Source organism: Rhizobium sp. M1 (assembly GCF_002531805.1).
Lineage (GTDB): Bacteria > Pseudomonadota > Alphaproteobacteria > Rhizobiales > Rhizobiaceae > Rhizobium > Rhizobium etli_C.
In genome coordinates this window covers 113705-343658 of the sequence record NZ_NWSW01000002.1, presented here as the reverse complement: position 1 = coordinate 343658, position 229954 = coordinate 113705, and the positions used below count along the sequence as shown (strand labels likewise).

206 protein-coding genes, 2 tRNA genes and 4 pseudogenes (2 of these 212 cut by a window edge) are annotated in these 229954 nt (G+C 62.6%); 108 read left to right on the top strand and 104 right to left on the bottom strand.

Annotated elements, in window-relative coordinates:
- Positions 1-147: the 5' portion of a helix-turn-helix domain-containing protein gene (locus CO655_RS03770; RefSeq protein ID WP_010033453.1), read on the bottom strand. The gene continues 261 nt to the left of window position 1, outside the view; 147 of the gene's 408 nt are visible here — the first part of the coding sequence; the start codon lies at positions 145-147; the stop codon falls past the left edge of the window.
- Between the two features lie 101 nt (positions 148-248).
- Here CO655_RS03770 and CO655_RS03765 point away from each other — a divergent pair, with 101 nt between their 5' ends.
- Positions 249-1370: an NADH:flavin oxidoreductase gene (locus tag CO655_RS03765; protein ID WP_097608290.1), complete on the top strand. Its 1122-nt coding sequence runs from the start codon at positions 249-251 to the stop codon at positions 1368-1370.
- 116 nt (positions 1371-1486) lie between these two features.
- Here the strand turns inward: CO655_RS03765 and CO655_RS03760 are convergent, their stop codons facing one another.
- From CO655_RS03760 to CO655_RS03750, 3 genes are all read right to left on the bottom strand, one after another.
- Positions 1487-3259, bottom strand: coding sequence for an adenylate/guanylate cyclase domain-containing protein (locus CO655_RS03760; protein WP_097663827.1), 1773 nt, complete (start codon positions 3257-3259; stop codon positions 1487-1489).
- A 202-nt stretch (positions 3260-3461) separates the two neighbouring features.
- Positions 3462-5237 carry an adenylate/guanylate cyclase domain-containing protein gene (locus CO655_RS03755; RefSeq protein ID WP_097663826.1) on the bottom strand — a complete coding sequence of 592 codons (1776 nt, stop codon included), beginning with the start codon at positions 5235-5237 and terminating at the stop codon, positions 3462-3464.
- Positions 5238-5565: 328 nt separating this feature from the next.
- A complete protein-coding gene (locus CO655_RS03750; protein WP_097608293.1) occupies positions 5566-6213 on the bottom strand; it encodes a TetR/AcrR family transcriptional regulator in 648 nt (215 codons plus the stop codon).
- Between the two features lie 138 nt (positions 6214-6351).
- Between CO655_RS03750 and CO655_RS03745 the strand changes: the two genes are divergently transcribed.
- The 4 genes from CO655_RS03745 (at position 6352) to CO655_RS03730 (ending at position 10180) form a co-directional block, all read left to right on the top strand.
- Entirely contained in the window at positions 6352-7245 is an 894-nt protein-coding gene (locus tag CO655_RS03745) for an NAD(P)/FAD-dependent oxidoreductase (RefSeq protein ID WP_097663825.1), read from the top strand.
- Between the two features lie 21 nt (positions 7246-7266).
- The gene (locus CO655_RS03740; protein WP_097663824.1) at positions 7267-7740 is read left to right on the top strand and encodes an isoprenylcysteine carboxylmethyltransferase family protein; all 474 of its coding nucleotides are present in this window, start codon (positions 7267-7269) and stop codon (positions 7738-7740) included.
- A gap of 191 nt (positions 7741-7931) precedes the next feature.
- Positions 7932-8912, top strand: coding sequence for an AraC family transcriptional regulator (locus CO655_RS03735; protein ID WP_097663823.1), 981 nt, complete (start codon positions 7932-7934; stop codon positions 8910-8912).
- A gap of 59 nt (positions 8913-8971) precedes the next feature.
- Positions 8972-10180 carry an MFS transporter gene (locus CO655_RS03730; protein ID WP_097663822.1) on the top strand — a complete coding sequence of 403 codons (1209 nt, stop codon included), beginning with the start codon at positions 8972-8974 and terminating at the stop codon, positions 10178-10180.
- A 107-nt stretch (positions 10181-10287) separates the two neighbouring features.
- Here the strand turns inward: CO655_RS03730 and CO655_RS03725 are convergent.
- Together CO655_RS03725 and CO655_RS03720 are read right to left on the bottom strand one after the other, a co-directional pair.
- A pseudogene (locus CO655_RS03725) lies at positions 10288-10469 on the bottom strand (GNAT family N-acetyltransferase); the annotation flags it as partial.
- A gap of 31 nt (positions 10470-10500) precedes the next feature.
- Positions 10501-11400 (bottom strand): LysR family transcriptional regulator, encoded by a 900-nt coding sequence (locus CO655_RS03720; protein WP_010034075.1) that lies wholly within the window; start codon positions 11398-11400, stop codon positions 10501-10503.
- Positions 11401-11497: 97 nt separating this feature from the next.
- On the opposite strand from CO655_RS03720, the gene CO655_RS03715 reads away from it, so the two are divergent.
- Genes CO655_RS03715 through CO655_RS03700 form a run of 4 tightly spaced genes read left to right on the top strand, consistent with a single transcriptional unit; the run spans position 11498 to position 15064 of the window.
- Complete coding sequence (locus CO655_RS03715) at positions 11498-12685, top strand: MFS transporter (protein WP_097663821.1); 1188 nt, start codon at positions 11498-11500, stop codon at positions 12683-12685.
- 31 nt (positions 12686-12716) lie between these two features.
- Entirely contained in the window at positions 12717-13463 is a 747-nt protein-coding gene (locus tag CO655_RS03710) for an SDR family oxidoreductase (protein ID WP_097663820.1), read from the top strand.
- Between the two features lie 13 nt (positions 13464-13476).
- Positions 13477-13950 carry a cyclophilin-like fold protein gene (locus tag CO655_RS03705; RefSeq protein WP_097608300.1) on the top strand — a complete coding sequence of 158 codons (474 nt, stop codon included), beginning with the start codon at positions 13477-13479 and terminating at the stop codon, positions 13948-13950.
- Between the two features lie 31 nt (positions 13951-13981).
- Positions 13982-15064, top strand: coding sequence for an alpha/beta hydrolase (locus tag CO655_RS03700; protein ID WP_097663819.1), 1083 nt, complete (start codon positions 13982-13984; stop codon positions 15062-15064).
- 275 nt (positions 15065-15339) lie between these two features.
- On the opposite strand, the gene CO655_RS03695 is transcribed toward CO655_RS03700, so the two are convergent.
- Complete coding sequence (locus CO655_RS03695; protein ID WP_097663817.1) at positions 15340-17046, bottom strand: adenylate/guanylate cyclase domain-containing protein; 1707 nt, start codon at positions 17044-17046, stop codon at positions 15340-15342.
- 85 nt (positions 17047-17131) lie between these two features.
- Here CO655_RS03695 and CO655_RS03690 point away from each other — a divergent pair.
- Positions 17132-17290 (top strand): annotated as a pseudogene (locus tag CO655_RS03690) (CopG family transcriptional regulator); the annotation flags it as partial.
- Complete coding sequence (locus CO655_RS03685) at positions 17291-17575, top strand: hypothetical protein (RefSeq protein WP_097663816.1); 285 nt, start codon at positions 17291-17293, stop codon at positions 17573-17575.
- A gap of 33 nt (positions 17576-17608) precedes the next feature.
- On the opposite strand, the pseudogene CO655_RS03680 reads toward CO655_RS03685, so the two are convergent.
- Positions 17609-17966: pseudogene (locus CO655_RS03680) on the bottom strand (ATP-dependent DNA ligase); the annotation flags it as partial.
- 154 nt (positions 17967-18120) lie between these two features.
- Here CO655_RS03680 and CO655_RS34215 point away from each other — a divergent pair.
- A pseudogene (locus CO655_RS34215) lies at positions 18121-18243 on the top strand (thermonuclease family protein); the annotation flags it as partial.
- A gap of 29 nt (positions 18244-18272) precedes the next feature.
- Here the strand turns inward: CO655_RS34215 and CO655_RS03670 are convergent.
- Together CO655_RS03670 and CO655_RS34750 are read right to left on the bottom strand one after the other, a co-directional pair.
- Entirely contained in the window at positions 18273-18623 is a 351-nt protein-coding gene (locus CO655_RS03670; RefSeq protein WP_097663815.1) for a DUF2200 domain-containing protein, read from the bottom strand.
- Positions 18624-18898: 275 nt separating this feature from the next.
- Positions 18899-19162 (bottom strand): DUF6678 family protein, encoded by a 264-nt coding sequence (locus CO655_RS34750; RefSeq protein ID WP_348628138.1) that lies wholly within the window; start codon positions 19160-19162, stop codon positions 18899-18901.
- A 282-nt stretch (positions 19163-19444) separates the two neighbouring features.
- Between CO655_RS34750 and CO655_RS03660 the strand changes: the two genes are divergently transcribed.
- The 3 genes from CO655_RS03660 to CO655_RS03650 all read left to right on the top strand — a co-directional run bounded on the left by CO655_RS03660 (position 19445) and on the right by CO655_RS03650 (position 22641).
- Positions 19445-20071, top strand: a complete 627-nt coding sequence (locus CO655_RS03660; protein ID WP_097663814.1) for a class I SAM-dependent methyltransferase — start codon at positions 19445-19447, stop codon at positions 20069-20071.
- Between the two features lie 331 nt (positions 20072-20402).
- A complete protein-coding gene (locus CO655_RS03655) occupies positions 20403-21107 on the top strand; it encodes a carbonic anhydrase (RefSeq protein ID WP_097663813.1) in 705 nt (234 codons plus the stop codon).
- 4 nt (positions 21108-21111) lie between these two features.
- Positions 21112-22641, top strand: a complete 1530-nt coding sequence (locus CO655_RS03650) for a SulP family inorganic anion transporter (RefSeq protein WP_097582611.1) — start codon at positions 21112-21114, stop codon at positions 22639-22641.
- An 83-nt stretch (positions 22642-22724) separates the two neighbouring features.
- Here the strand turns inward: CO655_RS03650 and CO655_RS03645 are convergent, their stop codons facing one another.
- Complete coding sequence (locus CO655_RS03645; RefSeq protein WP_097663868.1) at positions 22725-23879, bottom strand: aldo/keto reductase; 1155 nt, start codon at positions 23877-23879, stop codon at positions 22725-22727.
- A 168-nt stretch (positions 23880-24047) separates the two neighbouring features.
- Complete coding sequence (locus CO655_RS03640; protein WP_097608314.1) at positions 24048-24905, bottom strand: aldo/keto reductase; 858 nt, start codon at positions 24903-24905, stop codon at positions 24048-24050.
- A 252-nt stretch (positions 24906-25157) separates the two neighbouring features.
- Between CO655_RS03640 and CO655_RS03635 the strand changes: the two genes are divergently transcribed.
- The 7 genes from CO655_RS03635 to CO655_RS03605 all read left to right on the top strand — a co-directional run bounded on the left by CO655_RS03635 (position 25158) and on the right by CO655_RS03605 (position 30605).
- Positions 25158-26051 carry a LysR family transcriptional regulator gene (locus CO655_RS03635; protein WP_097663812.1) on the top strand — a complete coding sequence of 298 codons (894 nt, stop codon included), beginning with the start codon at positions 25158-25160 and terminating at the stop codon, positions 26049-26051.
- 127 nt (positions 26052-26178) lie between these two features.
- Positions 26179-27255, top strand: a complete 1077-nt coding sequence (locus tag CO655_RS03630) for an alpha/beta fold hydrolase (protein ID WP_097663811.1) — start codon at positions 26179-26181, stop codon at positions 27253-27255.
- 62 nt (positions 27256-27317) lie between these two features.
- Positions 27318-28421: an alpha/beta hydrolase gene (locus tag CO655_RS03625; protein WP_097663810.1), complete on the top strand. Its 1104-nt coding sequence runs from the start codon at positions 27318-27320 to the stop codon at positions 28419-28421.
- A 134-nt stretch (positions 28422-28555) separates the two neighbouring features.
- Entirely contained in the window at positions 28556-28912 is a 357-nt protein-coding gene (locus CO655_RS03620) for a carboxymuconolactone decarboxylase family protein (protein WP_245423753.1), read from the top strand.
- Between the two features lie 43 nt (positions 28913-28955).
- A complete protein-coding gene (locus tag CO655_RS03615; protein ID WP_097663809.1) occupies positions 28956-29426 on the top strand; it encodes a cupin domain-containing protein in 471 nt (156 codons plus the stop codon).
- 28 nt (positions 29427-29454) lie between these two features.
- Positions 29455-29928: a cytochrome P460 family protein gene (locus CO655_RS03610; RefSeq protein WP_010032679.1), complete on the top strand. Its 474-nt coding sequence runs from the start codon at positions 29455-29457 to the stop codon at positions 29926-29928.
- Positions 29925-30605: a DUF4405 domain-containing protein gene (locus tag CO655_RS03605; protein WP_010032676.1), complete on the top strand. Its 681-nt coding sequence runs from the start codon at positions 29925-29927 to the stop codon at positions 30603-30605. Before CO655_RS03610 ends, CO655_RS03605 begins: the two co-directional genes overlap by 4 nt.
- Positions 30606-30721: 116 nt before the next feature.
- Here the strand turns inward: CO655_RS03605 and CO655_RS03600 are convergent, their stop codons facing one another.
- Positions 30722-32494 (bottom strand): SLC13 family permease, encoded by a 1773-nt coding sequence (locus CO655_RS03600; protein WP_097608321.1) that lies wholly within the window; start codon positions 32492-32494, stop codon positions 30722-30724.
- A gap of 681 nt (positions 32495-33175) precedes the next feature.
- On the opposite strand from CO655_RS03600, the gene CO655_RS03590 reads away from it, so the two are divergent.
- Positions 33176-33412 (top strand): DUF982 domain-containing protein, encoded by a 237-nt coding sequence (locus tag CO655_RS03590; protein ID WP_176539209.1) that lies wholly within the window; start codon positions 33176-33178, stop codon positions 33410-33412.
- Positions 33413-34350: 938 nt separating this feature from the next.
- A complete protein-coding gene (locus CO655_RS03585; protein WP_097663806.1) occupies positions 34351-34614 on the top strand; it encodes a BON domain-containing protein in 264 nt (87 codons plus the stop codon).
- Between the two features lie 71 nt (positions 34615-34685).
- Here CO655_RS03585 and CO655_RS03580 read toward each other — a convergent pair whose 3' ends face one another.
- On the bottom strand, positions 34686-35186 hold the full coding sequence (locus CO655_RS03580; RefSeq protein ID WP_097663805.1) for a GFA family protein: 501 nt from the start codon (positions 35184-35186) through the stop codon (positions 34686-34688).
- A gap of 187 nt (positions 35187-35373) precedes the next feature.
- On the opposite strand from CO655_RS03580, the gene CO655_RS03575 reads away from it, so the two are divergent.
- Together CO655_RS03575 and CO655_RS03570 are read left to right on the top strand one after the other, a co-directional pair.
- Complete coding sequence (locus tag CO655_RS03575; protein ID WP_010034133.1) at positions 35374-36591, top strand: hypothetical protein; 1218 nt, start codon at positions 35374-35376, stop codon at positions 36589-36591.
- A gap of 190 nt (positions 36592-36781) precedes the next feature.
- Positions 36782-37006, top strand: a complete 225-nt coding sequence (locus CO655_RS03570; protein WP_245423750.1) for a hypothetical protein — start codon at positions 36782-36784, stop codon at positions 37004-37006.
- A gap of 203 nt (positions 37007-37209) precedes the next feature.
- On the opposite strand, the gene CO655_RS03565 is transcribed toward CO655_RS03570, so the two are convergent.
- From CO655_RS03565 to CO655_RS03530, 8 genes are all read right to left on the bottom strand, one after another.
- Entirely contained in the window at positions 37210-37569 is a 360-nt protein-coding gene (locus CO655_RS03565; protein ID WP_010034126.1) for a hypothetical protein, read from the bottom strand.
- Between the two features lie 514 nt (positions 37570-38083).
- Entirely contained in the window at positions 38084-38677 is a 594-nt protein-coding gene (locus CO655_RS03560; RefSeq protein ID WP_010034122.1) for a hypothetical protein, read from the bottom strand.
- Between the two features lie 13 nt (positions 38678-38690).
- A complete protein-coding gene (locus CO655_RS03555; RefSeq protein ID WP_097663803.1) occupies positions 38691-38888 on the bottom strand; it encodes a helix-turn-helix domain-containing protein in 198 nt (65 codons plus the stop codon).
- Complete coding sequence (locus CO655_RS03550; protein ID WP_097663802.1) at positions 38885-39175, bottom strand: GcrA cell cycle regulator; 291 nt, start codon at positions 39173-39175, stop codon at positions 38885-38887. Before CO655_RS03550 ends, CO655_RS03555 begins: the two co-directional genes overlap by 4 nt.
- Positions 39172-39570 carry a hypothetical protein gene (locus tag CO655_RS03545; RefSeq protein WP_097663801.1) on the bottom strand — a complete coding sequence of 133 codons (399 nt, stop codon included), beginning with the start codon at positions 39568-39570 and terminating at the stop codon, positions 39172-39174. Before CO655_RS03545 ends, CO655_RS03550 begins: the two co-directional genes overlap by 4 nt.
- A complete protein-coding gene (locus tag CO655_RS03540; RefSeq protein WP_097663800.1) occupies positions 39536-39904 on the bottom strand; it encodes a hypothetical protein in 369 nt (122 codons plus the stop codon). The genes CO655_RS03545 and CO655_RS03540 overlap by 35 nt, the downstream gene beginning before the upstream one ends.
- Positions 39905-39929: 25 nt before the next feature.
- Complete coding sequence (locus CO655_RS03535) at positions 39930-40163, bottom strand: hypothetical protein (protein WP_097663799.1); 234 nt, start codon at positions 40161-40163, stop codon at positions 39930-39932.
- Positions 40164-40268: 105 nt separating this feature from the next.
- Positions 40269-40487: a hypothetical protein gene (locus CO655_RS03530; RefSeq protein ID WP_348628137.1), complete on the bottom strand. Its 219-nt coding sequence runs from the start codon at positions 40485-40487 to the stop codon at positions 40269-40271.
- Positions 40488-40624: 137 nt separating this feature from the next.
- On the opposite strand from CO655_RS03530, the gene CO655_RS03525 reads away from it, so the two are divergent.
- The 4 genes from CO655_RS03525 (at position 40625) to CO655_RS03510 (ending at position 43292) form a co-directional block, all read left to right on the top strand.
- Entirely contained in the window at positions 40625-41272 is a 648-nt protein-coding gene (locus CO655_RS03525) for a S24 family peptidase (RefSeq protein ID WP_097608333.1), read from the top strand.
- A gap of 802 nt (positions 41273-42074) precedes the next feature.
- Positions 42075-42338: a hypothetical protein gene (locus tag CO655_RS03520; protein ID WP_097608334.1), complete on the top strand. Its 264-nt coding sequence runs from the start codon at positions 42075-42077 to the stop codon at positions 42336-42338.
- 256 nt (positions 42339-42594) lie between these two features.
- Positions 42595-42846, top strand: coding sequence for a type II toxin-antitoxin system Phd/YefM family antitoxin (locus CO655_RS03515; RefSeq protein ID WP_097663865.1), 252 nt, complete (start codon positions 42595-42597; stop codon positions 42844-42846).
- Positions 42843-43292, top strand: coding sequence for a type II toxin-antitoxin system VapC family toxin (locus tag CO655_RS03510; protein WP_097663798.1), 450 nt, complete (start codon positions 42843-42845; stop codon positions 43290-43292). The genes CO655_RS03515 and CO655_RS03510 overlap by 4 nt, the downstream gene beginning before the upstream one ends.
- A 13-nt stretch (positions 43293-43305) precedes the next feature.
- Here the strand turns inward: CO655_RS03510 and CO655_RS03505 are convergent, their stop codons facing one another.
- A complete protein-coding gene (locus tag CO655_RS03505) occupies positions 43306-43545 on the bottom strand; it encodes a DUF982 domain-containing protein (RefSeq protein ID WP_097663797.1) in 240 nt (79 codons plus the stop codon).
- Between the two features lie 309 nt (positions 43546-43854).
- Here CO655_RS03505 and CO655_RS03500 point away from each other — a divergent pair, with 309 nt between their 5' ends.
- Positions 43855-44466 carry a hypothetical protein gene (locus CO655_RS03500; RefSeq protein WP_010033948.1) on the top strand — a complete coding sequence of 204 codons (612 nt, stop codon included), beginning with the start codon at positions 43855-43857 and terminating at the stop codon, positions 44464-44466.
- A gap of 51 nt (positions 44467-44517) precedes the next feature.
- Here CO655_RS03500 and CO655_RS03495 read toward each other — a convergent pair.
- Positions 44518-44594, bottom strand: a tRNA-Pro gene (locus CO655_RS03495).
- A 260-nt stretch (positions 44595-44854) separates the two neighbouring features.
- Between CO655_RS03495 and CO655_RS03490 the strand changes: the two genes are divergently transcribed.
- Positions 44855-45262, top strand: a complete 408-nt coding sequence (locus CO655_RS03490; RefSeq protein ID WP_010055906.1) for a hypothetical protein — start codon at positions 44855-44857, stop codon at positions 45260-45262.
- 205 nt (positions 45263-45467) lie between these two features.
- Here the strand turns inward: CO655_RS03490 and CO655_RS03485 are convergent, their stop codons facing one another.
- The 7 genes from CO655_RS03485 to CO655_RS03455 all read right to left on the bottom strand — a co-directional run bounded on the left by CO655_RS03485 (position 45468) and on the right by CO655_RS03455 (position 61552).
- On the bottom strand, positions 45468-47546 hold the full coding sequence (locus CO655_RS03485; protein WP_097663796.1) for a hypothetical protein: 2079 nt from the start codon (positions 47544-47546) through the stop codon (positions 45468-45470).
- Entirely contained in the window at positions 47543-48703 is a 1161-nt protein-coding gene (locus CO655_RS03480) for a VWA domain-containing protein (RefSeq protein ID WP_010030511.1), read from the bottom strand. Before CO655_RS03480 ends, CO655_RS03485 begins: the two co-directional genes overlap by 4 nt.
- Positions 48700-51198 carry a DUF5682 family protein gene (locus tag CO655_RS03475; protein WP_097663795.1) on the bottom strand — a complete coding sequence of 833 codons (2499 nt, stop codon included), beginning with the start codon at positions 51196-51198 and terminating at the stop codon, positions 48700-48702. Before CO655_RS03475 ends, CO655_RS03480 begins: the two co-directional genes overlap by 4 nt.
- Entirely contained in the window at positions 51199-52290 is a 1092-nt protein-coding gene (locus tag CO655_RS03470) for an AAA family ATPase (RefSeq protein WP_097663794.1), read from the bottom strand.
- 2 nt (positions 52291-52292) lie between these two features.
- Entirely contained in the window at positions 52293-56153 is a 3861-nt protein-coding gene (locus tag CO655_RS03465) for a DUF4132 domain-containing protein (RefSeq protein WP_097663793.1), read from the bottom strand.
- 584 nt (positions 56154-56737) lie between these two features.
- A complete protein-coding gene (locus CO655_RS03460; RefSeq protein WP_097663792.1) occupies positions 56738-59713 on the bottom strand; it encodes an NAD(P)-dependent oxidoreductase in 2976 nt (991 codons plus the stop codon).
- Positions 59714-60613: 900 nt separating this feature from the next.
- Complete coding sequence (locus tag CO655_RS03455; RefSeq protein WP_097663791.1) at positions 60614-61552, bottom strand: LysR family transcriptional regulator; 939 nt, start codon at positions 61550-61552, stop codon at positions 60614-60616.
- A gap of 226 nt (positions 61553-61778) precedes the next feature.
- On the opposite strand from CO655_RS03455, the gene CO655_RS03450 reads away from it, so the two are divergent.
- The 4 genes from CO655_RS03450 (at position 61779) to CO655_RS33740 (ending at position 65763) form a co-directional block, all read left to right on the top strand.
- Complete coding sequence (locus CO655_RS03450; protein ID WP_097663790.1) at positions 61779-62906, top strand: alcohol dehydrogenase family protein; 1128 nt, start codon at positions 61779-61781, stop codon at positions 62904-62906.
- Positions 62907-62916: 10 nt separating this feature from the next.
- Positions 62917-64032, top strand: a complete 1116-nt coding sequence (locus CO655_RS03445) for a mandelate racemase/muconate lactonizing enzyme family protein (RefSeq protein WP_097663789.1) — start codon at positions 62917-62919, stop codon at positions 64030-64032.
- A gap of 52 nt (positions 64033-64084) precedes the next feature.
- Complete coding sequence (locus CO655_RS03440) at positions 64085-65086, top strand: glycine betaine ABC transporter substrate-binding protein (RefSeq protein WP_097663788.1); 1002 nt, start codon at positions 64085-64087, stop codon at positions 65084-65086.
- 392 nt (positions 65087-65478) lie between these two features.
- Positions 65479-65763, top strand: coding sequence for a GIY-YIG nuclease family protein (locus CO655_RS33740; RefSeq protein WP_097663787.1), 285 nt, complete (start codon positions 65479-65481; stop codon positions 65761-65763).
- Between the two features lie 294 nt (positions 65764-66057).
- On the opposite strand, the gene CO655_RS03430 is transcribed toward CO655_RS33740, so the two are convergent.
- From CO655_RS03430 to CO655_RS03420, 3 genes are all read right to left on the bottom strand, one after another.
- The gene (locus CO655_RS03430; protein WP_097663786.1) at positions 66058-69453 is read right to left on the bottom strand and encodes an acyl-[ACP]--phospholipid O-acyltransferase; all 3396 of its coding nucleotides are present in this window, start codon (positions 69451-69453) and stop codon (positions 66058-66060) included.
- A gap of 94 nt (positions 69454-69547) precedes the next feature.
- Complete coding sequence (locus CO655_RS03425) at positions 69548-69829, bottom strand: YiaA/YiaB family inner membrane protein (protein ID WP_003569708.1); 282 nt, start codon at positions 69827-69829, stop codon at positions 69548-69550.
- A gap of 47 nt (positions 69830-69876) precedes the next feature.
- Positions 69877-70563, bottom strand: a complete 687-nt coding sequence (locus tag CO655_RS03420; protein ID WP_097663785.1) for a PspA/IM30 family protein — start codon at positions 70561-70563, stop codon at positions 69877-69879.
- A 111-nt stretch (positions 70564-70674) separates the two neighbouring features.
- On the opposite strand from CO655_RS03420, the gene CO655_RS03415 reads away from it, so the two are divergent.
- Positions 70675-71292 carry a TetR-like C-terminal domain-containing protein gene (locus tag CO655_RS03415; RefSeq protein ID WP_097663784.1) on the top strand — a complete coding sequence of 206 codons (618 nt, stop codon included), beginning with the start codon at positions 70675-70677 and terminating at the stop codon, positions 71290-71292.
- Positions 71293-71696: 404 nt separating this feature from the next.
- Complete coding sequence (locus CO655_RS03405) at positions 71697-72476, top strand: SDR family NAD(P)-dependent oxidoreductase (RefSeq protein ID WP_097663783.1); 780 nt, start codon at positions 71697-71699, stop codon at positions 72474-72476.
- A gap of 19 nt (positions 72477-72495) precedes the next feature.
- Here CO655_RS03405 and CO655_RS03400 read toward each other — a convergent pair whose 3' ends face one another.
- The 8 genes from CO655_RS03400 to CO655_RS03365 all read right to left on the bottom strand — a co-directional run bounded on the left by CO655_RS03400 (position 72496) and on the right by CO655_RS03365 (position 90223).
- Positions 72496-75219, bottom strand: a complete 2724-nt coding sequence (locus CO655_RS03400; RefSeq protein WP_097663782.1) for an ATP-binding domain-containing protein — start codon at positions 75217-75219, stop codon at positions 72496-72498.
- Positions 75220-75284: 65 nt separating this feature from the next.
- Positions 75285-77150: a DUF1998 domain-containing protein gene (locus CO655_RS03395; protein ID WP_097663781.1), complete on the bottom strand. Its 1866-nt coding sequence runs from the start codon at positions 77148-77150 to the stop codon at positions 75285-75287.
- Positions 77151-77162: 12 nt separating this feature from the next.
- Positions 77163-80609, bottom strand: coding sequence for a DISARM system helicase DrmA (gene drmA / locus CO655_RS03390; protein ID WP_280953062.1), 3447 nt, complete (start codon positions 80607-80609; stop codon positions 77163-77165).
- Positions 80610-80759: 150 nt separating this feature from the next.
- Complete coding sequence (locus CO655_RS03385; RefSeq protein ID WP_141514283.1) at positions 80760-84752, bottom strand: DNA methyltransferase; 3993 nt, start codon at positions 84750-84752, stop codon at positions 80760-80762.
- A gap of 8 nt (positions 84753-84760) precedes the next feature.
- Positions 84761-87925 carry a DISARM system SNF2-like helicase DrmD gene (gene drmD, locus CO655_RS03380; RefSeq protein WP_097663780.1) on the bottom strand — a complete coding sequence of 1055 codons (3165 nt, stop codon included), beginning with the start codon at positions 87923-87925 and terminating at the stop codon, positions 84761-84763.
- 240 nt (positions 87926-88165) lie between these two features.
- A complete protein-coding gene (locus CO655_RS03375) occupies positions 88166-89011 on the bottom strand; it encodes a DUF3037 domain-containing protein (RefSeq protein ID WP_097663779.1) in 846 nt (281 codons plus the stop codon).
- Positions 89008-89814: a HipA family kinase gene (locus CO655_RS03370; RefSeq protein ID WP_097663778.1), complete on the bottom strand. Its 807-nt coding sequence runs from the start codon at positions 89812-89814 to the stop codon at positions 89008-89010. The genes CO655_RS03375 and CO655_RS03370 overlap by 4 nt, the downstream gene beginning before the upstream one ends.
- Before the next feature lie 335 nt (positions 89815-90149).
- Positions 90150-90223: transfer RNA gene (locus CO655_RS03365), tRNA-Gln, on the bottom strand.
- Between the two features lie 165 nt (positions 90224-90388).
- On the opposite strand from CO655_RS03365, the gene CO655_RS03360 reads away from it, so the two are divergent.
- From CO655_RS03360 to CO655_RS03350, 3 genes are read left to right on the top strand one after another with little or no spacing between them, the layout of a single operon-like run.
- Entirely contained in the window at positions 90389-91297 is a 909-nt protein-coding gene (locus tag CO655_RS03360) for an MBL fold metallo-hydrolase (protein WP_097663863.1), read from the top strand.
- Positions 91298-91318: 21 nt separating this feature from the next.
- Positions 91319-91768, top strand: a complete 450-nt coding sequence (locus tag CO655_RS03355; RefSeq protein WP_097663777.1) for a DCC1-like thiol-disulfide oxidoreductase family protein — start codon at positions 91319-91321, stop codon at positions 91766-91768.
- Positions 91765-93486 (top strand): DUF4166 domain-containing protein, encoded by a 1722-nt coding sequence (locus tag CO655_RS03350; RefSeq protein ID WP_097663776.1) that lies wholly within the window; start codon positions 91765-91767, stop codon positions 93484-93486. The genes CO655_RS03355 and CO655_RS03350 overlap by 4 nt, the downstream gene beginning before the upstream one ends.
- Before the next feature lie 358 nt (positions 93487-93844).
- Here the strand turns inward: CO655_RS03350 and CO655_RS03345 are convergent, their stop codons facing one another.
- A complete protein-coding gene (locus CO655_RS03345; RefSeq protein WP_097663775.1) occupies positions 93845-94750 on the bottom strand; it encodes a DUF1499 domain-containing protein in 906 nt (301 codons plus the stop codon).
- Positions 94751-95092: 342 nt separating this feature from the next.
- Between CO655_RS03345 and CO655_RS03340 the strand changes: the two genes are divergently transcribed.
- Positions 95093-95482: a hypothetical protein gene (locus tag CO655_RS03340; protein ID WP_097663774.1), complete on the top strand. Its 390-nt coding sequence runs from the start codon at positions 95093-95095 to the stop codon at positions 95480-95482.
- A 10-nt stretch (positions 95483-95492) separates the two neighbouring features.
- Here CO655_RS03340 and CO655_RS03335 read toward each other — a convergent pair whose 3' ends face one another.
- The gene (locus CO655_RS03335) at positions 95493-95738 is read right to left on the bottom strand and encodes a hypothetical protein (RefSeq protein WP_097580089.1); all 246 of its coding nucleotides are present in this window, start codon (positions 95736-95738) and stop codon (positions 95493-95495) included.
- Positions 95739-95843: 105 nt separating this feature from the next.
- On the opposite strand from CO655_RS03335, the gene CO655_RS03330 reads away from it, so the two are divergent.
- Positions 95844-96035 carry a hypothetical protein gene (locus tag CO655_RS03330; protein WP_097663773.1) on the top strand — a complete coding sequence of 64 codons (192 nt, stop codon included), beginning with the start codon at positions 95844-95846 and terminating at the stop codon, positions 96033-96035.
- Positions 96036-96276: 241 nt separating this feature from the next.
- Positions 96277-96546 (top strand): hypothetical protein, encoded by a 270-nt coding sequence (locus CO655_RS03320; protein ID WP_097663772.1) that lies wholly within the window; start codon positions 96277-96279, stop codon positions 96544-96546.
- Between the two features lie 53 nt (positions 96547-96599).
- On the opposite strand, the gene ppdK is transcribed toward CO655_RS03320, so the two are convergent.
- The 3 genes from ppdK to CO655_RS03310 form a co-directional block, all read right to left on the bottom strand.
- On the bottom strand, positions 96600-99284 hold the full coding sequence (gene ppdK, locus CO655_RS03315) for a pyruvate, phosphate dikinase (protein ID WP_097663771.1): 2685 nt from the start codon (positions 99282-99284) through the stop codon (positions 96600-96602).
- Between the two features lie 134 nt (positions 99285-99418).
- Entirely contained in the window at positions 99419-99691 is a 273-nt protein-coding gene (locus CO655_RS33275; RefSeq protein ID WP_141514282.1) for a hypothetical protein, read from the bottom strand.
- Positions 99692-99961: 270 nt separating this feature from the next.
- Positions 99962-100342, bottom strand: a complete 381-nt coding sequence (locus tag CO655_RS03310) for a helix-turn-helix domain-containing protein (protein ID WP_097663770.1) — start codon at positions 100340-100342, stop codon at positions 99962-99964.
- A gap of 152 nt (positions 100343-100494) precedes the next feature.
- Between CO655_RS03310 and CO655_RS03305 the strand changes: the two genes are divergently transcribed.
- From CO655_RS03305 to CO655_RS03275, 7 genes are all read left to right on the top strand, one after another.
- The gene (locus tag CO655_RS03305) at positions 100495-100911 is read left to right on the top strand and encodes a DoxX family protein (RefSeq protein WP_097663769.1); all 417 of its coding nucleotides are present in this window, start codon (positions 100495-100497) and stop codon (positions 100909-100911) included.
- A 2-nt stretch (positions 100912-100913) separates the two neighbouring features.
- The gene (locus CO655_RS03300; protein WP_097609011.1) at positions 100914-101657 is read left to right on the top strand and encodes an SDR family oxidoreductase; all 744 of its coding nucleotides are present in this window, start codon (positions 100914-100916) and stop codon (positions 101655-101657) included.
- A 365-nt stretch (positions 101658-102022) separates the two neighbouring features.
- Positions 102023-102556, top strand: a complete 534-nt coding sequence (locus CO655_RS03295) for an AAA family ATPase (RefSeq protein ID WP_176539208.1) — start codon at positions 102023-102025, stop codon at positions 102554-102556.
- A gap of 126 nt (positions 102557-102682) precedes the next feature.
- Entirely contained in the window at positions 102683-103333 is a 651-nt protein-coding gene (locus CO655_RS03290; protein WP_097663767.1) for a glutathione S-transferase family protein, read from the top strand.
- A 165-nt stretch (positions 103334-103498) separates the two neighbouring features.
- Positions 103499-104269, top strand: coding sequence for a hypothetical protein (locus CO655_RS03285; RefSeq protein ID WP_245423748.1), 771 nt, complete (start codon positions 103499-103501; stop codon positions 104267-104269).
- Positions 104266-105345 carry a toxic anion resistance protein gene (locus tag CO655_RS03280; protein ID WP_097663765.1) on the top strand — a complete coding sequence of 360 codons (1080 nt, stop codon included), beginning with the start codon at positions 104266-104268 and terminating at the stop codon, positions 105343-105345. The genes CO655_RS03285 and CO655_RS03280 overlap by 4 nt, the downstream gene beginning before the upstream one ends.
- Positions 105338-107452, top strand: coding sequence for a hypothetical protein (locus CO655_RS03275; RefSeq protein ID WP_097663764.1), 2115 nt, complete (start codon positions 105338-105340; stop codon positions 107450-107452). Before CO655_RS03280 ends, CO655_RS03275 begins: the two co-directional genes overlap by 8 nt.
- Positions 107453-107615: 163 nt before the next feature.
- Here CO655_RS03275 and CO655_RS03270 read toward each other — a convergent pair whose 3' ends face one another.
- The 4 genes from CO655_RS03270 to CO655_RS03255 all read right to left on the bottom strand — a co-directional run bounded on the left by CO655_RS03270 (position 107616) and on the right by CO655_RS03255 (position 113240).
- A complete protein-coding gene (locus CO655_RS03270; RefSeq protein WP_097663763.1) occupies positions 107616-111077 on the bottom strand; it encodes a chromosome segregation SMC family protein in 3462 nt (1153 codons plus the stop codon).
- Positions 111078-111368: 291 nt separating this feature from the next.
- Positions 111369-112145 carry a DsbA family protein gene (locus CO655_RS03265; RefSeq protein WP_097663761.1) on the bottom strand — a complete coding sequence of 259 codons (777 nt, stop codon included), beginning with the start codon at positions 112143-112145 and terminating at the stop codon, positions 111369-111371.
- Between the two features lie 400 nt (positions 112146-112545).
- Positions 112546-112743, bottom strand: a complete 198-nt coding sequence (locus CO655_RS03260) for a type II toxin-antitoxin system ParD family antitoxin (protein WP_097663760.1) — start codon at positions 112741-112743, stop codon at positions 112546-112548.
- On the bottom strand, positions 112743-113240 hold the full coding sequence (locus tag CO655_RS03255) for a DUF721 domain-containing protein (RefSeq protein ID WP_097663862.1): 498 nt from the start codon (positions 113238-113240) through the stop codon (positions 112743-112745). The genes CO655_RS03260 and CO655_RS03255 overlap by 1 nt, the downstream gene beginning before the upstream one ends.
- A gap of 96 nt (positions 113241-113336) precedes the next feature.
- Here CO655_RS03255 and mutY point away from each other — a divergent pair, with 96 nt between their 5' ends.
- The 3 genes from mutY to CO655_RS03240 are packed head-to-tail and all read left to right on the top strand — an operon-like array spanning position 113337 to position 115428.
- Positions 113337-114440 carry an A/G-specific adenine glycosylase gene (gene mutY / locus CO655_RS03250; RefSeq protein WP_097663759.1) on the top strand — a complete coding sequence of 368 codons (1104 nt, stop codon included), beginning with the start codon at positions 113337-113339 and terminating at the stop codon, positions 114438-114440.
- 2 nt (positions 114441-114442) lie between these two features.
- Positions 114443-115057 carry an HAD family phosphatase gene (locus tag CO655_RS03245; RefSeq protein WP_097608822.1) on the top strand — a complete coding sequence of 205 codons (615 nt, stop codon included), beginning with the start codon at positions 114443-114445 and terminating at the stop codon, positions 115055-115057.
- A 5-nt stretch (positions 115058-115062) separates the two neighbouring features.
- Positions 115063-115428, top strand: coding sequence for a nuclear transport factor 2 family protein (locus tag CO655_RS03240; protein ID WP_097663758.1), 366 nt, complete (start codon positions 115063-115065; stop codon positions 115426-115428).
- Positions 115429-115526: 98 nt separating this feature from the next.
- On the opposite strand, the gene CO655_RS03235 is transcribed toward CO655_RS03240, so the two are convergent.
- The 3 genes from CO655_RS03235 to CO655_RS03225 form a co-directional block, all read right to left on the bottom strand.
- A complete protein-coding gene (locus CO655_RS03235) occupies positions 115527-116669 on the bottom strand; it encodes a site-specific DNA-methyltransferase (protein ID WP_039618319.1) in 1143 nt (380 codons plus the stop codon).
- Positions 116670-117034: 365 nt separating this feature from the next.
- Entirely contained in the window at positions 117035-117385 is a 351-nt protein-coding gene (locus CO655_RS03230; RefSeq protein WP_097663757.1) for an antibiotic biosynthesis monooxygenase, read from the bottom strand.
- Positions 117382-117711 carry an NIPSNAP family protein gene (locus tag CO655_RS03225; RefSeq protein WP_097663756.1) on the bottom strand — a complete coding sequence of 110 codons (330 nt, stop codon included), beginning with the start codon at positions 117709-117711 and terminating at the stop codon, positions 117382-117384. Before CO655_RS03225 ends, CO655_RS03230 begins: the two co-directional genes overlap by 4 nt.
- A gap of 70 nt (positions 117712-117781) precedes the next feature.
- On the opposite strand from CO655_RS03225, the gene CO655_RS03220 reads away from it, so the two are divergent.
- Entirely contained in the window at positions 117782-118468 is a 687-nt protein-coding gene (locus CO655_RS03220; RefSeq protein ID WP_097663755.1) for a metalloregulator ArsR/SmtB family transcription factor, read from the top strand.
- A gap of 188 nt (positions 118469-118656) precedes the next feature.
- Here the strand turns inward: CO655_RS03220 and CO655_RS03215 are convergent, their stop codons facing one another.
- Positions 118657-119556, bottom strand: a complete 900-nt coding sequence (locus CO655_RS03215; RefSeq protein ID WP_097663754.1) for a LysR family transcriptional regulator — start codon at positions 119554-119556, stop codon at positions 118657-118659.
- A 117-nt stretch (positions 119557-119673) separates the two neighbouring features.
- On the opposite strand from CO655_RS03215, the gene CO655_RS03210 reads away from it, so the two are divergent.
- Positions 119674-121062, top strand: a complete 1389-nt coding sequence (locus tag CO655_RS03210; protein ID WP_176539206.1) for an MFS transporter — start codon at positions 119674-119676, stop codon at positions 121060-121062.
- Between the two features lie 156 nt (positions 121063-121218).
- Positions 121219-121908: an HAD family hydrolase gene (locus CO655_RS03205; protein WP_097663753.1), complete on the top strand. Its 690-nt coding sequence runs from the start codon at positions 121219-121221 to the stop codon at positions 121906-121908.
- Positions 121909-122365: 457 nt separating this feature from the next.
- Here CO655_RS03205 and CO655_RS03200 read toward each other — a convergent pair whose 3' ends face one another.
- Both CO655_RS03200 and CO655_RS33735 read right to left on the bottom strand, forming a co-directional pair.
- Entirely contained in the window at positions 122366-123013 is a 648-nt protein-coding gene (locus tag CO655_RS03200) for a hypothetical protein (protein ID WP_176539215.1), read from the bottom strand.
- A gap of 57 nt (positions 123014-123070) precedes the next feature.
- On the bottom strand, positions 123071-123274 hold the full coding sequence (locus CO655_RS33735) for a hypothetical protein (protein ID WP_176539205.1): 204 nt from the start codon (positions 123272-123274) through the stop codon (positions 123071-123073).
- Positions 123275-123276: 2 nt separating this feature from the next.
- Here CO655_RS33735 and thrC point away from each other — a divergent pair, with 2 nt between their 5' ends.
- The 6 genes from thrC (at position 123277) to CO655_RS03165 (ending at position 130499) form a co-directional block, all read left to right on the top strand.
- The gene (gene thrC, locus CO655_RS03190) at positions 123277-124701 is read left to right on the top strand and encodes a threonine synthase (RefSeq protein WP_097663750.1); all 1425 of its coding nucleotides are present in this window, start codon (positions 123277-123279) and stop codon (positions 124699-124701) included.
- 3 nt (positions 124702-124704) lie between these two features.
- Positions 124705-126003, top strand: coding sequence for a pitrilysin family protein (locus CO655_RS03185; RefSeq protein ID WP_097663749.1), 1299 nt, complete (start codon positions 124705-124707; stop codon positions 126001-126003).
- Positions 126004-126031: 28 nt separating this feature from the next.
- The gene (locus tag CO655_RS03180) at positions 126032-126646 is read left to right on the top strand and encodes a GNAT family protein (protein WP_097663748.1); all 615 of its coding nucleotides are present in this window, start codon (positions 126032-126034) and stop codon (positions 126644-126646) included.
- Positions 126643-129555: a sensor domain-containing phosphodiesterase gene (locus CO655_RS03175; protein ID WP_097663747.1), complete on the top strand. Its 2913-nt coding sequence runs from the start codon at positions 126643-126645 to the stop codon at positions 129553-129555. The genes CO655_RS03180 and CO655_RS03175 overlap by 4 nt, the downstream gene beginning before the upstream one ends.
- 120 nt (positions 129556-129675) lie before the next feature.
- A complete protein-coding gene (locus CO655_RS03170; protein ID WP_097608836.1) occupies positions 129676-130095 on the top strand; it encodes a hypothetical protein in 420 nt (139 codons plus the stop codon).
- 95 nt (positions 130096-130190) lie between these two features.
- Positions 130191-130499, top strand: a complete 309-nt coding sequence (locus CO655_RS03165; RefSeq protein ID WP_097663746.1) for a Dabb family protein — start codon at positions 130191-130193, stop codon at positions 130497-130499.
- Positions 130500-130530: 31 nt separating this feature from the next.
- Here CO655_RS03165 and CO655_RS03160 read toward each other — a convergent pair whose 3' ends face one another.
- The 5 genes from CO655_RS03160 to CO655_RS03145 form a co-directional block, all read right to left on the bottom strand.
- Complete coding sequence (locus CO655_RS03160; protein ID WP_097663745.1) at positions 130531-131433, bottom strand: zinc ABC transporter substrate-binding protein; 903 nt, start codon at positions 131431-131433, stop codon at positions 130531-130533.
- Between the two features lie 16 nt (positions 131434-131449).
- Positions 131450-132322, bottom strand: coding sequence for a metal ABC transporter permease (locus tag CO655_RS03155; RefSeq protein ID WP_097663744.1), 873 nt, complete (start codon positions 132320-132322; stop codon positions 131450-131452).
- Positions 132319-133068 (bottom strand): metal ABC transporter ATP-binding protein, encoded by a 750-nt coding sequence (locus tag CO655_RS03150; protein ID WP_097663743.1) that lies wholly within the window; start codon positions 133066-133068, stop codon positions 132319-132321. The genes CO655_RS03155 and CO655_RS03150 overlap by 4 nt, the downstream gene beginning before the upstream one ends.
- Entirely contained in the window at positions 133065-133193 is a 129-nt protein-coding gene (locus CO655_RS34660; protein WP_280953061.1) for a hypothetical protein, read from the bottom strand. Before CO655_RS34660 ends, CO655_RS03150 begins: the two co-directional genes overlap by 4 nt.
- Before the next feature lie 430 nt (positions 133194-133623).
- The gene (locus CO655_RS03145; RefSeq protein ID WP_010032541.1) at positions 133624-134562 is read right to left on the bottom strand and encodes a LysR family transcriptional regulator; all 939 of its coding nucleotides are present in this window, start codon (positions 134560-134562) and stop codon (positions 133624-133626) included.
- A 98-nt stretch (positions 134563-134660) separates the two neighbouring features.
- On the opposite strand from CO655_RS03145, the gene CO655_RS03140 reads away from it, so the two are divergent.
- The 9 genes from CO655_RS03140 (at position 134661) to pcaD (ending at position 143221) form a co-directional block, all read left to right on the top strand.
- Positions 134661-135809 (top strand): muconate/chloromuconate family cycloisomerase, encoded by a 1149-nt coding sequence (locus CO655_RS03140; RefSeq protein WP_097663742.1) that lies wholly within the window; start codon positions 134661-134663, stop codon positions 135807-135809.
- An 11-nt stretch (positions 135810-135820) separates the two neighbouring features.
- Complete coding sequence (gene catC / locus CO655_RS03135; protein WP_097608864.1) at positions 135821-136111, top strand: muconolactone Delta-isomerase; 291 nt, start codon at positions 135821-135823, stop codon at positions 136109-136111.
- A 63-nt stretch (positions 136112-136174) separates the two neighbouring features.
- The gene (catA, locus tag CO655_RS03130) at positions 136175-137113 is read left to right on the top strand and encodes a catechol 1,2-dioxygenase (protein WP_077990939.1); all 939 of its coding nucleotides are present in this window, start codon (positions 136175-136177) and stop codon (positions 137111-137113) included.
- Positions 137114-137215: 102 nt separating this feature from the next.
- A complete protein-coding gene (locus CO655_RS03125; protein ID WP_097663741.1) occupies positions 137216-138574 on the top strand; it encodes a Rieske 2Fe-2S domain-containing protein in 1359 nt (452 codons plus the stop codon).
- Complete coding sequence (benB, locus tag CO655_RS03120; RefSeq protein ID WP_009997079.1) at positions 138571-139059, top strand: benzoate 1,2-dioxygenase small subunit; 489 nt, start codon at positions 138571-138573, stop codon at positions 139057-139059. Before CO655_RS03125 ends, benB begins: the two co-directional genes overlap by 4 nt.
- Positions 139060-139096: 37 nt before the next feature.
- A complete protein-coding gene (benC, locus tag CO655_RS03115) occupies positions 139097-140122 on the top strand; it encodes a benzoate 1,2-dioxygenase electron transfer component BenC (RefSeq protein WP_097608843.1) in 1026 nt (341 codons plus the stop codon).
- Positions 140119-140907, top strand: coding sequence for a benzoate diol dehydrogenase BenD (benD, locus tag CO655_RS03110; protein ID WP_097608844.1), 789 nt, complete (start codon positions 140119-140121; stop codon positions 140905-140907). The genes benC and benD overlap by 4 nt, the downstream gene beginning before the upstream one ends.
- 39 nt (positions 140908-140946) lie before the next feature.
- On the top strand, positions 140947-142281 hold the full coding sequence (locus CO655_RS03105) for an MFS transporter (RefSeq protein WP_097608845.1): 1335 nt from the start codon (positions 140947-140949) through the stop codon (positions 142279-142281).
- A gap of 151 nt (positions 142282-142432) precedes the next feature.
- Entirely contained in the window at positions 142433-143221 is a 789-nt protein-coding gene (pcaD, locus tag CO655_RS03100; protein ID WP_097663740.1) for a 3-oxoadipate enol-lactonase, read from the top strand.
- A 54-nt stretch (positions 143222-143275) separates the two neighbouring features.
- On the opposite strand, the gene CO655_RS03095 is transcribed toward pcaD, so the two are convergent.
- Both CO655_RS03095 and CO655_RS03090 read right to left on the bottom strand, forming a co-directional pair.
- On the bottom strand, positions 143276-143761 hold the full coding sequence (locus CO655_RS03095; RefSeq protein WP_096772253.1) for a peroxiredoxin: 486 nt from the start codon (positions 143759-143761) through the stop codon (positions 143276-143278).
- Positions 143762-143837: 76 nt separating this feature from the next.
- Positions 143838-144680, bottom strand: coding sequence for a protein-disulfide reductase DsbD domain-containing protein (locus CO655_RS03090; protein WP_176539204.1), 843 nt, complete (start codon positions 144678-144680; stop codon positions 143838-143840).
- Positions 144681-144821: 141 nt separating this feature from the next.
- Here CO655_RS03090 and CO655_RS03085 point away from each other — a divergent pair, with 141 nt between their 5' ends.
- From CO655_RS03085 to CO655_RS03075, 3 genes are all read left to right on the top strand, one after another.
- Complete coding sequence (locus CO655_RS03085; RefSeq protein ID WP_097608848.1) at positions 144822-145427, top strand: YqgE/AlgH family protein; 606 nt, start codon at positions 144822-144824, stop codon at positions 145425-145427.
- A 105-nt stretch (positions 145428-145532) separates the two neighbouring features.
- Positions 145533-145724 carry a CsbD family protein gene (locus tag CO655_RS03080; RefSeq protein WP_010032200.1) on the top strand — a complete coding sequence of 64 codons (192 nt, stop codon included), beginning with the start codon at positions 145533-145535 and terminating at the stop codon, positions 145722-145724.
- Positions 145725-145813: 89 nt separating this feature from the next.
- Positions 145814-146887: a putative zinc-binding metallopeptidase gene (locus CO655_RS03075; protein WP_097608849.1), complete on the top strand. Its 1074-nt coding sequence runs from the start codon at positions 145814-145816 to the stop codon at positions 146885-146887.
- 359 nt (positions 146888-147246) lie between these two features.
- Here CO655_RS03075 and rnhA read toward each other — a convergent pair whose 3' ends face one another.
- The 5 genes from rnhA to CO655_RS03045 form a co-directional block, all read right to left on the bottom strand.
- Positions 147247-147702, bottom strand: a complete 456-nt coding sequence (rnhA, locus tag CO655_RS03070; protein ID WP_010032196.1) for a ribonuclease HI — start codon at positions 147700-147702, stop codon at positions 147247-147249.
- Positions 147699-148664, bottom strand: a complete 966-nt coding sequence (locus tag CO655_RS03065; RefSeq protein WP_097663738.1) for a homoserine kinase — start codon at positions 148662-148664, stop codon at positions 147699-147701. The genes rnhA and CO655_RS03065 overlap by 4 nt, the downstream gene beginning before the upstream one ends.
- A gap of 167 nt (positions 148665-148831) precedes the next feature.
- Entirely contained in the window at positions 148832-149833 is a 1002-nt protein-coding gene (gene ispH, locus CO655_RS03060) for a 4-hydroxy-3-methylbut-2-enyl diphosphate reductase (RefSeq protein WP_010032185.1), read from the bottom strand.
- Between the two features lie 243 nt (positions 149834-150076).
- Positions 150077-150832, bottom strand: a complete 756-nt coding sequence (locus tag CO655_RS03050; RefSeq protein WP_097663736.1) for an SURF1 family protein — start codon at positions 150830-150832, stop codon at positions 150077-150079.
- Positions 150825-151205 (bottom strand): DUF983 domain-containing protein, encoded by a 381-nt coding sequence (locus tag CO655_RS03045; protein ID WP_010029252.1) that lies wholly within the window; start codon positions 151203-151205, stop codon positions 150825-150827. The genes CO655_RS03050 and CO655_RS03045 overlap by 8 nt, the downstream gene beginning before the upstream one ends.
- 119 nt (positions 151206-151324) lie before the next feature.
- Between CO655_RS03045 and CO655_RS03040 the strand changes: the two genes are divergently transcribed.
- Positions 151325-151966: a chloramphenicol phosphotransferase gene (locus CO655_RS03040; protein WP_097663735.1), complete on the top strand. Its 642-nt coding sequence runs from the start codon at positions 151325-151327 to the stop codon at positions 151964-151966.
- A 39-nt stretch (positions 151967-152005) separates the two neighbouring features.
- Here CO655_RS03040 and CO655_RS03035 read toward each other — a convergent pair whose 3' ends face one another.
- The 7 genes from CO655_RS03035 to coxB all read right to left on the bottom strand — a co-directional run bounded on the left by CO655_RS03035 (position 152006) and on the right by coxB (position 158245).
- Positions 152006-152488: an HIT family protein gene (locus tag CO655_RS03035; RefSeq protein WP_097663734.1), complete on the bottom strand. Its 483-nt coding sequence runs from the start codon at positions 152486-152488 to the stop codon at positions 152006-152008.
- Positions 152489-152935: 447 nt separating this feature from the next.
- Positions 152936-153814, bottom strand: a complete 879-nt coding sequence (locus CO655_RS03030) for a cytochrome c oxidase subunit 3 (RefSeq protein WP_097663733.1) — start codon at positions 153812-153814, stop codon at positions 152936-152938.
- A gap of 60 nt (positions 153815-153874) precedes the next feature.
- Entirely contained in the window at positions 153875-154483 is a 609-nt protein-coding gene (locus tag CO655_RS03025; RefSeq protein WP_097608856.1) for a cytochrome c oxidase assembly protein, read from the bottom strand.
- On the bottom strand, positions 154480-154620 hold the full coding sequence (locus tag CO655_RS33730) for a hypothetical protein (RefSeq protein WP_092752087.1): 141 nt from the start codon (positions 154618-154620) through the stop codon (positions 154480-154482). Before CO655_RS33730 ends, CO655_RS03025 begins: the two co-directional genes overlap by 4 nt.
- Positions 154620-155570, bottom strand: a complete 951-nt coding sequence (locus CO655_RS03015; RefSeq protein ID WP_097608866.1) for a heme o synthase — start codon at positions 155568-155570, stop codon at positions 154620-154622. Before CO655_RS03015 ends, CO655_RS33730 begins: the two co-directional genes overlap by 1 nt.
- Positions 155571-155638: 68 nt before the next feature.
- Entirely contained in the window at positions 155639-157342 is a 1704-nt protein-coding gene (gene ctaD, locus CO655_RS03010; RefSeq protein ID WP_097608857.1) for a cytochrome c oxidase subunit I, read from the bottom strand.
- 18 nt (positions 157343-157360) lie between these two features.
- Positions 157361-158245, bottom strand: a complete 885-nt coding sequence (coxB, locus tag CO655_RS03005) for a cytochrome c oxidase subunit II (RefSeq protein WP_097663732.1) — start codon at positions 158243-158245, stop codon at positions 157361-157363.
- A gap of 328 nt (positions 158246-158573) precedes the next feature.
- Here coxB and CO655_RS03000 point away from each other — a divergent pair, with 328 nt between their 5' ends.
- Positions 158574-159227 (top strand): invasion associated locus B family protein, encoded by a 654-nt coding sequence (locus CO655_RS03000; protein ID WP_097663731.1) that lies wholly within the window; start codon positions 158574-158576, stop codon positions 159225-159227.
- Positions 159228-159498: 271 nt separating this feature from the next.
- Here the strand turns inward: CO655_RS03000 and CO655_RS02995 are convergent, their stop codons facing one another.
- A complete protein-coding gene (locus tag CO655_RS02995) occupies positions 159499-160050 on the bottom strand; it encodes a hypothetical protein (protein WP_245423747.1) in 552 nt (183 codons plus the stop codon).
- Between the two features lie 212 nt (positions 160051-160262).
- Here CO655_RS02995 and tldD point away from each other — a divergent pair, with 212 nt between their 5' ends.
- Together tldD and CO655_RS02985 are read left to right on the top strand one after the other, a co-directional pair.
- Positions 160263-161678, top strand: a complete 1416-nt coding sequence (tldD, locus tag CO655_RS02990; RefSeq protein ID WP_097663730.1) for a metalloprotease TldD — start codon at positions 160263-160265, stop codon at positions 161676-161678.
- Positions 161679-161692: 14 nt separating this feature from the next.
- On the top strand, positions 161693-162184 hold the full coding sequence (locus CO655_RS02985) for a GNAT family N-acetyltransferase (protein WP_097663729.1): 492 nt from the start codon (positions 161693-161695) through the stop codon (positions 162182-162184).
- Positions 162185-162203: 19 nt separating this feature from the next.
- On the opposite strand, the gene CO655_RS02980 is transcribed toward CO655_RS02985, so the two are convergent.
- Positions 162204-162521, bottom strand: a complete 318-nt coding sequence (locus tag CO655_RS02980) for a MazG nucleotide pyrophosphohydrolase domain-containing protein (RefSeq protein WP_010032496.1) — start codon at positions 162519-162521, stop codon at positions 162204-162206.
- 77 nt (positions 162522-162598) lie between these two features.
- A complete protein-coding gene (locus CO655_RS02975; RefSeq protein WP_097608860.1) occupies positions 162599-163882 on the bottom strand; it encodes a D-alanyl-D-alanine carboxypeptidase family protein in 1284 nt (427 codons plus the stop codon).
- A 215-nt stretch (positions 163883-164097) separates the two neighbouring features.
- Between CO655_RS02975 and CO655_RS02970 the strand changes: the two genes are divergently transcribed.
- Positions 164098-165135, top strand: coding sequence for a polysaccharide deacetylase family protein (locus tag CO655_RS02970; RefSeq protein ID WP_097663728.1), 1038 nt, complete (start codon positions 164098-164100; stop codon positions 165133-165135).
- Positions 165136-165140: 5 nt separating this feature from the next.
- On the opposite strand, the gene pdxH is transcribed toward CO655_RS02970, so the two are convergent.
- Positions 165141-165761: a pyridoxamine 5'-phosphate oxidase gene (gene pdxH, locus CO655_RS02965; protein ID WP_097605451.1), complete on the bottom strand. Its 621-nt coding sequence runs from the start codon at positions 165759-165761 to the stop codon at positions 165141-165143.
- A 65-nt stretch (positions 165762-165826) separates the two neighbouring features.
- Between pdxH and CO655_RS02960 the strand changes: the two genes are divergently transcribed.
- The 5 genes from CO655_RS02960 to CO655_RS02940 all read left to right on the top strand — a co-directional run bounded on the left by CO655_RS02960 (position 165827) and on the right by CO655_RS02940 (position 170596).
- Positions 165827-166285 (top strand): RT0821/Lpp0805 family surface protein, encoded by a 459-nt coding sequence (locus CO655_RS02960; protein ID WP_097605452.1) that lies wholly within the window; start codon positions 165827-165829, stop codon positions 166283-166285.
- 338 nt (positions 166286-166623) lie between these two features.
- Entirely contained in the window at positions 166624-167817 is a 1194-nt protein-coding gene (locus tag CO655_RS02955) for a DnaJ C-terminal domain-containing protein (protein ID WP_097663860.1), read from the top strand.
- A gap of 121 nt (positions 167818-167938) precedes the next feature.
- Positions 167939-168757 carry an enoyl-ACP reductase FabI gene (fabI, locus tag CO655_RS02950; RefSeq protein WP_097605453.1) on the top strand — a complete coding sequence of 273 codons (819 nt, stop codon included), beginning with the start codon at positions 167939-167941 and terminating at the stop codon, positions 168755-168757.
- Positions 168758-168776: 19 nt separating this feature from the next.
- Complete coding sequence (locus CO655_RS02945; protein WP_097605454.1) at positions 168777-169367, top strand: histidine phosphatase family protein; 591 nt, start codon at positions 168777-168779, stop codon at positions 169365-169367.
- Positions 169368-169624: 257 nt separating this feature from the next.
- Positions 169625-170596, top strand: a complete 972-nt coding sequence (locus CO655_RS02940) for an IS110 family transposase (protein ID WP_097663727.1) — start codon at positions 169625-169627, stop codon at positions 170594-170596.
- A 189-nt stretch (positions 170597-170785) separates the two neighbouring features.
- On the opposite strand, the gene CO655_RS02935 is transcribed toward CO655_RS02940, so the two are convergent.
- Positions 170786-171046, bottom strand: a complete 261-nt coding sequence (locus CO655_RS02935) for a DUF1344 domain-containing protein (RefSeq protein ID WP_003569889.1) — start codon at positions 171044-171046, stop codon at positions 170786-170788.
- Between the two features lie 240 nt (positions 171047-171286).
- On the opposite strand from CO655_RS02935, the gene CO655_RS02930 reads away from it, so the two are divergent.
- The 3 genes from CO655_RS02930 (at position 171287) to ribB (ending at position 176838) form a co-directional block, all read left to right on the top strand.
- Positions 171287-174466 carry an EAL domain-containing protein gene (locus tag CO655_RS02930; protein WP_097663726.1) on the top strand — a complete coding sequence of 1060 codons (3180 nt, stop codon included), beginning with the start codon at positions 171287-171289 and terminating at the stop codon, positions 174464-174466.
- A gap of 162 nt (positions 174467-174628) precedes the next feature.
- Positions 174629-175726, top strand: a complete 1098-nt coding sequence (gene aroC, locus CO655_RS02925) for a chorismate synthase (RefSeq protein WP_064686198.1) — start codon at positions 174629-174631, stop codon at positions 175724-175726.
- Between the two features lie 8 nt (positions 175727-175734).
- Positions 175735-176838: a 3,4-dihydroxy-2-butanone-4-phosphate synthase gene (gene ribB / locus CO655_RS02920; protein ID WP_097579968.1), complete on the top strand. Its 1104-nt coding sequence runs from the start codon at positions 175735-175737 to the stop codon at positions 176836-176838.
- A 258-nt stretch (positions 176839-177096) separates the two neighbouring features.
- Here ribB and CO655_RS02915 read toward each other — a convergent pair whose 3' ends face one another.
- Complete coding sequence (locus CO655_RS02915) at positions 177097-178287, bottom strand: winged helix-turn-helix domain-containing protein (RefSeq protein ID WP_097663725.1); 1191 nt, start codon at positions 178285-178287, stop codon at positions 177097-177099.
- 315 nt (positions 178288-178602) lie between these two features.
- On the opposite strand from CO655_RS02915, the gene CO655_RS02910 reads away from it, so the two are divergent.
- From CO655_RS02910 to CO655_RS02900, 3 genes are read left to right on the top strand one after another with little or no spacing between them, the layout of a single operon-like run.
- The gene (locus tag CO655_RS02910) at positions 178603-179277 is read left to right on the top strand and encodes an ABC transporter ATP-binding protein (protein WP_010034209.1); all 675 of its coding nucleotides are present in this window, start codon (positions 178603-178605) and stop codon (positions 179275-179277) included.
- The gene (locus tag CO655_RS02905) at positions 179277-179885 is read left to right on the top strand and encodes an energy-coupling factor transporter transmembrane protein EcfT (protein WP_097663724.1); all 609 of its coding nucleotides are present in this window, start codon (positions 179277-179279) and stop codon (positions 179883-179885) included. The genes CO655_RS02910 and CO655_RS02905 overlap by 1 nt, the downstream gene beginning before the upstream one ends.
- A 24-nt stretch (positions 179886-179909) precedes the next feature.
- Positions 179910-180473, top strand: coding sequence for a biotin transporter BioY (locus CO655_RS02900; RefSeq protein ID WP_038687284.1), 564 nt, complete (start codon positions 179910-179912; stop codon positions 180471-180473).
- A 589-nt stretch (positions 180474-181062) separates the two neighbouring features.
- Here the strand turns inward: CO655_RS02900 and metG are convergent.
- From metG to CO655_RS02865, 7 genes are all read right to left on the bottom strand, one after another.
- On the bottom strand, positions 181063-182628 hold the full coding sequence (gene metG / locus CO655_RS02890) for a methionine--tRNA ligase (protein WP_097663723.1): 1566 nt from the start codon (positions 182626-182628) through the stop codon (positions 181063-181065).
- 404 nt (positions 182629-183032) lie between these two features.
- The gene (locus CO655_RS02885; RefSeq protein WP_097663722.1) at positions 183033-184136 is read right to left on the bottom strand and encodes a helix-turn-helix transcriptional regulator; all 1104 of its coding nucleotides are present in this window, start codon (positions 184134-184136) and stop codon (positions 183033-183035) included.
- Positions 184137-184277: 141 nt separating this feature from the next.
- Positions 184278-184532: a hypothetical protein gene (locus CO655_RS33265; RefSeq protein WP_141514279.1), complete on the bottom strand. Its 255-nt coding sequence runs from the start codon at positions 184530-184532 to the stop codon at positions 184278-184280.
- Positions 184533-184605: 73 nt separating this feature from the next.
- Positions 184606-185751 (bottom strand): acyltransferase, encoded by a 1146-nt coding sequence (locus CO655_RS02880; RefSeq protein ID WP_097663721.1) that lies wholly within the window; start codon positions 185749-185751, stop codon positions 184606-184608.
- A 547-nt stretch (positions 185752-186298) separates the two neighbouring features.
- Positions 186299-187648 (bottom strand): SLC13 family permease, encoded by a 1350-nt coding sequence (locus CO655_RS02875; RefSeq protein WP_097605461.1) that lies wholly within the window; start codon positions 187646-187648, stop codon positions 186299-186301.
- Between the two features lie 93 nt (positions 187649-187741).
- Positions 187742-189256, bottom strand: a complete 1515-nt coding sequence (locus tag CO655_RS02870) for a malonyl-CoA synthase (protein ID WP_097663720.1) — start codon at positions 189254-189256, stop codon at positions 187742-187744.
- Positions 189253-190677: a malonyl-CoA decarboxylase gene (locus CO655_RS02865; protein WP_097663719.1), complete on the bottom strand. Its 1425-nt coding sequence runs from the start codon at positions 190675-190677 to the stop codon at positions 189253-189255. The genes CO655_RS02870 and CO655_RS02865 overlap by 4 nt, the downstream gene beginning before the upstream one ends.
- A gap of 157 nt (positions 190678-190834) precedes the next feature.
- Between CO655_RS02865 and CO655_RS02860 the strand changes: the two genes are divergently transcribed.
- Positions 190835-191485, top strand: a complete 651-nt coding sequence (locus CO655_RS02860; RefSeq protein WP_097663859.1) for a GntR family transcriptional regulator — start codon at positions 190835-190837, stop codon at positions 191483-191485.
- Positions 191486-191589: 104 nt separating this feature from the next.
- Here CO655_RS02860 and CO655_RS02855 read toward each other — a convergent pair whose 3' ends face one another.
- Both CO655_RS02855 and CO655_RS02850 read right to left on the bottom strand, forming a co-directional pair.
- On the bottom strand, positions 191590-191997 hold the full coding sequence (locus tag CO655_RS02855; RefSeq protein WP_097663718.1) for a hypothetical protein: 408 nt from the start codon (positions 191995-191997) through the stop codon (positions 191590-191592).
- 94 nt (positions 191998-192091) lie between these two features.
- Positions 192092-192493 (bottom strand): thioesterase family protein, encoded by a 402-nt coding sequence (locus CO655_RS02850; protein WP_097605465.1) that lies wholly within the window; start codon positions 192491-192493, stop codon positions 192092-192094.
- 189 nt (positions 192494-192682) lie between these two features.
- Between CO655_RS02850 and CO655_RS02845 the strand changes: the two genes are divergently transcribed.
- From CO655_RS02845 to CO655_RS02830, 4 genes are all read left to right on the top strand, one after another.
- A complete protein-coding gene (locus CO655_RS02845) occupies positions 192683-193618 on the top strand; it encodes a histone deacetylase family protein (RefSeq protein WP_097663717.1) in 936 nt (311 codons plus the stop codon).
- Positions 193619-193620: 2 nt separating this feature from the next.
- Positions 193621-193872, top strand: a complete 252-nt coding sequence (locus CO655_RS02840; protein WP_097605467.1) for an exodeoxyribonuclease VII small subunit — start codon at positions 193621-193623, stop codon at positions 193870-193872.
- Positions 193873-193946: 74 nt separating this feature from the next.
- Positions 193947-194714, top strand: a complete 768-nt coding sequence (locus CO655_RS02835; protein ID WP_097663716.1) for an SDR family oxidoreductase — start codon at positions 193947-193949, stop codon at positions 194712-194714.
- A gap of 84 nt (positions 194715-194798) precedes the next feature.
- Positions 194799-195722, top strand: a complete 924-nt coding sequence (locus CO655_RS02830) for a pirin family protein (RefSeq protein WP_097663715.1) — start codon at positions 194799-194801, stop codon at positions 195720-195722.
- A gap of 34 nt (positions 195723-195756) precedes the next feature.
- Here the strand turns inward: CO655_RS02830 and CO655_RS02825 are convergent, their stop codons facing one another.
- Positions 195757-197733: a phospholipase D-like domain-containing protein gene (locus tag CO655_RS02825; protein ID WP_097663714.1), complete on the bottom strand. Its 1977-nt coding sequence runs from the start codon at positions 197731-197733 to the stop codon at positions 195757-195759.
- Between the two features lie 287 nt (positions 197734-198020).
- Between CO655_RS02825 and dxs the strand changes: the two genes are divergently transcribed.
- Positions 198021-199937 carry a 1-deoxy-D-xylulose-5-phosphate synthase gene (dxs, locus tag CO655_RS02820; protein WP_097663713.1) on the top strand — a complete coding sequence of 639 codons (1917 nt, stop codon included), beginning with the start codon at positions 198021-198023 and terminating at the stop codon, positions 199935-199937.
- Between the two features lie 243 nt (positions 199938-200180).
- Here the strand turns inward: dxs and CO655_RS02815 are convergent, their stop codons facing one another.
- On the bottom strand, positions 200181-202124 hold the full coding sequence (locus CO655_RS02815; protein ID WP_097663712.1) for a methyl-accepting chemotaxis protein: 1944 nt from the start codon (positions 202122-202124) through the stop codon (positions 200181-200183).
- Positions 202125-202392: 268 nt separating this feature from the next.
- Between CO655_RS02815 and CO655_RS02810 the strand changes: the two genes are divergently transcribed.
- Entirely contained in the window at positions 202393-203178 is a 786-nt protein-coding gene (locus tag CO655_RS02810) for a TlyA family RNA methyltransferase (protein WP_245423746.1), read from the top strand.
- Positions 203175-204425: a class I SAM-dependent RNA methyltransferase gene (locus tag CO655_RS02805; protein WP_097663711.1), complete on the top strand. Its 1251-nt coding sequence runs from the start codon at positions 203175-203177 to the stop codon at positions 204423-204425. Before CO655_RS02810 ends, CO655_RS02805 begins: the two co-directional genes overlap by 4 nt.
- 4 nt (positions 204426-204429) lie before the next feature.
- On the opposite strand, the gene CO655_RS02800 is transcribed toward CO655_RS02805, so the two are convergent.
- Positions 204430-204879: a helix-turn-helix domain-containing protein gene (locus CO655_RS02800; protein WP_097605474.1), complete on the bottom strand. Its 450-nt coding sequence runs from the start codon at positions 204877-204879 to the stop codon at positions 204430-204432.
- Between the two features lie 85 nt (positions 204880-204964).
- Here CO655_RS02800 and CO655_RS02795 point away from each other — a divergent pair, with 85 nt between their 5' ends.
- A complete protein-coding gene (locus CO655_RS02795) occupies positions 204965-205783 on the top strand; it encodes an oxidoreductase (protein WP_097605475.1) in 819 nt (272 codons plus the stop codon).
- Positions 205784-205865: 82 nt separating this feature from the next.
- Positions 205866-206870, top strand: coding sequence for an MBL fold metallo-hydrolase (locus tag CO655_RS02790; protein ID WP_097663710.1), 1005 nt, complete (start codon positions 205866-205868; stop codon positions 206868-206870).
- A 29-nt stretch (positions 206871-206899) separates the two neighbouring features.
- Here CO655_RS02790 and CO655_RS02785 read toward each other — a convergent pair whose 3' ends face one another.
- Both CO655_RS02785 and CO655_RS02780 read right to left on the bottom strand, forming a co-directional pair.
- Positions 206900-207652: a crotonase/enoyl-CoA hydratase family protein gene (locus CO655_RS02785; protein ID WP_097663709.1), complete on the bottom strand. Its 753-nt coding sequence runs from the start codon at positions 207650-207652 to the stop codon at positions 206900-206902.
- Between the two features lie 31 nt (positions 207653-207683).
- Positions 207684-209459 (bottom strand): acyl-CoA dehydrogenase, encoded by a 1776-nt coding sequence (locus tag CO655_RS02780; protein ID WP_097663707.1) that lies wholly within the window; start codon positions 209457-209459, stop codon positions 207684-207686.
- A gap of 209 nt (positions 209460-209668) precedes the next feature.
- On the opposite strand from CO655_RS02780, the gene CO655_RS02775 reads away from it, so the two are divergent.
- A complete protein-coding gene (locus CO655_RS02775) occupies positions 209669-210664 on the top strand; it encodes a transporter (protein ID WP_010030971.1) in 996 nt (331 codons plus the stop codon).
- A 318-nt stretch (positions 210665-210982) separates the two neighbouring features.
- The gene (locus CO655_RS02770) at positions 210983-211246 is read left to right on the top strand and encodes a DUF982 domain-containing protein (RefSeq protein WP_097663706.1); all 264 of its coding nucleotides are present in this window, start codon (positions 210983-210985) and stop codon (positions 211244-211246) included.
- A 122-nt stretch (positions 211247-211368) separates the two neighbouring features.
- Here the strand turns inward: CO655_RS02770 and CO655_RS02765 are convergent, their stop codons facing one another.
- Entirely contained in the window at positions 211369-211824 is a 456-nt protein-coding gene (locus CO655_RS02765; protein ID WP_010026411.1) for a BA14K family protein, read from the bottom strand.
- 142 nt (positions 211825-211966) lie between these two features.
- A complete protein-coding gene (locus CO655_RS02760) occupies positions 211967-213211 on the bottom strand; it encodes an aromatic ring-hydroxylating dioxygenase subunit alpha (RefSeq protein WP_097663856.1) in 1245 nt (414 codons plus the stop codon).
- Positions 213212-213625: 414 nt separating this feature from the next.
- Between CO655_RS02760 and CO655_RS02750 the strand changes: the two genes are divergently transcribed.
- The 3 genes from CO655_RS02750 to CO655_RS02740 all read left to right on the top strand — a co-directional run bounded on the left by CO655_RS02750 (position 213626) and on the right by CO655_RS02740 (position 216843).
- A complete protein-coding gene (locus CO655_RS02750; protein ID WP_010030774.1) occupies positions 213626-214234 on the top strand; it encodes a DUF6656 family protein in 609 nt (202 codons plus the stop codon).
- 60 nt (positions 214235-214294) lie between these two features.
- On the top strand, positions 214295-215269 hold the full coding sequence (locus CO655_RS02745; RefSeq protein WP_064686175.1) for an L-threonylcarbamoyladenylate synthase: 975 nt from the start codon (positions 214295-214297) through the stop codon (positions 215267-215269).
- A gap of 137 nt (positions 215270-215406) precedes the next feature.
- A complete protein-coding gene (locus CO655_RS02740; protein WP_097605482.1) occupies positions 215407-216843 on the top strand; it encodes an FAD-binding oxidoreductase in 1437 nt (478 codons plus the stop codon).
- Between the two features lie 143 nt (positions 216844-216986).
- On the opposite strand, the gene CO655_RS02735 is transcribed toward CO655_RS02740, so the two are convergent.
- A complete protein-coding gene (locus CO655_RS02735) occupies positions 216987-220310 on the bottom strand; it encodes a DUF1217 domain-containing protein (RefSeq protein ID WP_097663705.1) in 3324 nt (1107 codons plus the stop codon).
- Positions 220311-220610: 300 nt separating this feature from the next.
- Between CO655_RS02735 and CO655_RS02730 the strand changes: the two genes are divergently transcribed.
- Positions 220611-221177 carry a DUF6101 family protein gene (locus tag CO655_RS02730; RefSeq protein ID WP_038687219.1) on the top strand — a complete coding sequence of 189 codons (567 nt, stop codon included), beginning with the start codon at positions 220611-220613 and terminating at the stop codon, positions 221175-221177.
- An 81-nt stretch (positions 221178-221258) separates the two neighbouring features.
- Here CO655_RS02730 and ubiA read toward each other — a convergent pair whose 3' ends face one another.
- The 5 genes from ubiA to CO655_RS02705 form a co-directional block, all read right to left on the bottom strand.
- Positions 221259-222218, bottom strand: coding sequence for a 4-hydroxybenzoate octaprenyltransferase (gene ubiA / locus CO655_RS02725; protein ID WP_097663855.1), 960 nt, complete (start codon positions 222216-222218; stop codon positions 221259-221261).
- 114 nt (positions 222219-222332) lie between these two features.
- Positions 222333-223145 (bottom strand): MipA/OmpV family protein, encoded by an 813-nt coding sequence (locus tag CO655_RS02720; protein WP_097663704.1) that lies wholly within the window; start codon positions 223143-223145, stop codon positions 222333-222335.
- Positions 223146-223529: 384 nt separating this feature from the next.
- A complete protein-coding gene (locus tag CO655_RS02715; protein WP_097663854.1) occupies positions 223530-224111 on the bottom strand; it encodes a histidine phosphatase family protein in 582 nt (193 codons plus the stop codon).
- A gap of 35 nt (positions 224112-224146) precedes the next feature.
- On the bottom strand, positions 224147-225406 hold the full coding sequence (locus CO655_RS02710) for a cyclopropane-fatty-acyl-phospholipid synthase family protein (protein WP_097663703.1): 1260 nt from the start codon (positions 225404-225406) through the stop codon (positions 224147-224149).
- Between the two features lie 133 nt (positions 225407-225539).
- Entirely contained in the window at positions 225540-227849 is a 2310-nt protein-coding gene (locus tag CO655_RS02705; RefSeq protein ID WP_097663702.1) for a Tex family protein, read from the bottom strand.
- Between the two features lie 442 nt (positions 227850-228291).
- Between CO655_RS02705 and glyS the strand changes: the two genes are divergently transcribed.
- On the top strand, positions 228292-229954 hold the 5' portion of the coding sequence (gene glyS / locus CO655_RS02700; RefSeq protein ID WP_097663701.1) for a glycine--tRNA ligase subunit beta. Its footprint extends 452 nt past the window's final position; only the first 1663 of its 2115 coding nucleotides appear in the window; it begins with the start codon at positions 228292-228294; its stop codon lies off the right edge, out of view.

Here is a 229954-nt window from a genome sequence, read left to right as displayed (position 1 = left end):
TTGCAAACGGCGGCGAATGGCGTTGAAGCGCTGAGGTCCCTCATTGAGAACCGCAATCACCATCATCGACCACTTGTCAGCGATCTGATCGAATAGAGCCCGGCTCGGGCATTCGGAAGAGAAGCAGAGCGGTTCAAGTTCGAGCATGACGGTTTCCTTCAGTATACCTAGGCGACTTCAGGTGCCTGATTGACGCTAGGTTTACAACGTATACCTAGAAGCCCGTTTTACGCAACGGAGTTCTACGAATGCCCAATCCCGATACAAGCAGCCTGTTTCGACCTTTCACCATTCGGTCGCTTGAACTGAAAAATCGTATAGTCATGGCGCCAATGACCCGCCTGTTTGCGCCCGAAGGCGTGCCGGGGCCGGCAAATGCCGACTACTATCGGCGCCGAGCAGAAGGTGGTGCGGGACTGCTACTATCTGAAGGCACGGTGATTGATCGCCCGGCCTCCCGCAACGACGGTGGGATTCCGTTTTTCCACGGGGATGCGGCGTTGAGAGGGTGGAAAAATGTGATCGACGCTGTTCATGGTGCCGGTGGTCGAATGGGGCCACAGATCTGGCACACCGGAGCGACGCGCTACATCAATAATTGGGAGCCCGACGCCCCGGTGGAGAGCCCGTCTGGCCTCAACGCGCCTGGTGAGGCTCGCGGCGTTGCGATGACTGAAGAGGATATCGCCGATTCTGTCGCAGCCTTCGCCAAAGCGGCGGCAGACGCCAAGCGGCTCGGCTTTGACACTGTTGAAATCCACGGCGCGCACGGCTACCTGATCGATCAATTCTTCTGGTCGGGCACGAACCTGCGCACCGACCGGTATGGCGGACCGACGATCAAGGAGCGCTCGCGCTTTGCCGGCGAGATCATTTCCGCCGTACGCGAAGCGGTGGGACCTGATTTCCCGATCATTATGCGCGTCAGTCAGTGGAAGCAGCAAGATTTAACCGTGCGTCTCGCAGAAACACCAGCAGAGATGGAGACTTGGCTCCTGCCGTTGGTTGAGGCCGGGGTGGATGTCCTTCACGTCTCGCAGCGTCGTTTCTGGGAACCGGAATTCCCGGAAATCGATGGCGAGAACGGCCTCAATGGCGCAGGCTGGGCAAAGAAGGTGACGGGTGCCGCCACGATCGCTGTCGGCTCGGTGGGCCTCGACAACGATGTGACGGCAAGCGCTTTTGTCGGCAAGGGGTCAGCCACAGCCAGCATCGATCGCTTGATCGAGCGCATGGACCGCAATGAGTTCGACCTTATTGCCGTGGGTCGCGCGCTGCTTACCGATCCAACTTGGGTCGCCAAAGTTGAGCATGGCGATTATGCGGAACTGAAGGGGTTCGACCCAGCTACCTTATCCGAGCTTGCCTGACACAGCCGGCGTGAGCGGATGCAAGCGCGGGCTGCATCCGTTCACCCCGCTGGCACTGGTTATTGCTCATCCTCGGTGCAAATGGCGGCAAAGGTTCAAGATCGGACATTGACCCGTCATTGTACGACCCCGGCATTGCGCAACCCCTCGATGACCAGCTCGAAATCGGCGGGGTTCTTGAAGGGCAAGACTTTGCGACGGTATTCCAAGGAGTAGTCGGGATTGACGCGCAGCACCTCTTGCCAGCTCGCGCGGGCCTCTTCGAAACGGCCGAGGTGTCCGTAACAGGCGGCCAGAAGCGCGCGCGAGACATCGGTGACCGGGTTGCGGTTCACGCGCTGCAGCAACAGTTCGACGGCCTCTTCGTACCTTCGCAGTTGAAACAAGGCCAAGGCCTGGAAGTGGAGAACGACATCCGGAAAGTACGGGTTCAGGACCCTTGCCCGATCGAAATAGGCGAGCGCCTCCCCGGATCTGCCGGAATAGATGAGTGCCTCGCCGAGGCTGACCTGCCCTTCGGCGAAATTCGGATTGAGGATTATCGCACGCTCGGCCTCGCTGATGGCTTTATCGTGCTGTCGCGAATAAAGCTTGACCATGCTCAGTGCCCAGTGGGCCACGGGATCGCTATCGTCCCGCGCTGCCGCCAGTGTCGCGGCCTCTTCGGCTTGCTCGATAGAGCGCTGCGGCGACGCACTCCACCGGTTCAGGTAGTCCAGCCCGTGGGTAAGGGCGAGGAAGGCGTGCGCTGAGGCGAAGTTCGGGTCCAGTTCGACGGCACGTTGCAAAAGGTCGCGGGCGTCGCTGTTGGTTTGCTTCGTCAGCCGGTGCCACAGCTCCCGGCCGCGCAAGAAGCAGTCATACGCCTCGGGGTGCCGGCTCTGCCCCGGCGCCAGTCTTTTCCGATCGCCCTCTGTCAGGTTGACCGCCAGCGCGTCGACGATCTGTTGCGTGACATCGTCCTGAACGGCGAATATGTCGGTGAGCTCGCGATCGAACCTCTCCGCCCATAGGTGCCCGCCGGTGGTCGCGTCGATGAGCTGCGCGGTGATGCGTACCCTGTTTCCCGATTTGCGGACGCTGCCCTCAAGGACATGCCGCACGCCGAGCTTCGTGCCCACCTCCTGCACCTGGACGTTCTTGCCCTTGAACGTGAACGACGAATTGCGGGCGATGACGAAGAGCTGCGACAGCTTCGACAGTGCCGTGATGATGTCTTCCGAGATGCCGTCGGCGAAGTAATCCTGTTCGGCGTCACCGCTCATGTTGGCGAAGGGCAGGACGGCGATCGACAGCTTCGGCGGCGCTGAAGTCGCCGGTCGGCTCGCCGCGGTTTCGAAGGTCGCGGCTGCCTTGGTCCCGGCGCCGCCGACTTGCAGCGAATAGACCCGGATCGGCTCGGCGATGTTCTTGAGTTGCGTGTTGCCGAGATCGCTGACCGAGAGGTCGAGCCTCGCCTTGACCTGGCGATAGGCATCCTCGGACAGGCAGATCGCGCCCGCCGCGGCGACGCCCTCCAGTCGCGAGGCGATGTTGACGCCGTCGCCCATCAGATCGCCGTCGCTTTCCTCGACGACGTCGCCCAAATGGATACCGATCCGGAACTCGATGCGACGGTCCTGCGGCACGCCGTCATTGCGCTCCACCATGCCGTTCTGCACCTCGATGGCGCAGCGGACGGCGTCCACCACGCTGCGGAACTCGACCAGCGCACCATCGCCGGTGCGCTTCACCACCCGGCCATGGTGCACGGCGATCGTCGGATCGATGAGATCGCTGCGCAGTGCCCGCAACCGCGCCAGGATGCGCTCCTCGTCGGCGCCGGCAAGTCGGCTGTACCCAACCACATCAGCGGCCAGGATTGCAGCCAGCTTTCGGGTCTCGCTCATGGCGCCGTCTCCTCGCTTCCACGATAGCAGGGAGACAGAAGGCAAGAAAGAACTTTGAGCCGCTGCTCAGAGCGAGCTTAGGTGAGATCGTGTTGTGGACGCAGGCTCCCGGCCGTTCGATGCGGCCGTTGCGAAGCCCACTCAGGATCAGGTCCATGCCCACCCCGAGAAGCCGGGAACAGGAGTCTTCCAAGTGACGCGATTATTCTTCGATCAGACGCTTCTCTCCCGGTGGGAGCCCGTGCTCGATCAACCTGTCGAGGTAGTCGCAATAAGGACTACCTTCATAAAATGGGTGGGCCGCCTCTCGGACGGATTCCGCGTTCAGGTGTGGAAACTTCTTCAAAGCATCAGAGATCCAGATCCTCACCTCATCGCTATTGCCGGCCCTGAGGGCGAGCAACGCTGACCCAATGAATGGAAAATAGGTTGTGCGTTCGAAGGACGCGCCTTCCCGTAGAAGCACCCGGGCCGTTGACAGGTCATCGGGCTCGCCTTTCAGCATCAACCCAATACCGAGCAGTGTCTTGAACGCAAACATGGACGGATCGTGAGGGCTGAGATCGATGGCATTTTGTGCGGCTCTGATGGTTGCATCGGCGTCCCTGAGCCGCACGGCTGCCATTCCATGTGCGAAGTGAAGAAACGCGTAGTTTTGATTTAATGCAAGGCCCTGTTCAGCGACAGGCATGGCCTCAGCCGCTCGCCCGGCCACCGTAAGAAGGAGGGACATCATCGCGTAGGCGATATCGCTCCGCCTGTCGATTTCCAAGGCCTTCGTGGCGAACGACAATCCTTCCTCGACAGCGACCGGCACCTCTGCGGCGCGCCCCCAAAGGACGAGTGCGTATCGGTGACGAGCTAAATAGGCGTAGGGAAGTGCGAAATTCGGATCGTGTTCGAGCGCTTGTCGAAGGAACTTCTCGGCAGTGGCTTGCGAACCTGCTTCGAAGGAAAGCAATTCAGCGAAGCCGCGGTGGCAAAGTTCCCAAGCAGTAAGGTTGTCCGTCGATTTGGCGAGGGCGAGGCTCCGTTCGTGCGCTCCCAGCTCTGGTTCGATGCCCGCGATAATCCGGCGCGTTATCTCGTCCTGCACATCAAAAAAATCGGCGATCGGACGATCCCAGCGCTCGGCCCAGATGTGTGCCCCGGACAGCGCGTCGACCAGCTGTACAGTGATCCTCAGCCGTTCACCGGACCGCCGAACCGATCCTTCCACGACATAGCGCACACCAAGTTCCCGGGCGATCTTGCGTACGTCCTTGGCTGTTCCCTTGTAGGCGAAAGTCGAGTTGCGAGCGATCACGAACAACCATTGAAAGCGACTGAGTTCCGTAATGACGTCTTCGACCAGTCCGTCGACAAAGAAGTCCTGATCGGGGGTGACAGAAAAATTCTGGAATGGGAGAACCGCGATCGAAGCACGTACCTGTCCGGAGAGCCGAACCGGGCTGGGCGCCGTGCCGTCCAGCTCGACCTGCCACACGTCAATTGGTTCGGGGATGTTCTTAACGGACTGTGGCCCGAGCCACGTCATCCCAGCGTCTATCTTGCTCTGCACATGATCGTAGATTGCACGAGATATGCAGATGCCTCCGGCGGGTGCGATGGTTTCCAAACGCGCAGTGATGTTGACGCAGTCGCCGAGGATGTCGTCGCCATCGATCACCACATCTCCGAGATGAATACCGATGCGGAAACGCAGACGTTGGTCTTCCCTTTGAGGAGACTCGCGCGAGATCAAATTGCGCTGCATGAGAAGAGCCGCTCTTACCGCCAACACTGGCGACGGGAATTCGACCAGGAGCCCGTCGCCCATGGTTTTGACGATGCGGCCACCGCCCTCCATAATTGCCGGGTCAATCACGTTGGTTCGCGCGTCGCGCAGCCGCGAAATGGTGCCTTCCTCGTCCGCCGCCATGAGACGAGAATAGCCGACCAAATCGGCAGCCATTATTGTAGTAAGACGACGTTCCACGCTTGCCCCTCCGCCAGGAAAATACACTAACTCCTGATAAGCAAATGCGAAAGCGCTCTGGAGCCGGGCGAATCAGGCCAGGAAAGAAAAATCCAGAGCGAATGCGCTGATGCCGCACCCGAGGGATCCGCTTCTCTCTTCGGCTTTCCGATGCCGAGCGGGAATGGTGGTGGCTTGAGACAGATGGTCTCTCCATATTCTTCGGGCCGAGACCACGCGCCTTTTGCGTCCCCTCATCCTCAACACGAGGCGCACATTCGGCGATACGCCCCAAGCCGGGCACCAAGCGTCGGCGAGCGCGAGTAAACCTAGCGCATCCTCGCCCAGGCTATCCGCCCGCGTGGTCGTTGCCACCGTGCGCGGCGATGAACATGGCGACGGCCGACCGGCAATAGGATTCGATTTCGTTGTCGTCCTCTGCTCGCGCCTCATCGAAGCGTGCAGTAATCAGGAGATCGGATCCTTTGAAGAGCGCGCCAAACAAGCGGGCGGACCGGAGAGGATCGGGCACGTTCAGAACCGCCTTCGCGTGCAACTGACGCAACAGGGCCTCGATTTGGGCGATGACATGGGCGGGGCCGGCTTCGTAATAGAGCTTGCTTAACGACTTTTGATTCGTCTTGTCGGCCATGACCATGGCTTCGACACTGCGGACGTCCGGGCTCAACAGCGTGCGAAGCAGGGATGATCCCACCGCCATGAGCTGCTCTTCGGCCGAACCGTCGACGCCTTCAAAAAGGGCCTGTGGTGCAAACTGATGGCAGCGGTCCGCGATGGCCGCGCTGAACAGCGCCTCCTTGTTCTCGAAGTGCCGATAAATGCTGAGCTTGGATATCTTCGCTCGCTGGGTGACCTTGTCCAATGTCGTCGCTTGAAAACCCAATTCCACAAAGAGTTCGTATGCTGCGTCGACTATCGTTTGGCCAAGCGCTTGGTTGGTAGGCCGACCGCGTCGACCCTGGCTTTGTTCGGTCACGACAATTAAGATCCTTGACAGTATCGTTATTCATGCTTTACGATACCACGCAGTATCGGAAATATGCAAGCCAAAGAGTGGATTTTACACTGTCCTCCCAGCCCAACCCCCTCCATCCACAACACGGAGCTTATCACCATGGATGACGTCATCATCATCGGCGGCAGCTTTGCCGGTCTCGCCGCCGCCCTGCAGCTCGGCCGTGCCCGACGCAAGGTCACCGTTCTCGATACCGGCCTGCCGCGCAATCGCTTCGCTGGCCACTCGCATGGCGTGCTTGGCCACGATCACAAGCCACCATCGGAAATCTTGGCCGAGGCGCGACAGCAACTGGCGCGTTATACAGCGATCAAGTTGGTCAATGCCCGCGCCGACAACATCTCCGGTAGCATCGACAATTTCTCCGTCCTCACCGGCGATGGCGAGAGCCTTGGAGCGCGCCGCCTGATCCTGAGCTATGGCGTTGTCGACAAGATGCCTGATGTTCCGGGCTTTGCCGAAAGCTGGGGCACATCCATCATCCCATGCCCCTATTGCGACGGCTTCGAAGTCGCCGGCCAGCATTGGGGCCTCGTCTGGTCCGGCCCGCAGTCAATGAATCAGGTCAGGCTGTTCCACGATTGGACCGACAGGCTGACGGTCTTTGCAGATGGTCACGACATCGCACCCGACATCCGGGCCGATCTGGCGGGCCGAAAGGTACCTGTCGTTGATGGCCGGATCACCGGGATCGCCCGTCACGGCGACCACAATGCCACTATCAAGCTCGATACCGGCCCCGATGTCGCAGTCGATATCCTGTTCGCGCATCCGCGCAGCAAGCCGTCCGCAAGCTTGCATGATTCACTCGGCCTCGACACGGTCAATACGCCAACCGGCATCGCTATCAAGACCGACGAGCGCCGCGAAACCAGCATACCCGGCATTTATGCCGCCGGCGACCTCGCAAACCCGGGAATCCCCTCGGTCACCACCGCAACATGGCAAGGCGCGATGGCGGGTATCTTCGCCCAGCAGTCGATGCTAGTTTAAGTGCACAGATTGGAGGGGAGCATGGCCGTCGAACCGGACAGCGCGGGTGTGCGCTTCCCTCCGCCCTTCGTCTATCTGGGTGCGCTGCTGTTGGGGCTGGCGGCGGAGCGGTTCGTCACCCTGCGCTCTTTCGGCATCGACTGGCGGCTGCTGGTCGCGGCGGGCGCGCTGCTGTTTTTTGCCGGCGCGGCGATAATGCTTGCGGCGGCGGGGCTGTTCCGGCGGCTGGGCACCAACGTTCGACCGTCGCAGCCAACGACCCTCATCGCAACGACCGGTCCCTATCGGTGGACCCGCAATCCCATGTATCTCGGCATGGCGCTTATCTATGCCGGCCTTGCGATCGGCTTCGACGGGCCGATCGCCTTCGCCTTGCTCCCGTTGGTGCTGATCGCGATCCAGACGCAGGTGATCGCCCGCGAGGAGCGCTATCTCGAAGCGAAGTTCGGCGACGACTACCGCCGCTACAAGGCCGAGGTTCGCCGCTGGCTCTGACTATTGCGCCGCTACCGCCTGCGGGGCCTTCTGATAAACCAGCACCGGCTTCCTTGCCGCGAGCTATCCTATTCTGAAGGTTGCGGGGCCGGTGTCACGGAAAACCGACTGGCCTCCATTGGTGACCTCAGAGCGGCCATGACACTGATGCCTGACTTGCAGTCCGGACGGCCGGCATATAAATTATCCCAATGCTTGATCGTTCATCCCTGTCTCCGACGCAAATTCCGACGGACGCACTCAGCGAAGTTCTCCAGGACTTTCGCCTGAGTGGAGTCAACTACGGCCGCTGCGAGCTACGTCATCCATGGAGCATCGCCTTTGCGCAGCAACAGCTGCTTCGCTTTCATTTCGTCAGTGAGGGGCCATGCTGGCTCCATACCGAGGCCCAGGGATGGCAGGAGTTGCAAGGCGGCGATCTGGTGTTGTTGCCACAAGGTGTCGAACACCGACTGGCCAGCAAGCCTGATGTTGTCGGGGACTCGCTCAAGAGCTGCCAGGTCACCAAGCTGGGGGGCAATGTCTGCGACGTGGTGCAGGAAGGAACAGGAGCGACGAGCACCTTGTTCTGCGGATCCATGGCTTTGGGTGCGAATGCCCTCAACCCGTTGATCGCCCTGATGCCACCGATCATCAAGGGTTGTGACGTTGCCGGCAATGATCCGATCGTCGGCCCCCTCCTCGCCGCCATGACTGCGGAGGCGTCGCAGCCCCAGATAGGCAGCGCCACGGTCTTGTCACGCATGGCTGATGTACTCGTGGCGCGGCTTATTCGCTGCTGGGTCAATTGCAGCGGCGCCTCGACCAGCGGCTGGCTCGCCGCGATCCGTGATCCTCATATCGGTCGTGCGCTGGCAGCCATGCACCGAGATCCCGGCCATGACTGGACGCTTGAGACCCTTGCCGGCGTGGCAGGTCAATCGCGCTCGATCTTCGCGGAACGCTTCAGCGCCATCTTGGGCGAAGGCGCGGCACGCTATCTCGCCCGTCTGCGCATGCAGCTTGCACGAGAGTTGCTCGGTCAAAACATGTCGGTTGCCGCGGTCGCTTCTCAACTGGGCTATGAATCCGAAGCTTCTTTCGCTCGCGCCTTCAAGCGCATCACCAGCGTCTCACCTGGCGTTGTGCGCCGCACCATTTCCGGACGAACGGATATGGAATTCGGACTTTAGGACACATATCATCCTGAAAGACTCCGCTATGAAGACCTCCAACACTTGGAGGTACTTCAATGACGGACACAACATCACAGCTTGACGGCGCCGCGATTGGCCTCGATTCTGCCGTTCCGAGCCCTTGGAGCCCGACAACCTGGTTTGCCGTTATTTCAATGGCAGCCACAAGCTTTGCGCTCGTTTCAGCTGAATTTCTGCCGGCAGGCCTGTTGACGCCGATGGCGCGTGACCTTGGCGTCAGCGAGGGAACCGCCGGTCAGGTTGTCACCGCCACCGCCTCTGTTGGCGCGGTGACGGCCTTGTTGAGCAATGTTCTGATCGGCAAACTGAACCGGAAGACTGTCCTGGTTGGCCTAAGTGCCCTGGCTATCGGCTCCAATCTGCTGGCCGCGCTCGCGACGGATTTTTGGCTATTGTTGTTGGGCCGGGCCGGGCTGGGCGTCGCGCTCAGCGGTTTCTGGGCGCTTTCGGTTGCGGTCGTGGCGAGATTGGTCGGCACCAATGCGACAGGTCGGGGTATGGCTATCGTCACCCTCGGTGTCTCTCTTGCCACCATTGCTGCACCATCCATGGGTGCCTTGATCAGCGATTGGATCGGCTGGCGTGCCGCCACGGCCATGACCGCAGGGCTCGCCGCGATTGCGATGCTGCTGCAGATACTCAGCTTGCCGACGCTACCCGCAAGCACAAGCAATAGTCTTTCCGACGTCTTCCGGCTGACGAAACGGCGCACCGTGCAACTCGGAATGCTCGCCATCCTCTTGCTGATGACGGGACATTTTGCCGGTTCGGTCTATGTGCGACCTTTCCTGGAACAAGTCACGCTCCTTGGCACCGGCCCGATTGCCCTGGCGCTCCTCGGGTTTGGCATCGCCTCTGTGATCGGCAATGTCGCCGGCGGCCGGCTGGCAGACGCGAATATCCACACGGCGCTCGCTGTCACTGGCGTATTGATGGCGTTTTCGGCGCTTGCTCTCGTCCTCTGGGGTGCGCAGAGCGGCATCGCCTTTGCCCTGGTGACACTTTGGGGTTTCGCTTTTGGGATGGCTCCGGTGGTACTGCCTACCAACTTGTCCCGGGGCGCAGCAGACGCCTTGGAGGCTGCCGGCAGCCTGATGGTCGTTTCGTTCCAGGTCGCCATCAGCATAGGTGCGCTGTTCGGCGGCTATGTGGTCGATCACTTCGGTGCCTCAGCGCCATTGACATTTACAGCCGTCTTGGCGGCATCGACTGTCGTTCTGGCGTTGCTTCAGCCCCGCAGCTGACTCTTGGAGCTGCGGCCAAGGTGAACAGATCGCCCACGACCAGGGGTCCTCGGCAAAGGGCCCCGCATGCCACAAACTATCGGATCGAACCGAAGCTCAACGGGCCCCCGCAACATCGGGACAAGCGTCGGCGACGAGCCGACCTGGATCGCGCCAAGCGGCTCGAAGCCGTAGCGCCGGTAGAACGGAATGTTGCGCGGGTTCGAGGATTCCAAATAGGCCGGGGCGTGATCGCGATCGCACCTTGCGAGTGCGTACTCCATCAAGGCGTCCCGTGACCTTTGCCTTGTCCTTCGCACATTGGGCTGTGGGGCCGAACACTATTTCCGCCGTCTATGCCGGAAAGCATCAACAAACGCCGAGAAGGCCGGCGACGGATTGCGTCGGCTCGGATAATAGAGATGGTAGCCCTGGAACGTCGGACACCAGTCCGAAAGCACCTGCCGCAACCGCCCCCGCTCGACATGCTGCGAGACGAGGTCCGTGGGCACGTAGGCAAGACCGATCCCGTCCAATGCAGCGTCAATCGCCGGAGCGATGTTGCTCAAGGTGAGCTGGCCCTCCACCCGCACGCTGAACTCACGGCCGTCCCGCTCGAATTCCCAGGCATAAAGCCCCCCGGATGTTGGAAGCCGAAGGTTGACGCAGTTGTGACCTGTCAGGTCCTGCGGGATTGACGGCGGCCCATGCCGCTCCAGATAGTCGGGCGAGGCCACGACGGAATATGACACGTCGGGTCCTATGCGCACCGCCACCATGTCGCGGGCGACGGCCTCGCCAAGACGGACGCCAGCGTCGAACTGCCGCTCGACGATGTTGGTGAAGCCGTTGTCAACGATGATTTCCACCGTCACGTCGGGAAAGTCCCGTAGGAATGCCGAAAGTCTGGGACGGAACACCAGCTCGACCGCGTCGTCCGGGCAGACGACCCTAATGTCGCCGGACGGCTTGTCACGCAGCGCGCTGATCGCGCTGATCCCGGCGGTGATGCTTTCGAAATGGGGCTGGATACTTTCCATGAAACGTTCGCCGGCCGCCGTCGGCGCGACGTCCCGGGTGGTGCGGGAAAGAAGCCGGATTCCCAGCCGCTCCTCCAACGCGCTGACTGTGTGACTGAGGGCTGAGCGCGAGAGGCCCAGCTTAGCAGCGGCGCGCGTGAAGCTCCGCTCCTTGGCAACTTCCAAGAATGCTCTCATCTCGGTGAATTCGTCACGTCGCATTGTTGAATCTCCTTCACCTCAACATGCGGATTATACCTCCTATTCCATCCAAATCCGTTTGGCTATCTGTTGCGGCAACCGCACAGGAGAGCCCGGCATGGCCATTGAGCTGACAGCGAATGATGCGATCTTGGCAGACATCGCAGAAACACCATGGGCGGCCGTGACCTGCCTGTCGCTCCTGACCTTTCTTCTGGTCGGACTGGAGTTCCTGCCGGTCAGCCTCCTGACCCCGATCGCCAGAGAGCTGGCGGTGTCAGAAGGCCAGGCCGGGCTGGCCATCACCATCTCGGGCGTCTTCGCTGTGACCACAAGCCTCTTCGGCAACGGCTTTCTGTCGAAATGGGACAGGAAGGCAGTCGTCCTGCTCTATACCGGGGTGCTGGCCCTCTCCAGTCTGGCCGTTGCCCTCGCTCCCAACTTCACCGTCTTCCTCCTGGGCCGGGCGCTTGTCGGCGTCGCGATCGGCGGCTTCTGGTCCTTGTCGACGGCCATCCTCGCGCGTCTGGCTTCGAAGTCGGACCTGCCCAAGGCCATCGCTCTGCTCCAGGGCGGCACCGCTTTCGCGGTCGTCATTGCCGCCCCTCTCGGCAGCTTTCTCGGCGGGCTGATCGGCTGGCGCGGCACTTTCCTGATCACCGTTCCGATCGGACTCGTCGCTCTGATTTGGCAATTTGCCGTCCTGCCGAAGATGCCTGCGACGGAAACCGTGTCGGTCGGTCGAATGTTGCGCCTCTTGCGCAACCGCGCCTTCCTGATCGGCATGGCGGCGACGGGTCTGGTCTTCATGGGGATGAATGCGCTTTCGATCTATCTGCGTCCGTTTCTGGAGGGTGTCACCGGGGTGGAACTCAACACACTGTCGCTGATGCTTCTGGGTGTCGGACTCGGCGGATTGGCCGGAACGTCCCTGATCGGTTTCGTCCTACGCCGTCACCTTGCCGCCGCGCTTATTGGCCTGCCGGGCACGGTCGCTCTGATCGCTCTCCTGCTGATCGGCTTTGGGTCTTCACCGTGGGCCACCGCGGTCCTTCTCGTGCTCTGGGGATTTTTCTCGACCCCGACCCCGGTGGCCTGGAACACCTGGATGGCGAGGCTGGTCCCAGGTGAGCTGGAAGCGGCGGGCGGCATCCAGGTCGCGCTGATCCCGTTGGCCATTGCGGGCGGGGCATTCGCAGGCGGAGTTCTTTTCGACGGTGCAGGCTGGTGGAGCGCTTTCCTTCTGGCCGCCCTCCTTCTTGCGGGTTCCGCCGCGTTCGGAGCGCTCGCCGGCCGCCGCGTCTGACCTCTCAAAAATCGCGCAATAGGAGAACATCATGTCTCAAGGCATAGAAGACAAAGTCGTCGTCATCACCGGGGCGAGCAGCGGGCTGGGCGAAGCCACCGCACGCCATCTCGCCGAGCGAGGTGCTGCCGTGGTGCTCGGTGCCCGGCGACGTGACCGCATCGATGCGCTGGCCGGGGAACTCACCTCGAAGGGCTACAATGCCAAAGCGATCCAGACGGATGTGACGGACAGGCAGCAGGTCAGGAACCTCGTCGATACTGCAGTCCAGGAATTCGGCCGCGTCGACGTGATGCTCAACAATGCCGGTCTGATGCCGCTCGCCCCGCTCGAACGTCTCAAGGTCGACGAGTGGGACCGCATGATCGACGTCAACGTCAAAGGCGTGCTCTACGGCATCGCCGCCGCGCTGCCGCATATGAAGGCGCAGAAGTCCGGCCACATCATCAACGTTTCCTCGGTCTACGGCCATGTCGTCGATCCAGGTACCGCGGTCTATTGCGCGACCAAGTTCGCCGTCCGCGCGCTTTCCGAAGGGCTACGCAAGGAGGTGAAGCCGTACAACATCCGGACCACCATCATTTCGCCCGGCGCGGTCAGCACCGAACTTCTCGAGCATATCAGCGAAAAGGACATCCAGGCGGACACGAGAGAGTTCGTCAGCCAGATCGCCGTCGGCGCAGATGCCTTCGCCCGGACGGTCGCGTTTGCGGTGAACGAGCCAGACGATGTCGACATCAACGAAATCCTGTTCCGGCCCACGGCGCAACCGGTTTGATGGGACCCGAACGATGACGACGAACACATTGGCTATGACCCGGCGAAGGATCGTGGGTGGAGCTCTGGCGGTCGCGGCTCTCCCCTTCGCGGCGCGCGGGCAGCAAGGCCGCGATCCGGCCAGCCAAGAGCCGACCGACGTGAGGATCAGGTTCACCTTCAAGGGCATGTCAATGACGGCCACGCTCTACGACAATCCGTCGGCGCGCGACCTCGCTTCGATGCTTCCCCTGGACCTCGAGATCAAGGACTTCGGATCGAACGAGAAGATCGCATACCTGCCGCGCAAGCTGACAGTCGAAGGACACGGACCCTTCTCCGACGAGCGGCCATACGACCTCTGCTATTACATGCCCTGGGGAAATCTCGCGATGTTCTACGCCGACTACAAGCATCCGGGCCTCGTCCGCCTCGGTCGCTTCGACGACGGGTTCGAAGCGCTTCACGTACCTGGGGAATTCCCGCTGCGCATCGAGCGCATCCAGTGACACTCAACCCATCCAGACAGGAGACTTCCAAATGAGCAAGCACATTGAGACGCAGGACGGCTTCAATTCGAGCAGGCGTGGTCTGATAAAGGCGACCGGCGTCGCCGTCGCGGCCATGAGCCTGATCCCGGCGGCGGCCGCGACCCGGGCCCTGGCTCAGACCACGGATTGGGACAAGACGTTCCTCAAGAGCGACAAGGTCGACCATCAGAAGGTCTCGTTCAAGAACCGATACGGCATCACTCTGGCGGCAGATCTCTACCTTCCCAAGGATCGGGACAACAGTAGGCTCGCCGCCATCGTCGTCAGCGGGCCGTTCGGCGCGGTGAAGGAACAGTCGTCCGGGCTTTATGCGCAGACGATGGCAGAACGTGGATTTGCAACTCTTGCCTTCGATCCATCATATACCGGAGAGAGCGGCGGCGAACCGCGTAACATCGCCTCGCCCGACATCAACACCGAGGACTTCAGTGCCGCAGTGGACTTTATCGGCCTGCGGCCGGAAGTCGATCGTGAGCGCATCGGCGTGATCGGCGTCTGCGGCTGGGGCGGCATGGCTTTGAATGCCGTTGCCGTCGACAAGCGCGTCAAGGCAGTCGTCGCCAGCACCATGTACGACATGACGCGCGTCATGTCCAAGGGTTACAACGACAGCGTTACCCTGGAGCAACGCACGCAGACGTTGGAGCAGTTAAGCCGGCAGCGTTGGGTCGATGCGGAAAAGGGTACTCCCGCGTACCAGGCGGCGTATAACGCCGAAGTCGGTCCAGATGCACCGCAGTTCATGGTCGATTACCACGACTACTATTCGACGCCGCGCGGCTATCATAAGCGCGCTGTCAACTCGCGCAACGCCTGGTCGCAGACCACGCCGATCTCGTTCATGAACATGCCGATTCTGACCTACATCGCGGAGATCTCGCCGCGTCCGGTGCTGTTCATCCACGGCGAGAAGGCTCACTCACGCTACTTCAGTGAAACCGCCTTCGCAGCCGCCGCCGAGCCGAAGGAACTGATGATCATTCCGGACGCAACCCATACCGACCTTTACGACCGCGTGGACAAGATCCCCTTCGACCGGATGGCCGAGTTCTTCGGTCGACATCTGGCATAAGCGAAACTCGCCGGCCGAACTATCACAGGCGGCGATGTGACCTTCTGGTCACAACGCCGCCTCTGATTTCGTCGATCTCCGCCTTCGATAGCTGGGCTACGAAATCCTAGCGGATGGTCCGGTCATGAGGAATTTCCCGGCTGCGCCGGCGAAACAGATTGGCTCACAAGGAAACTCTGCAGTGCCGCCATCCATGCGAGCCAGAGCGCCGTTCTCGCGCGGCGCATGTCCGTTGATCAAGTCCTCGAACGGGTCGGGATTGGCCTCATCCGCTGTCACATCTCCGGCAGGCCGGCCTTTCGGAAGCCGTCGACGAAGTGGTCTCGTACAGCTGCATCGCGCAGCGGCTGGGAGCTGAGCCAATGGCCGATGGTGAAATGAGGGTGGGCGATCAGAAACAATTCTGCTTCTCGCCGCGCCTCCTCGCTGTGGCCCAACTGCGCAAGCGCAGCAGCCAGGAATTTGCGTGAGTTGGTACGATAGGTTTCTTTCCTGCGCAGCGTAGCGATTGCCGCCTCATAGTCACGCGCGGCATACTGCGCCTGCCCAAGATGACAAAGATACCAGCAGGTTGGATGGGGATTGAGCCGCAGGGCTTTTTCGATCTGCGCCAGTCCGTCGGCAACCCTGCCGTCCAGCACGGACATGTCCGACATGGCGGCCCAGGTGTCGGCGTGGTTGGGGTCCAGCTCCAGGGCCTTGGCGAAGGCGGCATCCGATTCCTCCCATCGCCGCTCATAAGCCAAAATGGTACCCAGAACGTAACGGCAGCCGGCATCGTTGGGATCCAAGTCTACCGCCTTCTGCGCTGATGTCACCGCCATCCGGCGGTTAGGATCTTCGGGCTCGCCGAAATGAGTCCAGGCAAGCCAACGGTTATAGGCCAGCAGACCGAGCGCCTCGGCATATGATGGATCGAGCTTGACCGCGCGTTGGAGCAGCATATAGGCCTCACGCTCGGTTTGCGGCGACTCTTCCGTCAGGAGGCGGGCGCGCACACACAGATCGTACGCCTCGAAGTTCTTCGGCCGATTGCGCGGTACCGGGATGGTCAGCCGGCCGACGAGGGCTTCAACAATCTTGGCGTTCACTTCATCTTGTAATTCGAAAACATCTTCCACCGTCCTGTCAAACCGGTCGGCCCATACGTGCTGGCCTCCAAGCGCATCGACCAACTGGGCATTGATGCGGACACGGCCCATTGCGCGTCTGGCGCTCCCCTCCAGCACGTAGCGGACGCCGAGTTCCTGGGCGACCAGCCGTACGTCGACCGGTTTGCCCTTGTAGCCGTACACGGAATTGCGCGCGATGACGAACAGGCCAGCCGTACGGGAAAGGTCGGTGATCAGGTCTTCGGTCAGGCCGTCGACGAAAGGCGCGTCCGCTTCATCCCCACTCATATTCGTGAACGGCAGGACAGCGACCGAGGGACATTCGGGCAGCGGCAATATGCTCTGCAGCGCATCCGGCCAATGCCACACGTGAACCGGGCGGGTCAGGTTCTTCAGGTAGCGTTCGCCTGCATCAAAGAACCGGTCGCCGATCTTGCCGACGATCTCGCCGTGAACGCTGCCTGAAATGCAGATACCTCCCGGTGCGGCCTGCGTCTCCAAGCGCGCCGCGACATTGACGCCGTCGCCGAGGATGTCTGAACCATCGTCAATGACATCTCCCAGATTGACGCCGATACGCAAAAGCAGGCGCCGGTCTCCGGAAGCCTCGATAGCAGTGGTGGTCCGTTGCATTTCCAACGCTGCAGCGACCGCTTCCACCGCGCTACCGAATTCGATCAGGAATCCGTCGCCCATGACCTTAAAGATGCGACCGTTATGGCGCAACACAGCCGGCTCGATGACGCCAGAACGGAGTTCCCTGAGGTTATCAAGCGTTGCGGCTTCATCAGCCTCCATCAGGCGTGAATATCCCACCACATCGGCAACGACGATGGCAGCAAGGCGACGCTGAAGAGATCGATCCGTCATGTGAGGACAAGCCCAACGACCGGGTTCATAAGTTATTGCTCAAATACGGGTCAGTCAACAAGCGGCAAGAGGTGATGTCCAGGCGGACGAGAACATGGAAGAAGCTCTGCGGGACATCTCAAGCGAATTGGTGCTGACGCGAGACGACGCCATCAGGTATATCGTCCGTGAGTGGATGGAGAAGAACACCTATTTGCCGGTGCATGATCTGGACGAAGATGGCGATACGGATGGGGAAGCTTGATTGAGTGACGATCGAATTCAGCTATGGATCGCCCTGTGCATCGTAGGCCCATTTTGCGCCTACTACTGGTATTGGTTCATCAGGTCGATCATATTCTACAGTAGAAACGGCTTCAATTTCACCGAAGAGTTCGGGCCAGAGGCCTACTGGGCCGATCGCGGAGGTGATGATGATTGCGTGTTGATGAAGCCAAAAGAGAAGTTCTTTATCGCCGGGCCAACTTTCGTGTTAGTGACCTCTGTCATGTTGATTTTCTTAGTTTTAGCTTTGATGGGAATTATTTAGCCTTGCGTCGTTTTCAGACCTAGCTCTTAAAGATCATTCGATCTCGTAAACCGCCGCATTATCAGCTGCATCGCGCAGCCCCTTATATGACGGGTGGCGCAGCTTGCCGTCATGCGTCAAGCCTCCGTATTGGATCTCGGCGACCAGCTTAGGCTTTATCCAGATCAGGCGCCCACCGGAATATTTGACGGCCGGTTTGGTCGCCTTGATCTTGTCCATCGTTGCGCGAAGCTTCATTGCCTCGTCTGCCTTGAAGCCCGTTCCGACCGACCCGACGTAAACCAGTTCGCCACCCTTCCGAGCAGCCAGCAAGCGCGCCGATGTTCCCGAAGCCGTCGCTCTGGATGCATTTGATTTTCAGCCAGTCGCCGCCGCGACCGCGATAGGTGCTGAGCGATGGGGGACGCTCTTATTGCCGGCGGACAGGGTTACAATCAAGGAATGCAGCGACAGCAGCCCACGTATACGCCGACGACCTGCACGTCGACCCCGCAAAGCACCTGGGTTGGTGGCCCGGTCCGTCAGGTTAGGACCACCTGCTATTGATGATCGCAGGATTGATCTTTTGCGCCTCACTGACGGCCGTCGACGGCGACACCGTCAAGTGCGACGGGCAGAACATGCGACTGCTGGGGGAAGGTGTTCCGTTCGTCTCGGGCATCGACACGAGCCGTCGAGCGGGAGCAAACCTAGGCTTCTATTTTCGCAGGATCTTCTCCATCGCCCTGCCCTTGGCGAGTTCGTCGATCAGTTTGTCCAGGTAGCGGATTTCCCGCATGGTCGCTTCCTGGATCTCTTCCACGCGGACGCCGCAGATCAGGCCTGTGATCTGCGATCGGGAGGGGTTCATCTCAGGTGCCTGCGCAAAGAAATCCTCGAAGTTGGTGTTCCTCGCCAACTGATCGTCGAGGCTCTCTCGGCTATAGCCCGTCAGCCAGCAGATGATTTCGTCGACTTCCGCCTTCGTGCGTCCCTTCTTCTCCGCCTTGGCGACATAGTGGGGATAGACGCTCGCGACGCTGACTGAATAGATGCGATGCTTCGTCATGCGTTCTCCTGAATGTTGCAGGTATTTCCCGGCTGAGATGGCTGGGCGACAAGCATTAGCCGTCACAGGCCGGGAAATGAGCAACCCTCCGGCGGCGCGGGCGCGGCCAAGATTGGCTCATGGACGGAAACTCTACAGCGCCGCTGGCCATGATCGCAATTGGAGCAATCCAGCCGAAGCCACTCGTCTGCTGTCGGCCCGAAGGGGACATTCCGGCCCGTCGACCGGAGCAATCCTTCAGCCAGATATTGCCGAAAATGCAATCAGCTTGGGATTCAGATGTAGTCGGTGACTTGACCACGCTCGACGTAACCGAAAACACGGAAACCGTCGGCTGTCTCCTCGCCCGGCACATGGATTTTCCTCAGTGCAGATTGAACAAGTTCACGTTGGTGGGATGTGGTGACGTGGATGTCAACATGGACGATGTCTTCATATCCGCCGTTGCGGAAGTGATAGAACCATTCTCGATCAGGGCCGTAGCGGTGGCCATTCGCTACGAGTGTACTCCATGCCGGGCTCGGATCGAGTGCATACATTGCCAAGCGGACTTCGTCCCACTTGGTATTATTCATGACTGGGTTGAGCATATCGCTACCTTTCACAGCCGACTGATCGTAACGCTCGACCATATGGAAAAGCTGCCGCGTTCTACAAGGCGTAATGACCGCTTATGGCGCATTGCCGCCGGCAGCATTGGCAGTCGGTCGGTGGTGTCTTTGATCGCATTTCTGCTAAAGCTGGAAAGCAAATCGCCCACTGCCGAAGTGTGAAGGGCGCAACGGGCTGATAGGCTGTTGTCTTGAAGGAGGAGCGCTGGGATGAGCACCGACCGGGATACTGTGCGGTCCTATGATGCGGCCGCGGCGGAGTACGCTGCCGAGGCCGCGGTGATGCCCGAATGGGTCGCGACCGAGATCGATGCGTTCGTGACCGAGCTCCCCGGCTCGGGCAGGGTGCTGGAGATCGGAAGCGGTGGCGGGCGAGATGCACTTGAGCTTGAGAAGCGGGGCATCAGCGTCCGGCGCACCGACATTTCGAAGGGTTTCGTCGAACTGCTGCGCGAAAGTGGCTTCGAGGCCGACCTGTTGGACCCGCTGACCGATGACCTGGCCGACCCGCAGCGTCCCGGCATGCCGTACGACGGGATCTGGGCCTGTGCCTGCCTCATTCATGTCGCGCGCGAGGATTTCGGCACGGTGCTTGGACGGCTTGCCGAGGCGACCCGGACCGGTGGCCGACTGCATGTCTCGGTTCGGGAGGGCGACGGCGAGGATCTATCCACACACGGCAGTGCTGCAGCACCGCGGCGCTACGTCGAGACGTACTGGCGCGAGCCTGCCCTGCGGTCGGCACTCACAGACGCCGGCTGGATTGTCAGCGAGGTACGTCGCTACGTCGGAAGGCCCCATGATCGCTGGCTGAGCGTTCGGGCGAGTCGGGCCTGAGGCAAACAGACCTTGCGGGAATGGCCGGTTGTGGCGCCGCTATGAACTCCAGGTGGTCACCGGAACGTCGGCTTCCGGGCGAAGGCAAAGATCGCCTCTGTGGCCGAGATGAGGACGCATTGCTGACCTTGCGTTCCAGCCGAAAGAATGGCCAGTCTTCGTCGGACCCCGGCACCCTCCTCACGTGTTGTTGATCGCGATCTCGCAGCGGCTGGTTGCACCGCACACTTTTTGCTGTTCTTTTCGCACCTGCGAACAACTCGCTTCTGTAACCCGCCGGACGAGAGACATTCCTCCCAGTCCGACGTCCGGCCAGAAAGAGGATCCGAACATGGGTGATCTCCTGAAAGGTATCTCCAGTTTTCGCGGCGCGGTTTTTCCCAACCAGTCGGCGCTTTACCGCAAGCTGGCGAGGGAAGGCCAGCAACCACAGGCTCTGATGATATCCTGCGCCGACAGCCGGGTGATGCCCGAAACCATCACGCAAGCGGGTCCGGGCGATCTCTTCGTCTGCCGCAATGCCGGCAACATCGTTCCGCCGTTCTCGACCCTGAATGGCGGGGTCTCATCCGCCATCGAATATGCGATCCTGGCGCTCGGCGTCAGCGACATCGTCGTGTGCGGCCATTCGGATTGCGGCGCCATGAAGGGCCTGTGCCATCCGGAGCTGCTGCAGCCGATGCCGAATGTCGCAGCCTGGCTGCGCCACAGCCACGCCGCCCATTCGATCGTCTGCCGCGCCTATCCGGACGATCTTTCCGAAAGTGACCGCGTGCGCGCCGTGGCGATGGAAAACGTCGTCGTTCAGCTCGATCACCTGAAGACGCATCCTTCGGTGGCCGCGAAACTCGCCACCAGCGAGATCACCCTGCATGGCTGGTTCTTCGACATCGAGACCGGCGAAGTCCAGGTCTATGACGGGGCGAAAGCGACCTTCACGGTGCCGCAGGAGGGAGAGCCGCTGCCGGTTGCGGTCACCGGCCGCGATCGGCCGCATGTCATGGCGCAAATCGCAGCAACGCTTGCCGCGGAGTAGCGCCATGACAGCAGTGAGCTCCACCTTTTCGCGCGACCTCGCCTCCTCGCTGGTCGTCTTCCTCGTCGCCATCCCCCTGTGCCTCGGGATCGCCATCGCCTCCGGCGTGCCGGCGTCGATGGGCCTGATCTCCGGCATCATCGGCGGCATCGTCGTCGGCTTCCTATCGGGCTCGCCGCTGCAGGTCTCCGGACCTGCCGCCGGACTTGCCGTCATCGTCTTCGGCTTCGTCGAGGAATACGGCGTCGCCATGCTCGCCCCCGTCCTGATCGCCGTCGGCTTCCTGCAGATCGCCGGCGGGTTCCTGCGGGTCGGCTCCTGGTTCCGGGCGATCTCGCCGGCCGTCGTTCACGGCATGCTCGCCGGCATCGGCATCCTGATCATTTTGGGGCAGATTCATGTGCTGATGGATGCCAAGCCCGCTGCCGGCGGGATGGAGAACGTCGCGGCGATGGAGGACAGTCTCGCCCGTCTTTGGGGGACCGGCCTGACGAGCCAGGCAACCGCCTTGAAGGTCGGCCTCATATCCCTGCTTGCAATGGTGTGCTGGGAGAAGTGCCGTCCGAAATCCCTTGCGCTGGTTCCGGGAGCGCTGGTCGGTGTCGCAGCGGCGACGGTTCTTGCCGCCGCATTGCAATTGCCGATCGCGCGCGTCGAGGTCCCCACCTCGCTCGTCGACAGCATCACACTGCCGACCGCGGAAAACTTCGCCCGGTTGCTGGAGCCCGGCGTCATTCTCATGGCGGTGATGATTGCCGTCATCGCGAGTGCCGAAACGCTTCTCTCGGCTGCCGCCGTCGACCGGATGCATGACGGCGTGCGCACCCGGTTCAACAAGGAGCTGTTTGCTCAGGGCGTCGGCAACGGGCTCTGCGGCCTGCTTGGCGGATTGCCGATCACCGGCGTCATCGTCCGTTCCTCGGCCAACATCCAGGCCGGCGCACGCACGCGGGCCTCCGCCATCTTCCACGGGATCTGGATACTGGGCCTGGTGGCGCTGGCGCCAAGCCTCTTGACCCTGGTTCCCTTGTCGGCCCTCGCCGCGGTTCTGCTCGTCACCGGATGGCGGTTGATCAGCCTGCGCCATGTCAGACACCTGTTCGAGCATCATGGACTGGTGCCGGTCGGCATCTGGGCGGTGACCGTCGCCATGGTCGTCCTGCAGGACCTGCTGGTCGGCGTGGCGCTCGGCCTGGCGCTGTCGATCATCGAGATCGTGCCCTACCTCAGGCGCAAACTCGCGATCAGGCACGCCGAGATAGACGAGGAAATCCATGTCCAGCTCGGCGGCGCAGCGACCTGCAAGGATGTGCCCATTCTGCTCAACACGCTCGAGCAACTGCCCGAGGGCCGCAAGGTCAAGATCGTCGGCGAGGACCTCCATTACATGGATCACACCAGCGCCGAAACCATCAGCGAATGGCTGCGACGCGAGGCAAGGGCCGGTCGGGCCATTGAAATTCATCCGCCGCCGGCGGCACGCCACCCCCGCCTGAAACCGCTGTTTCAGCGCTTTGCGACCGAGGTCGCCTGATCAAATCTGGGGAGGGCGAACGCCCTCCCCAACTCGCTTCTTGTCCATGGGAAACCCAAAACGGACATTTTAGAGCTCGGCGGTTAGGACTTCAGGGGTGCTTCTACATCCGAAAACGCCTGTACGGCACCCGGCAGCCTTGGCCCTTTGATCTCGATCGCAGCAACGGATTCGTTCAGTCCCGCGATCTCCGACGACGAGAACGACACGGCAGAGGAGCCGATGTTTTCGATCAAGTGTGCCATCTGCGTCGTGCCGGGTATCGGCACGATCCACGGCTTCTGGGCCAGGAGCCAAGCGAGCGCAACCTGTCCCAGCCTTGCCCCCTTCCACTCAGCCCAGGTCTTCAAAAGTTCTACGAGGGCAAGATTGTGGGGAAGGTTATCTGGAGAGAAGCGTCCCTCGATGCCGCGGATGTCGCCCTCCGCAAATCGAGTCTTCTCGTCGATTGCGCCGTTTAGGAAGCCGACACCCAGCGGGCTCCAGGGTACGAAGCCTATGCCCAGTTCCTGGCAGACCGGGATCGATGTCTTCTCCGGTCCGCGCCACAACATCGAATACTCGCTCTGGACGGCAGTCACGGGAAGTGCCGCATGGGCTCTACGGAGGGTGTTCAGACCCATCTCGGAAAGGCCCCAGTGCAGAACCTTTCCTTGGTCCATCAGGTCCTTGACGGCACCAGCCACGTCCTCGATCGGCACCTGCGGATCGACGCGGTGCTGGTAGAGAAGGTCGATGCGATCCGTCCGCAACCGTTTCAGCATGCCCTCGACAGCCAGCTTGATATGCTCCGGCCGGCTGTTGAGCCCCGGTCGGCGCGCTCCAGTCTCAAGATCGATGTTCCATCCGAACTTCGATGCGATGACGATCTGGTGCCGGAACGGCTCGACGCCTTCGCCGAGAATGCGCTCGACTTCGTGGGGGCCGTAGGCCTCGGCCGCATCATAGAAGGTCAGGCCGTTGTCGAACGCCGAACGGATGATATTGTGCATCTCGGCGCGTGTCGGGATTGTCTGCTGGTAGGTGCGGCTCATGTTCTGGACGCCTAGACCGACACTCGAAACTTCGAGCGCGCCGAGCTTCCTGCGGCCGATTGCCGAAACTGACGCAGCTGTTGAGGCCGCTGGTGTAGTCGAGGACTGCGCGGACGCGATGTCCGCGTTTGCCGCTATGGCGAGACTTGCCGCGGACATCAGCAATCCCCGTCGATTCAGTTCCATTCTCTGGTTTTCTGTCATCGTCATTCTCTTTCGTTATTCAAACTTCGCGACCATCGTCGCGCGGCCTGGAGCCTGCCAGCTTGCCGTCTTTCACCTCGTCGACCCGCTTGCCGACCACGGCGTTCGGGACGGCGGCGGTAAAGGCGCGCTGAGTTCGAGGGAACGGGGAACGTAGGCAGCATTGGTTCAGAGCTTGCGCGTGCCAAGCCACTTCACCATTGCCGGATCGCGATGATCGAAGAAGCTGCTGGCCTTCTGGTCGAGCGAACCGATCGCCTCAACGTCTTTCTGGTCCAGCGCGAAGTCGAAGATCGAAAAGTTCTCCGCCATCCGCTCTTTACGCACCGATTTAGGGATGGCGACGATGTTGCGTTGGATCAGCCATCGTAGCACGACCTGCGCAATGCTTTTGCCATGCTTGTTACCAATCGACCGCAAGAGTTCGTTGGTGAACAGCCCGTTCTTCCCCTCCGCGAAAGGACCCCATGCTTCGGGTTGAACGTTGTATTCCTGGAGCAGCTTCTCTGCGTCCTCCTGCTGATGGAACGGGTGGATTTCGATCTGATTGACCGCGGGCACGATCTCGTTGTGAAGCACGAAATCCAGCAAACGGTCGGGATAGAAGTTGCTGACGCCGATCGTGCGGATGCGACCCGCCTTGTACAGTTCTTCCATCGCACGCCATGCGCCATAGACATCACCGAAAGGCTGGTGGATGAGCCAGAGGTCCAGATAGTCGAGCTGCAGCTTGTTTAGGGAACGTTGGAAAGCGGCCTTGGCGCCCTCATACGTCGCGTCCTCGATCCAGAGCTTGGTTGTTACAAACAGATCGCTTCGATCAATGCCATGGTTGCGGATCGCGGTGCCTACGGCCTCTTCGTTGCCATAGGAAGTTGCGGTGTCGAGCAAACGATATCCGACATCGATCGCGTCACGGACGCTGCGCTCGCACTCGGCAGGATCGGGTACCTGAAAGACGCCGAAGCCAAGGATCGGCATCTCGATCCCGTTGTTCAGGGTCACTGTGGGAACGGTACTGGTCATGTCATTTTCCTTCTCTCTAACGCGAGAGCTCTGCGGATCGCCGCCGTTTCACTTGCCGACGCGCGCCTGAAGGTGTGTAGGATATCTGTCGCCAACGATATCGACCTTGGAGAGCGCGTCCGCGGGTCGCGCCCTTGCACCCAAGGCCGAGCGCCGAGACTTCGAGGTTGCCGGTCGGGCTAAAAGATATCCCTTGCCGACATTTTAGATTAGGGGCAGTAATCGGCATGAGGCTATAAGGGTGCCTAATGAATGCCGCAGGAGAACTTCAACGATCTGCTCGCCTTCGTCACCGTGGCGCGCGAGGAGAGTTTCACTCGCGCCGCCTTGAAGCTTGGCGTCTCGCAGTCCGCCCTAAGCCAGACTATCCGTGGTCTCGAAGAGCGGCTGGGCATTCGGCTGCTGACGCGCACGACGCGGCGGGTATCACCGACGGCGGCGGGTGAACGTCTTCTTCTGACGGCGGGACCGAGGTTCGAAGAGATTCAGGCGGAACTCGCTGCGCTCAGCGAGATGCGGGACAAGCCGGCCGGGACGGTCCGGATCACGGCCGGCGAGCATGCCGCGATCTCGGTCCTTGCGCCGGCGCTCGAAAAGTTCCTGCCCGACAATCCGGACGTCAACGTCGAGATCACCGTGGACTACGGCCTGACGGATATCGTCGCCGAACGCTACGATGCGGGCGTGCGGCTCGGCGAGCAACTGGCGAAAGACATGATCGCTGTGAAAATCGGCCCGGAAATGCGCATGGCGGTGGTGGGAGCGCCTTCCTATTTCCGGCAGCATCCGTGGCCCGAGATCCCGCAGGACCTGACGGCGCATAATTGCGTTCAGATCCGGATGCCAACCTATGGCAACATCCTCGCGTGGGAGTTCGAGAAGGACGACCACGAACTCAAGGTCCGGGTCGAAGGCCAGATGGTGTTCAACAACATTGCAATGCGCCTTGATGCCGTGAGGCGAGGCCTCGGTCTCGCCTATATGCCCGACGATCTGGTAGCAGACGATATCGCGCAGGGCAGGCTTGTCCGCGTTCTTGAGGACTGGTGCGCGCCATTTGCAGGTTACCACCTCTACTATCCTAACCGACGACACGCCTCGCCGGCATTCGCACTGGTGGTAGAAGCTCTGCGGTACCGCGGGTAACACGGTGATCAACCGTCTGTGATTAATAAGGCAGGCTAATACCTTCAATCGGAAATGAGCATCTAATCAACTGAATGCTGCTCGCGTAGCCTTCTTCCAACTTCATGTTGCAAGGCAGGTATCGGGCATGTTTTCCAAAACTCTTTCGGCCGTCGCGTTTTCCGCACTCGTTCTGTCTTCAGGTGCAGTCTACGCCCAACCAGTCGCCAAACCGGAGCCTCTCGTAGTCCGGGAGCAGGGCAGCTTCGCGGTTGGCGGCACGGTGTCGGCCACAGCCGGAACCTACAACAACAATGCTCCGAGCTCCGAGGGTCAGACGCTTCACGGCGACCACGCCTACGTCTTCTATCAGGTGCCCGAGAACCCGAAGTCGCTGCCGATCGTCATGCTCCACGGAGCCTATCAGTCGGCACGCTCCTGGGAGACTACGCCGGACGGTCGAGACGGCTTCCAGAACATTTTCCTGCGCCGTGGGTATCCCATCTATCTGGTGGATCAACCGCGTCGCGGCCGCGCGGGCAACAGCACCGTCGCGACGACGATCGAGCCGACGCCATACGACCAGTTGTTCTTTGACCAGTTCCGGATTGGCAAATGGCCGGACTACTTCGGCGACGTCCAGTTCTCGCGTGATCCCGAAGCGCTGAACCAGTTCTTCCGCTCGGTCACGCCGAACACAGGCCCATTCGATGCAAACGTGATCTCGGACGCCATGTCGACCCTGTTCACAAGGACCGGACCGGCAATCCTGTTCACGCATTCGCAGGCGGGCGGACCGGGATGGCTGACGGCGATCAAGAACCCCAACGTCAAGGGCATCGTGGCGCTGGAACCGGGCAGCGGTTTCATTTTTCCCGAAGGCGAGGTCCCGGCCGATATGCCGAGTGCCGCCGGCACCCTCAAGGCCGAGGCCGTTCCCGCCGCGGACTTCGAAAAGCTCACCAAGCTACCGATCGTTATCTACTACGGCGACAATTTCCCGCTCGAACCGACCCAGGAACGCGGACAGGACAACTGGCGCGTCCGCCTGGCGATGGCGAAGCTCTGGGTAGAAACCGTGAACAAGCACGGCGGCGATGCCACGCTCGTTCATCTGCCGGATATCGGCATAAAGGGCGGTACGCACTTCCTGATGTCGGATCTGAACAACGTTGAGATCGCCGACCAGGTCTCGAAGTTCCTCGCGGACAAGAAGCTCGACTGACCAATCTGCGCGCTGTCGGAAAGCGTCAGCGCGCGGAACTTCACATATTGAGGAGCCTCAAAATGGCAATTGAAATCATCGACACAAGACGACGCGACTTCCTGGGTGCAGGTGCTCTCGTCATCTCCGGTGCGATGCTGGGAGTTTCCGCAATGACGACCACCGCTGCCGCCGCCGATTACAAGCAGAATCCGTTCACACTCGTTTACGACGGCGCGATCACCAGGAACGAGACGGGGAAGGTGAACATCCATCCGATGAACTACAAGCTCAATGGTCTCGACATCGTCGCCAACGTCTACACGCCGCCCGGCTACGATCCGGCGAAAAAGCATCCCACGATCGTTCTGGCGCATCCGAACGGGGGCGTGAAAGAGCAGACCACGGGCCTTTACGCGCAGCGTCTGGCGGAGCGAGGTTTCATCACGATCACGGCCGACGCCGCCTATCAGGGCGGAAGCGGCGGTGAACCGCGCAACACCGACAAGCCGCAGTTCCGCATCGAAGATATCCACGGAATGGCGGACTTCATCAGTCGCTTCCCCGGTGTTGACACGGCACGCCTCGGCCTTTTCGGCATCTGCGGCGGTGGCGGCTACTCTCTGGCGGCTGCAAAGACCGACAAGCGCCTCAAGGCCGTGGCGACGCTCAGCATGTTCAATTCTGGCCGCGTCCGCCGCAACGGCTTCCAGGACAGCCAAATGGAAACGATACAGCAGCGCCTGCAGCAGGCCTCGGCAGCCCGCGCACAGGAAGCAGCGGGCGGCGAGATCCTCTATTCCGGGGACGCCAATCTGACGGACGCCCAGATCGATGCTCTTCCGTTCGATCTTTATCGGCAGGGCTATCACTACTACTGGCGCACCCATGCACATCCTGGCTCGACCTTCAGGTACACGACAAGCAGCTTGATGGATTTGATGCGCTGGGACGCCACGGGCGAGATCGCGCTCATCGACGTGCCGCTCCTGATGATTGCGGGCAGCGAAGCCGACACCCTTTACCTGACCGAGGACGCGTTCCCGAAAGCGACGGGCACCAGGGACAAGGAACTGTTCAAGATCGAGGGTGCCAAGCACATCGAGACCTATTGGGTTCCCGAGTATGTCGAAGCGGCCCTGTCCAGGTTGAAGCCGTTCTTCGACCGTCACCTCGCTTCCACGTGACGGTTTTCCCAGGCGTGCGAAGCGCCTGCTGCCCAATCGTCGGCAGGAGCCATGCACTGAATTATCGAGAGGAAATCAACTTGAAGAAACTCATGTCGGGAATACTCAGCGCTGCCATCGTCTTTGGAGCCGGAATGGAGACAACCATGGCACAGGAACCAGCATCGAATCTCGAGTCCGCCCGTTCGCGAACTCAGCAACTGATGGGCGATATCGCACCCAAGCTGGCGGAACTGACGGACGACGTCCTTTACGCCGATGTATGGGAACGGCCGCAGCTCTCTCAACGAGACCGTAGCCTGGTGACGGTCGCAGCGCTGATCGCCCTCAACCGTCCTGACCAGCTTCGTTCACATCTCGTTCGCGCCAAGGCCAACGGCCTGACGGAAGAGCAGCTCGTCGAGACCATCACGCATATGGCGTTCTATTCCGGCTGGCCGAGCGCTGTGTCGGCGGTGGCGATCGCCAAGGATGTCTTCGCAGAGAAGTAGATCACGGTCGAGCCAGCACGGCCCTCACCATGACAGGTACCCCATGAACATGACGACCCTTATGACTGTTGCCCTATCCCTTGGCGCATCCGCTGCTTTCGCCGAACCCGACAAGGGCGTGACGGTAACCCGAGCCGGTACCCAACCATCGACGGCCGGTCCGTCGACCAGCTTCACCGGAGCCGTCCGAGTCGATTCCCGCTTTTCCGCGACTGCCCCCGCTACAGTCAGTGGAGGCACGGTGACCTTCGAGCCCGGCGCGCGCACCGCCTGGCACACCCATCCTCTTGGTCAGACCCTGATCGTCACGGCAGGCGTCGGCCTCGTCCAGCATTGGGATGGCGAAGTGCAGGAAATCCGTCCGGGCGACATCGCCTGGATACCGCCGGGGGTGAAGCACTGGCACGGCGCGACGGCGACCACCGGAATGTCGCATATCGCCATTTCCGAGGCACTGGACGGCAAGTCGGTCGCGTGGATGGAACATGTTTCCGACGAACAATACGCGCGGTGAGCTCTGGTCCAACGTCGATGAGGTTTCGATGAAGAAAATAATTGGCGGCATAAGTGGTGCGGCTCTGGCTGGACTGACGGTCGTCTCGGTGGGGATGCAAGTCCACGCCGAGCCAACGCGCACTACGATGCCTGACATTGGCAAGCTTGTTCATTATACCACCGTCGAGCGGGGCGAGGTGACCGAGCACATCATGACGACCCGCGAGGCGATCGAGGCCGTCAAGCGCGGCGAGCCGATTCCGAACGGCACCCATGTCGCGCTTGTCGACTACCGAGACGGCAAGGTCTTCCGCTACTTCATCATGGAGAAGGGCGAGGGCTGGGGGCAGGACTACGACGAGAACCGACGTACGGCCGACTGGCAGTTCCAGTGGTTTAAGCCCGACGGCACGATCAACATGGACGAGAACACCGAGCGCTGCCAGCGGTGTCATACCTCGCGATCCGGCCGTGAGTTCCTCTACACCTACAACGACATGCGACGGTTCGAGTTGGAATGAGCCGCATCTTGCCTTTCCGCCTGTTGCTGGACTTCCTGGCGGTTGTCCTGATCATCGCATGTCTTGCCTATTGGTGGCTCGACAACCTCTCTCACGAGTTGTTCGGGACGGCGCTGTTCGCGCTCGTCATCGTCCATAACGTCTTCAACAGGCGTTGGTACGGCGGTGTCGCGCAGCGGAACATGAATGCCGTCCGCCTGGTGAACCTGGCTGTGATCGCCTGTCTCGGCATCGGCATGACTGTCATGCTCGTCACCAGCCTGCTCATCTCTCGGGATGCGTTCCCATTCGCGGCGGCCGGCGGCGCCTTTGCTGTCCGCGAAATCCATATGTTCGCGGGATACTGGGTGTTGCTGATCGTTTCAATGCATCTCGGGACGCGTTGGCAGGTGGTGATGAATGTCGGCCGGGGCGTGTTCCGGATCTCTGCCCCAAACGTCTATCGCACGGCCGCGTTGCGACTGGCCGCCTTGGCCATCGCTGCATGGGGTCTCAAAAGTTCCGTCGATATGGGGTTCGGGTCGAAGCTCATGCTGACCTATTCGTTGGACATGTGGGATTTCAACGAGTCGTCGCTGGAGTTCTTTCTCAATTATGGAGCCATCGTCGGCATGTTCGCCTGCGGGATGCATTGTGGGCTGAGGCTGGCTCGGCGATCAGAGCGCAACACGTCCTAGGGACTGCCTCGTCGACGACTACATGTCAGCTTTCGGACGCGGATGCGCCGCGTCTGTCGCTGCCGCCGGCAATCGGCCCCAAATCCGTCACCGCCTGCGGCTGCCGCCCCAGCGACCTACTTCACCGGCCAGACAAAAAGCAGCGCTGGCACGCTGACCAGGATGATCAATGCCGACAGCGGCAGGCCGAGACGTGGGTAATCGGAGAACCGGTAACCGCCGGGACCGAAGACGAGCGTGTTGCATTGATGGCCGACCGGGGTCAGGAAGTCGCAGCCGGCGCCAATTGCCACCGCCATCAGGAAGGCTTCCGGCCTGAAGCCGAGACTGGTTGCAAAGCTCGCGGCGATCGGTGCCATGACGAGAACGGTCGCGGCGTTGTTGAGAAAGGGTGTAACGGCCATGGCGCTGACCAGGATCAGGCCGAGTGCCCCCCATGCCGGCAGATTCATCGCCACCGCACCCAGCCAACCGGCGATCAGGTCGCTGCCGCCGGAGGTGCGCAAGGAATCCGAGACGGGAATAAGGGCGGCGAGCATAACCAGGATCGGGCCGTCGACCGCTTTATAGATATCCGTCAGTGGAATGGCCCGGAAAACGACCATGCCTAGCGCCGCTGCGAAGAAAGCCACCGGAACCGGCGCGAGGCCAACGGCGGTCGTGGCCATGGCGAGGGCCAGGATCAGAAGCGGAATGAAGGCACGGCGGCGGGTGCCGAGCATCACCTCCCGCTGGGCGAGCGGCAACAGGCCAAAATCCTGCAGAAGCGCGGCCAGGCTTGCCCGGCTGCCCTGCAGGAGGAGGATATCGCCGACGCCGAGGGTCAAGCTGCCCAACCGTTCCTTGAGGCGTTCGCCGCGCCGGCTGATCGCCAGGATGTTGACCCCGCGCGTGTAGGAGAGCGCCAGCTCCTTGGCCGAAAGCCCGGTGAGGGACGAGTCCTGGCTGACGATCGCCTCGAGCGAAATGATGTTCCTGTCCGGCAGGCCATCTTTCGTCAAAGGCTTGCCGGAAAGCTTCAATTTCCCTTGTGATACGATGCGGTCCATGGCAGCCGAGGGGCCTTCCAGCATCACAATATCGTCGGAGCGGAGCGTCAGATCAGGAAACGGCGCCATCCTGGTGCCGCCGCGCAGGACCGCCGTGGCGATGACCTCGCCATCGCCGAGCTTCACGAGGTCGCTGAGCGCCCGCTGAAGCAGCGTCGACTGGTCGGTGATTGCGACTTCGCTCGTGTAATTCTTGATCTCCACGACATCTTCGATGGCGTGGTCCTGCTTGGTGCGGCTTGGCACCAGCCTGTGGAAGAACAGCAGAAAGGTGATGCCGACGACCGTCAGGATGGCGCCGATCGGCGTGAAGTCGAACATGGTGAAGGATGTTCCGGTCATCTCCTCCCGCAGCCGCGATACGACGATGTTCGGCGACGTGCCGACCTGCGTCATCAGTCCGCCAAGCAGGGCGGCGAATGACATCGGCATCAGGTATTTCGAGGGAGAAGCGCCGGATTTCCTTGCGAACTGAAAGGCGACCGGCATCATGATGGCGAGCGCGCCGATATTCTTGATGAAGGCAGACAGCAACGCCACGGCGATCGTCAGGAGCGCGAGCTGGGTATGAAACGTGTTCAGGTTTGGGAAAAACCGCTTGATCGCGGCATCGACGATGCCCGACCGGGCCACGCCCGCGCTCACGATCAGGGCGCTGCCAACGATGATGACGATGTCATCCGAAAAGCCGGAAAAGGCTTTTTCCGGCGGGACTATCCCGGTCGCGACCGCCAAAACGAGCGCGCAACAGGCAACGACATCATAGCGGAAGCGATCCCAGATGAAGATCGCCATCATGAGCCCGATGACAGAAAACGCGATGATCTGCTGTGTCGTCATACGGACCTGGAATAAGGCTGGGATGTCGCCGACAACCGAGCGGAACAAGATATTTGCGGGAACGCCGTGACCTCCGGCGGGTTCCCTGCCTTGCTAATCTAGCGCCTGTCAGCCTCCTGACCAGCGTCTGCGTGAGCGGATAAGCTGGGCACGCCGGCGGCCCCCACCACCAGACATTGTGACATGTTGGCGGCCGGCGGACTGATGCGAGGGTCACCCGATTGGTCGGGGCCGCTGCCACTCCGTGGAATTCGGCCCTTTGCGGATCGCCATACCATCGCGCCGAATAAAGGGTATAGTACTCCAGTCGGCGATCTTAGCAGGGCGAGGCCGACTGGGAGATCAGACGTGCTCTTGCCTTGGGTGAGGCCACAAACAATGTCTCTAAACCTCTTAAATCTTCCGGAACTCTCCGAGCGGCATATAGAGATGCTCGCGAAGGTAATAGCCGATTGGTGCGACGCGAACTCCCTCGACGCAGGCGGGGATTGCGCGCAAGCCGCATACGCTGCCGCCGTCGATCTTTTGAGTGCAAACACAGACATGTCAGCGAGCCAGTTGCGACAGACGCTGGACCTCCGGATGGCTGAAAATAAGCGTGAGGAACCTTCGTCGTAGACCGAGGTTGGGGTGAAGCGGGCGCTCCATTTAGCGGGATGCCCGCTGGCGATGGAGCCTGTCTTGTGGACGAGTGTCGTCAATCTACACCTGCGAAAATCGATCACCGTGAGATCGGCGAAACAGGCGTTCGATCTTCTATCGGCCCGTTGGCCGGTCTCTGAGGAAAAGGCTTACATCGCGGCCCTTGAAGCCAGTGAAGGCGCCGATGACGGACATGTTTCAGACGATAGCGCCCGGGAGTTGTTCTTGTTGGCGTTGAAGGAAGCCGAGATCCCCTACTCGACCGATACAGAATGAGGAGAGCCAACACGGGACTATAAATTGGTCGCATGGCAAAGCCGGCAGGCACTGCGGCGCTGACAGTAGGAAACGCAGTGGCCGCGGGTTGACCGACACGCTTGTCTTCATTGTCGCGATGACATCCGCGCCCTCCCCATCGCGGAACGATACTTGTTGGCTCCATTTTCAAAGGCACGGCCGGCCTCGACGCGCAAGGTTGCCAGAGAGGCGGCAGCCATTGGGAACCGCTCCGCAGTTCCTTCGCTACGACGATTGCCATTTCGGGGGCTCAGCCGAGGAGAAAGTGTCGCAGGCCTGGCTGAACCTTCTGAGCGACGGTCGCCGCCTTGAAAGCTCGCGATAGTCCTGTCGCGGAATTCACCCTCCGGTCTGCAGTACCGGAGCCCGAACAGCAAAATACCCCGCCAAGACGGGGCATTTTGTACCAGATTGATGCGACCTTATCAGTGATGCCGCACTGCAGGGGGCGGACAGGTAAAAGAATGACAGAGTTCGAAAAATCTTCAATTTACCTGATCTTACTAATCCTACTGCGAAACCTGTTTTGCGCTCAGATCAACCGGATTTATGACCTCCGGCCCGACATTTCTGACAGTCAATACGCGAGGCGTAATGGGCCACATCATCATCGCGTGGTCATCGAACGGCTTCATCAGACCGCGTGGGTTTGGATCGGACGCCCGTAATCCTCGGCACGAAGCACGACCGGCATCCGATTGTGGATTTCCCAAGGGCCGGATATGGGCAGTCGGTGCACCCCGTCAATACATAGCGGTTTTGTATTTTCTCGATCTCTCGCGGTCATTCAGGCATTCGCCGCAGATTTTGGTTGCCGGGGGGACCTAAGTCGGGCTGGCAAGCTGAGAGCCCGCTGCACATATTGTTTTTGAGGCAACATGAGGTCCGCGGGAGGGCGGCGGAACAGGAAGAAGAAAATGGAGTATGGCCCTAACAATCACCAGGAGCACTGTCAGGAAGGCCATAGTACGGCAGCGACCATCGCGACCATCTCGGCAACTCTTGCCGCCGATCCGGACGTTGACAGCAGCGCCGTCGAAATCAGAATGCTCGGCCCGGTCGTTCTGCTCGAAGGCTACATAACAAAGGCCGCGGATCGCGACAAAATCATCTCGCTTGCAGCGTCGATCGTCGGCTGGGAAAACGTCCAGGACCGGATGCTGAGCCGCTTCCCGTCGTAGTAGTGGATGTCAATGGGCGGCACCCAATTGGACTAGGACCAAGGTCGGAACAAGCCCGGCAGCGGCAGATCTCAGCCCTCACGCCCCCTCACCGCCCAGGAAGTCGTATCGTGATCGGGATGCTGGTTGTTGCTCGCCTTGATCGCCGCCGCCCAGTCGGCGCCGTTGGTCTCGGTCGCACCGGTATTTTCCAATCCCGTGATCGTCTCGAACCAGGTCACCATGTTCTCGGTGCAGGTATTGGCCAGCGGCGGGAAGGCGTTGGGATCGTCAAGCGAGCCGATCATCAGGTTGGTGCGGCCGTTTTCGCGGTGGTGGAAGAACAACGGCGTGCCGCAATTGGCGCAGAAGCCGCGCTCGACCAACTCCGAGCTCTTCCAGACGCTCGGCTGGCCGCGTGTCCAGGTCAGCGCATCATCGGGCGCGGCGACGAGCGCGGCAAAGATGCTGCCCGAGGCTTTCTGGCACATGCGGCAATGGCAGAGATGCGAATTGTCGAGCATGACGCTTGCGTGGTAGCGCACGGCGCCGCACTGGCAGCCGCCGCTCACTTCCCTCTCGATGCGCTGCATTTTTTCGTCTCCTGCAAGAAGCGGGTTTGGCCGCAACTCTTTTAGGTTGTCGTCTTTTGATCGTCCAGCCTCGCCGGAGCGGATGCAATTCTGGTGTTGCCGGTTACATCGAATGCAACCAGCGCGCTTTACATTCCCTTATGGCTTTGTAGGCATGATCCCCATCCAGCGAGATCGGAGAGCAGCCTTGTTTGTATATACCGTGCTGGCGGCGCTCAGCCTAAGCTTTGCTTCAGCTGCAATGGCTTCTCCTGAATTGATCGGCTGCAAAGGCGACTGGACGAAAACCATCGAGTCGCTCGAGCCCAGACCTGCCGGGCCGATGAATTTGTCGGCCATACGCTGCCTTCCGATCTTCCACGACGGCTACCCGGTTTACCTGTCCCCCGATGGAAGCAAGGCCTTTACCTCTCACGCTATCAAAGGGCTGTGGGTCGGCAGCGTTGATCGGGCCGGTGCAAACTACACATTCCCGATGCATGGGTTCAGCTCCCTCTGGACGCCGATCGTGCCCTTCGAATGGCTGCCCGACTCGTCTGCGGTCCTCGGCGTCGCCCAAGACAAAGACCGTTCGGGCTTCGCGCTCGGAGGCCTGCAACCGTACCTGTTCACCGAGACCGGCGGCCAGACGCCTTTGCCCGTTCTCACCCATCCGAATGGACCGCTGGACGAAATCTTTTGGATCGGCGGCACCGGCCTGGCCTTCGCAACATTCGGCACCCGGGGTTCCTACTATAGGCCCGAACATGAAGACCCGCACCCGACGATCGCTCTCGTCGACGCCAAGGCGGGTCGCGTCCTGGATGCCGTTGAAATCGCAACGATCCCAACGCCGCCTAACTATAGGCGCTTTCTCGCGGCGTCTTCCCGGATCGACCGGAGCGGGCGGGTACGTGTGCTGACCGCGTGGTGGCCGGACACGTGGATGCTCTGGGACCAAGGCGATAAACCAAGGATTTTGCCGATCCACAACAAGGCAATGCATCCACGCTACACGCTTTCCATAGACGGAAACAAAGTGCTGATCATGGGAAATCTCAGCGCTACCGGTTGGATCTGCGAGTTCGGAAACCCCTGCCCGCCACCGACGCCGCAGTCGGGAATGATCGCGGAGCTAAGGGAGGTGGTCTCGGGTCGGCTGATTTGGTCGATAACCGGGGAAGCCTATGATTTCTCCATCAGTCGTGTCCCCGCCATCAGCCCGGATAACCGCTACGCTCTCATAACGATGCAAAGCGAAAAGGAATACGTTGCCCTTGTATCGATGACGGATGGTTCTGTTCTTCAGCGCTTTGAAATGCCCGGCTGGGCCAGCCCAACCCTCGGCTTCTCCCCGGACGGCGAAGTAGCCTGGATCACAGGCGGGTCGGTCATGGCGACCTTCACGATCGGGACACAGCAATGAAATATAGCGCCTGCGCAGCCCCTCGCATCGGCTTTTCCGCAGGCCTTCCAAGCCTATCGGCGACGCGGTTTCTTTTCTGCTCAGTGGTGAAAGCATGACGTGGAAAGTAAAAATACCTCTGCTCATTGTGGGCTGTTTCTTGGCGATGTCGGGTGTCCTGTTCCGGTCCTTTTGGCTGTCCGAATGGGGAATGCCCACCTTCATCGTCCTGGTGTGGCTCGTTATGAGCCTCGCTTTTGGATGGGGAGGAAACGGCAAGCCCTATTCGCTCCGCTTCGGCTTCATTTGCGGCAGCGGCATCGCCCTCGTCTTTCTGGCGACCGGCTATGTCCACCGCTATGCCGGCTTCGCCCTGCTGTTTGCTCTTCTCTCACTCGGCATCAAGACGAAGTTCTTTGAACGCCGCTGGAGGTGAACGGTTGCTGTCGTCTCCTGACGCGGCTGATCAAATTATTTCATCGGCGCGGGAACAAGACGCTCCGCCAATCGTAAGGATTATGGGCCGTGCGGAGGTGCTAACACAGCCATGCACTTCGATACTCTGTGCGGCCCACTCTCGTGACACCAGAGCGATAATCACACAGCCTCGCCAAGCTGGCTTCCAGCCACCTCATCTCCTCAATCGAAATCCAAGACTTCACCATAAGGCTTACCGCCCAGCCCTTTGGCAACATACCATTCCAGCCATGCGGGCTCGCTGATAGCGCCGTGTTTTTTCAAGGCTTCGAACAAAATCCCGGCGAGCCGCTCAGGCTTGGGAACCAGCCTTTTATCGATCACGAAACAATCGAGTCTCTTGTGGGGGAAAACGCCTTCCGGGGGAATTCTGGCGTCAGTGATGAAAAAACGTGCGACATGCGCACTGACCTGACCGCTGCCGCCCTTGTGCCGCGTGACATGGTAGACGCTGCCGGAATCGAAGCATCCTCCGCGAGAAAATTCGACGTAAAATTCCGGCGACAAATCGAGGTCGTTCATTGGCGGTTCCAACAGCAGAGGCGAAGCTAGAATCGAAGGCTTACCGCAAAAAACAAAAGCTTCACACCCTTCTGGAATGTGCTTGTAACGGTGGGGTGAATTCCGTGGCAAATCCAGCGATGGTGAGGGGATGGCAGCGGCGTTGCGCCTCTTGCCGGCAGCCCTCCCCGACCTCCGTCATTCCAGGCCTTGAGCCTGGAATCCATGGCCGCAGTCGGCGAGGCCGGCATGGGTCCTCGGGTCAAGCCCGAGGACGACGGAGGGTGGGGTGGACTTATGGCAAATCCAGCGATGGTGAGGCAATGGCGGCGGCGTTGCGCCTCTTGCCGGTAGCCCTCAAAACCTCCGTTGCGCCTCTTGCCGATGCCCCTCCCCGACCTCCGTCATTCCAGGACTTGAGCCTGGAATCCATGGCCGCAGACGGCGAGGCCGGCATGGGTCCTCGGGTCAAGCCCGAGGACGACGGAGGGTAGGTGGGCTCCGGCGCGACGCCGCGGCACGTGCAGAAGAACCCTCACCCGCCCTTCGCTTTCCGCAGCGCGATCAGCCCGCGGCGCAGCCACAGCAATTGCTGCGGCGGCATGTGGCGCAGGTGTTCGTAGTCCATCACCGCGACGTTATAGACGGTGCTCTTCACCTGCGGGCCGTCCTCGCAGGCAAGCAGGATCGCCTGCAGCGCCATCATGCGGTTGCTGGCCTTGCGGGCGCGCTCGGCGAGGCTTTCGGTCACCTCGCCTTCATGGCCCTTGACGGCAAAGAGCGATTGCGCCCTTGGGCTCGGGGCCGGGATGCCTGTTGTCTTGTGGTAGCGGGCCATGGCTTCGGCATAGTCGTCGCCGGCCTGGCGCTGCTCGTCGGTGATGACGCCATCGAGGAACATGCGGCCGAGGGTATAGCCGGCATAGGGGCTTCTGACCGTCTCGTCATCAACCGTCCTGTTGAAGCCGTGGATGCGGCGGCGGGCGGCGACCGCGACGCTGACATTGTCCTTCTCGGTCTCGAAGGGCTTGATCTTGCCGCAGGGGAAACGCTCGACATTGGCCTTGCGCGGCCGGCCGGCGCCCTTTCCTGCCCGTTGTATCTTCACCTTGGTGGCCTTGCCGCCCATGCTGATTGTCCTTCTATCGAATGATGCCGTTTCTGAGTGCTGCGGCGACCAGGGCGGTTTCCTTGAAGACGCCGAGCTTCGCCTTGGCATTGGCGATGTGGGTGTTGACGGTGATCGGCGAGATGCCGAGGATGGCGCCGATCTCGGCGGCGGTCTTGCCTGCCGCCATCCAGCCGATGATTTCGCGCTCGCGCGGGGTAACGGCCCTCATGGCGCCGGCCCGTCGATGGTCGGCACGCGCGGCATCGTCACATGGGCGCCCGAGAGCGTCACCCGCGTCACCCGGTCGGGATGGCGGGTCGGCGCGGACACCTCAGCGTCGGGCGGCCTCAGCGCCGGCTGCCGCGAGGGAAACCTGTCGCGGTTGCGGTGCGCCATGTTGATGACGGTGTTCTTCTTCGAGCCGAACAGCTCGGCGATCTCTCGTGCCGAGTACCCCGCCTGCCAGAACCTCTGCGCCTCGACGATCTTGTCTTCGGTCCAGAACAGCGCTCTCATCCCATTGCCTCCTGTGTGTCTTGTGCGGCCCTTGTGATGACCGGGTTGTCGGGAAACATGTCTGCGAGCTCTCGCCTGGCGTTCAGGCTGCCGTTCGCCGCCTGTCTCAGCAGCTGCATCTTGTAGGCCGCGACCTTCGGCTGCGGCGGTTCGGGCCGCACTTCGATCGGCGGGCGGCTTTCCCTGGCCAACACCGCCTGCTGCTGGCGGGCCGCTTCGGCAAAGCTCGCCGCGCTCGGGGCGAAGGCGCGGTTCTGGTCCCTGACCTTGCCGGACAGGAACAGCTTGGCGGCGCGCCAGACCGCCTCGGCCGGAATGCCGTCGATGGCGACGAGATAGGCGCGGATCTGCATGTCGGGATCAGTGCCGGCGGAGGCCGGAAAGCCCGAAAGCATCCCGGCTATGATCGTCACCGGAGAGGAAATCTCTTGCGGCATCGACCAATGTCCTTCTGCCCGTGTTTGCATTGATCGATCCCGCTTCCCTCGCCTTCTCATTGAAATACCAGTCGGATTTGATCGCCCGCCAGCCGCGCAGGATCTGCATCTCGGCGGCGTCGACCGGATTGCCGGTCTTCAGATATTCTTTGACCTGGATCTTCGCCGCGTAAGCCGTCAGCGGCTTCTTCAGCGTGCGGCTGCGATGCTCGATGATCGCCGCCGCCAGCTCCTGCCCCAGCACCGGGCTGAGGATCTCCATGATGTCCTTGTTCATCGCTTCCTTTTCCATGCGCATCCCTTTCCGCGTCGCCCCCTCAGGCCCGCAGCCTGCGTCGCGCTGCGGCGAAATTGACCGGAGCGCCCGGCCGGGCGGCGCGGCCGGCAAACCGCCGGACCTTGCCGACGGCGTAATCCTCTTGGGCCGTGTCGCCCTTCTCGGCGCTGCGCAGCCGGTGGATCTCTGTCTCCACTTCAGGCACCGTCATGCCGAGGATGGCGGCGATTTCGATGTAGTCCCGGCCGGAGCGGAAGAGCGCGAGGGCATTCATATGGCACTGCCTTTCCGCGCCCGGCCGTGAGGCGGGCAGCGGCAATAGAGGGGATAGATGCCGGCGTCGCCGAGGGAGGGCGACGACGCCGGCGACCGATAGCCGTCAGGGAGGCGTGCGGCTGTCGGATCTGGTGGCCGGAAGAGGAGCGGGGAGGATCGTCGTCCGCCGCATCTCTTCCGGATGGGTCTGCCGGCCGCAATTTTCGCAGTGGCGCTCGATCACTTCGGCGATCGACAGCGCCCTGCCGCAGTTCGGGCAGCCGGTGTAGCGGTCGCCCGGGCGCTGGATGCGCCGCGCGCCCGAAATCTTGCGAATGCCCAGATCATTGGCGAAACCCGAAAGCCTGGGGCGATTGTTGATATCGGTGTGTGTCATGACGATAAGGGTATATAAAATACCTCAAACGTCAAGCGATTTAGGGCATTACATGTACCTTTTTTTAGGGTATAATTTATATCATGTTGAAAGATCAGGAACAATTTGAGCGCGAAGAACGTGCAAAGCGTCTGGTCATGGCCAGGAAGAACGCCGGCTTTGCCGGGCCGAAAGCGATCGTCGATCGTTTCGGCTGGAACGCCAATGTCTACAAGGCGCATGAGTCGGGCCGGAACGGCTTCGGCATCGCCGACGCGAAGAAATATGCCAAGGCGTTCAAGGTCAATCTCAACTGGCTGCAGTTCGGAACCGGCGACGCGCTCGATCCGGAAGAGCGGCCGGTCTCCGTCGCCGATGTGCCGAAAATCTCCTGGGTCAGCGCCGGCCAGCTGACCGAGCAGGCACCGATCACCGACTTCTCGGAATTCCCGACCGTCGCCGCGCTCGACCTGCCCGACGGCGACTGGATCGCGCTCGAGGTCGAAGGCAATTCGATGAACAAGATCTCGCCGCCGGGCTCGATCATTTTCGTCAACCGCCGCGACAAGCGCCTGGCGCCGAATGCGCTTTACGTCGTCGCCGACGAGACCGGGGCTGCGACCTACAAGCGCTACCGCCCGAACGACAATCCGCCCTTCCAGCCCGCCTCCTACGAGGAGGTGCCGCCGCCGGAATTCCAGGGCGCCGTCACCATCGTCGGCCGCGTCCGCCGCTCGGTGATCGAGATGTGAGAATGCGGATTTTCGCTAAAACACGAATTTATTCCAAGACATAGACCTCGTCATTCCAGCAGAACGCCAACCTCTTCCGAAAAAGATTCAAGATGATCCGCCCTTCCTCAAGCGCCGGCAGAATTTGGTTCTATATCGTCACACTCGCCGTGCTGATCATCGCTTTCGGCGCCGCCCGGGCAATGCTGCATTGAGCTGAGCTTCGCCTCGACGATCGAAGGCATCGAAACCGGCTCGGCCGGCGCTCCAATCGCCACGCGCAAAACGTGCGCAGCGACCTGGCGAGACTGGCGTGCCTGGAAACAAGCGCTTCAAGCGCAGGCAGCGAATCTTGGAGATCGCGTCAGCCTCCGAGCCGATCACCGCCGCCGCCCGCGCGTGGTATCCTGATCTCTTTCACTCCTTCTCTCTTCCATCTCTTTCCCGATCCTGAAGGCTGGTGAGGGAGGGTTCCGGCCAAAGCTTCCCCCCACCCCATGAGCAAAGCCCATGAAGCCGGGAGAGCATTGGCCATGTCCTGAAGGCCGGAGCCGGGATGGGACACGTGCCAGAGGGGCCATTCGCTTCGCCCTCGTCCTGATTTTCTGACAGCGCACTTAAGGACTTTCGCTTCCCGCGCCGCTGGGCTTCGTCAGCTCGGGAGTTGCACCCGGTCGCCCAATCACTGCGCTCACCCATACGCCTACGATTCGTACCTCGTCAACGTGTAAGGTATTTTTTATACCCAATTCGATTGACGCGATTGGGTATTATATATACCTTACCTTGCATGCCGATCAGACAGCGCGAGAGAGGGCAAAGCATGCAGCATTTCCGCAAGATCGAGACCGAGCAGAGCCTAAGGGACGCCCGCTGGAATGCCGCTCGCCGGCTCGACGACTGTAGCGCCTATATGGCCAACGAAGCCCAGCGCATGGGCGCCCTCGGTTTTGCCTATCTCAGCCGCCCCGAACATCTGCTCCGCGGCCCGTCCTGGCTGCGCGGCGCCACATCAAGTGTGGCGGCGCATTACCGCTATGCCCGCGAGATCATGGGCATCACCGACCGCGATCAGCTTTACGCCTGAGGGAGAAACGGAGATGTCCGCCGATTGCATCATCAAGGCCTTTTCCGGCTGCCCCTGCCCGCCCGGTCAATGCGTGGAGAGGCCTATCACCCCGGCGCCGGTCACCTTCGTCTCCTGGCGGATCCAGGCCCTCACCTGCATCGCCTTCGGCGTTCTCGCAGCGATCGTTTCGGCCGCCTGGATGGGGATTTCCCTTGATTCCAACGTCCGCAAACCTATTATGACCATAAATGGTCATATCGATCGGGAGAGCGTCATGTCGACAATCAGCGTGGCAGAGGCAAAGGCCGGTTTCGCCAGCTTGGTGGACGAAGCCGCAAACGGCGAATTCGTGACGATCACCCGCCATGGCAAGCCCGCCGCCGTGCTGGTGTCGGTCGAAGCGGCCGAGGCTGCCAAGAAGGCTTTGAACAAACCCCGGCCGAATTTCGGGGATTTCCTGCTGGCCTTCCCGGGCGACGTCGAACTGGAGCGAAACCTCTCAAAAATGAGGGGCATCGATTTGTGACGGCTTACCTGCTCGACACGAATATCATTTCGAAGTTCGCCCCGGGCAAGGCGCCGCCGTCCGACCCGGTGCGGAGATGGTTCCACGAGCAGGGGCAAGCCGAGGCTCTCTTCCTGTCGGCTCTCTCCGTGGCGGAGATCGAGAAGGGAATGCGCAGCCTTCACCGCCGCGGCGGGATCGAGCGGGCAAAGCGGCTTTCGGAATGGCTTGATGTCGTCACCGACACATTCGCAGACCGGATATTGCCGATGGATCCCGTCGTCGCGCGGGTCGCCGGCGCTCTGGAAGATGAGGCGGAAAGCAAAGGCTGCCATCCCGGCCTCGGCGATCTCATCATTGCCGCGACGGCGCGGGCTTATGACCTCACCGTCGTCACCGAAAATCTGCGGCATTTCCAGCCGCTTGATGTGCCCGTTGATCTTCCGGCCGCTTTCCGGCCGGAGTGATCGACCAAACCGGTCAGGAACTGAACTTGATGTCGCTCGCCTTGGCCGCCGTTATGAAGGCGCGGCGCACCTGCTCGGGCCCGGCGGTATCATTGAAGACGTCAAGCACGAGAAGCTCGGCAGCCTTGGCCGCCGGCGTCTGCTCCGGCCAGTCGCTCAGCAGCATATTGCCGGCCTGGACGACATTATAGACCGTCCGGGTCTTGCCATTGATGGTGATCTTCACCGGCTTGAAGCTTCGTCGCTTGCTCATGATGCAGCCCCCCCGACGCGGAAACACGCGACTCAACGAATCACTTCGGGACTCGTTCCGGGGCCTGCGTTTTTTATCCCGCGTCTTGGTTATAACTTTTCGGCAGGAAAATTATAACTGGGAGGCAAGAGCAGCAGCATCTGTCCACCCTCGCCAAAGGCATGGCGGAAATCGGCGAAGATCCCGTTAGTTACGGCGTTTAAGCGAACTTTTACGGATCCGGTTGGTAATCACGTGAACATGCGCGTCGTCGGGATGCCATACTCCGCCTCCATGTAATCCTCAAACCAAGAATACCCGGTAACAAACGTGCCAGAGCAAATCAAAAGCAGCGACCAATTTACCTGGACATATGCCCTCTGGCTGTTGCCGTTTCTGGGAGCGGATTGGGTTTATTGGCTTGCTCCCCAATGGGACTGGTGGACGATCGATCTGATCGTCTTTCTCGCAACGCTGATTGCCATGGCAGGCTCCCTCTGCTTCAACCTGGTGCTGCGGCGCTGGCGACGCGTCCTGTCTCTCCTGACAGCGCCGCTGCTGCTGCTCGTCTGCCTCCAGCTTCTCGCCATCGCCGGCATAACGCCCGATAGCGTTCGATTCGCGCTTACCCGGCAAACATATCTGGCGGAGATCAAACGAGCCGATCCCCCGGAGGAAGGACAGCGCTTCCGGACATTCGTATGGGACGATACATTCAGGCATAAAACCTACTCGACGCTGGTCTATGACGAAAGCGGTGAGATTGCCTTGCCCAAAGGCGCACAAACCGCAGCCTGGCAAAAGCGCCTTCAGAAATTCTGTTCTGAAAAAAGGAAGGAATGCGCCACTCTCGATCCCGGTCCGAACGCATTCATCAGCGTCAGCAAGATCGGCGAACACTTCTATATTCTCGACGACAGCCTACCGACCGCGTTTCCTTAAGCGAAGCTCGCTTCGAAAAACGAAAAACCCCGCCGAAGCGGGGTTTCTAGCTGGTCGGAGTGGAGTGATTCGAACACTCGACCCCCACGTCCCGAACGTGGTGCGCTACCAGACTGCGCTACACTCCGTGACCAGCGGCGCTTCTATAGAACAGCCTATCTGGTTGCACAAGCGCCAAAATTCAAAAACCCGAGGGAATTTTTGACGGGTTGATGACAGGGGCCGGAATGGGCTGCTGCAGCAAAAAGACACACCCCGGGCAAATTAAACGGAAGTGTCGAAGGAGCAATTTTCTTTTGCCAGGTTCCGCGCTAAAGGCACGCGGGACAGGCGAAACCGCCGCGACGGCGGCTTCGCGGCCAATGCGTCAGAGATCAGGGACGACACGATGAAACTCCGCACCATCACCGCGGCCGGGCTTGCAATTGCGCTTGCCGGATGCACGACCATTCCTTCCGCCGGCAATCCGATCGAGGCCCGCTGGGTCGGCAAATCGGCCGGCATCTTCTTTGCCGCTTATGGGCCGCCGATCAGCGACCGCGAGGAAGGTGCGAGCACCATCTATACCTGGCGCGGCGGCTACAAGACCGTGCGCATTCCGGCCAAATATGCCGAAGGCGCCGATGGCAAGCGCGGCAAGCAGATCGCCGCCGCCCGCACCGCCTATCTGCGCTGCCAGGCCGAAATCACCACCAACTCCGACTACACGATCCGCGACATCCGCACCGTCGCCGACATCCCTGGTGTCAACGGCCCGTCCTATTGCGCAGAGTTCCTGGCGCCCGAACAGAAGTAACGGACGGTTCGTCGGGTTCCGACCCCGGATGTGCCCCTCACCCTAACCCTCTCCCCGTTTTACGGGGAGAGGGGACGCGCCCTGCGAGAGGCTAGCGAGGGACGGAGAGGTTGCGGCATAGTCCCTTCTCCCCGTCAGAACGGGGAGAAGGTGCCGGCAGGCGGATGAGGGGCCGGTCTCACGAAAAACGGAAATGCAGTCAGCCTCAAAGCATCCGCACGAAGGGCAGTTGCGGATCGATGCGGTTTATCAGATCGAGGGCGTAGGCAGCGCGCAGCAGGTGATCGGCGCGTTTGCGGCCGGGGGCGGCGGCAAGTTTGGTAAGAAGCCTGCCGGCCAGCGCCAGGCCCGCCTCGTCGAGCCTCTGGCCCAATCCCTCCATGCGCTGCAGCCGCTCCGGATCCTCCATGCGGCCGCCGAGTTCGGCCAGCGCCAGGATTTCGTCGAAGGCGGCGGCGACCAGCCGCAGGCTTGCCGCCTGCGGGCGGGCCATCGCCTCGAAACGCATCTCGGCACTCATGCGCTCGGCCGCGCCGGAGAGCGCCAGGCTTTTGGTCAGGCGCGACAGCAGGCTCGGCTTCTGCGCGATCGGCGCCTGTGGCGGCGGCGGCAGATCCAGCATGGTCAGGCTGTCGGTTCCAAAGCCCAGCGGCGAGAGTACGATCTCGGCGCCGCGGGCTTCGGCGAGGACGGCCAGCAGCGGCGGCTGTCGGTCGCTGATCGCCCCCAGCCGGGCGAAATTCGCCTCCAGCCGCTCATCGCCCTCGATCTCCAGCTCCAGCCAGCGGCCGTCGCGGTCGCGCACCGGCCAGCGTCCGACCTGCGCCACGCCGTCGAAACGCAGCGGGCCGAACTGCACCGGCCGCAGGATCAGCGGCTCGCCGCGGCGCGGCGGGGCGGCGAGCTTCGGCTGGAAGGCGCGGGCCAGGCGCTGGGCGCATTGGCTCCAATCGTCGATGGCGACGCCGGCGATCCGTTTGACCGCCGCCTCCCAGCCGGCTTCCACAAGTTCGGCGCGGCCGCTGCCGGTGTGCAGCCGGCCACTGCTGCTGACCGCGGCCCCCTCGAGGCGGAAGGCGCTGCCGGCGATCGCCGCAAGCGAGCGGCCGAAGACGGTTTCGCCGGTTGCCGCATGGCGCGGCGTAAAACCGGGATCGCTGCCGGGCGCGCGCGCCAGCGTGGCGCTGAAGCTTCGCCCGTCGGCTGCGAGATAATAGCCGGTGACGCCGCGCGCGCCGCTTTCGCTCTGCCACAGGCGCAAGCCGCAGCCGAGGAGATCGATCGGTTCAAGCGGCTGCGGCGCCTCCGAGCCGGCGCCGGAGAGCAAGGCTGCATCGGGAGCGGCCTGCAGCGCCTGCGTCAGCGCATAGGCGCGCGCCAGCATGGTGAGAAGCTCGGCGGGATCGGCCGCCTCCAGCCGGTCGCGCCGCCGCCGGATCATGGCGGCGATGGTGCGAAACTCGGCGGCGAGCCGCGGCATCGCCTCGGCGCGCGAGGACAGCACAAGATCGCCGATGCGCTCCTCGAGACCGACAGGCGCCTTCGACAGCGCCTGGCGCGCGGCATCGCAGAGCAGCACAGCCGCCTCTTCGAGCACGCCGGATGCCAGCCCTTCCGCCTCTTCCGGCGCCTGTTCCGCCGCGGCAACCGGCTCGCCGGGGCCGCGCACCGCAAGCAGGGCGGCCGCATGCAGCGTGGCGCGTAGCGAAGTCGCGGCCTTCGAGATCATGCCGGCCGGGCCGCCGCCGGCGGGATAGAGCACGGCGGGATGGTCGCCGAGCGCGATGCGGACGGCAGTGGCGCTCGGCTCGATCCGGACGGCGCCCTGGTCGAGCGTAGCCAGCAGCGCCTGCGCCTTGATATAGGCGGCGCGGCCGAAGGCGCGGGCGATGGCGTCGTCGCCGAGCGAAAGGATTTCCGCATGCGCATCCGGTGCGGCCGCAGCGGCGGCCGGCGCCGTCTCGGCCGGTTCCGCCGCATCGGCCGACGTCGCCTCCCCGGCGTCGCGGATGAACAGGATGCCGGCGAGAATATGCCGGCACAGGCCGGTCGCCGGGCAGCTGCAGCCTGCTGCGGCGAGCGGCCCGGGGGTGAGCCGCACGCTCTCGCCATCGGCTGCGGCGAGCGCCGGGCCGCCATCCCAGCCGGTCAGGCGCACGAGGCCGGCCTCGACGTCGCGGCGGGCGCGGCGCAGCAGCCCCTTGGAGGAGGCTGCTTCCAGCAGTTCGTCGCCGAGGGCCGCGGCATCGAACCGGGCGGAATTTTCCGTCTTCGCCGCGCTCACCTCATATGCCCCGCAACCCAGTCGGCGAAATGCTCCGGCGTCAGCGCGGCGATTTCCATGCCGGCATCGACGAGGCGGGCGGCGGTCTCCCGGTCATAGGCCGGCCGGGCGGCCTCATCGAGGGCGGCAAGGCCGAGCAGCTTGACGCGGGCGCCGGCCAGCCGGCGGATGGCGGCAAAGAGCGGGGCAACCGGCGCGCCTTCGCAAAAATCGGAGACCAGCACGAAGATCGTCCGCTGCGGCTCGGCAATATGCGTCGCCTCGCAATAGGCGACCGCCCGGCCGATATCGGTGCCGCCGCCGAGCTGCACCGACATCAGCACGTCGACAGGGTCGCCGACCTCGTCGCTGAGATCGACCACCGTCGTGTCGAACAGCACGAGCTTGACCGTCACCGCCGGCAGGGTCGACAGGATCGAGGCCATCACGGCGCTGTAGATCAGCGAGGTCGCCATCGAGCCCGACTGGTCGATGCAGAGCACGATCCGCCAGGGCAGATGCCGGCGGGTGGCGGCGTGGAAATGCAGATGTTCGGCGATCAGCATGCGCCGCTCCTGATCCCAGTTCTTCAGGTTCTTGCGGATCGTCTGGTTCCAGGCGATGTCGCGGGCGGATGAGCGGCGCGCCGTCGTCTCGCCGCGCCGCCTGGCGCCCGAGAGCGCCCGGCTCGTCTGCAGCCGCAGCCGCTTGCTCAATTCCTCGACGACGCGCTTGGCGACTTCGCGGATCTTGGCGGCGATGACGGGATCGGAGCGGCCGCGATGGGCAAGCAGCGCGGCAAGCAGCGACGGATCGGGATTGAGTTCGGCGAGCGCCTTGGGATCGTCGAGAAGCTCGGTCATGCCGAAGCGGCCGAGCGCATCCTTTTCCACCCGCTCCAGCACCGATTTCGGAAACAGCGAGCGCATCTCGCCATACCATTCCGGCAGCGTCATTTGCGGCGGCTCGGCGCCGCCTTTCCGGTTCTTCCTGCCGCTCTCGGGCCCGCCCGTGCGGATGCCGCGGCGGCGATAGGATTCACCGTAGATGCGTTCCAGCACGGCGTCGCGGCGGGCGTCGGCACCGTTGCAGCAGCCCGAAAGCTGGCGCTCGGCGAAGCGGCCGAGCACCAGGCGCCAGCGGCGAAGGCTCTCCTCGGGCTTCTTCCGATCGCTCATGATGCCGGCTCCTCAAGCCAGGCAGCAAGACCGTCGGCCCGCATCAGCTCGGCAAGGGTGGCGTTGAGGCGGGCATTGGCGAGCATGCCGGCCTCGCTCGGGCCGCCGGAAAAACGCGGCGCGAGATCGAGCGCACTGCCCTTGGTGTCGGCGATGACGGCGGCGAGCGCATCCGTTTCGTCAGGCGCAAGCGCGGTGAAGGCAAGGCGCAGCGGCGCCAGCACCGCGATGAAATCGGCCTCGTCAAAACCGGCGAGCACCGCATCGAGCCCCTCCAGCAGGGCCGGCGTGCGCTTCAGCAGCGCCGGCTGCACCGCCAGCAGGCCGGTCAGCGGCTCCACCCGGGCGGGCGGGTCGCCGACGCCGAATTGCAGCGGGCCGATGATCCGGGTTGCAAGCGCCTGAGCGCTCACCCGGCCGGACATATGAGCGATCGCGGCGACGGCGCCCGCCGCCCTTGGCGCGAGATCGCCGTCGAGCAGGGCCGATATGCCCTCGTCGAGAAGATCGAGATCGAGCCGCTCGTCGCCATCGCCGGCCGCAGCGCCGGCTTCGGCGATCTCGTTCAGCGTCGCCAGCGCCTCGACATAACGCGGCACGTCCTCTTCCCTTGCGCCTTCGAGCGTCGGCAGCAGATCGATGGCGCGGCGATAAGCGGCAAGCCGCAGGGCGTCGGGGCCGGGCATGCCGGCAAAGCCGAGGATCTTGCGGCCGCGGCGGAGATTGTCGAGCATCGACAGGCAGAGCGCCACCCGGCCGAAATCCGGATCGGCGGCGACGGCCGGGCCGATCGCCGCCATCAGCCCGCCGCAGGCGCCGGCAAGACCGGCCTGGCCGGCAATCAGCAGCAGGCGGATCGCCGCAAGCGCATTGCGCGCCTTGCCTTCCTGCCCGAGCGCCTCGACGCTGCGCGACAGCACGGCGTCGGCGGCGCGCTCGACCGTATCGCCGTCGATCGACAGCGCCACCAGCCGGCTTTCGACGGCCGGCGACCAGCGATAGGTCCATTCCTCGAACAGCACGTCGGTGGCGGTGCCGCCCACCCAGTCCGGGCCGCGCATGCAGCGGCCGAAGCCGGTGCCGAGCAGCGACATCACGTGCAGGAAGCGGCTTGCGGCGAGATGCCGGGGCTTGCGGTGAATATCGAGCAGGCGGTTGCGCTCGGTGCCGTCGTCGATGCGGAAGCCGAGCGCCCGGGCGCGGTTGCGCACCGCCTCGACCAGCGGCGGCGCGCCGGCGCCGCGCGGCACCTCGCCGATGCCCTCGCCGGCCAGCTCGGTCAGCAGCACCTCGATCAGCGGCGATTGATCGCGCGGATCCTCGCCCTTCACCAGGCAGGAGCGCGCCGCATCGATGATCTCGGCCCGCCCCGGCCCCGGCAGGCCGCGCAGATCGGCGAGCGCCCGCGCCTGGGCGACGGTGGCGGCAAGCGAGGGCAGAGGCGGCATGAAATTCGGCCGGTCGCGGCGCAGGCGCTCGGCCAGCGCCAGCACCACATCGGCCGCCGCCTCGGTGAAGGGATCATCATGGCCTTCGCCGACCCGCCCGAGCAGCCGCTCGTACCAGTGCGGCGAGGGCATGCCGGCGCCGTAACCGTTGATCCGGTCGAGGTGATCATGGGTGTAGCGGATCAGATAGGATTTCGTGCGGACAGCCGGGACCGCCGCCGGCGGCCCGCTCGCCCGATCGTCTTCCGAGGGCGGATCGATCAGAGCCGGCGTGTGAAATCCGCCGGTGACGACCGCGATCGGCCCCTCGCCCGGCGAGAGCGCCGCCTTCGCCATCGCCGCGCGCATGCAGGTCTCACGGGAGAGCGTATCGTCGGCGGCGATCGCGGCGGCCGGGGTGGCCAGGCGCGACAACGCGCAGTGAATGCCGACATCGCGGAAAAAGCCGCGCCAGTCCTTCTCGCCGGCGCGGGATTCGAACAGCCGGTCCCAGGCCTCGTTGAAATCACGCACGCCGAGCCGCTTCACCAGGCCCTCGGCATAACAGGAATAGGCAAGCTGGCCCTCGTCGGTCAGAAGCGCCGGCGCCGTTGCCTCCTCGCCCGGCCCCTGCCCCTCGCCCTCTTCGCGTGCCTTTTCCTGGCGGGCGGCGGCAAGCCGGGCGCCGCTCACCTGATCGGCAAAAACAACCGGGCAGCCGCGCTCTCCGGCGAGCCGCAACGCCGCCCATTCCGGCGAGGTCGCCGAGAAGGGCCAGTAGCCGACGGGAAGGCGCTCATCGGAGGTCCGTTCGCCGTCGGCGACGGAGACGATGGCGATCGGCAGCCTGATCTCGGGATGCGACAGGAGCGGCAGCAGGGCAGCAAAATCCGCCGGCATCTCCAGCACGATGGCGCGCGGGCCGATCTCGGCCAGGGCGGCGGTCAGATGCAGCGCGCAGGCCGGGCTGTGGTGGCGGATCGGAAAGAAGAAAAACCCGCCTTCGCCCGCTGTCAGCCGCTGCCCATAGGCGGCAAAGGCCTCGCGTTCAGCCGCCTCCGCCTCCATTCAGCCGAGCCTCAGGGTGCGCGCCGCCTCATAGAAGGAGCGCCAGTCGCTGCCCGAGCGGGCGCGGTCCTTGATGACGTGATCGACATAGGACTTGAACTTGCGGCCGTCTTCCGGATCGTCCTTCAGCACGATGCCGCCGATCTGGCGGGCAAGATGGGCGCCGGTCACCATGCCGTCGCCGAGATAGGCGGCTTCGAGGGCGGCCGCATGGGCGACATTGACCGCTTCGGCCGTCGACATGACGGCGGCCGGCTTCTGCAGCGTCACGCCCTCGGCGGTGCGCCCGGCCCGCAGCTCCTGGAAGCAGGAGACGAGGATGGCGAGTGCTGCCTCCGGCAGATCCGGCTTGACGCCTGATGGCGCCAGCCGGTCGGCGAGACGGCGGCGGATCAGCTCGCGTTCGAAGGCCGGGTCGGTAATCGGATGCACGGTTTCGAAGTTGAAGCGCCGCTTCAAGGCGCTCGACATTTCGCTGACGCCGCGGTCGCGCAGGTTCGCCGTGCCGATGATGTTGAAGCCCGGCGCGGCGCGCACGATGGCGGAATCGCCGAGTTCGGGAATGGCGATCATCTTTTCCGACAGGATGGAGATCAGCCCGTCCTGGATCTCCGGCGGGCAGCGCGTCAGCTCCTCGATGCGCATGAGGAGGCCGGCGCGCATCGCCTGCAGCACCGGCGACGGCACCAGCGCCTTTTCGCTCGGGCCTTCGGCGATCAGCAGCGCATAGTTCCAGCCATAGCGCAGATGCTCTTCCATCGTGCCGGCCGAGCCCTGGACAACGAGCCGGGTCGAGCCGGTGACGGCGGCGGCCAGCAGCTCACTCAGCATCGATTTGGCCGTGCCCGGCTCGCCGACGAGCAGCAGCCCCTGCTCGCCCATCAGGCTGACGATCGCCCGCTCGACAAGCGCATCGTCGCCGTAGAATTTGCGGGAGATGCCGAGCGCGGCATCGCCGAGCACGAAGGCGCGCACGGCGCGCGCCGAGAGCCGCCAGCCCGGCGGCCGCGGCCCCTTGTCGGTCTCGGCGAGCCTGGCAAGCTCGGCCGCATGGAGGATTTCCGTCGCCGGACGAAGAACTGACTGGTCCATCTTCACCACCCGCCCTTCTTTTCCCAAGCGGCATCGAAGCCGGTGCCCTTGTCGGCGATGGCGCGCAGATCGTTCCAGGTTTCGCTGAGCAGCACCGGCGGCACCTTGGCAAGCGGCGTTTCGCCGCCATAGGTCACCCGGCCGCCCGGCTGGATGCGGGCAAAGCGCATCTCCGTCAGCGCCTTCGGCACGCGTTCGCTCTCGCCGATATAGCTGCCGGTGAATTCGATGATGGCAGCCATGCCGCAATCGCCGAAGGTCTTCTCATAGGTGTAGAAGCCGGCGCCGTCCTCGACCGGCCCTCTGATATAGCCGAGCGCCTCGGCGGCCGAGCGCAGCGTCAGATTGTCGATCATCCAGCCCTTGCGGTCGTCGATGCGCTTGGCGTGCGGCTTGTCCTCGGAAAGCACCGGCCGGTCGAGTTGCTCGAACAGCGGCTTGACCTCGTAATCGTCGAGATGGGTCTTCCAGGCCTTGGCGCCCGCCTCGCCGAGGCTGACGCGGTGGGCGATCGAGATGCCGGCAAAGTCTTTGAGATCGACGGCTTCGTCCTCGGCATCGGTGAAGGTGCCGTCGTCGAGCGCGCGGAAGCTTGCGACGATCGTGCCCTTGTCGTCATGGCCGGCCAGAACCAGGCGGCGCAGCAGCCGGCCGACGATCGGGTGGGCAAGCAGGAAGGTTTCGAAATCCTCGCGCGGCCAGATACGGGCCGCGCACATCGCCTCGTAGAGACGGCCGCTCTGCAGCTCCACCGTCTGCTTCAGTTCCTTCTTGGCGCTGGAGAGCAGCTTCTTTGCCTCCTTGGCCTCTTCCGCCTCCTCGGGATCGGCAGGCGTCGGCAGCGAGGCGATCGGCTTGCCGTCGGGATTTTCGAGGATCAGCTTCATCTCCTCCCTGCCGTTCTTGGCCGTTTCGGCGACGAGGCGGGCGCGATAGAGGCGTTCACCGATCGGCAGTTCGAGGAAGCCGTCCTCGTCGATGCCGGCCGACGGCATGGTGCGGTCGCCGAGCTCGGCCGGCGTCCAGCCGCGCGCCTCGGCAAAGGCGGAGATCACCTCGCCGGCATATTTGCGCATGCCCGGCTGCTTGTGGCGCTGCGAGGCGATCAGCACGAGCTGCAGCACCTGCGGAACCGGGTTTGCCATCAGCGCATCGAGCAGCGCCCGGCACTGGTTCGGCCGCTTGCCGTGTTCGCGCAGATAGCGCTTGACGAGAAGCGTGGTCTCGGCCGGCGGCGCGAAACGGGCGAGCGCCAGCAGGCCGCGATGATCGAGCGCGCTGTTCAAATAGATGGCGAGCTTTTCCCGGCGCAGCTCGGCAAAGGCCAGCTCCTCGGAAAAATCGATGCGCCATTTTTTCATATACTCGTAGCGCTGCTTGGCACCGGCGGCCGCATAGGCATTGGCCTCTTCGCTGGTCGGATGCTGCGTGTCGTAGGAGATGAAGGCCGAGACGATCGCCGCCCCCAGCCGCTCGGCGTCCTTCCGGTCGAGCCGTTCGAGCGCCATGTGGATCAGCGGATCGCCGCCCGGCATTTTCAGCTTGTGCGCGCGGGCAAACCACCAGCGCACCAGCACCGGCGACACGTCGCGGCCATCCGCCCAATGCAGCACGGGCAGGTTTTCGGCATCAAACAGCGGCGAATAATCGACCTTGGTCGAGGCCAGCCCCTTTTCCGCCTCGGCAATCAGCGCATCCTCGGCGAAGAAATCCGAGGTATCGTCGCCGCAGGCGGCGAGCGCCGACAGGGCGGCCGCCTTGACCGCGACGGATTTCTCCTTGGCAATGGCTGCGCGCAGCGGCGCGATCGCATTGGCATCGCGCCGCTCGGCCAGCCAGCGGGCGGCGGCAAGGCGCTTGGTCTCCGGCCCTGATGTCAGCATCGGCGTGATCAAGGGGGTGAGATCGTCGACCTCGCGCAGGAGGTGGCGGGCGAAGTCGCGCTGGCGCACGCCGGCCTGCAGGGCGCGATCGGCGACCAGCGGGAAATAGCGGCGCGGCAGATGCGGAAAGAAGCGCAGCCAGGAGAAGATGAAATCCTCGGTCCAGCGCTCCTTCAGGCCGTCGCCGGCGAGCGCCGCATCGATCGCCGCAAAATTTTCGGCCAGCAGCGGCCAGACATTGGCCGGCGCCGGCTCGTCGATCATCTCGGCTATATTGACATAGGCCCTGTCTACGAGCTCGTTTGTCAGGGCGCCGAAGGCCGGCGCCCCTGAAGCCGCGGCGATGTCGGCGAGGATGCGGATATCGGCGCCGGCCCGGATGCGGGCGACGATTTCCGTGTCGGGGCCGCGCATCCAGTAATTCGGCACGCCGAGCACGACGCGCAATATATGCTGCCAGTGGCGCCCGTCGGTCGCCTGGAACAGCAGCCGCGACAACGCCTCGAAGGAGATATCGGCGCGGGCGAAGATCGCCTTCAGCCCATTGGCGTGGACCTGGTTCCTCTGACGCTCCCAGTGATAGCCGCCCTTGCCGTCGATCGCGGCCCAGACCTGACGGCGCTGCGCCTCGCTGAGCCGCTCGCCGGACATGGCGGCGACGACGTGTTTGGCGACCGCCGGGTCGAAGGGTGCTGCGAAGGGTCGCGCCGGCCGCTGGTTCCACTCCTTGCCCGGCGGCGTCTGGTCGTAATCGATGCGGGCAGCCGCATTGGTCTCGGCAAGCAGCTTGCGCAAGGCCTCTTCCAGATCGGCCGGCAGCGGCATCTCCGGCGTGGAGGCGACCGGCGGCACGGCGACGAAACTGCCGTCGATCGCGATATAGCCGTCGCCGCCATCCGCCTGGTCGTCTTCGCCCGAGCCGGCAGCACCGGCGGCATAGGTGGCGCGGATGGTGCCGATCGCCGCGATGACAGTATTGGATTTTTCCTGGCCCTCGTGCTTTTCGAGGATCGGCAGGCAACGCTCGCGCAGCAATGCGGCGAGAATGGTGACGCCGGCCAGCCGCTCATTCGCCTTGCGGGAGGCGAGGAACTCCTCGGCCCTGGCCTGAACCTTGGTTGCATCCGCCGCTTTCAGCGCATTGGCGGCGACGTCGCGCACCGCCTTGGCGCCGTCGCTTGCCATGGCGAAGGCGAAATCGAAGAAATGCGGCTCGCGATCGATGAGGCCGTTCTGGCCGATGAAGCTGGTCATGACCTCGCGGCCGCCGGCCGCAAGACCGCCGATCGCCTTGACCGCCTCCTCCGGCATGGCGGCGATGGCATCGGCAAGGCCCGGAAGCTTCAGCATGCGCTGAGTCAGGTTTCCGTAGGGCACGTCACCATTGACAAAGGCGCAGTCGATCAGCGGCGCGACCGAGGGCTGAAGTCCGGCCGCCGCCATCATCTCGAGCGCGCGTTCGGCGTTGAGAAAACCGAACGGAGGACCGCCTTCAGGCACGCGCGTATCGAGAAGATAGGTGGCTGCGCGCAGCCAATGCGGCGATCGATCGCTGCCGGGAAAGTTCCAGGCCCTGTTCTGGAGACGAAACTCGCTGTGCAGCAGGAAGTAACGATAGAGTGCGGCGGCGTCGAACCCTTCGAGACCGAACAGCACCCGTTCTCTCGCCTTGCTGCGTTTTTCAACCTCCGCCTTGTTTTTCCAATCATCGGCAATGGCCATGAAGGCGTTGTGAAGCCTGACGCGGATTTCATCCTTGGGATTCTTCAGAAGATTGCTGAGATGAAGCACGGTCGCGTCGCCGGCGCCCGACAGCACGTAGCCGGCAAGGGCTTTGCCGAGCCCCTTCTCCACCCCTTCGAAGGAGGCGAAGTCGGCGACAACTGCATCCCGGTCGGTCGCCGTCAGCCCGCCCCCGGCGGCAACGTCCTGCGTTTCCGAACGGCCGCGCAGCAGCCTCTTCAAACCCTCAACGAACATCGTCAGTCCTCCCTCGCTCGCCCCTCCTCACCGCACCGCCCTCAGCGATGCCGGCCGGCGAGTCCTTGCGGTTCATGTGTTCTGGATGATGCCGAGGCCAGACGGCGTTCTTGGGAAAACAGGGCAGCGCTGGCATCGGGCATAGGCAGCAATCCGAAATGTCTTCTATCAATTAAACATGCAAATGTCGGTGGTATGACGATGCTCAGAGCTAGCGCATATCGGGAGATTTTCAAGCGGGAAAAGGCTGGGACGCGCTTGCGGCGCAACGTCTCGATGCCGCCCTTGGACTCCAAGGACGGTTGGAACGAATGATGATGTGAGGTTGTGCCGCGCGGCCCCCTCATCCGGCCCTACGGGCCACCTTCTCCCCGCTGGGGCGAAGAGGGAGAGTGGCGCTTGCCCATCAATCCCATTGGATGAAGTGCCTTTGAGCAGGCGGATTCGTTTGGCAGTGTCGGAGCAACTTGCTCCCCTCTTCTCCCCAGCGGGGGAGAAGGTGGCCCGCAGGGTCGGATGAGGGGGCTGCACGGCACGGCGTCAGCGACAAAAGACCGTCGCCGCCCGCCGTGCCGTCAATGATCTCACCCCTCCGCCGGCCCGTAGAGGCCGAGCTGATCGAGAAGCGCCCGCTGCCGGTCGGCATTTTCGACCAGGAGACCAGTGTAACGCTCGACGATCCGCGCTTGGTGCCCCCGGTCGGAAACAGCCGACAGCGCGCCGGTGATGGCGGCGATCTTTTCCGAGACTTGGCGCAGTTCCTCCAGCAGTTCCGCCTTGCCGCCGGCCTCGGCGACGACCTGCTTCGTCACCTTGCCGATGCCGGCCGGGGTGCGGCTGCCGCCGGAGACGTAACCTTCCGGCAGGTCGCCCTTCAGATTGACGACGGACTTGAAGCGGATGACGTCGAAGATCTGGTCGACCGCCTGCTTGGCGCCGGTGACCCGCGACGGGTGGTCGGTGTCGGCGGCGGCATGCGGCAGCAGTTCCAGCTTGCCCTTGTGACGCTCCTCGAGCGGCAGGTAGGGCAGCATCGGGCCGCTCAGCGTGCCGGTCGCCGCATCCCTGAAGAGGTCGGCGTCGATTGCCGCATGGGCGATCTTGCCGGAGGCAAGCGCCGCATCGAGCGCATAGGGATCAACGACTTCGCCGCGGTCGTAATTGACCAGCACCGCGCCGTCCTTCATGGCGCCGAGCACCGTCGCATTCACGGTGCCGGCATTGGAATAGGTGCCGGTCGCGGCATCCAGGCGGCCGAGGCCGATATGGACGGAAAGCACGTCGGCGCCGCTTGCCGCTTCGACCGGGCTTGCGGCATAGTCGAAGCCCTCGGCCTCGATCCAGCGCTTGTGATGCTCGCGGGCATAGATCGCCACCTTCATGCCGAAGGCCTTGGCGAGCTTGGCGACTTCGCGGCCGATATTGCCGTAGCCGAGGACGGCGAGCTTGCGGCCCTCGAGCTTTGCCGTCGGGAAATCCTTCAGCTGACGGCCGGTATCGAAATCGCCGCCGGCGACCATCCGGTGCAGCCGGTCGACCGGCAGGTCGGGAACGACCTTCAGGATCGCCTTGAGAGCCATCTGGGCGGTCGCCCGGCTGTTGATGCCGGGCGTGTTCATCAGGGCCGCATCGCCGCCCTCGCCATTGCCGCCACCCCAGGAGGCCGAGCCCATATTGCCGGTGCCGGCGCCGATGCGCACGCCGCCGAGCGGGAAGACGGAGCTCTTCGGGATGAAGGTCGCCGCCGCGATCAGCGCGTCATACTGGCCTTTGTCGGTCTGCGGCAGGATCTCCGCCTCGGTGCTGAGATTCGGCTGATAGAAGAAGTGGATGCGGCCCTTTTCGAGGCTTGCGCGATCACTGAGCGGGCCGAGATGGAAGCTGCCGCCCTTCTCCTCGATATAGGCCTTGACCTCGCTGTAATCGGGCTCACCGTCGGCGCCGAAGCTTAAGCCCACCAGATCGGCGATCAGCACGGTATAGGCGCGGTTCGGATCGTCCTTGCGCACGGCGCCATCGGCCTTGGCGGGCGCCTCGAAAGTGACGCCGTGTTTTGCCAGCTCCTCCTCGAGCACGACGATCTTGGCTCTGAGATAGGCATATTGCAGGTTTTCCAGCAGCGCCACGACATCTTCGGGCTCGCGGATGCCGCCGACCCAGGCGCGGTAGTCGCCGGGTGTGCCGGGGAAGGCATTGACGTAGCGGGCCGCGTCGAGGCCGGGCTCATATTCGCCGTTCGGATGGGTGATGCCCTCATAGCCGAGCAGCTGCTTGGAGCGGGCGATGATGCGGGCGTGGATGCCGGCATCGGTGACGCCGTCATCCTCGACCTTCAGCAGCGTCACGGCGGCGCCGCGGCGATCGGCATCGGTGACGGTCAGCGACAGCAGCGGATGCGACTTGACCCATTCGTCGATCACGGCACGGTTGCCGGCGGAGCGGCGGTTGAGTTCGACGACGGAGCCGACCCGGGCTTCGGACTGCAGCAGGCCGAAGGTGGTCTCGGCAAAGGCGAGCGCGCTATAGGTGTTGATGACGCCGCCGAGCATGCGGTCTTCGGCCGGATCGTAGAACGGGCCGGCATCGACGGAGCGCTTGGCCGAAAACGGCTGCCGGGGATCGATCGGCGGCGCGATCTTCAGCTGGCGCGGGATCGCCCAGGCGGGATCCTGCTGGTTCTTTTCGATCAGCGCCAGGGCATGCGGCGTGAAGGAGGCGACGAAATAACCGGAGATGCCGCCGATCGCCTTCTGGAACGGCATGAACAGGCAGCATTTGGCCATCACCGCACTGACGAGCTCCGGCTCCCACGGCATGGCGCCGAGCATCGAGGTGGCGTCGAACACCGCATGGCGGTTGGCCGGGTCGCCGTCGAGCCAGTTCAGCAATTCGTGGATTTCGGCGCTGGTATAGGCATTGGCGCCCGTCGTCTCGTGACCGACGCCGACGAAGATCGACACGCCGAGGGCCGAAAGTTCGGCCGCCGTCGGGATCACGCCCTCGGAGGCAGCGAAATGAATGCGGCTCTCGCAGCCCTTTTCGGCGAAGCGCTGCATCTCGATCAGCTGTGTGGCCCAGGACTGGCGGAAGAAGCCGGCCGCCTTGGACGGATCGCTCTCCGGCCGCGGCGTATCGACATAGACGCGCTGGGCGGCGTCATTGGCATTCATCAGGTGCTGGATGCAGACGGTGAAGCCGCTATGGCCGCCACCGAGCCCGACCGCCATGCGGTTCTCCTTGGGAAAACCGAAATAGCGATGGATCGCCCGCATCATGTCGGTCAGGATCTTATCGGCCGGATAGCCGCGATGCATGCTGCGGGAAATCTCGGCGGTGGTGAAGCCGCCGATATCGTTGCCCTTGTCGTCGAACTTGCGATAGGTCTTCTCGATCCAGGCATCGAAGGCGATGCGCCGCAGGCGGCTATCGACTTCATCGGTCGTCGCATCGGTGATCGGCCCGACGCCGAAGAACGGGTTGGACGGCAGTTTCGGCGCGCCCGACGCGGTCTGTCGAAGGGCGTTCAATCGCTGTTCCTGCATCTGCGCGATATCTGTCATAGCCTGCCTGTCTGTTTGGGAGCTGAAGTTCCCTTCATGGTGAAGCGACTGTTCGGGCGAGACAACCTCATATGCGCCGAACGACAGGCGAAACGCGTCATCGGTGGCGCTGGGTTGACGATATCCCCGCGAAGCCGACCCCCACCCACCCATCTCGCCCCCGGGGGCGGCTGCCGCCGGTCTTCCGATCCCCAGGCGACAGGCACAACGATCAGTCCGCATCCTGAGGCGGCAGGCACAACGATCAGCCCTCATCCTGAGGGGGCAGGCACAACAATCAGCCCTCATCCTGAGGTGGCAGGCACAACGATCAGCCCTCATCCTGAGGTGCCCCGCAGGGGCCTCGAAGGTCGAGGGCGGGTGGCTGCGGTTGCCAGCCCCGTCCTTCGAGGCTTCGCCCTTCGGGCTACGCACCTCAGGATGAGGCTGGAGAGAGGGCATGCCGTGCCGGGCGCGCCTCATCCGCCACCGAATGGGACGATCTCTATCTTACGCTGTGGTGATGCGAACGCCGTGCTTGCCGCATGGGTCCTCGGGTCAAGCCCGAGGACGACGGAGGGTGGGGGAACCTATGCGGCAAGAACCGTAAGCGTAGCGGTTATTGGAATTGCCCATTTGTTTACGCCCTTCCCACGCAAAACCGCTCGCGCGTTTGCTGGCATCCTCCAGACGTCTCCCCTCCTGCCACTCGCGCTCCCCCACCTTCCGTCATACTCGGGCTTGACCCGAGTATCCACGCCGCAAGCACCCGCTTGAATTTTGTTCGGCCGCCGTCTTGTCAGTTCAAGAGGAAGGAAGCGCCCGCCCGCATGGGTCCTCGGGTCAGGCCCGAGGACGACGGAGGGTGAGGAGCGCGGCGGCACGGCCGCCAAATGCGCCAAAGCGTCCACCGGGACGGTTTCAGGCGAGTTGGCGCGTCAAAGGCATCGGCGCCCTTCGTTCCTCTTCGGCGAGCATCCTGATCCAGTCGCGCAGCGATAGCGCCGCGGCAGGAAGCTCGCGGGTGTTGTTCCAGGTGAGGTAATAGGCGCCCGGATCGGGAACGACCAAATCGGTGAAGCGCACCAGATCGCCCTTTTCGACCAGCGGCCCGACCAGGCGGTGCCAGCCGACCACCAGGCCCTGGTCGGCCATGGCGGCCTGCAGGGCGACGCTGAACTTGCCGAAGCGTCTGCCGCTGAGGCCGCGATAGGGCACGCCGGCGCGCAGCAGCACCTCTTCCCAGCCGGTCCAGCCGGGCTCGACCCACTCGACATTCAACAGCGGCAGATCGGCAAGATCGGCGGCCGCAGCACCCGCATGCCTTTCGGCAAAACCCGGGCTGCAGACCGGGTAGAGGCAATCGTCGAACAGGAATTCCGCCGTCTCGTCGATCCATTTGCCCGATCCGTAGCGGATGCGCAGCTCCAGCTCGGAGCGGCGGAAGACCTTGAAGTTGTCGCCGATCAGGTGATCGACCGATATATCGGTGAAGCGCCGCCAGAAATCCGGCATGCGGGGGATAAGCCACATCGAGCCGAACACCTCGCTGCAGGCGATCGTCACGTTGCGGGCGCTATCACCCTGCTTGATCGAATTGACCACCTCGGACGCCCTGGCGAAACCGCTCGCCAAGGCCCGGTACAATTCCTCCGCCGGCGCCGTCAGCATCACGCCCTTGCCGGTGCGCACGAACAGGGGAACGCCGAGTTCCTGCTCGATCGACTTGATCTGCCGGCTGACCGCCCCCGTGGTGACGTTGAGCTCGGCCGCCGCCAGGGTGAAATTGCCGTGCCGGGCGGAGGCCTCGAAGGTGGCAAGGGCAGTCAGCGACGGCAGGCCATAGAAACGACGGACCATTTTGATCCTCACCGATGTCAGGTGTTGATATTGCCGCCATAATAACCCGACTTTGCCGCCCTGTCTTGAGTTCAGCTCAACGCATGGCGGATTTTTATGTGTCTTGTCTTCAAGGCCTCGCTGCCGCTTTCATAAGACCCATCGACAGCGTGTCGCGAGGAGAAGGCGCCCGTCCGGTGCCTGTCGGCGCGTTGAGCGGCACTCTTTTCCAAGGTCCCGAACAGGCATGAACATCGAGACGACCAAGTCGAAACAAGCCTTGCAGGCGTTGCCCAAGCGGATGAAGGGGGTTCTCCTCACCGGCCATGGCGGTTTCGAAAAGCTGGAATATCGTGACGACATTCCGCTTCCCCGGGCCAAAGCCGGCGAGGTGCTGATCCGCGTTGCTGCGGCCGGCATCAACAACACCGATATCAATACCCGCATCGGCTGGTACTCCAAGGCGGTGACAACAGGCACGGACAGCGGCGGGGCGACAGGTCTCCAGTCGGCCCAGGACGCCGACGCCAGCTGGTCGGGCGTGCCGCTGGCCTTTCCCCGCATCCAGGGGGCCGATTGCTGCGGGCGGATCGCCGCGGTCGGAGACGGTGTCGATCCCATCAGGATCGGCGAGCGGGTGCTGGTGCGCAACATGCTGCGCTCCTATGCGGATTATCGGCCGTTCGAATGCTGGACCTTCGGCTCGGAATGCGATGGCGGCTTTGCCCAATATGCGGTGGCGCCGGCGCGCGAGACTTACAAGATCGATTGCGACTGGAGCGATGTCGAGCTGGCGTCGCTGCCCTGCGCCTATTCCACCGCCGAGGGCATGCTGCACCGGGCGGCCGTTAGCGCCGGCGAGCACGTGCTGATCGCCGGCGCCTCCGGCGGCGTCGGCTCGGCGGCGATCCAGCTGGCAAAACGCCGCGGCGCCACCGTCACGGCGATCTCGAGCCCCGACAAGGCCGACCAGCTGCTGGCGATCGGCGCCGACCGCGTCCTCGCGCGCGGCGAGAGCATCGTCGCCGCGCTCGGCCAGGAAACCGTCGACGTCGCCCTCGATGTCGCCGCCGGACCCTCCTTCGGCGAGCTGCTCGGTGCCTTGAAAAAGGGCGGGCGATACGCCGTTGCCGGCGCCATCGCCGGACCGATCGTCGAGCTCGACGTCAGAACCCTCTATCTCAAGGACCTGACCTTCTTCGGATGCACCTTCCAGGAGGACGTCGTCTTCGAAAACCTGGTCTCCTATGTCGAGCGCGGCGAAATCAAGCCGCTCGTCGGCAAGAGCTATCCCTTAAGCGAGATCGTCGAGGCGCAGCGCGATTTCCTGTCGAAGCGCATCGCCGGCAAGCTCGTCCTCGTGATCCCCGAATAGAAGAGCCACAATGAGCGAACTCAAAATCGAAAAAATCGATGTCTTCCAGGTCGAGCTGCCCTATCGCGGCGGCGTCTACCGGCTGTCGGGCGGCCGGGAATACAGAAGCTTCGACGCGACGATCGTCAGGATCACCACGCAGAACGGGCTGGAGGGCTGGGGCGAGAGCACGCCGTTCGGCTCGACCTATATCGCCTCGCATGCGCTCGGCGTGCGCGCCGGCATCGCCGAGATCGCGCCCAGCCTGATCGGGCTCGATCCCCGCCGCGTCGACCGCATCAATGACGCCATGGACCATGCGCTGGTCGGGCATCTCCATGCCAAGACGGCGCTCGACGTCGCCTGCTGGGATCTCTTCGGCAAATCGGTCGGCCTGCCGGTCTGCGACCTGCTCGGCGGGCGCACCGATGTCAAAATGCCTGTCATTTCGTCGATCTATATGGGCGATCCGGACGATATGCGCCGGCGCGTCGCCGAGCATCGCCAGCTCGGTTATATCGCCCATTCGGTCAAGATCGGTGACGAGCCGGCCGTCGATGCCGCCAGAATTGCCGCATCGCTCGCCGACAAGCGGCCGGGCGAATTCTTCATCGTCGATGCCAATGGCGGCATGACTGTAGAAACCGCGCTGCGGATGCTGCGGCTGTTGCCGGCCGGGCTCGATTTCGTGCTCGAAGCCCCCTGCGCGACCTGGCGCGAATGTTTGTCGCTGCGCCGGCGCACGGATGTGCCGATCATCTTCGACGAACTGGCCACCGACGATGCGGCGATCGCCCAGCTCCTCAGCGACGACGCCGCCGAAGGCATCGGCCTGAAGATCTCCAAGAATGGCGGGCTGACCCGCGGCCGCCGGCATCGCGATATTTCGGTCGCCGCCGGCTACACCGTCAGCGTCCAGGAAACGACGGGCTCGGACATCGCCTTCGCGGCCATCGTCCATCTCGGCCAGACGGTGCCGGAAAAGAACCTGCGCTGCGTGCTCGAATGCCGCGACATCGTCGCCATCAAGACCGCCGACGGCGATTTTACCGTGCGCAACGGCCGCGTCACCGCGCCTGCCGCCCCCGGCCTCGGGATCACGCCGCGCCTCGAAGCGCTCGGCGAGCCGGTGGCCAGCTATTTCTAAACAGGGACGCGGCGCCCTGGCTTACCGACGCCGCAGAACAGAGGGAACGACAATGAAAAAACTGCTTGCATCCACATGTCTGCTGGCCGGCCTTGCCGGCGGCGCATCGCTATCCCACGCGGCCGAATGCGGCGACGTGGTGCTGGCCGTGCACAATGCCCAGAGCGCCGAAGTCCTGACCTTCGTCGACAAGTTCATCCTCGAGAACGGCTACGGCTGCAATGTCGAGACCGTTCCCGGCGATACGGTGCCGACGACCACATCGATGGTCGAAAAGAGCGAGCCCGACGTCTCGTCGGAAACCTGGGTCGACCTCCTGCCGGAGATCGTTCCGCGCGGCATCCAGGAAGGCAAGATCGTCTTCGGCGCCCCGGCCCTTCCCGATGGCGGCATCCAGGGCTGGTGGATCCCGAAATATGTCGCCGACGCCCATCCCGAGATCAAGACCGTCGAAGATGCCCTTGCCCATCCCGACCTCTTCCCCGACCAGGAAGACCCGAGCAAGGGCGTGATCTTCAACGGCGCCGAAGGCTGGGGCGCGACCGTCGTGACGACGCAGCTGTTCAAGGCTTATAAGGCGGCCGACAAGGGTTTCACGCTGATGAACCCGGGCTCGTCAGCCGGCCTCGATGGCGCCATCGGCAAGGCCTATGAACGCAAGCAAGGCTTCATTACTTATTACTGGGCGCCGACGGCGCTGCTCGGCAAATATCAGCTGGTGATGCTCAAGCAGAATGGTTCGGCCGATCCCGTCGAATGGAAGCGCTGCATCACCAACCTCGCCTGCCCCGACCCGAAGGTTGCCGACTGGCCGGTCGACAAGGTGATGACCGTGCTGACCAAGAAATTCGCCGATCGCACCAGCCCCGAAGTCATGGCCTATTTCAACAAGCGCGGCTGGAGCAACGACACGGTCGGCAAGATCATGGCGTGGGAAACCGAAAACCAGGGCACCGGCGAAGACGGCGCCAAGCGCTTCCTTGAGCAGGACGAAGCCATCTGGACGCAATGGGTCCCGGCCGACGTCGCCGAGAAAATCAAGGCCGCACTTTGACGGTTCAGGAGTAGGACAAGGCCAGCCCTGATCCGGCTGCCGCCGCCTTCTCCAGGGGAGAAGGGACATGCCGCGATCCCTCTATTCGCAAGGTGTGTTTCTTCTCCTCGTTCATCACCCTCTGTCACACTCGGGTTTGACCGCAGCGCTCGTGGAGATGGGTCCTCGGGTCAAGCCCGAGGACGACGGAAAGTGGGGGAGCCTATGCGGCAAGAACCGTAAATGCAGCGGCGATTTTGTTGGAATTGCCGTCTTTGCGCAATTCCCAGCTAAAACCACCCACGGATCTTGCTGGAATTCCTCAAGACGTCTCGCCTCTTGCCAATCCTCACCCCCACCCTCCGTCATACTCGGGCTTGACCCTGGGATCCACAACCAAGCACTCTGCCGCCATGGCGGGATATGTCTACATCGTCACCAACCAGAAAAACGGCACGCTCTATATCGGCGTGACCTCCGATCTGGAGCGCCGCATCTATGAGCATCGCGAAGGACTGACGCCCGGCTTTGCCTGGAAATACGGATGCACCCGCCTCGTCTGGTATGAGGAGCATTGGGACATCGGCAGTGCGATCCAGCGCGAGAAGTCATTGAAACGCTGGTACCGGCAATGGAAGGTCGATCTGGTCGAGGCGATGAATCCCGAGTGGGACGATCTCTATCCTACGCTCTGGTGATGCGAACGCAGTGCTTGCGGCATGGGTCCTCTGGTCAAGCCCGAGGACGACGGAGGCTGAGGAGCGCAAGCTGCATCGCCGCTGCGTTTGGCGAGAACGCCAACCACACTCCGTCATCCCAGGGCTTGACCCTGGGATCCACAACCAAGCCTGCGGCTTTCAATTGTTCCCCAGACGCCATCGCTGCTCACCCAGTGCCAGCCGCGTGGATCCCAGGGTCAAGCCCTGGGATGACGGAGGAGAGGTGGTGCCTGGATGACGGAGGAGAGGTGGTGCTCCTCCGCCCATGTCCGCCTACGCCGCCTCCCCCTTCTCGGCCACGCTCTCCGCCAGCTTGCGCGCCGCGACGAAATCGACCTTGCCGGAACCGAGCACCGGCACCTTGCCGATGGTGACCTCGGCCGGGACCATCATGTCCATCGCGCCCTTGGATTTGGCGAAGGCGAGGAATTCGGTGCGGGTGGCGGTTTCGGCTTCGGTCAGCAGCACCAGGCGCTCGCCCTTCTTGGGGTCGGGCAGCGACGAGACGACCGAGAGCGCGCCCGGCCAGAGCTCGGCAGCCAGCGTTTCGACGGCGGCGAGCGAGATCATTTCGCCGCCGATCTTGGCGAAGCGTTTGGCGCGGCCGCGGATCTTGACGAAGCCGTCCTCGTCGATGGTGACGATGTCGCCGGTATCGTGCCAGCCATCGGCGAGCGGCTCCAGCACGCCGGGCTTTTCGGCACGGAGGTAACCGGCCATGACATTGGCGCCGCGCACATGCAGCCTTCCGCCCTCATCGATGCCGGGCACCGGTTCGAGCTTCCATTCCATGCCCGGCAGGATTTTGCCGACCGTGCCGGAGCGGTTGTACATCGGCGTGTTGATGGAGATAACAGGCGCGGTCTCGGTGACGCCGTAGCCTTCCAGGATGCGCAGGCCGAATTTTTCCATATAGGTGTGGCGGGTCGAAGCCTTCACCGGCTCGGCGCCGGAGAAGATATAGCGGATCGAGCGGAAATCATACGGATGCGCGGTCCTCGCATAACCGTTGAGGAAGGTGTCGGTGCCGAAGATGATCGTGGCGTTGGAGACATAGATCAGCTCCGGCACGATGCGGTAATGCAGCGGCGACGGATAGAAATAGACCGGCACGCCCGAGATCAGCGGCAGCACGGTGCCGGCCGTCAGCCCGAAGGAATGGAAAACGGGTAAGATGTTGAACACCTTGTCGCCGCTGTGGAAATCGATGCGGGCGGCGGCCTGGGCGGCGTTCGACAGGATGTTGCGGTGGGTCAGCACCACGCCCTTCGGCGTACCTTCCGAGCCTGAGGTGAAGAGGATGACGGCCGGATCATCCGGCCGGCGCTTCACCAGCGGCCGGCCCTTGCGCAGGAGACCGCGGATCTTGTCGAGCGCGCCGATCTCGGCTCTCAAATCATCGAGCCAGACGATCGTCACCTGCTTTTGCAACTCCTCGACGACGGGGCCGAGCTTGGCCTGGGCGACGAAGGCGCGCGAAGTCAGCACATGTTTCACCTCGGCGGCCTTGCAGGCGGAGAGGATGTTGGCGGCGCCTGCGGTGAAATTCAGCATGGCCGGCACCTTGCCTGATGTCATGACGCCGAGGATGGTGGCGGCGGCGCCATTGGCGTTCGGCAGCATGACGCCGATGTTTGCCTCCGGGAAGCGGGCGCGGAACTTGGCGCCGAGCACGGCGGCACCCGTGAGCAGCTTGCCATAGGTGAGGCTGCCGGTGACCGGATCCTCGACGGCGAGCTTCTTCATGCCGAATTCCTGGGCCGCCTGAATGACGCGGCCGAGCACGGTCGACGAGGTATCGGCGGTCTCGAACAACAGGTTCGACATCACCTGATAGAGGGCAGCGCCTGCCGCCGTGCGGCGCTTGCGGCCCTTCAGCTCGGCCGGCACTTCGAGCTTCACCGGCTCGAGAATGGTGACCTTGACCTTGGGGAACAGCCGGCGGCGGATCTTGCCGTCGCCGAGATAGGAGAGATAGCTCTTCTCCAGCCCGTCGATCTTGACCGGCACGACCATCGAGCCGGTCTTGTCGGCGACCATGGCCGCACCGTCATAGACCTTCATCAGCGTTCCGGTCACCGTCAGGCGGCCCTCGGGGAAGATGCCGATCGGGTTGCCGTCCTGCACCACCTTGATCAGCGAGCGCGTCGCCATCGGCTTGGTCGGGTCAAGAGGCAGGAACTTGCACATTTTCAGGAAGGGCCGCACCCACCAGGCCTGGGCGATCTTGTAATCGACGGCGAAGACCGGCTCCTCCTCGGTGATGGCGAGCGCCAAGGCACCGTCGAGCAGGCTGACATGGTTCAGCGCGATGATCGGCGCGCGGCCGGCCTTCTTGATATTCTCCAGCCCCTCGACCTCGAGGCGCATGAAGGCGCGGAACAGGATCGAGATGAAATCGCGGAAGGGGTTGGTCGGCAGCGTCTTCAGCATCAGCCAGGCGACGCCAAAGTTGAGGATGCCGAGGCCGATGAGGATCTCAGGAATGGAGGCGCCGAGCGCCTGGATGACGGCGACGAGGCCGAGGCCGACGGTGATGAACAGCGCCGAGAGCACATTGGCCGCACCGATGACGCGGGCGCGGCGATCCTCATGCGCCCAGGTCTGCAGGCCGGCGAAGGTGGGCACGGCGATGAAGGCGCCCGCGATCGCCATGCCGGCGAGATCGATGGCGACGCGGATGGTGTTTTCGCCGGCGAAGAAACCGAGGATCGTCGTCGCATGGGTGGTCGATTGCAGGCCCCAGAGGTTCCAGGCGAGATCGAGGCTGAAGAGGCCGAGCAGCGCCGTGCCGACAGGGGCCGGCAAGAGCACGATGCGGCCCGACGACATCCAGGCGGCGATGGCCGAGCCGACGGCGACGGCGATGGCGAAGACGGTGAGATAGGCCGGCACGACGAGCTCGGAGCCGCCGAGCAGCTCGGTCACCATGGTCGGCAGGATCGACAGCACGAAGGCGCCGACCAGCCAGAACCAGCAGTTCATCAGCGCCGAACGCCACAGCCGCTTGTCCTGCCGGATTTCCCTGACGAGGGTGTAGCTGGAGCGGATGACATTGCGGTCGATCTGCAGATCCGGCGCCTTGGAGCCGGTCGCCGGGATCATCCGGCTCGCCAGCCAGCAAAGCAGCGACAGCCCCATCATCATCGAGCCGAACAGCAGCACATTGTCGCCGCTGGAAAACGCCAGCGCTGCGATGATCGTGCCGGCGAGGATGGCGATGAAGGTGCCGCCCTCGATCCAGGCATTGGCCTTCGGCAGGTCGCGGCGGTCGAGATGATCGGGCAGGATGCCGTATTTGATCGGCCCGAACAGCGCCGAGACGACGCCGAAGCCGAAGAGCGCCGCCATCAGCACGAAGATGGAGGAGAAGCCGAGGCCGACGACGGCCAGCGCCGCAATGCCGATCTCGCAGCGTTTCAAGAGTTCGGCGATTTTCGCCTTGTCATGCTTGTCGGCGAGCTCGCCGCCGAGCGCCGACAGCAGCAGGAAGGGCACGATGAGGATGACGCCGGCAAGCGTCACCAGGGCAGCGCCTTCGCTTGCCGACATCTTGAAGAGAATGAGGAACACCAGCGTGTTCTTCAGAAAATTATCGTTGAAGGCCGTGAGGAACTGGGTCCAGAACAGCGGCGCGAATTTCCTTGACGTCATCAGATTGTGTTGCACGGACTTGGTCCCTCTTTCGGCCTGATGAAAAGGCCACAGAGTTGTTACCCATTGGTTGAATGCGGCAACAACTCTGCGCTGTGGTTAAGGAAGATCAATCTTCATCGCTACGATTGAATTTGACGAGCAGTTTTTCCGTGCGGGCATCCTCGACCTTGCGGATCAGCTTCTCGGATTCGGCATTGTCGCGCAGCGTCTTGGTGATGTTCACCGTGGTCTGCACCAGCATCAGGATGCCCATGGCGAGATAGCCTTTGCCCCAGAGATCGAGCGGCATCATATAAAGGCCGAGCGCCAGCATGAAGGCGGCCGAGCCGAAGGAGATGTAGGAGAAGCTGACCCAGCTGGCGGAGTGTTTCTGGAAACTGTCGTTCATTGTAGTGACCCTTCAATTTTTAGGGGTGAATGGTGGGATGGATGATTTCAGGCGGCCGGGGTGATGCGGCTCTTCAGCCGGGCAAGCACGTCATCGGCCGATGCGGTGAGCGGCGCGCCGCAGCCGGCATTGGCGAGCTTCTCGATGATGCCGGCCGGCCGGGTGGTGCTTTCCATGTCCTTCAGTGCGGCCGCCGTCAGCTCGTTCTGGCTCTGGCGCAGCCGCAGCCGCGCTAAGGTCTCCTCGGCCTCGTCGAGGGTGGCGAGGCCAGGGCCGGCGACCACGACATCGAGCTTCTGCGCCTCTTCAGTGGCGCGCGCCAGCCGCTCGCCGCGCTGCAGCTCCTGCAGCCGCGCCTCGGCCGAGCGCACGATGCCCTTCAGCTTGCCGATCGATGTGGTGAACTGGGCCTGCGCCGCCACCGAAGCATCGCGCTCGGCTTCGAGAAAGTCGATCGCCTCGGCCGCCTCGCGAGCCAGGCCGTCATTGCCTTTGTCGAGAGCGGCGCAGGCACGGCTCTCCAAATCGGCGATGCGGCTGACGATCGTCTGGTGCTGCGCCTTTTCCTGCTCGTTCTGGGCGATGGCGACGGCCACGCTGCGCCGCGCCGACTGGATCGCCTGGGCGGCATCGCGGATCTGCTGGGCCAGCAGCGGCACGGCGTGGCGATCGGCAAAGGCCTGTTCGGCATCATGCGCCCTGCCCCGCAAGAGAATAGAAATCAGTTTGAACATTTCTTGCCTCCGGTTTATGAACGTTGTTCACGAGTGCTGTTATGGCAGAATCATGAACGACGTTCAAGATAAATTTTGAACGTCGTTCAAAAAATCGAAGTGGAATGGTTAATGGCCGGCAGGCGAGAAGAAAAACGCGAGGATCTGAAGGCGCGGCTGATCGAGGCGGCGCGCGAGCGCATCGCCCGCGACGGGCTCACCAATCTGCGCGCCCGCGACATCACCCACGATGCCGGCTGCGCGCTCGGCGGCCTCTCCACCGTCTTCTCCGACCTCGCCGAGCTCGTCATCCACGTCAACTCGTCGACGCTGAAGGCCTTGGAGGCGAAGCTGACCCTGCCCGAGGCCCGCGACAAAAGCCCGACCGATCGGCTCCGCAACCTCGCCCAGGGCTACCTCGCCTTCGCCGTCGAGCACCGCAACCTCTGGAAGGCGCTGTTCGACCACTTCCCCCCCGACACCAGCCCGACGCCGCAATGGCACCTCGACGAACACCTCTTCCTGATGGACGTGATCGCCGAACCGCTCGCCGAACTGCAGCCCGACATGCCCCCCCAAGATCGCGCCATCCGCGCCCGCACCCTCTTCGGCGCCGTCCACGGGGTGGTCAGCATCAGCCTGGAGGGGCGCTTCGTGGGATTGCCACTGGAGCGGCTGGCACGCGAGGTGGACGAGCTGGTGCAGACGATTGCGGCGGGGGCGGAGCGGCGAAGGGAAGCGGGCGCGTGAGTGCGGCCGGCGATTTGGCGGCCGGAAGTAGGCGCGTGAGCGGGTGGGTTTGGCAGCAACGCTCCCCCACCCTCCGTCGTCCTCGGGCTTGACCCGAGGACCCATGCCCGCCGCTCATGGAGCTCCACCAAAAAACTGCCCCTCACCCTAACCCTCTCCCCGTAAGGGGAGAGGGGACGTGCCACACACGACGTTGGAGAGGGACGGAGAGGCCGCGGCATACCCCCTTCGCCCCGCAAGCGGGGAGAAGGTGGCGGCAGCCGGATGAGGGGCTGCCCCTCCCCGATCGTCTGCGTCGGATGTTCGCACTCAAGCCCTCCCCACCCTCCGTCGTCCTCGGGCTTGACCCGAGGACCCTCAGCCAAGCACTCTGCCCCCACCACGCCACCGCGAGAGGAAACCCCATGAGCCGCATCTTCATCACCGGCTCCACCGATGGCCTCGGGCTTGCCGCCGCCCGCACCCTCATCCGGCAAGGCCACGACGTCGTCCTGCACGCCCGCTCCCGCGAGCGCCCCGCCGCCATCGCAGACACGTCAGCCGCCGCCCTCGGCCTCGTCATCGGCGATCTCGCCAGCGCCGCCGAGACGCGCTCCATCGCCGAACAGGTCAACGCCATCGGCCGCATGGACGCCGTCATCCACAATGCCGGTATCTACCTCGAACGCAGCCGCGGCGAAACGCCGGAAGGTCACGCCAAGACGCTGGCGGTCAACGTGCTCGCCCCCTATCTCCTCACCGCCTGGATCACCCGCCCCGACCGCCTGATCTATCTCACGAGCGGCATGCACCGCAGCGGCGCCAGCAGCCTTGACGATATCGACTGGAAGCGACGGCCATGGAACGCCAGCCAGGCCTATTCGGAAAGCAAGCTCTACATCGCCACCCTCGCCGCCGCCCTCGCCCGCCACTGGCCGGATGTCTTCAGCAACGCCGTCGACCCCGGCTGGGTGCCGACCAAAATGGGCGGCGCCGGCGCGCCGGATGATCTTGAGATGGGGCACCTCACGCAGACGTGGCTGGCGACGAGCGACAATGACGCCGCCAAAGTCAGCGGCGGGTATTGGTATCATAGGCAGCGGCGGGAGGCGGCTGCGGAGGTGGGTGATGTTGGGTTTCAGGATGCCTTGGTGGGGAGGCTTGTAGGGTTGACTGGAGTCCGGTTGTTTGATGAACGCGGGTGAGGGGCAAGACCGGCGGTTTTCAGCTTTGCCACCCTTCCAGGAAATGCTCTGATAACGGAACCATTTCAGTAGGCACTTCCTTTGTGAAGGTAAGCCCGAAATACGTAGCCGCCCGCGTTGCGCCCACGTAAAGGTACTTGTTGAACAACCCCGGCTTTTTTTGAATGAGACTATCCATATCCATGAAGAATGCTGCCTGGAACTCCAACCCTTTGATGTGCTGGATATCGAAAACCCTGACGGTCTTTTCACTTCCGATTGATTTACCGTCCTTACAGGCCTCAGCGCTGTAGTTAATGTCGCGCAGCATTTTGCTCAGCTGAAGGGCCAGCGGCTCGACATCGTCCTCGCTATTCACAAGTACTGCAATCGATGGCAGCCGATTGTCTCTGGCCTCAATTTCTCCAATGCGTGTCCGAAGCCAGTGGGCTTTCTGCTCGATGGTCCTGAGCCCTCGTCCCCACACAGGCGAGATTCCCTCGATGTCGTTGAAGTCCGGCAGCGTCACGTCCTGGCTTGTGCCGTCGAGCCCTGTGACTGCACTTGAGAGTGCGACCAGTTTGCGGGTCTGGCGATAGGAGATCGACACCGCGCGCCGCTCGAAACTCTTACTAATCCAATCGAAATCGTCGTCGCTCGTTATTCCCCACTCCGTCAAACGCTGGTTAAAATCACCGCACACAAAGAATGAGTGTAAGCTCGGATGGGCAAGCTCATGCATAAGCGCGAGTTGGATAAGCGAGAAGTCGGTCACTTCGTCGACGAGAATCTGATTGCGGTAGAGCCGCTTGATATCGGCCAAAATGCCGCGGCTTGCCGGTTCCACGTCCAGTGTACGGGCAAGGTTATTGCTCACATCCGCACCAGTCCGCATCGTAATCAACATCAGCAGGTCGAGTTCCTGCCACGAAATCATCGATGCGGATGGCGGAGATTGCGTATACCAGTCACTCGAGAGAGCATCTTCCGTTCGGAAACTCCTGAACTTCGGTATGATCGAGCGCATGATCAGACGATCGGGGCGCATGAATTTGCGTAGGCTGCGTTGCGACCGGGCGATCTGCGCCAGCTGTTTCATCTGCTCGTCACTTGGAAGTCGATTCTCCCCTAGCCATGCAGCAAGCTTGCCGCCATAGCTGTTCGGCCCAGGCCTTTTGCCATTCGAGCGCGCGTTGGCGAGCGTTCTCAGAAGCTGTGCAAAGCGTGCATAGGCAATACGGATAGGTTGAGAGGGTGAATGCGTGAGCTCTTCGTCTTCATCACCATCGAAGATTTCATCGGCGTCCTCGTCTTCTGTCTCGTCTTGCGGAGCGCGACGAAGGTCTGCAGAGACTTTTCCAAATTTGCTCAAAAACTCCCCGTCAGCACGTAAAACCCTGTTGAGCAAGCTATCAGACACTCTCGCGAATGCTTCCTGAAGGCCGGAAACGGTCACCTTGATCTCGTCGCGAAGTCTACCCAAGTCTACGATCACGCGCCCGTCGAAACCACCTCTTTGGGCTGCGAGAACGCTGGCAACCCTCTTTCCAACTGTCGCGACTGCGGGATCGGGGGACCTAGCCAGGGCATCGGCTTCGGATGCAAGGTCCATGCCCACGGCGACCCAGAAATATGCAAGAAAAGCGTCATACCACGCCGCGTCCTCCGACGATCCGCACCGTTCGGCCAAGTAAGCTGGCCTTTCCTCCGCAAGTACAAAGAGACCCTTGCGGTTGGTGGTATTCAAAAGTCCAAGATAGTCGCGCGCAACTTCGACCCGATACTGGCTCCACGTCTTGATGTTTTCCTCGGAGGCTGGCACGCCTTCCCGAGCGAAATTCTCCTTCACGTACTGTTTGAGAAGCTCCGTCGGCGAGAATAACATCCAGCTCGTTGGATGGTCGGCAAGGTCGCCAACCCGCTGAATTACTGCACGTTCCGTTTCTGAGAGCACGTCTTCACTGAGATCGACCTTCTGCCCGAGTCTGCGAATAAGTGTTGTAGTTTTGCCAGTTCCAGGCGGCCCGGAGAGGAATAACCTACGGTTGATTGGCATGCGGAAGATTTCGTCCTGGTACTCGTCAACGATGCGCTGCTGGCGCAACGTGACGCCGTCCACCTCGGGGCGAACGATGCCCGAAATCACGAGTGTGTCCTGCTCAGCTGCCGCAAGGATCCGGGCTAGGATGTCCTCCTCTCCCGCTGCTGGTTGCGGACCAGATGTGCCACTCTTGAGGTAGCGCTGCAGCGAGGGGATCGTGAGAGTATTACCCCACAAAGCGACCTGACTGTTTATGGAATCCCATTCCCTCGAGTGCTTCTCCGGGTAGAGTTTTGTAACAGCTGTAATCAGAACATCGTGTTCACGCCCGTTGATCCTAAGCGGATATCGGCCACCCGGCTTTCTCGATGCAATGCTACCGACCGGGGAATTGAGGCTAGCGACGCGTGGTCCGCCAAGTCCAGCCGGCGCCACGGCGGGTGCGATGAAAATCGCACCCGGATCACCATCTTCATCCTCGAAATCTACGCGCGCTAAAAGAGGCTCTTTACGAAGTCGGACTAGCGAAGCTGCTGCCTCATGACGCACTTTCGCGTATTCTTCGACCTGACGAGGCGTATTGAAGGAGTTGCCGACAGCGAACTGCCCGCCAGGTTCAGATATCGACGCCTCAAGTTCCGCTTCAACCTTAACCGCAATCCTCTGCATGCAGTCGAGAGATGTTCTCGCCGCATTTTCTATAAATGACTCTCTTTCTTCCATCCCCACCCGTCTCCCAAGCGCACAATAAGCAATTAAATTATCTATCTATTTCAGAGATCAGCGCTTCAAACGACTTCGAAACACGCATATCTGGAGCCAACCACCGTCGGCACAAGAAGACCTCGGTCTAATCTTGTATTCCGAGCCTCGCACGACGTCTCCGGAATGAGCAGACAGGCGTGGCAGGCTGCGCCGTGGAGGTGGCGATCATCAAAATCACCGTTAGGCGCGTGCTCCGCGCAGATCGGATCGTTTGAACACAACTCAAGGCGCGTCATCGCTCGGGTCAACAGTTCGCCGACGCGATGAGCCATGCCACTCAATCCGCCAAGCGTTCCCTGGCCACCCGCCGTCGACGTGTAGATCAGCAGTCCATATCGATCCGCCTGGCCGGCGCCGCTGGAATATACACGCTCCTTCAATGACGAGAGCGGGTAGCCGCATTCCAGCGAGAGCTCCGACATCAGGGCGTGAGACAGCGAGTGCAGCGCCCAATAGGCTATTCCCAAATGAGAAGGAGGTCTGCCGAACCTTTCAGCCTCGCGCGATTCACCTTCCCTCAAGACGAGCGTTCGCTCGCCAACGGCGGCTTCGTCTCGCCATCGTTTCAGGAAGTCCGGGTTGACATGGAGGAAAATACCTTCCCCGAACTGCTCAATAGCCGGAAGCCATTCAACGTTTCTGGCGAGATCCGCACCATCGACGGCGAGTCGTATCTCATCCAGTTCACTTTCAGCGGCCGTGGGTGGCGGCTCGAGGCGGGTGAATCCATACAGGCAAGTCACCTCCCGCAACCGATGCACCTTCACCACACCTGCTAAGAAACTCTGCCAAAGCTCGTTTCGGTCCTGAACATCCAAGGGCAATGTTTCGGCGAACAGATGGGATGTGGGGCCATCATGTCCGATGATACGAGTGCCGGACGCCAAGAGATCAAATTCTGCAATCCGCGGGTTGGCCGACGTTGCTGCATCGCCCGTCTCTTCATCGAGCGCCCGCCAAATTTCGTCGTCGGCAAACGCCGAGAAAGCATCTTTCGTATTTGGCAGACTACGCAAGATGTCGATGAAGTTGGGCAATTGTCGAATGGAATCGATTGTCGGCCGGTACTCCTGAACCGTCTGCCGGGCGCGGTCGTCCGAATTCGTCAGCGAAATCACTGTCACGGTCTGGGCAAAATACGTGTTGGTGGCGGATCGCGGCAACAGGCGCAGATCGATGCCGCATTCCTCGTCATGCTGCCTTTGCGGCTGTAGCCAAGGGCTCTCGGCGCGGCAGGTCCCTAGGAACTTTGGCTTGTAGAGGTCGGCCATCGTCAGCATAGCGCCGCACGTGCAGCGGACAGAGATGTCCGATGGATCAGAGCTCACACCGCGCTCGACCCAATACATCGGCTTCCGACATGTCTGGTCGCCGCTTCGGTGAACCAGGTATCGCCAGCTGATATCCTGCAAGTGCCCCTTCGTGCAGGCCGCGACGAATCGGATGGGGTTCACTTCGCGGCGCTTGCCACGATCATCCTTGTACGAAAGCTTGCCACCCCTGGTCCCGGTCAGATGGTCGAACTCCACCATCCGTCTGCGTTTCTCAAGTGCGTGAGATGCACTCTCTCCCTCGGACACGGCGGCATCATCATCCACGGTGAACCAACTCGGGAAAAGCAGCACTTCAACGCCCGGGGCGTTGTCATCGCGGCGCTCTTCATCCTGTTCCGGCGGCTGACGCAATCCCCAGAAAGTGGGGTTAAGCTTTTCTCCCAGTTGGTCGCGGAGAAGAGCGATTAGCCGATCCTCGGCCACCGGTTTCATGTTGGCGCCGTAACGCCATCCCTGCAGTCCCGACACGATGACCGCCTGATCCGGGAGATCGAGCATAGCGCCGGGACCATAGGTCAGCAGCAACTGGCTGAAGCTTTGCGTAATGTCTGCCATGGGTTCTTCTCGCTACTCGAAAACGCGGCCGTCCGGCCTTCTAATCTTCAGCAACGCCACCGGTTCCGTATCGCGCATCGAGCGGGCTGCGACGAAGAAATTATTACCGCGTAGGCCCAAGGGATCTTGAAGAAGCCGTTGCACCGGCTCGCCTTTCGCATAGACAAATCGGTCGCCGTTCGCAGTCTGTCTGTCGGCGATGGATATCCAGGCATCGCGCAATTCATCGAGCCGCGCCAGGCAACGGTCGACGAGTTCCTGCTCAACGTCCGCGGTCGCCATCTTTTCTTCGACGATCTTGCGAACAGCCGCATAGGCAGCGGGGTTGTCGGCCATCCGTGTCACGAAATCGTTCTGACTAAGATCAGGCTCCACATGTCGTGCGGCGGCGACCAGTGTTGCGGCCAGGGCCCGGTCCAGTGCCCTTGGAGAGAATGGAGTGACACTGGTCGCCTCGACGGCACGGTAGAAGCTCATGTGGAAGGCGCGGAACTGTTCGTAGTGCGTCCGGTCCCGCGGCTTGTGGATGTTGAGCAGCGTGATGACCAGTCCCGGCTTGGAGGCTTCGCGGCCGACGCGGGATGTCGCCTGGATATATTCAGCGGCCGTTTTCGGCTGGCCTTGCACGACCATCAGGCCCAAACGGCTGATATCCAGACCGACGGAGATCATGTTGGTCGCCAGCGCCACGTCGACGGCATTCTTGTCAGAGGCAGGGTAACCCAGCCGGGTTCGCGCCTCCGACACCTGGTCGGTGCTGTAACGCGACGTCAATTCCTGGACTTCCCGCAATACCCTGTCCGCGAAAGGCTGGCCGCTCGGTTGTTTGCGAACACGGCTGGTACCGTAGCTCGACAGATGCGCTCGAACTTCGTCCTCGACAATGCGACGCGCGCCGCCGAGTTCGCGGAGTGCATTAAAATAGCAAAGAGCCGTCAGATAGGGATCGGCGGGATCGTCCTTAGCTCCGGTTGAAAGGGCTGCCGCACCGGAAAGGATGGTTTGCAACGCCCGCAGATAGACTAGTTTGGGGCCACGTCCCGGCGACGCGATCCCCGCATAGACGCGTGAGGGGGACACGCGGTCGACCTTTGCGAAAAAGGAATCGTGGCGGCTGATGCCGGGCGGCGGAAAGATCGCGGTCCCCGAGCGTCCAAAGAGATTCTTGATCTGAGTTTCTGCCCGCCGAACAGTTGCGGTGGATACCACGATCTTGGGGCCACGCCGCTCGCCGTTAATCTGGCGCGATGCGAGGAGGTCGAATGCCGTTTCGTAAAGGCCGGCGATCGTGCCAAGTGGCCCGGAAATCAAGTGCAATTCGTCCTGAATGATCAGGTCGATCGGCCGTAGTTCGCGTGATATACGCGTGCCGCCGTTTTCGCCGGCTCCGTAGAAACCCGAAGCGTCCGAGCGGTCGACATGGCCAAAGAACGCGCCTGCCCGCCCCTCCCAAGGCACATTGGCGAACTTATCGATGGTCGCAATCATGAAAGCCGGCAGGCGACGGTATATCTCGTCATCTACCACGACGATAGGCAGGCGGTCGGCACCGGAGAATTCGCAATCCAGGTTATCGCACCGAATGTCCAGACGTTCGGGCTTGGTCAAATGAGGGTGTATCCGGAAGCTTTCCTTGTTGAAGCGCTGGCCACACCAGGGGCAGTTCTTCATCGGAGCAGGCGCCGGCCCATTTCGCCTTCGGTGTTCATCCAACCAGGCGACCGCCGTGCTCGGGTTCTTGTTCTTCGAGTCGCCGAGCGCATTTGGGGTTGCGCCCCCGCCAACCCAGAGACCGATTTCAATGGGCCATGTGCCGAGGTCAGGATTGGACTTTCGCTCCAGTTCGAGCGCGCAGACGAGGCCAGCGGCGCGCTGCAACTGGTCGAGCGTCAAAAGCCGCAGCGTGTAACGCATGACGACGGAAAGACCCGCCCCTTCCAGACCGGGATTGGCCAGGCGCCGGCGGGCAATGGCGAAAGCAGCAAGGCCGAGATAGGCTTCGGTCTTGCCGCCGCCTGTCGGGAAGAACAGCAGATCGACGACCGGCCGATCCTCATGGCCGGGGTCGGCCAGTCCCTCCAGGTTCAGAAGAATGAAGGCGAGCTGGAACAGACGCCAAGTCGGCGCCTTTTGCTCGGCCAACGGCTTCTTGTTGTCTGCCGCAGCACGCTGGCGGTTCGATCGCGCCATGACTTTGTTCATGATCCGGAAGGCTTGCCGGCTCGTCGGATCGCTCACCAGCCGATCAATACCGCCTTCGATGCGGCGGCATGCCTCGCGGATTTTCACAAGGCAGTCTCGTGCCACGTCTTGGCGGCGTGCTCCGGAGACTTCACTGATCAATCCATCCTGCTCGGCTGCCCATTTGGCGTATTCGATTGGGAGAGTGGAAAGCGCGGCCTTCAGGCTCACGACATCGGCAGAAGCCTCCTCGAGCTTTTCCATGCGTCGCTCGACATCGGAAACGTCAATGTCAGCACCGAGTTTCTCCACTTCCTGGCAGGGAATAGGATTGGTGAAGACCGTGATGATTCGGCCGCCGTCATCGGGCGCACCCCAATCGGCAGAGGTGTTATGGCCGACAGCGAAGGAGCAGACATCGCGGTAATGGAGGTCGGCCAGACGTTCGTCAGGATCATTTGCATCATAGGACGCGCGGTCGTCGCGTGGGGCGAAACCTTCGGCAGTGTGCAGTTCAAGCCGAGCCTGGAAACAGAAAGCGATGTCGCCGAAGCGGCGGTAGGTTTCCGGGCGCGCATTCACCAGGAAGACGGACACGGCCAGAACATCATCGCGGATGCCGTCGATGCCGGCGGTTTGGGCCGGGCGGACGGTGATGATAAGTTCAAGGCCGCCGCCGGGCACCTGCGGTGCCGCGCTCTCCGGCACCACGATGCGCTGCGGAATGCCGTCCTGAAGCGTCGTGACGTCGATGGTCAGACGCTCCTCACGGGGAATCCTGCGCCAGTCGAGCGAACTTTTTGGCGGCTCCTTCGGTTGCTCGCCGGCCTGCGCCGCCTTCTCCCTTTCGTCAGGCAGGAATACGGCTTTGTCGAGCGGCGGCTCGGTGACGTAATCGCCCCAGCTGACGCGGGCGTCAAGCGTATTCGCCGACCGGGGCAGAAGCACGGTCAGACCCAGCGAGGATGGGACGAAAGAGCGCATGGGTGGTCGTTCGCTGGCCCCGTCGTCAGCGGCATTGCCTGGACCGGGTGCGCCCTGCTCCATGCTTTCGGCCGAACGTAGCGCATCGAGCTGGGCTTCGGCCTGCTCTTCATCGGCAGCGCCATTACCGAGCACCTTATCCGCCCGTCGCTCGCGGCTATCCTTGCGCCGGGGTGCAAGAAAGCCGGTGAGGTACCAGGTGGAGGGGCTGGCGCCGGAAATTACCTCCCGATCGAGATCAGGGTCGAGGTCCGGATGCGCGCCGACAAGATCGCGTCGCAGCAGGTCCATCAACCGCTCACGAACCTCAACGGCTGATGCCGGCTTGGCTCGGTCGACAAGCCGGTCAGTTAAGACAGCCGCATCATTCATATCGGCCATGCGAATCCCCATCACTGAATTAAACCTACCAATATGAAACAACGGGAGCAATCTAAAGTTGATTCAGTTTAGGTTGAAACTGCTTTGATCGGCATCGGTCTCGTCACCATCCGCTTCATCACCTTCATCACGATGTAACGCTCTGGGGGCGATGCCAAGCCTAGCTTCTTCCGCGTGCCGTTCGGCATTAAGCGCTAGCAAACGGGAAAGCACTTCCTCCCGTTGCTCAGCCGGCCAGAAATAACGGTTTTGATAGCTGTAGTCCTCTTCCGTCTCTTCCGTCAGGAATTGCGGCCGAACCTCGTCGGCAAGATCATGCCAGCCATAGGCGTGCAACACCGCGCGGTCCATTTCGTCGTGCAGTTCGCGGAGACGCTCTATACCCATTCCGCGCTCGGTATCTTTGTGGAAGCGGTTATAGGTCTTTGTCATTCCTTCATTGGCATGGATCATCAGCGAGGCGCGGTGATCATGATAGGCTCTACCAACAGCGTCGAGCGCCTCGTCGGAGTCGGCATTGCGCGCGAAAGGAAAGGGTTGAAAGCAACTCGTAGGTGTATAGCGTAAGTCATTTCGCATCGTTGACCCATGTTTGCGAGCCCAGACTTCGTGTACTCTCGATTGAAGACTACAGAACATGGAATATTGCTCGTAGGCGAAGACCACCAAGGCATCGGAAAGAATTGTCCTTGCACTTGCAAACGCTAATCCATGCGTGTTGCTTACGCGGCTTCGCACTATTACGCGCTCAAGCTGAGAAATCGCCGTTTGCATTGCCGGTCGCCAAAGAAAATATTGCCACCAACGTTCTCGCATCGCTCGATTGCCCGAGCTGTCTGCTGGTTTAGCCATCCGGAATGGCTTGACACGCTCTTCCACTAGCGCGAGGCAATGAGGATAGTCAGAAGCGGCTGAGCCAAATCTGTGGGGAAGTCCCCCCCCCCCGAGAGGCATGTCACGGAAGTTAACTGCCCACCTGCTTGCTGAGGAATCGGGGCGTGCATTTACATCCTGTCCTGAAAGAAAGGGTCGTACGACCAATTCAGCCCCTTGGTCGAGCTTCAATAACTGCTCCGCCTCACTCTCGTCGATAATGAAACCATCCCCCATCAACTTGGCCCCCTCGAATGCCTTGTCGAGATTGCTAGATAGCACCGCGGCCGGCGCGAGCTCGTCGCCCGCACGAAGGTAGCTATTTATCTGAGTGACCTCCTCCCCATTTAAGTATGGTTTAGAAGCGGCGCTCTCCTTTAGGACCCATATGCGTGCAACATTTACACCTACTTCGCCGGGCCACTTGATTGAACGGTCGGCTGCGCAAATAGTACCTGATCGCGCGATGACTTTCGCGAGTCCAATGGTTCGAGTATCCCCTTGAGAGATTGAGTTAGTCGTGATCAAGCCAGCGCAACCAGACCGACGAAGTAAACCGAAGCATCTCACGAGAAAATAGGCGGCTAGATCACCAGCTCCTCTCACGCCTGTTTCGCCACCAGCAATGTAAGTTACTATAAAATCACGCCAACATCTCCCGAATGCTGGCTCAAGGCGCGTGCCTCCCAGAAAGGGCGGATTTCCGACAATCGCATCAAATCCAGGGTTGTCTCTCGCGAACGCCTCCGGAAATTCGATCTCCCAATGAAATGGCTTCCAGCCCTGCCGGATTCGAAAAGCACTGGCCCTCCCCCCAAGCTCTTCCCATTTGGGCTGAAGCGAGCCGGTTAGCCAACTTTCCACCGTCTGTCGCGCGTGTTCACGCGCCTTCGGTTTATCCGCGGAGAAGAAGGCTGCGATGACGGCGTCACCGACCGTGCGTGCCGGCTCAACCTCGTGTTCAACTCGGTTGTGGCGGGATTCCTGGATGGCGCGGGTGATATCATCCGGTGCGTTTCGGATTGCCTCACGGCCTTCCAATGCCCTCGCAACGGCCTCCTTGATAAGTCCCCTAAACAGTGGAAGGCCGGGTTTCGAGGCATCCCAGTTCGCGGCAGCAATTTCGCGCTGCGTCAGACCAACCAGGCTGTCCCCGGCTTTTAGGGCGTGGTCGAGAAAGCTGAATTCATGCTCGCGCGCTAGCGTTGCCAGCCACAGCGAAAGCCGCGCCAGATCGACGGCCATCGGGTTACGGTCGACACCATAAAGGCAGCGCTGCGCCACGAGACGTCGGGCATGGGTCGACTCGTCCTCGTCCAAGGGGATGGTAGGCTTTTCCAATTTATGCGTGTCCCAGGCCTGTTCGAGCCGAGCACCAAGCTGTCGGCAAGCTTCCACCAGGAAAGCACCCGATCCGGAAGCAGGGTCCAGCACCTTCAGTGAGAGGACGGCCTCCGGCGAGGCATTTACCCCAATCCGCTCAAAGGCAGGTTCCAGCGCTTGACGCACGATCGGCTCGGTAAGAGATCGGGGCGTGTAGTGCGACCCTGAGCGGCGGCGTTCCTCGGTCGGCTGGAGATAGGGCGCGCCGGCTCCCAGCGTATGTCCTCCGGGGGAGGCGCGATCATCGATTGCTGATCCGACTGCCGCCACAAGTTCGCCGGCATCCTTGGCATCCTTGACTGCCTTCAACTGTTTGGCCGAGAGCGTGATCGCCCGCTCTTTCAACCATTTTTGCCGGTCACCGGCCTTCTGTGCCAACAGGCTTTCAACACCGATGAAGGTCGGAAGCTTCTTTTCGTCCCTGAGGGCAATCATCTGCTCGGCTGCCCGCAAGGCGGTGAAGCCCATGACCGTTTCATAAACCGAACCGATGCTTTCGACATCGAGCGATCGGTAGGACAGCCGTTCGCGGATTTTCTCGCCCGACAGGCTTCGAGCTTCCACCGTCATCAGGCCATGCAGGATGCGGACGATACAGCCGTCGGAGATCGGAAGAACCTTGGCGTCATCCTGCGTGCTGCCTTTGTCCCGCCCTTCCAGGAAAGGAAAGGCATCGGGATCGAACAACTTGCCGCCACGCTTTTGAACCCAATCCCCGTGACCTTCATGGATGATGCGGAAGACCGCCAGCAACTGGCCCCAACCGCCACGGCGCTCGTCCATCGTGTCTGGATTGAGCGCTTCATCAGTTAGGAGCTTGGCGTAGAGAGTCTTGATCGAATAGGCCCCCTCCCACAGCGTCTTCAACTGTGGATCAGACGATGAGGGCAGCAGATCGCGGTCTTCGGCGTAAAGCAAAAAGACGAGCCGCATCAAGCAGGTGAGCAGACCCTCGTAGAGATGGTGCGATTGCCCTTCGGCCAGCCGCTCGATACGATCAGGATCAGCGTGATGAATACCGCGGAGAAGCTCGTGCAGCGCGCCCAGCACCTGACCCGACAGCTTTTCCGAAACCTCGTTCTGTGCTTCGCGCGATTGCTTGAGAACAGGGCGGAGCCGCTTGTCTGGGGCACCCGTGAAAAGCGCATTGCGGCCGAGGCAGAGCTTGAGGCCCGCCAGCATGGGGCGACCTTCGACCCGACCGAGTGCGGCGAGCGGCCAGGAAATCCAGCCCGCGGTTTCTCCACGCGGCGCATAGATAAGACGAAGGGTGTTGCGCGCGATCAGCACACCGACACCGACACCCGTTTCGCGCAGCAGACGTTCCAGCCGCTGATGCGGGCTTGCCTCCCATTCGCCGTCGCCGAATTGGCCCCGGGCGTCGGCATCAAGACTTGGGTGGATGGAAAGCAGCATCTGCGCCGGCACATCCTCTTCCGCAGCATCGTTCCACAGAACAGCCATGTCCGGCGTCAGCAGGGTTTCATGCTCGGGAACGACCCGTGTCAGGTCGGCAGCAACAGCAGGCCCCGACGGGCTGCCGGCAACCAGGCGCTCGGGCCAGCCGAGGACGTTTTCGAGGAAGCCCCACGGATTGCGCAGGATGAAGAACTTGTCTTCCTCGCGCTTCGCGTCCGAGGATACCTCCAGGATCTCGGCGACCGCTTCGGTATCCAAAGGTGTTTGCCGGATCGGCGTGAGCCCATTGTCCCTCAGAACATTGGGGCCGACAACCAAACCCTCGGGCTGAAGGTAATTCAGCCATTCCGTGGTTTCGTCTGAGCGTGCGTAGAAATCCATGGATGCACTCAATTCGTTGCCGGCCAGAGGTAAACGATGCCGAGCGGCTCAAGCTGCCGCGCCTTTACCTCGTAGCCGTCCTTGACCTTCTGGGGTTCGTTGTCCAAGTCGTTTTGAAGACGGAGGAGCTTCTCATCCCAGGTGCGGCGGTCGGCCTCCATCTGTCGCATTTCTTTCTCAGACTGCTGACGCTGCTCTTCCGTCGAGAAATCGAACGCGAACTGATCGATGGGCTTCTTCTCGCGCATCGCCTCACGCACCTTCTGAATCTGGCGTCTGAGCAGATCAGCCATGTTCGCGGCTTCGCGGCGGCCATTTTCAGCAAGCTCCGCCAGGGCAGTCTTTTCAGACTCTCCGGCGCGCGCTTCAAGATATGGCCGAAGATCGCGGATATCGAGCTCGACCGTCTTTTCCAAGCGATCGATCACGCTCTGGATGGGCGTCCGCCCCGCACGCAAGGCTTCATCCAACTGCGCAATTGTCGCGTCCTCACCTGCTTCCGCGAAAGGGGATAACGGTGCCTGATCGCGGCGCACATCCCGCCAGGCGGCCGTGATCGGAATGATCTCCTCGTGCAAGCGGCGCGCACCGGGGCCGAAGAGCGATAACCGTCCGACCAGGACAACACGTGGTTGCGCACCGGGACCGATGATGGCGGTGACCCTGCCGATGTTGGAACGGAACCCTTGCGACGAGAAACGCGAGATCAGGCGCTTGACCAGCCGATGCTCGAGGTGGAGCTGGACGACATCCTGCGGCTCGGGCTGTCCCTCCTTCACATAGGGAGGTTCGAAGACGAGGCCGCGGACTGGAGTCTTCTGTCTCCATCTCTCCCGCTCATATGGGCGAGCTGGACGGCCAGGGCGCAGCTCGTCAAACAGCGTTGCCCAGCTGCGGTCCTTGGCGAAGGCAGGATGTTGCGGGTCGAGGACCATAGCCTCGGGTACGCTGAACTGCCCCGGCGACAACGAAGCTTTGTCGTCCTTCAAGGCAATCTCGACGACCTGCCGGATATCGGCTCCATCAACGCCAACGCGCTTACGGGCCTGTTCGAGCAGACGCTGCAGCCGATCTTGCTCGTCCTTCAACCGCGCAAGACGCTTCTTCTGCTCATCGCCAAGCTCCCTTTCGGCGGTGGAGACCTTGGTGGAATCCTGGTCTTCGATTTCGGCCGAGAGACGGCGCGCATCTTCTCGTCGAATTCCATCACGCGACAGGCGCTTTTCGATCGTTTGCCGCAACACCTCACCTGAGGCGCCGAGTTCCTTGCGGATGGTCTCGGTCTTCCTCACCAAGGCGTCGAGAACACGATCCTCCTCCCGCTGGGTGTAAAAGAAATAGCTGCAGTTCACCGTTTTTGAGGGCTGCAGTTTTCGGTCGATTCGTCCGTTTCGCTGTTCAAGGCGTGAGGGATTCCAGGGCAGATCGACATGGACCAGATCGTGGCATCTCGCTTGAAGGTTCAAGCCTTCACGGGCCGCATCGGTGCAGACCAGGATGCGTACTGGCTCCTGGTCGAATGGCGCATTGAAGGCGATCTTGATACGGTCCCGCTCTTCAAGGCTGGTCTGGCCAGTGAAGACAAGGATACGATTGTCGAGATCAATCTTGTTGCGGCTCCGCTTGAGCAGGCCTTCCTTCAATCGCTCGACAAGCCAGCGGCGCGTATCATCCCATTCGGTGAAAAGAATGAGTCGACGATCGCGCCATTGATGTGCACCGTCGAGCATCTCTGCTTCCGCCCAATCCAGGATCGCTTCGATCCGCCCGTCGGGTTCGTCTCTGGCGGCGCCAGAGATCGCCAGCATTCGGTCGACATGGGCAATGGCGGCGTCAAGGTCGCCGAGTTCTGAGCGGGCCTCAACCGTCGCCATATCGATCAGATCATTGTCCTCGACCAGATCGATGATTTCGTCTCCGCCGCCGGCCACGGCTTCATCCCGCTTCCGGTTGAGCGTCTTCCTGTGCGTTCGAAGTGTACGGTCGAACGCCGCAATCGAGGAAAATAGTCGCTGCTGGAGATTGGCGAACAGAAAACGTGCCCGCGATCCGCCATTGGACGAGGATCTGTATTCATCCAGCATGGATGCCAAATTGAGCTCAGGAGCATTGGCCGGCAGGTTCTCGATTTTGATCGGCTTGACGATACGCTCCGGGAAGGGTTGTCCCAGCAGGCGCAAGTCCTCTTTCAGCCGGCGAACCATGATAGGTTCAAGCTCTTTTGCATCGACGTCGATGCCCCTGGTGAAGCGCTGCGGGTCAAGAATTTCCAAAAGCGTTGCGAACGAGTTTGAATGCCCGTTGTGCGGGGTGGCCGAAAGAAACAGGCGATGCTCAAAACGACCTGCGATTTGCCGCACGGCACGCGTCATTTGGCTTTCGGTTGCCCAGACGGTTCCGGAGGAAGGCGCCGCGTGATGGGCTTCATCGAGGATCAGCAGAGACCTCGCGCGGAATTCGCCGAGAAGGTCACGGAGGCCAGACATGTAAGTCTCGTCCGAAAGCACGCTGTGCGACACAAGGAACCGCGAACCGACACTCCATGGATTGGCCGAGAAGCCACGGTTGCGGCGCGTCTCCAGCAGATATTCACGGTCGACGATGGTGAAATCCAACCCGAATTTCTGTGAGAGTTCGTCTTGCCACTGCAGCAGCATGGAGGCCGGAGCCGCGACAACGACAATTTCGACGCGGCGCCTGAGAAGAAGTTCGCGAACGATCAGTCCGGCCTCGACCGTTTTGCCCAGGCCGACGTCGTCCGCAATCAAGAGATTGACGCGAGGTAGTTCCAAGGCCTTCGCCAACGGCAGGAGCTGATAGGCGTCCAAGCGAATACCCGCACGGAACGGCGCCTGAAACAGCTTCCGATCTGCCGCAGATGCAGTCCGCCATTCGGTCGCCCGCAAGAACGCGCCAAGGCGCTCAGGTCCCTCGAACTTTGTCTGGAAGAGCGCCGACCAATCGTTAGGATCGATCACCTGTTGATCAACTTCCGATGCTAGGGTGACGCGAAGCGCTTCGCCTTGTGCATCGTCCTCCACGGAAATCAGATCAACGAACGGGATCGACCCGATCCTTCCACTTTGTTCGACGACCCAGCTTTTAGAGCGGATGCGGACAAACGTTCCTGGCAATAAGTCGTGGGAGGATTTAGTCGTTGTCGCCGTATCCAAAATCTACTCCCCCATCCCACCTTGCATCAAAGGCGGCCGTAAACGCTGATTCCGATCGCGTCATATCTAGCGCAACTTTTGATATAAGGCTTCGGGTAACTTGGAGATGTGCGGACTATTTTTCCGCAACGAAGCAACGACGAATACTCAGCCGGGACGACTGCAACGCGATCCGAAAAATCGCGCTACTCTATGCTGAGGCGCCGCGTTTTTGAGCCAGCGGCAGCTGGAACTGCGGGATTAAACCCCAGCTCCGCTGGCCTTAACTTTGTCTGCCAGCGTATCGGCGAGGCGCTCCATCTCCGATTCCTGCACGATCTCGGGAGCCAGGGGAGCCTCACTGAGAAAGTCCAAGGCACGCTGGTAAGCAGGCAACATGGTTTCGTCCGAAGGCTTGCCAATCAGGAAGTAAGGTTTGAATTCCTCGTCCGCTTTCAGCAAGCCGACCATATGGCCGACCCATTTCGCGGCTTTCTCCTGAATGCCATCTTCAGTCGTCAGATCAAATGACAGAGGCTGGATGCAGTGCCACTTACCATTCTTCCAGGCGTGTTCAAATTCCACTTCGTTGCGTGGAGAACGAATGGTTTTTGTTTGAAAAATATCAGCGATCTTCCGCTCCAGCAGACGGTCTCGGAACGGTCTCCATATGTCGGCATCACCCCGTCGCTGCTGGTGAGGTTCATCATACTGACCGACGAAACGGTGATGAAGATCATCGAGTGTTTTACCCGGATCATTGGTCAGGCCGGAACCGAGGGCGCTCCAAATCAGCGAGCTATCATCCACTCCGATAATTTTGTGGGCAAAGGTCAGCGCGGTACATTGATCAGAGAGAAGATCATTGGTTTCTTTCCGCTTCGAAAGTTTCTCAAATGCACGCTCAATCTGGCCAAGGTCTTGGCGCAAAAGTGAACCGTTGACGTCAGGGAACACCTTCGTGATCCGGCCATATGCCTTCCTGAAATGCGCGCCGAGAAATCCGCTGCGGGGCGCATAGATAACCACGCCGACATTGATCTGCTCGCCGGCGACAGGATCATGCCGGTATCTCAGTATCGTGTAGGTGTATGGCTCTCGCTTCATGACAACACCCTTTTCAATTCTTCGATGCAGTTATCAATCTGATCCCGAACCTGTTTAAGATGGCTTATAGCTTGGGCAAAAATAGGACGAAATTCCTCCCATTCTTCTGGGAGTGTCGCTTCATACTGCGCCAACCGTGCGTCTGACAAGTCTGCCCATTTGGTTCGGATTGCCGTGAAGTCGAGATCGTCGCGTCCCGCAAGCTGTTTCGTAAATATGTGTTCGCTGTCTTCGCCATACCGCTTGAGAAGCTCAAGATTTCCGGTCTTCCAAGGCTCACATCGGGGGAACAGCTTCGGGCGGAAGCGAAACGCACTCTCATGATCGATGAGCCGCCAAGACTGATCCTTGACCAGAAGATTGGCATTTATGGGGCTGCGATCATTGTTGCCAATAAACGCATCGAAGCTGAGCACAGCGAGAGCCAAACCGATCTGTCCTGAACGGACTTTATCAGAGGGCGACCAGCGTCGCCATTGCTTCCCCGCATCCATTGAAGCGAAAGCAACTGGCGATGAGGCAAGCAATCTATTTCGGAGCGCGATGTCTGGAACGATGGCAGCAAAGTCTGGTGCGATCTGAACAAGGAATGGCTCGTTGACAGGGAATCCCAGATCGGCAGCCAAAAGGGAGCCAAGCATTTCATTCGCCAGCCCTTCGATGCTGCATTCGGCCCCCGACGAGAGCTTCATGATGGCTTCATGCTCCTCGCCATCTGCCGTTGCCACGGTGACTCGCAGAGGTTCTGTTCTGCCGTTGTCCGTCTTGCGGTCAAAGCGGATAAGATCAGCTACACGGATCATACAGGCGCTTTGTCTCCGGCATGTTCACAGTTCATCAATTGCCTTACAGCCCCCAGAATGAAACCAAACTGATCGCCCTTTACCCTCAGTCTGCATGAAAGCATAAGGCAGGTAATACAGTAGATACTCGCCGCCACTTTGCCCACAAGTGAAACTAAAAGCAGTGCCCGTCTCTCCGAATGGTTTTAATAATTGCACGAGTCGATGAGGAGTTGTCTAGTGGCGCCTGGCTGTGCATATCGGTACTGCCGAAGATTTGGCCACATTGTACCGAACTTCAAAGCCGTCAGCCAAGAAGTGCGAGATATTATGATGTCCGGCGTGCAGAGCAGACTTGGCTGGGGCGCCTGGATTCGAACCAGGGATGACGGTACCAAAAACCGTTGCCTTACCGCTTGGCGACGCCCCACCAGAGCTTTCGGCGCTAAGCGCCAGCTCAAATCGACGCCTGATTAGCAAAGCTCTCCGTCTGTCACAATGACTAAGTTGCCCCGCGCGCAGATTTATGCGCTGCAGAGTGCAGCGGCCCATGCTAGAAATGGGCGACGTCATCGGCCGCGAGATCATCGCCTTCATGGAAAGCCCCGCATTCGACCTTGCTTTCGAGCCGGCCTATGGGCGCGCCGTGCCGGTGGTTTCAGGGGTCGAGCGGATCACGGCTGAGAATCCCGGGCCTTTCACCTTTTACGGCACCAACAGCTATACCGTCGGCGCCGCCTCGGTCGCGGTCATCGATCCCGGGCCGGAGGACGAGGCGCATTATCAGGCGCTGATGGCAGCGCTTGGCGGACGCGCAGTGACGCATATCTTCGTCAGCCACACGCATCGCGACCACTCTCCCCTTGCCCGCCGGCTGCAGGCGGCAACGGGAGCGGTGACGGTGGGCCAGGGGCCGCACCGGCCGGCACGGCCGCTCAGGGATGGCGAGATCAATCCCTTTTCCGAAAGCGCGGATCTCGCCTTCGTGCCCGATATCGCGCTCAGTGACGGTCAGACCCTATCCGGCGATGGCTGGTCGCTCAGAGCGGTGCTGACGCCGGGGCACACGGCCAATCATGCCGCCTTCGCGCTCGAAGGCCGCGACATCCTCTTTTCCGGCGATCATGTCATGGCCTGGTCGACCTCGATCGTCGCACCCCCGGATGGTTCGATGGCCGATTACATGGCCTCGCTCGAGCGGCTGATGGAGCGGGATGACCGCCTGCTGCTGCCCGGCCATGGCGGGCCGGTCACGCAGCCTGCCGCCTTCCTGCAGGGCCTGAAGGCGCACCGGCTGGGGCGCGAGCAGGCGATCCTTGAGCGCATCCGGGCGGGCGACCGCGCGATTGCGGAGATGGTGAAGGCGATCTATCGCGATACCGATCCGAAGCTGCATGGGGCGGCAGCACTTTCCGTGCTTGCCCATATCGAGGATCTCGTGGAGCGCGGCGAGATCGCGGCGGATGGGCCGCCTTCTCTTGCCGCCACCTACCGGCTGTTGTAAGCGTGAGATGGGGAGATAACCATGGCGCGTGCCGCTTACAGCTATCGCAACGATGCCGATGTGCCGGCTTTTGCCGATGACCAGCCGCTGATCATCTTCGATGGCGAATGCGTCTTCTGCTCCGGCTGGGTGAAATTCGCGCTGAAGCACGATAGGCAGCGGCGATACCGCTTCCTCGCCGCCCAGTCGCCGCTCGGCGCCGCGCTCTACCGGCATTATGGGCTGAACGAGCGCGATTATGAAACCAATATCCTCATCGAGAATGGCCGCGCCTTCTTCAAGTCGGACGGCACGATCCGCATGGTGGCCGGCCTCGGCTTTCCCTATTCGCTGGTGAAGGTCTTCCGGCTATTGCCGCGGCGGGCGGCCGACGCGCTTTATGAATTCATCGCCCGCAACCGGCTGAAGATCGCCGGCCGGCAGAGCTGCATGGTGCCGACGGCGGAGCAGCGCAGCCGGTTCATCACATGAGCGGCGAGAGGCTCTCGCTGCTGATCATCGGCGGTTACGGCACGTTTGGCGGGCGGCTGGCGCGATTGCTTGGCGATGAGCCGCGGCTGCGGCTGTTGATCGCCGGGCGCTCGTTGGAGAAGGCCGATGATTTCGTGGCGGAGCTGCGCTCGCCGAGAGGTTGGGCCGGGCGCCTCGGCGGCAACGATCTCGGTGCGTGGCTGCAGGCGGTCGCCTTCGATCGTGACGGCGATCTCATCGAGCAGCTGACGCGGCTGCGGCCGGATCTCGTCATCGATGCCTCGGGGCCGTTCCAGAGTTTCGGGGAAGACCCCTATAAGGTCGTGCGCGCCTGCATCGGGCTCGACATCGATTATGCCGATCTTGCCGACAGCACCGGCTTCGTCGCCGGCATCGGCGGGCTCGATGCCCAGGCGAGGGCTAAGGGCGTTTTTGCGCTCTCCGGCCTCAGCAGCCTGCCGGCGCTCTCCTTCGCCGCACTCGCGGCGATGGCGCCGCAGTTCTCCCGCATCGACAGCGTGGCGGCGGGCATTGCCCCGTCGGCGCATGTGAAGATCGGCCTCAATGTCGTCAGGGCGATATCGAGCTATGCCGGCAAGCCGGTGGCGGTGCTGCGCGAGGGGCGGCCGGCCGCAGGGTCGGGGCTGATCGACGACATGCGGGTGACGATCGCGCCGCCGGGCGTCGCGCCGCTCGCCAGCCGGAATTTCCTGCTGGTCGATGCGCCCGATCTTGCGCTGCTGCCGCGGCACGTTCCCGGGCTGCAATCGACCTTCACCGGCGTCGGCACCGAGCCGCAGGCGCTGCAGCGGCTGCTTGGGCTTGCCGCCCGGCTGGTGCGCCTCCGGCTGTTGCCGTCGCTCAGGCCGTTTTCCAGGGTGCTGCAGGAAGCCAGCCACCGCTTCGCCCTCGGCGCTCATCGCGGCGGCATGTTCGTGCGCGCCGGCGGGCTCGATCGCGATGGGCGGCGGATCACATCCAGCTGGGATCTGATTGCCGAAGGCGATGACGGGCCGTTCATTCCGGTCATCGCCGTCGAAGCGCTGGTGCGCCGGCTGCTTGAAGGCATCCGGCCCGAGAGTGGCGCGCGGCCGGCGGCGGGGGAATTGTCGCTTGCGGATTTCGAAGCGGCCTTCCGGCGATTCAAGATCACCTCAGGCATCCGGCTGGACTACGAGGAGGAGCCGCTGCCGCTTTACCGGCGCATTCTCGGCAGCGCCTGGCAGCAGCTGCCGCCCGCCCTTGCCGCGATCCATGCCGGCGGCACCCGCCTCGCCTCCGGCCGGGCACGGATCGAGCGCGGCGGCGGGCTGCTCGCCCGGCTCGTCGCCGGCGTGATCGGCTTTCCCCCGGCCGGCGAGGATGTGCCGGTCGCGGTGCGCTTTGCCGCCGATGGCGACAGTGAGATCTGGACGCGCACATTCGGGGGCAAGGCGTTCCGCAGCTGGCAGGCCGAGGGCAAGGGCAGCGACCGGCACCTGCTCGCCGAGGTCTTCGGTCCGTTCCGGGTGCTCTTGGCGCTGGTGCCGGAGGGTGACAGGCTGCGGCTTGTCGTGCGCGGCTGGCGGTTTCTCGGGGTCCCGCTGCCGCTGTTCCTGGCGCCCGGCGGCGACACTTACGAGGAGGAGCGCGATGGGCGGTTTCATTTTCATGTCGAGATCGGCGGGCGGCTGACCGGGCTGGTGGTGCGGTATTCGGGGTGGTTGGTGGTGGAGTGAGCCCTCTCCAGCCTCATCCTGAGGTGCGTAGCCCATAGGGCGAAGCCTCGAAGGACGGGGCTGGCCACTGGAACCACCCGCCCTCGCCCTTCGAGGCCCCTGCGGGGCACCTCAGGATGAGGGCTGATCGTTGTGCCGGCACACCCTCCGTCATTCCTGTGACATCCCTCGGGCAAAGCCCTGAGGACACGGGAATGAGGGAGGTTAGTTGGGTGATATGGCAGGAGCGTCGAGTTTGCGGTGCTGGAAGTGGGTTGAGTTTGCCGCACCCTATCCCGGCCCTTCGCTTTGGGCTCAGGGCGTTCGCAACTGCAATCGATTCACTGGATCGATTGCTGGCGCTTTGCGCCACCGTTGCTCACCCACCCGCAAGCCCCAAGAGTTCGGCATCGAGCGCCTTCAGATAATCCCCGGCGATTGCGGCGCTGAAGCCGAGGTCGTGTTGGCCGTAGCGGGAGGCGACGCGGATGTCGACGAAGGTGGTTTCGGCCTCTTCGCGCAGGCGGATGAGGATATCGAAGCGCAGGCCGAGGATCAGCGTGCGGTTGGTCGCCTGCAGCGTCACCCCATTGGCGCCGCGGATCAGCTTGGCGACATCATCGTCATAGGGGCGCGGCGTCGGCACGGGAACGATGCCCGGCGCATCGGCGACGGCCTCGTCGCCGGGTGCGGGCTTTGCCGGTCTGTCCTCCGGGTCGTGATCCGGCTCTGTCGTGCCGGTGCTCCTGGTGATGACAAAGCCGCTCTGCTTGGCGACCTTGCGCACCGCCTCCAGCACGCGGTCGAGCGCGCCCTCATAACGCCGGCCGGTCAGCTCGGGATAGGCGGCGATCTGCTTTTCGCGATCCTCCGGCGCCACGAGATTGCGCTTCAGCCAGATCTGATCGGCTTTCGGGGTCGACAGCCAGTCGGGCGCTGCGACCGGATCGGTGGAGACGTCGTAGATGTCGGGCAGTGTCATGTAACGCTCGGCGGCAAAGGCGCCGATGCCGAGCGGAAAGGCGGCGTAGATCAGCGCGGCGAGCGCGGCAAGCCCGCCTTCGGCCCCTGATACCCAGAGGCTGCGCAGGCCGATTGCGGCCAGCAGGGCCGCCAGCAGCGAAAAGCCGGCGGCTGTGATCAAGAGCAGCACGAGATAGGGGGTGGCAAGCCCGCCGAAGCGATGGGCGATCAGCACCGCCAGCGCCAGAACCAGGGAAAACGCCCCGAGCAGCCGCGAAAAGCGGGCGGCGCTGGAAACGGGACGGTCGTAACGGATGGCCATCAAACTTACCGGTTGCTCGTCAGCGCCGCGCCCTCAACCACGCAAATCGCCATATCCCTGTTTAGAGCATGATGCCGAAAAGTGTGAAGCGGTTTTCGGACGACATCATGCTCTATTTCTTTGATTTAGATCCGGATTCAGATTTTAGGCCAGCCCGGCCCAAAATCATCCGGATCTGGGCAAGATTCGGCCTGAATTGAAACTGTTGTCTCGGAATTCCGATGGAATTCACCTGAGATGGCCGAGGCGATGGCCGGGCCGATTCATCAGCCCTTGCTGATATGTCAAAAAAAGGTCATTCTGCCGCGGTTTCATCTCCGGTTTAAGGCAAGGAGAGGCGGGATGATTTCACCCGAGATAGCAGCAAGGCCGCAGGCGTCTGCGCTTGGCGGGATCGACCACAGCGAGCCGATGCTGCCGATGGAGCTCGTCGAGCTCGAACTTTCACTCGAAGGCTATGCCGGCGGCGATGCCGGCTTCTGCGAGGCGGTGCGCCAGGCGGCGAGCCGGGCGGGCGGCGAATTGCTGTTCGACCTGCCGGCCGGCGGCCTGATCGCGGATTGCCGGCGCATCGCGGTGCTGCGCATTCCCGATGGCGGAAGCGAGATGCGCGTCGTGCTGGCGCTGCTCGATTATGCCGGCACCGAAATCCGCATGCAGGCGCCCGACGAGGAGACCGCCCATCTGGTGCGCTTCGCCGATGCCTTCATCGAAGTGCTGGAGCGGATTTAGAGCTTCTGAATCAGCGCCGCTCGGCCGCGGCTTCCGCCAGGCTGCGGAAGGGAAACTTGCGGCCGCATTCGCATTTGAGCATGAAGCTTTCCTGGTGGTTGGAAGGGCGCTGCACGCCAAAGCCGCGCGGCAGCTGATCGACCTTGAAATCCGGATGCTTGCGCTTGGGATCGTCGATCTCCGAGGCCTCGGCAAAGCCGGTGTTGCCGCATTGCGGACAGTTCAGTTTCTTCGAAAATCGATCGCGGATGGCCATGCTGGTTTCCATGCTTGAGAGGCTTCCTCATACAGAGGAATGCCGGCTGGTGAAAGTGGAACCATCTCCCGGCGGTGCCGTTCCCTTGTCGAAAAGGAGGCGATCATGCCGAACAAAGATCCGATCCCCAATGCCGATCCGCCGCGCGGGCCGACCCCGACACCCGGCATTCCCGACCCCACCCAGGAAAAACCGCCGCTGACGCCGGCCGAGGACCCGGCCGATACGAAGAACCCGCAAGACCGGCCGCTCGACCCAGCCCTGCTGCCGATCGGCGATCCGGCCGGGGCGGCGTGACGATTTGGGTTGTGCCGTATGGCTGCCCCTCACCCTAACCCTCTCCCCGTTCTGACGGGGAGAGGGGACGTGCCATGCGAGAGGTTGGTGGGGAACGGAGAGGTTGCGGCATATCCCCTTCTCCCCGCGCGCGGGGAGAAGGTGCCGGCAGGCGGATGAGGGGCACGCCCCCCCCCCACGGCCGCAGCTTGACGCCCGCACCCGAATGGCATTTCCTCAGGGAAAAGCAAGGAATAGCCCGATGCGCATCGCCCTCCTCATCACCCTTCTCGCCGCCGGCCTGTCCGCCTGCCAGACGATGACGCCGGAGGAGCGGCGGGCGGCGGATGAGCGGCAGTGCCTGAGCTATGGCTTCCGCCGCGGCACGGATGGTTTCGCCACCTGCCTGCAGCGCATCGATCTCGACCGGCGGGCCGAATCGCGGGCGCAGAGTGCGGAGATGATGCAGAGCATGGCCTGGGATCTGAACGGGCCCTATATCTACCGCGATCGCTGGCACCATCATCATTAATCCCCGGCGCCCAAAGGGCTGCCGCAGGTGCCCGAAGGGCTGCCGCGAGCTGACTACTTCCCCCGGAGGTCTTTCAGACCGCCTGATATGACCGCCTGCGCGGCCGCCAATCTGGCGATCGGCACGCGGAACGGCGAGCAGGAGACATAATCCAGGCCGATCGTCTCGCAGAAGCGGATCGAGGCCGGGTCGCCGCCATGTTCGCCGCAGATGCCGAGCTTCATATCGTTGCGGGTGCGCCGGCCGCGTTCGGCGGCGATGCTGATCAGTTCGCCGACACCGTCGAAATCGAGCGAGATGAAGGGGTCGTGCTCGATGATGCCCTTGCGCTGATAGGTGGGGATGAAGGCCGAGGCGTCGTCGCGCGAAATGCCGAAGGTCGTCTGCGTCAGGTCGTTGGTGCCGAAGGAGAAGAATTCGGCGGCTTCGGCGATCACATGGGCGCGCAGGGCTGCGCGCGGCAGCTCGATCATCGTGCCGACGAGATAATCAATCTTCATGCCGGCCTCGGCCATGACTTCGCCGGCGACCTCGTCGATGCGGGCCTTGACGTAATCGAGCTCGGAGCGCAGGCCGACCAGCGGCACCATGATTTCGGGCACGACGGCGGCCCCCGTCTCATGGGCTGCGGCCACCGCCGCCTCGAAGATGGCGCGCGCCTGCATCTCGGCGATCTCGGGGTAGGAGATCGCCAGCCGGCAGCCGCGATGGCCGAGCATCGGGTTGAACTCGTGCAGCGCATCGACGCGCTGGCGCAAGGCAAGCGCCTCCATGCCCATGGCGAAGGCGACTTCGGCGACCTCGTCGTCGGTCTTCGGCAGGAATTCGTGCAGCGGCGGGTCGAGCAGGCGGATCGTCACCGGCAGGCCGTGCATGACGGTGAAGAGGCCGGTGAAATCGGTGCGCTGCATCGGCAAGAGCTTGTCGAGCGCCAGCCGCCTGCCCTTTTCGTTATCGGCGAGGATCATTTCGCGCATGACATGGATGCGCTCGCCCTCGAAGAACATGTGCTCGGTGCGGCAAAGGCCGATGCCCTCGGCGCCGAAGGAGCGGGCGGCCATCGCATCGGCCGGCGTATCGGCATTGGTGCGCACCGTCATGCGCCGGGCGCGGTCGGCCCAGCCCATGATGCGGCCGAAATCGCCCGAAAGCTCCGGCTGGATCATCGGCACCTCGCCCTTCAGCACCTGGCCGGCCGAGCCGTCGATGGTGATGATATCGCCCTTCTTCAGGGTGACGCCGATGCCGAGCAGCCGCTCGTTGCGCTGATCGATGCGCATGGTGCCGGCGCCGACGACGCAAGGCGTGCCCATGCCGCGGGCGACGACCGCCGCATGGCTGGTCATGCCGCCGCGCGTGGTCAGGATGCCTTCGGCGGCATGCATGCCGTGAATATCCTCCGGGCTGGTCTCGACGCGCAGCAGGATGACCTTGCGGCCCTCGGCCTCGGCCTCGACCGCCTCTTCGGCGGTGAAGACGATGGCGCCGGTGGCCGCTCCCGGCGAGGCCGGCAGGCCGCTGCCGATCACCTGGCGGGTGACACGCGGATCGATCGTCGGATGCAAGAGCTGGTCGAGGCTCGAGGGTTCGATGCGCAGCACCGCCTCCTCCTCGGTGATCACCCCCTCATCGACCATGTCGACGGCGATCTTCATCGCCGCCCGCGTCGAGCGCTTGCCGGCGCGGGTCTGCAGCATCCACAGCCTGCCGCGCTCGATGGTGAATTCGATGTCCTGCATGTCGCGGTAATGGACTTCGAGCTCGGAACAGATGCGGCTGAGTTCGTGGAAGGCCTCCGGCATCAGCTTTTCCATCGAGGGTTTTTCCGAGCCGGAGGAAATCCGCCCCTCCTCGGTGATGCTCTGCGGCGTGCGGATGCCGGCAACGACATCCTCGCCTTGCGCATTGACGAGGAATTCGCCGTAAAGCGCCTTTTCGCCGGTCGAAGGGTTGCGGGTGAAGGCGACGCCGGTCGCAGACGCATTGCCGAGATTGCCGAAGACCATCGCCTGGATGTTGACGGCCGTACCCCAGCCTTCGGGAATATTGTGGAGCTGGCGGTAGGTGACGGCGCGCGCGCTCTTCCAGCTGGAAAAGACTGCGCCGACCGCGCCCCAGAGCTGGACCTCCGGATCCTGCGGGAAGTGCTGCTCCAGCTCCTCCTCGATCAGCCGCTTGTAGAGGGAGACGATGTGCTGCCATTCGGTGGCGCTGAGCTCGGTATCGAATTCATGGCCGAGTCTGGCCTTCTCGTCCTCGAGGATTTCCTCGAAGGCGTCGTTGCCGAGGCCCATGACGACATCCGCATACATCTGGATGAAGCGGCGGTAGCTGTCCCAGGCAAAACGCGCGTCGCCGGCATCGTGGCCGAGCGCCTGCACCGTCTCGTCGTTGAGGCCGAGATTGAGCACGGTGTCCATCATCCCAGGCATCGAGACGCGGGCGCCGGAGCGCACCGAGAGCAGCAGCGGCTGGCTGGTGGAGCCGAAATGGCGGCCGGTGATCGCCTCGATCGCCGCTATGCCGGCGCGAATCTCGGCCTTCAGCCCGTCCTCGATATGGCCGCCATTCTTGTAATAGGTGTTGCAGGCGTGGCTGACGATCGTCAGTCCCGGCGGAACGGGAAGGCCGAGCGCGCACATTTCCGCGAGATTGGCGCCCTTGCCGCCCAGAATTTCATGGTCGCGCGCGCCGCCCTCAGCCTGTCCGTCGCCGAACCTATAGACCCACTTGGTCATCTTCCCCCCAACACCACGGAAGGATCAGCGTGATCCCTCAGCTGTCGACTGCCTCCCCCTCCTTCGTCGTCACCCAGGCCTTGTCGCTCGGATGACGAAGAGAAATTGGCCGGCATTGTCAGCAGCCTCCATGATTAGCTTAATGCCTTGGAGTTGAAATGAAAATCGACAAATGCGGCAAAAATGCTGCATCGCACAATAATTTTCGCAAAGAGCGGGCGGGCGAACCGGTGAACCGCGCCTGATGGGAACAAGGCATAAAAAAAGCTTTGCGGGACTGCAACATTGTCCCGCAAAGCCTTGTTTCCGTCCGGCCAGGAAAACCGGACGGGGGGTCCCTCAACCCGGAACGGTTCCTGGAACCGCTCCGATCCTTGTTTCCGCAATGGCTGGAAAGCCTTTTTCACGCCCCCGTCATTGCTCAAACAGCATCCGGGTCCTTGCCCACTACCCGGAAAGCGCATCGTAAATTCGACAATGCGCAACGTTGACCGCCTGCTTTTTTCAGCAAAGTAATCAGGTTGCGTTGAAACAACTTCTAATGCAAGTCAGCGAAAAGAGCATCACCCAAATGGGGTACGGGCCGCAAGACAGCCGACCTTTTTTGGTGTTTATCGCCGAAAGCGCGAAAAATGCACGCCGATTGATCGAAGACGAGGGTTTGGACAGGCCCGGGTTCACCGCGAGGTCGCCTTGCGGCCACGGCCGGCCGGCTTGACCGGAACGCTTTTTCCATACTCGTTCCACCATGCGATGAGGGCTTCTATCGTCGGGCCGAGGGCGCGCGCCTTCGGCGTGATCTCATATTCGACGCGCGGCGGCACCTCTGCAAATACGGTGCGCACGACCAGCCCATCCGCCTCCAGCTCGCGCAGTTGCGCGGTCAGCATATGTTGCGTGATACCGGGAATAGCCTTGCGCAGCTCCCCGAAGCGGTAGACGCGCTCATAGAGCAGCCACATGATCTCCAGCTTCCATTTGCCCGAGAGCAGCGCGAACGCGCGGCGCAGCTCCTCGTGCATGTTGATCTCTTCCTCAGCCATAATCAGGTTTTCCATACTAATACCAAGTAATTCATCCTACTTGTACACATCGATATAAGTCGTCATTTTCGATGCGTACAGCAGGCGCAAGATAAAAGCGTCTTGAGAAGCAACAAACATCGTCGAATGGAGAGAGGTTGCCGCGTCGCCGGCGATCACGAAAACTCATGGCCGAAATTTACATTTACTGGTTCAGCACGGCGCTTTTGAGCCTGCTGTATCTGACATCCGCCGCCATCTACATCGTCAAAAGACGTTGGGTTGAGCAGACAATCCTCGGGTTCGGATATCCCGATTACCTCGTCCCGATCCTCATCGTCGTCAAGCTCCTCGCCGTCGCCGCTCTCCTGTCGCGCGTCAGCGTCGGGCTGAGCGACCTCGCCTATGCCGGCATGCTTTACCACCTGTTGCTGTCGGCTCTTGCCCATGTCGGCGTGCGCAAACCCGCGGCCGCCCTGCCCGCACTGGTCGGACTTACCCTGCTCAGCACTTCCTTCCTGACGCAGAACGCGGCGCGCCAAACCCTGTCGCCCTATGCCCAAGCCTGGGCGGCACACCAGATAACGCTTGCTGAATGGAGATGAACATGGACCGACTTGATGGAAAAGTAGCAATCGTCGCCGGCGCCGGGCGCGGCATCGGCCGCGCCACGGCAAAGCTGCTGGCAAAGGAAGGCGCGAAAGTCGCGGTCCTGTCGCTGACGCCCGGCAACGTCAATAGCGTCGTTGCAGACATTCAGGCAGCCGGCGGCACCGCGCTCGGTGTCGTCTGCGACCTCAGCGATGCTGAGCAGATCAAGGCTGCGGTGAACAAGACCGTTTCGGCCTTTGGCGGCGTCGACATCCTTGTCAACGTCGCTTTCGATCCCGCTGCAGTGCAATCCTCCATCGTCGCTCTCTCGGTGGAGCAGTTGCAGCGCAACCTCGACATGGGACCGATCGCCTATCTCAGGATGATGCAGGCCTGCTATCCGCATCTCAAGGCCAGCGGCGCCGGCCGCGTCATCAATTTCGCCTCGCTGACGGGTGTCCTCGGAATGCCGCCCTACGGGCCCTATAATCTGGCGAAAGAGGCGGTGCGGGCGCTGACGCGATCGGCCGCGCGCGAATGGGGCGCCGACAAGATCACCGTGAACAACGTCCTGCCGGTGGCCGACACCTGGGGCGCAGGCCCGGACACCCCTCCGGCGACCAATGCGCTCGGACGGCACGGCTCCCCCGAGGAAGACGTGGCGCCGGTCGTGCTCTTCCTTGCAAGCCGGGATGGACAGTTCATCACCGGCTCAAGCCTCACACCCGACGGCGGCCTGATCATCGACAGCGCTCGATGAGGAGCCGACCCGCCGGCAGACGCTGCTCGACCATGCGCAGGACGCGCCTGCGCCCCGGTCGACACGTGACGGCCCAGAAAGCGCTCGCCTCCTGCCGATCGCTCCCTCACGCCCTCCGTCATCCCAGGCCTTCGAGCCTAGAACAGGATGATTTTAGGCCCGGTCGGCCTAAAATATGAATCCTGTTCTAAATTAAAGAGTTAGAGCATGATGTCGTCCGAAAACCGCTCACACTTTTCGGCATCATGCTCTAAGATCCACGCCACCTGACGAAGGTCTATCGGCGCTTGGCGATGCCGAGCGTTTCGCAGCGGCGGCAGCCGTGTTAGACAATCCGCGCCGATATGCTTGGAAGCGGAGCGGAAATGGGCGTCAGAAACTATCTGATCGAAGGCGTTTCCAGCGCCGGCAAGACCGCGGTGGCCGAAGAGCTGCAGCGGCGCGGTTACCATGTCGTCCACGGTGACCGGGAGCTTGCCTATCGCGGCGATCCGACGACTGGGGAAGCGGTGGACGAGCCTGCCGACGAGAGCGTGACGGACCGTAGCGCATGGGTGCACGCGCATCACCTCTGGGATGTCGGGAAGGTCAGAACCATGATCGTCGATCGGCGCAGCCTCATCTCCTTCTTCTGCGGCGGCTCACGCAATCTCCCCCGCTTCGTCGATTGGTTCGACGCGGTTTTCGAGCTCGATGTCGATCTCGACACCCTGAAGCGGCGGCTTGCCGCAAGGCCCGAAGACGAGTTCGGCGGACGACCGGCCGAACGGGCGCTGATCATGCGATTGCATGCGACGAAAGAGGATGTCCCGAAGCATGCGCAGCGCATCGACGCCACGGCGCCGCTCGCCGTCGTTGTCAACGAGATCCTGTCGAAATGCGGCGAGGCGGAAGGCTGACGCGCGGCGCCGGCAGCGCGCATCGCTTGCGCCCGATGCGAAGCGGCGGCGAGGACTATCTCGAATATCGATGTCGGAATCCCGTCCGGCCGGACGTCTTCAAGACAGACAGCGATGGAGGAAGCGATGACGATCACGATTACCGCCTTTGAACGTTCGCCCGATCGCGGCCGCGGCCTGGCGCGCGACATGCGGATTCGCTGGGCGCTCGAGGAGGTGGGGCAGCCCTACGAGGTTCGCCTCGTCTCCTTCAAGGCGATGAAGGAGCCGGCGCATCTGGCGCTCCAGCCTTTCGGGCAGATCCCGACCTATGAGGAAGGCGATCTCACCCTGTTCGAGTCCGGCGCGATCGTCCTGCATATCGCCGAACGTCACGGCGGCCTGCTGCCGGACGAAACCAATGCCCGGGCACGGGCGATTTCATGGATGTTTGCCGCGCTCAACACCGTGGAGCCGCCGGTCTTCGATCACAGCCTCGCGGGGATTCTCGAGCGTGACCAGCCCTGGTACGAGCAGCGCCTGCGCGCACTCGAGGAGAGCATCCGCAAGCGGCTGGACAGCCTTTCCGCCCGCCTCGGCGATGCCGACTGGCTCGATGGCGCCTTCAGCGCCGGCGACCTGCTGATGGTCTCGGTGCTGCTGCGGCTGAAATCATCGAACATCCTGGACGAATACCCGAACCTTACCGCCTATGTCGCCCGCGCCGAAGCGCGCCCGGCCTACCAACGCGCCTTCGCCGCACAGCTGGCGGTCTTCCAGGCCGCGTCGGGTGGGTGATCAAGGATCATGCCTGAGCGGGATCGCCAGTTTCGTCAGGAAATCGCGAAAAGATAAGCGGGGCTGCTGAATAGTGCCGTGCCCGTAAAAGGCGTGCGAGCAGATTCATTCTATTTTCAATATTCGCGCGGAGATTGCGGCTCGAAACCAGTATCTGTGAGCCCAATGGTGACTGCCTCCGGCGCCAAGTATTTCCATTCCAGTGCGGACAATGTGCCGACTGCAGACCATGTGGAAGAGCAGCCCGCTCTGCCGCAGGTGATCGACGACAACGCGATCGCAGCCCTTGATATGGCGGCCCGCTCGCCGAAGATGAACAATGATATCCTGAGTTCGGCCCCGGCCCGCGACATCCGCAGTTTTGCGAATGAGCTGGTTGACATGCTGGAGGATATCGACCTCCAGAAGATGCTGCGCAAGCAGGGACCGATCGGCCGGTTCACCGGCGCCGCCGTCGAAGCCCGTCTGAAGTTCGAGCTTGCCAGCCACCGGGTCACCGATCTCGTCCGGCAGCTGAGCCGGGCGGCACAGATCGGCAAACGCACCCGGGAAATTTTTGATCAAACGCGATTAGAACTTACCGACGAGCAGGAGCGTCTTGCCGGCGTAATATCGGATGGCAGGCGGCTCCTTTCGCAGTCGAGCGGCTCGGACCTTTCTCTCGTCGCCAGGTTTGAACGACGCCTTGCCAATATCATGGCAATGGAGGCGGCCAACGCGCTGACGATCCAGCAGATCGAGCTCTCGGCCACTGTGCTTGCTTCGTTGCTCGACAGGTTCACCGACATCGAAACGCTATTGTTGCCTCTTTGGCAGCGGAACGCGCTGGCGATCATTCACGGCGAGGCCGTAAGACCGCGCGGTTCCGCCGCAATTGCGTTTCTCGATGCCCACAGCAATCTCATAGGCTTCCTGAAGAGGGTTGGACAAGAATGATCAAGGCAGCATTGCCATTGCACGACACTCAAAGTGCGGCCGTCAGCGACCATCAGATCGATCCGGAAGTTGCGCGTCTGGCGGCCACGATCGACCTGCAGTCGGCGCTCTCGATCCAGCAGTTCGGCCGGGAAGTCGCCGAACGCTCGTCCCAGTATGCCGATGAGATCCTGCAAACGGCGCGGGCGACCGACCTCGACGGCACCGGGGCGCAACTGAACGAGATCGTCCTTGCGGCGCAGCAATTCAACCTGTCGTCACTCGACAGTTCGGTCGGACGAATTCCTGTTATCGGCGGCCTCCTGAAGCGGATCGCCCGTACGAAGGAACGCGCCGTCGCCCGGTTCGATACCGTCAAAGGCCAGGTCGACAAGCTCGTGGCGCAAATCGAGACGACGGCCCAGACGCTGTCGCGGCGAAATCAAGACTACCAGCTGATGTATGAGGGCGTTCGCGCCGAATATGCCGCGCTTGGCCAGCACGTCCAGGCAATCGACTTGCGGCTTCGCGACATGGAGGCGGAGATCGGCCGCCAGAACGGCGCCTCCGGCGACCTCGCCTCGAGCGAATATCTGGCCGTGCTCGAAGCAAACCGTCAGCAGCTTTCGAAGCGGGCGGACGATATGCGTGTGCTTCAGCATGCGGCCATGCAGACCCTGCCGATGGTTCGCATCATTCAGGCAAACAATCTCGCACTCGTCGACAAGTTCCAGACGATCCGCCAGTTGACCTTGCCGGCATGGAAACGCGCCTTCATGCTGGCCCTGACGCTCGACGAGCAGAAAAGCGCCGTCGCTTTGGCAGACAGCATCGACAGCGCGACCAACGACATCATGCGCAGGAACGCCGAGCTCTTGCACCAGAATTCCGTGGCGACGGCGAAATCCAACCAGCGCCTTGTCGTCGACGTGGAAACGCTTCAGCACGTTCACGACAAGATCCTGCTCACGCTGTCAGACGTTCGCGATGCCCATGAGAAGGGGGCGACGGACCGTCGTCAGGCGATCGGCGAACTCGAACGCCTTCGCGGCGAGATGCTGTCCGGCGTGAAGGCCGCCGGAGCTGACGGTGGCTGACGCCTCAGCTTTCGGCCGGCGTATTGCCGGCACGGACTCGTCTGCGCCGGCTTCCATACCGGGAAAGATCGATCAGACCTGTGAAGAAGAACATGCCGGACTGGGCCGCCAGTCCAATCTGTTATCGCTGCTGGCACAGGGATCGGCTTTCATCGCCTTCATGCTGCTCTTCGCAGCGGCCTGCGCACGGCCATCCGATCCGACCGACCTGCGGATACTGGACGGTTCGATTTATGTGCTCGACGGCTTCACCAATGCCCTTGGCCTGTCAGGCGTCAAATCCACGAACTCTTCAGTTCAGACCGGGCTCTGGACGCTCCCCTATCTCTCACAATATGTCTCGGCCATCCTGGTCCTTGCGACAGCTGGCACGATCATCAAGGGGCGCTGGTTTTTCACGGGTCTGGCAGTCGTGTTCTTTCTGATACGCTGGGGAATGTTCGGACGGGCAGAATTACTTGCCCCCTTTGGGTTCGCCTTGTTTGCATTCATTGCCCTGGTGTTTCACGCTCCGCTTTCCCGCCCCGCGATCATTGCCATTATTGCCGTCGGCATTCCGGGTACCCCTATTGTCGGCGGACTGATGTACGATCTTCCCCGGCATTTCAGTGCCCGGCCGACCTATGAAAAATACAGGGTGATCCGCCCGTCCGATTTGCCTGCAAACGTCTACCAGGCTGCCGCTGATGCGAACCGGGATCACCGGGCGCAACCGGATGGAAATGACGGAAACGAGAAGATCGTGCCGTATTTCCTGGCACAGGCGGCGGCCTTTCGTGGCAATAGCGCTGCTGCCGCGGCCGCACTCGACAAGCTGGAAACAAGCGGCTTCCTTCTGAACAATTTCGATCAGACCCGTTTTCAGGCGATACGGAACTTTGCGCTCGCCTCCGGCGGATTTGGGCCGCAGGCACGCGAAAAATTCCTGGCCGACAATGCCGCTCAATCGCAAAAGGCATATCTGCTGCTTTCGGCCGCGCTGATCTTTGCGATCGCCGCCCCGCTGACGAATGGGCTCGGCTGGTGGGTTGCGCGCCGGAGCCGAAGGGTTTTGTCGATCGAGCGCGAGCTGCAACAACGCCGTGCCAACCTGCAAGGCGCGGTCAAGCGCGCGGCAGGCGTGTTCGGCAGCCGCAGCGCAAATAAACTGCCCAAACCGTCTTCGATCGCCAATGGCGAGCACGCGATCGACGCAATCGCCTCCCGCGCCCGCGGCTACTTTCTGCTCATCCTTGGGCTTCTGGCGTTTGCAGGGCTGTCAGCTTTCGGGGCCTATTGGATCTGGCTGCCTGAGGCGGCTGATAACACCGCCTTCCATTTTGTGGCACTTGCCGGAAGCACTGCCGATTATGCGCAGCAGAACGGCGTTACTGTCAGGGCCGGCGCTGACGACTGGACAGCCGGGCCCATATTGCTGAACTGGCTCAAATATCCGATATGCCTTGCCGCGATTGTTCTTGCCACGCGCCGATTGCGATATCTCGGCGCGCTGACCACCATGGCTTTCGTCGCATTCTTCACAATCGATGATTTTCGATTTGCCCAGCACTCGCTTCGTGAAGCCCTGCCCCAGCAATTCTCGCAGGGCCTGCGTTCGAAACTGGATCTTGCTGCCGGCCGGCCCAACGGCGGGCTCATAGCCCTCCCACAGCCCGTCACCGACAGTGTCGGAGGTCTGGACGTCAATCTTCGTGGGTCGATCGCGGCGGAAAGCAAGTCCCCTTCCCCCGTTCCGCCGATGGAGATCGATGCTTCACTCGCGGCCTATACGCTTGCGCAGATCGCCTATCTCGAGGGCAATGTCGTCGATACCGCGAAATTCCTCAACCAGGTCAGCGAGATGAAGGTTTTGTATGCCGGAGTTCATGGCGAGCGCTTGGCGCTGATGCGGGATTGGGTCTCGGCCAATGGTTACACTGCGAATGCGATGGATTGGCTCAATGCCGATTTTCCGTCGTTGGTGCGGCGGTTGGGAAGGTGGCTGCTGGCGCTTTCGATCGGAAGCTTGGGGCTCGCGATGCTTGTCACACCCTTGGTCGCCATCGCCGTGGCCCGGCGCCGCCGGATCGAAGCCCTTCTGGAAGAGCGCGGCCGATATCAGCTGTAGATCGCGCTCCGGCGCGGAAGCAAAGAGCCACCGGTCAACCCGCAGGAGGGCCGGAGACCAATGCCGCGACGCGTCCGACCGGTCCGCGCCTCTTGCAGCTCCGTCCCCTCAATCTCCGTCATCCCAAGCCTTGAGCCTCTGATCCACAGCCGCCACGCAAACCTCACGCAAACTCGCGCAGGCGTTCGGCCGTCTGCAGGTCGACGGAGACGAGGGTGGAGACGCCCTGTTCGGCCATGGTGACGCCGAAGAGGCGGTTCATGCGGGCCATGGTGATCGGGTTGTGGGTGATGATGACGAAGCGGGTTTCGGTGGAGGCCGCCATTTCGTCCATCAGGTTGCAGTAGCGCTCGACATTGTGGTCGTCGAGCGGCGCGTCCACCTCGTCGAGCACGCAGATCGGCGCCGGATTGGTGAGGAAGACGGCAAAGATCAGCGCCATTGCCGTCAGCGCCTGCTCGCCGCCGGAGAGCAGCGTCATGGTCTGCGGCTTCTTGCCGGGCGGCCGGGCCAGGATTTCGAGGCCGGCCTCCAAGGGATCATCGGATTCGATCAGCTGAAGTTCGGCGGTGCCGCCGCCGAACAGATGGGTGAACAGCCGCTGGAACTGGGCGTTGACGACGTCGAAGGCGGCGATCAGCCGTTCGCGGCCTTCGCGGTTCAAGCTCTGGATGGCGCCGCGCAGCTTGCGGATCGCATCGATGACGTCGTCGCGCTCCTTGATCAGCGCTTCGAGCTTTTCGCTCAGCTCCTTCTGTTCCTCATCGGCGCGCAGGTTGACGGCGCCGAGCCGCTCGCGCTCCATCTTCAGCCGCTCCAGCTCGCGCTCGACCTCGCGCGGATCGGGCAGCGCCTGCATCGGCTGCAGACCGGCGAGCCGCAGCGCCTCGTGCGGCAGTACGTTCAGCACTTCGCGGATGCGGCTTTCGCTTTCCTGCCGCTTCTCGCGGGCCGAGACCAGGCGCTCTTCGGCGCGGCCGCGGCGTTCGCGGCATTCGGCAAGCTCGGAGAGCGCCGTTGCCGCCTTGTGGTCGGCCTCGCGCTGGATGCGTTCGGCCTCGGCCAGGAGATCGCCGGCATTACGCCGCGCCTCCTCGGCCTTCTGCAATTCGGAGAGCAGGGCCCGGCGCTTGTCGTCGAATTCATCCGGCGCCATTTCCAGTTCGGCCGCCTCTTCGCGTGCCTCTTCCTCGCGCTCGCGCAGCGTGGCGACATGATCTTCGCCGCTTGCCGCCCGCTGGCGCCAGGTCTCGCGCTCCTGGCCGATCGCCATGATGCGGCGCTGGCGGGCCTCGTTTTCCCTTGCGAGGCTTTCATGGCGGGCACGGGCCTCGGCGAGCGCGCCACGATCGGTCGCCACCTCCGCCTGCTGGAAGCGCAGCCGCTCGTCGATCGCGGTGAGATCGGGCGCGTCCTCCAGCTCGATGCGGGCATTTTCCTCCTGGACGCCGATCTCCTCCAGCTGCGCGCCGAGTTGGCTGACGGCCTCGCTGACGACATCGCGGCGGCGGATCAGATCGCCGGAGGCCCGCTCGGCCGCGGCCAGCGCATCGCGCGCTTCGGCGAGATGACGCGCCGAAAGCCGGCTCATGTCGCGGGCTTCGGCAAGCTTGCGTTCTTCCACCCGGATCGCCTCGGCAGCCGCCGTCTGCCGTTCCTCGGCTTCGGCAAGCACGTCACGGGCGATCGCCGCCTCGCCTTCGAGCTCGGCCAGGCGGTTTTTCTGGGCAAGGCGCAAGGCGGCAGCGCTCGGGGCATCGGCGCCGGCGACATGGCCGTCCCAGCGATAGACGGCGCCCTCTCTCGTCACCAGCCGCTGGCCGGGCTTCAGCGCCGCCATCAGCGCTTGCGCTTCGGCCTCATCGACCAGGCCGATCTGACGCAGGCGGCGGGTGAGCGCGGCCGGCGCCCGGACATGGGTCAACAGCGGTGTGGCGCCTGCGGGAAGCGCGGGATCGCCGGCGCCATCGCCATTCTCCGACCAATGGGCCGGCGCCTCGGCATCGAGCGGCGATTCCAGATCGTCGCCGAGCGCAGCCCCCAGTGCGGTTTCGAAGCCGCGATCGACCTTCAGCTCGTCGGCGACGGGCGGAAACTTGCCGGCGGCCGCACCGGCGGCGAGCATGCGAGAAATGGTGCGGGCCTCGGTTTCGATGGCATTGAGGCCAGAGCGAGCCTGCTCGACCGGTGCACGAGACAGCGCTTCGGTCTGGCGGGCGGCGGCCAGCGCCTGCTCGATGCCCTGGACGGCGGCTTCGGCGTCGGCCAGCGCAATTTCGCCGGCCTCGACGATGGCGCGCTTCTCGTCGGGATCGGGCAGGCCGGCGATCTTTTCACCGATGGCCGCAAGTTCCTGATTCGCCTCGTTCATCTGCCGTTCGAGGCGCATGCGGCGGTCGGCGAGATCGCGGATGGCGCGCTCCAGCTGGTTGCGGCCGGCAGCAGCCTCGGCGCGCTCGGCGGTCAGCTGGGTGAAGATGCGCTCGCTGTCGGCAAGCTTTGCCGCCGCGCCCTCGAAAGCCTCGCGGGTTTCCTCGGCATAACGGCCGGAATCGGCGAGGATTTCCGCTATTTCGGCCTCTTCGGCGTCGAGCTTGGCGAGGATGACGGCATTGTCGGCGACCAACCGCTCCTCGCGGCGGATGTCTTCCGCCAGCTGGGCGAGACGGCGGGTCAGCTCGTCGCGGCGGCGCAGGATGCGGCCGGCATCCTCTTCGAGCTGGCTGCGGGCGATCTGCAGGCGCTGCAGCGCGGCGGCGGCGCGCGCCTCGCCCTCGCGCAGTTCCGGCAGCTTCAGGCTGGCGATGCCCTGGCTTTTTGCCGCCTCCATCTGCATCTGCGCCTTTTCGGCGACGACTGATGTCGCCTGGTTCAGCGCGCTGTCGGCCTCGGCTTCCGCCTCCTTGGCCTGCACCCAGCGGATATGCAGCAGCATCGCCTCGCGGCCGCGGATATCGGCCGACAGCGTCTTGAAGCGGTTCGCCTGGCGGGCCTGCCGCTTCAGGCTCTCGATCTGGCTTTCGAGCTGCGAGGTGACGTCGTCGAGACGTTCGAGATTGGTTTCGGCGGCGCGCAGGCGCAGTTCGGCCTCATGGCGACGCGAATGCAGGCCTGAAATGCCGGCCGCCTCTTCGAGCAACTGGCGGCGGGCCTGCGGCTTCGCCTGGATCAGCTCGCCGATGCGGCCCTGCCCGACCATCGAGGGCGAGCGGGCGCCGGTGGAGGCGTCGGCAAACAGCAGCTGCACGTCCTTGGCGCGGCTTTCCTTGCCGTTGATGCGATAGAGCGAGCCCTGTTCGCGCTCGATGCGGCGGGTGACCTGGATCTCGTCGGCATCATTGAAGGCGGCGGGCGCGGTGCGCTCGCCATTGTCGAGATAGAGCGCGACTTCGGCGGTGTTGCGGGCCGGGCGGTTGCCGGAACCGGAAAAGATCACGTCGTCCATGCCGGAGGCGCGCATGTTCTTGTAGGAATTCTCGCCCATCACCCAGCGCAGCGCTTCAACGAGATTGGACTTGCCGCAGCCGTTCGGGCCGACGACGCCGGTCAGCCCCCGCTCGATGATGAATTCCGTCGGCTCGACGAAGGATTTGAAGCCGACCAAGCGCAGCTTGTTGAACTTCATGCAGAAATATCCACGGCAGGAAGCCCCCTCATCCGCCCTACGGGCACCGACCGGGGTTGAGCCACTGGTCTCAACCCGTCCTTCGGACCCCCGCTGAGGAGAAGAGGGAATCGAGACGTCGCGGCACATCCCCTTCTCCCCAGCGGGGGTCCGAAGGACGGGTCGAGACCCGTGGCTCGCCCCCGGTCGGTGCCGGCAGGCGGATGAGGGGGCCACACCAGCAAACTGCGCTGAAAACGAAAAACGGGCGCACGGCTTTCGCCGTCGCCCGTCGTTTCGAAACGGTCCGGTTCAGATGAGGCTGTCGATGAGCTTCGACATGGTGTCAACCGGCATGTCTCCAGAATAGCGCTTGCCATTGATGAGGAAGGTTGGCGTTGCGTCGACGCCGAAATCCTTGGATCCCCTTTCCCGCGTGGCGTTCACTTCATCCAGAAGCTTCTGGTTCGTCAAGCATTTCGTGAAGCTATCCTCAGTAAATCCGGCCAGCTTCGACATCTGCAGCAGCGCGGCGCGGCCATCATCGGCGGCGGCCCAGACCTGCTGCTGCTTGAAGAGCATCGAAACCATTGGGAAATACTGCTCCGGCGTGCTCATCTGCCCCGGATTGGCGGCGCTGCAGCGGGCAAGCATGAAGGCGGCGGCAGCGCGCGGATCGAAGGGGAATTCGCGGATGATGAACTGCACCTTGCCGGTATCGATGTATTTCTGCTTGATCGTGTCGAAGGTGGTGTTGTGGAAATGGGCGCAATGCGGGCAGGTCATCGACATGTATTCGACGATCTTGACAGGAGCATCGGCCTTGCCCAGCGCCATCTCCGGCAGCGCGCCGGGTTTCAGCACCTCGGCCATGTCGACATCGCCGTCTGACTCCGGCATGCCGGTCGCCGACGTCGCCGCCGTCTGCATGGTATCGACATTGGCGCCATCGGCCATGGTCTTGCCGGAGGACGAAGCATCGGCAGCGTCCTTGCTGTCGTTGCAGGCGACAAGCGCTGCGGCAGCTGCGGCGATGGCGATGCCACCCAGGAGGCGGCGTTTCGTCAGTTGCATTTCGGACATCTGCATGGGTTCCCCATAGGTATGAGAGTGACGGCGTGACTGTGCGATATAACGGCTGACGGCCGCTCACAAGCCACGGTTCACCAACTTCCTTCAAAGAATTGTGACCGCGATGGGACCGAGAGCCCGACCTGGCGTCCGAAATGCGCGATTCTCAGTTTCGCTGGAAGGCCGAAGGTACTGCGGCCGCCTCGAAAACCAAAATGTGACCACACGAGCAGGGTCCGATGTCATGAGATTCGCGCTCTGGGAGATCGTCGCCCGCCCCTCATCCGGCTGCCGCCACCTTCTCCCCGCTCGCGGGGAGAAGGGGATATGCCGCAACCTCTCGGTCCCTCGCCAACGTCTCGCATGGCACGTCCCCTCGCCCCGTTTACGGGGAGAGGGCTAGGGTGAGGGGCAGTCACTAGCGCGAACAGGACTCAGTGTTCATCCGTTCGGCATGCCGGCTTTCCAGCCGCTCAAAAACCGCATCGGCATCAATATCGGCACTCGGATCATCTATCGCCTCGCGGATTTTTCGACGCATGATTTCATCGCTCGCGTCCACTTGCCGGCCATGCCCAGTCTTGGCATTACGGGTCAACTCTGGCATCTTGCTCATCACCGCCCACTCCCCCGCTTGCCCATCACCGCGGTCCCCAACCGCTGGATGGCCTGGCGCAGCTTGTCGCCCTCGATGCCTTCCATCATGCCTTCGAGCTTGCGGGCGGCTTCGCCCTTCAGCGGCTGTGGAGTGCGGGAGCGGCGCACGGCTTGGGAGACCGGCTTCTGGACGATGCGGATCTGGTGGACGGCGGCAAAGCCGAAGAAGCTGTTGATGCGCTGGATGAGTTCGCCCTGGGCATGGGTGAGGAAAAGCGCGCGCGCGCCTTCGCAGGCGATCGTCAGCACGCCGGGGCGGAAGCCGCCGTCATCGCCGCCGCCGCGGGCCCAGGCGATCTTTTCCGGGCGGGTGCAATCGGCGAAATCCTCGCCGGCGATTTCGCTCCACGAGCCGAGCAGCGCCGTGTTGATGCCGGCCCGGCGCGCCAGGACGGGATCGATCAGCCCGTTCGCCAGCTCGGAAATCTGCTTTACATCTTTGCGTGGATAACTCATCGAAACCCTTGGGCACGGCTGCCAATCGGCGCGGCCGCCTTGATCACGCGCCATTGCTTCGCCAAGTATAGGCACTTCCCCTGATCCCGGCAAATCATGACGATCACGACACCCGACACGCCCACCGCAAAGCCCCTGCTCGACTGGTACGACCGCCATCACCGCGACCTGCCCTGGCGGGTGTCGCCCGGCATGGCGGCGCGCGGCGTCAAACCCGATCCCTATCGCGTCTGGCTGTCGGAGGTGATGCTGCAGCAGACGACGGTGCAGGCGGTCAAACCCTATTTCGAGCGGTTTCTCACGCGCTGGCCTGACGTCACCGATCTCGCCGCGGCCGAAAGCGACTCGGTCATGGCCGCCTGGGCGGGGCTCGGCTACTACGCGCGGGCCCGCAACCTGAAGAAATGCGCCGAAGCGGTGGCGAAAGAGCATGGCGGCGTCTTTCCCGATACCGAAGCCGGCCTCAAATCGCTGCCCGGCATCGGCGATTATACGGCAGCCGCCGTCGCCGCCATCGCCTTCAACCGGCAGGCGGCCGTCATGGACGGCAATGTCGAGCGGGTGATCTCCAGGCTCTATGCGATCGAGGCGCCGCTTCCGGCCGCCAAGCCCGTGATGAAGGACAAGGTGGCGCTGATGACACCGGTGTCCCGCCCCGGCGACTTCGCCCAGGCGATGATGGATCTCGGCGCGACGATCTGCACGCCGAAGCGGCCGGCCTGTTCGCTCTGTCCGTTCCGGGGATCGTGTCAGGCGCTGAAGCTTTCCGATCCCGAGCTCTTTCCCGTCAAGGCGGCGAAGAAGGAAAAGCCGGTTCGCCAGGGCGCCGCCTTCGTCGCGGTCACCGCCGATGGCGAAATCCTGCTCAGGCGGCGGGCCGAAAGCGGCCTGCTCGGCGGCATGACCGAGGTGCCGACGACGGCCTGGACGGCGCGCGTCGACGGCGAAACCTCAGCCGCAGCCGCGCCCTTCGACGCGGCCTGGCAGGCCTGCGGCACCGTCATCCATGTCTTCACCCATTTCGAGCTGCGGCTGTCGATCTGGCGCACCGCAATCGCCGCAAAGCCGCAGCCGAATGGTGGCGTGAATGACGAATGGTGGGAGCCGGTTACAAATCTTGAGGCGCAGGCCTTGCCGACCGTCATGAAAAAAGCGATCGCAGCGGCTATTCCTCTCGCGTTCAAAACATCCAAGGCATAAACATGACCCCTGAAATAAAACATATCGTTTTCGATATCGGCAAAGTCCTTATTCATTACGATCCGCATCTTCCCTTCGCCCGCCTCATTCCCGATGAGACCGAGCGCAACTGGTTTTTCGCCAATATCTGCACGCATGACTGGAACGTCGAGCAGGACCGCGGCCGCACATGGGCGGAAGCCGAAGCGCTGCTGATTGCCGTGCATCCGGCCCGCGAAGAGCATATCCGTGCCTTCCGCAAATACTGGCACGAGATGGTGCCGCACGCCTATGAGGACAGCGTCGCCATCCTGGAAGGGCTGATCGCCGAAGGCCGCGACGTGACGATGCTGACCAACTTCGCCTCCGACACTTTTCGCGAGGCGCAGCAGCGCTTCCCCTTCCTGACCAAACCGCGCGGCGTCACCGTTTCCGGCGATATCGGCCTGATCAAGCCGGATATTGCGATCTACGAGACGCATACGAAGAGCTTCGGCCTCGATCCCAAGGCGACGATCTTCATCGACGACGCGCCGGCCAATGTCGAAGGCGCCAAGGCCTTCGGCTGGAACGCCGTGCTGTTTTCGGGCGCGGAAAAGCTGCGCAGCGATCTTGCCGCCTACGGATTGAAGGTCTGAGAGCCATGGCTTTCGACCCGGCCGAGGAAATCGAACGCTTCCACGCCGCGATCAACGCCCTCGATTTCCCTGTTATCGAGGGCTATTTCGCCGAGGACGCGACCTATGTCTCGAACGGCGTCGGCAGCCTTGCCGGGCGGCACGAGATCATGGCCGCCTTCCGGCGCTATTTCGACGATTATCCCGATCAGACGGCGGAAAATTCGCTTGTCGAAACCCTGACGCCGCTGTCCGGCCGGGCCGTCTGGTCGCTCCGCGCCACCCACAGCAAGACGGGCAAGCCGCTGATCCGCGAGGGCGAGGAGACGATCACCTTCAATGCCGAAGGCCGCATCATCCGCGTTGACGTCACCGACTACAAAGACTTCTAAAATAGAAGACGCCCGGGGTTCGAGCCCCGGGCGCCTTGGCCTTCTTCCGCAACTGGAGGAAACCGGAAGAAGGTATTTCGATCCCGCGAAGGTGCTGCTCACTCCACCTTTGCCAGATCACTGCGGATGACGGACCTGAGATCGTCGATCGGGCGCAGGGACTGCCCGTCTTCGAAATGCCAGAAGGTCCATCCGTTGCATGCATCGAGACCCTGCACCTTGGCGCCGAGACGATGAATGGAGCCGGCCTCGCCGCCTGATGCGACGGTGCCGTCGGCGCGCACGATCGCGCTATAGCGGCGTTTGGCGTCGGTCAGCACCTGGCCGGGCTTGATCAGGCCGCTTTCGACAAGCACGTTGAAGGCGACGCGAACCTCGGCCTTCTTGCCGGTCATGACGGTCAGTTCCGCCTTGCCGAGCGGCTCGACGGCGGCGATGCGGGCGGAGGCCGCATCGATATAATCCTGCTCGCGCTCGATGCCGACGAAGTGACGGCCGAGACGCTTGGCGACGGCGCCGGTCGTTCCCGAGCCGAAGAAGGGATCGAGCACGATATCGCCAGGCTTGGTCGAGGCCATGATGACGCGGGCGAGCAGCGCTTCAGGCTTCTGGGTCGGATGCACCTTCTTGCCGTCCTCGCCCTTCAGCCGCTCATTGCCGTTGCAGATCGGGAAGAGCCAGTCGGAGCGCATCTGCACATCGTCATTGGCAGCCTTCATCGCATCGTAATTGAAGGTATAGCCCTTGGCCTTGGCATTGGGGCTCGCCCAGATCATCGTCTCATGGGCGTTCTGGAAACGGCGGCCCTTGAAATTCGGCATCGGATTGGTCTTGCGCCAGATGATGTCGTTCAAGATCCAGAAGTTCAGATCCTGCAGCGTCGCGCCGACGCGGAAGATATTGTGATAGGAGCCGATCACCCAGATCGAGCCCGTCGGCTTCAAGACGCGCCGGCAGGCCAGCAGCCAGGCGCGGGTGAAGGCGTCATAGGCCTCGAAGGAAGCGAACTGGTCCCATTCATCATCGACAGCATCGACCAGAGACTGATCGGGACGGTGCAGCGTTCCACCGAGCTGGAGGTTATATGGCGGGTCGGCGAAGATCACGTCGACGGAGTGGGTGGGCAAGGCTTCAAGGGCGCTGACGCAATCGCCCTTGATGATCGTGTCAACCCAAGAATCCGGCCGGGAATCCGACTTGACGGAGGCCTTGAGGTCGGCAAGCGGAAAAACTGATGCCATTCTGATACTCACTCATACGCTTTACGCTTAACTCTCCGTTATGGTTACGCAACTTAGTTACCAAAGCCTGAAGGGGTGGCCGATTTCGGGAATTTATTCGGCGGCGGCGAGGCGAGCCGGCGGGGATGGGGCTGTCCGGTTCATACTAATGATTGCCCCTCACCCTAACCCTCTCCCCGTAAACGGGTAGAGGGGACGTGCCCTGCGACACGCTGGAGAGGGACCGAGAGGATGCGGCATATCCCCTTCGCCCCGCCCGCGGGGAGAAGGTGGCGGCAGCCGGATGAGGGGCGCCCTCGCCGATCAGGCCGGAATATCGCTTAATGTGGAGCTCCTGCGCGTGCCCCAACCAGGGAGAAACACCATCACGCCGCATCATGCACCTTGCGGCTATCGGCCGGCGCCTCGTCGCGTTCGAACATGCCGTAATCGCGCACGACACTGGCGATGCGCAGGCGATAGTCGGCGAAGATGCCGCCGCGGCCGGCTTGCTGGGCGGCGCGATGGGCTTCGACATTGCGCCAGTTTCGGACCGCCTCCTCGTCGCGGAAGAAGGAAAGCGACAGCAGCTTGCCGCGGTTCGTCAGGCTCTCGAAACGCTCGATCGAGATGAAGCCGTCGATCTTTTCGAGCTCGGATCGCAGCTCGCCGGCGAGGTCGAGATATTTATGGCGTTCGCCCATATAGGGCACGACTTCGAAGATGACGGCGATCATGGCAGCACCAGCGTTGCGTGTGGAGCGGAGACGTTTTTCAGGAAGATGCGGTCCTCCTTGCGGATGAAGCCTTCGCGTCTGGCGAATTCGTAATTGTCGCGGCCGAGCGGATCGGCGGCCAGCCTGGCGCGATAGGCTTCGTAGGCGGCGAGGCTTTCGATGTTGTAGACGCCGTAGGCCGTCGTCGCCGAGCCCTCGTGCGGGCCGAAATAGCCGATCAGGTCGGCGCCGTTCCGAGGGATTGCCTGGCCCCAGTTGCGGGCATATTCGGCAAAGGCCTCCTTCTTGAAGGGGTCGATCTGATAGCGGATGAAGCAGGTGATCATGGGTTTCTCCTTGTGCTCGCCACCCTTTTCGCACATTGCCCGACGGCGATGCTTCGGTTACGATCGAAGTATGAAGGAAGGCCCTGACATTGCGCAGATCGGTGCGCTGATCGGCGATCCCGCCCGCGCCAACATGCTGGCGGCGCTGACCGGCGGCCGGGCGCTGACGGCGACCGAGCTTGCCGGGATCGGCGGCATCACCGTGCAGACGGCGAGCACGCATCTTGCCAAGCTCGAAGCCGGCGGCTTGCTTGCCCAGCGCAAGCAGGGGCGCCACCGCTATTTCACGCTGGCCGACGAGGCCGTCGCCCGGCTGATCGAAAGCATGATGGGCTTTGCCGCCGGGCGCGGGCATCTGCGCCACCGGCCGGGGCCGAAGGAGCCGGCGCTGCGCAAGGCGCGCATCTGCTACGATCATCTGGCCGGCGATTACGGCGTACGCATGCTCGACAGCCTGATTGCCTCAGGCGCGATCGACGCGGTCGGCGACGGGCTGGCGCTGACGGAAAAAGGCGAAAGCGATCTCAAGCGCATCGGCATCGACGTCGGCGACCTCCGATCATCGCGCCGCCCTCTCTGCCGCTCCTGCCTCGACTGGAGTGAAAGGCGGGCTCATCTTGCCGGCAGCCTCGGCAAGGCGCTGCTGTCGAGCTTTCTCGACAAGGGCTGGGCGCGGCGCACGGCCGAAAGCCGCTCGATCCTCTTCTCGCCGGAAGGCGACCGGCAGTTCCTGAAGCTGTTTCCGGGCGAAACCTAGGTCGTTGCAGACCTGCAACCGCGCCAATTCGGCCAGGGCTCGCTTGATGCCGTTTGACTAGATGATGTCGCCTCGAACAGCCATGGCCTCGGCGCAATCAGCCTTCGGGGATCAGGTGGGCCGGCCTCGAAGCGCTTGCTGACATCTGCGTCTCTGTGAAGAGTTGGACCATCTTAGCCTGCCCGCGTTCAGTTCATCGAGTGGAACGTCTCGAAAATAAGCGCCCTCAGCCAGCGATGAGCGGGGTCTGCGTCCATGCGCGGGTGCCATGCCTGGACGATGTTGAAACCGGGCACGGCGACCGGCAGGTCGAAAGTTCTGATCTCTCTCGTCGCGGCGGATCTGCAATAAGACTTCGGAACCGAACCGATCAGATCGGATGAGGCTGCAACGGCGATCACCGCCGGGAAACTTGGCACGATCAGTCTGGCATCCCGAGCCAAGCCCAGTTCGGCGAGCGCTCTGTCGACCGGACCGGCGTAGTCCGCCTGCGTCGAGAAGAGTACGTGGCCGCAGGCGGCATAGCGCTCGGCCGTTATCCGATCTGCGTCGAAAATCGGATGCCCCACCCTTGCGACGCCGACAAACCGGTCCTCGAAGAGGCTCTGGCAACGCAGCTCGCCGCTGTCGCGCGGGAGCACACCGATGTCCAGATCTATCGCCGCCTCCCGCAAAGCCTGAACGTCCTTGTCGGATCTCGGCGCAAAACGAAGCCTTATTCCCGGTGCAGCGTTCGTCACTGCGGCGCTCAGGTCCGCGGCGTAGAGAAGCACGAAAGCTTCATTGGCGCGGATCGTGAAGTGGCGCCGCACCTCCCGAATGTCGACGGTCGACGGTGGGCTCAGCACCGCTTTCACAGCGTCTTTCAACAGATGCACGTCTTCGGCAATGGCCAGGGCATGGGGTGTCGCCACCATGCCGCGGCCGGCCGGCACCAGGATCGGATCACCGAGCGCAGTCCTCAAGCGTGACAGTGTCCGGCTCATGGCGGATGTGCTGAGGCCAAGCCGGCGTGCGGCAGCCGATACGCTCCGTTCGGCCAGCAAAGCGTCCAGCGCGACGAGAAGGTTCAGATCGAGATCAGACATGGCGCGATCCTATCATACGTGGCGCCGCGCGCAACTGACCATTGCTTCCGTTGCGTCTGGCGCAATGCGTCCTCGGGGTCTAACTAGTCCCTATCCCAGGCACACCGAGGATTTCCCATGTCTGTCAGCTACACCGCACTGGCTTCTCAAGACGGTCTGGCATCGCCCCGACGCTATCTGGCGGTCGCCCTACTGCTTCTGGCCGTTGTTCTCGTCGTATTGGATGGAGCGATCGCCAATGTCGCCTTGCCATCGATTGCGCTCTCGCTGCAGGCGGAAGCGGATAACACTGTATGGGTCGTCTCGGCCTATCAGCTGGCCGTGCTCGTCGCCATTCTTCCCTGTGGGGCGCTTGGGGAGATCTACGGCGCCCGGCGGGTCTTCCTGATCGGCGTTGCGCTGTTCACCGCAGCTTCCGCAGCCTGCGCCTTGGCGGGTGACCTGCCCTTGCTGATCCTTGCTCGTTTCGCGCAGGGCCTCGGCGCGGGGGCGATCATGGCGCTGGCGATGATGAACCTGCGGCAGGCCTTGCCGCAACGCATGCTGGGTCCGATCATCGGCATCAATGCCATGGTCATCGCAATTTCTTCCGCTGCCGGCCCCGGCATTGCCGGCGCCATTCTTTCCGTCACGACCTGGCCTTGGCTGTTTGCGGTCAATATACCGCTCGGCGTCATCGTTCTCCTCGGCGGCGGCCTGCTCGGCCACGTTGAGGGCGCAAAACGGAAGCTGAAGGCGAAGGCGTTGCTGGCCAATACGCTGATGTTCATCCTGTTCTTCTCAGGCGCCGACCGGATAGCGACCGCGCCGGTCAGCGGTGCCGCCCTCATCGCCGCCTCGCTCGCCTGCCTTTTCGGCCTGCTGCGTCTGGAACGAAACAGTGACGCGCCTCTGTTTCCCAAGGACCTGTTGGCGGCGCCGGCATTCCGCATGGCGGTGATCGCCTCGGTATCGTGCTTCTGCGGACAGATGCTGAGCTACATCGCCCTGCCCTTCTACCTCCAACACAGGCTACACATGACGCCGGTTCTGGCTGGTCTCTACATGATGCCCTGGCCTGCCGCGACCGCGATCATCGCGCCGATCTCGGGACGTCTGGCAAACCGGGTCAAGACCTCATGGCTTTGTGCAATCGGCGGGGCGCTCATGGCGCTTGGCCTTCTGGTGGCTGGCCTCACCCCGCCCGACCTGCGAGGTATCGGATTTCTCGTCGGCACGGTGGTCGCCGGCCTCGGTTTCGGACTGTTCCAGACTCCCAACAACCGAATTCTGCTGCTTTCGGCACCGAAAGCCAGAAGTGGTGCCGCAGGCGCCATGCAAGGGACCGCGCGGCTGCTCGGCCAAACCCTCGGCGGGGTCGCGATGTCGATCATTTTCGCAACGCTGCCCTTGTCGGCCGCGCTCGACTTTGCGGTCGCCATTGCAGCCGGCTGCACTGCCATCGCCGGTCTGGTCAGCCTGAGCCGGGCTCGTTACGAAGTGGCGGGGCAGCCTGGAGCGGCCTGAATGCCGGCTTGATGAGCATCCGGTGACAGTGGGTCACCGAGCCGGTCGCCTGCCGCATCGCAGCCATGCTTGGGATCAGGTTGAGCTTTGGGCGGCCATCGTGTAAAGCCGCAGCATCCCCTGATAAGACCCAGATTTCCAGCAAGGCGTGAACATATGGACGGCTTCGATCTCATCATCTTCGATTGCGACGGCGTTCTCGTCGATTCCGAAATCATCGCCGCGGAAGTGGAATCCGCGCTGTTGACGGAAGCCGGATATCCGATCGGCGCCGACGAAATGGGCGAGCGCTTCGCCGGCATGACATGGCACAATATCCTGCTGCAGATCGAGCGCGAGGCGAGCATCCCGCTTTCGGCTTCGCTGCTCGATAAGTCGGAGCAGCTGCTCGACGTCAGGCTGGCGAACGACGTCAAGGCCATACCGGGCGTCGAATTCGCCGTCTCCAGACTGCCGATGAAGCGCTGCATCTGCTCGAATTCGAGCACGAAGCGGCTCGACATGATGCTGGGCAAGGTGGGCCTGAAGCCGCTGTTTGCGCCCAACATCTTCTCCGCCAAGGATCTCGGCCCCGATCGCGTCAAGCCGAAGCCGGATATCTTCCTGCACGGCGCAAGCCGCATGGGTGTCTCGCCCGACAAAACTGTCGTCGTCGAGGATTCCGTGCACGGCGTGCATGCGGCGCGCGCCGCCGGCATGCGCGTCATCGGCTTTACCGGCGCCTCGCACAGCTACCCCGCCCACGCCGACAAACTGACCGATGCCGGCGCCGAGACAGTGATCTCCCGCATGAACGACCTACCGGGTGTGGTTGCCGCGCTCGCCGCCTGGGAAGGCGTGCTTTAAGGGCAATCTCTGCCCACTTCCTTCGCTATTTGCCGCCTACACTCCCCTACGCTCCGTCGTCCTCGGGCTTGACCCGAGGACCCATGCGGGCGGGCACTTCTTTCCTATCGAACTGGCAAGCGACCACCGGCCGAACAAATTGAAGCGGAGTGCTTGCGGCGTGGATACTCGGGTCAAGCCCGAGTATGACGGAGGGTGGGGAGAGTGACCGGCAAGAGGCGGGACGTCAGAGTATTTTGAAAGAATGCGCAAACGGTATTGCGTGGGGCCGCTTAAATGACAAGCGGCAATCCGATTAACTGCTACACCTACGGCACTTGCCGCCCACGCTTCCCCACACTCCGTCGTCCTCGGGCTTGACCCGAGGACCCATGCCGCGAGTTGCCGAACAATCGGATGCCTTCAAGAACTTGAAGAAGTGCGAATGCTCAAGCCCGAGCATGACGTAGGCGGGCGCCTAGCTACTCTTCTTGCTCTTTGCCGGCTGGGTGTCGAAGCCGATATTGACGCGCACCAGCGCGCCGGCGCCGACCGGCATCTGGATGCCTTCCTTGCGGAAGATGACCTGCGTGCCCGGGGCGCCCGCCGGGATTTCGGTGGGGAACTTGGTGACCTCGGAATAGAGCACGGTCTCGCCATCGAGGATGGTGACGCGGACAGGCAGCGTCACCGGGCCGGGATTGCCGGCCGGGCCGGTGATGAGCCGCAGCTGGGCAACAACCGTCATCGTCAGATTGGTGTCGTTCAGCATGCACTGGCGGGTGTAATCGCCGAAGGAGGCCTGGAAGACGATCTGCTGCGGATCGTCCTTCTTGCCCTTGGCATAGGTGCGGAAGATCGAATCCTGGTCACGCAGGAAGATCTGCGGGCAGGCGCCCTGGACGACGGGGGCGACGGCGCCCTGCGCCGTCGTGGCGGTGCCGATCGAAGGATTGTTCGAGGAGGGGTTGGCTGGTGCCAGCGGCATGATCTGGGCATTGCCGTTCGGCTGCGCGGGCGCCGCCTCCGGCTTGCTGTCGCCACCGGTACCAAGCGTATCGCAACCTGCGAGCAGGGCAAGAAGGGAAGCTGAGACGATGAGACGCGAGACCTTGCCGAGCACTATGTTCCACCCTTTGCACAAGCGTTTCTTGGAGGCCCCATGTCTTTTCCGTGAGGCCTTTCACGACGGTTTGCGATGGTCTATATCAGCGGCGCAAACAAAAATCGATTGGGTACGCGCCGTTTTGATGCACTTTTCGCCGCCGGATGCGGGCAACTTCAACAAGATAACGGCAATGGTGTGGCCGCAGGCGCAGCCCTTGCCGGTTTCCGGCAGTGCAGGCCACGGCTCGGCCCGACCGGATTTCTTCCAGCGATAGATCAAGGATGACCAACGTGGATTATATCTCGACCCGCGGCGAGGCCCCTGCCCTCGGCTTTTGCGACGCCCTGCTGACGGGACTGGCGCGCGATGGCGGGCTCTATGTTCCCCGGGAGTGGCCGCAGTTTTCGAAGAAGGAGATCCGCGCGCTGCGAGGCAAGACCTATCAGGAGATCGCCTTCACCATCCTGTCGCCCTTCACCAATGGTGAGATCCCCGAGGCAACCTTCCGGGCGATGATCGACGAGGCCTACGCCACCTTCCGCCATCCGGCGATCGCGCCGCTCGTCCAGACCGGGCCGAACAGCTTCGTCATGGAGCTCTTCCACGGCACGACGCTCGCCTTCAAGGACGTGGCGATGCAGCTGCTTGCCCGGCTGATGGATTATGCGCTTGAGAAGCGCGGCGAGAGGGCGACGATCGTCGGCGCCACCTCGGGCGATACCGGCGGGGCGGCGATCGACGCCTTTGCCGGCCGCGAGCGCACCGACATCTTCATCCTCTTCCCGCACGGCAAGGTTTCGCCGGTGCAGCAGCGGCAGATGACGACCTCGACGGCCGCCAACGTGCATGCGCTCGCCGTCGAAGGCAATTTCGACGACTGCCAGAATCTGGTCAAGGCGATGTTCAACGACGCGGCGTTCCGCGACAAGGTCAACCTGTCGGGCGTCAACTCGATCAACTGGGCGCGCATCATGGCCCAGATCGTCTATTATTTCACCACTGCGGTGGCGCTCGGCGGGCCGGATCGGAAGATCTCGTTCACGGTGCCGACCGGCAATTTCGGCGATATCTTCGCCGGCTACTGCGCCAAGCGCATGGGCCTGCCGATCGACCGGCTGGTGATCGCCACCAATGAGAACGACATTCTGACACGCACGCTGAAGACCGGCCGCTACGACATGAAGGCGGTCAAGGCGACGAGCTCGCCGTCGATGGACATCCAGATCTCCTCGAATTTCGAGCGGCTGCTGTTCGAAGCCTATGGGCGCGACGCCTCGAAGGTGCGCGCGGCGATGGAAAGCCTCAGGCAATCGGGCGGCTTCGAGATCGGCGGGCAGGCGCTGAAGGCGATCCGCCGCGACTTCCGCGCCGGCCGCGCCAGCGAGAGCCAGGTGGCCGAGACGATCCGCAAGACCCATGCGGAAACCGGCTATCTCCTCGATCCGCATTCGGCGATCGGCGTCTTCGTCGCCGCCAAGAAAGAGAAGCCGAATACGCCGATGGTGACGCTTTCGACCGCACATCCGGCGAAATTCCCGGCCGCCGTAAAATCCGCCTCCGGTATTGACCCGGCGCTTCCGACGTGGCTTGCTGGTCTGATGCAAAGGGAGGAGCGTTTCCAGATCATCGAACCGGAGCTTAAAGCCGTTCAAACCTTTATCGGCAAACACGCCCGCGGCAAGACGACGGCAGGCGCAGAAAGATAGCCAATGACAGTTGAGTGCACCCGGCTGAAATCCGGGCTGACAGTAGTCACAGAAACGATGCCACACCTTGAGAGCGTTGCGCTCGGTGTCTGGATCAAATCGGGATCGCGCAACGAGACGGCAGACGAGCACGGCATCGCCCACCTGCTCGAACACATGGCCTTCAAGGGCACGGCGCGCCGCTCGGCCCGTGAGATCGCCGAGGAGATCGAGGATGTCGGCGGCGAGGTCAACGCCGCCACCTCGACCGAAACGACCTCCTATTACGCCCGCGTGCTGAAGGACCACGTGCCGCTCGCCGTCGACATCCTCGCCGATATCCTGACGGAATCGGCCTTCGAGGAGGAGGAGCTGGAGCGCGAGAAGCAGGTGATCCTGCAGGAGATCAACGCCGCCAACGACACGCCCGACGACGTGGTGTTCGACAAGTTCTCGGAGGCCGCCTATCGCGACCAGACGCTCGGCAGGGCGATCCTTGGCACGCCGCAGACCGTCGTTTCCTTCACGCCGCAGCAGATCCGCGCCTATCTCGGCCGCAACTATACGACCGACCGCATGTTCGTGGTGGCGACCGGCGCCGTCGATCATCAAGAATTTCTGCGCATGGTCGAAGATCGCTTCGCCAGCCTGCCGACCGCGCCGTCCGCCCCGCCGGTCATGGAAGCGGCGCGTTATGTCGGCGGCAGCGTGCGCGAACCGCGCGATCTGATGGATGCGCAGATCCTGCTCGGCTTCGAAGGCAAGCCCTATCATGCCCGCGATTTCTACTGCTCGCAGATTCTCGCCAATATCCTCGGCGGCGGCATGTCCTCGCGGCTGTTCCAGGAAGTGCGCGAGTTCCGCGGCCTCTGTTATTCCGTCTATGCCTTCCACTGGGGTTTTTCCGACACCGGCATCTTTGGCATTCATGCCGCGACCGGCGGCGAAAACCTGCCGGAGCTGGTGCCCGTGATCATCGACGAACTGCACAAGTCCGCCAATGAGATCCACCAGAAGGAAATCGAGCGCGCCCGCGCCCAGATCCGCGCCCAGCTGCTGATGGGCCAGGAAAGCCCGGCCGCCCGCGCCGGCCAGATCGCAAGGCAGATGATGCTTTACGGCCGGCCGATCTCCAATCCGGAGATGATGGAACGGCTGGAAGGCATCACCATCGAGCGGCTGACCGATCTCGCCGGCCGGCTGTTCTACGACACGGTGCCGACGCTTTCGGCGATCGGGCCGCTCGAACAGCTCGCACCGATGGAAGACATCACCGCCTCGCTTTCGGTCTCCGCGCCGAAGACGATGCAGGCGGGCCGCTGAGCCGACATCCGTCTGCCGGGAGTGATCGATGCCAAAATCGGTGTTTCGGTTCCTGTCGCGGCAGCCGGATGCGGTCGAGCTGGAAAACGACAAGTACCTCTTACGCCTGCCGCGCTACCAGGATTTCAACCAGTGGCACCGGCTGCGGTCCGAAAGCCGCAAGTTCCTCGAACCCTGGGAGCCGACCTGGCGGCGCGACGAGCTGACGGAGGGCGCCTACCGCGCCCGCGTCATCCGCGGCAAGCAGGAATATGCCTCCGGCCAGGCGATCCCGCTGTTCATTTTCCTCAAGGAAAACCGCACCCTCGTCGGCGGCATCACCATCGGCTATATCCGGCGCGGTGCGGCACAAAGCTGCATGATCGGCTACTGGATGGGCGAACGCCATGCCGGCCAGGGACATATGTACGCCGCGCTTCAGCTGGTTATTCCTTATATCTTCACCGGGCTTGAGTTGCACCGTATTGAAGCAGCCTGTATTCCAGATAACGCGCGCAGCATACGTCTGCTTGAAAAGGCCGGGTTTCAGCGGGAAGGCTATCTGCGCGGATATTTGAAGATCAACGGTCAGTGGCACGACCATGTGATGTTTTCACGGCTCGCCACCGATACGGATAAAGGCAGGATAACCGACAGCCGATGACCAGAGACCGCATGCTGCCCAAGTCACCGTCCGGACGAGTGATCGCGGTGATCGCAGCCCTTTTCCTGGCGGCCTTCGCCCTGATGGCGGGCGTGGCCCACGCGGCCGAACCGGTGAAGATTTCCCGTGACGATACCGCACTCGATCTCACCGCAACGACCGAGATCTACGCCAACCAGGGTGAGGCCTTCCAGGTATCGACGGCCGCCGGTGCCGACGGCATCCGTCGGCGCATCGAGGTCCGGGCGAGCTCGGAGAATCACCAGGGCGACTGGGCGGTGTTCGCGCTTGCCAACGTCTCGGAGGAACAGCTGGAGCGCGTCATCGTCGCGCCGCATTTCCGCCTGGTCAATTCCAAGCTCTTCTGGCCGGATCTCGGCTCGCAGCGCATCATGGCGATCACGCCGAGCGAAGGTTTTGCGCTCGACCGGCAGCCGAGCGACGAGGCCGACGTCTTCCGCATCACGCTGAATCCCGGCGCCGTCATCACCTTCGTCGCCGAGCTGTCGACGCCGGAGCTGCCGCAGATCTATCTCTGGGAGCCGAACGCCTACAAGGATACGATCAACGCCTTCACGCTCTATCGCGGCATCGTGCTCGGCATTGCCGGCCTGCTCGCCGTGTTTCTCACCATCCTCTTCGTCGTCAAGGGCACCTCGATGCTGCCGGCGACGGCAGCGCTGGCCTGGGCGGTGCTCGGCTATATCTGCGTCGACTTCGGCTTTCTCGGCAAGCTGATCAGCGTCGCTTCGGCCGACCAGCGAATATGGCGGGCCTGCGCGGAAGTGGCGCTCGCCTCGAGTTTCGTCATCTTCCTCTTCACCTATTTGAACCTCAACCGCTGGCATGCGCATCTGGGCTACGCCACACTCGCCTGGGTGCTCGGTCTTGCCCTGCTCTTCGGCGTGGCGATCTACGATCCGTCGATTGCCGCCGGCATCGCCAGGCTGTCCTTCGCGCTGACGGCGGCGACAGGCCTGCTTTTGATCATCTATCTCGGCTTCAACCGCTACGACCGCGCCATCCTCCTGGTGCCGGCCTGGGCGCTGACGCTCGTCTGGCTGTTCGGGGCGTGGCTGACCGTCACCGGCCGGCTCGACAACGACATCATCCAGCCGGCACTCGGCGGCGGCCTGGTGTTGATCGTGCTCCTGATCGGCTTCACCGTCATGCAGCACGCCTTTGCCGGCGGCGCCTTCCAGCAGGGGCTGTTTTCCGATCTCGAGCGGCAATCGCTGGCGCTGACCGGCTCCGGCGACATGGTGTGGGACTGGGACGTGGCGCGCGACCGCGTCGTCACCATTCCCGACGTCTCGGTCAAGCTCGGCCTTTCCCCCGGCGCCATGCACGGGGCGGCGCGCAACTGGCTGCCGCGGCTGCATCCCGATGACCGCGACCGCTTCCGCGCCACGCTCGACGTGCTGCTCGAACACCGGCGCGGCCGGCTCAATCACGAGTTCCGCATCCGCGCCGAGGACGGGCACTTCCACTGGCTGCTGATCCGCGCCCGGCCGGTGCTCGGCTCCAATGGCGAGATCATCCGCTGCGTCGGCACGATCGTCGACGTCACCGAGCAGAAAAATTCCGTCGAGCGGCTGCTGCACGATGCGCTGCACGACAATCTCACCGGCCTGCCGAACCGGCAGGTCTTCCTCGACCGGCTGCAGGCGGTGCTGGCGCTGGCGCCGGGCGGCGACACGCTGCGCCCGACGGTGATGGTGATCGACATCGACCGCTACAAGCTGGTCAACGATGCGCTCGGCGTTGCGGCCGGCGACAACATCCTCATCGCGCTGACCCGGCGCCTGCGCCGGCTGATGAAGCCGCAGGACACGCTGGCGCGGCTGGCCGGCGATCAGTTCGGCCTCATTCTGGTGTCCGAGCACAATCCGGCCAAGGTCGCCGATTTTGCCGATGCGGTCAGCAAGGCGATCATGGTGCCGATCAACTTCTCCAATCGTGAGATCATCCTGACGGCCTCGATCGGGCTCGCCTCCTGGGTGGACCGGCAGGAGAGCGCCAGCGGCCTGCTCAGCGACGCCGAGCTTGCCATGTACCGGGCAAAACGGGCCGGCGGCAACCGCGTCGAACCGTTCCAGCCGGCCTTCCGCGACTTCGGCACCGACCGGCTGCAGCTCGAAACCGATCTGCGCCGCGCCATCGAACGCAAGGAATTGTCGATGGTCTACCAGCCGATCGCCCGGCTGGAGGATGTCGAGATCGCCGGCTTCGAAGCGCTGATGCGCTGGGAGCATCCGAAGCGCGGCAATATCCCGCCCTCTGAATTCATCCCGATCGCCGAGGCCTCCGATCTCATCGGCCCGCTCGGCATGTTCGCGCTGGAACAGGCGACCAACGATCTGATGAGCTGGCAGACCCAGACCGGCGAATTGCCGATCTTCGTGTCGATCAATCTGTCGAGCGTGCAGCTGCTCAACAACGAGCTCTATGACGACGTGCGTTCGGTTCTCGCCAAGACCCATTGCGCACCCTCGCGGCTCAAGCTGGAACTGACGGAATCCATGGTGATGGAAAATCCGGAACAGGCCCGCCTGGTGCTGCAGAAGCTGAAAGAAGCCGGCATTGGCCTGGCGCTCGACGATTTCGGCACCGGCTATTCGTCGCTTGCCTATCTCACCCGCTTCCCCTTCGACACGATCAAGCTCGACAAGGCACTGGTGCGCGACGGCAGCGACAAGAAGGCGACCGTGCTCCGCTCGGTCATAGCAATGGCGCGCGAGCTGGAGATGAAGGTGGTGGCCGAAGGCATCGAATCCAACGAGGATGCGATCGAGCTCGCCAAGATGGGCTGCAGCTATGGACAGAGCTATCTGTTCGGGCCGCCGATCCCGTCGGAATCGGTGCTGCGGCTGCTGCGCGACCGGTTTCCGCTGACGAAAAGGGCCTGAACGCAGGCGAACCGGGCTTAACCGGTTTTCCCGCCTGCGCGGCGCGCCTCTCACCCATGAATGGTGATTGACCAACGACCGGCGATGTGCGCCTCTTTCCTATCGCATAAGGACAATTCGATGCTCAAATTACTGCTCGCCCTTTCGGTCGGCGCCCTGTTCGTCTCACCGGTTCAGGCGACCGACCTCTATCCCGCCACCAAGGTCTGCGTGCCGGACAAGCCCCATTGCGAGCGATGGACGGCGGAGTTCAAGCGATCGCTGGCGCTGGCGCAGAAGGGCGATCACGTCGCCCAGCAGACCGTGGCCTTCTGCCTGTATTCCGGCTGCCACGGCGCCGTCGCCATCGACAGGGTCGCCTCCTGCAGCTGGTACCTCGTCATCGCCGATTCGGGTGCGGCGACGGTGCTCGACCGCTCCAATCTCCGAAACAGCTGCCAGCCGATGACGCCGGCGCAGAAGGACGAAGCCCGCGCCTTGTCCGGCGAGCTCGTCCGCAAGCTCTACAATCGCGCGCCTGTAGCAGGCGACCAGATATAAGCTCTCCGGTCATCCAGATCAGGCCGGCGATAAATCTGATTGCCCTCCCGGCGTTCGCCGCTATTCTGCCGGCAACGACAATCGGGAGGACACTGATGATCCTGCACTGCGTGTTTCTGCGGCTGAAGACCGCGCTGACGACCGACGACAAGCAGGCGCTGTTTGCCGCGATCGCCGCCCTCAAACATGTCATTCCCGGCATCGTCGATATCAAATACGGGCCGAATGTTTCTCCCGAGGGACTGCACGGCGGCTTCGTCGACGGCTTTGCCGTCACCTTCGAAAGCCCCGAAGCGCGCGATGCCTATCTCATCCATCCGGAACATGTGGCAGTCGGCGAGCGCATCGTCTCCTCGACCGACGGAGGCCTCGCCGGCATCCTGGTCTTCGACCTCAATATTTGAGGGCGGGCCGGATAGACCCGCCCTCAAATCTTCAGCTCGACTTCGCCATGGCGGCGGCGAGCTGGTCGACATTGTAGCGGAACATTTTCTCGTAGGTCGGCGCCGGTCCCTTGGCGTCGGAGAGCGATTCGACATAGAGCTCGCCGCCGGGTTCCGCGCCCGTTGCCTTGGCGACCTGCTTGACCAGGCGCGGATCGTTGGAATTTTCGAAGAAATAGGCCTTCACGTGCTCGCTCCTGATCTGTTCGATCAGCTTGGCGACATCGGCGGCCGAGGCTTCGCTCTCGGTGGAGAGACCGAGCGGCGCAAGGAAGCTCACCTTGTATTCGCGGCCGAAATAGCCGAAGGCGTCGTGGCTCGTCAGCACCTTGCGGCGGTCCTCGGCGATCGTATCGAATTTCGAATGGGCGTAGGCGTTCAGCTCATCCAGCTTCCGGGTATATTTCTCGGCATTGGCCTTGAAGGCGGCAGCGTCGGCGGGATCGGCTGATGACAGCGCCTTTTCGATATTGGCGACCCAGACCTTGACGTTGACAGGGCTGTTCCAGACATGCGGATCGGTGATGGTCTTGCCGTCCTCTTCCATGGTGCGGGTGCTGATGCCTTCGGAAACCGTCACCGGCTTGCCCTTGTAGCCCGAGGCGGTGATCAGCCGGTCCATCCAGCCTTCCAGCCCTTCGCCGCTGACGAAAGTCACTTCGGCCGCCTTCAAATTCTTCGCGTCGGCCGGCGACGGCTCGAATTCATGCGGGTCGCCGTTCGGCCCGACGAGGCTTGTGACATGAACATGGTCGCCACCGACCTGTTTCACGACATCGGCAAGCACGGTGAAGGACGCCACGACCTTCAGCGTTTCGGCCGAAGCGGGGGCGGCCGACAGCGCCATCAGCGCGGAAAGTGCGGCGGCGGAGAGAAGCAGTCTGCGCGAAATCATCGAAGTCTCCTTGAAATCAGCCCTTCAGATGCGGGCGGGGAAAGAAGCGCCGGGCGATGCCGGAGGGCGCGAAGAGGATTGAGAAGGCGTAGATCAGCGCTGCCGTCATGATGATCGTCGGGCCGGAGGCGAGCTCGAGATGGTAGGAGGCGATCAGGCCGAGATAGCCGGCGGCGGCCGCACTGGCGGTGGCAATCAGCATCATCACGGCCAAGCTGCGCGACCAGAGCTGGGCGATGGCCGCCGGCAGCATCATCAGGCCGACCGCCATCAGCGTGCCGAGCGCCTGGAAGCTGGCGACGAGGTTCAGCACCACGAGCAGCAGGAAGAGGACGTGATAGATCGGTCCGCGCCCGCCGACGGCTCTCAAGAAACCGGGGTCGAAGCATTCGGCCACGAGCGGCCGGTAGATGGCGGCGAGGATGAGAAGCGTCAGCGAGGTGATGGCGCCGATCTGATAAAGCGCCGGTGCGTCGATCGCCAAGATGGTGCCGAAGAGCACGTGCAAGAGATCGATATTCGAGCCGCGCAGCGAGACGATCAGCACGCCCAGCGCCAACGAAGCGAGATAGAAGCTCGCAAAGCTCGCATCCTCGCGCAGCACGGTCATGCGGCTGACGGCGCCGGACAGCAGCGCCACCGACAGGCCGGCGACCAGGCCGCCGAGGCCCATCGCCGTCAACGACAGCGAGCCGGCGACGAGATAACCGATCGCCGCCCCCGGCAGCACCGCATGGCTCATGGCGTCGCCCATCAGGCTCATGCGCCGCAGCATCAGGAAGACGCCGATCGGCCCCGAGCCGAGCCCGAGGCAGAGGCAGGCGACAAGGGCGCGGCGCATGAAACCGAAATTGGCAAAGGGCGCGAGGAAGAGATCGTAGGCCGTCATGCCGCCGGCGCCTCCTGCGGGGCGCAGGCGGCCGCATCCTCATCCCAGCGCTCGGCCATGGCGCGAGCCTTCATGAGATTGGCGGACGACATGACATCGGCGGTCGGGCCCCAGCCCACAAGCTCGCGGGCGAGCAGCAGGGTTTCGGGGAAATGCGTCCGAACGAGCTCGAAATCATGCAGCACGGCGATGACGGTGCGGCCCTCGCCGTGCCAGCGGGAAACGATATCGAGGAGGTCCCTGGTCGTGCGGGCATCGATTGCGGTGAACGGCTCGTCGAGCAGGATGACGTCGGCATCCTGCAAGAGCAGGCGGGCAAAGAGCACGCGCTGAAACTGGCCGGCCGAGAGCGAGCCGACATGGCGCCTGCCGAAACCCTCGAGGCCGACAGCGGCCAGCGCCTCGCCCGCCTTTTCGAGATCGGCGGGTGCCACGCGGCCGAAGGCTCCCCTGCTCTTCCAGGCGCCGAGCATGACGGTGTCGATGACCGAGATCGGGAAACGCCGATCGATCTCGGCCGCCTGCGGGAGATAGCCGAATTCCGCCCGCCCCAGCCGGTGCTCGACCCGGCCTTCGGCGGGACGAAGCTCGCCCATGATCGCCTTCAGCAGCGTCGATTTGCCCGCCCCATTCGGCCCAGCAATCGCCGTCAGGCTGCCCGGCGCAAAGGCGCCGGAGACATGATGGACGGCGGGGTGGCGATCATAGGCGACCGTGAGATCATCGAGACGGATCAACGGCGTCATGGCAGCAGAACCGCCCAGTGAATGGCCAGCCAGAGCGCGGCAATGCCCAGCGAGATGCCGATCACCCGGGATAAGGCCGATTGCCCCATAAGGCTGATGGAGGGGCGATCGGGGTTCGGGTGCATGGCTCATCCTGACAATGTAATAACATTACGGTTATGTTATAACGATTGCGGCGAGATTGAGGCGGAGCCTCTTGACGGGTTTGATATTGCGGGACGGCAAGGTGCGGCCATTTGACAGCCGGACGCTCAGAGCCGAATTTGGTTCATAATGCTGCGGCCGTGCCGCACGCGTGCATTCTGCCATACCGTGCTGTCTTGCTCCGCAAGCCACCCCACCCTCCGTCCTCCGGGCTTGACCCGAGGATCCACTCTGCCCTCGATCGGACTGGGCGTGGATCCCAGGCTCGGAGGCCTGGGATGACGGAGACTGGGGGTGCGTTTCTGGCAAACTCGCCGTCGGGCGTGTGCTCCACTTAGGATGCCGGTCGGGGTCAGCCTGAGCGCGATGGATCCTCAAGGGAGCGAACGAGGCACATCCGGCGGGCCTGCGTCAGCTCTCGAGCGCATCCAGATGGACATTGGAGAGTTGGAGCCAGGGTGGATTGTCGGCATACATTTCGCGGATAACCTGCTTTATCGATTCGATCCGACCGCCGGCTTCGTCACGCCGATAGCTCATGATGATGGGTGAGGTCGCCCTCTCGTCGGCAATCATGCGATAGCAGACATCGTCCGGCCGCTGGCGCTGCGAGGCCGCGGGGATGATGCAGAGGCCGGCGCCCGCAGCGACCATGCCCAGCGCCGTCTGGATTTCGCGAACCTCCTCGACATGTCCGGGATTGACGTTGATCTCGCCAAGCAGGTTCAGCGTCTCGTCCGCAAAGCTTGGCCGGGGCGTCGAGGGATAGATGATCAAGGATTCCCCCTCCAACTCGGAAAGCGCGATAGGCTCCTTGGCGATGGATTTGGCATGGTTCTTCGGAAAGGCGACGACAAGCCGCTCCTCTCGGAGCGTCAGCCGTTCGACTTCCCTGTCGTTGAAACGCACCCTACCGAAACCCAGATCGATGCGTCGCTCCTTGAGCGCAGTCACCTGTTCCGTCGACATCATTTCCCGGATCTCGATATCGAGGTCGGGCCAGCGCTGCCGCATGCGCCTGACGAGGTCCGGCATGCCTCCATAGAGGGTGGAGCCGACGCAGCCGATGACGAACCGTTCGCGCTGATCCTTTCCTATTCTCCGGGTCTGATCACGGATATGCTCGAGCCGGGCGATGATCTGCGAGGTCTGGTCGAAGAAGAACCGTCCCGCCTCCGTCAAGCTCAGCGGCCGCTTGGACCTGTCGATCAGGCTTACGCCGAGCTCCTCCTCCAGCTGTTGGATCTGCCGGCTGAGCGGCGGCTGGGCGATGTGGAGAATTTCCGCGGCGCGCGAGAAATTGCGCTCGGTGGCAACCGCCACGAAATAGCGGAGTTGGCGCAGCTCCATTCCTATTATACCTCCCAGGTATAGAGTTCGACCTATATAGTCTTGGACCTTACCCTAAACGAGGGCTAGCCTTCCTGCAAATAAAGGGAGGAAGTGCAGTGCACGCGGAAATTCGGATCGTTTCCATCGAGGCTACTATACTCGATCTGCCGACCATCCGGCCGCACACGCTCTCAATGGTCACCATGAACCGCCAGAGCATGACGATCGTGCGTGTTCGCTGCTCCGATGGGATCGAGGGCCTCGGTGAAGGCACGACCATCGGCGGTCTCGCCTACGGGCCGGAGAGCCCGGAAGGCATGAAACTCACCATCGACGAATATATCGCGCCGCTGCTTCTCGGCCGCGACCCGACGCGCGTACAGGCGACGATGGATCTCGTTCGGAAGGCGGTAAAGGGCAATCACTTTGCCAAATGCGCCGTTGAATCCGCGTTGCTGGATTGCCAGGCCCGCCGCCTCGGCGTGTCGATGTCGGAGCTGCTCGGCGGCCGGCGTCGCGAGAAACTGCCGGTTGCCTGGACGCTCGCATCCGGCGATACCGCAAAGGATATCGAAGAGGCGCAGGCGCTGCTCGACCGGCGCCGCCACAAGGACTTCAAGCTGAAGATCGGCGTCAAGTCGATCAAGGAGGATATCCGCCACGTGGCGGCCATCCGCAAGGCGCTGCCGGACATGGCCTCGGTTCGTGTGGACGTGAACATGGCCTGGCGGGAACGCGAGGCGCGCAATGCGATTGCGGCACTCACCGATGCGGGCTGCGTCTTGGTGGAGCAGCCGGTGTGCGGTGTGGCGCCGCTTGCCCGGCTGACGCGCGGGTCGCCGATCGCCATGATGGCCGATGAAGTGCTCGTCGGTCCCGAAAGCGCACTCGAAGCGGTGACGGCGCACGCAGCTGACGTGTTCTCGATCAAGATCGAGCAGGCAGGCGGCCTGTTCGCCGCCGCCAAGGTCGTCGCCATCGCCGAGACGGCCGGCATCGGCATCTATGGCGGCACCATGCTCGAAGGGCCGATCGGCACGATCGCTGCCGCGCAGTTGATGGCCGGCGTGAAGGATCTGCAATGGGGCACGGAGTTTTTCGGCCCGCTGCTGCTGACCGAAGAGATCCTCGCCACGCCTTTGGATTACAGCGATTTCGAACTGACCATTCCCAACGGACCGGGACTGGGGATCGAACTGGACGAGGATCGCATGGCGTTCTTTGTTCGGGGCAGAGTACGCAAGACGATCAGCATTGCCGGATAAGGGAGGCGATGATGCTTTTCCATGTAAGGATGGATGTGAAGATTCCCCATGATCTACCCTCGGCGGAGGCGGCGGAGATCATCGCGCGGGAAAAGGCCTATTCGCATGAGCTGCAGCGCAGCCGCAAATGGCGGCATATCTGGCGCATTGCCGGTGAATACGCGAACTACAGCATCTTCGACGTGAAGGACAATACGGAGCTGCACGAGATCCTGTCGGGGCTGCCGTTGTTCAAGTTCATGGACATCGAAGTGACGCCGCTGCTGCGGCATCCCTCGGCGATCCGCGAGGACGACACCTAGCGCCATGTTCGGCGCGGGACGGAAGCCGCATCGATTTTCTGAGCAATCCAAGAGGAGGAAAAAATGAGCGTGAAGATTTTCGGCAGGCCCGACATTCAGGACTTTCTGAGTGTCCTCAGCGGCCTCGACAAGGACGGCGGCAATCCGCGCGTCAAACTGATCGTCCATCGGATCATGTCCGACCTGTTCAAGGCGATCGACGATCTCGATATCACCCCCGACGAATATTGGAGCGGCATTGCCTGGCTCAATGAGATCGGCGCCGCCGGCCAGGCCGGCCTGATCTCGCCCGGTCTCGGTCTCGATCATTTCCTAGACGAACGCCTCGATGCGATCGATGAGGCGCTGGGCATCGAAAATCCGACGCCGCGCACGATCGAGGGTCCGCTCTATGTGGCCGGCGCACCGGTCTGTCACGGCTTTGCCCGTCTCGATGACGGCACCGACGCCAATGGTCACACACTGATCATGCACGGCACCGTCTATGGTTCTGACGGCAAGCCGCAGCCGGGTGCGACTGTCGAAGTCTGGCATTGCGACACCCGCGGGTTCTATTCGCATTTCGACCCGACCGGCAAGCAGGCGCCGTTCAACATGCGCCGCACGATCGTGACTGACGAACAGGGCTGTTACAAATTCCAGAGCATCGTGCCGCACGGCTATGGCGTGCCGCCGGGCAGCCCGACGGAACAGCTGCTTTCCGCCCTCGGGCGCCACGGCCAGCGGCCGGCGCATATCCATCTCTTCATCAGCGCCGACGGCCATCGCAAGCTGACGACCCAGATCAACATCGAAGGCGATCCGCTGGTCAACGACGATTTTGCCTATGCGACGCGAGACGGCCTGGTTCCGGCCCTGATCGAGCGCAGCGACGAGGCCAGCATCAAGGCCAATGGTTTGAGCGGCCCGTTCGCCGAGATCACGTTCGACATCCATCTGACCGCACTGGTGGACGGCATCGACAACCAGATCAACGAACAGCGCAAACGCGCCGCCGCGTAAACGGCAAGGAGGCCGAATAGCCGCCAGCCCGCATATCATCGTCATCATCGACACTGTTGCAAAGGTTGCGCCGGTTATTGCGCACTTTGCGGGAGAAAAACCATGTCTGCGATCATCGACAAAGCAAGAGACCTCGATCATCTGCTTGCCACTGCCGTGCAGGACGACAAGGAGGCCGGCCTGTTCCGTTGCCGCCGGGACATCTTCACCGACGAAGACCTCTTCGAGCTGGAGATAAAACATATCTTCGAAGGCAATTGGGTTTATCTGGCCCATGAGAGTCAGATTCCGGAAAACAACGATTATTACACGACCTATATCGGCCGTCAGCCGGTCGTCATCACTCGCGACAAAAACGGCGAGCTGCACGCGGTCATCAACGCCTGCGCCCACCGCGGCGCGATGCTGTGCCGCCGCAAGCACGGCAACAAGGGCAGCTTCACCTGCCCCTTCCACGGCTGGACCTTTTCCAACACCGGCAAGCTGCTCAAGGTCAAGGACGAGAAGACCACCCAGTATCCGCCTCAGTTCGCGCAGAACGGTTCGCACGACCTGAAGCGCGTTCCCCGGTTCGAGAATTATCGGGGCTTTCTGTTCGGCAGCCTGAATGATGAGGTCGCGACGCTCGCGGACTATCTCGGCGAGACGAAGGTCATCATCGACCAGATCGTCGACCAGGCGCCGGACGGGCTTGAAGTGCTGCGGGGCAATTCGTCCTACATCTACGACGGAAACTGGAAGCTGCAGATGGAAAACGGCTGCGACGGCTATCACGTCAGTTCCGTGCACTGGAACTACGCCGCAACAATGGGGCGGCGCAAGGAAGAGGGCACGAAGGCGGTCGACGCCAACAGCTGGAGCAAATCGATTGCCGGCGTCTATGGTTTCGAGAACGGCCACATACTGCTGTGGACCAACACGATGAACCCCGAAGTGCGTCCTATCTACGATCAGAAAGACGAGATCGCAGCCCGCGTCGGCGCCGAGAAGGCAAACTTTATCGTCAACCAGACCCGCAACCTCTGCCTCTACCCGAATGCGTTCCTGATGGACCAGTTCAGCACGCAGATCCGTGTGACCCGCCCGATCAGCGTCGACAAGACCGAAATCAATATCTTCTGCTTCGCGCCGAAGGGCGAAAGCGAGGCTGATCGCCGGCTCCGCATCCGCCAATACGAGGATTTCTTCAACGTGTCCGGCATGGGCACGGCCGACGACCTGGAAGAATTCCGCGCCTGCCAGTCCGGATATGCAGGCACCGCAGCGCTCTGGAACGACCTGTCGCGGGGCGCGCCGCTCTGGATCGACGGTCCTGACGAAAACGCGAAGCAGATGGGCATCGCACCGCTGCTGTCGGGCGAGCGCAGCGAGGACGAGGGCCTGTTCGTTCGCCAGCACGAATACTGGGCCAGGGTGATGCGCCAGGCACTGTCCGCCGAAAAGAACGGAGTTGTCCCATGAGCATTTCCCATGACGCCATCTGCGCGTTCCTTTATCGGGAAGCACGTCTCCTGGACGATCGCGAGTGGGACGAATGGCTGACCTGCTATGCACCCGACGTGACCTACTGGATGCCGGCCTGGGATGACGACGATCGGATTACCGAAGACCCTCAGTCGCAGATTTCGCTGATCTACTACCCGAACCGCGACGGCCTGGAAGACCGCGTGTTTCGGATCAAGACCGAGCGGTCAGGCGCGTCGACCCCCGAGCCTCGAACCAGCCACAACGTGACCAATGTCGAGGTACTGGCGGATCGGAGCGGGGAAGTGGACGTGCGCTACAACTTCCACACGCTGAACCACCGCTACAAGGTCACCGACCAGTTCTTCGGCACAATGTTCGTCACTCTGCGCAAGCACGGTGACAACCTTCTGATCGCAAAGAAGAAAATCGTGCTGAAGAACGATTACATCCGCCAGGTCATCGACGTCTACCACATCTGAAGGCCGGCGCGCGCAGCCGAGACTTTGAGGAGCAGTCATGTGCTACAAGATCGCATTGAATTTTGAAGACGGCGTAACCCGTTTCATCGGGTGCAAGAGCGGCGAGAAGGTTCTCGACGCGGCCTATCGCGCCAAGATCAACCTGCCGATGGACTGTTCCGACGGCGTCTGCGGCACCTGCAAGTGTCGCGCCGAGAGCGGCTCCTACGATCTCGGCGATGATTTTATCGATGACGCGCTTACCGCCGACGAGGCAGAGGCCGGGCTGGTGCTGACCTGCCAGATGAGGCCCTCATCCGACTGCGTCATAGCCGTGCCGACGACATCGACCGCCTGCAAGACGGGGCAACAGAAATTCACCGCCACGGTGGCGACTGTCGTGCCGCACAAGGATGCAGCGATCGTATTGGAACTGGATGTGGACGCAGAGGCCGCTCCCTCCTTCCTGCCCGGCCAGTATGTCAACATCGACGTGCCGGGCAGCGGCCGGAGCCGTTCCTATTCGTTCAGCACAGCGCCGGGCGAACAACGCATCGGCTTCCTGATCAAGAAAATCCCGGGTGGATTGATGAGCAGCTGGCTTGCCAAGGCCCAGCCCGGTGACAGGCTCAATCTGACCGGCCCCCTGGGCAGCTTTTATCTGCGCAGCGTCGAGCGGCCGCTTCTGTTTTTGGCCGGCGGCACCGGTCTTGCGCCGTTCCTCTCGATGCTCGAGGTTCTTGCCCGCGCAGGATCGGAACAGGAAATCCATCTGATCTACGGCGTGACGCGCGATCTCGATCTGGTTCTCGTCGACGAGATCGAGGCCTATGCCGCGCGCCTGCCCAACTTCAGCTTCACCACGGTGGTGGCCGAGGAGGCCTCGAGCCATCCGCGTAAGGGATGGGTTACGCAACATATGCCGGCCAAGCTGCTTCATGACGGCGATGTCGACGTCTATCTCTGCGGTCCCCCGCCGATGGTCGATGCGGTGCGCAAGCATTTCGACGACAACGGCGTGAAGCCCAACAGCTTCCAATACGAAAAATTCACGCCCAATGCGGCGGCGAAGGAGGCAGCATGAGCGCGCCGCGCGTCACCGGTCGGTTTGACGGCAAGGTGCTGGTCGTTACCGGCGCCGCGCAGGGCATCGGCCGTGCCGTGGCCGTCCGTGCCGCGAAAGAGGGCGGCAAGGTGCTGTTCGTCGACCGCGCCGATTTCGTGGCGGAGATCGCAGCCGAAGCCGGCACCGCCGAAACTGCCGCCTTCAATGCCGATCTGGAGACCTATGACGGCGCGGTTTCCGCGATGCGCTTCGCCGAGCAACGCTTCGGCGGCATCGATATCCTGATCAACAATGTCGGCGGCGCCATCCGCATGCGCCCCTTCGCGGAATTCGAAGCGCAGCAGATCGACGCGGAGATCCGCCGCTCGCTGATGCCGACGCTCTATTGCTGCCATGCCGTCCTGCCGCATCTCTTCGCGCGGGGCGGCGGCACCATCGTCAACATATCCTCGAATGCAACGCGCGGCATCCATCGCGTGCCTTATTCGGCGGCCAAGGGCGGCGTGAACGCCATCACCCAGTCGCTTGCCATGGAACTGGCTGAGCGCAACATCCGCGTCGTCGCCACCGCACCGGGCGGCACGGAAGCGCCGGCGCGTCGGATTCCGCGCAATGGCGCGGGCGATACGAATGCGGAGAAGGCCTGGATGGCCGAAGTCGTCGGCCAGGTGAAGCAATCCAGTCTCATGAAGCGGTACGGGACCATCGAGGAACAGGTAGCGCCGATCCTGTTCCTCGCCTCGGACGAAGCGTCCTACATCACCGGCAGCGTGCTGCCCGTGGCTGGGGGCGATACCGGCTGACATCTCAACACTGACTGCGTTAAAACTCAGGGAGGAGCCATGATGCGCACGATCGATGTGAATGAAGCGATAGACAACAATCCATTCGGAAGATTTCAGTGGTCGGTGGTGGCGCTCTGCGCGCTGCTGCTGATCGTCGACGGTTATGACGTCTTCGTCGCCGGCACCGTGCTGCCGACGCTGATTGCGGAATGGGGCCTGACCAAACCGCAGGCCGGCGCGCTGCAGGCCTGGGCGCTGTTCGGGATGATGTTCGGCGCCCTCGCTTTCGGCTCCCTGGCCGACAGGATCGGACGCAAGAAGGGCATTGCGATCAGCTTCGTGCTTTTCACCCTTTCCACCCTTCTGACCGGTTTTGCCAGTTCACCCGACCAGTTCAAAATCTTTCGCTTCGTCGCCGGTCTCGGCTGCGGCGGACTGATGCCCAATGCGGTGGCGCTGATGAACGAATATGCTCCTAAGCGGCTCCGCAGCACCATCGTCGCGCTGATGTTCTCCGGTTATTCCGTCGGCGGCATGGTTGCCGCAGGGCTCGGCATCGGCATGATCCCGCAATATGGCTGGCAGCCGATGTTCTTCGTCGCCGCCCTGCCGTTGCTGATGCTGCCGCTGGTGCTCTGGAAGCTGCCCGAATCCCTTGGCTTTCTGATCCGCCAGGGCCAGCAGGAGAAAGCCAGACGGATCTATGCGAAGATCGATCCGTTGGCGCGCCTCGGCAAAGACGACATGCTGGTCTTCACCGAAACCAAGGGCGCGTCCGCATCGGTCGCCGAACTGTTCCGCCACCAGCGCACGTTGCGCACGCTCATGCTCTGGGTGGCGTTCTTCTGCTGCCTGCTGCTTGTCTATCTGCTGTCGTCCTGGCTGCCGAAAGTGCTGCAGGAAGCCGGCTATGCCGAAAGAGCGAGCCTTGTCAGCCTCTTCTCACTCAACTTCGGCGGCATGGTCGGCGCCATCGCCGGCGGTTGGCTGGGCGACCGGTTCGGCCTTCCGAAGGTCGTCGTCGGCTTCTTCGTGGCGGCGGCCCTGTCGATCGCGCTGATTGGTTTCAATCTGCCTGCCGGGCTGCTGTTCCTGGCGATCTTCATCGCCGGCGCCACCACCATCGGCACGCAGATCCTGCTTTATGCGAGCGTCGCGCAGCTCTATAACCTCTCCGTCCGTTCGACGGGGCTGGGCTGGGCGTCCGGCGTGGGTCGTATCGGTGCCATCGTCGGCCCGACCCTCGGTGGCGTGCTTCTGGCACAACAGCTGCCGCTGCAGCAGAACTTCCTGATCTTCGCGATTCCCGCGGCGGTCTCGGCGCTCGCCATGCTGGTCTTCGCGATCAGCAACGCCCGCCGCGCCGGCGCCATCGTGCTGGCTGCCGCATAAGAGTGCGGAACGCATGCTTCCGCCGACGGCCATCCCGATGTGGCCGCCGGCGCCTTCGCGTCGCAACTGCGCCGACGCCTGGATAGGAGGTTCGGCCGGATCGTCGGGAAATTACCTCCAGACACTTCTAAAAACCGAAAGTCGTCAAGCCATGCCCTATCTCGATCTCGCCAGCCACCGCCTGCACTATCGCATCGACGGTGACAGGAGTGCGGCAGGCAAGCCGTGGCTCATGTTCTGCAATTCGCTCGGAACCGATCTGCACATGTGGGATGCACAGGCAGCCGCATTGTCACAGCACCACCGCGTGCTGCGTTATGACCGCCGCGGCCACGGTCACTCGTCGGCGCCGCCGCCGCCTTATGCGCTGTCAGACCTCGGCAAGGATGTCCTCGCGCTGCTCGATGCGCTGGAGATAGAGCAAACGCATTTCTGCGGCCTGTCCATCGGCGGCCTGACCGGGCAATGGCTGGGCATTCATGCCGGACAACGTCTGGGCAAGATCGTTGTGTGTGCGACGTCCGCCAGGATCGGCACCGCCGAAAGCTGGGTCGCGCGTATGGAGGCCGTGCGGGAAAACGGCCTTGGCGGGCTTACCGCGGCCACGGCAGAACGCTGGTTCACGCCGGCGTTCAACGCCGGCCAACCTGGCATCGTGCGCGACATTCTCGATCGTTTCACCGCGACAACGGTCCAGGGCTATATCGGCGGTTGCGCGGCTCTGGCAACCACGGATTTGCGGGAAGAAATCACGCGGATCACCAACCCCCTGCTTGCCGTCTCAGGAAAAGAAGATCCGGTATGTCCGCCGTCCGATTTGGAGAGCATCGCCGTTCGTGTGCGGCAGGGTCGTCATCTGTCATTGCCGGGGCGTCATATCGTCAATGTCGAGTCGGCATCGGTGTTCAATGCTGCGCTGAGCGAGTTTCTCGACGATTGACAACTCGGAAAGGCGGCCGACCGGCCGCCCCTTTTACTGTCAGCAATGAAAAACTCAAAGCAGTTCCAGCATCGCGGCAGCACCCGAGACGGTGGCCTGGCCGGGGCTTTCCTCGACGTTGAGGGCCTTCACGACGCCATCTTCGACCAGCATCGAATAGCGCTTGGAGCGCAGGCCGAGGCCGCCGGCGGAGAGGTCGGCTTCGAGGCCGACGGCCTTGGTGAAGCCGGCGTCCCAATCGGCGAGGAAATGGATCTTGCCGAGGCCGCCGGAGGATTGCGCCCAGGCGCCCATCACGTGCCAATCGTTGACGGCCAGAACGGCGATGTCGTCGACGCCCTTGGCGAGGATGGTGTCGCGGTTTTCGAGGTAACCCGGCAGGTGGTTCAGCGAGCAGGTGGGCGTAAAGGCGCCCGGCACGGCAAAGAGCACGACGCGCTTGCCGGCGAAGAGCTGATCGGTGGTGATTTCGACCGGGCCGTCGGCGGTCTTTTCCTTGAAAGTGGCGGCCGGAAGCTTGTCGCCAATCGCGATGGTCATAGGTTTTCTCCTCGGGCTTCTTGGGGTTCGGGCTGGCGGCGGGCGCCGCCGGGGATGGGGCGACTATAAGTGCCGGTCAGTCAAAGGCAAGCGTGGTCTCCATCGCCTTGTCGCCATCGATGACAAGCACGCTCCAGCGCTTGCCGGATAGGTCATAATCCTTCGGCAGCTTGCCGATTGCAATGTCGGTCTTGAAGGCTGCGCCATCGCGTTTGCCGCCGACCTGCTTGGTGAAAGCATAGCCGCTCGGGCCGGTGACGATGATATCGGGCGCGCCGCCGCTTCCCCCGCCGGGCAGGGTGAGCGTCAGCGACAGCGCCGTCCTGTCGGACGACATGGCGTACGCCGCGACCTTGAAATCGGCCGAAGGCGGCTTCGGCAAGGCGGCATCGGCGGCCGCGAGGATCCCCTTTTCCTCCGGCTGCGACTGCTTGGCCGGGCCGAGCTTCACCGCCAAATTCGCCTGGAAGGGGATGCAGATGTCCTTGCAGATGCCGATGAAGGCCGTCGCGTCGATCGCGACCGGGCCGTTGCCTGATGCCGTCAGCGACAATGGCAGCGTCACCGGTGCGTCATAGGCGATATCCTCGATCCCGCCCTTGAAAAAATGCTTGGGGACGGGATAGCCGATGGCATCGAGCGCCACGCCGCTTTCCGGGGCGATGGTGACGTGAGGCGGGATGCCGCTGTTGCCGGGCTCGCGCCAATAGGTGATCCAGCCGGGTTTCGGCTGGATCTGCAGGCCGGCGCGGATTTTGCCGCCGGCATCGGGCGCCAGCGCCACGAGGCGCATGCGGCCGCCCTCGGCCTCGGCCCAGGCGCTCATTTCCGCCTGCGCGGAACAAAACGGGGCGAGCGCTGCGGCGAGCGAAATGGCCGCCATGAAAAGCCGGCGCGGTGCCAAAGAAATAATCATCATGGAACAAAGGTTTACCGAAAGTCCCGTTTGGCCGCCAGAAGCGGACGGCCACATAATCTTCATTTTCAGTTGATTGATTGGTGACATTGGCCCATCCTTCTCTTGTCGGGGCCTTGGTGCGGTCTGGCAGCAGGAGGAACGATGTCCTTATCGACGCTGAAGAACAGACGGGAACGTGGCTTCTTCGATGGCCAATTCCTCATCGCCATGCCCGGCATGGAGGACCGCAATTTTGCGCGCACCGTGATTTACATCTGCGCGCATTCGGATGCCGGCGCCATGGGCTTCGTCATCAACCGGCCGCAGAGCCTGACCTTCACCGATGTGCTGCTGCATCTCGACATGATCAAGCAGGAAGAGCCGATCGTGCTGCCGCAGCGCGCCCGCGACTTCCCGATCCAGACCGGCGGCCCGGTGGAAAGCGGCCGCGGCTTCGTGCTGCATTCGGACGATTATTCCAGCGACTCCTCGATCCCCGTCAGCGACGATATCTGCCTGACGGCGACGCTCGACATCGTGCGCGCCATCTCCAAGGGCGTCGGGCCGAAGCGGGCGACGATGCTGCTCGGTTATTCCTCCTGGGGCGCCGGCCAGCTCGAAACCGAGGTCGCCAACAATGGCTGGCTCACCTGCCCGGCCAATGAAGAACTGATCTTCGACCGCAGCCTCGAGGACAAATACGAGCGGGCGCTCGCCGGCATGGGCGTGACCGCCGCCATGCTTTCGGCCGAGGCCGGACACGCCTAACATCTCGCGGCGGCGGGCTTGACGCGCGCTGGAACGAATAGCCGCAAGTGACGTTTCCTTCCGGCGCGGACGAGAGGTCCGACGCCGACCAAGGAGACATGACCTATGGGTAGCACCAGCGACAAGATTTCAGGCAAGGCCAACGAAATTGCCGGCAAGACGAAGCAGGCCGTCGGCAAGGCCACCGGCAATCGCGACATGCAGGCCAAGGGCGCCGTCCAGGAAGCCAAAGGCAAGGGACAGGTCGCAACCGGCAAGGTCAAGGACAAGCTCAAGGGCGCCGTCGACCGGCTCTGAACCACAAGCGCATCCTTGATGAACCATGCCTGCTGCGCTTCGCGCGGCGGGCATTTTTAATCCGCCGCCGCTTTGCTGAGATCAATACGATGAAGCTTTTTGCCTGCGACAATTGCGATCAGGTCGTCCATTTCGACAACCGCCACTGCGTGCGCTGCAATCATCGCCTCGGTTTCCTGCCCGGTGATCTCGCCATGCATGCGCTGGAGCCGCGCGACGAGATGGTCTGGCAGCTCGTTGCCGATCCCGAGCGGCAGGTGCGCTTCTGCGCCAATGCCGGCCTCGACATCTGCAACTGGCTGGTGGAGGGCGACGGCGACAGCGAGTTCTGCGCCGCCTGCCGCCACAACCGGCTGGTGCCGAACACCGATACCGAGGACGGCATCGGTCGCTGGCGGCGCATCGGCCAGGCGCAGCGCCATCTGTTCTATTCGCTGTTGCGCTGGAAGCTGCCGCATCCCGACCGGGCGCAAGATCCGCAAGGCGGGCTGGTCTTCGATTTCCTCGAGGATTCGCTGCAGGATAACGGCTATGTCGTGCCTGCTATGACCGGCCACGAGGAAGGCCTCATCACCATCCGCGCGGCGGAAGCCGACGATGCGACGCGCGAACAGGCGCGCAGCTCGATGAACGAGCCCTATCGCACGCTGCTTGGCCATTTCCGCCACGAGGCCGGCCATTTCATCTGGAACAAACTGGTGCGCGACCGCGACGGCCTTTCGGACTTCCGCGCTGTCTTCGGCGACGAACGGCAGGATTATGCGGCCGCCCTGCAAAATCACTATGCCGGCGGCGCGCCTCTGGGATGGCAAAACAATTTCATCAGCGCCTATGCGGCCTCCCACCCCTGGGAGGATTTCGCCGAATGCTTCGCCCATTACCTCCATATCGTCGACACGCTGGAGACGGCGCGCGCCTTCGGCATCGCCATCGATCCGCGCGGCCACGAAGAAATATCAGGCGAGGTGGATTTCATCCCTTACAGGGCAAAAAGCGCCGAGCAGCTGGTCAGCGCCTGGGTGCCCCTCAGCCTGGCGATCAACGCCATCCAGCGCAGCATGGGCCAACCAGACTCCTACCCCTTCGTGCTGTCTTCACCTGTCGTGGCCAAGCTCGAATATCTGCACCGGCTGATCCAGGGGGCGGCGGTGGCGAGGCAGTAGGTGGAGTGAGAGCGTACTTTTTTGATAAGCATCATTTCATGCCGTGGGCCTTTATGGGCTACCAAGGTCGCTGCTTGCTCCCTCTTCTCCCCCGCGGGGAGAAGGTGGCCCGAAGGGTCGGATGAGGCGGCCACACGGCACGCCATTCCTTGCCCTTCGCCTACGCTCAGCGCATTCGCGGCTCCGCCGCTCACCCCCTCATCTGCCTGCCGGCATCGACCGGGGCGAGCCACGGGTCTCGCCCGTCCTTCGGACCCCCGCTGGGGAGAAGGGGAACGTGGCATCGCCTCGTCCATCTTTGACCCGTCACAAGCCCGAGGGAGCGGGGGAGGATACAATCCTGCCCACTATCTGCCTCTTTAAAACGAAACCGCCTTGCCCTTCTTGAACGGCTCCATCCCCCGGCGCGCGAGTTCGTCCGCACGTTCGTTTTCCGGGTGGCCGGCGTGGCCCTTGACCCAGTGCAGCGTCACCTTGTGGCGGTTGCGCGCTTCCTCAAGCGCCTGCCAGAGTTCGGCGTTCTTCACCGGCTTCTTGTCCGATGTCTTCCAGCCGTTTTTCTTCCAGCCGAAAATCCATTTGGAGATGCCGTCCTTGACGTAGGCGCTGTCGGTATAGAGATCGACCTCGCAAGGGGTCTTCAGCGCCTGCAGGGCGGAGATCGCCGCCAGCAGTTCCATGCGGTTGTTGGTGGTATCCGCCTCGCCGCCGCAAAGCTCCTTTTCGACGTCGCCATAACGCAGCACGGCGCCCCAGCCGCCGGGGCCGGGATTGCCGGAGCATGCGCCGTCGGTGAAGATATCGACGTGTTTCATAGGCTCAATCCGTATTCGGCGGCCGAGCCGATCTGGCGGTGGAAGCGCAGCTTGCGCAGATATTCGAGCGGGTCCTTCTTGGTGACCATGGCGCCCTCGGGCGTCGTCAGCCAATCATAGAGCCGCGTCAGGAAGAAGCGCAGCGCCGATCCGCGCGACAGCACCGGCAAAGCCGCGACCTCTTCGCCGCTCAAGGGGCGCACGCTCTGGTAACCCTCGAGCATCGCCGTGCCCTTGGTGATGTTGTAGGCGCCGTCCTTTTCGAAGCACCAGGCATTCAGGCAGATCGAAACGTCATAGGCGAGCAGGTCGTTGCAGGCGAAGTAGAAGTCGATCAGGCCGGAGAGCTGATCACCGAGGAAGAAGACGTTGTCGGGAAAGAGGTCGGCGTGGATGACGCCGGCCGGCAGACCCTTCGGCCAGGCGGCGGCGAGGAAATCGAGTTCGCCGCGGATTTCATCCTGCAGACCGGGCTCGACCTCGTCGGCGCGCGCCTCGGACTTTTCCCAGAGCGTCCGCCAGCCGTCGAGCGACAGCGCGTTCGGGCGCTTCAGCTCGAAACCGGCACCCGCCACATGCATTTGGGCGAGCGCCCGGCCAACCTCGCGGCAGTGTTTCGCCTCCGGCTTTCGAAGCCACATGCCTTCGAGGAAGGAAATCAGCGCCGCCGGGCGGCCGGAGAGCGAGCCGAGCAGCGCGCCGTCGCGGCGCGGCAGCGGCAGCGGGCAGGAGAGGCCGCGGGCGGCAAGATGCTGCATCAGGCCGAGGAAGAACGGCAGGTCGCTCTTTTCCACGCGCTTCTCATAGAGCGTCAGGATCAGCGGTTCCTTGGAGGTGTGCAGCAGGAAATTCGAATTTTCCACACCTTCGGCGATGCCCTTGTAGGAGAGCAGGCTTCCCGCGTCATATTCGGTCAGGAACCATTTCAGATCGTCTTCGGCGATATCGGTATAGACTGCCAAGTGAGGTCTCGTCTTTGCTTATGGATGATGGATGGCCGGGGCCGCGATGACGGCCTAGAGCATGATGCCGAAAAGTGTCAGCGGTTTTCGGACGACATCATGCTCTAACTCTTTAATTTAGAACAGGATTCAGATTTTAGGCCGACCGGGCCTAAAATCATCCCGTTCTAGCCGTTGACGAAGGCCATGTCGGCCGCCGTCAGCTCGATGCTGCGCAATTCGCGGTTGACCAGGAAATTCTCGGTTTCCTGTACCGTTTCGGCCAGCTCGACGCGGGCGTCGAAGCGGGCGCGGAACGCCTCGATGATCTCGTTGACGATGACCTCGGGCGCGGAGGCGCCGGCGGAAAGGCCGAGCGTCGAGATCGCGCCGATCTCGTCCCAGTCGAGTTCGGCGGCGCGCTGCACGAGGATCGATTTCTTCGCCCCCGCCCGCAGCGCCACTTCGACCAAGCGCTTGGAATTGGAGGAATTCGGCGCCCCGACGATGATGAAGAGATCGCAGCCGGGGGCCGCCTGCTTCACCACTTCCTGGCGATTAGTCGTCGCATAGCAGATCGAATCGGCGGCCGGCGCGGTCAGGTTGGGAAAACGCTCGTGCAGGCGGGCGATGACGCCGGCGGTGTCGTCGACCGAGAGCGTCGTCTGGGTGACGTAGCCGAGGTTGTCCGGGTCGGCGGGCGCATAGGCGTCGGCATCCTCGATCGTCTCGATCAGCGAGACCGATCCCTCCGGCAGCTGGCCCATCGTGCCGATCACCTCGGGGTGGCCGGCATGGCCGATCAGGACGACATGGCGGCCGAGGCGATTGTGGCGCATCGCCTGCTTGTGGACCTTGGAGACCAGCGGACAGGTGGCGTCGAGATAGAAGAGATTGCGGTTTACCGCATCCTCCGGTACGGATTTCGGCACGCCATGGGCGGAGAAGACGACCGGCTGGGCGCGATGCTCGGCCGGGATCTCGTCCAGCTCCTCGACGAAGACGGCGCCCTTGGCCTCCAGCCCCTCGACGACATAACGATTGTGGACGATCTCGTGGCGCACATAGACCGGGGCGCCATAGGATTTCAGCGCCAGCACGACGATCTGGATGGCGCGGTCGACGCCGGCGCAGAAGCCGCGCGGCCCGCAGAGCCTGATCGTCAAGGGAGGTTTCGCCGCAATATTCATGTCTGTTCCGTTATGCATTCCTCATTCCTGTGCCCGTCACAGGAATCCAGCCACGGCGCGTCGGCGCCGTGAATGACCGTCAACATCCAAGTCCATCTTCCGCACCCAATGACTTGGGCGCACTGGATTCCTGTGACGAGCACAGGAATGAGGGAGAACTTGGCAACGTCCAGCTTCAACAGCGACGTCCCGCGTGCGGGGCAACCGACCTCTAGCCCAATATGGCCGAGAATTGAAGCGATACTATTGCCGAGGCGCCTTGCCGGGTTTGCGGAACCAGGAGATCGCCACGACGACGACGAGCACGGCGGCCAGGCCGTACCAGGTCAGGGCATATTGCAGATGGTCGTTCGGCAGATCGACCTGAGTGACGCCGCCGATCGGCAGGCCGGCCGGATTGGGGGTCGAATCGGCATCGACGAAAAAGGGGATGACGCGCCCCTTGTCCAGCCCGACGCTCTCGGCCATGACGTCGAGGTCCTTCCAGTAGAAGATGTTCTTGGCGACGTCATTGTCCGGCACCAGCGACGAGGGCTTGCCGGGAAGTTTTGCCCGCGCCAGGCCGGTGACGGCCTGCTGATCCGTCAGTTGGCCCTGCATGCGCATTTCTGGCTCCTTGTTCTCATAGGGAACGAAGCCGCGATTGACGAAGAGCACGCGCCCGTCGGCAAGCTCGAGCGGGGTGTAGACGTAAAAGCCGGTCTGGCCGCGCCAGGTGGCGAAGAAATGCCTCTCCTTGTTGTTGATATAGCGGCCGCTGGCGGTGACCTTGCGGTATTCGATATCGCCGCCGGATGCCGCCATCGCCTCGATGTCGGCCAGCGGCACCGGGGCGGCAGCCTGGCGCGTGGCGATATCGGCGAGCAGGCCCTCTTTCCAGTGGAGGCGCTCGACCTGCCAGGTGCCGAGCGAAATCAGGATGGCAAGCGCAATCAGCACCAGCATGCCTGTTATGACAGGCAGCCGGCGGCGCGCCATTACATGCTCTACTTCAGTCACTCAGGCGTCCCTCGCGGGCATTGTGGCGGTATTGCATGGCGATCAGGATGCCCTTGAACCAGCGCAGCGTCAGCAGCGACAGGATGATCGTCAGCGGCCCGAACAGCAGGATATGCACCCAGATCGGCGGGCCGTAATTCACCTGCAGCCAGAGCACCATGCCGATGATGATAAAGCCGACGATAAGGATGACGAAGACAGCGGGACCGTCGCCGGAATCGGCGAAGGAATAATCGAGACCGCAGGAAGCGCAACGCGGCTTTACCCCGAGCAGGCCATCAAACAGCTTGCCCTGGCCGCAACGCGGGCAGCAGCCCTTGATGCCCGTTTTAACAGGGTCGACAGGGGGAAAATGCGCGCTGTCCTCGTTCATGCCATTCCTTCTGACAATTCCATGCTGCCTTAACTCTCCCATAAAGTATTCGCATCCCGAATGGAAATGCCTGCGCGGTTTCGCCTCACTGATTCGCGCCAAACAGAAGAAGAAGACTGATGACCAATGACAGCCATGCCGGACAGATCATTATCCTGAACGGCGCTCCGCGCAGCGGCAAATCCAGCATTGCCCGGGCAATCCAGGAGGAATTCGAGGGGCCGTGGATCAACCTCGGCGTCGATGCCTACAATGCCATGACGCCGAAGCGCTACCTGCCCGGCATCGGGCTCAGACCCGGCGGCGAACGGCCGGAGCTGGAAGAGCTGATCCCGTTCCTCTATGCCGCCCTTTACGAATCGATCGCCATCCATGCCGGCCTGGGCCTCAATGTGGTCGCCGATCTCGGCCATCACGACAGCTATTCGCGCCCGCTCGGCATACTTGCCGACTGCGCCCGGCGTCTCGATGGATTTTCCGTGCTGTTCGTCGGCGTGCGCTGTCCGATCGAGACGATCATGCAGCGGCGCGAGCTTGAACAAGAAGGGCGCGGGACGCTGTATCTCCGCGCCAGCGAAGAGGTGCCGATCCCCGATCCGGTGCAGCGATGGCAGGACGAAGTGCACCGGCCCGGCATCTACGACATGGAAGTCGATACGTCGGTGCTGACCGCTCTCGAATGCGCCGAAGCAATCCGCCAACGCCTCGATCTCGGCATATCTGAGCCTTCGGCTTTCGAGCGGATCGCCGGCGGGCGTTGATGGCGTTAGAACGTCAGCAGGTGAAAGAGGCGTTGGCGATCAAGGTCGCATTGCCTCCCGCAGCAATTCAATGGTCTGCGTGACGGATCGCCCTTCAACCTGGGGCGGCTCCGCCCGCTCGCAAAACTCGCGCCAGACGAACAGCGTCAGTTCCGCGCCATCCGTCGGAGTTTCCCCCGGTCCGTCCGCAAAATTCTGCAGCACGCGATACCGGCTGTCTTTCCAGAACAGTTCTTCCACCCAATCGTAGATCGGGATCACATGAAAATGGATGGGGTAGCCGGGAGAGTGCCCATATCGGCCGATATAAATGCGTTGCGCTCCCAGTTTCCGCTTCAGTACGTCCTGAGCTTTCGCCAGCAAGGGACCAAGCTCGTTCAATGCGGCTTCGGACAAATCGGAAAGATCGTTGGTGTCCAGCTTGGAGCTGATGATGAGATAACCGGGAAGAGCGGAATTCATCCGGTGGTTCACCAGCCATCCCTCGGTTTCGACAATGTGAAAGCGCTCAGGAATCTCCAAATTGCCTACTCCTCTATGAATTCAGGAATTTTGCGGACGGAGCACCCTTGATCACTCCCGGGTCAGGCAAATACTTATCGATGACAAAGCACGGGATGAGTGTTCGGCTCTTGCGAATCGTATGCCCCACCCTCCGTCGTGCTCGGGCTTGACCCGAGCATCCATTCACGCGTTTCGTCTTGTATCAAGCGATCGCGGGGACGAGCCCCTCATCCGCCTGCCGGCACCTTCTCCCCGTGAACGGGGCGAAGGAGGTCTGCCGCAACCTCTCCGTCCCCCCGCTGACCTCCCGCAAGGCACGTCCCCTCGCCCCGTTTACGGGGAGGGGGTTAGGGTGAGGGGCAGCTTTCGGCGCTAATCGAACAGCCGTGGGATCAGCGAGCGTGGGGAACTACGCACAAAAAAAGCGGGCCGAAGCCCGCCTTTTCACTTGAAGCTCGCTTCCGATCAGCCGGCTGCGACGGGTGCGCCCCAGCCGCCCCAGACGTAGATGCAGAAGAACAGGAACAGCCAGACGACGTCGACGAAGTGCCAGTACCAGGCGGCGGCCTCGAAGCCGAAATGCTGCTTCGGGGTGAAGTCGCCGCGCAGTGCGCGCAGCAGGCAGACGGCCAAGAAGATCGTGCCGACGAGGACGTGGAAACCATGGAAGCCGGTCGCCATGAAGAAGGTCGCGCCATAGATCGAATTCTTGAAGGCGAAAGGCGCGTGGGCATATTCGTAGGCCTGGACGGCGGAAAAGAAGATACCGAGCAGCACCGTCAGCGTCAGGCCCTGGATCAGGCCCTTGCGGTCGTTGTGCAGCAGCGCATGGTGCGCCCAAGTGACCGTCGTGCCCGAGAGCAGCAGGATGACGGTGTTGTAGATCGGCAGGTGCCAGGGATCGAGGACCTCGATACCCTTCGGCGGCCAGACGCCGCCGGTGTAGGCAAGCCGCGAGGCTTGGATCGCTTCGTTCGGATAGAGGCTGGCGTCGAAATAGGCCCAGAACCAGGCGACGAAGAACATCACTTCCGAAGCGATGAACATGATCATGCCGTAGCGCAGGTGCAGCGAGACGACGCGGGTATGGGCGCCCTCATGGGCTTCCTTCACCGTATCGGCCCACCAGCCGTACATGACGTAGAGGACGACAACGAGGCCGATGTAGAAGAGCCAGGGATTGGCGAGCTCGGCGCCGGCAAACTTGAAGGAGCCGCCGTTCAGGTAACGCATGTAGCAGACGCCGCCGAGCGCCATGATGAAGGCGCCGAACGAGGCGAGAATCGGCCACGGGCTCGGATCGATGATGTGGTAGTCGTGATTCTTCTGGTGCGCATCGGCCATGTAGCTATCCCCGGATGTCTTCCTCACTTCGCTCCCGGCATAGCCGGAAACGAGCCTTGATCAAAGTTTCTTTTCAATCTTCACCGCTCCACCCTCATTCGAAGCAACAGGCTTCGGACCCTCTTTCGGGTAGAACGTATATGACAGCGTGACCGTATGGATGTTCTTCGATTCCACGGCCTTGACGATTTCCGGATCGATATAGAATACCACCGGCATGTCGAGCTTCTCGCCCGGCTTCAGGTCCGTTTCCGTAAAGCAGAAACATTGCACCTTGTTGAAATAGACGCCCGCCTCGCCCGGCGTGACGTTGAACACCGCCTGGCCGCGCTGGGTCTCGTTGGAGCGATTCACGGCGGTGAAATTAACCTGGATGGTTTCGCCGATCTTCGGATTGACCTCGCGCTCGACCGGCTTGAAATCCCACTGCAGGCCCGGCGCGACATTGGCGTCGAAGGTCACCCGCATCGTCCGGTCGAGGACGACGCTCGACATCTGATCGACGCGCTGCGTCGTGCCGTTATAGCCGGTCACCTGGCAGAAGATGCGGTAGAGCGGCACGGCGGCATAGCTCATCGCCCCCATGCCGAAGACGAAGCTCAGGCACATCATGACGACGGCGCCGTTGTTGCGGCCCTGCTTCTTGCGTGGGGCGGCGGTTTCGCTCATCCGGCCGTTCCCCCGCCGATCTTCACGATCGTAATCGCATAGAAAAGCACGACGAGGCCGGCAAGCACCAGCCCGAGGGCGATGTTGCGGTTGCGGCGCGACTTCATCTGCTTTTCGGTGAGCTTGACCAGATCCATCAGAACGAACCTCCCGCATACGAGACCAGCATGGCGGCCAGCCGGTCGATCATCAGGGCGGAGAACACGGCGAAGAGATAGAAGATCGAGAAGGCGAACAGCTTCTTCGCCGGGATCATCTTCAGATCGCCGTCCGGCATGCGCCAGACGGCGATGGAACAGTAGACGAAGATCGCCCCGAGCGCGGCGGCGACGAGGCCGTAGCCGTAGCTGGCAAAACCCAGGAAGGACGGCAGGACCGCGCAGATCGCGGTCAGCACCGCATAGGCGACGATCTGATGCTTGGTCACCCGCTCGCCGGAAACATTCGGCAGCATCGGCACGCCGACGGCCTCGTAATCGCGCATCTTGAAGAGGGCAAGCGCCCAGAAATGCGCCGGCGTCCACAGGAAGATGATCAGGAAGAGAACGGTGCTCTCGATCGTCACCGAATTCGTCACGCAGGCCCAGCCGATCATCGGCGGGAAGGCGCCGGCGGCACCGCCGATGACGATGTTCTGCGGCGTCGAGCGCTTCAGCCACATCGTGTAGATGACGGCGTAGAAGAAGATGGTGAAGGCGAGGATGCCGGCCGACAGCCAGTTGACGGCAAGGCCGAGAATGACGACCGAAAAGCCCGACAGCACCAGGCCGAAGGCCAGCGCCTCGGAGGGCGCGATGCGGCCGGCCGGAATCGGACGCTTGGCGGTGCGGCTCATGATGGCGTCGATATCGGCGTCGTACCACATGTTGAGCGCACCGGAGGCGCCGGCGCCGACGGCGATGCAGAGGATGGCGATCAGGCCGAGGACCGGATTGATGTGACCCGGCGCCAGCACCAGGCCGGCAAAAGCGGTGAAGACCACGAGCGACATCACCCGTGGCTTCAAGAGTTCGAAGTAATCGCGTGCGCTCGCTTCCGACAATTCGCCGTCCTCTGCAAGCGCCTCGTGATTGTCGATGACCGTCATCATTTCGTCCTGAATGTCTCAATGCCAGGACGCCGTATCAAGATGCGGCGTCCTGTTATCCGCGCAATTTACTTGATGCGCGGCAGCTGTTCCCACTGGTGGTAGGGCGGCGGCGAAGGCAGCTGCCATTCGAGCGTCGTTGCGCCCTCGCCCCACGGATTGTCGCCGGCCACGCGCTTCTTGGCCAGGGCTTCGAAGACGCAGAAGAGGAAGACCACCACGCCGAAGGCCGAGATGTAGGAGCCGACGGAGGAGACGTAGTTCCAGCCGGCAAAGGCATCGGGATAGTCGATGTAGCGGCGCGGCATGCCGGCAAGCCCGAGGAAGTGCTGCGGGAAGAACACCAGGTTGACGCCGATGAACATGATCCAGAAGTGCAGCTTGCCCAGAAACTCGCTGTAGAGGTAGCCGGTCATCTTCGGGAACCAGTAATACCAGCCGGCGAAGATCGCGAAGACGGCGCCGAGCGACAGAACGTAGTGGAAGTGGGCCACGACGTAATAAGTGTCATGCAGCGACCGGTCGAGACCGGCATTGGCGAGCTGGACGCCGGTGACGCCGCCGACCGTGAACAGGAAGATGAAGCCGATCGCCCAGAGCATCGGCGTGGTGAACGAGATCGAGCCGCCCCACATCGTCGCGATCCAGGAGAAGATCTTCACGCCCGTCGGCACGGCGATGACCATGGTGGCGAAGACGAAGTAACGCTGGGCATCGAGCGACAGGCCGACCGTGTACATGTGGTGGGCCCAGACGACGAAGCCGACGGCACCGATCGCGACCATGGCGTAGGCCATGCCGAGGTAACCGAAGATCGGCTTCTTCGAGAAGGTCGAGATGATGTGGCTGACCATGCCGAAGCCCGGCAGGATGAGGATGTAGACCTCGGGGTGACCGAAGAACCAGAACAGGTGCTGGTAGAGGATCGGATCACCGCCGCCTTCCGGCGAGAAGAACGAGGTGCCGAAGTTACGGTCGGTGAGCAGCATGGTGATGCCGCCTGCCAGAACCGGCAGCGACAAGAGCAGCAGGAAGGCGGTGATCAGCACGGACCAGGCAAACAGCGGCATCTTGTGCAGCGTCATGCCGGGAGCGCGCATGTTGAGGATTGTGGTGATGAAGTTGATCGCACCGAGGATCGACGAGGCGCCGGCAATGTGCAGCGCGAAGATCGCCAGATCGACCGCCGGTCCCGGCGTGCCGCTTGTGGCCAGCGGCGGATACATCGTCCAACCACCGCCGGTGCCATAGGCGCCGGCCGGGCCTTCGACGAACATCGACAGCAGCAGCAGGATAAAGGCAGGAACGATCAGCCAGAAGGAGATGTTGTTGAGGCGCGGGAAGGCCATGTCGGGGGCGCCGATCATGATCGGCACCATCCAGTTGGCGAAACCGCCGATCATCGCCGGCATGACCATGAAGAAGATCATGATCAGCGCGTGCGCGGTCGTGAACATGTTGAACATCTGCTTGGCGCCGTCGATGGCGGCATCGCCCTCGTAGCCGTAGACCATCGAGGCCAGGCCGTGGAAGATCTGGATGCCCGGCTCCTGCAGCTCCATGCGCATGGCCACCGACAGCGCGCCGCCGATGATGCCGGCAATGATCGCGAAAATCAGGTAGAGCGTGCCGATGTCCTTGTGGTTGGTCGAGAACAGCCAGCGGTCGAAAAAGCTCGGCTTGTGCGCGTGATCATGACCATGGTCGTGATCATCATGCGCGTGGTCGTGGTGAGCGTGAGAATGATCGTCGTGAGCGGAAGGTCCAGCCATTGTCCCGATCCCCTTTAATTACTGTGCTTCGGCAACGTCGACGGTCTTTGCGGGACCATCGGTTGCGGCCATGAGTGTCTTGTAGGCGCCGGGCAGGTCGCTGGCGGCTGCGCTCAGCCACTGCTTGTACTTGTCCTCGGAGACGACGCGGATGGCGATCGGCATGTACGCATGGTCCTTGCCGCAGAGCTCGGAACACTGGCCGTAGAACAGGCCTTCGCGCTCGGCCTTGAACCAGGTTTCGTTCAGGCGACCCGGCACGGCGTCGATCTTGATGCCGAAGGACGGCATGGCGAAAGCGTGGATGACGTCGGTCGGCGCTGCAGTCACGAGGACGCGCACCGTCTTGTTGACAGGCAGGACCAGCTCGTTGTCGACGGCCAGAAGCCGGGGATAGACCGACTTGTCTTCCTTGCCGGCAGCCGCGCGGTCCTGATCCTTCAAGAGGTAGGAATCGAAGGCGAGCGGGCTGTCGCCCGAACCCTCATATTCATAGTTCCACTGCCACTGCGTGGCGGTCGCCTTGATCGTCACGTCGGGGTTTTCGGGCAGCGTCAGCTGCGCCGTCAGCAGATTGAAGGAGGGAATGGCGAGAAGGAGCAGCACAAGGACCGGCCCCACGGTCCAGATGACCTCGATCACCGTGTTGTGGCTCGTCCTCGAAGGCACCGGATTGGCGCTGGCGCGGAACTTGAAGCAGACGACGATGAGCAGGATCAGAACGAAGAGCGTGATCGGAACGATAAACCACAGGGTATATTGTTCGAACCAGTGGATTTCCCGCATGATCGGCGTCGCCGCCGGCTGCAGCGTCGCCTGCCACGGCTTCGGCTGGTCGGCATATGTGCCGGAAGCAAAAAGCAGACAGACCAGCGCGGTCAGAGCTGCATAAGCCTTCTTCATCACCTTATTATCTCCCTCGAGCGCTTGACCTGCAAAACCAACGCAGAATCCTTGCCATCTTCAGCGCTTCAAACCACAGTTTGGCATTTGCCGCAACAGGCCAGAGCAATTGTCTATGCGGCATTTTTGCTTAGAGCGCAGGCACGAAGAGCAGGCAGGCCCGGACGGCAAAACATCCCAAGTTTTTCATCAGCATATGAAAAAACGCCTTTCGGGCCAATCCGGCCGCCGCACATTCTTGCCGAAAGGTCCAATTTCTGCCGCAGTCCCCCGGTTTTCACGGGGTGGGGCTTTTCATTTTCGGTGGGCAGCTTCAACAATAGCGGCAATGATTCGATATCCAGAGGTTTTCATGGGTTTCCGTTCCCTCGCGCAGTCGCTCGTCGTGACTGCCAGCATCGCGGCTGCCGCGGCGACGCCCGTTTTCGCACAGCAACCCGCCCCCTCCCCGGCCGCGCCCGCCCCGGCTGCCCCTGCCCCCACCCCGCAGCAGCCGAACGCCGCCAGCCCGAAAGTCGAACCGGCGACGCCCGGCCAGACGCAGCCGCAGGCGCCGGGCACGGTGAAATCCAATCATGGCGCCTGGTCCGTTGTCTGCGACAAGCCGGCCGGCGCTTCGGCCGAACAATGCGCGCTGATGCAGAACGTCATCGCCGAGGACCGGCCGGAAGTCGGGCTTTCCGTCGTCGTCCTGAAGACGGCCGACCGCAAGTCGAAGATCCTGCGCGTGCTCGCACCGCTCGGCGTGCTGCTGCCGAACGGCCTCGGCCTCAATGTCGACGGCAAGGATATCGGCCGCGCCTATTTCGTGCGCTGCTTCGCCGATGGCTGCTATGCCGAGGTCGTGCTCGAGGACGAGCTGCTGAAGACCTTCCGCAGCGGCGCCCAGGCAACCTTCATCGTCTTCCAGACCCCCGAAGAAGGCATCGGCATCCCCGTCGATCTCAAGGGTTTTGCCGAGGGTTTCGACGCGCTGCCGTAAGGGCATGCGAGCGCAGCGCAACTAGGCTCGCATTCCGTCTTCCCTCGCTGCACTTGCTCCAAAGGCTCATCCCACCCTCCGTCATACTCGGGCTTGACCCGAGTATCCAAGCGGCATCCATCAGTGGGCGGGGGTATGGATCCTCGGCTCAAGGCCTGGGATGGCGGAGGACGGGGTGACGTTCCAGCCAAACGGCCGCGCTGTAAATTCCCCAGCGCCGTCTCCCATCGCCGCAGGTGTTGTCTTTCGGCTCGGTCAGTGAATTCCGAGTTCAATCATATTCGGAAAAGCTGCAGACATATTCGCCGTGGTCGCCAGCATCGAAGATATAGCCAGGCATCTCATCTGCACTGCCGTCGCGGCGATGGCTGGGAGAGTAGATTTCCAGCCTTTTTCCACTGCGCCTTTGAATCTCGTCCCTGAGCGCCGTAGCAGGCTTGGAGAACACGATGCTGTAGGATGATGCTGTGAAGCACCCATCATTCGATTGTCCTGAAGCCGGGATTTCGAATGTGGAATACTGATTTCCAAAGAACTTGCCCGGCTTGTTTATCAATGGCGAAGCAATCCCCGCGCCGCCCTTGCATTCCTCGCGAACGATCACATCCGCGGCAGCGATATGCTTTTGGACCTCCGCTTTTTGATATCCTCTCACCACTAACTGTTTCTCGTCAAAATCGAAGTAGATCATTCCGTCCACAGCGAGGCATTCCTCCGGATCGGGAAAGACCTTCTCAAGCCAGTTATCGGCCGCCAGGCCCGTCACCGGAAAAAGAAGAGCGAGAACGATCCCACTCGCACCATATCTCATTATTTCAAACAAATCGGCCCCCAAAGCTGATCATCTCAAAACAGCCACGCTGCCACCCGGCGCGAAACGATAAAACGCTTACATCTCTTTCGAAGGACGTTCCATCTTCCGAGATCGCGCCGCCTAACAAAGAATATTCCACAACAGGGCTTCACTCCTTATCAGTTGGAGCCCTATCTAGGGAGTAAGCGCATTCCCGAACGCATGCCCATTGGAGCCAGACCATGACCACCGATCTCCTGACGCTTTTCGATGCCGACGAAGCCACGATGCGCGGCCTTGTCGCCGAGGCGCTCGCCGGCGCCGATGACGGCGAGCTGTTTATCGAGCATGCGCAGGCCGAAGCGCTGACCTTCGATAATGGCCGGCTGAAGGGCGGCAGTTTCAATACCGAGCAGGGCTTCGGGCTTCGCGCCGTCGCCGGCGAGGCGGTGGGTTATGCCCATGCCGGCGATCTCTCTGTGGCGGCGCTGAAGCGGGCGGCGGATGCGGTCGGCGCGGTGACGCGCGGCTATTCCGGCTCCTATGCCGCCGCCCCCCAGGGCACCAACAAGAAATTCTACGGCGACCAGAACCCGATCGGCCAGCCGAGCTTTGAGGAAAAGGTCAAGGTCCTGCAGGATATCGACGCCTATCTCAGAGGCAAGGACGACAAGGTGCGGCAGGTGACGGCCTCGGTGGCGGCGAGCTGGCAAGTCGTCGACATCCTGCGCGCCGACGGACATCGGGTGCGCGACATCCGCCCGATGACGCGCATCAACATCTCCGTCGTGGTCGGCCAAGGCGAGCGCCAGGAGAGCGGCTCCTACGGCAGCGGCGGGCGCATCGGCTTCGGCGATTTCATCACCGAGGGCAGCTGGCAATACGGTGCCGACGAGGCGCTGCGCCAGGCGCTCGTCAATCTCGAGGCGATCGACGCGCCGGCGGGCACGATGGACGTCGTTCTCGGCTCCGGCTGGCCGGGCGTGATGCTGCACGAGGCGGTCGGTCATGGGCTGGAAGGCGATTTCAACCGCAAGAAGACGTCCGCCTTTGCCGGCCTTCTCGGCCAGATGGTGGCAGCACCCGGTGTCACCGTCGTCGACGACGGCACGATCGACAACCGCCGCGGCTCGATCACCATCGACGACGAGGGCACACCCTCCGGCTACAACGTGCTGATCGAGAACGGCAAGCTCGTCGGCTATATGCAGGACCGGCAGAATGCCCGGCTGATGGGCATGGCGGCCACCGGCAACGGCCGCCGCCAGGGTTATGCGCATGTGCCGATGCCGCGCATGACCAACACCTATATGCTCGGCGGCGACAAGACGCCTGATGAAATCATCGCCTCGGTGAAGAAGGGCATTTATGCCGTCTCCTTCGGCGGCGGCCAGGTCGACATCACCTCGGGCAAGTTCGTCTTCGGCTGCACCGAGGCCTATCTGATCGAGAACGGCAAGGTCGGCGCGCCGATCAAGGGCGCGATGCTGATCGGCAACGGCCCGGATGCGATGAAGCGGGTCACGATGATCGGCAACGACATGAAGCTCGACACCGGCATCGGCAATTGCGGCAAGGCCGGCCAATGGGTTCCGGTCGGCGTCGGCCAGCCGCATCTGCGCATGGATCAGATCACGGTCGGCGGCACGCAGACCTGAGGCGGGAGGAGCTGATGGCGGAGATCGAAATCAGACCTTTTGCCGAAGGCGACGCCGACGACGTGCTGTCGGTGATCCTGCCGATCCAGCGCGAAGAATTCGGCATCGATATCACCGCCGATGCGCAGCCGGATCTGAGGGTCATCCCGGATTTCTACCAATCCGGCAAAGGGCAGTTCTGGGTCGCCGTCAAGGACGGCGCGATCGTCGGGACGCTGGGCTTGAAGGATATCGGCCACAACCAAGCGGCGCTGCGCAAGATGTTCGTCGCCGCCGAGGTGCGCGGCCGCGAACACGGCGTGGCGGCGCTGCTCCTCGATCGCATGTTCGCCCATGCCAGGGACGCCGGCCTAACCGATATCTTCCTCGGCACGACCGACAAGTTCGTCGCCGCCCATCGCTTCTACGAGAAGAACGGTTTTACCGAGATTGCCAAGAGCGCCCTGCCCCGCGCCTTCCCGCTGATGGCGGTGGACAACAAGTTCTATCGCTACAAGCTCGGCTGATTCACGCAGCCGATATGCCTCAGCTCTTCGGCAGCTCCGCCGGCTGAAACAGCCACTTGCGTTCGATCGCCGCGGCAAGATCGATATCGTTGCTGCGGGCAAACAGCAGCAGGTGGCCGAGGAGGTCGGCGGTCTCGTCGGCCAGATCCCGCCGCATCTCCTCGGGCGAGCGGCCTTTGGCACGGCCGCGGCCGGTCAGCCGGTTCCAGGCCTGTGTCAGCTCGCCCATTTCTTCCTGCAGCTTCAGGAGGAACCAGTCGGCATCGCGTTCGATGCCGTTGGCGGCGACATGGGCGGCGGATGAGGTTTCGAACTGGTCGGCGAGACGGCGCAGCATGAGCGTTCTCCTTTTGTTTATGGAAGGAGACCGCGATTCCCGATGAATGTCCAGAGTGGCCGGCCCCGTCGCGGCGATCAGCCGTGGTCCGGCAGCAGCATGCAGTCATAGGAGCGCTGCTTCAGCGCATCGCAGGCGGAAACGGCGGCATCCCTGCTGGCAAAGCCGACGAAGCGGGCGCGGTAGATCCTGTTGGCGCCGGTCCCGACCGCCTCGGTATAGGGCGAAGCGGAAACGAGCGGCGCGCCGCCTTCCGACTTCGCCTGGGCGAGAAGCGCGCGCGCCGCATCGGCGCTCGGGGCGGCCGAGATCTGGATCTGCCAGTCGCCATCAGCCTTCTCGGCCGACATCTTCGGCGCCTTGCCGGCGTTCAGGATCTCATCCATCGCGACCGGACGGTCCAACGGCACGACGGCGTCGTCGGCATAGGCCAGGCTCTTTGACGCGAGGTCGTCGGCCGGGCGCGGCGCGTTGAGCGGCACCGGAACATCGGAAGCATCAGCGGCGGAAGCGACTTCGACGGCCTCCTTGGCGCCGACGCTCGCCACCAGCCTGGCGCCGCCGGAAGACGAGGCACGGCCGAGATAGCGATCGAGCAGCGCCGCCATCTTGGCGTCGCGGCTGCGGGCGGTGCGGCCGCCGAGCACGACGCCGACGACGCGGCGGTTGCCGTCCCTGACGGCGCTGACGAGGTTGAAGCCAGAGGCGTTGGTATAGCCTGTCTTGATGCCGTCCATGCCCTGGTAGCGGTACATGAGATTGTTGTGACCGCGCACGGTCTTGCCGCGGAAATTGAAGCTTGCCGCCGAAAACAGGCGGTATTCATTGGGGTAATTCTTCATCAGCGCCACGGCGAGCGTCGACATGTCGCGCGCCGTCGTCACCTGGCTGCTGTTCGGCAGGCCGGATGCGTTGAGGAAGACGGTGCGGCTCATGCCGAGCTGGCGGGCTTTTGCCGTCATCATCCGGGCAAAACCGCTCTCCGAGCCGCCGAGCGTCTCGGCCATGGCGGCGGCGGCATCATTGGCGGATTTGACGATCATCCCATAGACCGCCTCGCGCACCGTGATGGTGCCGCCGGCCTTGACGCCGAGCTTGGTCGGCGGCCGGGCGGCGGCATATTTCGACATTTTGATCGGCGTATCCCAGGCGATCTTGCCGCGCTTCAGCGCCTCGAAAGTGAGATAAAGCGTCATCATCTTCGTGAGCGAGGCCGGGTGGTTCAGCGTGTCGGCGTTTTCGGCGGCAAGGATCTTGCCGGTGCGGGCATCGAGGATCAGCGAGGCGTTGCCGGCAAGAGCCGCAAGCGGCGCCGAAACGGCCAGCGTTACGGTCAAAACAGCCGCCAATAGCTTTCTCATGGAATCCCCCTGATGCGCCGGCTCTCGATGGGCCGGCCCTGTGTCGTAATGTAACAGAAGCCGTAAGTTTGGCGCGACTTTGCGGCAACGCCTACCATTTTTCTAGCCTTTTCATCGTCTTGGTTAACAAAAAACCAAAGAAGCTGTGCGAAATCGGGATTCAGCAAGGCTTAAGCCGCTATTGCTAGATTGCCGCAAAAGGCAATGGGCGGCGCATGACGGGACAATTGAAGCGACTGGCAAAACGCGCGGCGATCGGCGCCGGGCTCGAGGCATCCTGGTTGATCGCCGCGGCCGGGCTGATGCGGCAGGCGCGCGGGCGCGGCGTGATCTTCACGCTGCATCACGTCCGCCCGCACGTCGCCCAATCCTTCGCGCCGAACGCACATCTCGAAATCACTCCTGACTTTCTCGACGCGGCGCTCAGGCGGCTTAAGCGGGAGGGCTATCGCTTCGTCCCGCTCGACGAGCTGCCGGCGCTGTTGGCCGAGCCCGAGGGCGGCAGGCCGTTTGCGGCCTTTACGCTCGACGACGGCTACACCAACAATCTGGAGCATGCGCTGCCGGTGTTCCAGCGGCATCGGGCGCCGTTCACGGTGTTCGTGGCCAAGGGCTTTGCCGAGGGCTCCCACAGCATCTGGTGGGAGACGCTCGCCGTTCTCCTGCGTCAGGCAGGCGAAATCCGCTTCGATTTCGGCCGCGGCAGCGAGCGGCTGGCGCTCGAGAACCCGCAACAGCAATGGGACGCCTTCGACCGCTTCGCGGCCTATATCCACCGCTCCGACGAGGCGCGCGCCGTTGCCGCCCTCGATATGCTGGCGCGGGACAACGGCATCGAGCCGACCGATATCGTGCGCGAGCTGGTGATGGGGCCGGCGCAGCTGCAATGGCTCGCGCAGCACCCGCTCGCCGCACTCGGCGCTCACACGATCAGCCATCGGGCGCTCGCCCGCCTGCCGGAAGCCGAGGCGCGAATCGAGATGGAAGTTTCGGCCGATTACCTCGAGGCGGTGACCGGCATCCGTCCCGTCACGATCGCCTATCCCTACGGCACGCCGGAGGCAGCGACCGGCCGCGAGGCGGCGCTTGCCGGCCGGCTCGGCTTTTCGGTGGCGGTCACCACCCAGCCGGGACTGCCGGCGGCGGGAAAAACCGGTTGTCTCCCGCGCATGTCGCTGAACGGCTTCTACCAGAAGCGACGCTACGTCTCGGCGCTTGCCTCCGGCATTCCGCTGCGGCTGATGCGCAGGTAAGCCGATCACGGATACATCCGCACCTTTTCCCACGCTCCGACCGGCATGGGCCGGCGGAATTCGATGCGGTCATGCAGGCGGAATGCCTGATCCTTCCAGAATTCGATCGAGGTCGGCCGGATGCGGAAGCCAGACCAGTGGGCTGGGCGGGGAATGTCGCCGAGGGCATAACGGGCGGTATATTCGGCCACCGCCTTCTCCAGCGCGAAACGACTTTCGAGCGGGCGGGACTGCCTTGAGGCCCAGGCGCCGATGCGGCTGCCGCGCGCCCGCGTCTTGAAATAGGCGTCGGCTTCGGCGTCGCTCACGATCTCGACAGGGCCGCGCAGCCGCACCTGGCGGCGCAGGCTTTTCCAGTGGAAACACATGGCGGCTTTCCTCTGCCCCAAGATTTCGAGACCTTTCCGGCTCTCGAAATTGGTGTAGAAGACGAAACCGTCATCATCGAATCCCTTCAGGAGAACCATGCGGACATTGGGAAGGCCATCTTCATCGACCGTTGCCAGTGCCACGGCATTCGGGTCGTTCGGTTCCGAGGCCTCCGCCTCCTTCAGCCATTCGGCAAAGAGCTTGAAGGGCTCGCCACTTTCGGTAAAGTCACCGCTTGTTAACTCGTTTGCCGACATATTGGTTCAAATGCCCCGGATTGTTCAAAATTCGCCCAGCTTTTCATAACTGGACAGGATGCAGGGTGGAAGTCATAGCAAAGTCATATCGCCATACAAAGGGTCTGCGGCAACGCAGCAGCGCCTTCCTGGTCATCGGCGCCGCAATGCTGTCGCTTTCCGGTTGCGTTGGCGGCGGCATGGATTTCTTGAGCGAAGCCAAGGTCGACCGGTCGGTGGCAACAGGCACGGTGCCACAGCCGCCGCCGAGCACCGACACGCTGTCTGACGAGATGACGGTGCGCAACGCCGTGACGTCGGCCGATGTGAACAGGCTCGAAGGCCAGCCGCTTCCCTGGGCGAATGCATCGACCGGCAGCGCCGGCGTCATCGATACGATCGTCGAAAACAATGAGGCGGGCCAGGTCTGCCGACAGTTCCGCACCACCCGGCACTCCTATGTCGGCATCGCCAAATTCTACGGCAAGACCTGCCTCGTCGGCGGCGGCAACTGGCAGCTTCTGAGCTTCCAGCCGGAGAGCTGATCCGGCGGGAATTGATCCTCGCAGGCAATTGCTCCGGCGGGGATTATCCCCGCGGGGAATCGATCCCCGGGGGACAACCGATTCGGCGCGGACAGGTTAACGGCCGCCGGCTTTGCGGCGAATGCTTAGCAAAGAGCTAACCATTTGCGGCGAAACACTCCGCATCCCTCCACAGAAATAAGAAGTGATTAGCAACTCGGCCGCACGATCGGCGTTGAGAGTGGCTCTGCCTGCCTTTGCGGCCGGTGGCGCCTCACGGCGTTGATATTGGACTTTGATATTGGGCGGGGATGCCGGGCAAGGACAGGCGCCCGCATCGCAACACCGGCGGTTTTGACATGCGCGATCCTTACAAAATTCTGGGCGTCAAGCGCGACGCGGCGGCGGACGAGATCAAGGCGGCCTGGCGCAACATGGCCAAGGCCGCGCATCCCGACCACAATCAGGATGATCCGACGGCGACGGCCCGATTCGCCGAGATCGGCCGCGCCTATGAAACGCTGAAGGATCCGCGCAAACGCAGCCTGTTCGACAATGCCGTACGCATGGCGGAAGCCAAGAAGCATGAACAGACGATCATGCAGCAGCGCCAGGCCGCGCGCGAGGCTGCAGCCCGCGCCAAGGCGGCCCAGGCCAATGCCGAGCGGGTGATGGAAGAGCTTGCCCGGGCTGCCCAGAAGGCCGCGGCCGAAGGCTCCAGGCAGCAGGCCGGCGCCGGCGAAGGCGCCGAGGAGATGGTGGAGCGCATTTTCGGCGCGCAGGCGCGCGCAGCGGCGGGCGGCCAGGCGCAGGGACGCGCCCAGCACGCCCAGAATCAGCAAACCCAATATCAGCAGACCCACAATCAGCAGACGCAGGGGCAGACACAGGCCGAAGTGGGCAGGCGCGCCGATGGCGACGCCGCCGAAGCCGAGGAGGAAACCGGCGAGGCATCAAACAATGCCGGCGCCAACCTGTCGCTGCCGCTCAGCATTCTGACATCGCTGGTGCGCCGTTTCACCGGCGCCAAGGATACCGGCCTCGAAAAAGCGCCTGACGAGGTGGCGACGGCGACGGTGACGATCGACGACGTGCTGAAGAGCGGCTGGATCACCGCAGCGCTGCCGGAGGGTCGCGAAATCGGCTTCGCCTTGCCGGCGGGCACGACGGATGGTCACGAGATCCGGCTCAAGGGACAGGGCTTCAAGCTGCCGGGCATGCAGCGCGGCGACGCCGTCGTCAATATCCGCATCGCCCCCGATCCGCGCTTCACCGTCGACGGTTTCGACCTGCACGCCGTGCTGCCGCTCAGCATCGAAAACGCCGTGCTCGGCACCGAGGCGCGCATCGACGGACCGGCCGGGCCGCTTGATATCACCGTTCCCGCCTGGTCGGGCTCGGACAAGACGATCCGGATTTCCGGCCAGGGATTGCCGCAGGAAGACGGCAGCAGAGGCGATCTCGTCGTCGAATTGCGCATCATCCTGTGGGAAAAGCCCGACGACAAGATCACCGATCTCATGCGCAGCATGCGTGAAGGCCTGTTTCTGTGAAATTTTTACGACATTCGCACCCTTTGTTACGATCCCTAACAGTTGATGATCCAGGCCAAGCTTGAACCGATTAACGGCCTATGCCATAGGCAGGATCGATCAGAATCCTAGGGAGCGAAATATGGCTCAAGCATCCGGCCTCATGGCAGGCAAACGCGGCGTCATCATGGGTGTCGCCAACAATCGTTCGATTGCGTGGGGTATTGCCAAGGCCATTCATGCGCAGGGCGGAGAAGTTGCGCTTACCTATCAGGGCGATGCGCTGAAGAAGCGTGTCGAGCCGCTCGCCGCCGAAATCGAAGCGACGCTGGTCGGCCACTGCGACGTCGCCGACGAAGCCACCATCGACGCCGTTTTCGAAAATGTCGAAAAGCTGTGGGGCAAGATCGATTTTCTCGTGCATGCGATCGGCTTTTCCGACAAGGACGAGCTGACCGGCCGCTATATCGACACCTCGCCCGACAATTTCACCAAGACTATGCAGATCTCCGTCTATTCCTTCACCTCGGTCGCACGCCGCGCCGAGAAGCTGATGACGGAAGGCGGCTCGATGCTGACGCTGACCTATTACGGCGCCGAAAAGGTGATGCCGAACTATAACGTCATGGGTGTCGCCAAGGCCGCGCTCGAAGCCAGCGTCAAATATCTCGCCGTCGACCTCGGGCCGCAGAACATCCGCGTCAACGCCGTTTCGGCCGGACCGATCAAGACGCTCGCCGCCTCCGGCATCGGCGATTTCCGCTACATTCTGAAGTGGAACGAATATAACGCCCCGCTGCGGCGCACCGTCACCATCGAAGAAGTCGGCGATGTCGGCCTCTATCTGCTGTCCGACCTGTCGCGCTCCGTCACCGGCGAAGTGCACCACGCCGACAGCGGCTATCATGTCATCGGCATGAAGGCGGTCGACGCGCCGGATATTTCGGTCGTCAAGGACTAATGCCTCCGGAGTCTGGACCGTGCTTATCTATGTGATCAGACACGGTCAGACGGACTGGAATGCCGAGCGCCGCCTGCAGGGTCAGAAGGACATCGCGATGAACGCCACGGGCCTGGAACAGGCCCGGCGAAACGGCATTGCGTTGGCTGAGATTCTCGGCGAGACGGTCGGCGCGTTCGATTTCGTCGCCAGCCCGCTCGGGCGCACGCGCGCGACTATGGAAATCATGCGTGCCGCCATGGGACTGCCGCCGCTTGCCTATCGCACCGATCCCCGGCTGGTGGAGATCTCCTTCGGCGATTGGGAGGGTTCGACGCTCAAGGAGCTGAAGGCGACGCAACGCGAGCGGGTGGCCGAACGCAATGCCTCGAAATGGGATTTCATCCCACCCGGCGACGATGCGGAAAGCTATGAGATCCTCTCCTGGCGCACCGGCGCATGGCTGCGCTCCGTCGACCGCCCAACGGTCTGCGTCACCCATGGCGGCGTCATCCGCACGCTTTTCCAGATGATCGCCGACCTGCCGAAGAGCAGCGCGGCCGAAGGCGGCATTCCGCAGGACCAGATCGTCAGGATCGACACCAATGACCGGACGATCGTCTGGCTGTAGGTCGTCACCAGCCAGCTTTCGCTCAGTAGGTCGGATTGAGTTACGAGCAAGTTGTTAGGCCCAAGAGATCGCCGATATGTGCCCCTTGCATGTTCAATTTGCGCTGATTGTTGGATGATCGGTGCGCACTCCGGCGGATGGCCATCCGCCGGAGTGCGGACGGCCGGGACCGCAGGCCCCTTGGCTTGAACCGGGGATGAGATTGGTCCGGCCGTCCTCGCGTTTGTCCTGAACAGATGATGGGGAGCAAGTCCCGCATGCAAGGCAAGGTTTCGTTCCAAGAAGACGCGATGCCGGTAGTTTATGCCGGTGTGGACGTGAGTAAAGAGTGGCTGGATGTTCATCTGCATCCGCTGGGCGAAAGCCGGCGGTTTAGCAATGATAAGGCCGGCATCGGCCAGCTGAAACGGCTGCTGGCCAGGTATCGGCCCGAACGCATTGTGATGGAGGCAACCGGCAAGTTCCATCGCCCCGTCCATCGCTCGCTATGGTGCGACGGCTTTGCCGTCGCCGTGATCGACCCGCTGCGCGCACGCATGTTTGCCCGCGCCTGCGGCTATCTCGCCAAGACCGACCGGCTCGACGCCCGTTTCCTGGCGCTCTTGGCCGAGAGCCTGCGCCCGCCGGCTGCCGCGCCGCCAAGTCCTCACATCGAAGCCTTGCAGGAGCTGGTCAATGCACGATCGGCAGCCAAAGACGACCTTACCGCCCTGCAAAATCGCAGCAAGACCGCCACCACTGCGGTTCTGCGCGGCGAACTCAACCGCCTTGTGCGCAGGCTGGAACAACATATCGACCGTCTCGACAAAGAGATCGAGCGATATGTCGGCAAGGATCCGCAGCTCTGCCGCAAGGCCGAGATCCTCACCTCCATTCCCGGCATCGGCCGCGTCACGGCCCTGGCCTTGATGGCCGGCATGGACGAGTTGGGCAGTTGTTCGGGCAAGCAGGCCGCCATGCTGGCAGGCCTGGCCCCAATCGCCAACGACAGCGGTGCGCGAACCGGACGGCGTTCCATCCGCGCCGGCAGGCCCGCACCCCGGCGCGCCCTCTACATGGCCGCCTTGTCGGCATGTCGCTACAATCCCGCGCTCGCGCGTTTCGCAGAAACCCTCAAAGCCGCAGGAAAACCAGCCAAGGTCGTCCTTGTCGCCATCATGCGCAAACTGCTCGTGCTGGCAAACTGTCTTCTCTCTCAGGATCGACTCTGGACCCCAAATCCACCTTGACAACCAACACAGATTCTCATCCGGCTGCCGCCACCTTCTCCCCGCGCGCGGGGCGAAGGGACATGCCGCACTCTCTCGCTCCCATCGACCTCTCGCAGGGCCCGTCCCCTCGCCCCGTTTACGGGGAGAGGGTTAGGGTGAGGGGCCGCGATCGGCGCGAACCTCGCCGGATCATTCGCCAGAATCCTCTTACTTGACGATGTCGAGATCGTTGATGACGCGCTTGCCGTCAACCTCGGTGTAGAAGACGATCACTTTGACGCCGGCTTCGAGGCCGTCGAAGTTGAATTCCTCAGGTGCCTGATAGGTCTTGCCGTCGTCAAGCGTCAGCACGAGATTGGCCGTATCGACCTTCTTGATCGTCGCCTCGACATCGGCGCTCTCGGCAAAGCCGCTCATCGGCGACAGGAAACTTGCTGTGGCCAAAAGCGTGGCGACGACGAAACGCATGGCAACAATCCTTTTGAAACGCTGCACGAGAACACTGGCCACAGATAAGCTCCTGAATATGGCGAAAATTGCCCGTAAGGATGGCTTTTCCCGCCCAATTGATGAATAGGATTTTAAATATAATCAAGATGCCGCGTTAACCACGCCTTTCCCACCCTCCCGCAGTTTTCAGCATCGAAAACAGGCAATCGTAAATTAACCCCTGCCTCCTAAAGTTACCGGGAATATGAGGGTCTCATTTTGCTATCCAGGTTCGGCGACGGCAAGCAGTTTCGGCGCGTGTTGAAGAATACCCGCGTCTCGTTTCTGGTTTCGTCGTTCGTCGCCGTCATCGTCACCATGGTCGGCTTCGCCCTCGATCGGGCCAATACTGCCTCTGATGTGCGCGAACTTCATATACGCACCGAAAGCGAAATGAACCTGTTGCGCGCCCGGGTGGCGGCCGAGATCAACATGGATCTCAGCGTCGTCCGCGATCTCGCCAACCTGACCTCCGTCAACGGCACGGCAAACAAGGCGGAGATGGAGCGCCAGATCAACTGGCTGCTGATCCAGAACCCGGCTTTCGTTCATATCGCCGTCGCGCCCGATTTCATCATCAGCGACATCTATCCGACGCAAGCCGGCAATGAGCGGATCGGCCGCGACGTGCGTGAGGTCCTCTTCTCGCAAAAGGCGATGACGCGCGCAGCCGGCGATCAGTCGGCGCGCTTCTACGGCCCGATCCGGTCCGGCGGCCGGGACGTCTTTGCTGTCTTCTTTCCTGTCTTCGTCAAGGAAAACGGCCAGCGGCGCCTCTGGGGCGCGGTGGAGGCGACCATCGACCGGAAGATGTTTTACGAGGCGACCGGGCTGATGCCGGCGCGCGACCGTGAAAACCAGGAGCGCTTTCCCAATCTCGACCACCTTTCGATCGCCGTCCGGGATATCGGCCCGCTGGCCGGGAAAGCCGATCGTCCGGCGCCGTTCTTCGGTTCGGCCGGCACCGACGACAAGGATCCGATCCGCCGCCAGATCAGCTTTGCCGGCGGCAAGTGGGAGCTTTCCGCCGTCCCGAACGACGGCTGGACCGCAATACCGGAAAACCGGACGGAGTTGCGGCTGATCGTCTTTGCCGCCGGCTGCATCATCATCGTCCCGATCTTCCTTGCGACGCTGCTGCTCGGCGAACGCAATCGCAACATCGCCGAGCTGGAGACGCGCGAGGCAAAACTGATGGAAGTGTCGCAGCGCCTCAACCTGGCGCTCGAATCCTCCAATATCGGCATCTGGGAGCTGCAGGACCATTCGACCAGCCTGCTCTGGGATGCGTGCGCCGCCGCCCTGCACGGCAAGCCGGCGGAGGAAGGAAGCCGGCCGCTCGACGAATGGCTGGCGGCGATCCTGCCTGAGGATCGTGAGATCGCCGAAGTGCATTTCTTCAGCTGCAGCATCGCGGGTGCTGCCTGCACGGCGCAGTACCGCATCATGCTCGCCGACGGCGGCATCCGGCATCTGCGCTCAGTCGGGGCGCTCTACAGGGATGCCGGCGGCGCCGGCAAGACGATCGGCATCGTCTGGGACGTGACCGCCGATGCGGAGGCGACCGAGGCGTTGCGCAAGGCCAGGGATGTGAGCGAGGTCAAGAATGCCGAGCTGGAGCTGGCGCTTGAAGAGCTTTCGAGCCGCGAGGGACAGCTCGCCGAGATTTCCAGCCGGCTCGATCTTGCGCTCAATTCCTATCGCTGCGGCATATGGGAGGCGCGGCCCGACCGGGGCGGCTCGATCTGGAACGAGCGAATGCACGAGCTATACGGGCTGGCGCCGCGCAACGGCTTCATGACGGAGGAGATCTGGCTTTCCCGCATCCACCCGGAGGATCGGGGGCTGGCGCTCGAAAGCGCGCGTCACTTCAAGCGAAGCGGCGATACGCATACCCTCGTCTGCCGCGTGATCGTCGACGACGGCTCGGTGCGCTATGTCCGCTCGGTCGGCAAACTCCACCAGACGGCTTCCGGCGAGATGAAGATCATGGGCATTGCCTTCGACGCCACCGAAGACATGCTGATGACGATCCGGCTCAAGGCCGCCAAGGACGAAGCCGTCGCCAAGAATATCGAGCTCGAGCTTGCCAAGGACAGGATCGAGCACAATTCGCTGCATGATCCGCTGACCGCGCTCGCCAACCGCCGCAAGCTCGACATCGCGCTCGAAAACCTGACCCATGACGGGCGCCGGCAGCGGCAGAAATTCTCGATCCTGCACATCGATCTCGACCGCTTCAAGGATATCAACGACACGCTCGGCCATGCGGCCGGCGATGCGATGCTGGTGCATGCCTCGAAGGTGCTCGCCAAGAATGTCCGCGGCAGCGATCTCGTCGCGCGCATCGGCGGCGACGAATTCGTCATCCTCGCCGGCGATGTCGGCGACAAGGAGATGGCCGAGCTTGCGACGCGGATCGTCGAGGAGATGCGTCAGCCGATCGATTTCCAGGGCTTTTCCTGCCGCTGCGGCGTGTCGATTGGCATCGCGCTCGCCAACGGCATCCATATCGATGCGCGCAAGGTGCTGATCAATGCCGACATCGCGCTCTACCGTGCCAAGAGCACCGGCCGCAACCGCTTCGAATTCTTCAATCACAATCTCCAGGCCGATATCATCAACACCAAGCGCACGGCCGACGAGATCCTTGCCGGCATCGACAACGGCGAATTCACCGCCTGGTATCAGCCGCAATTCTCGGCCCGGACGATGGAACTGACCGGCGTCGAAGCGCTGGTGCGCTGGAAACATCCGTCCAAGGGGTGGCTTGCGCCCGACAAGTTCCTGCGCATCGCCGACGAGATCAATGTCGTGCAGACGCTCGACCGGATCGTGCTGGAAACAGCGCTGCGCGACAAGATGCGCTGGACGGCGCTGGGCATTGCCGTTCCCAAGGTTTCCGTCAATGTTTCGGCCCGCCGGCTGCATGACGGCAGCCTGCTGGAATCGCTCGCCGACCTGCATATCCGCCCTGGGGAACTTTCCTTTGAACTGGTGGAATCGATCTTCCTCGACGAGAGCGAGGACGTGGTCTCGCAGAACCTCGAACGCATCAAGGCGCTCGGCATCGATATCGAGATCGACGATTTCGGCACCGGCCATACCTCGATCGTCAGCCTGCTGAAGCTGAAGCCCAAGCGGCTGAAGATCGACCGCCAGCTGGTGCAGCCGATCATCGGCGCGTCGCAGGAGCGGGCGCTGGTCAGCTCGATCATCGACATTGCCCGTTCGCTCGGCGTCGAGACGGTGGCCGAGGGCGTGGAGACGGCAGCGCATGCCGCCCTGCTGCGCGATCTCGACTGCGATATCCTGCAGGGCTACGCCTTCTCGCCGGCGCTCTCCTTCGACGATTTCACCGCCGAGGCGACCGGAACCGGATGGCGGCTGGCTTCGTGACGGCCGTCCTGTTGCCAAGGAGGGAAACAGGATTTCGGCAGCAGCCGGTTTGGCGCAAAGAAAGGCTTTTGCCCCGGCGGCTTTTTGGCCTATGAGTGTCGCGCCCTTTTCAAGCAATGGCGCGGCCGGCGGCGACCGGCCCTGGCGCCACCGTGGGAACACATGTCGCACAATACATTCGGTCACCTCTTCCGCGTAACCACCTGGGGCGAAAGCCATGGTCCGGCGCTCGGCTGCGTCGTCGACGGCTGCCCTCCGGGGCTGCGCTTCAAGCTCGCCGATCTCCAGGTCTGGCTCGACAAGCGCAAGCCGGGCCAATCCCGCTTCGTCACGCAGCGGCGTGAGGACGACCTGGTGAAGGTGCTATCAGGCGTCATGCTGGATGCCGACGGCGAGACGATGACGACGACAGGCACGCCGATCTCGATGCTGATCGAAAACACCGACCAGCGCTCCAAGGATTATGGCGAGATTGCCCGGCAATACCGCCCCGGCCATGCCGACTATACCTATGACCTGAAATACGGCATCCGCGACTATCGCGGCGGCGGCCGCTCCTCGGCCCGCGAAACCGCCGCGCGCGTGGCAGCCGGCGGCATCGCCCGCCTCGTCGTGCCAGGCGTGACCGTTCGCGGCGCCCTGGTCCAGATCGGCAAACACAAGATCGACCGGCGCAACTGGGATTGGGACCAGGTCGGCCAGAACCCGTTCTTCTCCCCCGATGCGGCGATCGTGCCGGTCTGGGAGGAATATCTCGATGGCATCCGCAAGGCCGGCTCCTCGATCGGCGCGGTCATCGAAGTGATCGCCGAGGGCGTGCCCGCCGGCCTCGGCGCGCCGATCTATGCCAAGCTCGACCAGGATATCGCCTCGCTGCTGATGTCGATCAACGCCGTCAAGGGCGTGGAGATCGGCAACGGTTTTGCCGCCGCCGAAACATCGGGCGAAGACAATGCCGACGAGATGCGCATGGGCAATGACGGCACGCCGATCTTTCTTTCCAACAATGCCGGCGGTATTCTTGGTGGAATCTCGACCGGGCAGCCTGTTGTCGCGCGTTTCGCCGTCAAGCCGACCTCCTCGATCCTGACCGAACGCCAGTCGATCGACGCCGACGGCAAGAATGTCGATGTCCGCACCAAGGGCCGGCACGACCCCTGCGTCGGCATTCGCGCCGTGCCGATCGGCGAGGCGATGGTCGCCTGCGCCATCGCCGATCATTATCTTCGCGACCGCGGCCAGACCGGCCGTCTGAAATAGGAGCGTCCATGTCTTACGATCAGAAACGCGTCGTCGACGCCATCAGGGCCTTCGAGGCCGGCGAAATCGTCGTCGTCATGGACGACGATGACCGCGAGAACGAGGGCGACCTGATCGTCGCCGCCGTGCACACCACGCCGGAAAAGATGGCCTTCATCGTGCGCCACACCTCCGGCATCGTCTGCGCGCCGATGCCGAAGGAAGAGGCCAAACGCCTCAACCTCAACGCCATGGTGGCGGAAAACGATTCGGCCCACACGACGGCCTTCACCGTCTCGGTCGATTTCAAGCACGGCACGACGACCGGCATCTCGGCCGACGACCGGACGCTGACGGTGCGCAACCTCGCCAATCCGAATGTCGGGGCCGCCGATTTCGTCCGTCCCGGCCATATCTTCCCGCTGGTTTCGCGCGAAGGCGGCGTGCTGATGCGCTCCGGCCATACGGAAGCGGCGGTCGACCTCTGCCGGCTCGCCGGCCTGCCGCCGATCGGCGTCATCTCCGAACTCGTCAACGATGACGGCACCGTCACGCGCGGGCCGCAGGTGGTCGATTTTGCCGAAAAGCACGGGCTGAAGCTCGTCTCCGTCGCCGATCTCATCGCCTATCGCCAGCGCAAGGAAACGCTGGTCGAGCACGGCGCGAGCTTCGACATCGACACGGCCTTCGGCAAGGCCAAGGCCCATACCTATGCCCTGCCCTGGGACCCGATGCAGCATCTCGCCGTCGTCTTCGGCGACATCCGCGACGGCATCGACATCCCGGTGCGCCTGCATCCGGAAAATGTCGCCGAGGACCTGTTCGGCAAGAAGAGCCCGGTCGATTTCTACATGGAGAAGATCGCTGCCGAGGGGCGCGGCGTCATTGTCTATCTGCGCGAGGGCTCCGTCGGCGTCGGCCATTACGACAACGGCCGCAAGGCCCGCAGCCAGGGCCGCGAGGCACATGCCGAAGCGCAGAGCCGCGAAAGCGAATGGCTGGAAATCGGCCTCGGCGCCCAGATCCTCAAGGACCTCGGCGTCAGCTCGATCAAGCTGCTGACCAGCCGCGAACGCCACTATGTCGGCCTGGAAGGTTTCGGCATCAAGATCAGCAAGACGGAGATTTGCTGAGTACTCCCCTTCTCCCCAGCGGGGGTCCGAAGGACGGGTCGAGACCCGCGGCTCGACCCCGGTTAGTGGCCCGAAGGGTCGGATGAGGGGGCCGCACGGTACACCGTCCATGCTGCCCTTCGCTTGCGCTCAGCGCATTCGCGGCTTTGCCGCTCACCCCCTCATCTGCCTGCCGCCATCTTCTCCCCGCTGGGGCGAAGGGGCGTCGTGGCAACGCCTCGGTCCCTCGGTAAGCAAGATTATATCGGACGACTTCGCTTACCCTCTCCACCCGTCGAGCAACACCACCTTCTCCACCTCCGCAAACCGCGCCACGCGCTCCAGCTCCGCCTCCAGCCGCTCCAGCCGTCCGGCCGACGGCTTCACCCCCGGCTCCAGCCAGAGCCGCCTGACATCGAGCGTCGATTTCTTCCGGTCCGCCTTCATGTCGATGCGGCCGATCAGCTTGTCGCCCTCGAGCAGCGGGAAGACGTAATAGCCATATTCGCGCTTGGCTTCCGGCACGAAGACTTCGATGCGGTAGAAGAAGCCGAACAGGCGTTCGGTGCGGTTGCGGTCGCGGATCATCGGGTCGAAGGGGCTGAGCACTCGGATGCGCGGCGGGGCAGCCGGGTAGCTGTCGAGCGTCGAGAGAAAATCGGCAAAGGCCCAGGACGGCCGCGGCTTGGCCCCGAGTGCCGGCTCGATCAGCACTTCGGCCAGTTCGTCGCGATGGGCGGATACCCAGGCCTTGGCTTCGTCAGGCGAGACGAGGTTCCAGAAGGCGGCGATCTCTCCATGGGTGGCGAAGCCGAGGCGGGTGAGCGCACTGCGGCAGGCCCAGTCGACGAATTCCTCGCGGCTCACCTCCGGCTCGCGGAAATGGGCGGGGACGACGCGCTCGGTGAGATCGTAGATCTTCTGGAAGTTCGAGCGGCCGGCGATGGCGAGTTTGCCGGTGTGCCAGAAATATTCGAGCGCCGTCTTGTTCGGATGCCAGTTCCACCAGCCGCCGGATACATGGCCATCGGCCTTGACGTCGCGGGCCAGCATCGCGCCGTCGCGCCGGACGCGCTCATAGGTCTCCTCGAAGGCCGCCTCAAAACCCTCGCCGCGCCATTTGCGCCAGCGCTCGATCAAGACCTTTTCCTGGTGGCGGAACTTGTGCTTCCAATAGACGAAGAAAGCGCTCGGCAGGATCGAGGCGTCGTGCGTCCAGTGCTCGAACAGCGCCCGTTCCTGTTCAAGCAGCGCCGTCAGATGCTCGCGCCTATAGGTCTGGTTGCGGGAAAACAGGATCTGATGATGCGCCCGCTCCACCGTCTGGATGCTGTCGACCTGGACGAAACCCAGCTCATGGATGAGCTGCAGCAGGCCTGATTTGGTCAGGGCGCGGTTCGGTGGCGTGCTCAATCCCTGCTTGGCAAGGAAGACACGGCGGGCGTCGGCATTGGAGAGCAGATTCGTCATGGATGCATCATACCGCGGAAAATCTTCCTAGCCACCCGATATCGCTATCGGATGTCGACAGCGAGGTTTGCTCTTTGTAGAAGCACTGCTGTCAGGTTGGCGCCGGTGACCGCGACTGCCCCTCACCCTAACCCTCTCCCCGCTCGCGGGGAGAGGGGACGTGCCAAACGCAGCGTCGAGGTAGAGGGAAACGGTGCGGCATATCCCCTTCTCCCCGCCTGCGGGGAGAAGGTGGCGGCAGCCGGATGAGGGGCTGGTCTCCGCGGAGCTGCCCATTGAAGGCGCTTTCCGGCGTCGCCGATGCGAGGGTTTGGTTTGGATATTCAGTTCGAAGGCGCCGGGGTCAGTTTCGGAACGCGGGTGGCGCTGGCGCCGCTGACGCTCGGCATCAGCGGCAAACGCATCGGCGTCATCGGGCTCAACGGTTCGGGCAAGACGACGTTTGCGCGGCTGATCAACGGGCTGACCAAGCCGACGGTCGGCCGCGTCACCGTCAACGGCCGCGACACGGCCGATGAGAAGGCGGCGGCCCCCGATGTCGGCTTCATCTTCCAGACGCCGCAGAACCAGATCATCCTGCCAATCGTCCGCGACGACATCGCCTTCGGGCTGAAGCGGCACGGGCTCAGCAAGGCGGAGATCGAGGCGAAGGTCGCGGGCATTCTCGCCCGTTTCGGCGCCGAAGCGCTCGCCGATCGCCGGGCGCACGAGCTGTCCGGCGGCGAGCTGCAGGTGGCGGCCCTCTGCTCGGTGCTGGTGACCGGGCCCGGCATTCTCATCCTCGACGAGCCGACCAACCAGCTCGATCTGAAGAACCGGGCGCTGGTCGAGCGGATTATCGCCGGGTTGCCGGAAAGCGCCATCGTCATCACCCATGATCTGGAGCTGATCGCCGGTTTCGAACGGGTGCTGCTGTTTCACGAAGGGCGGCTGGCCGCCGATGCGCCGGCGACTGAAGCGATCGCCCGCTACAGGGAGATCGCCGCCTGATGCAGTCGCTTTATGTCGAAGGCAACAGCCCGATGCACCGGCTTTCCCCGCGGGTCAAGCTGGTATCGCTTGCGGTCTTCGGCGTCCTGCTGTTCGTCAGCCAGAATATCGCCCTGCTTTCCGGCTTCGTGCTGCTGACGGCGGTTGTCTACCGCACGACCGGCCTGCCGCTCGGCGAGGGGCTGCGGCGGCTGCGGCCGGTCTTCCTGACGATCGCGGTCGTGGCGCTCTTCAACCTGCTCTTCAACCCCTGGCAGGCAGCACTCGTGCCGGTGCTGCGGCTGACGGCGCTGATGCTGCTTGCCGCCGCCGTGACGGCGACGACGTCGATCGCCGCCTTCATCGACGAGGTGACGGCGCTCGCCCGCCCGCTCGAACGCACCGGCTTCGTGCAGGCCGACGATATCGGCTTGGCGCTGGGGCTGGTTCTGCGCTTCGTGCCCGAGATTGTCGGCCGTTACCAGGCGATCCGCGAGGCCCACAAGGCGCGCGGGCTGAAGGTCCGGCCGACGAGCCTGCTGGCGCCGCTGATCATCCTGACGCTCAGGGATGCGGATAATGTCGCCGCCGCGATTGACGCGCGCCGCATTCGACGGCATGGAAGTTAACCAATTTTAACCACGGAGTTCATGATGAGCACCCGCGACCTCGTCCTTACCGCTCTCTTTGCCGCGATCATCGTGGCGCTCGGCCTGCTGCCGCCGATCTCGCTCGGCTTCATCCCGGTGCCGATCACCGCCCAATCGCTCGGCGTCATGATGGCCGGTGTCGTGCTCGGCGCCCGGCGCGGCGCCATTGCCGTGCTGATCGTGCTGCTGCTCGTCGCCATCGGCCTGCCGGTGCTTTCCGGCGGCCGCGGCGGCCTTGCCATCTTCGCCTCGCCGACAGCAGGCTTCCTCGTCGGCTGGATCTTCGGCGCCTTCGTCACCGGTTATCTCAGCGAGCGCCTGGTCAATCACGGCCAATCCGGCCTGGTGCAGACGGTGAGCTTCTTCCTCGCCGCCATGGCCGGCGGGATCGTCGTGCTCTATGCCTTCGGCATCGCCTATCTCGCGACCGTCGCCGGTCTCGGCTTCACCAAGGCCTTCGTCGGGTCGATGGCCTTCATTCCGGGCGACGTCATCAAGGCTTTCGTCGCCGCTCTGCTCGGCCGGGCCGTCATGGTCGGCTATCCCCTGCTGCCGGCGCGCGCGTAAGGCGCCTCGATCGCAAATACATGCAGTGGCCGTCTTCACCCGAAGGCGGCCATTTGCGTTTGCGGCACGCCAAGACCCGCTTGCCTGCGGCGCAGGCTTTGCGTCTCGATGCTGATGGATTGAGGAAGGAAGGCTTGTTGCGAGCAAGGTAAAGCTTGGAATACAGGCAACAAAAAACCGCCTTGAGGCGGTCGGGCATTCTATCGATTTCAGTTTGATTTAGTCTCCTCCACCTCCGTCGCCGCCGCCGTCACAGCCGCCGTCGTCCGAGGCGTCGAACCAGCCTCCCCCGCCATCGCCGGAGCTTTTTGACCTGCGCCTGCCACTCGCAAATATCAGGACAAAAACCAGGGCGAAACATGCGAAGAGCATGGCATCCGGAAAAAATGAATCCAATCGGTCTCCTTTCATTTGCTTCAGGAAATCTTGTTTCCTGATAGAAACTGTAGACTATTTCCCGATTTCCGCAATAGCTTTAATATGAAGCTTTTATGACATCCGGGATCGCGTCAAAACGCCCTGTCTTGTCCCCGCTACCCCGACTCCGCGCTGCTGCCACTGCAGCGCAGAGTATCACGCCCTGGGGTGTTCAAGCTGCCGCTCTTTGCGGAAAGAGCACGGCTTGCGGGGCAGCCTTGACACCAGCCACGATCAGGGGATCCCGATAAAGCCGAGGAGACGGTATTCCCAGCCTGGAATGCAGCGTTGCGGCCGAGCCTGGCAGGAACGGGAGGAGGCAGCGGGCAACGGTCGCAAGGCCGTAGATCTGCTCGGCCAGGCAAGCGCCAAGACGTTCGGTGGTCGCTTTGCGATCCTCCGAAGCGGGATCGGCAAGCAGCGTTTTCGCATCCGCCCATGGTGCACCTTTTGTAAACCGCCGGTTCGCCTCACCGACAAACTCGAAAATATCAGCGAGGCCGACATGGAGTTCGTAGGTATCGAAGGCCCGCGCCACCTTCCCCGGAAGGCGGTGAGCTTCCAGCACGAACTCGTTCTCCGGCACCGGCGGTACAATGCCGCCGAACGACTGATATAAAAGGGCAAGCACCCGGTTGGCGAGATTGCCGAGCTGGCCTGCGAGCTCTCCCGACCATGCGGCTTCGAGACGCTCGCCCGAGAAGTCGCCATCGTCTCCCGAGCGTATGTGCCGGAGCAGGTAATATCGCAGCGCGTCCGGCGTTCCGTAGGCGTCGATGATGCTTTCCGGGTCGATGCCATTGCCGGCCGACTTCCCGATTTTCCTGCCATCCACCGTGACGTAGCCGTGCACGAGGATCGACGACGGCGGCGGCAGGCCGGCGGACAGCAGGATGGCCGGCCAGTAGATGGCGTGGAACTTGGAGATGCCCTTGCCGACGATATGGATGCGTTCTCCGCCATTCCAATAACGCTGCAGAAGCGTCTGATCGGATCCGTGCCCCAGGCCTGTGAGATAGTTCGCAAGGGCGTCGAACCAGACATAGACAACGTCATCCGCATCGGGACCACCCCCATCGGGGACCGGAACGCCCCAGCCTCTCGCCCGTTCTGCGCTGCGCGACACGCTGATGTCGGTCAGGCCACGGCGCACCAGGGCAAGCATTTCGTTGCGCCGATGGGCTGGAACGATGCGAAGCGCCCCGGTCTCGACGAGTTCGAGGAGCCTGCCGCCGTATCGGGAGAGACGGAAGAACCAGTTCTCCTCACGGACGATCTCAAGAGCGATACCATGTTCCGGGCAGCGCCCGTCATCGAGTTCCGATGGCTCGTAAAATTGCTCGCAGCTGACGCAATAGAGGCCCTCATAGGCCTTGCGATAGAGGTCGCCGTTTTCAGCGCAGGCCCGCCATAAGGCGTGGACACAGGCGACATGCCTTGGATCGCGGGAGGTGCGGACGAATTCCTGGTTGGAGATATCGAGCCGGCCGCCAAGACGCTCGAACCTGTCGGCGTTGGCATTGACGAAGTCCCTCACCTGTAGTCCCGCGGCTTCCGCGGCCCTGACATTCTTCAGGCTGTTGTCATCGGTCCCGCATTGGAACCTGACGTCATGACCGAGAAGTCTGAGATGACGGGTATAGGCATCGGCCTGGACGAGTTCGAGGGCAAAGCCCACATGCGGCGCGGCATTCACATAAGGGATGGAGGTGGTGATATAGATGTCGGTCTTGTTCATCGGTGTTTCCTTTCGAAGGCTGTTATTGCCGGCGAGACGGATCGACCCATGAAAAAACCGCCTCGAGGGCGGTTGCTGGTGCATATGGACGCACGAAACCCGCCACGCTATGAGCGCGGCACCATCATCACGAAAGTGCTGATCACGTTGTTGTCCATACCATTTTTCTAGCATCAAGGGTGGTTTCGGACAAGCGCGCTGTTTGAGCCGGGACACTTTGCCATCCGCCCGTCGAGCGCCCGCCTTGGCGGAGCCTATTCAACGAATGGCGAACCGGCGGATCGGCATTCCTTCGTGAACCATTCCGTAAAACGGCGCACGGGACCTGAACAATGGAAGCGGTTCGGAATATTGAGCCAGGCGACCCCGCACGCGCATGAAGGCCGGGCTTGCGCCTCCAGAATTCACCGCATCAGCAGCGACACCAGGCCGACCCGAGAATTGACCCCGAGTTTGGCATAGATGTTTCTCAGGTGGGTTCTGACGGTTTCGTAGCTGATATCATCGGCCATCGCCACTTCCCTCGGCGAATGGCCCGATGCGATGCTCGAGGCGATGCGGATTTCCGTCGCGGTCAGCTTGTAAAGCTGCATCAGCAAATCGCGCCGCTCATTGAGCGGCGTCGCCACGATCGGCTCGACGATCACCGCCACGGTCGGCCCCTCCAGAAACTGCGTGAACGCATCGGAGTGCAGCCGGACGAGGGTGATGCGGTAATTATCCTGGTTGCCGCCCTTGACGATCGCCGTGTGTGGTTTGGTCTGCACGCCGTTTCTGGAGGTCAGGAATTCGAGAACCGCAGCCGTCTTCTCGCATTGAAGTGCGAGCGTGCCGTCGGCACCGATCCGCACAGGCAAGCCGGCGGCCAGCAAGGCCTCTGCGCTTTTATTCCAGCGACGGGCTTTGCGTTGCTCCGAGACATAGATCAATCCGACGCCGATGCTGTCGAACAGGGTCTGCGTCGCCTCTTCGTTTGGTGCAAAAAGATCGCGCTTGCGAATGAAGTCGAAAGCCCTTCTCAGATGCGGCGCGAGCTGCGTGTAAAGCTTGGCCGCCTCGCTGTTGAGATCGGGGTCCGCCGACGTCGTGCAGGCCGACAGGATGAAGGTGCGGTTTTCCTCGCGAATGATCGAGACGCCGACGCTCGTCTCGCATCCGGTCTGCCGCTTCAGCCAGTCATTGTAAAACTCCGATTTGACCAGCTCCTCGCGCGGAACGATCTCGTCGCCGCACAGGCCCTGGCCGACGGGTACGCGATCCAATCTCGGAATCCAGGGATTGACCGAGGCGAAGTGGCTCATGAACTGATCGATCTCGGACTGCGAAAATCCCGACATGAAGGGAACATGGGCGACGGACGAGGTCAGGTCGTGATAGTGAAGCGCCGCCTTGCCGCCCGGCGACGTCTGCGCAAGGCGGTCCAGGAAATCCTGCCAGCTGCACTCTCCGAACAGACTTCCATAAATCATATCCGTCAGAAGAGATGAGACGTCAGTCGATTGAATCATGAGTGATTTTCAACCTAAGCGAATATAGACATCTGCGAAGATTGAATAGTGTTGCCTTCGCAAATGCAACATAATTCGACCGCCGTATATCGGACATTCCGAATTGAGCAGGAAATACTTCGACGAGAGCAAGCCTCACCTTCAACCGCCGCTTGTTGCGGCAAGACATTGCTTTTTCATCGTGCATGCACCCACCGCTTTACCTTGATCTGCTACGGCGAGCTTGTGTCGTGCAGCGGCGATGCCTTTATTGTCGCGAAGAAACATGGACGAAGCTGACACCTGCCGATTCGCCCGGGCGACGAACGACGACAAGGTTATGGCGACCATTGACGGGATCATGGTTGATGATCCGATAATCACCGAGAAATGGATGGTGAGAACACGACCGTTCACCAGGCGGCTCGCGCGCCGGCGAATACTTACAATGGTCGCCTTCGCCCGAAAGGCGGCCGGTGAGCTTTGGCGCCTAAACTCGAGACTCTTTCGTCTGAAAACCCGCAGCCCGTTGCCCGAGCCTCTCGAAAGCCGCGCGCAGAACACTGCGGATCGGAGGTTCTCCCCATTTGCAAACGGCCAAAGAGATTGCGCAGACAATCACCAGGGCCAGACCAAGCGCCAAGAGCGGTGTTACTCCCAGACCGGTCAGCCAATCGAGAAGCTGGATGCCGATCGTGAAATGCACGAGATATAGTGGATAGGTCATCAAGCCGAGAGTCTTGACCGATTGAAGCAGCGCGTCCGGCAGACGACTGATCTGCCTGGCGTATCGCACGCTTGCAATAATGATCATCAAACCCATCACCCAGATCGAGATTGCGGCAAGTGGTGAGAACGCGTGACCCGTGGCGGCAAGCGTACGATCGCTGACACTGCCGCCTGCCATGTAAATCTGAACGGCGCCTGCCGCCAAGGCGCAGACGAAACCCGCGCGAGAAATTCGGCTCATCCGCGCGTCAGACAGAAGCCAGATGTAGATGTAAATGCCTATAGAAAATTGGCAGCCATAATAAAAAGGGATGGCTCGCCACGCGGTCTCCGTGAAGATGCCCAAAATGCCTGAACCAGGAAACGCGTACAAGAGGGCGATGAAAATCGTGCTGGCCAGCGACAGGCCGAGCGCCAGGGCAGGCATCCTCGCCTTTTGACGCGTCACACACATGATAAAGACAAGGGTGTAGAAGCATATCTCGCAAGCCAATGTCCAATATTGGCCGTCGATCCAGGGCCCGCCAGGATAGAGGGTCACCGATCGGAGATAGTTCTTGATCACACGCCTGTTGATATCTTGAGTCGCAATGACGATAAGGGTCAGCGATGCACAGATCCATACGGCCGGATACAGCCGCAGAATTCGTCCTTTGAGAAATGACATCGCATTGGCCGAAGCGGCGGAGTTGATGATCACGAGCCCGGATATGACGAAGAACAGTTCGACGCCAACCCATCCAGGCTGGCTAATGTTCTCGATCAAGGGCATTTTGTAGGGCCTCAAATATAGCGGCGAAGCCCAAGAAGCAAATCCTAGGTGAAACATCGTCACCATCAACGCACATGCAAATCGCACCGCATCAATTCCATAAATATACGGGCGTCCGGTTTCAGATTTCGTCATGTCGACTCCCTACTGGCTCTCGGCGCAGCTGCCTTAACTTGGAATTTTCGCGATTACAACCATCTTGTAACCCGCAGATTATCTGGGCGCTGCGTGAATTGCCTTCGAGTTGTTTGAGCAGCTCTGGGAATTCCGATCTTTGGCGGTGGCCGATGGCGGCTGTTCAGCCGAGCGACGGCAGTCCTCGCGGAATGGCCGGATGCGATGCCTGCGGCGATCAGAATTCCATGACCGTCAGCTTTTAAGGCTGCATCTGCAAATTGCGCCGCTCATCGAGTGGGGGCGCCACGATCGGTTCGACAATCACCGCATAGTCGGCTTCCTCCAGGTCCTCGGAGAATGCATCGGAGTGGCGCCGTGTGCGACGGCCTCCCTATTCCGCGAGGCGATCAAGACTACAACTCGAGCATTTTATGGCTTCGCCGGCGTTGGATTTTCCGGTCGGCGGAACGAGTGAAACGCGGAATGCCTGCCCACGGCGTGGATGATGCCTTAACCGCCGCGGGCAATGGCCCGCGGCGGAAGCGACAGTTTCGCCGGACTGTCGTCAAACCAGCCCCGGCACGACGAACACCAGCCAGGCGACGATCGGGCCGATGATGGCGATTAGAGCGCTATAGACCAGCAACTGCTTGAGGACCTGCTCGCGGCGGTCATCCGGCGCATTGGCGACCACGAGCGCACCATTGGTGGAAAATGGGCTGGTATCGACGATCGTCGTCGAGATCGCGATGGCGGCGACGACGCCGATGGCGCTGACATGGCCCTGCATGAGGAACGGAACGGCCAGCGGGATGATGGCGCCGAGCAGCGCGGTCGAGGAGGCAAAGGCCGAAACGATGGCGCCGGTAAAGCAAAGCAGGAGCGCCACCAGCAGCGGCATGCCGAGGCTGGATATGCCGTTCGCCACGTAGTCGACCGTACCGGCCTTCTCCATGACGCCGACATAGGTGATGATGCCTGATATCAGCAGCACGGTCGACCAGCTGACCTTGTCGATTGCCGCCTTCTGGGTTTTCGGCGACAAGAGCGCGAGGGCGACGGCGACGGTCATGGCGACGAGGCCGACATTGAACTTGAAAACCAGCGCGCCGATGCCGAGCGCGATCAGGCCGACCAGCGTGGTCATTCGCTCATTGTTCAGACGCAGCGTCGCAGCAGTATCGGCCGCCGTGCCGTAGGCATGCTCCCGGATCGGTTTTGCCGGCGTGCCGCCGTGACCTCTGATCGACGCCGAAACGCCTTCGGGGTGCAGTTCAGGCAAGGGGCCAAGCGATGCTGCGGGCACTTGCTTCATGACCTTCGCGCCGCCGAAAACGAAGAAGACCAGCACCGCAATCGCAAGATTGAAGAAAAAGCTGGAGAGAAACAGGGACGTCGGCGCGAAAGGCAGGCCGGCCTTGGCAACGATCTGGTTGGTGATGCCGCCATAGATGCTGATCGGCGAAAAGCCGCCCGCTTGCGCGCCGTGGATCACCATCAGCCCCATCATGACCGGGTGGATGCGGTACTGGATGGCAAAGCTCAGCGCGACCGGCGCGAGAATGGCGACCGCAGCCGGTCCAAGCGCGCCGAAACCGGTAATGACGGCGGCGACGAGGAACATCACCCAGGGGATCAGGCCTATGCGTCCACGCACCAGCCGGACGGCGCATTCGACCAGCCAGTCGATGGTGCCGTTGATCTGCGCGATGGCGAAGAGATAGGTGACGGCGACGAGCGTCAAAAACAGATCGCTCGGAAAGCCGGCGAAAATATCGGTGGTCTTCATGCCGATGGTCATGGAGCCGAGCACGAAGGCGCCGGCGAAAGCGAGCGCGCCCATGTTGATCGGCTGGATCGTCGCAACGACGAACATGGCGACGAGCATGCCTATGGCCAGTATTTCAATACCCATGATTCCCCTCCCTCCGACGCCTCCAGCGCCGTGGTTGCTGTTTGCAAGATTGATGCGGATACCGACGCGCCCTCCTCCCAGAGGGCTGCCGTCTTACGTCCTGGTGTAAAGATCGGCGTATTGCTGCCGCAGGATGTTCTTCTGAACCTTGCCCATCGTGTTGCGCGGCAGGTCCTCGGCGAAGATGATGCGTTTGGGCTGTTTGTAGCGCGCCAGACGATCCTGGAGGGCGCTGACAATGGTCTTTTCATCCAGCACGGCGCCGGGCTTGCGCACCACGACGGCCGTGACGCCCTCTCCGAAATCCGGATGCGGCACGCCGATCACGGCGCTCTCGACCACACCGTCGATCTGGTCGATCTCGCTCTCGACCTCTTTCGGATAGATGTTGTAGCCACCCGAGATCACCAGGTCCTTGCCGCGGCCGACGATGTGGACATAGCCGTCGCGGTCGATCTTGCCGAGATCGCCGCTGATGAAGAACCCGTCGGCGGTGAATTCGGCCGCGGTTTTTTCCGGCATGCGCCAATAGCCCTTGAAGACGTTCGGCCCCTTGATCTCGATCATGCCGGTCTGTTCCGCCGGCAGCACTTGTCCCGTGGCGGGATCGGTGACGCGCACCGTCACACCAGGCAGCGGCAAGCCGACCGTGCCGGCGATGCGTTTGCCGTCATAGGGGTTGGAGGTATTCATATTGGTTTCCGTCATGCCGTAGCGCTCGAGAATCGCGTGACCGGTCCGGGCCTCGAACTCGGTATGGGTTTCTGCAAGCAGCGGCGCCGAGCCCGATATAAAGAGGCGGATGTTGGCTGCCGCCTCTTTGCCGAAGCGCGGGCTTTGCAGGAGGCGCACATAGAAGGTCGGCACACCCATCAGCATTGTTGCCTGCGGCATCAGGGAAACGACCTCGTCGGCGTCGAATTTCGACAGCAGGAACATCGAGGCGCCGGCGAGCAGCGTGACATTGGTGGCGACGAACAGCCCATGCGTATGGAAGATCGGCAGGGCATGGATCAGCCGGTCGCCGGCGGTGACGCGCCAATAGCCCCGCAAGGTCAGGGCGTTCGACAGCAGGTTGCCATGCGTGAGCATCGCCCCCTTGGAGCGTCCCGTCGTTCCCGAGGTGTAGAGGATCGCGGCCAGATCGTCGGCGGCGCGCGAGGCGTCGACAAAGTCGGCCGGCTCGTCGCGCGCAAGATCCAGCAACGAGCCGCTGCCATCGGCGTCGAGCGTTTCGACGATCGCGCCGTGACGCCTGGCGATCGTCTCGACGCCGTCGCGAGCGCCCGAGGCAACCACCACCAGACGCGGCTCGGCGTCGCCGATGAAGTAATCGAGTTCGGCCAGCGTATAGGCGGTGTTGAGCGGCAGGTAGACGGCGCCGCTGCGAACACAGGCGAGATAGAGGATCAATGCCTCGGCGCTTTTGTCCACCTGCACCGCAACCCGGTCGCCGGGGCGGATGCCGAGCGTATCCATCGCGCCGGCAATGCGGCCGGAAAGGGCGAAGGCCTCGTCATAGGTCCATGTGCGGGTGCCATCGATCCGGATGAACGGTGCGTTATCGGGTGCGGCGGCCCGCATGGCGTCGAAAAGATGGTTGCTCACTTTCGCCCTCCTCCAAGCGTGGAATTCATCAGCTGCGCGAATGCTCGAGAACCTTGCTGGCCATTGCCGCCACGGCGGCCTTCGTCGCTCTGGCTGAGCAGGCTTTTGACGGCGGGCGAGGCAATCACTTCGCCGCGTTGCGCTAAGGCCTCGTGGTTGGCCACGATGTCATCGAGCTTATAGAGGTAGTTGACCATCAGACCGTGCGCCTGCTGGAGCGCCTTGGGCGAGCGGTCGCCGAGAAAATTCACCCTTTCGAGCCGGGCGCCATTGCCGAGATGGAAGCGGGCGACGGGATCGACGGGGCGGCCTTCCGGCGTCCGTTCGGTCAGGAAATAGCGGGCCGCCAGCGGCAGCAACACACGCTCCACTTCGGCTGCGCTCTTCTCCTTGTCGGGCCAGTTCGGCTCGTCCAGCAAGCTCAGCGTTTCCAGGGTCGCTTTGGAGAGGAACCGGTCGCCGGTCGCGGCACGAATCTTGGCAAGCCAAGCGGCAAAACCCGGGACGGGCGACAGCGTGACGAAATTCTTCAGGCCCGGCAGCTCCCGGCGCAGGTCTTCCACCACCTGCTTGATCAGGAAATTGCCGAACGAGATGCCGCGCAAGCCATCCTGGCAGTTGGAGATCGAATAGAAGACCGCCGTCGTCGCCTCGTCGGCATTGATCTGCTCCCTCCCCTCGTCGAGCACATCCGCGATCGCCTTCGGCACCGATCGGGTGAGCGCCACCTCGACGAAGACCAGCGGCTCGTCGGCCAGCCGCGGGTGGAAAAAGGCAAAGCATCGACGGTCGGCCGGCGCCAGACGACGGCGCAGCTCCTCCCAGCCGGCAATCTCATGCACGGCCTCATATCGGATGATCTTTTCGAGGATATAGGCCGGCGTCGTCCAGTCGATCGGCCGCAGCGTCAGAAAGCCGCGATTGAACCAGGAACCGAACAGATGCGTGAAGTCGGCATCGAGCGCGTGATAGGCCTCGGACCGATCCTTGGAAGCAAGCAGCTGCTGACGCATGCGGACGAGCCTGGCGGTGCCGTTCGGCGCGTGATTCAACCGGCGCAGGAGCTCCTGGCGCCGCGGCTCCGCGGCCTGATGGAGCGCAATGGCCGCGGCGGAGCTTTTGTCGGTGCGGTAATTTTCCATTGCCTGATCGAGCCTCACCGTGTCCGGCCCGAACTTTTCGTGCAGCATATGGAAGAATGCCTGCGCGCCCTCGTCCTCGAGCGCGCCCCAGCGATCGAGAATCTCGGCGGCAAGGGCCATGCCGGATGCTTCACCGCGGCTCGACAACAGCATTTCACAGAGGGTCTCAAGATCGGCTTTGGCGGCGGCCTGCGTATTGCGCGAACCGGAAAACAGCAGCTGGCGTCCGTGATCCGTAATGCTTTGCAGCATGTCGGTGAAGAAAGACGCCTCAGGCATGCCATTCTCCTTCTGAAGGTCGGGCGCTGTTCACGCCGGTGGACACTGCTTCCCATCGCGGGGCTTCGTCTGTAGTATGTAAATTGTCACTCTTCGTACACGAAGTCAATGTTTGTGTATACAAGAATGACTCTCATGTATGAAGGATGCGAGAGAAATGTCCGAGAATGTCGGCCGGTGGCTCCGGGATGAGATTGAAAATGCGATACTTTCCTACGAGTTCGCCCCCGGCGAACGGCTGGATGAAACCGTGCTTGCCAATCGCTTCGGAGTCTCGCGGACGCCGGTGCGCGAGGCGCTGATGCAGCTTGATGCCATCGGCCTCATCGAAATCCGTCCGCGCCGCGGCGCCATCGTGATCGATCCAGGCCCGCACCGCATTTACGAGATGTTCGAGGTCATGGCCGAGCTCGAGGGCCTGGCCGGATCGCTCGCCGCCCGCCGGCTGGACAAGGCGTCACGCGAGGCGATCACCGCCACCCACAGCCGCTGCGAACAATCCGCCGCGGCCGGTGACAGCGATGCCTATTATTACGACAATGAGGAATTTCATAAGGCCATCTACGCCGCGAGCCGCAGCGATTTCCTGCAGGAGCAATGCGTGCAGCTGCATCGACGGCTGCGCCCCTATCGCCGTCTGCAGCTGCGCGTGCGCAACCGCCTGTCGACCTCCTTCTTAGAACATTGCGCCATCGTCGATGCGATCTTTACAGGAGACGGAGATGAAGCCCGCCGCCTGCTGCGAACCCATGTCGGCATTCAGGGAGAAAGGTTCAGCGATCTGGTCGCGAGCATGGCGACGAGATGACCGGAGGGCGTGACTGATCGCTGCACGATCCTTTGATTTGGCTCTGCCCGGATATCTAGCTCATCGCTTTCAGAGATCGGGGCTGGAGCAACTCCTGAGTCGGCTCACTTGCCGTCGACTTCTAGGATGACGCCTGAAAACGCCTGGGAAACCTCGTTTCCATCAGGAAAGCCTTCGGTCACGATCGTAAATCTGATCCAGCCCTTCCATCCTATAAGACCGGTGCGTTTCGGCGCGATCACCGCTACCACGATGTCCTCATTCGGAAAGACGTGAACGGCACGAACTCCGGGACCTGGCTCTGAGTGCAGCACTGCGAGTACCTTTCCGCCCCCCGCCTTGGCGCCTGCATAGATCGGAGAACCGTCACCTAGCGGTGCGACTGCGCTTATGAAGCGCGTACTGACGTAACCCTCGCCGTTGAAGAAAAGAGGACCTTGATAGGGACGAGGAGGCTCATCATCGCTCCACGCAGCGCTGACCGACATAAGTAACAGGGCAGTAGCGAGCATTGAACGTCACGTCACCGGACGGCTCCCCTCTAAGGTTGGCTGGAACAATTGACATGGACCTCAAGCTTTAGGCGTCCGCTGCCCGGGCAACATACTAATCCAAAAACCGATAGAGCCAGTCGCGCGTTTCCTCCGGCAGCGAGGCCGGCTGCTGGTCCTCGCTGCTGCGGGCCTGCCAGATGATTTCCACCTCGGCGGCGCGCTCCTCGCCGGTGTCGATCGAAACGAGGAAGCCGATGGAGCGCACGCCGATCTTGTCGACGGCGGCGGTAAAAAGGGCCGGCTCGTCGTAATGCAGCGGCCGATGGAGAACGCAGGTAATCTTGCTGGCGTTGTAGATCGGTTCGTCCTCGACCTCGGGCCGAGCCGACCAGAAGCTGGCAATGACGGATTCGGCATAGGAAATATAGGAGGCCAGGAACATCCGACCGTTCATATCGACATCGCGAAACGGCACATGTATTTCCGTCACACCCGGGCGTTTCGACTGACTCATCAACAACTCTGCCTGCAAAATTCCCCGTTAACGACAGTAGCACGGGGTTTTTTGAAGTAAACGGCTGAGATGACAGGAATTTATAACGCCGCCGCCAGCGAGATGGTGCGGCGGGAGCGCTTGTTGAAATCGTCCTGCGATGCCCCATCTGCTGTGGAACATGACACAAGCGGCCGATAGAGTGTCTCCATGAGCACCCGTCTTTATGAACACCCGATCTTCCTGGAACATGTGACGCCTTCCGGCCATCCGGAGCGATCGGACCGGATCCGCGCCATCAATGTCGCGCTGGAACATCCGAATTTCGAGCGGCTGCAGCGCCGGCAAGCGCCGCAGGCGAGCGAGGATGCGGTGCTGCTGGCGCATCCGGAAGAGCATCTGATGGCCGTCATGCGGGAGATCCCCGAGGAGGAAGATCGGATCAACCAGCTGGAAGCCGATACCTATGCCAGCGTCAAAAGCCTGCAGGCGGCGCTGACCGGGATCGGCGGCGCGATGGCGGCGGTGGACGACGTCTTTTCCGGCGCCGCCGACAATGTCTTCGTCGCCGCCCGCCCGCCCGGGCACCATGCCGAGAAGACGACGGCGATGGGCTTCTGCTTCTTCAACAATGCGGCGATCGCCGCCCGCCACGCGCAGAAAAGGCATGGCGCCGAACGTGTCGCCATCGTCGACTGGGACGTCCACCATGGCAACGGCACTCAGGACATCTTCTGGGACGATGCTTCCGTGCTGTTCTGCTCGACGCATCAGATGCCGCTTTATCCCGGCAGCGGCGCCAAGGAGGAGAAGGGCAAGCACAATACCATCGTCAACGCGCCGCTTTCGCCGAATGTCGGCAGCGACCATTTCCGCGAGGCGTTCAAATCGCGCGTGCTGCCGGCGCTCGACGATTTCCGGCCGGACCTCATCATCATCTCCGCCGGCTTCGACGCGCATCACCGCGATCCGCTGGCGCAGATCAACCTGACGGGCGAAGATTTCGACTGGGCCACCGGCCGCGTCCTGGAACTGGCCGACCGGCACGCCAAGAACCGGGTCGTCAGCCTGCTCGAAGGCGGCTATGATCTTGAAGGTCTGGCCGAATCGGCGGGCATGCATATTCTGCGAATGATGAAGGGTTGAGAATGACTGAAAGCGCCAAGCCTGAGGTATCGGGCCTTTCCTTCGAAAAGGCGGTCGCCGAACTCGAAAGCATCGTCGCCCGGCTGGAACGCGGCGACGTGGCGCTGGATGAATCCATCGAGATCTATGAGCGCGGCGAAGCGCTGAAGAAACATTGCGAGACGCTGCTTTCGGCCGCCGAAAACCGCATCGAGAAGATCCGGCTCGACCGCGCCGGCAAGCCGCAGGGCGTCGAGCCGCTGGACGGCGCCTGAGCGGATCGAAGGCGCTTGGCGATCGGCTTACGGCCGATCTATGATCCCCTCCAGAACCATGAGGGGACAGACAAATGACGGATAGATTGAAGGGCAAGGTCGCCATCATCTCGGGCGGCGCCACCGGCATGGGCGGTGCCGCCTCGAAGCTGTTTGCGGCCGAAGGCGCGCGTGTCGCGATCATCGACCGCAACGGCGAAGCGGCTGATGAGACCGTGAAGCAGATCCGTGATGCCGGCGGCGAGGCCAATTGCTGGACGGCCGATGTTTCCGACGAAGCCGCCGTCAATGCCGCCGTCGCCGGCGTCGAGGAACGCTACGGCGCGGTGACCGTGCTGTTCAATCATGCCGGCACCATCGTCATCAAACCCTTCCTCGAAACGACGCTTCAGGAATGGGACTGGCTGCACGCGGTCAATGTGCGCTCGATGTTCCTGATGACCAAGGCCGTGCTGCCGAAGATGATTACCGCGGGCGGTGGATCGATCGTCTGCACCTCGTCGATCTCGGCGGTCGCGGCGACGCCGATGGAAGTGCTTTACGACACGACCAAGGGCGCGGTGCACATGTTTGCCCGGGCGATTGCGGTGGAATTCCGCGACCGCAACATCCGCTGCAACGCCGTCTGCCCCGGCTTCATCCGCACGCCGCACGGGTTGCGCGAGGTGGCCGACCTGCAGGCGCTCGGCGTCGATGTCTCGGATGCCGCCATCGCCGCCCAGCAGGGGCGGATCGGCGAGCCGGAGGATGTGGCGCGCGCCGCCCTTTATCTCGCCAGCGACGAGTCGAACTTCGTCAACGGCGCCCACCTCTTCGTCGACAACGGCTTCACCGCGATCTGAACGGATGCCCGACGAGACGCGTTCCATTGGCGCGCGGACTTCCAGGCACTATCTCTCGCGGATATCTTGAGATCGGAGATCCCCATGTCCTTCTTTCCCGGTAAAGATCCGCTGCCCGGCGATGCCTTCGCCTGTGATGCGATCGAGAACCTGATCATTCCGCGCAGCAGCGATATCGGCGGCTTCCAGGTGCGGCGCGCCCTGCCGACGCGGCAGCGGCGGCTGGTCGGGCCGTTCATCTTCTTCGACCGCATGGGGCCGGCGATCCTGAAACCGAACGAGGCGCTCGACGTGAAGCCGCATCCGCATATCGGCCTGTCGACGGTCACCTATCTCTTCGACGGCGAGATCCGCCACCGCGACAGCCTCGGCACCGAAAAGGTCATCCGCCCCGGCGATATCAACCTGATGACCGCCGGCCGCGGCATCGTCCATTCCGAGCGCACGCCCGACAATCTGCGCGGCCACCCGCTGCTGATGTCGGGATTGCAGACCTGGCTGGCGCTGCCCGACGACAAGGAGGAGATCGATCCCTCCTTCGCCCATACGGAAAAGACCGACATGCCGCTGATCGAAACGTCAGGCGTACGCGGGCGGGTCGTCATCGGCTCGTTCGAAGGCATGACATCGCCGGTCGGCACTTTCTCCGACACGCTCTATGTCGATCTCAACCTGCAGCCCGGCGTGCGTTTTCCCTTCGGCGCCGGCCACGAGGAACGCGCCGTCTATGTGCTCTCAGGCGAGGTCGTCATCTCGGGCGATCGTTTCGCCGCCGATCAGCTGCTGGTCTTCCGGCCGGGCGATCCGATCACGCTCGAAGCCGGCAGCGACGGCTGTCACCTGATGCTGTTCGGCGGCGCGGCGCTGAACTCGAAACGTTATATCTGGTGGAATTTCGTCTCCTCCTCGAAGGAACGGATCGAAAAGGCCAAGGAGGAATGGCGCACCGGCCGCTTCGACATCGTTCCCGGCGACGAAGAGGAATTCGTGCCGTTGCCGGAAGGCTGACGGCACTCAAACCCATCGCAAAGATGGCTTCCGGTTAGCCTGCCGCGAAATAGCGCATCAGCGCCCCCTTGGTACGGTTGACGTAGCGGTCCTGCCAGCTGTCATCGACGTTGAGAAAGCCCGACCAGCCCTTCTTGCCCTGGCGCTTCAATTCCGCCTCGACGGCGCGGAAGCGATAGTGGTCATAGACATCGAGGATATGGACGGCATAGGCCTCGGCCAGCGCCCGGTCGCCTTTGACGATCAGCATGTTCTCGTCATTGGCGTAGGAGGCCTTGAAGCCGAGATTGTGGCTGCCGAGCACGACGACGCAGTCGTCCGACAGGGGATCGATCACCAGCACCTTGTCATGGATGATGGCGCCGACCTTCTTGGCCGTCAGCTCCTCGGCGCCGAAATCGGCCAGCAGCTGGCGGTCATCGATGCGCGAGGCCCGGACGATCGAGACATTGGCCTCGTCGAACGTATGCGGCGACACGGCCGCGGTATCGTCGTCCTCATCGTCGGGATCGTTCTTCTTGCCGGCGACGTAATTGGGCATGGCCTGCGGGCTGGAAACGGCGCCGGTGACGATCAGCTTCTGATCCTTGAGGCCGATATCGATCGCCTCGCCGACGATGCAATCCCTGCCCGACTGACCGGGATAGAAGGCCAGAAACAGCACCGCGTGCTCGGCACGGCGCATCAGGCGGTAGACCTCGCGAAGATCGGGCGGCGTCTCCTTGCCCTTTCTGCGGTTCTGCATGTTCGGCGAGAACCACGTTTCGACCGAAGCGCCGTTCGCGGTCGGGACGAGAGACGGTGTCTCGTTGGAACGCCGGAACGCCTTGCTCTGCTGATTGTCGGGCATGCCGTCATCGAATTCGACCGGCACTTCCAGCGTCGCATTGTCTGCCAGCATCCGCTCCCAATAGGCGACATAGGCGGCGGCAACCGCATCGTTGCGGACGATCAGGGCGTTGTTGGATTGGCCGGCAAGCCCCGTGGCCGTCCAGTTGGTGCTGCCGGTGAAGACGCTGCGCGTTCCATCGGGCGCTATATGCACGACGAATTTGTTGTGGCCGATCTGGCCCGAATTGTTGAACATCCGGTGGTGAATCTCGACGCCGGCGTCGATCAGCGCCTTGCGTGCGTGGGCATTGCGCACATCCCACTCGTCTCCGACCTTTCCCGTATTGGCGAGAATGATGCGCAGCTTGTCCTTGTTGGCAAGCAGCAGGTCGAGCAGCTCCTTATCCTCGAGCTCGTAGAGGGCGACCAGGAAGCGTCCGGGCGCATTCATGAAATCCCTGAGCATCGGAATGACATCGCCGGCCAGATATTTGCGGATGCCGTTCGCCGGATTGGAAATCATGTCGATCAGCTCGTTCGGCTGCTTCACACCGTCTTCCAGCAGGACGTTTCTGAGCCACTGGGCGGCGAGGATGCCGTTGGTGAAGGTCGATTCGAACTGGCCGCGCTTGCGCGTCACATGGACCGGGTTGGAGGCGACGGCCGGCCCGAGATAACCGAGCGGCCGCGGCGGACCTTCATAGGCCTTGACGGCGATTTTCTCGAAGGTGCCGTCAGCCTTCTTGATCGGCCTGCCGTTGTCGTCCCGCTTGTTGATCTCGACAAGCGCAGGCGTCGGATCCGGGGCCGCCGCCATGCCCGGCTTCAGATCGCCGAGCGGGCGGATCTCGTAGCGCACCCGCACCTCGTCCGGCCGCCGCCGCATTTCGTTGCGCCGCTTGCGCAGCGTGAGATCGCGCCAGGACAGTTTCTGCACCGGCCAGAGCGAGGTCGTCTGCGGCAGCCAATGCGGATTGCGCTGCCCCTTGAAGGCGACCCAGGCGGCGCAGGTCACGCGATCCTCGCTGCCATCGGACTTTTTCGCCACGTTTCCCTGCTCGTCGAGATAGACGCGCACGACCTCAAAGCCGAGGCATCCGTCGATCTTGGCGTCGATATCCCAGGCAACATAGGCGACCTCGTTGTTCACATAAGCATGCGCTGCAACAATCGTTCCCATGACCTGATCCCCCAGTCGGTGCGGCAACATTGCTACCATTCCGTGTCATATTCAAGCCGCTCGCCGCCCCTTTCAGCGTTCGACTGGCGAGGCGGAAAATCGGGGCGGCACCGGGCCAAAATCAGGCGAATGCAACTTACGGAAATAGAATGTGATAACTCCCGAAACCCCTCACACATTTTTCCGCCATGCTCTAAGGTGAAAACCTTCGGTTCCTGAAATCACTTGTTTTGCCTCGTTCTAATCGAATAAAGCGGTACAAGGAAAAGTAAGAAAGAGCGCCGCCCGTGACACATCCGCCGAAGACCCCTCTGCTCGACCAGGTCACTTATCCTGCCGACCTGCGCAAGCTCGAGGATCGCGACCTGCCGCAGCTCGCCCGCGAGGTCCGCGACGAAATGATCGATGCGGTGTCGCGCACCGGCGGTCATCTCGGCGCCGGTCTCGGCGTGGTCGAGCTGACGATCGCCATCCACAGCGTCTTCGACACGCCTGGCGACCGGCTGATCTTCGATGTCGGCCATCAATGTTATCCGCACAAGATCCTGACCGGCCGGCGCGACCGCATCCGGACCTTGCGCCAGGAGGACGGGCTGTCCGGCTTCACCCGCCGGGCAGAGAGCGAATATGATCCCTTCGGCGCGGCGCATTCCTCGACCTCGATCTCGGCCGGCCTCGGCATGGCGATTGCCGCCGATCTCGACAAGAACGACCGGCGCGTCATCGCCGTCATCGGCGACGGGGCGATGTCGGCCGGCATGGCCTATGAGGCGCTGAACAATGCCGGCGCGCTCGATGCGCGCCTCATCGTCATCCTCAACGACAACGACATGTCGATCGCGCCGCCGACAGGCGCAATGAGCGCCTATCTCGCCCGCCTCGCCTCGGGTCGCACCTATATGGGCTTCCGCGATTTCGGCAAGAAGCTGACGGCCTATCTCGGCAAGAACATCGATCGCGCCATCACCCGCGCTGTCGAGCATGCCCGCGGCTACGTCACCGGCGGCACCATGTTCGAGGAGATGGGCTTCTATCATATCGGGCCGATCGACGGGCATTCCTTCGATCATCTGCTGCCGGTGCTGCGCAATGTGCGCGACAATGCCCGCGGCCCGGTGCTGATCCATGTCGTCACCCAGAAGGGCAAGGGTTATCCGCCGGCCGAAGCCGCGGCCGACAAATATCACGGCGTCAACAAGTTCGACGTCATCACCGGCGCTCAGGCCAGGGTGAAGCCGAACGCGCCGAGCTATACCAGCGTCTTTGCCGAAGCGCTGGTGCAGGAAGCGGCCCTCGACGACAAGATTGTCGGCATCACCGCCGCCATGCCGAATGGTACCGGCCTCGACAAGCTCGCCGACGCCTTTCCCTCGCGCTGTTTCGATGTCGGCATTGCCGAGCAGCATGCCGTGACCTTCGCCGCCGGGCTCGCGGCGGAAGGCTACAAGCCGTTTGCCGCCCTCTATTCCACCTTCCTGCAGCGCGCCTACGACCAGGTCGTGCACGACGTGGCGATCCAGGGACTGCCGGTGCGTTTTCCGATCGACCGCGCCGGCTTCGTCGGCGCCGACGGCCCGACCCATGCCGGCTCCTTCGACACCGCCTTCCTCACCACCCTGCCCGGCTTCGTGGTGATGGCGGCGGCCGACGAGGCCGAACTCAAACATATGGTGCGCACCGCGGCAGCCTATGACGCCGGGCCGATCTCCTTCCGTTATCCGCGCGGCGAGGGTGTCGGCGTCGACATGCCGGCGCGCGGCGAAATCCTGCAGATCGGCAAGGGCCGCATCGTCAAGGAAGGCACCAAGGTTGCGCTGCTTTCCTTCGGCACCCGGCTTGCCGATTGTCTGCTTGCCGCCGAAGATCTCGAGGCCGCCGGGCTTTCGACGACGGTTGCCGATGCGCGCTTCGCCAAGCCGCTCGACCACGACCTGATCCGCCAGCTCGCCCGCCACCACGAGATGGTAATCACCGTCGAAGAAGGCTCCGTCGGCGGCTTCGGCAGCCAGGTGATGCAATATCTTTCAAGCGAGGGCCTGCTCGACAACGGCCTGAAGATCCGCTCGCTTGTCATGCCCGACATCTGGATGGAACAGGCCAAACCCGAAGCGATGATCGCCCATGCCGGGTTGGATCGCGCCGGGATTGTTTCGACGGTGTTTAGGGCGCTGGGGCGCGGGGTTGCGGTTGGGGTTGCGGGGTAGGTGATTTGTGAGGGTGTGCCGTGCGGCCCCCTCATCCGCCCTACGGGCACCTTCTCCCCGCTGGGGAGAAGAGGGAATCGAGAGGTCGCGGCATCACCCCTTCTCCCCGGCGGGGAGAAGGTGGCCGGAAGGGTCGGATGAGGGGGCCGCGGGCAGCACCATGGCCATCTCATCATGAAAAAAGGCGGCACATCTCTGCGCCGCCCTCTTCGTTTGACGTTCCTTTCTGAGAAAGGCGCCTTCTCAGAACTCCGTCCAGTCTTCCTGCACCGCAACCGCGGCACTCGCCTGTCTTCCGCCGAAGGCTTTGGTGACCTTGCCGGCGAGGGCGCGGGCTGGAGAGGCGACCGGGCGGGAGGCCGGCGTTGCGGCGGCGGTCTTCTGGGCCGGAGCGGCAAGCTGGGTGCCGAGCTTGAACTGGCGCAGCAGTTCATCTAGGGCACTTGCCTCGCTGGCGAGTGCATGGCTCGCCGCGGTCTGTTCTTCGACCATGGCCGCATTCTGCTGCGTGCCCTGATCCATATTGTTGACGGCGGTGTTGATCTCCTGCAGCCCGATCGACTGTTCGCGCGTGGCGGTGACGATCGCACTGACGTTGCGGTTGATCTCCTGCACCTCGGCGACGATGGCTTCGAGCGCCTTGCCGGTCTCGCCGACCAGCGACACGCCGGTCTGGACATGCGTACCTGAGGTGGTGATCAGATCCTTGATCTCCTTGGCGGCCTTGGCCGAACGCTGGGCGAGTTCGCGCACCTCCTGGGCGACGACGGCAAAACCCTTGCCGGCCTCACCGGCGCGGGCGGCCTCGACGCCGGCGTTCAGCGCCAAGAGGTTGGTCTGGAAGGCGATGTCGTCGATGACGCCGATGATGTTGGAGATCTCGCCCGAGGACTTCTCGATCTGCTGCATGGCCGAGACTGCCCTGCGGACGACGTCGCCGGACTTTTCGGCGCCGAGGCGGGTGCGCTCGACGAGATTGCCGACATCCTCGGCGCGTTTGGCGCTGTCGCGCACCGTCGTCGTCACTTCTTCCAGCGCTGCGGCGGTCTGTTCGACGGCGGCGGCCTGCTGCTCGGTGCGGTGGGCAAGATCGTCGGCGGCCGAGCGGATCTCGCCGGCGCCGGCATTGATCGCCGAAGCGTTGCGGCCGACCGACTGGAGTGCGGCCTGCAGCTTTTCGACAGCATTGTTGAAGTCGTTGCGCAGGCTGTCATATTGCGGCGCGAACGGCGTCTGGATGCGGGCGGCGACATCGCCGACGGCAAGGCCGGCAAGGCCGCCGGCCAAGGCGTCGACGGCATAACGCAGCTCGCCTTCCTCGCGCGCCTTCTGCTCGTCGCTCGCCTGGCGCTGGCGCTCGGCGTCACCGCGCATGCGGTCGGTCTCGCCGGCAAGGCGCAGCTTCTCGATCGCCGCCTGCTTGAACACCAGGACGGACTGGGCCATGCGGCCGATTTCGTCGCCGCGCTCGACAGCCGGCACCTCGATATCGTTCTGACCGCCGGCAAGGCGATCCATGGCCGCGGTCATGCCGACGACCGGGCGGACGATGGTGCGCGACATCAACCAGGCGAGTACGGCGGCGGCAAGCGAGGCGACAATGCCGCCGGCAATCAGCGTCATCTTCAGATCGCTGTTGGCATCGGCGCGGATGGCGGCGAGCGCATTCGACTTTTCGCGGGCGGCGGCCTTGATCTTGGCGGACGCCTGGCGGAAACCGTCGAGCTGACCCTTGGTGGCGTTGACGCCGATCTTGACGACCTCTTCGATCGGCATGTCGGTTTCCTTGCGCGCCTTGGTCTGCGGCTCGGCAAGTTCATGGAAATAGAGGTCGGCGGCCTTCTGCATGCGGTCGATCATCTCGACCAGCTGCGGCTCGCCGGCGGCCGTCTGCTTGGCGGCGGCGATCGCCTTCAGCATGCGCTCGCGGTTGGTGAAGACGTCGCCATAGGTGCTGTCGCTGCGGAAGAGGATGAAGCCGCGCAGATTGACCGCCTGCTCGAGCATCGCCTGCAGCGCATCGTCGATCTGGTTGACGAGCAGCTCCGATTTTTCCTGCTCGGCCGACGCTGCCGCCGAGGCCGTTGCCTTGGAATAGACGTAGGCGGAAACGGACATGAAGATCAGAATGAGGGCTGCGAACGTCGCCGCAAGCTTCCCGTTCAAGGATATGTTTTTAGCGGACATCGTTGAGTTTCTCCTGGCGACAGTCGACGCGGCGAGAGACGGTCGGCGCAAGACGCAACCGCAGAGACTTGGAATCGGAAACATGATCGGCGAAAGACGCCTGCGCCTTCATGGCACGAAGCGGTTCGGACGAACCGCTGCAATCGAGCCGACCCTATGCGGGCAGGCTTTAAATTTGCTTAAATACGCGCTGCAGCAACGACGAGCCCGACGATTATCTGCTTCCGGCGTCCGAAAGCTCCGACGGCCGTGGCGATCCTGGAACAAAATGCTTGCAACCGGCGGCTTTGCCGGTCATTCACAGCCGATGTCCGATCAAAACAGCCAACGCCTCGACCAGCTGCTCGTCTCCCGCGGCCTCTTTGCCAGCCGCTCGCGGGCGCGCGACGCCGTGCAGCGCGGCACCGTCCGGATCGCCGGCCAGGTGGTGACGAAGGCCGGCGCGCTCTTCGGCGCCGACGCCGATATTGCCATCGACGATCCGGCGCAGGATTACGTCTCGCGCGCCGCATTGAAGCTTGCTAGCGCCCTCGAGCATTTCCGGCTCGATCCCGCCGGCCATCACTGTCTTGATATCGGCGCGTCCACAGGCGGCTTCACCGAGGTGCTGCTGCAGCGCGGTGCGGCACATGTCATGGCGATCGATGTCGGCCATGGGCAGATGCATCCGCGCATCTCAGGCGACCCGCGGGTGACGAACCGGGAAGGCCTCAACGCCCGCTACCTGACGGCCGAGGATATCGGCCACCCCGCAAGCTTCATCGTCTCCGATGTCTCGTTCATCTCACTGAAGCTGGCGCTGGCGCCGGCTCTTGATATCGCCTCGCCGGGCGCCATCGCCGTGCTGCTGGTCAAGCCGCAGTTCGAAGCGGGACGCGAGGCGATCGGCAAGGGCGGACTGTTGAAGGACCCCTCGTCTGCGCCCGCCGTCGCTGCGGAATTGGAGCGCTGGTTCACCGAGGATATGGGCTGGAAAAGCCTCGGCCTCATCCCCTCCCCGATTGCCGGCGGCGACGGCAATCAGGAATTCCTTCTGGCAGGATTGAAACCGTGAGCACCGAAACCGTCACCATCGAGAAGCTCGGCGCCCAGGGCGACGGCATTGCCGGCAGCGCCGCCGGCCCGGTCTATGTGCCCTTTTCCCTTCCCGGGGAAACGGTGGCGATCGCCCGCGTCAAAAGCCAGGGCACGATCATGTCGATCACGACGCCCTCGCCCGACCGGCAGGAGCCGCCTTGCCGGCATTTCGGTCCGGACGGCGTCAACGGCACCTGCGGCGGCTGCACGCTGCAGCATCTGGCGGATGCCCCCTACCGCGCTTTCAAGCGGCAGTTGGTGGTCGATGCACTCAAATCCAAGGGGCTGACGCCTGATGTCGGCGAGATCGTTCCGGCCCGGCCGGGCGAGCGCCGGCGCGTGGTGTTTGCGGCGCGCAAGACCGAGAAGGATATGTTGATCGGCTTCAACCAGGCCGAAAGCCATCATATCGTCGCCATCGAGGAATGTCCGATCTCGTCGGCAGGGATCGTCGCCCGGCTGCCGGCGATCAAGGCGATTGCCGCCGCGCTCGCGACCAATGCCGAACCCTTCCGGGTGGCAGTGCTCGAGACGCTTTCCGGCCTCGATATAGCGGCCGACGACATCAAGAAACTCTCCGACCCGCAGCGGCGCAAGGCGATCGAGACCGTGCTCGGCCTGCGCGGCATCGCCCGTGTGACCGTGAACGGCGAAATCCTCGTCGAGCCGGCCAAGCCGCTTATCGATTTCGGCGGCGTCGAGGTTTCGCCGCCGCCCGGCGGCTTCGCCCAGGCGACCAAGCCGGCAGAGGAGGCAATGGCGGAGCTGGTGCTTGCCCATGCCGGCAAGGCCAAGCGGATCGCCGATCTCTTCGCCGGCACCGGCACGTTTTCGCTCAGGCTGGCCCGCATCGGCCGGGTGCATGCGGTCGAAGCCGAGGCAACGGCGCTCGCCGCACTCGACCAGGCCGCCCGCAAGACGCAGGGGCTGAAGCCGGTGAGTGTCGAAAAACGCGATCTCTTCCGCCGCCCGTTGATGACGCAGGAGTTCAAGCCCTTTGACATGGTCGTCTTCGACCCGCCCCGCGCCGGCGCGGAGTTTCAGTGCAAGGAACTTGCCCGCTCAGGCGTGAAGAAGATCGCAGCCGTCAGCTGCAATCCGCTGACGCTGGCCCGCGATCTTCAGATCCTCGTCGAGGGCGGCTACCGCATTACCGGGGTGACACCGATCGACCAGTTCCTTTGGACCTCGCATGTCGAGGTGGTGGCGACGCTGGAGAAGTAGGCCGTTATCGATCGCCGGGCTCGCTTTCCCGCTGCAAACTCATGCGCATTGGCCGGGTTCCGAGCTTTGCACCCGTGACGGCATCGATTGCGATCGGCTCGATCTCCGATCCTGACTCGACATCGACATAGCGGGCGAGTTCGCCATCGCAATGGCGGTGCGCCCAAGCCCCGATCATCATCAGCACAGGCAGAAAATCGCGACCGGCTTCCGTGAGGACATATTCTTCGCGGGGCGGCCGTTCGGAATAGAGGCGCTTCTCCAGCAGACCGTCCTCCGTCAGCGCCTTGAGACGCTTGGTCAGCATGGTCGGCACGATGCCGAGGCTCTTCCTGAACTGGTCGAAACGGGTGAGGCCCGAATGGGCGTCGCGCAAAACGAGAATGCTCCACGCATCCCCGACGGATTGAAGGCCGCGGGCGACCGGGCATTGCGGAATCGAATTATTTTTCATTAGGTATCTTTTCGATAGTGACACGATATCGAAAAGATAGTAACAGATCGGCCAACGATGATCCACTCTTTTGAAAGCTGACAATATGACCGACAGAAACAGAAGCGTTGCACTGGTCACCGGTGCATCCTCAGGCATCGGCCTTGCAACCGCGGAGTCGCTGGTGAAGGCCGGCTACCGCGTGTTCGGGACCAGCCGCAAACCGGCCGCCAACAGGCCCGGCATAACGATGCTGATCTGTGATGTGGCCGAGGAAGCCTCGGTGCAGGCGGCTGTTGCGGAGGTCGTCCGGCAAACCGGCCGGCTTGATCTCGTCGTCAATAATGCCGGCATCGGCCTCATCGGCGGCGCCGAAGAATCCTCCATCGCCCAGGCCCAGCGGCTTTTCGACGTCAACGTCTTCGGCGTGGCGCGCGTCGCCAATGCGGTACTGCCGGTCATGAGGAAGCAAAAGAGCGGCCGGATCATCAACATGAGCTCGATCCTCGGCCTCATCCCGGCTCCGTACAACGCCTTCTATGCCTCGACCAAACATGCGCTCGAGGGCTATTCGGAATCGCTCGATCATGAAGTGCGCAACTTCGGCATTCGTGTTGTTCTCGTCCAACCCGGCGTCACCAGAACATCCTTCGAGGAAAATCTGACACGAGCAGACCAACCTCTTCCGGTCTATGCTTCGGAACGCGCCCGCAGCGAAGCGCTGATGCGCAAATGGGTGGAAACGGGTGATGCGCCTGAGGTCGTCGCCGACATGGTGGTGAAAGCCGCAACCGCGAAGAAGCCGAAGCTGCGCTATTCCGCCGGCAAGCAGTCGCGCCAGGTCCGCTCGCTTCGCCGTTACCTGCCGGAACGGCTGGTCGACAGCCTGCTGCGAAAGGTCAACGAGTTTCCTGCTTCGGCCTGACGCGTTAATCGAGGATAGGATTCAGATTTCAAGCCGACAGGCTTAAAGTCATCCTATCCTCGGCCAAGGAAACCGATTCTGAATGCGCAAGACCAAACGACGCAATCCCTACTATGCGGGCCCGGTGTCCGATCACTTCGACGGCACGTATTTCTTCAATCCCGAAGGCATCGAGCCGCTTGGTTTCCGCGAGCTCTTGCGGTGGCAATTCGGCGGCGGCCGTGAGCGCTGGCCGCGGTCGGTCCCAAGTCCATTTGCGGCGGCAAAACCGGATCCAGGCGTAGACGGCGAAGACCTGCGGGTAACCATGGTTGGGCATGCAACCATGCTGGTGCAGGTCGCCGGTCTCAATATTCTCACCGATCCGGTGTGGTCGGAGCGGGTCAGCCCCTTCACCTTTGCCGGCCCCAGACGCGTCGTCCAACCGGGCATCGCGTTCGATGATTTGCCGCCGATCGATCTCGTGCTGGTATCGCACAATCATTATGATCATCTCGATATCGCAACGCTCAAACGCTTGCACGCGAAGCATCGGCCGCGGGTCGTGACACCGCTCGGCAATGACACGATCATCCGCCGCGCCGTGCCCGATCTGCAGACGACATCGATGGACTGGGGCGAGCGCATCTCGCACGCCGGAATAAGCATCGATGCGGAGCCGGCCCATCATTGGTCCGCCCGCGGCGGCGCCGATCGCCGGATGGCGCTCTGGGCGTCGTTCGTCTTGTCGACGCCAGCCGGCAAGATCTATCACGTCGGCGATACGGGCTTTCACCACGGCATCAATTACAAAGCGGTACAGCGGAAGCATGGCGGCTTTCGCCTGGCCATCTTACCCTTCGGCGCCTATGAGCCGCGATGGTTCATGAAAGGGCAGCACCAGAATCCTGAGGAGGCGGTGATCGGAATGAAGCTCGCAAATGCGGCCTATGTGGCCGGGCATCACTTCGCCACGTTCCAACTGACGAATGAAGCGGTCGATGCGCCGGTAAGAGCGTTGCAAGACGCCATGCGCGAGCACGCCATTCCCCCCGACCGATTCCGGCCGCTCAGGGCCGGAGAGGTCTTCAACGTGCCGATGGTCTAATCGGTACCCCGTTTGCCCCAGGCCGCCGTTCAGCGGCGCATGAAGGCTTCGAAGGCCGCCCGCGCTTCGGCGCTTTTCAGGCGCGCGGCGAAATGACGAGCCTCGACGTCGATGCGGGCGATGACCTCTTCCCGGGAGCCGCAAATGAGATCGCGGGCGATCTTCAAGGCTTCCGGTGGCTTGGCGGCGAGTTTCGCAGCCGCGGCAAGCGCCGCATTCTCCACCTCGTCGGGCGTCGTCACCTTCCAGATGAGGCCGGCCTCGCGGGCTTCCTCGGCGCTGAAGGCCTCGCCGGCGGCCAGCATGGCAAAGGCGCGCTGGTGGCCCATCACACGCGGCGCGATCAGGCTGGAAGCCGCTTCCGGCACCAAAGCCAGATCGACGAAAGGCGTGCGGAACTGGCTGCGGTCGGAGGCGATCGTCAGGTCGCAGTGCAGGTTGAGGGTGGTGCCGATGCCGATCGCCAGGCCGTCGACCCCTGACACCAGCGGCTTTTCGGATCTGGCGAGCGCGTAGAGGAAATCGATCAGCTCGTCTCCCATGCTGCCGCCCATGGCAGTGGCAAGAAAATCGCCGATGTCGTTGCCGGCCGAGAAGCTGCCTTCGGTGCCGAGAAAGACCGTCACTCTGATATTCGCGTCCGCATTGGCGGCGGTGAGCGCATCGGTCATGGTGCGATACATCGCCCGTGTGAAGGCGTTCTTCTTTTCCGGCCGGTTGAAGCGAATGAGCTGAACGCCGGGATGAGCGGAAGACTGCTCGATGATGATGTGGTCGGTCACTAGGTTTTCCTCAGGTGTCATGGGGATCTCCTCAGGCAAGCAGGATGCGGGCGGCGGCGAGGCTTGCCGCGCCGTTGACGACCCGATCGCGCAAGGCCGCGGTCTCGGCAAGCAGGTTTTCGGCGGCGAAGCGGCAGAGCGCGATGCGGCCCTCGCCTTTGCCGTCGCCGCTTTCGGCCAGAGCACCCTTGGCGAGATAACAGCCGGTGAGCACGAGGCCGAACAGGCGCTGATAGGGAGTGGCGCCGGCAAGCGCCTCGGCAGCCCTCCCATCGGCAAGTGCTGCCAGAAGCCAGGCGGTCGTCTCTTCGAGATCTGAAATCGCGGCGCCGAGTCTGGCGGCAGTCTCGCCGAAACCATCGAGATCGGAGCGGCTGACAGCCTCGGCGATCGCCTTCAATTCGGCGATGAAGCCCATGACCTGATCGCCGCCGGAAAGCGGCAGCTTGCGGGTGACGAGGTCGATCGCCTGGATGCCGTTGGTGCCCTCATAGATCGGGGCGATGCGGGCATCACGCAGATAACGCGCCGCACCGGTCTCCTCGATGAAACCCATGCCGCCATGCACCTGAATGCCGAGCGAGGCGACCTCAACGCCGGCATCGGTTGAAAACGACTTGGCGATCGGCGTCAAAAGCGCGGCGCGCTCCTGCCAGTGGCGGCTATCGCCTGCCCGGCGCGACATGTCGAGCGCATGGGCGCAGGCATAGGAGATGGCGCGCGAACCCTGGGTCAGCGCCTTCATGGTGAGAAGCATACGGGCAACGTCGGGATGTTCGACGATCGGGCTCATGCCGGCGCCGGTCGAACCCGGCGCCCTGCCCTGCGTGCGTTCCCTGGCATAAGCGAGCGCCTTCTGGGTGGCCGCCTCTGCGATCGCCACACCCTGCATGCCGACGGCGAGACGCGCATTGTTCATCATCGTGAACATGCAGGCGAGCCCCTTGTTCTCCTCGCCGACCAGCCAGCCGATCGCACCCTTTTCGCCGCCGAACCGGCCGTCGCCGTAGATCATCGTGCAGGTCGGCGAACCGTGGATGCCGAGCTTGTGTTCCAGCGAATGGCAGAAGAGATCGTTGCGGGCACCAAGCGAACCGTCGTCGTTCACCAGGAATTTCGGCACGAGAAAGAGCGAGATGCCGCGTGTGCCGGCCGGCGCATCCGGCAGCCGGGCCAGCACCAGGTGGATGATATTGTCGGCCGCGTCGTGCTCGCCCCAGGTGATGAAGATCTTCTGGCCAAAGATGCGATAGCTGCCGTCGGCGCGCCGCTCGGCGCGGGCCTTCAGCACGCCGAGATCGGAGCCGGCATGCGGCTCCGTCAGGTTCATCGTGCCGGTCCATTCGCCGGACACCATCTTTGCCAGATATGTCTCTTTCAGCGCAGCGCTGCCATGGGCGCTGACCGCCTCGATGGCGCCCATCGTCAGCGTCGGGGCGAGCGCAAAGGCCATGGAGCCGGAGTTCCACATTTCCAGCGCCGCAACATTCAGCATGTCGGGCAGGGCCTGGCCGCCGAAGGCTTCGGGCGCCGTCAGGCCGTTCCAGCCGCCGGCGATCCAGTTGCGGTAGAGATCGCGCCAGCCATCCGGCAACCTGACGTCGCCATCGATGAGGCGGGCGCCCTGGCGGTCGCCGATGTCGGCAAGCGGCGCCACCTCCTCTGTGGCAAAACGACCCGCCTCGGAGAGGATGGCGTCGACCAGATCGTCGCCGAGATCGCCGAACAGACCGTTCGACAGCGCCTCCCCCATATCCGCTACATGCTTCAACGTGAACGCGATTTCCTCGACGGGCGCCTTATACATGCTTTCTCCTCCATGGGACCGGCCTGCACCTCGCGCAAAGCCCCTCCGAGGCAAGGGCTAATTGATTTTTACGTAAACGTCAATTTCGATTTCCCGGCCCGCCGTGCGATAGTTTCCCCGACATGGCGGTTTGCTCTTGCACAGTTGCACAAATGGACGTCATGGAGAATTTCTAGAATGACATCGCCTTCGCAAAGGACCGGCGAACAATGGATACATTGCCCGTCAACATCCCCGGTTTCGTCTGGGCCTATCGTTTCTCGCCGGATGACAAGACGGCGGTACGGCTGAACAACAGCGCGACGGTGGCGGAGCTGACCGCCGACAACTGTTTCTACTGGCTGCATCTCAACCTGGTCGACGCCCGCGTGCCGGCCTTGCTCGAGACGCTCGACGGGCTGACCGAGGACGCCAAATCGGCGCTGACGACGCATGACACCCATGCGGCGATCACCGTCGACGAGCAGATGCTCTACGGCACGCTTGTCGACTGCCAGCGCGATTTCGCCCAGGACACCAACAATCTCGGCTGGCTGCATTTCGCCATGTCCGACCGCTTCATCATCACCACGCGGCTGCAGCCGCTGCGCAGCGTCGAGCGGGCGCGCGGGCTGATCGAGAAGAATCCGGGCAAATTTGCGCGGCCGGTCGATCTCTTCGAACTGCTGGTGATCGAGTTTCAGCGTACGCTGATCGCCATCGTCATCGAACTCACCGAAGAGCTGAACCAGATCGAGGATATCGTCTACGACAACGCCCCGCGCGACGAGCGCCGCCGGCTGGCGCCGGTCAGGCGAACCGTGGTGCGGCTGCATCGCCATCTGCGCACGGTGTTGGCGCTGATGCGCCGGGCGGCGGCGGCCGATGAAGACGAGATGCCCTTCGGCTTCGACGACGTGGCGCGGCGGCTGACGAGCCGGCTGGAGACGGTCGACCACGATATCTATGCGCTGCAGGATCGGGCGCGCCTGCTGCACGAAGAAATCGATTCGAAACAATCCTCCGAAACCAACCGCCACCTCTATCTGCTGTCGATCATGACCGCCTTCCTGCTGCCGCCGACGCTGGTGACCGGCTTTTTCGGCATGAACACCGCCAACCTGCCCTTCGCCGTCGGCGACTACGGCACGGAATATGCCTTCATCCTCATCATCGCCTCGATCGCATTCGCCTGGTGGCTGCTGCGGCGGGTGAACATTCTTTGAATGTGCGGGTGGGGGTGTCGCCTGCCCCTCATCCGCCTGCCGGCACCTTCTCCCCGCTTGCGGGGCGAAGGGGGGATAGCCGCAACCTCTCCGTCCCTCTCCAGCGTCTCGTAAGGCACGTCCCCTCGCCCCGTCTTTACGGGGAGAGGGCTAGGGTGAGGGGCAGCTTTCGGGCCATCAATTAAGGCGAATAGCCCGCCCTGCTGGCGGGCCTCCCATCGAACGACGCTCGGATGATCGGCTGGTTCATGCAGCCACCTCGTCCGGAACGGTTCTTGCACGGTTACTAATATATTTACCGTGGGGAGACCTAATGTCATGAAGTGGTGCACATCCGAAGAATTTGCCCCTCTGATGCTCGTCGTGAGTGGGCCGGAAAAATACAAGCTTGTTGCAAGCCTTGTACAGGCTGCCGAGATGCTGACGGTTGGCTGGCCGATCGACGATGGAGACGAATATCTTATTGCGATCAGGGCATGCCGGGATGCAATTCATGGAGAAATTCCGGCGCAGGACGCGCGAGCAGCGCTTATCCGTGCCGCCGACGAAGCTGGCATGTCGGTGATAACAGCCGTTCACTGAGTTTTCGTGGGCGACGTATTAGGCGCAGAGCTTCCCCCACCCTCCGTCATCCGGAAGGTGGGGTGAGGTTCCGGCCAACTCCTGCGCCGAAGCAACTCGCGTCGCGCGTCCCCTACCTCACCTCAATAAGGCGAATAGCACTGCTGGCGCGGGCCGTTATAGGGCTGGAACGTGTTGTCGTAGGCCCGATAGGAACGGTAGCGGTTGGCGCACCAGGCGACATGCGCCGAGCCATAGCGCGGCGCGGGCGCAACGTAGCGCGGGGCGGCAATGACTGCGCCGGCGCCGAAGGCGGCGAGCGGGTACCAGTAGCCGTTATAGCGGCGATAGCCCGGGCGGTAATAGCTGTAGCCGCGATAGCCGCCGTACCAGCCGGGGCGGTAATAGGCGCCGGGGCGATAGCCGGGCCGGTAATAGTCGCGGCGATAGTAACGGCGATATTGGACCTCCTCGACGGCGGAGGATTTCTCCACCTGCGGGGCGGTCGGCATCTGGATTGCCTGCGACGGGGCAAAGCCCGTCAGCACGACGGCGGCAGTGAGAATTGCAGTCGCGATTTTGCTTTTCAGCCCGATCATTACCTCTCTCCCATTCAACGGCGATCACCGCCTGCCACGCAACGCGTTCGTGGCTGAATGGTTCCAAAAGCAGCCGGCGACCGGCTGCTTTTCTGTTTTAGATCGGTCGACCTGAACCCGCCTTAGTTGCGGGCGACATGCATCAGGCGACGGCGGAGATCTTCGCCTGGTCGCCCTGCAGCCGGTTCACCATGAAGTTCGAATACCATTCGAGGAACTGCATGACGCCGCCCTCGTGCAGGGAAGAATAGGGGCCGGGCTCGTAGGCGGGCGAGTGGATGCCGAAGGCATTCTCTTCGACGATGCGGCGATCCTGATCGTTGGTCTCGGTCCAGACATGCGTCAGTTCCTCGAGATTGTAATCCACGCCCTCGACCGCGTCCTTATGGACGAGCCACTTGGTCGTCACCGCCGTCTCGTTGGCGCTGAGCGGCAGCACGCGGAAGGAGATGGCATGGTCGCCGAGCAGGTGGTTCCAGGTCGTCGGATAGTGGAAGAGCAGCATGGTGCCGATATGGCTGATCGAGATATCGTCGGCGATCCGGCGCTTGACGGCCGGCTTGCCGGACATGGTGTAGCTCTCGGCATCCTCGATCAACGGCATGCGGGCGGTGCGGAACTGACCGTCCGGGGAAATCTGGAACTTGCTCGGCAGGCCGGCGGCCTCGCAGCGCGCCCAATGGCCGGCGATTTCGGGATCGTCGGCGCCGCCATCGGTGCCGGTGACGCTCGGCGCTTCAGGATAGGTGCGGCAGAGTTCCGGGTGATTGGCGGCGCAGTGATAGCACTCGCGGTTGTTTTCCCAGACGAGTTTCCAGTTGCCTTTCTCGATGATCGTGCTCTGGAAGGCGACCTTGGTCTCGCCGATCCGATGCGGCGCCATATAGGGCTCGACCTTGTCGCGCACCGTCTGGAAATCCGGGGCGGTGTCGGCGAGGCAGATGAAGATATAGCCGGCCACGCTTTCGCAATGGACGGGCTTCAGGTTGAAGCCGGTCTTGTCGAAATCATCGCCCATATGGCGGGCGAAGGCGAGCTTGCCGTCGAGATCATAGGTCCACTGATGATAGGGGCAGACGAGACGCACGGAGGAGCCGCGCTCCTTGGTGCAGACGCGCGAGCCGCGATGGCGACAGCTATTGTGGAAGGCGCGGATGACATTGTCGCGGCCGCGCACGATGACGACGGGATAGCTGCCGATCTGGACGGTGAAATAGGCTCCCGGCTTCGGCAGCTCGCAATCATGGCCCATGAACAGCCAGTCGCGATAATAGATCATCTCCATGTCGAGCTGGAAATAATCCTCGTCGATATAGAACGGCTGCTCGAGGCTGAAGCCCTCACGGCGGTTCTTGAGCTGACGCAAAACGTTGCTGCGAATATCCATCTTCATATCCTCGTGCATCCGGCTGCCGCCGTTAAGCGGGAAAAACCGCGGAAACGCGCCCGCTTCCTTCTCCTCTTGGAGAATTGTTCATGGCGTCATTTAATCACCGAGCCCGCCTGCTGCTTGGTTGCAATGCGACATCGGCTTCGAAATTGACGACAGGATGCGGCAAGGCCGTGACGGCCCGCCCCGCTCGATCGCATCGCCGACTCTCCAGGCAATTATCGTCAATTGCGACATGGCGTAAAGCCCCGTTTCGCAGAGAGGTCGGCTGCCGGATGCCGATCACCGTCGCATTTGCGACATCTTTTCACACCTGCCGGCAGCCGTGGCGCAGCCGGAACCGCGTTAACACCGCCTTAAGCATAGGACCCTATCCTTGCGATGAATCAGACCGACCGAAGAACGCGAACCATGGCCAGACTCCGCTATTTCGATGCGAAGGACACCAGCAGATTGCGGGAGCGGCAGCCGATTGCCGCCCATTCCGAATTCCTGCGCACCGGCCGCATCCCGCGCGAACGGCGGCACTGGCTGGCAGAGGAAAAGCGCTACCTCACCCATGACGAGGTCGCGGCAAAGACCGGCCGCAAGCTGCAGGTGGCCGGCGAAAAAACGCATCAGCACATCAACGGCTTTCACCACTCGATCCAGTTTCCGAAGATGGTCTTCCACCGGACGCTGGAGGACAGCCCGCATCTCGGCTACTGCCATGTCACGGCCGCGCGCACGAAGTTTGCCCATTATGACGAGGTGAGCTGGGCCTTTTATATTGCGAATTTCTATTCCGACATCGGCGACAATGACAATTTCTTCCAGCGCATCGACGTCGGCTATTCCCGCATGTATTTCGCCGTCGCGATAAAACCGGGCGAGGATTCCTCCGAAAGGATGACCATCGACCGGTCGGTACGCGGCAATGGGTTGCTCTTCCGCACCCACGACCCGCAGGCGGCGATCCGCAACGTCCTGCTGCTCGGTGCCCGCAACGAACAGCTGCGCGAAATCATCCGGCAGCTATAACAGCGATTGATCGGCGGCGGCGGAAAGCCTAATGACTGCCGGGATCAATCCGGGCAGCACATGGCACGCATCATCGACATAGAGGCAGACAGGCAGGCGGCGCTCGAAGCGGCCTCAGCCGCTCTTGCCGACGGCTTCGCCATCGCCATGCCGACCGAGACCGTCTACGGCCTTGCGGCCGACGCCACCAACCCCGCCGCCATCACCCGTATCTACGAAACGAAGGGCCGGCCGCGCTTCAATCCGCTGATCTGTCACATGGCCGACCTTGCCATGGCCGAACATCATGCCGAGTTCGATCCGGTGTCGCGAGCGCTCGCCGAAGCCTTCTGGCCCGGTCCGCTGACGCTCGTGCTGCCGCTCAAGGCCGAAAGCCCGATCCATTCGCTGGCGACCGCCGGTCTCGACAGCGTCGGCGTGCGCGTGCCGAAGGGTTTCGCCGGCGCCCTGATCGGCGCCTTCGGGCGGCCGCTCGCAGCCCCGAGCGCCAATACCTCCGGCGCCATCAGCGCGACGAGTGCTGCCCATGTCGAGGCCGATCTCGGCGCGAAGATTCCGTTGATCCTCGATGCAGGCCCGAGCACGGTCGGCGTCGAATCGACGATCGTCAAGGTGGAGGGCGACCGGGTGAGGCTGCTTCGGCCCGGCGGCCTGGCGGCGCGGGAAATCGAACGCGTCGCCGGCAGGCCGCTGCTGCGCGCCAAAAAGGCATCGGCGGCCATCGAGGCGCCGGGCATGCTCGCCTCGCATTATGCGCCGGGCGCCAGCGTGCGTCTCAATGCGAGCGCGGTGGAACCCGGCGAGGCGCTGATCGCCTTCGGCGGTGCGGCAGTCGAAGGCGCGCGCGACGCACGCATCGTTCTCGACCTCAGCCCGCGCGGCGATCTTGCGGAAGCGGCGGCCAACCTTTTCGACTACATGAAGCGGGCCGATGCCAGCGGCGTCTCGAGCATCGCCTTTTCGCCCATTCCCGACGACGGCCTGGGCGAAGCGATCAACGACCGCCTGCAAAGGGCTGCCGCCCCGCGCGACTGATAGAGCTGATAGAGCATGTCTCGCAAAAGTGTGCAGCGGTTTTGCGATAAAGACATGCGTAAAAACAAAGACCTAAAGCGTGATAAGCGAATCTGAAAGATCGCGACGCGCTTTAGAAGCGACGGAGGATCGACCCGATGAGCAGCCCCGGCATTTCCACCGATCTTCTCGACCGCTTCGCCGCCATCGTCGGCGACAAATACGCGCTGCGTGGTGAGGCCGACCTTGCGCCGCATCTCGTCGAAAACCGCGGGCTCTATCACGGTTCCTCCCCTCTCCTCTTAAAGCCCGGCTCGGTCGAGGAGGTCTCTGATATCATGAAGCTCGCCACCGAGACCGGAACCGCAATCGTGCCGCAGACCGGCAATACCGGCCTCGTCGGCGGCCAGACGCCCCGCGCGGGCCAGTCCGATATCGTCCTGTCGCTGGAGCGCATGAACAGGATTCGCGACGTCGATCCGGTGGCGAACGTGCTGGTCGCCGACGGCGGCGCCATCCTTGCCGATGTGCAGAAGGCGGCCGAAGCGCATGGGCGGCTGTTTCCGCTGTCGCTCGGCTCCGAGGGCTCCTGCCGCATCGGCGGCAACCTTTCCACCAATGCCGGCGGCACGGCGGTGCTGGCCTACGGCAATATGCGTCAGCTCTGCCTCGGCCTCGAGGTGGTGCTGCCGACCGGCGAAATCTGGGACGGCCTGCGCCGCCTGAAGAAGGACAATACCGGCTACGATCTGCGCGATCTCTTCATCGGCGCCGAAGGCACGCTCGGCATCATCACCGGCGCGGTGCTGAAGCTGTTTCCCCAGCCGCTTGGCCATCAGGTGGCATTCGCCGGCCTCAATTCGGTCGAGGACGCGCTTGGTCTCTTCAATCTTGCCGCCAGCCTCTGCGGCACCTCGCTCACCGGGTTCGAGCTGATGCCGCGTTTCGGCGTCGAGATCACCACGCGCCACATCGACGGCGTGCGCGATCCGCTGGAAGCGGCCTATCCCTGGTACGTGCTGATCGATATTTCGACGTCGGATTCGGCCGAGACGGCGGAGCGGATGATGAACGGCGTGCTCGAACAGGGTTTTGAGGCCGGACTGGTGCTCGATGCGGCGATCGCCTCATCCGTGGCCCAGCAGAAAGCCATCTGGCATATGCGCGAGAGCATGTCGGATGCCCAGAAGCCGGAAGGCGGATCGATCAAGCACGACGTGTCCGTGCCGGTGTCGAGGATCCCGCATTTCATCGCCGAGGCTGAAGAGGCCGTCATGGCGGCGATGCCCGGAGCCCGCATTTGCGCCTTCGGCCATATGGGCGACGGCAATATCCATTACAATATTTCCCAGCCGGTCGGCGCCGACAAGGCGGCCTTCATCGCCCGCTGGCGCGAAATGAACCACATCGTGCACGGGCTGGTGCTCGCCCATGGCGGTTCGATCTCGGCCGAACATGGCATCGGCCAGTTGAAACGCGACGAGCTGGCGGCGATCCGTCCGGCGATCGAGATCGAGCTGATGCGCCGCATCAAACGCGCTTTCGATCCGGCCAATATCATGAATCCGGGAAAAGTCGTCAGTCTCGACGTTTGAAGGTGACGGGGGGCAGCCCCTCATCCGCCTGCCGGCACCGACCGGGGCCGAGCCACGCGTCTCGACCCGTCCTTCGAACCCCCGTCTGCAGGGGTTAGCGTGAGGGGCAAATCATTGAAACTGAAGAGCAATTAGGACTTCTATCAGCCGCCGCCGGTCAGGATCTGCAGGGCCGGCGATTGCTGGGCGCTGTTCTGAACATCGTACATCGCGGTGAAGCGGCGCAACAGCTTGTCGACCTTCTTCGGATCCTGGAGATCCTCGAGCTTGACGAAGCGGTTGATCAGATCGGCCTGCTTGGTGACGTCCATGCCGGAGATCTGCGACGGCAGGCTATAGGCCGTCGTGATCACCTGATAGAGAGCCTTGTCGCCGAGGATCGAAAAGATCGAGGTGATGCTGGAGGCCTTGCGGCTGAAATAGAGCGCCAGGCGGACGCCGTCGTTGGTTTCGCCTTGCTGGGCTTCCAGCGTCTGCTTGACATAGAGCTCCTGGGTGTTCTCCTCGGCCGCCTTGTTCTGGATCGTGCCGATCTTGGCGCGGGTCAGATTGCCGTCCTTGTCGAAGTTGAAGGCGGCGACGATATCCTTGAAGCGGGCATCTGCCTTGCTGTTGAGGTAGCTCTTCTTGTCGTCGGGGTCGGAGGTGAAGATCTTCTTCAGCGTCGCCTTGTCGTAATCCTCCGGGTCGAGGTTGTTCGCCTTCAGCACCAGATCGGTCAGACGGCTGTCGTCCAGGAAATCGTCGAGCGACTTCACCTTGGCCATGGTCTTGGCGAAATAATCCACCTCGGCCGTCGCGTCCTTCGCCGCCTTGTCCTTTACCGGGCCCGCCTTCAGCAGCATGGTCATATGCGCTTTGTAGTCGGTGGCGTATTTGGCCATGGTCGCGTCGGGCAGCGCCTGGAAGGGTGACGCCGCCTTGCCGTCCGGGCCGAAGTTGAAGGCCCTGGCGAGATTGGTGATGCGTTCATCCTTCAGCGAGGCGATATAGCCGTCCGGATCATAGGCATCGCTCGTCAGGATCTTGCGCATCATCGAGCGCGACACCTCCTGGTCGGTCAGGCCGAAGGCCTGCAGCGCCACATGAAAGGGATCCGGCAGATTGTCGTTGCTCTTCTTGAAGTCGGCCGAAGAATTGGTGCGCAGAAAATCGTTGACGCTCGTGATCTCGGAGAAATCGAGCAGGCTGGTGCTGTCGGCCATCATGCTCTTGTAGTTGGAGGCGACCTCGGCGATGGCCTCGTCGCGCTCGTCGTCATAGCGCGCCATATAATTGTCATTGGTGGTCTGCGCCTGAGCGGCGGTCTGCACCGAGCTGACGGCTGGAAGCGAGCCATCGGCAGCAAAGTTGAAATCGGCATTGAGATCGGCGTAGCCGGCTGCGGCGGCCGCCGTCGAATCGGTGAGGATGCTCCTCAGGTCGGCGTCCGAGATGTTGAACGGCAGATTGTAGGTGCTTTTCAGGAAATTGGTGATGGCCGGATCGGCGATGAGATCATCGACATTGGCGATCGTCCCCATCCTGGCGGAATAGTCGTTCGTACGCGCTGTGGCGGCAATTTTGATGTTGGTAACCTGGCTGTCCGTTTGCGCCGGCATGCCGTCTTCGAGCGTGCCGTCCGCCTTGAAATTGAAGGCGGCCGCAACGTCGGCATAGGTGCCGGTGCCGCTCTGATCGGTCAGGATATCGCGAAGAGCGAGATCGGTGACGGTCGAAGGAATACCGAAGGCGTTGCGGACGAAATTGTTCAGCTTCTGGTCAGCCAGCAATTGATCGACATTGGAAATACCGGCGATGGTCGCCTGGTAATAGACAGCCGCGTCATCCGCCTTGCTGGCAGTGCTCGCGCTTTGCGCGGCCGTCTGCCCGGAATAGAGGGTCGCGACCGAGCCGTCCGTCTTGAAATTGAAGAGATCGTGGACATCGCTGTAGCCCTGGGCGCTGGCCGCCGCAGGATCGACGAGGAAGGTTCTCAACGTCGCATCGGAGACGCTGTCCGCGATCTGCATGCTGTTTCTGATATAGCTGACGGCAATCGGATCGGACATGATGTCGTCGACATTGGTAACACTGGCGATCATGCTGTTGAAGTGCGTCGCATTCGCCGCCGACTTGCCCGTGGTCGACTGACGCTGTGTGTCGGTCTGGATCACGGAACCGTTGATCGAGCCATCCGCATTGAAGTTGAAATCGGCATTGAGGCCGGCCTTCCCCTGGGCGGCGGCATAGGCCGAGTCGGTCAGGATGTTCTTAAGCTCGGCATTGCTGAAATTCACGCCGAGGCCATAGGCGTCCTTGATGTAGCGCGCCAGCACGCTGTCGGCGAGCAGGTCGTCGACATTGGTGATGCTGCTCGATTGCGAGGTCACGCTATAATAGTTGGTGGTGCTTGACGCGGCCGACTTCAACTGGTTCGCCTGCTCAACCGACTGGACGCGCGCCGTATTCGAGGTCGAACCGTCAGACTTGAAATTGAAAGCATTGTAGACGTTGGTAAAGCCCATCAGCTGGGCATAGCTGGGATCGGTCAGCACCGTGCGCAGCGCTGCCGCGGTGAAGTCAGCCCCCATGCTGTAGGCTGTCTTGATGTAGGAGGTCAGCCGGCTGTCGGCGACCAGATCGTCGACATTGGTGATCGTACCGATCTTGGCGGTGTAGTAGGCCTTGTTGTATTCGGCGGCCGTCTTGCCGACATAGTAGACATCGGAGCCGACCGAATTGTCGATGATGACCGACTGGGAATTCAGCGTGTAGGTCTCGATGACAGACGCCTTCTGCGCCGCCGTCTGCGCCGTGCCGGTGACGGTACCGTCGGCATTGAAGCTGAACTGGGCGGCAAGCGCCTTGTACTTGTCGCCGCCCTGCGTGTTGACGATGCTCGTGGGGTCGCTGAGATCGCTCGTCAGCACCTGCCGCAGAAAATCCTTCGATGCATAGGTGGGGTCGATTTTGAACGTCTTCAGCACATAGGTGCGCAGCCGCGTGTTGTTGACCAGGTCGTCGACCGTCTGCACGCTGTCGATATTGTTGCTGTAATAGGTGCTCTCGGTAGCCGCAGCCTTGTCGGCATCGACAAAGGACTGCTTGTAGAGGCCGATGAGCTCGTCCTCCTGGGCATCCGTCTGCACGTCCTTTTCGGGCGCGTTGAAATTGAAGGCGGCGGCGAATTCGCGGTAGCGCGTATCGGAGAGCTTGTTGGCGTAGCTGTCGGGGTCGGTCAGATCGCTCTCCAGCACCTTCTTCATGAAGGCCTTGGCGTAGGTCATATCCTCGAGACCATAGGCCTTCATCGCATAGCTGTAGAGCTTGTAGTCGCCGAGGAAGTCGTCGACCGAGGTGACCTTGTTGATATGGTCGGCGTAGTACTGCGCATCCTTCTTGACCGTCGCCTGCGACGCAACCTTGTTGAGGCTCGACGTCATATCCTTCGACAGGATCGAATAAGCGAGGGAAGCCGTAATCATCAAAAGCGCCCTTTTGGCAAAATCTCTAAAAGAACGACAAACTGCCGGTAAGCCCATTTTGCCACGCAAAACTTACCCGAGACTTACCTCTGGGTTGCGTCATTTCGGGACGGCACACCGTTCACCTTCCGGAAACCCTGCCGGATTCGGTTTTGATAACCATCAGGGGAGGCAAAGTTTTCTTAACCGCAATTTTTAAGCTGTACGGAAGGGCGCCCGCCTATTGTCGGCCATAGAGGACGAAAAGTCCCGAGGAGAAGACCGCAAACCGGCTCTCAGGTAAGACAAGGGTAGAATGAAATGAACAATCCCGTTTTGAAGCCCGCTTGGGCTGGCACGACGCTGCGTCTCGATCCGTCCCGCTTCCCGCAGCAGGTCAGCTACGCCATCCATGATTGTTCGGATGACGTCAGCATCACCATAGACGAACGCGGCGCGGTCCTGCGCAAAGTCCTTCCCTCCAGCGGCCTGCCGCTCTCCATTGCCCTGCCGAAGCGTGTCTTCAAGGGTGTCGCCGCCCGCGCCATCGACCATGGCGACGGCGAGGTAACCGTCACGCTCGAACTCCACCATGCCGACCCGGAGCTCTGCATTCCGCTGCTGGTCGCCCATGATCTCAGCGATATCGCCGCCGACTGGCGCAGCTGGTCCGAGGCCTTCCGCATTCCGATGCTGATGGTCGAGGCTGACGGCGTCGCGCGGCCGCTCGAAGATCATATCGGCGCCCTGCGCACCGGCGATCTGAAGCCGCGCCGCCGCCATTCCTACTTCGCCAATCGCCGTCCACGCTTCCTGGTGCGCCGCACCACCGGCCAGCTCGGCGTCGCCATGCGGATCGAAGGCAAGGAAATCATCGCCCGCAACTGAGCGATATCCCGACACTTCATTTTCGCAAGCATTTGAAACCCGGCCCCGCGCCGGGTTTTGTCGTTTTTCGCGTCGCTCCATTCAGGGAATGGCGAAGAGCAGCGAGATGAAGAGGCCGAAGAAGATGATCAGGCCGACGCGGTTGTTCGACTTGAAGAGCGCCAGGCATTGGGCGGCATCCTCGATATCGAGCCGGACGATCTGCCAGGCGAACATGCCGGCCGCGCCGAGCAGCGCCAGAAACGCGATGAGATTGGCGCCGGCAAGCGCGAAGGTCGCAAACATCAGCACCAGCGTCAGCCCGTAAAGGCCGATCAGCCACGCCCTTGTCCTGTCGCCGAACAGGCGGGCGGTGGAGCGGACGCCGATCAGCTCGTCATCCTCCTTGTCCTGATGGGCATAGATCGTGTCGTAACCGATCGTCCAGGCGACGGAGGCGGCATAAAGCAGGACGGAGGCGACCGAAATTTCGCCGAGAATGCCGGCCCAGCCCATCAGCGCGCCCCAGGAAAAGGCAAGGCCGAGGTAGAATTGCGGCCAGTCGGTGAAGCGTTTGGCGTAGGGGTACAGTGCGACGATGCCAAGCGAGAGCAGGCCCAGGAAGACGGTGAACCAGTTGAACTGCAAGAGCACGAAAAGCCCGACCAGCGCCTGCAGTCCAATGAAGATTTTCGCGTGGGCGCGTGTGACGCGGCCGGAAGGAAGCGGGCGCGAACGGGTGCGCGCCACCTGCATGTCGATCTCGTGATCGACGAGATCGTTGTAGGTGCAGCCGGCGCCGCGCATGGCGACGGCGCCGATGAAATAGAGGAAAAGGTGGGAAACCAGCATGCTGCCGGAATAGACCCCTTCGTCGATCGCCGCATTGGCGGCAAGGGTCGCCGACCAGAAGCACGGCCACATCAGCAGCTGCCAGCCGATGGGGCGGTCCCAGCGGGCGAGCTGCGCATAGGGCCAGAGCCATGGTGGCAGGATCCGGTAGACCCAGTTGTCGGAAGGCGCGTCGGAGACGCGATCGTTAAAATGGTCGGAGTCTTGCATGCCGCTCATCTAGCGGCGGCCCGGCGATCCGGTCAAGAAGCGATCGCCGCGGCACTTTGGTTCTTTGTTGATGCAGATCGTTATCGCGGAACCGCTGCGGGTGACGACGCTGGCTCACTGCAGCGAGAAATTGAACTTGTAGGTCGCCGAGACGCCGATCAGGAGCTGGTTCTTCGAGCCGCGGTCGCGCACCAGGCTGCTGTCGGCGGCGGGACCGGCCAGCCGCTTATATTCGAGGAAGGAGCTTGCCGAGAGGTTTTCCGTTGCCTTCCAGGTCAGGGCCGCGCCGGCGCCGTAGGACTGGATGCCCGACGAGGGTTTGTAGGGATCGAGGCCGCTTGCCGCTGCCTGCTTGGCGTTGACGCCGTAATAGGCGTCGTAATAGCCGCTCGTCGCAAATGTCGCGCGCGGGCCGCCGGAGAGTTGCAGGTCGGGCGCGATGTCGGTGAAGGCATCGACGGCGAGATCGGCGACGACGCCGTCATGGGAACGGATGCCCTGGCGGACTTCGGCGCGGGCGCGGAGGAAATCGGTCGGATAGACCTCGACGAAGCCGCCGGCCTCGGCACCCCACTTGACCTTTTTCATGCCCTTCAGATCGTGATCGTCATCAGCATCGCGCGAGGGCACGAACCTGCCGACGATGCCGGCGCGGAAGGCGCCCTTGTCGATCAGGGCGAAGGAGGGATTGTCGTTGCGCGAGGAAAAGCGCGGGCCGGCGCCCTGCCGGCCGACCGAGATCAGCGGGCTGAACTTGAATTCATTATGCGACGCGCCCTCGAATTTCGGGGCGGAAAAGCCGGCGACGCCGACGCTTAGATACCAGTCGCCCGACCAGAAATGCTGGCCGCCATCCTGTGCGGTCGCGGGAGCGATGGATGAAAAGGCAATAAGGAAAGAGATCGATACGACTGATCGATGAAACACGTCCGCACTCCAGAAAACGCAAAAACAAAGCCGCGGAGAGCGGCGGTGGCTACATTTATCGTGAGGTCGTTACGCCAATGTTAACCACGGTGAACAAAGGGCGCTAATGAAAGTCCTGCCGTGAGGCCCCCTCATCCGACCCTTCGGGCCCCCTTCTCCCCGCTGGGGAGAAGAGGGAGATTGTTGCTTCGTCATCGATCCCATTGGATGAAGTGCTTTTGACTGGGCTGGTTCGTTTAGGCAGTGTCGGTGCGTCTTGCTTCCTCTTCTCCCCAGCGGGGAGAAGGTGGCGCGCAGGGTCGGATGAGGGGGCCACAGGCACGGCGCCAACGACGATTTAATTATCCTGAACCGACATCACCGCAAACCCACCCCTCAGCATCCCTACCGCTGGTTCCACTGGCGGATGACCGGTTCGGCCATGTCGTGTTCGTAGCCGAGCACGCTGATGCTTGTTGTATCGAGGGAAAAAAGCGCGCCGCCCTCCGGCGGCAGGCCGAGCCAGCGGGCGGCGAGCACGCGCAGGAAATGCGAGCTTGAGAAGATCAGGATGGTCGCACCCACTTGGCGAAGCGCATGGACGACCGCGTCGGCGCGGGCACCGACGTCGGCGGCCGTTTCGCCGTTCGGGCAGCCGTCGCGAAAGAGCTGCCAGCCGGGGCGCTTCGCCAGAATCTCCTTCGTTGTGATGCCTTCATAGGCGCCGTAATCCCATTCGGCGAGATCGTCGCGGATCACCGCGCCCGATCCGAAGCCGGCGAGCGCGCAGGTCGTGCGGGCGCGCGCGGACGGGCTAGACCAGACGGCGGAAAAGGAGCGTCCGGAGAGCCGCTCGGCAAGCTTGCGAGCGGCGGCCTCGCCCACGTCAGTCAGCGGAATGTCGCTGCGTCCGGTATGGCGCCCGGACCGGCTCCATTCGGTCTCGCCGTGCCGGACGAGATAGATCTCGGGAAAAGCACTGCTCATCCGCATGTCCTTTCATTGCGTCCGGCCGCTGCCGCTCAGAAGGTCACCTTTTCCAGCGGCGCGCGTCTCGCCTCGAATTCCTTCAGCCTGGCTTCGTTCTCGGCGATGTAATTGCGATTGTCGGGAACGGCGAACTGGTTCTTGGCGATCTGGATCTGCAGGATGAAGAGCTCATCCCAGCGGAAGCCCATTTCCGAGCCGGCGAGATAAAACTCCCACATGCGGAAGAACTGCTCGTCGTAGAGCGCCACCGCTTCGGCCTTGCGCGCCACGAAACGCTCGCGCCAATGGCGCAGCGTATAGGCATAATGCATGGGCAGGATTTCGATATCCTTGACCAACAGCCCGGCCTTTTCGAGCGGCGGCACGACTTCGCCGACCGACGGGATATAACCGCCAGGGAAAATATACTTCTCGATGAAGGCATTGGTGCCGAAGCTCGGCTTCGGACGGCCGATCGAATGCAGCACCATGACGCCATTGTAATCGAGGAGATCAGAGACCTTGCGGAAGAAATTGGCGTAATTGCCGATGCCGACATGTTCGAACATGCCGACGGAGACGATGCGGTCGAACTTTTGGCCGGTCATGCTGCGATAGTCCTGCAGCTCGAAACGCACGCGGTCGGCAAGGCCGCGTTTTTCGGCGCGGGCGCGGGAGACCTTCAGCTGTTCTTCGCTGAGCGTAATGCCGGTGAACTCGGCGCCCTCCGTCGCCTCCGTCAGATACATGCCCATGCCGCCCCAGCCGGAGCCGATCTCCAGGATACGCTGGTTGGGCTTGAGCAGGAGCTTGGCGGCGATATGGCGTTTCTTGGCGAGCTGCGCCTCGTCGAGACCGATGCCGGCCGGTTCGAAATAGCCGCAGGAATATTGCCAGTCCTCGTCGAGGAACAGATCGAAGAGCTTGGCCGACAGATCGTAGTGATGGGCGACATTGTGCTTGTTGCGATTGACCGGCAGGCGGCTCTTCAACTGCTGCCAGGCAATGCGGCCGACGAGCAGTGCTGCCATCTTGAAATCGAAGATCTCGTTGGTGGTATTCTGTTTCACCAGCGACAGGAAATCATAGATGTTGCCTTGTTCGAGAATGAACCGGCCCTGCATGTACATTTCGCCGAGCTTCATCGTCGGGTCGCGCCGGATGGCGTCCTCGGCCTCCTGATCGGCAAGCCGGGCGACGACCATGTCTCCGGTGCCGTCGCCGATCATATGGGTGTCGCCATTGGCAAGGGTAAGTTTCAACGAACCCTTGCGGATGATTTGCTGGACGATCGATAAGAAAGCCGACGCCATGGACGCCTCGCAAATGTGACAGGATGGTCACATCAACTTAATAACTCTCTTCCGCCTTACAAGCGCCTGATTTAGCACTCCTGCAATAACGCTGCCAAACTGTGGCATTTTTGCCGAAATGGTGGCTAAGCCCTTATTTTCGCTTCATCGCTTCGGCGAGTGCGGCGCCGAATGCGCCCTGGCTTTCCTGTTTTGGCGCCGCAGGCCGCCTCTCATTCTGCGGCCGGCCTCCCTGATTTCCGCGAGAATCACCGCGCGGCTGAGATGGCTGAGAACCGTCGTCACGGCGCATCGAGAGGCCGATGCGCTTGCGCTTGGCGTCGACCTCGACCACCCGAACCTTGACGACATCGCCCGCCTTGACCACCTCGTGGGGATCCTTGACGAAACGGTCGGCAAGCTGGGACACGTGCACCAGGCCGTCCTGGTGCACGCCGATATCGACGAAAGCGCCGAAGGCGGCGACATTGGTCACCGTTCCCTCCAGCACCATGCCGGGCTTCAGGTCGGAAATTTCGTTGACGCCCTCGGCGAAGGTCGCGGTCTTGAAGCTCGGGCGCGGGTCGCGGCCGGGCTTCTCCAGCTCGGCGATGATGTCGCGCACCGTCGGCAAGCCGAATTTCTCGTCGATGAACTGGCGCGGATCGACCGCTTTCAAGACGGCGCTGTCGCCCATTAGCGCCCTGAGATCACGGCCGCAGGCGGCAACGATTTTCTTGGCCACACCATAGGCCTCCGGATGGACGGAGGAGGCGTCGAGCGGTTCCTTGCCGTTGGGGATGCGCAGGAAGCCGGCGCATTGCTCGAAGGTGCGGCCGCCGAGCCGGGCGACCTTCAACAGATCGCGGCGCGTCTCGAAACGGCCCTCGCTGTCGCGGTGGCGGACGATGGCGTCGGCGATCGAGGGCCCGAGGCCGGAGACGCGGGACAACAGCGGTGCCGAGGCTGTGTTGAGATCGACGCCGACGGCATTCACCGCGTCTTCGACCACGGCATCGAGCGAACGCGACAGCTTCTGCTGGTCGACATCGTGCTGATACTGGCCGACGCCGATCGACTTCGGCTCGATCTTGACGAGTTCGGCGAGCGGATCCTGCAGGCGCCGCGCGATGGAGACGGCGCCGCGCAGCGACACGTCGAGATCGGGGAATTCGGCCGCTGCGGTTGCCGAGGCGGAATAGACCGAGGCGCCGGCTTCCGAGACGATGACCTTGGTCGGCTTCGGCGCCGGCAGTTCGGCCAGCATGTCGGCCACCAGCTTTTCCGTCTCGCGGCTGCCGGTGCCGTTGCCGATCGAGATCAGCTCGACATTGTGCTTGCGGATCAGCGAGGCGAGCTCGATCTGGGCGCCGCGCACGTCGTTCCGCGGCTGGAAGGGATAGACGGTCGAAGTCGCCACCACCTTGCCGGTGCCATCGACGACGGCGACCTTGACGCCGGTGCGGATGCCCGGATCGAGACCCATCGTCGCGCGCGAGCCGGCGGGGGCGGCGAGCAGCAGATCCTTGAGATTGCGGGCGAAGACATGGATCGCCTCCTCCTCGGCCCTTTCGCGCAGTTCGCGCATCAGGTCGAGCGACAGCGACATGGAAAGCTTGACGCGCCAGGTCCAGCTCGCGACCTCCATCAGCCAGCGGTCGCCGGGGCGGCTCGTCCCGATCTCATAGGCTGAAGCAATCATGCGTTCGACCGGCTTGTTCGGCGAGGCGGTCTCGGCGTCGGCCTCGATCGTCAGCGTCAGCACTTCCTCGTTCCAGCCGCGCAGCATGGCGAGCGCCCGGTGACCGGGGGCGGTCGCCCAGCGTTCGGAATGCTCGAAATAGTCGGAAAACTTCTCGCCCGTCGCCTGCTTGCCGTCGACGACCTTGGCCTTCAGCAGCGATGCCTGGCGCATATGGGCGCGCAGTCTGCCGAGCAGATCGGCGTTTTCGGCAATGCCTTCGGCGATGATGTCGCGCGCGCCTTCGAGCGCCGTCTTCACATCGGGCACGTCAGCGGTGACGAAGGCTTCGGCGAGCACCGCCGGTTCCCGGCCGCGGTCGGCAAGGATCGTCTCGGCCAACGGGCCGAGGCCGCGTTCGCGGGCGATTTCGGCGCGGGTGCGGCGCTTCGGCTTATAGGGCAGATAGAGATCCTCGAGCTCGGCCTTGGTTTCGGCGCCGGCCACTTTCCCCATCAGCTCGTCGGTCATCTTGCCCTGACCGGTGATCGATTCGACGATCGCAGCGCGCCGGGCTTCGAGTTCGCGCAGATAGACCAGCCGCTCGGCGAGATTACGCAGCTGCGTGTCATCGAGCCCGCCCGTAACTTCCTTGCGGTAGCGGGCGATGAAGGGCACGGTGGCGCCCTCGTCGAGCAGCTCGATGGCGGCCTTGGCCTGATCCGGCCGGGCGTTGATTTCGGCCGCGATGCGGGCTGCGAGAAAGCGGAGGTCAGCGGCCATGGGATTTCCTGTGTCGACGAAAGTTGCGGGACCATAGCGGCGAAAAGCGGCAAGGCAATGCCCGACTGTGGTTTCCACAGCGGAAGTTGATGGATGGGGGATCATCGGCGTTGTGCCGTGGGCCCCCTCATCCGACCCTTTGGGCCACCTTCTCCCCGCTGGGGAGAAGAGGGAGAGTGGCGCTTCGCCATCGATCCCATTGGATGAAGTGCCTATTAGCAGGCGGATTCGTTTGCCAGTGTCGGAGCGACTTGCTCCCTCTTCTCCCCAGCGGGGAGAAGGTGGCCCGAAGTGTCGGATGAGGGGGCCACACGGCACAGCGCCTCCAACCATCCACCCCATCGCCCTCTTCCGTTTTTGCGGTTGTGCAGATGCGGCATTCTTTGATAGCAGAAGCAACGTTTTGGATCGCCCTGCCCGCGGGCGCAAGGAAAAGTGTGACATGCCAAACCTTCTTCTCGAACTCCGCTCCGAAGAGATTCCGGCCCGCATGCAGCGCAAGGCTGCCGGCGACCTGAAGAAGCTCGTCACCGATGCGCTCGTCGAAGCGGGTCTGTCCTATGAGGGGGCGCGCGAATATTGGACGCCGCGGCGGCTGGCGCTCGACATTCACGGCCTGACGGCGCGCTCGGCCGATGTGCGCGAAGAGCGCAAGGGGCCGCGCACCGACGCCAATGAGAAGGCGATCGAAGGTTTCCTGCGCGGCGCCGGCCTTTCGTCGGTCTCCGAGGCGCAGGTGGTCAGCGATCCGAAGAAGGGCGATTTCTACGTCGCGGTCATCTCCAAGCCCGGCCGCGCAGCGGAAGAGATCGTCGCCGAGGTGATGCCCGCCATCATCCGCGATTTCCCCTGGCCGAAGTCGATGCGCTGGGGCAAGGCCTCCTCCAAGTCCGGCGCGCTGCGCTGGGTGCGGCCGCTGCAGTCGATCGTCTGCACCTTCGGCCCCGAGCATGAGGAGACAGTCGTCATCCCCTTCGAGATCGACGGCATCACCGCCTCCAACATCACCTACGGCCATCGTTTCCATGCGCCCGAGGCGATCACCGTTCGGCGCTTCGACGATTATGCAGCGAGCCTGGAAAGGGCGAAGGTCATCCTCGATGCCGAGCGGCGCAAGGACATCATCCTGCACGACGCGCGCGACATCGCCTTCGCCAACGGGCTCGAACTGGTGGAAGACGAAGGCTTGCTGGAGGAAGTCTCCGGCCTCGTCGAATGGCCGCAGGTGCTGATGGGTTCCTTCGAAGAGGATTACCTCTCCATCCCCTCGGAAATCATCCGGCTGACGATCAAAACCAACCAGAAGTGCTTCGTCACCCGCAAGCAGGGCGAGGAGACGCTGTCGAACCGGTTCATCCTCGTCTCCAACATCCAGGCGCATGACGGCGGCAAGGAAATCGTCCACGGCAACGGCAAGGTGGTGCGGGCCCGGCTTTCGGACGCGCTGCATTTCTGGAAGCGCGACCAGGGCAATTTGCCGGATCTCGAGACGCTTGCAGCTTCGGCGGCAAAGTTCGGCCTCGACCTGAAGAAGCCGCTCGATCAGCGCATGGCCAAGCTCGACGCGCTCGACGTGACGTTCCATGCCAAGCTCGGCACGCAGGGCGCCCGTGTCGCCCGCGTCCGGGCGCTGGCGAAGGAGCTGGCTGCCGTCACCGGCGCCGATACGGCGCTCACCGATCGCGCCGCCGTGCTCGCCAAGGCCGATCTGCGCACCGAAGCCGTTGGCGAATTTCCGGAACTGCAGGGCCTGATGGGCCGCAAATATGCGGTGCTGCAGGGCGAAAACGCCTCTGTCGCCGCGGCCGTCGAGGATCACTACAAGCCGCAAGGCCCGTCCGACCGGGTGCCGGAAGACAAGGTGGCGATCACGCTGGCGCTTGCCGACAAGCTCGACACGCTGACCGGCTTCTGGGCGATCGACGAAAAGCCGACGGGATCGAAGGATCCCTTTGCGCTGCGGCGGGCAGCCCTCGGTGTCGTCAGGATCCTGCTGGAGCGAAGGGTCCGCCTGCCGCTGCTGGCGACAACAAGGGATGGCGATCTGCTCTCCTTCTTCCACGACCGGCTGAAGGTCTATCTGCGCGATCAGGGCGCCCGCCACG

Coding starts and splice junctions, on each gene's coding strand:
- CO655_RS03330 (WP_097663773.1), top strand. CDS start 95,844: ATGCCGAACAAAGATCCGATCCCCAATGCCGATCCGCCGCGCGGGCCG.
- CO655_RS03305 (WP_097663769.1), top strand. CDS start 100,495: ATGGCCGAAATTTACATTTACTGGTTCAGCACGGCGCTTTTGAGCCTG.
- CO655_RS03745 (WP_097663825.1), top strand. CDS start 6,352: ATGGATGACGTCATCATCATCGGCGGCAGCTTTGCCGGTCTCGCCGCC.
- pdxH (WP_097605451.1), bottom strand. CDS start 165,761: ATGTCGGCAAACGAGTTAACAAGCGGTGACTTTACCGAAAGTGGCGAG.
- pcaD (WP_097663740.1), top strand. CDS start 142,433: ATGCCCTATCTCGATCTCGCCAGCCACCGCCTGCACTATCGCATCGAC.
- CO655_RS03175 (WP_097663747.1), top strand. CDS start 126,643: ATGACCAGAGACCGCATGCTGCCCAAGTCACCGTCCGGACGAGTGATC.
- CO655_RS03545 (WP_097663801.1), bottom strand. CDS start 39,570: ATGCTTTCGGGCTTTCCGGCCTCCGCCGGCACTGATCCCGACATGCAG.
- CO655_RS02780 (WP_097663707.1), bottom strand. CDS start 209,459: ATGTATAAGGCGCCCGTCGAGGAAATCGCGTTCACGTTGAAGCATGTA.
- CO655_RS03620 (WP_245423753.1), top strand. CDS start 28,556: ATGGAGACAACCATGGCACAGGAACCAGCATCGAATCTCGAGTCCGCC.
- CO655_RS03270 (WP_097663763.1), bottom strand. CDS start 111,077: ATGAAGTTCAACAAGCTGCGCTTGGTCGGCTTCAAATCCTTCGTCGAG.
- CO655_RS03375 (WP_097663779.1), bottom strand. CDS start 89,011: ATGAAGCGAGAGCCATACACCTACACGATACTGAGATACCGGCATGAT.
- CO655_RS02845 (WP_097663717.1), top strand. CDS start 192,683: ATGAGCACCCGTCTTTATGAACACCCGATCTTCCTGGAACATGTGACG.
- CO655_RS03165 (WP_097663746.1), top strand. CDS start 130,191: ATGATCCTGCACTGCGTGTTTCTGCGGCTGAAGACCGCGCTGACGACC.
- CO655_RS02955 (WP_097663860.1), top strand. CDS start 166,624: ATGCGCGATCCTTACAAAATTCTGGGCGTCAAGCGCGACGCGGCGGCG.
- benB (WP_009997079.1), top strand. CDS start 138,571: ATGAGCATTTCCCATGACGCCATCTGCGCGTTCCTTTATCGGGAAGCA.
- CO655_RS02745 (WP_064686175.1), top strand. CDS start 214,295: ATGGCACGCATCATCGACATAGAGGCAGACAGGCAGGCGGCGCTCGAA.
- CO655_RS03235 (WP_039618319.1), bottom strand. CDS start 116,669: ATGGCATCAGTTTTTCCGCTTGCCGACCTCAAGGCCTCCGTCAAGTCG.
- CO655_RS03295 (WP_176539208.1), top strand. CDS start 102,023: ATGGGCGTCAGAAACTATCTGATCGAAGGCGTTTCCAGCGCCGGCAAG.
- CO655_RS03225 (WP_097663756.1), bottom strand. CDS start 117,711: ATGATCACCTGCTTCATCCGCTATCAGATCGACCCCTTCAAGAAGGAG.
- CO655_RS03625 (WP_097663810.1), top strand. CDS start 27,318: ATGGCAATTGAAATCATCGACACAAGACGACGCGACTTCCTGGGTGCA.
- CO655_RS02985 (WP_097663729.1), top strand. CDS start 161,693: ATGGCGGAGATCGAAATCAGACCTTTTGCCGAAGGCGACGCCGACGAC.
- CO655_RS03170 (WP_097608836.1), top strand. CDS start 129,676: ATGCTCAAATTACTGCTCGCCCTTTCGGTCGGCGCCCTGTTCGTCTCA.
- CO655_RS02765 (WP_010026411.1), bottom strand. CDS start 211,824: ATGATCGGGCTGAAAAGCAAAATCGCGACTGCAATTCTCACTGCCGCC.
- CO655_RS03460 (WP_097663792.1), bottom strand. CDS start 59,713: ATGACAGATATCGCGCAGATGCAGGAACAGCGATTGAACGCCCTTCGA.
- CO655_RS03600 (WP_097608321.1), bottom strand. CDS start 32,494: ATGACGACACAGCAGATCATCGCGTTTTCTGTCATCGGGCTCATGATG.
- CO655_RS03715 (WP_097663821.1), top strand. CDS start 11,498: ATGGCCATTGAGCTGACAGCGAATGATGCGATCTTGGCAGACATCGCA.
- CO655_RS03585 (WP_097663806.1), top strand. CDS start 34,351: ATGGAGTATGGCCCTAACAATCACCAGGAGCACTGTCAGGAAGGCCAT.
- CO655_RS02790 (WP_097663710.1), top strand. CDS start 205,866: ATGCGCAAGACCAAACGACGCAATCCCTACTATGCGGGCCCGGTGTCC.
- CO655_RS03000 (WP_097663731.1), top strand. CDS start 158,574: ATGATTCGATATCCAGAGGTTTTCATGGGTTTCCGTTCCCTCGCGCAG.
- CO655_RS03265 (WP_097663761.1), bottom strand. CDS start 112,145: ATGCAGATGTCCGAAATGCAACTGACGAAACGCCGCCTCCTGGGTGGC.
- CO655_RS03570 (WP_245423750.1), top strand. CDS start 36,782: ATGCCCACCTTCATCGTCCTGGTGTGGCTCGTTATGAGCCTCGCTTTT.
- CO655_RS03655 (WP_097663813.1), top strand. CDS start 20,403: ATGGGTGATCTCCTGAAAGGTATCTCCAGTTTTCGCGGCGCGGTTTTT.
- CO655_RS03710 (WP_097663820.1), top strand. CDS start 12,717: ATGTCTCAAGGCATAGAAGACAAAGTCGTCGTCATCACCGGGGCGAGC.
- fabI (WP_097605453.1), top strand. CDS start 167,939: ATGGCTCAAGCATCCGGCCTCATGGCAGGCAAACGCGGCGTCATCATG.
- CO655_RS03540 (WP_097663800.1), bottom strand. CDS start 39,904: ATGGAAAAGGAAGCGATGAACAAGGACATCATGGAGATCCTCAGCCCG.
- CO655_RS03765 (WP_097608290.1), top strand. CDS start 249: ATGCCCAATCCCGATACAAGCAGCCTGTTTCGACCTTTCACCATTCGG.
- CO655_RS03465 (WP_097663793.1), bottom strand. CDS start 56,153: ATGTTCGTTGAGGGTTTGAAGAGGCTGCTGCGCGGCCGTTCGGAAACG.
- CO655_RS03580 (WP_097663805.1), bottom strand. CDS start 35,186: ATGCAGCGCATCGAGAGGGAAGTGAGCGGCGGCTGCCAGTGCGGCGCC.
- CO655_RS03425 (WP_003569708.1), bottom strand. CDS start 69,829: ATGAACGACAGTTTCCAGAAACACTCCGCCAGCTGGGTCAGCTTCTCC.
- CO655_RS03340 (WP_097663774.1), top strand. CDS start 95,093: ATGATTTCACCCGAGATAGCAGCAAGGCCGCAGGCGTCTGCGCTTGGC.
- CO655_RS03025 (WP_097608856.1), bottom strand. CDS start 154,483: ATGAGCGAAACCGCCGCCCCACGCAAGAAGCAGGGCCGCAACAACGGC.
- CO655_RS02710 (WP_097663703.1), bottom strand. CDS start 225,406: ATGGCGTCGGCTTTCTTATCGATCGTCCAGCAAATCATCCGCAAGGGT.
- CO655_RS03285 (WP_245423748.1), top strand. CDS start 103,499: ATGGTGACTGCCTCCGGCGCCAAGTATTTCCATTCCAGTGCGGACAAT.
- CO655_RS03640 (WP_097608314.1), bottom strand. CDS start 24,905: ATGACCAGTACCGTTCCCACAGTGACCCTGAACAACGGGATCGAGATG.
- CO655_RS03605 (WP_010032676.1), top strand. CDS start 29,925: ATGAGCCGCATCTTGCCTTTCCGCCTGTTGCTGGACTTCCTGGCGGTT.
- CO655_RS03455 (WP_097663791.1), bottom strand. CDS start 61,552: ATGGTCCGTCGTTTCTATGGCCTGCCGTCGCTGACTGCCCTTGCCACC.
- CO655_RS02885 (WP_097663722.1), bottom strand. CDS start 184,136: ATGATTCAATCGACTGACGTCTCATCTCTTCTGACGGATATGATTTAT.
- CO655_RS02840 (WP_097605467.1), top strand. CDS start 193,621: ATGACTGAAAGCGCCAAGCCTGAGGTATCGGGCCTTTCCTTCGAAAAG.
- CO655_RS03260 (WP_097663760.1), bottom strand. CDS start 112,743: ATGAGCAAGATGCCAGAGTTGACCCGTAATGCCAAGACTGGGCATGGC.
- CO655_RS03125 (WP_097663741.1), top strand. CDS start 137,216: ATGTCTGCGATCATCGACAAAGCAAGAGACCTCGATCATCTGCTTGCC.
- CO655_RS02850 (WP_097605465.1), bottom strand. CDS start 192,493: ATGAGTCAGTCGAAACGCCCGGGTGTGACGGAAATACATGTGCCGTTT.
- CO655_RS03480 (WP_010030511.1), bottom strand. CDS start 48,703: ATGAGCGATCGGAAGAAGCCCGAGGAGAGCCTTCGCCGCTGGCGCCTG.
- CO655_RS03095 (WP_096772253.1), bottom strand. CDS start 143,761: ATGACCATCGCGATTGGCGACAAGCTTCCGGCCGCCACTTTCAAGGAA.
- CO655_RS03700 (WP_097663819.1), top strand. CDS start 13,982: ATGAGCAAGCACATTGAGACGCAGGACGGCTTCAATTCGAGCAGGCGT.
- CO655_RS03160 (WP_097663745.1), bottom strand. CDS start 131,433: ATGATTTCGCGCAGACTGCTTCTCTCCGCCGCCGCACTTTCCGCGCTG.
- CO655_RS03610 (WP_010032679.1), top strand. CDS start 29,455: ATGAAGAAAATAATTGGCGGCATAAGTGGTGCGGCTCTGGCTGGACTG.
- CO655_RS03230 (WP_097663757.1), bottom strand. CDS start 117,385: ATGATCGCCGTCATCTTCGAAGTCGTGCCCTATATGGGCGAACGCCAT.
- CO655_RS03535 (WP_097663799.1), bottom strand. CDS start 40,163: ATGAATGCCCTCGCGCTCTTCCGCTCCGGCCGGGACTACATCGAAATC.
- CO655_RS02940 (WP_097663727.1), top strand. CDS start 169,625: ATGCAAGGCAAGGTTTCGTTCCAAGAAGACGCGATGCCGGTAGTTTAT.
- CO655_RS03255 (WP_097663862.1), bottom strand. CDS start 113,240: ATGAGTTATCCACGCAAAGATGTAAAGCAGATTTCCGAGCTGGCGAAC.
- CO655_RS02860 (WP_097663859.1), top strand. CDS start 190,835: ATGTCCGAGAATGTCGGCCGGTGGCTCCGGGATGAGATTGAAAATGCG.
- CO655_RS03290 (WP_097663767.1), top strand. CDS start 102,683: ATGACGATCACGATTACCGCCTTTGAACGTTCGCCCGATCGCGGCCGC.
- CO655_RS03360 (WP_097663863.1), top strand. CDS start 90,389: ATGGAAAGCCCCGCATTCGACCTTGCTTTCGAGCCGGCCTATGGGCGC.
- CO655_RS03105 (WP_097608845.1), top strand. CDS start 140,947: ATGATGCGCACGATCGATGTGAATGAAGCGATAGACAACAATCCATTC.
- CO655_RS02810 (WP_245423746.1), top strand. CDS start 202,393: ATGCTTGCAACCGGCGGCTTTGCCGGTCATTCACAGCCGATGTCCGAT.
- CO655_RS03240 (WP_097663758.1), top strand. CDS start 115,063: ATGGCTTTCGACCCGGCCGAGGAAATCGAACGCTTCCACGCCGCGATC.
- CO655_RS02760 (WP_097663856.1), bottom strand. CDS start 213,211: ATGGATATTCGCAGCAACGTTTTGCGTCAGCTCAAGAACCGCCGTGAG.
- CO655_RS03705 (WP_097608300.1), top strand. CDS start 13,477: ATGACGACGAACACATTGGCTATGACCCGGCGAAGGATCGTGGGTGGA.
- ribB (WP_097579968.1), top strand. CDS start 175,735: ATGTCTTACGATCAGAAACGCGTCGTCGACGCCATCAGGGCCTTCGAG.
- CO655_RS03075 (WP_097608849.1), top strand. CDS start 145,814: ATGAAGCTTTTTGCCTGCGACAATTGCGATCAGGTCGTCCATTTCGAC.
- CO655_RS03645 (WP_097663868.1), bottom strand. CDS start 23,879: ATGACAGAAAACCAGAGAATGGAACTGAATCGACGGGGATTGCTGATG.
- CO655_RS02905 (WP_097663724.1), top strand. CDS start 179,277: ATGCAGTCGCTTTATGTCGAAGGCAACAGCCCGATGCACCGGCTTTCC.
- CO655_RS03355 (WP_097663777.1), top strand. CDS start 91,319: ATGGCGCGTGCCGCTTACAGCTATCGCAACGATGCCGATGTGCCGGCT.
- CO655_RS03395 (WP_097663781.1), bottom strand. CDS start 77,150: ATGGCAGACATTACGCAAAGCTTCAGCCAGTTGCTGCTGACCTATGGT.
- CO655_RS03280 (WP_097663765.1), top strand. CDS start 104,266: ATGATCAAGGCAGCATTGCCATTGCACGACACTCAAAGTGCGGCCGTC.
- CO655_RS03415 (WP_097663784.1), top strand. CDS start 70,675: ATGGCCGGCAGGCGAGAAGAAAAACGCGAGGATCTGAAGGCGCGGCTG.
- aroC (WP_064686198.1), top strand. CDS start 174,629: ATGTCGCACAATACATTCGGTCACCTCTTCCGCGTAACCACCTGGGGC.
- CO655_RS02830 (WP_097663715.1), top strand. CDS start 194,799: ATGTCCTTCTTTCCCGGTAAAGATCCGCTGCCCGGCGATGCCTTCGCC.
- CO655_RS03015 (WP_097608866.1), bottom strand. CDS start 155,570: ATGACGGTCATCGACAATCACGAGGCGCTTGCAGAGGACGGCGAATTG.
- CO655_RS02880 (WP_097663721.1), bottom strand. CDS start 185,751: ATGACGAAATCTGAAACCGGACGCCCGTATATTTATGGAATTGATGCG.
- CO655_RS02980 (WP_010032496.1), bottom strand. CDS start 162,521: ATGCTGCGCCGTCTCGCCGACCAGTTCGAAACCTCATCCGCCGCCCAT.
- CO655_RS33730 (WP_092752087.1), bottom strand. CDS start 154,620: ATGGATCTGGTCAAGCTCACCGAAAAGCAGATGAAGTCGCGCCGCAAC.
- CO655_RS03320 (WP_097663772.1), top strand. CDS start 96,277: ATGCGCATCGCCCTCCTCATCACCCTTCTCGCCGCCGGCCTGTCCGCC.
- rnhA (WP_010032196.1), bottom strand. CDS start 147,702: ATGAAACACGTCGATATCTTCACCGACGGCGCATGCTCCGGCAATCCC.
- CO655_RS03030 (WP_097663733.1), bottom strand. CDS start 153,814: ATGGCCGATGCGCACCAGAAGAATCACGACTACCACATCATCGATCCG.
- CO655_RS03615 (WP_097663809.1), top strand. CDS start 28,956: ATGAACATGACGACCCTTATGACTGTTGCCCTATCCCTTGGCGCATCC.
- CO655_RS02705 (WP_097663702.1), bottom strand. CDS start 227,849: ATGGCCGCTGACCTCCGCTTTCTCGCAGCCCGCATCGCGGCCGAAATC.
- CO655_RS03220 (WP_097663755.1), top strand. CDS start 117,782: ATGAAGGAAGGCCCTGACATTGCGCAGATCGGTGCGCTGATCGGCGAT.
- CO655_RS02800 (WP_097605474.1), bottom strand. CDS start 204,879: ATGAAAAATAATTCGATTCCGCAATGCCCGGTCGCCCGCGGCCTTCAA.
- CO655_RS03525 (WP_097608333.1), top strand. CDS start 40,625: ATGTTGAAAGATCAGGAACAATTTGAGCGCGAAGAACGTGCAAAGCGT.
- CO655_RS02715 (WP_097663854.1), bottom strand. CDS start 224,111: ATGAGCAGTGCTTTTCCCGAGATCTATCTCGTCCGGCACGGCGAGACC.
- CO655_RS03470 (WP_097663794.1), bottom strand. CDS start 52,290: ATGGACCAGTCAGTTCTTCGTCCGGCGACGGAAATCCTCCATGCGGCC.
- CO655_RS03445 (WP_097663789.1), top strand. CDS start 62,917: ATGAGCGAACTCAAAATCGAAAAAATCGATGTCTTCCAGGTCGAGCTG.
- CO655_RS02740 (WP_097605482.1), top strand. CDS start 215,407: ATGAGCAGCCCCGGCATTTCCACCGATCTTCTCGACCGCTTCGCCGCC.
- CO655_RS03490 (WP_010055906.1), top strand. CDS start 44,855: ATGAAACTCCGCACCATCACCGCGGCCGGGCTTGCAATTGCGCTTGCC.
- CO655_RS03660 (WP_097663814.1), top strand. CDS start 19,445: ATGAGCACCGACCGGGATACTGTGCGGTCCTATGATGCGGCCGCGGCG.
- CO655_RS02970 (WP_097663728.1), top strand. CDS start 164,098: ATGACGGGACAATTGAAGCGACTGGCAAAACGCGCGGCGATCGGCGCC.
- CO655_RS03040 (WP_097663735.1), top strand. CDS start 151,325: ATGACCAATGACAGCCATGCCGGACAGATCATTATCCTGAACGGCGCT.
- CO655_RS03045 (WP_010029252.1), bottom strand. CDS start 151,205: ATGAACGAGGACAGCGCGCATTTTCCCCCTGTCGACCCTGTTAAAACG.
- metG (WP_097663723.1), bottom strand. CDS start 182,628: ATGAACAAGACCGACATCTATATCACCACCTCCATCCCTTATGTGAAT.
- catA (WP_077990939.1), top strand. CDS start 136,175: ATGAGCGTGAAGATTTTCGGCAGGCCCGACATTCAGGACTTTCTGAGT.
- CO655_RS03180 (WP_097663748.1), top strand. CDS start 126,032: ATGCCAAAATCGGTGTTTCGGTTCCTGTCGCGGCAGCCGGATGCGGTC.
- CO655_RS02915 (WP_097663725.1), bottom strand. CDS start 178,287: ATGACGAATCTGCTCTCCAATGCCGACGCCCGCCGTGTCTTCCTTGCC.
- CO655_RS02975 (WP_097608860.1), bottom strand. CDS start 163,882: ATGAGAAAGCTATTGGCGGCTGTTTTGACCGTAACGCTGGCCGTTTCG.
- CO655_RS03520 (WP_097608334.1), top strand. CDS start 42,075: ATGCAGCATTTCCGCAAGATCGAGACCGAGCAGAGCCTAAGGGACGCC.
- CO655_RS02730 (WP_038687219.1), top strand. CDS start 220,611: ATGAACAATCCCGTTTTGAAGCCCGCTTGGGCTGGCACGACGCTGCGT.
- thrC (WP_097663750.1), top strand. CDS start 123,277: ATGACCAACGTGGATTATATCTCGACCCGCGGCGAGGCCCCTGCCCTC.
- CO655_RS02835 (WP_097663716.1), top strand. CDS start 193,947: ATGACGGATAGATTGAAGGGCAAGGTCGCCATCATCTCGGGCGGCGCC.
- CO655_RS03385 (WP_141514283.1), bottom strand. CDS start 84,752: ATGGATTTCTACGCACGCTCAGACGAAACCACGGAATGGCTGAATTAC.
- CO655_RS03155 (WP_097663744.1), bottom strand. CDS start 132,322: ATGACGGCCTACGATCTCTTCCTCGCGCCCTTTGCCAATTTCGGTTTC.
- ctaD (WP_097608857.1), bottom strand. CDS start 157,342: ATGGCTGGACCTTCCGCTCACGACGATCATTCTCACGCTCACCACGAC.
- CO655_RS03350 (WP_097663776.1), top strand. CDS start 91,765: ATGAGCGGCGAGAGGCTCTCGCTGCTGATCATCGGCGGTTACGGCACG.
- benD (WP_097608844.1), top strand. CDS start 140,119: ATGAGCGCGCCGCGCGTCACCGGTCGGTTTGACGGCAAGGTGCTGGTC.
- CO655_RS02750 (WP_010030774.1), top strand. CDS start 213,626: ATGGCCAGACTCCGCTATTTCGATGCGAAGGACACCAGCAGATTGCGG.
- benC (WP_097608843.1), top strand. CDS start 139,097: ATGTGCTACAAGATCGCATTGAATTTTGAAGACGGCGTAACCCGTTTC.
- CO655_RS03245 (WP_097608822.1), top strand. CDS start 114,443: ATGACCCCTGAAATAAAACATATCGTTTTCGATATCGGCAAAGTCCTT.
- CO655_RS03740 (WP_097663824.1), top strand. CDS start 7,267: ATGGCCGTCGAACCGGACAGCGCGGGTGTGCGCTTCCCTCCGCCCTTC.
- CO655_RS03420 (WP_097663785.1), bottom strand. CDS start 70,563: ATGTTCAAACTGATTTCTATTCTCTTGCGGGGCAGGGCGCATGATGCC.
- CO655_RS03515 (WP_097663865.1), top strand. CDS start 42,595: ATGTCGACAATCAGCGTGGCAGAGGCAAAGGCCGGTTTCGCCAGCTTG.
- CO655_RS03560 (WP_010034122.1), bottom strand. CDS start 38,677: ATGGGCGGCAAGGCCACCAAGGTGAAGATACAACGGGCAGGAAAGGGC.
- CO655_RS02825 (WP_097663714.1), bottom strand. CDS start 197,733: ATGGGAACGATTGTTGCAGCGCATGCTTATGTGAACAACGAGGTCGCC.
- CO655_RS03150 (WP_097663743.1), bottom strand. CDS start 133,068: ATGACGCCGTTGATCCGTCTCGATGATCTCACGGTCGCCTATGATCGC.
- ubiA (WP_097663855.1), bottom strand. CDS start 222,218: ATGCAAGACTCCGACCATTTTAACGATCGCGTCTCCGACGCGCCTTCC.
- CO655_RS03440 (WP_097663788.1), top strand. CDS start 64,085: ATGAAAAAACTGCTTGCATCCACATGTCTGCTGGCCGGCCTTGCCGGC.
- CO655_RS03555 (WP_097663803.1), bottom strand. CDS start 38,888: ATGAGGGCCGTTACCCCGCGCGAGCGCGAAATCATCGGCTGGATGGCG.
- CO655_RS33740 (WP_097663787.1), top strand. CDS start 65,479: ATGGCGGGATATGTCTACATCGTCACCAACCAGAAAAACGGCACGCTC.
- CO655_RS02935 (WP_003569889.1), bottom strand. CDS start 171,046: ATGCGTTTCGTCGTCGCCACGCTTTTGGCCACAGCAAGTTTCCTGTCG.
- CO655_RS03085 (WP_097608848.1), top strand. CDS start 144,822: ATGTCCTTATCGACGCTGAAGAACAGACGGGAACGTGGCTTCTTCGAT.
- CO655_RS02900 (WP_038687284.1), top strand. CDS start 179,910: ATGAGCACCCGCGACCTCGTCCTTACCGCTCTCTTTGCCGCGATCATC.
- CO655_RS03635 (WP_097663812.1), top strand. CDS start 25,158: ATGCCGCAGGAGAACTTCAACGATCTGCTCGCCTTCGTCACCGTGGCG.
- CO655_RS03370 (WP_097663778.1), bottom strand. CDS start 89,814: ATGATCCGTGTAGCTGATCTTATCCGCTTTGACCGCAAGACGGACAAC.
- CO655_RS02875 (WP_097605461.1), bottom strand. CDS start 187,648: ATGGGTATTGAAATACTGGCCATAGGCATGCTCGTCGCCATGTTCGTC.
- catC (WP_097608864.1), top strand. CDS start 135,821: ATGCTTTTCCATGTAAGGATGGATGTGAAGATTCCCCATGATCTACCC.
- CO655_RS03670 (WP_097663815.1), bottom strand. CDS start 18,623: ATGACGAAGCATCGCATCTATTCAGTCAGCGTCGCGAGCGTCTATCCC.
- CO655_RS03760 (WP_097663827.1), bottom strand. CDS start 3,259: ATGAGCGAGACCCGAAAGCTGGCTGCAATCCTGGCCGCTGATGTGGTT.
- CO655_RS03080 (WP_010032200.1), top strand. CDS start 145,533: ATGGGTAGCACCAGCGACAAGATTTCAGGCAAGGCCAACGAAATTGCC.
- CO655_RS03210 (WP_176539206.1), top strand. CDS start 119,674: ATGTCTGTCAGCTACACCGCACTGGCTTCTCAAGACGGTCTGGCATCG.
- CO655_RS02855 (WP_097663718.1), bottom strand. CDS start 191,997: ATGCTCGCTACTGCCCTGTTACTTATGTCGGTCAGCGCTGCGTGGAGC.
- CO655_RS02795 (WP_097605475.1), top strand. CDS start 204,965: ATGACCGACAGAAACAGAAGCGTTGCACTGGTCACCGGTGCATCCTCA.
- CO655_RS02770 (WP_097663706.1), top strand. CDS start 210,983: ATGAAGTGGTGCACATCCGAAGAATTTGCCCCTCTGATGCTCGTCGTG.
- CO655_RS03565 (WP_010034126.1), bottom strand. CDS start 37,569: ATGAACGACCTCGATTTGTCGCCGGAATTTTACGTCGAATTTTCTCGC.
- CO655_RS03630 (WP_097663811.1), top strand. CDS start 26,179: ATGTTTTCCAAAACTCTTTCGGCCGTCGCGTTTTCCGCACTCGTTCTG.
- CO655_RS03400 (WP_097663782.1), bottom strand. CDS start 75,219: ATGGAAGAAAGAGAGTCATTTATAGAAAATGCGGCGAGAACATCTCTC.
- CO655_RS03090 (WP_176539204.1), bottom strand. CDS start 144,680: ATGATGATTATTTCTTTGGCACCGCGCCGGCTTTTCATGGCGGCCATT.
- CO655_RS03300 (WP_097609011.1), top strand. CDS start 100,914: ATGGACCGACTTGATGGAAAAGTAGCAATCGTCGCCGGCGCCGGGCGC.
- CO655_RS34660 (WP_280953061.1), bottom strand. CDS start 133,193: ATGCACCCGAACCCCGATCGCCCCTCCATCAGCCTTATGGGGCAATCG.
- CO655_RS03205 (WP_097663753.1), top strand. CDS start 121,219: ATGGACGGCTTCGATCTCATCATCTTCGATTGCGACGGCGTTCTCGTC.
- CO655_RS02735 (WP_097663705.1), bottom strand. CDS start 220,310: ATGATTACGGCTTCCCTCGCTTATTCGATCCTGTCGAAGGATATGACG.
- ppdK (WP_097663771.1), bottom strand. CDS start 99,284: ATGACCAAGTGGGTCTATAGGTTCGGCGACGGACAGGCTGAGGGCGGC.
- CO655_RS03405 (WP_097663783.1), top strand. CDS start 71,697: ATGAGCCGCATCTTCATCACCGGCTCCACCGATGGCCTCGGGCTTGCC.
- CO655_RS03475 (WP_097663795.1), bottom strand. CDS start 51,198: ATGGAGGCGGAGGCGGCTGAACGCGAGGCCTTTGCCGCCTATGGGCAG.
- coxB (WP_097663732.1), bottom strand. CDS start 158,245: ATGAAGAAGGCTTATGCAGCTCTGACCGCGCTGGTCTGTCTGCTTTTT.
- CO655_RS03185 (WP_097663749.1), top strand. CDS start 124,705: ATGACAGTTGAGTGCACCCGGCTGAAATCCGGGCTGACAGTAGTCACA.
- CO655_RS03215 (WP_097663754.1), bottom strand. CDS start 119,556: ATGTCTGATCTCGATCTGAACCTTCTCGTCGCGCTGGACGCTTTGCTG.
- CO655_RS03450 (WP_097663790.1), top strand. CDS start 61,779: ATGAACATCGAGACGACCAAGTCGAAACAAGCCTTGCAGGCGTTGCCC.
- CO655_RS02865 (WP_097663719.1), bottom strand. CDS start 190,677: ATGCCTGAGGCGTCTTTCTTCACCGACATGCTGCAAAGCATTACGGAT.
- CO655_RS02815 (WP_097663712.1), bottom strand. CDS start 202,124: ATGTCCGCTAAAAACATATCCTTGAACGGGAAGCTTGCGGCGACGTTC.
- CO655_RS02775 (WP_010030971.1), top strand. CDS start 209,669: ATGGATACATTGCCCGTCAACATCCCCGGTTTCGTCTGGGCCTATCGT.
- tldD (WP_097663730.1), top strand. CDS start 160,263: ATGACCACCGATCTCCTGACGCTTTTCGATGCCGACGAAGCCACGATG.
- CO655_RS03550 (WP_097663802.1), bottom strand. CDS start 39,175: ATGAGAGCGCTGTTCTGGACCGAAGACAAGATCGTCGAGGCGCAGAGG.
- CO655_RS03345 (WP_097663775.1), bottom strand. CDS start 94,750: ATGGCCATCCGTTACGACCGTCCCGTTTCCAGCGCCGCCCGCTTTTCG.
- CO655_RS03145 (WP_010032541.1), bottom strand. CDS start 134,562: ATGGAGCTGCGCCAACTCCGCTATTTCGTGGCGGTTGCCACCGAGCGC.
- CO655_RS03730 (WP_097663822.1), top strand. CDS start 8,972: ATGACGGACACAACATCACAGCTTGACGGCGCCGCGATTGGCCTCGAT.
- CO655_RS03720 (WP_010034075.1), bottom strand. CDS start 11,400: ATGCGACGTGACGAATTCACCGAGATGAGAGCATTCTTGGAAGTTGCC.
- CO655_RS34750 (WP_348628138.1), bottom strand. CDS start 19,162: ATGTATGCACTCGATCCGAGCCCGGCATGGAGTACACTCGTAGCGAAT.
- CO655_RS03310 (WP_097663770.1), bottom strand. CDS start 100,342: ATGGAAAACCTGATTATGGCTGAGGAAGAGATCAACATGCACGAGGAG.
- ispH (WP_010032185.1), bottom strand. CDS start 149,833: ATGAATATTGCGGCGAAACCTCCCTTGACGATCAGGCTCTGCGGGCCG.
- CO655_RS03650 (WP_097582611.1), top strand. CDS start 21,112: ATGACAGCAGTGAGCTCCACCTTTTCGCGCGACCTCGCCTCCTCGCTG.
- CO655_RS03505 (WP_097663797.1), bottom strand. CDS start 43,545: ATGAGCAAGCGACGAAGCTTCAAGCCGGTGAAGATCACCATCAATGGC.
- CO655_RS03335 (WP_097580089.1), bottom strand. CDS start 95,738: ATGGCCATCCGCGATCGATTTTCGAAGAAACTGAACTGTCCGCAATGC.
- CO655_RS03695 (WP_097663817.1), bottom strand. CDS start 17,046: ATGACGGATCGATCTCTTCAGCGTCGCCTTGCTGCCATCGTCGTTGCC.
- mutY (WP_097663759.1), top strand. CDS start 113,337: ATGACGATCACGACACCCGACACGCCCACCGCAAAGCCCCTGCTCGAC.
- CO655_RS03735 (WP_097663823.1), top strand. CDS start 7,932: ATGCTTGATCGTTCATCCCTGTCTCCGACGCAAATTCCGACGGACGCA.